This window comes from Caulobacter zeae, from assembly GCF_002858925.1.
GTDB classification, from domain to species: Bacteria; Pseudomonadota; Alphaproteobacteria; order Caulobacterales; family Caulobacteraceae; genus Caulobacter; species Caulobacter zeae.
Map to the genome: position 1 here is coordinate 1 of NZ_PJRS01000041.1, position 196,090 is coordinate 196,090.

The 196,090-nt window shown below is 68.4% G+C and carries 196 protein-coding genes, 6 tRNA genes and 2 pseudogenes; 118 read left to right on the forward strand and 86 right to left on the reverse strand.

The features are described from left to right. The first annotated feature begins 34 nt into the window (after nucleotides 1-34). The 5 genes from SGCZBJ_RS19450 (at nucleotide 35) to SGCZBJ_RS19470 (ending at nucleotide 4,204) form a co-directional block, all read left to right on the forward strand. A tRNA-Met gene (locus SGCZBJ_RS19450) sits at nucleotides 35-111 on the forward strand. A 181-nt stretch (nucleotides 112-292) separates the two neighbouring features. Next, nucleotides 293-1,606 (forward strand): L-fucose:H+ symporter permease, encoded by a 1,314-nt coding sequence (fucP, locus tag SGCZBJ_RS19455; RefSeq protein WP_101719603.1) that lies wholly within the window; start codon nucleotides 293-295, stop codon nucleotides 1,604-1,606. Nucleotides 1,607-1,608: 2 nt separating this feature from the next. Then, a complete protein-coding gene (locus tag SGCZBJ_RS19460; RefSeq protein ID WP_205685426.1) occupies nucleotides 1,609-2,622 on the forward strand; it encodes a zinc-binding alcohol dehydrogenase family protein in 1,014 nt (337 codons plus the stop codon). After that, nucleotides 2,616-3,419, forward strand: a complete 804-nt coding sequence (locus tag SGCZBJ_RS19465) for an amidohydrolase family protein (RefSeq protein ID WP_101719604.1) — start codon at nucleotides 2,616-2,618, stop codon at nucleotides 3,417-3,419. The genes SGCZBJ_RS19460 and SGCZBJ_RS19465 overlap by 7 nt, the downstream gene beginning before the upstream one ends. 5 nt (nucleotides 3,420-3,424) lie before the next feature. Beyond that, nucleotides 3,425-4,204 carry an IclR family transcriptional regulator gene (locus SGCZBJ_RS19470; protein WP_101719605.1) on the forward strand — a complete coding sequence of 260 codons (780 nt, stop codon included), beginning with the start codon at nucleotides 3,425-3,427 and terminating at the stop codon, nucleotides 4,202-4,204. On the opposite strand, the gene SGCZBJ_RS19475 is transcribed toward SGCZBJ_RS19470, so the two are convergent. From SGCZBJ_RS19475 to SGCZBJ_RS19510, 8 genes are all read right to left on the reverse strand, one after another. Beyond that, on the reverse strand, nucleotides 4,201-5,379 hold the full coding sequence (locus SGCZBJ_RS19475; protein WP_133149299.1) for a glycoside hydrolase family protein: 1,179 nt from the start codon (nucleotides 5,377-5,379) through the stop codon (nucleotides 4,201-4,203). The two genes, SGCZBJ_RS19470 and SGCZBJ_RS19475, sit on opposite strands and share 4 nt — an antisense overlap. Nucleotides 5,380-5,408: 29 nt before the next feature. Further along, nucleotides 5,409-7,754 carry a glycoside hydrolase family 95 protein gene (locus tag SGCZBJ_RS19480; protein WP_101719607.1) on the reverse strand — a complete coding sequence of 782 codons (2,346 nt, stop codon included), beginning with the start codon at nucleotides 7,752-7,754 and terminating at the stop codon, nucleotides 5,409-5,411. Nucleotides 7,755-7,818: 64 nt separating this feature from the next. Further along, nucleotides 7,819-8,163: an L-rhamnose mutarotase gene (locus SGCZBJ_RS19485; RefSeq protein ID WP_101719608.1), complete on the reverse strand. Its 345-nt coding sequence runs from the start codon at nucleotides 8,161-8,163 to the stop codon at nucleotides 7,819-7,821. 1 nt (nucleotide 8,164) lies between these two features. After that, nucleotides 8,165-8,893, reverse strand: a complete 729-nt coding sequence (locus tag SGCZBJ_RS19490) for an SDR family oxidoreductase (RefSeq protein ID WP_101719609.1) — start codon at nucleotides 8,891-8,893, stop codon at nucleotides 8,165-8,167. Between the two features lie 12 nt (nucleotides 8,894-8,905). Further along, complete coding sequence (locus tag SGCZBJ_RS19495; protein WP_101719610.1) at nucleotides 8,906-10,114, reverse strand: UxaA family hydrolase; 1,209 nt, start codon at nucleotides 10,112-10,114, stop codon at nucleotides 8,906-8,908. Then, the gene (locus SGCZBJ_RS19500) at nucleotides 10,111-10,419 is read right to left on the reverse strand and encodes a UxaA family hydrolase (protein WP_101719611.1); all 309 of its coding nucleotides are present in this window, start codon (nucleotides 10,417-10,419) and stop codon (nucleotides 10,111-10,113) included. The genes SGCZBJ_RS19495 and SGCZBJ_RS19500 overlap by 4 nt, the downstream gene beginning before the upstream one ends. Further along, entirely contained in the window at nucleotides 10,416-11,435 is a 1,020-nt protein-coding gene (locus SGCZBJ_RS19505; RefSeq protein WP_205685427.1) for an aldo/keto reductase, read from the reverse strand. Before SGCZBJ_RS19505 ends, SGCZBJ_RS19500 begins: the two co-directional genes overlap by 4 nt. A gap of 162 nt (nucleotides 11,436-11,597) precedes the next feature. Further along, on the reverse strand, nucleotides 11,598-14,042 hold the full coding sequence (locus SGCZBJ_RS19510) for a TonB-dependent receptor (protein ID WP_101719612.1): 2,445 nt from the start codon (nucleotides 14,040-14,042) through the stop codon (nucleotides 11,598-11,600). 226 nt (nucleotides 14,043-14,268) lie between these two features. Between SGCZBJ_RS19510 and SGCZBJ_RS19515 the strand changes: the two genes are divergently transcribed. Beyond that, complete coding sequence (locus SGCZBJ_RS19515; RefSeq protein WP_101719613.1) at nucleotides 14,269-16,041, forward strand: arylsulfatase; 1,773 nt, start codon at nucleotides 14,269-14,271, stop codon at nucleotides 16,039-16,041. Further along, complete coding sequence (locus SGCZBJ_RS19520; RefSeq protein WP_101719614.1) at nucleotides 16,041-16,961, forward strand: SUMF1/EgtB/PvdO family nonheme iron enzyme; 921 nt, start codon at nucleotides 16,041-16,043, stop codon at nucleotides 16,959-16,961. The genes SGCZBJ_RS19515 and SGCZBJ_RS19520 overlap by 1 nt, the downstream gene beginning before the upstream one ends. Here the strand turns inward: SGCZBJ_RS19520 and SGCZBJ_RS19525 are convergent. Then, nucleotides 16,958-17,989 (reverse strand): glycoside hydrolase family 43 protein, encoded by a 1,032-nt coding sequence (locus tag SGCZBJ_RS19525; protein WP_101719615.1) that lies wholly within the window; start codon nucleotides 17,987-17,989, stop codon nucleotides 16,958-16,960. The genes SGCZBJ_RS19520 and SGCZBJ_RS19525 overlap by 4 nt on opposite strands. A 211-nt stretch (nucleotides 17,990-18,200) precedes the next feature. On the opposite strand from SGCZBJ_RS19525, the gene SGCZBJ_RS19530 reads away from it, so the two are divergent. Further along, complete coding sequence (locus tag SGCZBJ_RS19530) at nucleotides 18,201-20,165, forward strand: acetyl/propionyl/methylcrotonyl-CoA carboxylase subunit alpha (protein ID WP_101719616.1); 1,965 nt, start codon at nucleotides 18,201-18,203, stop codon at nucleotides 20,163-20,165. 127 nt (nucleotides 20,166-20,292) lie between these two features. Here the strand turns inward: SGCZBJ_RS19530 and SGCZBJ_RS19535 are convergent, their stop codons facing one another. Further along, nucleotides 20,293-21,594, reverse strand: coding sequence for a cation:proton antiporter (locus tag SGCZBJ_RS19535; RefSeq protein WP_101719617.1), 1,302 nt, complete (start codon nucleotides 21,592-21,594; stop codon nucleotides 20,293-20,295). A 168-nt stretch (nucleotides 21,595-21,762) separates the two neighbouring features. Between SGCZBJ_RS19535 and SGCZBJ_RS19540 the strand changes: the two genes are divergently transcribed. After that, nucleotides 21,763-22,161, forward strand: coding sequence for a DUF1489 family protein (locus tag SGCZBJ_RS19540; protein ID WP_101719618.1), 399 nt, complete (start codon nucleotides 21,763-21,765; stop codon nucleotides 22,159-22,161). Nucleotides 22,162-22,341: 180 nt separating this feature from the next. Here the strand turns inward: SGCZBJ_RS19540 and panC are convergent, their stop codons facing one another. Continuing rightward, a complete protein-coding gene (gene panC / locus SGCZBJ_RS19545) occupies nucleotides 22,342-23,193 on the reverse strand; it encodes a pantoate--beta-alanine ligase (protein WP_101719619.1) in 852 nt (283 codons plus the stop codon). Nucleotides 23,194-23,396: 203 nt separating this feature from the next. Here panC and mipZ point away from each other — a divergent pair, with 203 nt between their 5' ends. Continuing rightward, nucleotides 23,397-24,233, forward strand: coding sequence for a division plane-positioning ATPase MipZ (gene mipZ / locus SGCZBJ_RS19550; RefSeq protein WP_101719620.1), 837 nt, complete (start codon nucleotides 23,397-23,399; stop codon nucleotides 24,231-24,233). 30 nt (nucleotides 24,234-24,263) lie between these two features. Then, nucleotides 24,264-24,692 carry a J domain-containing protein gene (locus SGCZBJ_RS19555; protein ID WP_101719769.1) on the forward strand — a complete coding sequence of 143 codons (429 nt, stop codon included), beginning with the start codon at nucleotides 24,264-24,266 and terminating at the stop codon, nucleotides 24,690-24,692. Between the two features lie 74 nt (nucleotides 24,693-24,766). Here SGCZBJ_RS19555 and SGCZBJ_RS19560 read toward each other — a convergent pair whose 3' ends face one another. Beyond that, nucleotides 24,767-26,077 carry a D-alanyl-D-alanine carboxypeptidase family protein gene (locus tag SGCZBJ_RS19560; RefSeq protein ID WP_101719621.1) on the reverse strand — a complete coding sequence of 437 codons (1,311 nt, stop codon included), beginning with the start codon at nucleotides 26,075-26,077 and terminating at the stop codon, nucleotides 24,767-24,769. Between the two features lie 335 nt (nucleotides 26,078-26,412). On the opposite strand from SGCZBJ_RS19560, the gene SGCZBJ_RS19565 reads away from it, so the two are divergent. The 4 genes from SGCZBJ_RS19565 (at nucleotide 26,413) to SGCZBJ_RS19580 (ending at nucleotide 29,459) form a co-directional block, all read left to right on the forward strand. Further along, nucleotides 26,413-26,847, forward strand: coding sequence for a phasin family protein (locus tag SGCZBJ_RS19565; protein WP_101719622.1), 435 nt, complete (start codon nucleotides 26,413-26,415; stop codon nucleotides 26,845-26,847). A gap of 223 nt (nucleotides 26,848-27,070) precedes the next feature. Further along, entirely contained in the window at nucleotides 27,071-27,529 is a 459-nt protein-coding gene (locus SGCZBJ_RS19570; protein WP_058347593.1) for a RidA family protein, read from the forward strand. Continuing rightward, entirely contained in the window at nucleotides 27,529-28,302 is a 774-nt protein-coding gene (locus SGCZBJ_RS19575) for a glycerophosphodiester phosphodiesterase (RefSeq protein WP_101719623.1), read from the forward strand. The genes SGCZBJ_RS19570 and SGCZBJ_RS19575 overlap by 1 nt, the downstream gene beginning before the upstream one ends. Then, nucleotides 28,299-29,459: a GNAT family N-acetyltransferase gene (locus SGCZBJ_RS19580; protein ID WP_101719624.1), complete on the forward strand. Its 1,161-nt coding sequence runs from the start codon at nucleotides 28,299-28,301 to the stop codon at nucleotides 29,457-29,459. The genes SGCZBJ_RS19575 and SGCZBJ_RS19580 overlap by 4 nt, the downstream gene beginning before the upstream one ends. Before the next feature lie 15 nt (nucleotides 29,460-29,474). Here the strand turns inward: SGCZBJ_RS19580 and SGCZBJ_RS19585 are convergent, their stop codons facing one another. Both SGCZBJ_RS19585 and SGCZBJ_RS19590 read right to left on the reverse strand, forming a co-directional pair. Beyond that, the gene (locus SGCZBJ_RS19585) at nucleotides 29,475-29,960 is read right to left on the reverse strand and encodes a pyridoxamine 5'-phosphate oxidase family protein (RefSeq protein ID WP_101719625.1); all 486 of its coding nucleotides are present in this window, start codon (nucleotides 29,958-29,960) and stop codon (nucleotides 29,475-29,477) included. A gap of 51 nt (nucleotides 29,961-30,011) precedes the next feature. Then, nucleotides 30,012-30,602, reverse strand: a complete 591-nt coding sequence (locus tag SGCZBJ_RS19590) for a DUF4287 domain-containing protein (RefSeq protein ID WP_101719626.1) — start codon at nucleotides 30,600-30,602, stop codon at nucleotides 30,012-30,014. A 54-nt stretch (nucleotides 30,603-30,656) separates the two neighbouring features. Between SGCZBJ_RS19590 and SGCZBJ_RS19595 the strand changes: the two genes are divergently transcribed. Genes SGCZBJ_RS19595 through SGCZBJ_RS19605 form a run of 3 tightly spaced genes read left to right on the forward strand, consistent with a single transcriptional unit; the run spans nucleotide 30,657 to nucleotide 31,727 of the window. Beyond that, nucleotides 30,657-31,088, forward strand: coding sequence for an HIT family protein (locus SGCZBJ_RS19595; RefSeq protein WP_101719627.1), 432 nt, complete (start codon nucleotides 30,657-30,659; stop codon nucleotides 31,086-31,088). Between the two features lie 52 nt (nucleotides 31,089-31,140). Next, a complete protein-coding gene (locus SGCZBJ_RS19600; protein WP_101719628.1) occupies nucleotides 31,141-31,431 on the forward strand; it encodes a hypothetical protein in 291 nt (96 codons plus the stop codon). Next, a complete protein-coding gene (locus SGCZBJ_RS19605; protein WP_101719629.1) occupies nucleotides 31,431-31,727 on the forward strand; it encodes a hypothetical protein in 297 nt (98 codons plus the stop codon). Before SGCZBJ_RS19600 ends, SGCZBJ_RS19605 begins: the two co-directional genes overlap by 1 nt. A 211-nt stretch (nucleotides 31,728-31,938) precedes the next feature. Here the strand turns inward: SGCZBJ_RS19605 and SGCZBJ_RS26220 are convergent, their stop codons facing one another. After that, complete coding sequence (locus tag SGCZBJ_RS26220) at nucleotides 31,939-32,142, reverse strand: hypothetical protein (protein WP_240621578.1); 204 nt, start codon at nucleotides 32,140-32,142, stop codon at nucleotides 31,939-31,941. A 250-nt stretch (nucleotides 32,143-32,392) separates the two neighbouring features. Between SGCZBJ_RS26220 and SGCZBJ_RS19615 the strand changes: the two genes are divergently transcribed. Continuing rightward, nucleotides 32,393-32,830 carry a BLUF domain-containing protein gene (locus tag SGCZBJ_RS19615; protein ID WP_101719630.1) on the forward strand — a complete coding sequence of 146 codons (438 nt, stop codon included), beginning with the start codon at nucleotides 32,393-32,395 and terminating at the stop codon, nucleotides 32,828-32,830. 57 nt (nucleotides 32,831-32,887) lie between these two features. On the opposite strand, the gene clpA is transcribed toward SGCZBJ_RS19615, so the two are convergent. The 5 genes from clpA to SGCZBJ_RS19640 form a co-directional block, all read right to left on the reverse strand. Further along, nucleotides 32,888-35,209, reverse strand: coding sequence for an ATP-dependent Clp protease ATP-binding subunit ClpA (gene clpA / locus SGCZBJ_RS19620; RefSeq protein ID WP_101719631.1), 2,322 nt, complete (start codon nucleotides 35,207-35,209; stop codon nucleotides 32,888-32,890). Between the two features lie 11 nt (nucleotides 35,210-35,220). Further along, on the reverse strand, nucleotides 35,221-35,547 hold the full coding sequence (clpS, locus tag SGCZBJ_RS19625; protein WP_058347605.1) for an ATP-dependent Clp protease adapter ClpS: 327 nt from the start codon (nucleotides 35,545-35,547) through the stop codon (nucleotides 35,221-35,223). 393 nt (nucleotides 35,548-35,940) lie between these two features. Continuing rightward, complete coding sequence (locus tag SGCZBJ_RS19630) at nucleotides 35,941-36,732, reverse strand: TrmH family RNA methyltransferase (protein WP_101719632.1); 792 nt, start codon at nucleotides 36,730-36,732, stop codon at nucleotides 35,941-35,943. Nucleotides 36,733-36,740: 8 nt separating this feature from the next. Next, nucleotides 36,741-37,652, reverse strand: a complete 912-nt coding sequence (locus SGCZBJ_RS19635; protein WP_101719633.1) for an RsmD family RNA methyltransferase — start codon at nucleotides 37,650-37,652, stop codon at nucleotides 36,741-36,743. A 17-nt stretch (nucleotides 37,653-37,669) separates the two neighbouring features. Then, complete coding sequence (locus SGCZBJ_RS19640; RefSeq protein WP_240621579.1) at nucleotides 37,670-38,866, reverse strand: glycosyltransferase; 1,197 nt, start codon at nucleotides 38,864-38,866, stop codon at nucleotides 37,670-37,672. 380 nt (nucleotides 38,867-39,246) lie between these two features. Between SGCZBJ_RS19640 and SGCZBJ_RS19645 the strand changes: the two genes are divergently transcribed. The 6 genes from SGCZBJ_RS19645 (at nucleotide 39,247) to SGCZBJ_RS19670 (ending at nucleotide 46,042) form a co-directional block, all read left to right on the forward strand. Further along, complete coding sequence (locus tag SGCZBJ_RS19645; protein WP_101719635.1) at nucleotides 39,247-39,885, forward strand: TetR/AcrR family transcriptional regulator; 639 nt, start codon at nucleotides 39,247-39,249, stop codon at nucleotides 39,883-39,885. A 145-nt stretch (nucleotides 39,886-40,030) separates the two neighbouring features. Continuing rightward, a complete protein-coding gene (locus SGCZBJ_RS19650; protein ID WP_101719636.1) occupies nucleotides 40,031-41,314 on the forward strand; it encodes an alginate export family protein in 1,284 nt (427 codons plus the stop codon). A gap of 300 nt (nucleotides 41,315-41,614) precedes the next feature. Beyond that, nucleotides 41,615-42,982 (forward strand): alginate export family protein, encoded by a 1,368-nt coding sequence (locus SGCZBJ_RS19655; protein WP_101719637.1) that lies wholly within the window; start codon nucleotides 41,615-41,617, stop codon nucleotides 42,980-42,982. 8 nt (nucleotides 42,983-42,990) lie between these two features. Beyond that, entirely contained in the window at nucleotides 42,991-44,295 is a 1,305-nt protein-coding gene (locus SGCZBJ_RS19660; protein WP_101719770.1) for a CmpA/NrtA family ABC transporter substrate-binding protein, read from the forward strand. 14 nt (nucleotides 44,296-44,309) lie between these two features. After that, the gene (gene ntrB / locus SGCZBJ_RS19665; protein ID WP_101719638.1) at nucleotides 44,310-45,242 is read left to right on the forward strand and encodes a nitrate ABC transporter permease; all 933 of its coding nucleotides are present in this window, start codon (nucleotides 44,310-44,312) and stop codon (nucleotides 45,240-45,242) included. A gap of 14 nt (nucleotides 45,243-45,256) precedes the next feature. Continuing rightward, nucleotides 45,257-46,042 (forward strand): ABC transporter ATP-binding protein, encoded by a 786-nt coding sequence (locus tag SGCZBJ_RS19670; RefSeq protein WP_101719639.1) that lies wholly within the window; start codon nucleotides 45,257-45,259, stop codon nucleotides 46,040-46,042. Between the two features lie 150 nt (nucleotides 46,043-46,192). Here the strand turns inward: SGCZBJ_RS19670 and SGCZBJ_RS19675 are convergent, their stop codons facing one another. Continuing rightward, nucleotides 46,193-46,834, reverse strand: coding sequence for a GntR family transcriptional regulator (locus SGCZBJ_RS19675; protein ID WP_101719640.1), 642 nt, complete (start codon nucleotides 46,832-46,834; stop codon nucleotides 46,193-46,195). 248 nt (nucleotides 46,835-47,082) lie between these two features. Here SGCZBJ_RS19675 and SGCZBJ_RS19680 point away from each other — a divergent pair, with 248 nt between their 5' ends. Beyond that, nucleotides 47,083-48,291, forward strand: a complete 1,209-nt coding sequence (locus SGCZBJ_RS19680) for a M24 family metallopeptidase (RefSeq protein WP_101719641.1) — start codon at nucleotides 47,083-47,085, stop codon at nucleotides 48,289-48,291. Nucleotides 48,292-48,413: 122 nt separating this feature from the next. Here the strand turns inward: SGCZBJ_RS19680 and SGCZBJ_RS19685 are convergent, their stop codons facing one another. The 5 genes from SGCZBJ_RS19685 to SGCZBJ_RS19705 form a co-directional block, all read right to left on the reverse strand. After that, entirely contained in the window at nucleotides 48,414-49,934 is a 1,521-nt protein-coding gene (locus SGCZBJ_RS19685; RefSeq protein ID WP_101719642.1) for a dipeptidyl-peptidase 3 family protein, read from the reverse strand. A gap of 67 nt (nucleotides 49,935-50,001) precedes the next feature. After that, nucleotides 50,002-50,202: a hypothetical protein gene (locus SGCZBJ_RS19690; RefSeq protein ID WP_101719643.1), complete on the reverse strand. Its 201-nt coding sequence runs from the start codon at nucleotides 50,200-50,202 to the stop codon at nucleotides 50,002-50,004. A gap of 92 nt (nucleotides 50,203-50,294) precedes the next feature. Continuing rightward, a complete protein-coding gene (locus SGCZBJ_RS19695) occupies nucleotides 50,295-51,887 on the reverse strand; it encodes a sensor histidine kinase (protein WP_240621580.1) in 1,593 nt (530 codons plus the stop codon). After that, the gene (locus tag SGCZBJ_RS19700; RefSeq protein WP_101719644.1) at nucleotides 51,884-52,597 is read right to left on the reverse strand and encodes a response regulator transcription factor; all 714 of its coding nucleotides are present in this window, start codon (nucleotides 52,595-52,597) and stop codon (nucleotides 51,884-51,886) included. The genes SGCZBJ_RS19695 and SGCZBJ_RS19700 overlap by 4 nt, the downstream gene beginning before the upstream one ends. Nucleotides 52,598-52,774: 177 nt before the next feature. Further along, nucleotides 52,775-53,233, reverse strand: coding sequence for an Hsp20 family protein (locus tag SGCZBJ_RS19705; protein WP_101719645.1), 459 nt, complete (start codon nucleotides 53,231-53,233; stop codon nucleotides 52,775-52,777). A 286-nt stretch (nucleotides 53,234-53,519) separates the two neighbouring features. Here SGCZBJ_RS19705 and SGCZBJ_RS19710 point away from each other — a divergent pair, with 286 nt between their 5' ends. The 5 genes from SGCZBJ_RS19710 (at nucleotide 53,520) to SGCZBJ_RS19730 (ending at nucleotide 57,392) form a co-directional block, all read left to right on the forward strand. Further along, nucleotides 53,520-54,362 carry a class I SAM-dependent methyltransferase gene (locus SGCZBJ_RS19710; protein ID WP_101719646.1) on the forward strand — a complete coding sequence of 281 codons (843 nt, stop codon included), beginning with the start codon at nucleotides 53,520-53,522 and terminating at the stop codon, nucleotides 54,360-54,362. 96 nt (nucleotides 54,363-54,458) lie between these two features. Then, a complete protein-coding gene (locus SGCZBJ_RS19715; protein ID WP_101719647.1) occupies nucleotides 54,459-55,361 on the forward strand; it encodes a class I SAM-dependent methyltransferase in 903 nt (300 codons plus the stop codon). Beyond that, a complete protein-coding gene (locus SGCZBJ_RS19720; RefSeq protein ID WP_101719648.1) occupies nucleotides 55,358-56,026 on the forward strand; it encodes a hypothetical protein in 669 nt (222 codons plus the stop codon). Before SGCZBJ_RS19715 ends, SGCZBJ_RS19720 begins: the two co-directional genes overlap by 4 nt. A gap of 109 nt (nucleotides 56,027-56,135) precedes the next feature. Further along, on the forward strand, nucleotides 56,136-56,444 hold the full coding sequence (locus SGCZBJ_RS19725; RefSeq protein ID WP_101715565.1) for an SCP2 sterol-binding domain-containing protein: 309 nt from the start codon (nucleotides 56,136-56,138) through the stop codon (nucleotides 56,442-56,444). Between the two features lie 3 nt (nucleotides 56,445-56,447). After that, nucleotides 56,448-57,392, forward strand: a complete 945-nt coding sequence (locus SGCZBJ_RS19730) for an alpha/beta fold hydrolase (protein WP_101719649.1) — start codon at nucleotides 56,448-56,450, stop codon at nucleotides 57,390-57,392. Between the two features lie 141 nt (nucleotides 57,393-57,533). Here the strand turns inward: SGCZBJ_RS19730 and hisN are convergent, their stop codons facing one another. Both hisN and SGCZBJ_RS19740 read right to left on the reverse strand, forming a co-directional pair. After that, nucleotides 57,534-58,373 carry a histidinol-phosphatase gene (hisN, locus tag SGCZBJ_RS19735; protein ID WP_101719650.1) on the reverse strand — a complete coding sequence of 280 codons (840 nt, stop codon included), beginning with the start codon at nucleotides 58,371-58,373 and terminating at the stop codon, nucleotides 57,534-57,536. A gap of 53 nt (nucleotides 58,374-58,426) precedes the next feature. Continuing rightward, complete coding sequence (locus tag SGCZBJ_RS19740; protein ID WP_101719651.1) at nucleotides 58,427-58,819, reverse strand: helix-turn-helix domain-containing protein; 393 nt, start codon at nucleotides 58,817-58,819, stop codon at nucleotides 58,427-58,429. Nucleotides 58,820-58,983: 164 nt separating this feature from the next. On the opposite strand from SGCZBJ_RS19740, the gene SGCZBJ_RS19745 reads away from it, so the two are divergent. Further along, a complete protein-coding gene (locus tag SGCZBJ_RS19745) occupies nucleotides 58,984-59,919 on the forward strand; it encodes a lysophospholipid acyltransferase family protein (RefSeq protein ID WP_101719652.1) in 936 nt (311 codons plus the stop codon). 110 nt (nucleotides 59,920-60,029) lie between these two features. Here the strand turns inward: SGCZBJ_RS19745 and SGCZBJ_RS19750 are convergent, their stop codons facing one another. From SGCZBJ_RS19750 to gcrA, 5 genes are all read right to left on the reverse strand, one after another. Next, a complete protein-coding gene (locus tag SGCZBJ_RS19750; protein WP_101719653.1) occupies nucleotides 60,030-60,536 on the reverse strand; it encodes a response regulator in 507 nt (168 codons plus the stop codon). Between the two features lie 106 nt (nucleotides 60,537-60,642). After that, nucleotides 60,643-61,398 (reverse strand): M23 family metallopeptidase, encoded by a 756-nt coding sequence (locus tag SGCZBJ_RS19755; protein ID WP_240621593.1) that lies wholly within the window; start codon nucleotides 61,396-61,398, stop codon nucleotides 60,643-60,645. Nucleotides 61,399-61,481: 83 nt separating this feature from the next. Beyond that, the gene (locus SGCZBJ_RS19760; protein ID WP_101719654.1) at nucleotides 61,482-61,700 is read right to left on the reverse strand and encodes a DUF2093 domain-containing protein; all 219 of its coding nucleotides are present in this window, start codon (nucleotides 61,698-61,700) and stop codon (nucleotides 61,482-61,484) included. 27 nt (nucleotides 61,701-61,727) lie between these two features. Next, nucleotides 61,728-63,272: an exodeoxyribonuclease VII large subunit gene (gene xseA / locus SGCZBJ_RS19765; protein WP_101719655.1), complete on the reverse strand. Its 1,545-nt coding sequence runs from the start codon at nucleotides 63,270-63,272 to the stop codon at nucleotides 61,728-61,730. A gap of 91 nt (nucleotides 63,273-63,363) precedes the next feature. Further along, nucleotides 63,364-63,894: a cell cycle sigma 70 cofactor GcrA gene (gene gcrA / locus SGCZBJ_RS19770; protein ID WP_101719656.1), complete on the reverse strand. Its 531-nt coding sequence runs from the start codon at nucleotides 63,892-63,894 to the stop codon at nucleotides 63,364-63,366. A 242-nt stretch (nucleotides 63,895-64,136) separates the two neighbouring features. On the opposite strand from gcrA, the gene SGCZBJ_RS19775 reads away from it, so the two are divergent. Further along, complete coding sequence (locus tag SGCZBJ_RS19775) at nucleotides 64,137-64,958, forward strand: ABC transporter permease (protein WP_101719657.1); 822 nt, start codon at nucleotides 64,137-64,139, stop codon at nucleotides 64,956-64,958. A 166-nt stretch (nucleotides 64,959-65,124) separates the two neighbouring features. Here SGCZBJ_RS19775 and SGCZBJ_RS19780 read toward each other — a convergent pair whose 3' ends face one another. Beyond that, nucleotides 65,125-65,532: a YbaY family lipoprotein gene (locus SGCZBJ_RS19780; protein ID WP_101719658.1), complete on the reverse strand. Its 408-nt coding sequence runs from the start codon at nucleotides 65,530-65,532 to the stop codon at nucleotides 65,125-65,127. Between the two features lie 220 nt (nucleotides 65,533-65,752). Here SGCZBJ_RS19780 and SGCZBJ_RS19785 point away from each other — a divergent pair, with 220 nt between their 5' ends. From SGCZBJ_RS19785 to SGCZBJ_RS19795, 3 genes are all read left to right on the forward strand, one after another. Further along, nucleotides 65,753-66,967, forward strand: coding sequence for an aspartate aminotransferase family protein (locus SGCZBJ_RS19785; protein ID WP_101719659.1), 1,215 nt, complete (start codon nucleotides 65,753-65,755; stop codon nucleotides 66,965-66,967). Between the two features lie 125 nt (nucleotides 66,968-67,092). Next, nucleotides 67,093-68,028: an ornithine carbamoyltransferase gene (gene argF, locus SGCZBJ_RS19790; RefSeq protein ID WP_101719660.1), complete on the forward strand. Its 936-nt coding sequence runs from the start codon at nucleotides 67,093-67,095 to the stop codon at nucleotides 68,026-68,028. Then, entirely contained in the window at nucleotides 68,007-68,264 is a 258-nt protein-coding gene (locus tag SGCZBJ_RS19795; protein ID WP_240621581.1) for a DUF2164 domain-containing protein, read from the forward strand. The genes argF and SGCZBJ_RS19795 overlap by 22 nt, the downstream gene beginning before the upstream one ends. 140 nt (nucleotides 68,265-68,404) lie before the next feature. Here the strand turns inward: SGCZBJ_RS19795 and rnr are convergent, their stop codons facing one another. The 6 genes from rnr to plsY form a co-directional block, all read right to left on the reverse strand. Further along, complete coding sequence (gene rnr / locus SGCZBJ_RS19800; RefSeq protein ID WP_101719774.1) at nucleotides 68,405-70,693, reverse strand: ribonuclease R; 2,289 nt, start codon at nucleotides 70,691-70,693, stop codon at nucleotides 68,405-68,407. 99 nt (nucleotides 70,694-70,792) lie between these two features. Then, nucleotides 70,793-71,167, reverse strand: a complete 375-nt coding sequence (locus tag SGCZBJ_RS19805) for a hypothetical protein (RefSeq protein WP_101719661.1) — start codon at nucleotides 71,165-71,167, stop codon at nucleotides 70,793-70,795. Nucleotides 71,168-71,199: 32 nt separating this feature from the next. Further along, nucleotides 71,200-73,875 (reverse strand): type I DNA topoisomerase, encoded by a 2,676-nt coding sequence (topA, locus tag SGCZBJ_RS19810; protein WP_101719662.1) that lies wholly within the window; start codon nucleotides 73,873-73,875, stop codon nucleotides 71,200-71,202. A 145-nt stretch (nucleotides 73,876-74,020) separates the two neighbouring features. Further along, the gene (locus SGCZBJ_RS19815) at nucleotides 74,021-75,703 is read right to left on the reverse strand and encodes a M61 family metallopeptidase (RefSeq protein ID WP_101719663.1); all 1,683 of its coding nucleotides are present in this window, start codon (nucleotides 75,701-75,703) and stop codon (nucleotides 74,021-74,023) included. Between the two features lie 14 nt (nucleotides 75,704-75,717). Beyond that, the gene (dprA, locus tag SGCZBJ_RS19820) at nucleotides 75,718-76,815 is read right to left on the reverse strand and encodes a DNA-processing protein DprA (protein WP_101719664.1); all 1,098 of its coding nucleotides are present in this window, start codon (nucleotides 76,813-76,815) and stop codon (nucleotides 75,718-75,720) included. Then, nucleotides 76,815-77,462 (reverse strand): glycerol-3-phosphate 1-O-acyltransferase PlsY, encoded by a 648-nt coding sequence (plsY, locus tag SGCZBJ_RS19825; RefSeq protein ID WP_101719665.1) that lies wholly within the window; start codon nucleotides 77,460-77,462, stop codon nucleotides 76,815-76,817. Before plsY ends, dprA begins: the two co-directional genes overlap by 1 nt. Before the next feature lie 154 nt (nucleotides 77,463-77,616). Here plsY and SGCZBJ_RS19830 point away from each other — a divergent pair, with 154 nt between their 5' ends. After that, nucleotides 77,617-78,171: a hypothetical protein gene (locus SGCZBJ_RS19830; RefSeq protein ID WP_101719666.1), complete on the forward strand. Its 555-nt coding sequence runs from the start codon at nucleotides 77,617-77,619 to the stop codon at nucleotides 78,169-78,171. 3 nt (nucleotides 78,172-78,174) lie between these two features. On the opposite strand, the gene pyrC is transcribed toward SGCZBJ_RS19830, so the two are convergent. Then, the gene (gene pyrC / locus SGCZBJ_RS19835; protein WP_101719667.1) at nucleotides 78,175-79,476 is read right to left on the reverse strand and encodes a dihydroorotase; all 1,302 of its coding nucleotides are present in this window, start codon (nucleotides 79,474-79,476) and stop codon (nucleotides 78,175-78,177) included. Next, on the reverse strand, nucleotides 79,473-80,468 hold the full coding sequence (locus SGCZBJ_RS19840; protein WP_101715586.1) for an aspartate carbamoyltransferase catalytic subunit: 996 nt from the start codon (nucleotides 80,466-80,468) through the stop codon (nucleotides 79,473-79,475). The genes pyrC and SGCZBJ_RS19840 overlap by 4 nt, the downstream gene beginning before the upstream one ends. 145 nt (nucleotides 80,469-80,613) lie before the next feature. Here SGCZBJ_RS19840 and SGCZBJ_RS19845 point away from each other — a divergent pair, with 145 nt between their 5' ends. Beyond that, entirely contained in the window at nucleotides 80,614-80,961 is a 348-nt protein-coding gene (locus SGCZBJ_RS19845; RefSeq protein WP_101719668.1) for an endonuclease domain-containing protein, read from the forward strand. Between the two features lie 83 nt (nucleotides 80,962-81,044). Here the strand turns inward: SGCZBJ_RS19845 and ruvX are convergent, their stop codons facing one another. After that, complete coding sequence (ruvX, locus tag SGCZBJ_RS19850) at nucleotides 81,045-81,527, reverse strand: Holliday junction resolvase RuvX (protein WP_101719669.1); 483 nt, start codon at nucleotides 81,525-81,527, stop codon at nucleotides 81,045-81,047. 148 nt (nucleotides 81,528-81,675) lie between these two features. Here ruvX and gatC point away from each other — a divergent pair, with 148 nt between their 5' ends. Continuing rightward, nucleotides 81,676-81,963: an Asp-tRNA(Asn)/Glu-tRNA(Gln) amidotransferase subunit GatC gene (gatC, locus tag SGCZBJ_RS19855; protein WP_101719670.1), complete on the forward strand. Its 288-nt coding sequence runs from the start codon at nucleotides 81,676-81,678 to the stop codon at nucleotides 81,961-81,963. Further along, the gene (gatA, locus tag SGCZBJ_RS19860; RefSeq protein ID WP_101719671.1) at nucleotides 81,963-83,435 is read left to right on the forward strand and encodes an Asp-tRNA(Asn)/Glu-tRNA(Gln) amidotransferase subunit GatA; all 1,473 of its coding nucleotides are present in this window, start codon (nucleotides 81,963-81,965) and stop codon (nucleotides 83,433-83,435) included. The genes gatC and gatA overlap by 1 nt, the downstream gene beginning before the upstream one ends. 71 nt (nucleotides 83,436-83,506) lie before the next feature. Here gatA and SGCZBJ_RS19865 read toward each other — a convergent pair whose 3' ends face one another. The 6 genes from SGCZBJ_RS19865 to SGCZBJ_RS19890 form a co-directional block, all read right to left on the reverse strand. After that, nucleotides 83,507-84,106 carry a hypothetical protein gene (locus tag SGCZBJ_RS19865; protein WP_101719672.1) on the reverse strand — a complete coding sequence of 200 codons (600 nt, stop codon included), beginning with the start codon at nucleotides 84,104-84,106 and terminating at the stop codon, nucleotides 83,507-83,509. Between the two features lie 254 nt (nucleotides 84,107-84,360). After that, nucleotides 84,361-86,133: a gamma-glutamyltransferase family protein gene (locus tag SGCZBJ_RS19870; protein WP_101719673.1), complete on the reverse strand. Its 1,773-nt coding sequence runs from the start codon at nucleotides 86,131-86,133 to the stop codon at nucleotides 84,361-84,363. A gap of 220 nt (nucleotides 86,134-86,353) precedes the next feature. After that, complete coding sequence (locus tag SGCZBJ_RS19875) at nucleotides 86,354-86,845, reverse strand: heme-degrading domain-containing protein (protein WP_101719674.1); 492 nt, start codon at nucleotides 86,843-86,845, stop codon at nucleotides 86,354-86,356. Further along, nucleotides 86,842-87,912, reverse strand: a complete 1,071-nt coding sequence (locus SGCZBJ_RS19880; RefSeq protein WP_101719675.1) for an oxidoreductase — start codon at nucleotides 87,910-87,912, stop codon at nucleotides 86,842-86,844. Before SGCZBJ_RS19880 ends, SGCZBJ_RS19875 begins: the two co-directional genes overlap by 4 nt. 117 nt (nucleotides 87,913-88,029) lie before the next feature. Beyond that, the gene (locus SGCZBJ_RS19885; protein WP_101719676.1) at nucleotides 88,030-89,304 is read right to left on the reverse strand and encodes an MFS transporter; all 1,275 of its coding nucleotides are present in this window, start codon (nucleotides 89,302-89,304) and stop codon (nucleotides 88,030-88,032) included. Nucleotides 89,305-89,365: 61 nt separating this feature from the next. Beyond that, nucleotides 89,366-90,181, reverse strand: a complete 816-nt coding sequence (locus SGCZBJ_RS19890) for a 2-keto-4-pentenoate hydratase (RefSeq protein ID WP_101719677.1) — start codon at nucleotides 90,179-90,181, stop codon at nucleotides 89,366-89,368. A 168-nt stretch (nucleotides 90,182-90,349) separates the two neighbouring features. Here SGCZBJ_RS19890 and ligD point away from each other — a divergent pair, with 168 nt between their 5' ends. From ligD to treF, 6 genes are all read left to right on the forward strand, one after another. After that, complete coding sequence (gene ligD, locus SGCZBJ_RS19895; protein WP_101719678.1) at nucleotides 90,350-92,965, forward strand: DNA ligase D; 2,616 nt, start codon at nucleotides 90,350-90,352, stop codon at nucleotides 92,963-92,965. A 40-nt stretch (nucleotides 92,966-93,005) separates the two neighbouring features. Beyond that, the gene (locus SGCZBJ_RS19900) at nucleotides 93,006-94,031 is read left to right on the forward strand and encodes an acyltransferase family protein (protein ID WP_240621582.1); all 1,026 of its coding nucleotides are present in this window, start codon (nucleotides 93,006-93,008) and stop codon (nucleotides 94,029-94,031) included. Nucleotides 94,032-94,144: 113 nt separating this feature from the next. Then, nucleotides 94,145-94,621, forward strand: a complete 477-nt coding sequence (locus SGCZBJ_RS19905) for an RNA polymerase sigma factor (protein ID WP_240621583.1) — start codon at nucleotides 94,145-94,147, stop codon at nucleotides 94,619-94,621. Beyond that, the gene (locus tag SGCZBJ_RS19910) at nucleotides 94,618-95,721 is read left to right on the forward strand and encodes a FecR family protein (RefSeq protein ID WP_240621584.1); all 1,104 of its coding nucleotides are present in this window, start codon (nucleotides 94,618-94,620) and stop codon (nucleotides 95,719-95,721) included. Before SGCZBJ_RS19905 ends, SGCZBJ_RS19910 begins: the two co-directional genes overlap by 4 nt. A gap of 59 nt (nucleotides 95,722-95,780) precedes the next feature. Then, a complete protein-coding gene (locus SGCZBJ_RS19915) occupies nucleotides 95,781-98,351 on the forward strand; it encodes a TonB-dependent receptor (RefSeq protein ID WP_101719680.1) in 2,571 nt (856 codons plus the stop codon). Nucleotides 98,352-98,442: 91 nt separating this feature from the next. After that, complete coding sequence (gene treF, locus SGCZBJ_RS19920; RefSeq protein WP_101719681.1) at nucleotides 98,443-100,035, forward strand: alpha,alpha-trehalase TreF; 1,593 nt, start codon at nucleotides 98,443-98,445, stop codon at nucleotides 100,033-100,035. Here the strand turns inward: treF and SGCZBJ_RS19925 are convergent. Continuing rightward, nucleotides 100,032-100,799, reverse strand: a complete 768-nt coding sequence (locus SGCZBJ_RS19925; protein ID WP_240621585.1) for a Crp/Fnr family transcriptional regulator — start codon at nucleotides 100,797-100,799, stop codon at nucleotides 100,032-100,034. The two genes, treF and SGCZBJ_RS19925, sit on opposite strands and share 4 nt — an antisense overlap. A gap of 43 nt (nucleotides 100,800-100,842) precedes the next feature. On the opposite strand from SGCZBJ_RS19925, the gene SGCZBJ_RS19930 reads away from it, so the two are divergent. The 10 genes from SGCZBJ_RS19930 to SGCZBJ_RS19970 all read left to right on the forward strand — a co-directional run bounded on the left by SGCZBJ_RS19930 (nucleotide 100,843) and on the right by SGCZBJ_RS19970 (nucleotide 113,281). Continuing rightward, nucleotides 100,843-102,867, forward strand: coding sequence for a toll/interleukin-1 receptor domain-containing protein (locus tag SGCZBJ_RS19930; RefSeq protein ID WP_101719682.1), 2,025 nt, complete (start codon nucleotides 100,843-100,845; stop codon nucleotides 102,865-102,867). Between the two features lie 23 nt (nucleotides 102,868-102,890). Continuing rightward, on the forward strand, nucleotides 102,891-103,307 hold the full coding sequence (locus SGCZBJ_RS19935; protein ID WP_101719683.1) for a hypothetical protein: 417 nt from the start codon (nucleotides 102,891-102,893) through the stop codon (nucleotides 103,305-103,307). 130 nt (nucleotides 103,308-103,437) lie between these two features. After that, nucleotides 103,438-105,060 carry an adenylate/guanylate cyclase domain-containing protein gene (locus SGCZBJ_RS19940; protein ID WP_240621586.1) on the forward strand — a complete coding sequence of 541 codons (1,623 nt, stop codon included), beginning with the start codon at nucleotides 103,438-103,440 and terminating at the stop codon, nucleotides 105,058-105,060. Between the two features lie 312 nt (nucleotides 105,061-105,372). Continuing rightward, on the forward strand, nucleotides 105,373-106,641 hold the full coding sequence (locus tag SGCZBJ_RS19945; protein ID WP_101719685.1) for an RICIN domain-containing protein: 1,269 nt from the start codon (nucleotides 105,373-105,375) through the stop codon (nucleotides 106,639-106,641). Beyond that, on the forward strand, nucleotides 106,638-106,778 hold the full coding sequence (locus SGCZBJ_RS25760) for a hypothetical protein (protein ID WP_165799390.1): 141 nt from the start codon (nucleotides 106,638-106,640) through the stop codon (nucleotides 106,776-106,778). Before SGCZBJ_RS19945 ends, SGCZBJ_RS25760 begins: the two co-directional genes overlap by 4 nt. Before the next feature lie 88 nt (nucleotides 106,779-106,866). Continuing rightward, nucleotides 106,867-109,371, forward strand: coding sequence for a zinc-dependent metalloprotease (locus SGCZBJ_RS19950; protein ID WP_101719686.1), 2,505 nt, complete (start codon nucleotides 106,867-106,869; stop codon nucleotides 109,369-109,371). 48 nt (nucleotides 109,372-109,419) lie between these two features. Then, nucleotides 109,420-111,189 carry a CIA30 family protein gene (locus SGCZBJ_RS19955; RefSeq protein WP_101719687.1) on the forward strand — a complete coding sequence of 590 codons (1,770 nt, stop codon included), beginning with the start codon at nucleotides 109,420-109,422 and terminating at the stop codon, nucleotides 111,187-111,189. 187 nt (nucleotides 111,190-111,376) lie between these two features. Continuing rightward, entirely contained in the window at nucleotides 111,377-112,237 is an 861-nt protein-coding gene (locus SGCZBJ_RS19960) for a pentapeptide repeat-containing protein (RefSeq protein WP_338065464.1), read from the forward strand. A gap of 185 nt (nucleotides 112,238-112,422) precedes the next feature. After that, the gene (locus SGCZBJ_RS19965; protein WP_240621587.1) at nucleotides 112,423-112,902 is read left to right on the forward strand and encodes a MarR family winged helix-turn-helix transcriptional regulator; all 480 of its coding nucleotides are present in this window, start codon (nucleotides 112,423-112,425) and stop codon (nucleotides 112,900-112,902) included. Between the two features lie 103 nt (nucleotides 112,903-113,005). Next, the gene (locus tag SGCZBJ_RS19970) at nucleotides 113,006-113,281 is read left to right on the forward strand and encodes a hypothetical protein (RefSeq protein ID WP_101719690.1); all 276 of its coding nucleotides are present in this window, start codon (nucleotides 113,006-113,008) and stop codon (nucleotides 113,279-113,281) included. Between the two features lie 13 nt (nucleotides 113,282-113,294). Here the strand turns inward: SGCZBJ_RS19970 and arfB are convergent, their stop codons facing one another. The 7 genes from arfB to SGCZBJ_RS20005 form a co-directional block, all read right to left on the reverse strand. Next, nucleotides 113,295-113,717, reverse strand: coding sequence for an alternative ribosome rescue aminoacyl-tRNA hydrolase ArfB (arfB, locus tag SGCZBJ_RS19975; RefSeq protein WP_101719691.1), 423 nt, complete (start codon nucleotides 113,715-113,717; stop codon nucleotides 113,295-113,297). Next, nucleotides 113,714-114,172: a YaiI/YqxD family protein gene (locus SGCZBJ_RS19980; protein WP_101719692.1), complete on the reverse strand. Its 459-nt coding sequence runs from the start codon at nucleotides 114,170-114,172 to the stop codon at nucleotides 113,714-113,716. The genes arfB and SGCZBJ_RS19980 overlap by 4 nt, the downstream gene beginning before the upstream one ends. Nucleotides 114,173-114,258: 86 nt before the next feature. Continuing rightward, a complete protein-coding gene (locus tag SGCZBJ_RS19985) occupies nucleotides 114,259-114,657 on the reverse strand; it encodes an NUDIX hydrolase (RefSeq protein ID WP_101719693.1) in 399 nt (132 codons plus the stop codon). A gap of 28 nt (nucleotides 114,658-114,685) precedes the next feature. Then, a complete protein-coding gene (locus tag SGCZBJ_RS19990; RefSeq protein WP_240621588.1) occupies nucleotides 114,686-115,777 on the reverse strand; it encodes a serine hydrolase domain-containing protein in 1,092 nt (363 codons plus the stop codon). Between the two features lie 32 nt (nucleotides 115,778-115,809). Continuing rightward, the gene (locus SGCZBJ_RS19995; protein WP_101719694.1) at nucleotides 115,810-116,679 is read right to left on the reverse strand and encodes a helix-turn-helix transcriptional regulator; all 870 of its coding nucleotides are present in this window, start codon (nucleotides 116,677-116,679) and stop codon (nucleotides 115,810-115,812) included. Nucleotide 116,680: 1 nt separating this feature from the next. After that, nucleotides 116,681-117,682, reverse strand: a complete 1,002-nt coding sequence (gene hemB / locus SGCZBJ_RS20000; protein WP_101719695.1) for a porphobilinogen synthase — start codon at nucleotides 117,680-117,682, stop codon at nucleotides 116,681-116,683. Between the two features lie 56 nt (nucleotides 117,683-117,738). After that, on the reverse strand, nucleotides 117,739-118,182 hold the full coding sequence (locus SGCZBJ_RS20005; protein WP_101719696.1) for a DUF2147 domain-containing protein: 444 nt from the start codon (nucleotides 118,180-118,182) through the stop codon (nucleotides 117,739-117,741). A 207-nt stretch (nucleotides 118,183-118,389) separates the two neighbouring features. On the opposite strand from SGCZBJ_RS20005, the gene SGCZBJ_RS20010 reads away from it, so the two are divergent. The 10 genes and pseudogenes from SGCZBJ_RS20010 to SGCZBJ_RS20055 all read left to right on the forward strand — a co-directional run bounded on the left by SGCZBJ_RS20010 (nucleotide 118,390) and on the right by SGCZBJ_RS20055 (nucleotide 126,740). Beyond that, nucleotides 118,390-119,529: an isobutyryl-CoA dehydrogenase gene (locus SGCZBJ_RS20010; RefSeq protein WP_101719697.1), complete on the forward strand. Its 1,140-nt coding sequence runs from the start codon at nucleotides 118,390-118,392 to the stop codon at nucleotides 119,527-119,529. Nucleotides 119,530-119,571: 42 nt separating this feature from the next. Next, complete coding sequence (locus SGCZBJ_RS20015) at nucleotides 119,572-119,844, forward strand: type II toxin-antitoxin system Phd/YefM family antitoxin (protein WP_101719698.1); 273 nt, start codon at nucleotides 119,572-119,574, stop codon at nucleotides 119,842-119,844. After that, complete coding sequence (locus SGCZBJ_RS20020; RefSeq protein WP_165799391.1) at nucleotides 119,841-120,263, forward strand: type II toxin-antitoxin system VapC family toxin; 423 nt, start codon at nucleotides 119,841-119,843, stop codon at nucleotides 120,261-120,263. Before SGCZBJ_RS20015 ends, SGCZBJ_RS20020 begins: the two co-directional genes overlap by 4 nt. Beyond that, entirely contained in the window at nucleotides 120,263-120,868 is a 606-nt protein-coding gene (locus tag SGCZBJ_RS20025; protein WP_101719700.1) for a histidine phosphatase family protein, read from the forward strand. The genes SGCZBJ_RS20020 and SGCZBJ_RS20025 overlap by 1 nt, the downstream gene beginning before the upstream one ends. Nucleotides 120,869-120,876: 8 nt before the next feature. After that, nucleotides 120,877-121,935, forward strand: a complete 1,059-nt coding sequence (locus SGCZBJ_RS20030) for an enoyl-CoA hydratase/isomerase family protein (RefSeq protein WP_101719701.1) — start codon at nucleotides 120,877-120,879, stop codon at nucleotides 121,933-121,935. Between the two features lie 89 nt (nucleotides 121,936-122,024). After that, the gene (locus SGCZBJ_RS20035; RefSeq protein ID WP_101719702.1) at nucleotides 122,025-122,831 is read left to right on the forward strand and encodes a class I SAM-dependent methyltransferase; all 807 of its coding nucleotides are present in this window, start codon (nucleotides 122,025-122,027) and stop codon (nucleotides 122,829-122,831) included. Nucleotides 122,832-122,870: 39 nt separating this feature from the next. Further along, a pseudogene (mmsB, locus tag SGCZBJ_RS20040) lies at nucleotides 122,871-123,803 on the forward strand (3-hydroxyisobutyrate dehydrogenase); the annotation flags it as partial. A 167-nt stretch (nucleotides 123,804-123,970) separates the two neighbouring features. Next, nucleotides 123,971-125,197, forward strand: a complete 1,227-nt coding sequence (hemA, locus tag SGCZBJ_RS20045) for a 5-aminolevulinate synthase (RefSeq protein ID WP_101719704.1) — start codon at nucleotides 123,971-123,973, stop codon at nucleotides 125,195-125,197. Between the two features lie 10 nt (nucleotides 125,198-125,207). Beyond that, entirely contained in the window at nucleotides 125,208-125,852 is a 645-nt protein-coding gene (locus tag SGCZBJ_RS20050; RefSeq protein WP_101719705.1) for a hypothetical protein, read from the forward strand. A 93-nt stretch (nucleotides 125,853-125,945) separates the two neighbouring features. Further along, the gene (locus SGCZBJ_RS20055; RefSeq protein WP_165799392.1) at nucleotides 125,946-126,740 is read left to right on the forward strand and encodes an SDR family NAD(P)-dependent oxidoreductase; all 795 of its coding nucleotides are present in this window, start codon (nucleotides 125,946-125,948) and stop codon (nucleotides 126,738-126,740) included. A gap of 108 nt (nucleotides 126,741-126,848) precedes the next feature. Here the strand turns inward: SGCZBJ_RS20055 and SGCZBJ_RS20060 are convergent, their stop codons facing one another. After that, entirely contained in the window at nucleotides 126,849-127,292 is a 444-nt protein-coding gene (locus tag SGCZBJ_RS20060) for a Ros/MucR family transcriptional regulator (protein ID WP_101719707.1), read from the reverse strand. A 204-nt stretch (nucleotides 127,293-127,496) separates the two neighbouring features. On the opposite strand from SGCZBJ_RS20060, the gene glyA reads away from it, so the two are divergent. From glyA to SGCZBJ_RS20100, 8 genes are all read left to right on the forward strand, one after another. Continuing rightward, the gene (gene glyA / locus SGCZBJ_RS20065) at nucleotides 127,497-128,786 is read left to right on the forward strand and encodes a serine hydroxymethyltransferase (protein WP_101719708.1); all 1,290 of its coding nucleotides are present in this window, start codon (nucleotides 127,497-127,499) and stop codon (nucleotides 128,784-128,786) included. Nucleotides 128,787-128,818: 32 nt separating this feature from the next. Further along, the gene (gene nrdR, locus SGCZBJ_RS20070) at nucleotides 128,819-129,292 is read left to right on the forward strand and encodes a transcriptional regulator NrdR (protein ID WP_101714276.1); all 474 of its coding nucleotides are present in this window, start codon (nucleotides 128,819-128,821) and stop codon (nucleotides 129,290-129,292) included. Between the two features lie 81 nt (nucleotides 129,293-129,373). Beyond that, nucleotides 129,374-129,838, forward strand: a complete 465-nt coding sequence (locus SGCZBJ_RS20075; RefSeq protein WP_101719709.1) for a 6,7-dimethyl-8-ribityllumazine synthase — start codon at nucleotides 129,374-129,376, stop codon at nucleotides 129,836-129,838. Then, a complete protein-coding gene (nusB, locus tag SGCZBJ_RS20080; RefSeq protein ID WP_101714274.1) occupies nucleotides 129,835-130,290 on the forward strand; it encodes a transcription antitermination factor NusB in 456 nt (151 codons plus the stop codon). The genes SGCZBJ_RS20075 and nusB overlap by 4 nt, the downstream gene beginning before the upstream one ends. After that, complete coding sequence (gene thiL / locus SGCZBJ_RS20085; RefSeq protein ID WP_101719710.1) at nucleotides 130,274-131,356, forward strand: thiamine-phosphate kinase; 1,083 nt, start codon at nucleotides 130,274-130,276, stop codon at nucleotides 131,354-131,356. The genes nusB and thiL overlap by 17 nt, the downstream gene beginning before the upstream one ends. Nucleotides 131,357-131,365: 9 nt before the next feature. Continuing rightward, on the forward strand, nucleotides 131,366-131,995 hold the full coding sequence (locus SGCZBJ_RS20090) for a hypothetical protein (RefSeq protein ID WP_101719711.1): 630 nt from the start codon (nucleotides 131,366-131,368) through the stop codon (nucleotides 131,993-131,995). 9 nt (nucleotides 131,996-132,004) lie between these two features. Further along, complete coding sequence (locus tag SGCZBJ_RS20095) at nucleotides 132,005-132,529, forward strand: hypothetical protein (RefSeq protein WP_101719712.1); 525 nt, start codon at nucleotides 132,005-132,007, stop codon at nucleotides 132,527-132,529. 214 nt (nucleotides 132,530-132,743) lie between these two features. After that, the gene (locus tag SGCZBJ_RS20100) at nucleotides 132,744-134,879 is read left to right on the forward strand and encodes a sodium-translocating pyrophosphatase (RefSeq protein ID WP_101719713.1); all 2,136 of its coding nucleotides are present in this window, start codon (nucleotides 132,744-132,746) and stop codon (nucleotides 134,877-134,879) included. 118 nt (nucleotides 134,880-134,997) lie between these two features. Here SGCZBJ_RS20100 and SGCZBJ_RS20105 read toward each other — a convergent pair whose 3' ends face one another. Both SGCZBJ_RS20105 and SGCZBJ_RS20110 read right to left on the reverse strand, forming a co-directional pair. Continuing rightward, on the reverse strand, nucleotides 134,998-135,552 hold the full coding sequence (locus tag SGCZBJ_RS20105) for a response regulator (RefSeq protein WP_101719714.1): 555 nt from the start codon (nucleotides 135,550-135,552) through the stop codon (nucleotides 134,998-135,000). 182 nt (nucleotides 135,553-135,734) lie between these two features. Next, complete coding sequence (locus tag SGCZBJ_RS20110; RefSeq protein WP_101719715.1) at nucleotides 135,735-136,223, reverse strand: outer membrane protein assembly factor BamE; 489 nt, start codon at nucleotides 136,221-136,223, stop codon at nucleotides 135,735-135,737. Nucleotides 136,224-136,467: 244 nt separating this feature from the next. On the opposite strand from SGCZBJ_RS20110, the gene SGCZBJ_RS20115 reads away from it, so the two are divergent. From SGCZBJ_RS20115 to SGCZBJ_RS20145, 7 genes are all read left to right on the forward strand, one after another. Then, nucleotides 136,468-136,875, forward strand: a complete 408-nt coding sequence (locus SGCZBJ_RS20115) for a ubiquinol-cytochrome C chaperone family protein (RefSeq protein ID WP_338065465.1) — start codon at nucleotides 136,468-136,470, stop codon at nucleotides 136,873-136,875. Continuing rightward, nucleotides 136,860-137,399, forward strand: coding sequence for a YceD family protein (locus SGCZBJ_RS20120; RefSeq protein ID WP_101719717.1), 540 nt, complete (start codon nucleotides 136,860-136,862; stop codon nucleotides 137,397-137,399). Before SGCZBJ_RS20115 ends, SGCZBJ_RS20120 begins: the two co-directional genes overlap by 16 nt. Nucleotides 137,400-137,483: 84 nt before the next feature. Beyond that, nucleotides 137,484-138,566, forward strand: a complete 1,083-nt coding sequence (gene plsX, locus SGCZBJ_RS20125) for a phosphate acyltransferase PlsX (RefSeq protein WP_101719718.1) — start codon at nucleotides 137,484-137,486, stop codon at nucleotides 138,564-138,566. After that, on the forward strand, nucleotides 138,563-139,540 hold the full coding sequence (locus SGCZBJ_RS20130) for a beta-ketoacyl-ACP synthase III (RefSeq protein WP_101719719.1): 978 nt from the start codon (nucleotides 138,563-138,565) through the stop codon (nucleotides 139,538-139,540). The genes plsX and SGCZBJ_RS20130 overlap by 4 nt, the downstream gene beginning before the upstream one ends. A 222-nt stretch (nucleotides 139,541-139,762) precedes the next feature. Then, nucleotides 139,763-140,065: an integration host factor subunit alpha gene (locus tag SGCZBJ_RS20135; RefSeq protein ID WP_058346906.1), complete on the forward strand. Its 303-nt coding sequence runs from the start codon at nucleotides 139,763-139,765 to the stop codon at nucleotides 140,063-140,065. A gap of 12 nt (nucleotides 140,066-140,077) precedes the next feature. Beyond that, nucleotides 140,078-140,509: a MerR family transcriptional regulator gene (locus tag SGCZBJ_RS20140; protein WP_101719720.1), complete on the forward strand. Its 432-nt coding sequence runs from the start codon at nucleotides 140,078-140,080 to the stop codon at nucleotides 140,507-140,509. Nucleotides 140,510-140,582: 73 nt separating this feature from the next. Further along, a tRNA-Pro gene (locus SGCZBJ_RS20145) sits at nucleotides 140,583-140,659 on the forward strand. A 79-nt stretch (nucleotides 140,660-140,738) separates the two neighbouring features. Here the strand turns inward: SGCZBJ_RS20145 and SGCZBJ_RS20150 are convergent. Then, nucleotides 140,739-140,975, reverse strand: coding sequence for a DUF2842 domain-containing protein (locus SGCZBJ_RS20150; RefSeq protein WP_240621594.1), 237 nt, complete (start codon nucleotides 140,973-140,975; stop codon nucleotides 140,739-140,741). Then, the gene (locus SGCZBJ_RS20155) at nucleotides 140,966-141,217 is read right to left on the reverse strand and encodes a GlsB/YeaQ/YmgE family stress response membrane protein (protein ID WP_101719722.1); all 252 of its coding nucleotides are present in this window, start codon (nucleotides 141,215-141,217) and stop codon (nucleotides 140,966-140,968) included. Before SGCZBJ_RS20155 ends, SGCZBJ_RS20150 begins: the two co-directional genes overlap by 10 nt. 171 nt (nucleotides 141,218-141,388) lie before the next feature. Between SGCZBJ_RS20155 and SGCZBJ_RS20160 the strand changes: the two genes are divergently transcribed. The 5 genes from SGCZBJ_RS20160 (at nucleotide 141,389) to argC (ending at nucleotide 146,301) form a co-directional block, all read left to right on the forward strand. After that, complete coding sequence (locus SGCZBJ_RS20160; RefSeq protein ID WP_101719723.1) at nucleotides 141,389-142,420, forward strand: COX15/CtaA family protein; 1,032 nt, start codon at nucleotides 141,389-141,391, stop codon at nucleotides 142,418-142,420. Between the two features lie 83 nt (nucleotides 142,421-142,503). Then, nucleotides 142,504-143,982: an alkaline phosphatase gene (locus SGCZBJ_RS20165; protein ID WP_240621589.1), complete on the forward strand. Its 1,479-nt coding sequence runs from the start codon at nucleotides 142,504-142,506 to the stop codon at nucleotides 143,980-143,982. A 249-nt stretch (nucleotides 143,983-144,231) separates the two neighbouring features. Next, complete coding sequence (rplM, locus tag SGCZBJ_RS20170) at nucleotides 144,232-144,705, forward strand: 50S ribosomal protein L13 (protein ID WP_058346911.1); 474 nt, start codon at nucleotides 144,232-144,234, stop codon at nucleotides 144,703-144,705. 3 nt (nucleotides 144,706-144,708) lie between these two features. After that, on the forward strand, nucleotides 144,709-145,182 hold the full coding sequence (rpsI, locus tag SGCZBJ_RS20175; protein ID WP_101714260.1) for a 30S ribosomal protein S9: 474 nt from the start codon (nucleotides 144,709-144,711) through the stop codon (nucleotides 145,180-145,182). Nucleotides 145,183-145,347: 165 nt separating this feature from the next. Then, nucleotides 145,348-146,301, forward strand: a complete 954-nt coding sequence (argC, locus tag SGCZBJ_RS20180; RefSeq protein WP_101719725.1) for an N-acetyl-gamma-glutamyl-phosphate reductase — start codon at nucleotides 145,348-145,350, stop codon at nucleotides 146,299-146,301. Between the two features lie 43 nt (nucleotides 146,302-146,344). Here argC and SGCZBJ_RS20185 read toward each other — a convergent pair whose 3' ends face one another. Further along, nucleotides 146,345-146,959, reverse strand: a complete 615-nt coding sequence (locus SGCZBJ_RS20185; RefSeq protein ID WP_101719726.1) for a DUF1287 domain-containing protein — start codon at nucleotides 146,957-146,959, stop codon at nucleotides 146,345-146,347. A gap of 58 nt (nucleotides 146,960-147,017) precedes the next feature. Beyond that, nucleotides 147,018-147,473 (reverse strand): redox-sensitive transcriptional activator SoxR, encoded by a 456-nt coding sequence (gene soxR, locus SGCZBJ_RS20190; protein ID WP_101719727.1) that lies wholly within the window; start codon nucleotides 147,471-147,473, stop codon nucleotides 147,018-147,020. A 78-nt stretch (nucleotides 147,474-147,551) separates the two neighbouring features. Here soxR and SGCZBJ_RS20195 point away from each other — a divergent pair, with 78 nt between their 5' ends. After that, nucleotides 147,552-147,926, forward strand: coding sequence for an antibiotic biosynthesis monooxygenase (locus tag SGCZBJ_RS20195; protein ID WP_101719728.1), 375 nt, complete (start codon nucleotides 147,552-147,554; stop codon nucleotides 147,924-147,926). Nucleotides 147,927-148,063: 137 nt separating this feature from the next. Here the strand turns inward: SGCZBJ_RS20195 and SGCZBJ_RS20200 are convergent, their stop codons facing one another. Beyond that, nucleotides 148,064-150,037: a class I poly(R)-hydroxyalkanoic acid synthase gene (locus tag SGCZBJ_RS20200; RefSeq protein ID WP_165799393.1), complete on the reverse strand. Its 1,974-nt coding sequence runs from the start codon at nucleotides 150,035-150,037 to the stop codon at nucleotides 148,064-148,066. A gap of 94 nt (nucleotides 150,038-150,131) precedes the next feature. Here SGCZBJ_RS20200 and SGCZBJ_RS20205 point away from each other — a divergent pair, with 94 nt between their 5' ends. The 5 genes from SGCZBJ_RS20205 to SGCZBJ_RS20225 all read left to right on the forward strand — a co-directional run bounded on the left by SGCZBJ_RS20205 (nucleotide 150,132) and on the right by SGCZBJ_RS20225 (nucleotide 155,458). Next, nucleotides 150,132-150,578, forward strand: a complete 447-nt coding sequence (locus tag SGCZBJ_RS20205; RefSeq protein ID WP_101719729.1) for a hypothetical protein — start codon at nucleotides 150,132-150,134, stop codon at nucleotides 150,576-150,578. Between the two features lie 107 nt (nucleotides 150,579-150,685). Further along, on the forward strand, nucleotides 150,686-151,906 hold the full coding sequence (locus SGCZBJ_RS20210; RefSeq protein ID WP_058346918.1) for an LL-diaminopimelate aminotransferase: 1,221 nt from the start codon (nucleotides 150,686-150,688) through the stop codon (nucleotides 151,904-151,906). 139 nt (nucleotides 151,907-152,045) lie between these two features. Beyond that, nucleotides 152,046-153,335 carry a homoserine dehydrogenase gene (locus tag SGCZBJ_RS20215; RefSeq protein WP_101719730.1) on the forward strand — a complete coding sequence of 430 codons (1,290 nt, stop codon included), beginning with the start codon at nucleotides 152,046-152,048 and terminating at the stop codon, nucleotides 153,333-153,335. Nucleotides 153,336-153,409: 74 nt separating this feature from the next. Continuing rightward, nucleotides 153,410-154,360 carry a class II fructose-bisphosphatase gene (gene glpX, locus SGCZBJ_RS20220; protein ID WP_101719731.1) on the forward strand — a complete coding sequence of 317 codons (951 nt, stop codon included), beginning with the start codon at nucleotides 153,410-153,412 and terminating at the stop codon, nucleotides 154,358-154,360. A 120-nt stretch (nucleotides 154,361-154,480) separates the two neighbouring features. Further along, nucleotides 154,481-155,458, forward strand: a complete 978-nt coding sequence (locus SGCZBJ_RS20225; protein ID WP_101719732.1) for a class 1 fructose-bisphosphatase — start codon at nucleotides 154,481-154,483, stop codon at nucleotides 155,456-155,458. A 39-nt stretch (nucleotides 155,459-155,497) separates the two neighbouring features. On the opposite strand, the gene SGCZBJ_RS20230 is transcribed toward SGCZBJ_RS20225, so the two are convergent. After that, nucleotides 155,498-156,097 carry a hypothetical protein gene (locus SGCZBJ_RS20230; RefSeq protein ID WP_101719733.1) on the reverse strand — a complete coding sequence of 200 codons (600 nt, stop codon included), beginning with the start codon at nucleotides 156,095-156,097 and terminating at the stop codon, nucleotides 155,498-155,500. A gap of 220 nt (nucleotides 156,098-156,317) precedes the next feature. On the opposite strand from SGCZBJ_RS20230, the gene recJ reads away from it, so the two are divergent. The 9 genes from recJ (at nucleotide 156,318) to SGCZBJ_RS26230 (ending at nucleotide 160,875) form a co-directional block, all read left to right on the forward strand. Beyond that, a complete protein-coding gene (gene recJ / locus SGCZBJ_RS20235) occupies nucleotides 156,318-158,138 on the forward strand; it encodes a single-stranded-DNA-specific exonuclease RecJ (RefSeq protein WP_101719734.1) in 1,821 nt (606 codons plus the stop codon). Between the two features lie 69 nt (nucleotides 158,139-158,207). Beyond that, nucleotides 158,208-158,282, forward strand: a tRNA-Glu gene (locus tag SGCZBJ_RS20240). Nucleotides 158,283-158,339: 57 nt separating this feature from the next. Continuing rightward, nucleotides 158,340-158,414 (forward strand) — tRNA-Glu (locus SGCZBJ_RS20245). 172 nt (nucleotides 158,415-158,586) lie between these two features. Continuing rightward, complete coding sequence (gene cspD, locus SGCZBJ_RS20250) at nucleotides 158,587-159,177, forward strand: stationary phase survival cold shock domain protein CspD (protein ID WP_101719735.1); 591 nt, start codon at nucleotides 158,587-158,589, stop codon at nucleotides 159,175-159,177. 68 nt (nucleotides 159,178-159,245) lie between these two features. Then, nucleotides 159,246-159,728, forward strand: a complete 483-nt coding sequence (locus SGCZBJ_RS20255; RefSeq protein ID WP_101719736.1) for a DUF192 domain-containing protein — start codon at nucleotides 159,246-159,248, stop codon at nucleotides 159,726-159,728. A gap of 88 nt (nucleotides 159,729-159,816) precedes the next feature. Continuing rightward, a tRNA-Pro gene (locus tag SGCZBJ_RS20260) sits at nucleotides 159,817-159,893 on the forward strand. A gap of 25 nt (nucleotides 159,894-159,918) precedes the next feature. Next, nucleotides 159,919-160,224: an ETC complex I subunit gene (locus tag SGCZBJ_RS20265; RefSeq protein WP_101719737.1), complete on the forward strand. Its 306-nt coding sequence runs from the start codon at nucleotides 159,919-159,921 to the stop codon at nucleotides 160,222-160,224. Nucleotides 160,225-160,252: 28 nt separating this feature from the next. After that, a tRNA-Arg gene (locus SGCZBJ_RS20270) sits at nucleotides 160,253-160,329 on the forward strand. A 375-nt stretch (nucleotides 160,330-160,704) separates the two neighbouring features. Beyond that, on the forward strand, nucleotides 160,705-160,875 hold the full coding sequence (locus SGCZBJ_RS26230; RefSeq protein WP_240621590.1) for a hypothetical protein: 171 nt from the start codon (nucleotides 160,705-160,707) through the stop codon (nucleotides 160,873-160,875). A gap of 30 nt (nucleotides 160,876-160,905) precedes the next feature. Here SGCZBJ_RS26230 and SGCZBJ_RS26235 read toward each other — a convergent pair. After that, nucleotides 160,906-161,958: pseudogene (locus SGCZBJ_RS26235) on the reverse strand (recombinase family protein); the annotation flags it as partial. Nucleotides 161,959-162,321: 363 nt separating this feature from the next. After that, entirely contained in the window at nucleotides 162,322-162,723 is a 402-nt protein-coding gene (locus SGCZBJ_RS20280; RefSeq protein ID WP_101719738.1) for a thermonuclease family protein, read from the reverse strand. A gap of 142 nt (nucleotides 162,724-162,865) precedes the next feature. On the opposite strand from SGCZBJ_RS20280, the gene SGCZBJ_RS20285 reads away from it, so the two are divergent. From SGCZBJ_RS20285 to SGCZBJ_RS20295, 3 genes are all read left to right on the forward strand, one after another. Then, complete coding sequence (locus SGCZBJ_RS20285) at nucleotides 162,866-163,243, forward strand: MmcQ/YjbR family DNA-binding protein (protein WP_101719739.1); 378 nt, start codon at nucleotides 162,866-162,868, stop codon at nucleotides 163,241-163,243. A 4-nt stretch (nucleotides 163,244-163,247) separates the two neighbouring features. Then, nucleotides 163,248-163,544 (forward strand): putative quinol monooxygenase, encoded by a 297-nt coding sequence (locus SGCZBJ_RS20290; RefSeq protein WP_101719740.1) that lies wholly within the window; start codon nucleotides 163,248-163,250, stop codon nucleotides 163,542-163,544. 92 nt (nucleotides 163,545-163,636) lie between these two features. Next, on the forward strand, nucleotides 163,637-164,062 hold the full coding sequence (locus tag SGCZBJ_RS20295) for a nuclear transport factor 2 family protein (protein WP_101719741.1): 426 nt from the start codon (nucleotides 163,637-163,639) through the stop codon (nucleotides 164,060-164,062). Here SGCZBJ_RS20295 and SGCZBJ_RS20300 read toward each other — a convergent pair. Then, a complete protein-coding gene (locus tag SGCZBJ_RS20300; RefSeq protein ID WP_101719742.1) occupies nucleotides 164,059-164,358 on the reverse strand; it encodes a hypothetical protein in 300 nt (99 codons plus the stop codon). The genes SGCZBJ_RS20295 and SGCZBJ_RS20300 overlap by 4 nt on opposite strands. A gap of 166 nt (nucleotides 164,359-164,524) precedes the next feature. Next, nucleotides 164,525-164,845 (reverse strand): hypothetical protein, encoded by a 321-nt coding sequence (locus tag SGCZBJ_RS20305; RefSeq protein ID WP_101719743.1) that lies wholly within the window; start codon nucleotides 164,843-164,845, stop codon nucleotides 164,525-164,527. Between the two features lie 570 nt (nucleotides 164,846-165,415). On the opposite strand from SGCZBJ_RS20305, the gene SGCZBJ_RS20310 reads away from it, so the two are divergent. Continuing rightward, the gene (locus SGCZBJ_RS20310) at nucleotides 165,416-165,946 is read left to right on the forward strand and encodes an antirestriction protein ArdA (RefSeq protein ID WP_101719744.1); all 531 of its coding nucleotides are present in this window, start codon (nucleotides 165,416-165,418) and stop codon (nucleotides 165,944-165,946) included. A gap of 235 nt (nucleotides 165,947-166,181) precedes the next feature. After that, entirely contained in the window at nucleotides 166,182-166,769 is a 588-nt protein-coding gene (locus tag SGCZBJ_RS20315) for a sigma-70 family RNA polymerase sigma factor (protein ID WP_101719745.1), read from the forward strand. Here SGCZBJ_RS20315 and SGCZBJ_RS20320 read toward each other — a convergent pair. The 3 genes from SGCZBJ_RS20320 to dinB form a co-directional block, all read right to left on the reverse strand. Beyond that, nucleotides 166,766-166,951 (reverse strand): hypothetical protein, encoded by a 186-nt coding sequence (locus SGCZBJ_RS20320; RefSeq protein ID WP_101719746.1) that lies wholly within the window; start codon nucleotides 166,949-166,951, stop codon nucleotides 166,766-166,768. The two genes, SGCZBJ_RS20315 and SGCZBJ_RS20320, sit on opposite strands and share 4 nt — an antisense overlap. Nucleotides 166,952-167,155: 204 nt before the next feature. Next, nucleotides 167,156-167,758 (reverse strand): alpha-ketoglutarate-dependent dioxygenase AlkB, encoded by a 603-nt coding sequence (locus tag SGCZBJ_RS20325; protein WP_101719747.1) that lies wholly within the window; start codon nucleotides 167,756-167,758, stop codon nucleotides 167,156-167,158. 10 nt (nucleotides 167,759-167,768) lie between these two features. Then, nucleotides 167,769-168,848 (reverse strand): DNA polymerase IV, encoded by a 1,080-nt coding sequence (gene dinB, locus SGCZBJ_RS20330; RefSeq protein ID WP_101719781.1) that lies wholly within the window; start codon nucleotides 168,846-168,848, stop codon nucleotides 167,769-167,771. 483 nt (nucleotides 168,849-169,331) lie between these two features. Between dinB and SGCZBJ_RS20335 the strand changes: the two genes are divergently transcribed. The 3 genes from SGCZBJ_RS20335 (at nucleotide 169,332) to SGCZBJ_RS25765 (ending at nucleotide 171,143) form a co-directional block, all read left to right on the forward strand. Further along, complete coding sequence (locus tag SGCZBJ_RS20335; protein WP_101719748.1) at nucleotides 169,332-169,664, forward strand: DUF3768 domain-containing protein; 333 nt, start codon at nucleotides 169,332-169,334, stop codon at nucleotides 169,662-169,664. Between the two features lie 269 nt (nucleotides 169,665-169,933). Next, the gene (locus SGCZBJ_RS20340; RefSeq protein ID WP_101719749.1) at nucleotides 169,934-170,818 is read left to right on the forward strand and encodes a hypothetical protein; all 885 of its coding nucleotides are present in this window, start codon (nucleotides 169,934-169,936) and stop codon (nucleotides 170,816-170,818) included. Between the two features lie 172 nt (nucleotides 170,819-170,990). After that, complete coding sequence (locus tag SGCZBJ_RS25765) at nucleotides 170,991-171,143, forward strand: hypothetical protein (protein WP_165799394.1); 153 nt, start codon at nucleotides 170,991-170,993, stop codon at nucleotides 171,141-171,143. 57 nt (nucleotides 171,144-171,200) lie between these two features. Here SGCZBJ_RS25765 and SGCZBJ_RS20345 read toward each other — a convergent pair whose 3' ends face one another. From SGCZBJ_RS20345 to SGCZBJ_RS20365, 6 genes are all read right to left on the reverse strand, one after another. Further along, a complete protein-coding gene (locus SGCZBJ_RS20345) occupies nucleotides 171,201-171,848 on the reverse strand; it encodes a DsbA family oxidoreductase (RefSeq protein ID WP_101719750.1) in 648 nt (215 codons plus the stop codon). A 107-nt stretch (nucleotides 171,849-171,955) separates the two neighbouring features. Further along, nucleotides 171,956-172,249 carry a hypothetical protein gene (locus SGCZBJ_RS20350; protein ID WP_101719751.1) on the reverse strand — a complete coding sequence of 98 codons (294 nt, stop codon included), beginning with the start codon at nucleotides 172,247-172,249 and terminating at the stop codon, nucleotides 171,956-171,958. Nucleotides 172,250-172,440: 191 nt separating this feature from the next. After that, complete coding sequence (locus SGCZBJ_RS20355; protein WP_101719752.1) at nucleotides 172,441-176,451, reverse strand: NACHT domain-containing protein; 4,011 nt, start codon at nucleotides 176,449-176,451, stop codon at nucleotides 172,441-172,443. Between the two features lie 182 nt (nucleotides 176,452-176,633). Next, the gene (locus SGCZBJ_RS20360) at nucleotides 176,634-176,909 is read right to left on the reverse strand and encodes an HU family DNA-binding protein (RefSeq protein ID WP_101719753.1); all 276 of its coding nucleotides are present in this window, start codon (nucleotides 176,907-176,909) and stop codon (nucleotides 176,634-176,636) included. A 63-nt stretch (nucleotides 176,910-176,972) separates the two neighbouring features. Next, nucleotides 176,973-177,119, reverse strand: a complete 147-nt coding sequence (locus SGCZBJ_RS25770; protein ID WP_165799395.1) for a hypothetical protein — start codon at nucleotides 177,117-177,119, stop codon at nucleotides 176,973-176,975. A 191-nt stretch (nucleotides 177,120-177,310) separates the two neighbouring features. After that, on the reverse strand, nucleotides 177,311-177,790 hold the full coding sequence (locus tag SGCZBJ_RS20365) for a hypothetical protein (protein ID WP_205685432.1): 480 nt from the start codon (nucleotides 177,788-177,790) through the stop codon (nucleotides 177,311-177,313). Between the two features lie 216 nt (nucleotides 177,791-178,006). Here SGCZBJ_RS20365 and SGCZBJ_RS26240 point away from each other — a divergent pair, with 216 nt between their 5' ends. Further along, complete coding sequence (locus tag SGCZBJ_RS26240) at nucleotides 178,007-178,573, forward strand: ParB/Srx family N-terminal domain-containing protein (protein WP_240621591.1); 567 nt, start codon at nucleotides 178,007-178,009, stop codon at nucleotides 178,571-178,573. A gap of 121 nt (nucleotides 178,574-178,694) precedes the next feature. After that, complete coding sequence (locus tag SGCZBJ_RS20375) at nucleotides 178,695-179,159, forward strand: hypothetical protein (RefSeq protein WP_133149300.1); 465 nt, start codon at nucleotides 178,695-178,697, stop codon at nucleotides 179,157-179,159. Nucleotides 179,160-179,310: 151 nt separating this feature from the next. Here SGCZBJ_RS20375 and SGCZBJ_RS20380 read toward each other — a convergent pair whose 3' ends face one another. Genes SGCZBJ_RS20380 through SGCZBJ_RS20390 form a run of 3 tightly spaced genes read right to left on the reverse strand, consistent with a single transcriptional unit; the run spans nucleotide 179,311 to nucleotide 182,650 of the window. After that, nucleotides 179,311-179,784: a Mov34/MPN/PAD-1 family protein gene (locus SGCZBJ_RS20380; protein WP_205685434.1), complete on the reverse strand. Its 474-nt coding sequence runs from the start codon at nucleotides 179,782-179,784 to the stop codon at nucleotides 179,311-179,313. Beyond that, the gene (locus SGCZBJ_RS20385; protein ID WP_101719756.1) at nucleotides 179,781-181,445 is read right to left on the reverse strand and encodes a ThiF family adenylyltransferase; all 1,665 of its coding nucleotides are present in this window, start codon (nucleotides 181,443-181,445) and stop codon (nucleotides 179,781-179,783) included. Before SGCZBJ_RS20385 ends, SGCZBJ_RS20380 begins: the two co-directional genes overlap by 4 nt. Then, nucleotides 181,442-182,650 carry a CBASS cGAMP synthase gene (locus SGCZBJ_RS20390; RefSeq protein WP_101719757.1) on the reverse strand — a complete coding sequence of 403 codons (1,209 nt, stop codon included), beginning with the start codon at nucleotides 182,648-182,650 and terminating at the stop codon, nucleotides 181,442-181,444. The genes SGCZBJ_RS20385 and SGCZBJ_RS20390 overlap by 4 nt, the downstream gene beginning before the upstream one ends. A gap of 66 nt (nucleotides 182,651-182,716) precedes the next feature. On the opposite strand from SGCZBJ_RS20390, the gene SGCZBJ_RS20395 reads away from it, so the two are divergent. Next, nucleotides 182,717-183,457 carry a hypothetical protein gene (locus SGCZBJ_RS20395; protein WP_133149301.1) on the forward strand — a complete coding sequence of 247 codons (741 nt, stop codon included), beginning with the start codon at nucleotides 182,717-182,719 and terminating at the stop codon, nucleotides 183,455-183,457. A 206-nt stretch (nucleotides 183,458-183,663) separates the two neighbouring features. Here SGCZBJ_RS20395 and SGCZBJ_RS20400 read toward each other — a convergent pair whose 3' ends face one another. After that, nucleotides 183,664-185,238 carry an ATP-binding protein gene (locus tag SGCZBJ_RS20400; protein WP_101719759.1) on the reverse strand — a complete coding sequence of 525 codons (1,575 nt, stop codon included), beginning with the start codon at nucleotides 185,236-185,238 and terminating at the stop codon, nucleotides 183,664-183,666. A 581-nt stretch (nucleotides 185,239-185,819) separates the two neighbouring features. Here SGCZBJ_RS20400 and SGCZBJ_RS20405 point away from each other — a divergent pair. Then, nucleotides 185,820-187,628: an AAA family ATPase gene (locus SGCZBJ_RS20405; protein ID WP_205685435.1), complete on the forward strand. Its 1,809-nt coding sequence runs from the start codon at nucleotides 185,820-185,822 to the stop codon at nucleotides 187,626-187,628. 92 nt (nucleotides 187,629-187,720) lie between these two features. Next, nucleotides 187,721-188,611: an HNH endonuclease gene (locus SGCZBJ_RS20410; RefSeq protein WP_101719761.1), complete on the forward strand. Its 891-nt coding sequence runs from the start codon at nucleotides 187,721-187,723 to the stop codon at nucleotides 188,609-188,611. 236 nt (nucleotides 188,612-188,847) lie between these two features. On the opposite strand, the gene SGCZBJ_RS20415 is transcribed toward SGCZBJ_RS20410, so the two are convergent. From SGCZBJ_RS20415 to SGCZBJ_RS20425, 3 genes are all read right to left on the reverse strand, one after another. After that, nucleotides 188,848-190,401 carry a hypothetical protein gene (locus tag SGCZBJ_RS20415; protein ID WP_101719762.1) on the reverse strand — a complete coding sequence of 518 codons (1,554 nt, stop codon included), beginning with the start codon at nucleotides 190,399-190,401 and terminating at the stop codon, nucleotides 188,848-188,850. 219 nt (nucleotides 190,402-190,620) lie between these two features. Next, nucleotides 190,621-191,829 (reverse strand): GGDEF domain-containing protein, encoded by a 1,209-nt coding sequence (locus tag SGCZBJ_RS20420; protein WP_101719763.1) that lies wholly within the window; start codon nucleotides 191,827-191,829, stop codon nucleotides 190,621-190,623. A 369-nt stretch (nucleotides 191,830-192,198) separates the two neighbouring features. Continuing rightward, nucleotides 192,199-193,263: an aromatic ring-hydroxylating oxygenase subunit alpha gene (locus tag SGCZBJ_RS20425; protein ID WP_101719764.1), complete on the reverse strand. Its 1,065-nt coding sequence runs from the start codon at nucleotides 193,261-193,263 to the stop codon at nucleotides 192,199-192,201. Between the two features lie 129 nt (nucleotides 193,264-193,392). Here SGCZBJ_RS20425 and SGCZBJ_RS20430 point away from each other — a divergent pair, with 129 nt between their 5' ends. The 4 genes from SGCZBJ_RS20430 to SGCZBJ_RS20445 all read left to right on the forward strand — a co-directional run bounded on the left by SGCZBJ_RS20430 (nucleotide 193,393) and on the right by SGCZBJ_RS20445 (nucleotide 195,946). Continuing rightward, nucleotides 193,393-194,079 (forward strand): GntR family transcriptional regulator, encoded by a 687-nt coding sequence (locus SGCZBJ_RS20430; RefSeq protein WP_101719782.1) that lies wholly within the window; start codon nucleotides 193,393-193,395, stop codon nucleotides 194,077-194,079. Nucleotides 194,080-194,375: 296 nt separating this feature from the next. Then, a complete protein-coding gene (gene trbB, locus SGCZBJ_RS20435) occupies nucleotides 194,376-195,284 on the forward strand; it encodes a P-type conjugative transfer ATPase TrbB (protein WP_101719765.1) in 909 nt (302 codons plus the stop codon). An 84-nt stretch (nucleotides 195,285-195,368) separates the two neighbouring features. Next, nucleotides 195,369-195,680, forward strand: a complete 312-nt coding sequence (locus SGCZBJ_RS20440; protein WP_101719783.1) for a TrbC/VirB2 family type IV secretion system protein — start codon at nucleotides 195,369-195,371, stop codon at nucleotides 195,678-195,680. Then, complete coding sequence (locus SGCZBJ_RS20445; RefSeq protein WP_101719766.1) at nucleotides 195,680-195,946, forward strand: VirB3 family type IV secretion system protein; 267 nt, start codon at nucleotides 195,680-195,682, stop codon at nucleotides 195,944-195,946. Before SGCZBJ_RS20440 ends, SGCZBJ_RS20445 begins: the two co-directional genes overlap by 1 nt. Nucleotides 195,947-196,090: the final 144 nt, after the last annotated feature.

Genomic DNA, 196,090 nt, shown 5'->3' on the forward strand with positions numbered 1-196,090 from the left:
GTCCAGAACCCTCCCTCACGATACATACCCCTGCCGCGGGGTGGAGCAGCCCGGTAGCTCGTCAGGCTCATAACCTGAAGGTCACAGGTTCAAATCCTGTCCCCGCACCCAAATTCTTCTACGTAAAGCCCCCAGTCCAAAGCTGGGGGCTTTCGTCGTTTCGGGATCTGTTTTCGACCTGGCGGCGTCGCTTCGTGTTGCCTGACCGATTTCATATTTGACGATCTAGTTCATATATGATGCCTTGTCGGCAGGCGCTCCGTCAGAGGGCGCGGCCGGGAGGAGACGTCTCATGACCCAGGACCCCACAGCACGCGATTCAAGAGGCCGGGAGGGCCTCGCGCCGCTGGTGCTGATCGTCGCGCTGTTCTTTCTGTGGGGCGTGGCCAACAACCTCAACGACGTGCTGATCCCGCACCTGAAGAAGGCCTTCTTCCTCACCGACCTGCAGTCCGGCCTGGTGCAGTCGGCCTTCTATCTGGGCTACTTCTTCCTGGCCCTGCCGGCGGGCCTCCTGATGCGCCGCTACGGCTACAAGGCCGCCGTGATCGTGGGCCTTGTGCTGTTCGGGGCGGGGGCGCTGCTGTTCTGGCCGGCGGCCGAGCTGCGCCGCTACGAGCTGTTCCTGAGCGCGCTGTTCGTCATCGCCTCGGGCCTGGCGTTCCTGGAGACCTCGGCCAATCCGCTGATCACCGTGCTGGGGGATCCGGCCAAGGCCGAACAGCGGCTGAACCTGGCCCAGGCCTTCAATCCGCTGGGCGCGATCACCGCCGTGGTGGTCGGCCGCCAGTTCATCCTGTCGGGCGTGGAGCCGACGAAAGCCGAATTCGCGGCCATGACGCCGGCGCAGCTGTCGGCCTTCCAGGCCGCCGAGGCGCAGTCGACCCAGATCCCGTACCTGATCATCGCCGCCGTGGTGCTGACCTGGGCGCTGCTGGTGGCCTTCACCCGCTTTCCGGTCCAGGCCAGCCGTCCGAGCGCCGACGCGCCGGAAGACAAGGCCGACAAGCCGATCCTTGGCCTGTTCTCGCGCCCGCGCTTCCTGTTCGGGGTGGCGGCGCAGTTCTTCTATGTCGGCGCCCAGGTGGGCGTGTGGAGCTACATGATCCGCTACGGCCAGGACCAGGTTCCGGGCATGGGCGAGAAGACGGCGGCGGCCTATCTGTCGTGGTCGCTGGTCGGCTTCATGGCCGGACGCTTCGCCGGCACGGCCTTGATGAGCCGGGTCGATCCCTCGCGGCTGATGGCGCTGTTCGCCGCCGCCAACGTGGCCTTGACCCTGGTGGCCGTGTCGGTCGGCGGGCGCACCGGCCTGCTGGCCCTGGCGGCCACCAGCTTCTTCATGTCGATCATGTTCCCGACCATCTTCGCCAGCTCTCTCAAGGGTCTGGGGCCGCTGACCAAGACCGGCTCGTCGTTCCTGGTGATGAGCATCGTCGGCGGGGCGGTGCTGCCGGCGGCGATGGGCGCGCTGTCGGACGCCAGCTCGATCCGGACGGCGATCCTCGTGCCCTGCGCCTGCTTCGCCGTGGTCGGCCTGTTCGCGATCACCGCCCGCCGGCGCGAGGTGAGCGCCCACGACGCCGTTCTGGTCGGAGGCCACTGAGGATGATGGACGTTCTGGTCTGCGCGGCGCCGGGCGAGCTGGTGCTCGAGCGGAGGCCGACGCCGACGCCTGGCCCGGACGAGGTGCTGTTGCGTGTGCGCAGGGTAGGGGTGTGCGGCACCGACATGCACATCTATCGCGGCACCCAGCCCTACCTGTCCTATCCCCGGGTGATGGGCCACGAGCTGTCGGGCGAGGTCGTGTCGGCGCCAGCGGGCGGCGGCCTGGCGCCAGGCGACCATGCCTATGTCATGCCTTACCTGTCGTGCGGGACGTGCGCGGCCTGCGCCAAGGGCAAGACCAACTGCTGCATGAACATCCGGGTGCTGGGCGTGCACATGGACGGAGGGCTGGCCGAGTACCTGGCCGTGCCGCAGGGTTTCGTGCGCAAGGTCGAGGGCGTGGGCCTGGACGAGGCGGCCATGGTCGAGTTCCTGGCCATCGGCGCCCACGCCGTGCGGCGGGCACGGATCGAGCCGGGGCAGAGCGCCCTGGTGGTCGGGGCGGGGCCGATCGGCATCGCCGCGGCCCTGTTCGCCCGGCTGGCCGGGGCGCGGGTGACGGTGCTGGACGGCCGCGAGGACCGGCTGGGGTTCTGCGCCGAGCACCTGGGCGTCGAGCGGACGCTGACGGTCGGCGAGGATACGGCGCAAGCGCTGTCGACCCTGACCGACGGCGCGTTCTTCGACGTGGTGTTCGACGCCACCGGCAATCCGGCGGCCATGCAGCAGGGGTTCGCCTATGTCGGCCACGGCGGCAGCTATGTGCTGATATCGGTGGTGGCGGCCGACATCACCTTTTCCGACCCGGAGTTCCACAAGCGCGAGATGTCGCTGCTGGGCAGCCGCAACGCCACGATCGAGGACTTCGACCACGTGCTGGCGGCGATCCGCGCGGGCCTGGTGCCGACGGCGGCGCTGAACAGTCACAGGGCCGACCTGCGGGATCTGGCGCAGGCCCTGTCGGGCTGGATGGAGCCGTCGGCCGGGGTGATCAAGGCCATCGTCGCGTGCTGATCGACGCCCACTGCCACGTCTGGCGGATCGGACGGAACGACCATGAATGGCCTGCGGCGGACCTGCCGGCGATCCATCGTGATTTCGGGCTGGACGACCTGCGCGCGGCGGGCGGGCCCGATAGCGTGGTGCTGGCGCAGTCGCAGCCGAGCGAGCGCGACACCGCCTGGCTGCTGGAGCTGGCGGCCGCCGATCCGATTGTACTGGGCGTGGTCGGCTGGACCAACCTGGCCGCGCCAGATGCGCCGGCGAAGATTGCGGCGTTGGCCGGGTATCCCAAGCTGAAGGGCCTGCGGCCGATGTTGCAGGACCTGGCGTCCGACTGGATCCTGGATCCGGCGTTGGAGCCGGCGATCACGGCGATGGTGGAGGCCGGCTTGGCCTTTGACGCCCTGGTGCGGCCGCGCCATCTGTCGTCCTTGCTGGCCTTCGTGCGGCGCTGGCCGGAGCTGCGGGTGGTGATCGACCACGGCGGCAAGCCGGCGATCGGGGAGGGGAGGCTTGATCCCTGGCGGGACGACATCGCCGCCCTCGCCGCCGAGCCGGGCGTGCACTGCAAGCTGTCGGGCCTGCTGACCGAGGCCGGCGACCGCCCGACCGTAGAGTTGGTCGCGCCCTATGCTGCGCATCTGCTGGAGGTCTTCGGCCCCGAACGGCTGATGTGGGGCAGCGACTGGCCGGTGCTGAACCTGGCCGGCGACTACGCGGCCTGGCGGGACACGTGCGAGGCCTGGGTCCCGTCGGCCGGGCGAGCGGCGCTATTTGGCGAGACGGCGCGACGATTCTATCGCTTATAGAAGCCATGTCCGACGCGCCCGCCAAGAAGCGAGAATATCGCGCTCCCGCCCTGGAAAAGGGCCTCGACGTGCTGGAGCTGCTGGCCGCGCACCGGGGCGGCCTGACCCTCGCGCAGATCTCGGCGGCGCTCGATCGCTCGTCCAGCGAGCTTTTCCGGATGGTCCAGGTGCTGGAGGCGCGGGGCTATGTCGGCCGCGCCGCCGACGAGGACGGCCTGGTGCTGACCAACAAGCTGTTCGCCCTGGGCATGACCCGGGCGCCGGCCAAGGACCTTCTGGAAGCGGCGCTGCCGGAGATGAGGGCCTCGTGCCAGGTCACCGGCCAGTCGTGCCACCTGGCCGTGGCCAGCGGCGACCAGATGGTGGTGGTGGCGCGCATGGAGGCCCCGGGCGACCAGGGCTATTCGGTGCGCGTGGGCTATCGCCGCAAGATCGTCGAGGCGACCTCGGGCCTCGTCCTGTTCGCCTTCCAGCCTGAGCGGGTGCGCGAGCGCTGGGGCGCGCAACTGCGCGACGGTGCGACCAAGGCGGCCTGGGAGGCCTTCCTGGCCGCCGCCGCTCAAGCCCGCAAGGACGGCCATGTGCAGGCCGCCAGCTACGTGACCTCGGCGGTGATCGACCTGTCGGTGCCGGTTCACGGGGCCGACGGCGTGGTGGCGGCGCTGACCTGCCCCTATGTCGACACGCCCAGCGCCATCTCGATGCCCGACACCATCGCCAACCTGCAACGCCACGCCGCCGCCATCAGCGCCGAGATCGGCCCGACGGCGCGCAACGGGATCTAGGGAAGCCCAGCCAGATCCCGGTCCATGGCCGCGCCGTCGAAGGGCACGACGATGATCTTGCTGCCATGGCCGTTGTTTCCGGTCTGGTCGTCCTTGGGCGTGTCGACGACGGCGAAGGTCATAGCGACGACGTGGCCGTTCTCCATCACCACGCCGGGGCGTTCGAGCTTGTTCCAGTTGTTCTTCGTGCCGTCGGCGTAGCGGATGAAGTCGGCGCCGGGCTCGTAGGCCAGGCCCTGGACGCGCCAGCCGGTGATCCCGTCGCGCGAGACCAGGTGGTAGGCGCGGCGCTCGCGCCACTGGTTGACGACGATGTGGTAGAGGCCGCCGCTGAACCACAGCACCGGATCCTCGAAGGCGCGCATGTCGCGCTGTGGCACGCCGTCCAGGCCGCGATAGACGCTGTCGCCCATCACCGTGTAGGGGCCGAGGATCCCCGTCCTGCTGATCAGGATCTGGCCCGAGCGCGGCACGATCTGGTAGGCGCCGTCGGGGCGCAGCAGGACGCTGAAATTGGCCGGCTTGGCGGGCGTCGCCGTGGGCGTGTCGCGCAGGGCTGCGTCGCCCGGCGTCTTGACCAGCTGGAAGCGGCTCTGGTCGAGGCTGATGGTTCCCAGCTGCGTCCAGGGGCCGTCGAGGCTGTCCGACACGAAGACGTCGCCGCCGCGCGTTTCGCTGACCACGACGGCGTAGCGGCCGTCGTGCAGCTTCAGGGCCGTGACGTTGTGGCCAAGGCCGCCCTGGTTATCGGGCCAGGTCAGGCCGCGGTCGCGATAGGGACCAAAAAGGCTGTCGCTGATCGCGCTGACCCCCAGGGACCGGCCCCAGGCCTTGTGGCCCAGCGCCTGGTCCCAGCGGCTGGCGAACATGCGGTACTTGCCGTCGGGGCCTTTCAGGATCTGGCCGTCCCAGTAGTTCCACCGGGCCATCGAGAGGTCTTCGAGGCCGTTGCGGGGATCGCGCGGGCCGACCTCGGCTGCGCCCCAGGCCGTCGTCGACAGCTTGGCGCGCGGCATGGGCTTGAAGTAGCCGATGAAGGGCTTGGGCCCGAGCGTCGGGACGACTTCCGTTGCAGCGGGGGCGGCCGGGACCTGAGCCGCCGCGACGGCGGGCAGGGCGACCGGAGCCAGGACCAACGCCGCCGCCAGGGCCAGCATGCTTGAACGCGACGACATCGAGCTACTCCGCTTGAACACCTGGCGCGTCATGCCCGCTTCAGCACGCCGTCGCGGGCGGCCAGCCGCACGCGCTGGCCCTTCTTGAGGTCGAGATCCAGCGTCGAGCCTGCCAGGACCACGGTGTGCCTGCCGGCCTCCTTTGCGGTCAACACGGCCTCGGTCAGCTTGCCGCCGCTCCACCGCACGTCGACGGCGATCGCGCCACGGGCGCGCAGGCCGGTCATCCGGCCGGTGGGCCAGCTCTTGGGCAGGGCGGGCAGCAGGTAGATGCCGTCGTTGCGGCTTTGCATGACCAGCTCGGTCATGCCCGAGGTCCCGCCGAAATTGCCGTCGATCTGGAACGGCGGGTGGGCGTCGAACATGTTGGGATAGGTGCGTTCGGGGCCCAGCAACAGCTTGAGAATGCTGTGGGCGCGGTCGCCGTCGCCCAGGCGGGCCCAGAGGTTCAGGCGCCAGGCGATGGCCCAGCCGGTCGAGAGGTCGCCACGGGTGACCAGCGAGGTCCTGGCGGCCTTGGCGAGATCCGGCGTGGTGTCGACCGAGATCTGGTCGGACGGGAACAGGCCGTAGAGGTGCGAGACGTGGCGGTGATGGATGTCGTTGGCGTCGGCGTCCCAGTCCTCCTGCCACTCCTGGAGCTGGCCGTCCTTGCCGATCTTGTAGGGGGCGAGCTTGTCGCGGGCGGCCTTCACCTCAGCGACGAAGGCGGCGTCGGGACCGAGAATGGCCTCCGCCTTCAGGCAGTTGTCGAACAGGTCGCGGATGATCGCCTGGTCCATGGTCGGCCCGGCGACCAGGGACGAACCGTGGCCGTGGTTGTTCTCGGGCGAGATCGACGGGTTGGTGACCAGAACGCCGAATTTCGGGTCGACCACCAGGGTGTCGAGGAAGAAGCGGGCCGAGCCCTTCATCAGCGGATAGACGCGGGCCAGGTAGGCCTTGTCGCGGCCGTAGTCGTAGTGGTCCCAGACGTGCTTGCACAGCCAGGCGCCGCCGGTGGGCCAGACGCCGAACTTGGCGCCGTCGATGGGGCCGGTGGCGCGCCACAGGTCGGTGTTGTGGTGGGTGACCCAGCCGCGCGCGCCGTACATGGCCCTGGCCATGCGCTCGCCGGTCTGGGCGATGTCGGAAACCAGCGCGATCAGCGGCTCGACCAGTTCGGGCAGGTCGGTCGGCTCGGCCGGCCAGTAGTTCATCTCGGTGTTGATGTTGATCGTGTACTTGCTGCCCCAGGGGGCGAAGGTCTTGTCGTTCCAGACGCCTTGCAGGTTGGCCGGCTGGCTGCCGGGGCGCGAGCAGGCGATCAGCAGGTAGCGGCCGTACTGGAAGTACAGCGCCTCCAGCGACGGATCGTCGGTGGTCGGCGACTGCCTGATCCGCTCGTCGGTGGGCAGGAGATCGGCGCGGGTGCGGCCGAAGTCGACGCTGAAGCGGCGGAAGAGGGCGCGGTGATCGGCCTGGTGCTCGGCCAGGATCTTCGCCCAGGGCTTGCCGGTAAGCGTGGACAGCGTGGCCTTGTTCAGCGCGACCGGGTCGCCCGAGACGTCGTCATAGCGGCGATAGCTGGTGGCGGCGGCGATCAGCAGCAGCACCTCGTCGGCGCCCTTCACCGACAGCTTGCCGTCAGCGCCCGAGACCTGGCCGCCCTTGGCGCGGACCTCGACCCGCGTCTCGAAGGTCAGGCGGGCGTCGATGCCCTGCGAGGCCTCGTTCTTGCCGGCCAGGATCAGGTGCGCGCCTTCCACCGACGAGACCGGCTTGGACTTCAGCGGCGAGCTGAACGACAGGTCGACATCGATCGCGCCCTTGCGGCCGGCGGTCAGGCGCACGGCGATGACGCCGTCGGGATGGCTGGCGATCACCTCGCGCAGATAGCTGACGCCGCCGGCGGTAAACCGGGTCGTGGTGATCGCACCGTCGAGGTCGAGGTCGCGGACATAGCCTTCGACGGCGTCGGACAGGCCGGGGAAGTCGAGCTTGAGGTCGCCGATGGTCTGGTAGGACATCTGGCGCTTGGGCAGGGCCATGAACTTGGCCTCGGCCAGGTCGGTGGCCTTGGCGTAATCGCCGGCGTTTATCAGGCGGCGGATCTCGGGCAGGGCGGCGTTGGCCTCGGGATTGATCGGCTCGTAGGGGCCGCCCGCCCACAGGGTGTCTTCGTTCAGTTGCAGGCGTTCGGCCGCCACGCCGCCGAACACCATGGCGCCCAGCTTGCCCGAGCCGACGGGCAGGGCCTCGACCCATTCCTTGGCCGGCTGGCGATACCACAGGCGCGGGGCGGAGGTCTTGGCCGGCGCGGCGCGCACGGGCGAGGCGGCGACCAGGGAGGCGCCGGCGGTGGCGGCCAAAGCGGTTCTGCGGGTCACATTCATCTTGTCGCCGTGCCTCGTTCTGAACTCGAAAACAATCGTGGTGTCGGGAAGAGCGGCCGGAAGGTCAGGGCTGCTCGGAAAGGGCGAAGATCCGGCGCATGTCGCGCCACTTCTCGTCGGACGCAGAGCCGGGAAGGGGCTTCTGGAAGGCGGACATCAGCCGCTCCCAGGCCCGGACGTCGCGAGAGTCCATGTCGGCGGCGGCCTTGGCCTGCGGCGAGAAGTCGGGCCCCGCCTCAATGAGCATGAACAGCCGGTCCTGGACGCGCCAGATCTCCATCTCGAGGATGCCGGCCGCGCGGATCGACGCGACCACGGGCTCGGGAACCGCGCCGGGGCGGTGCCAGGCCTCGTAGCGGGCGATCAGGTCGGCGTCGTCCTTGAGGTCGAGGGCGAGGCAGCGGCGCACGTCAGTTGATCCAGCCGCCGTCGATGATGTGGATCTGGCCCGTGGTGAAGGCCGACTCGTCGCTGGCCAGATACAACGCCAGCTGGGCCAGCTCTTCCGGCTTGCCCAGGCGCCCCATCGGCTGGCGGGCGGTGAAGGCCTTGTGGGCGGCCTCGTAGTCGCCGGTGTCGGCCAGGCGCTGGTTCAGCGACGGCGTGTCGACGGTGCCCGGGCAGATGGCGTTGCAGCGTATCCCCTGGCCCACGAAGTCGGCGGCCACGGCCTTGGTCAGGCCGATCACCGCGGCCTTGGTGGCGCCGTAGGCGAAGCGACCCGGCACGCCTTTGATCGAGCTGGCCACCGAGGCCATGTTGACGATCGAGCCGCCGCCGGCCGCCAGCATGGCCGGCAGGAAGGCGCGGATGGCGCGGTACTGGGCCGTGACGTTGAGGTCGTTGGAGAAGGCCCAGGCCTGTTCGTCACAGTCGAGGATCGTGCCCGAATGGACGTAGCCGGCGCAGTTGAACAGCACGTCGATCGCGCCCAGCTCGGCGGCCAGGGCGTTGATGGCGTCGGGATCGCGGACGTCGAGCCGGCGGCCTTCGCAGCCTTCGATGCTCGCCAGCAGGTCGGCGTTGAGGTCGGTGGCGATCACCCGCGCGCCTTCGCGGGCGAAGAGCTCGGCGCTGGCCTTGCCGATGCCCTGGGCGGCGGCCGTGACCAGGGCGGTCTTGCCTGAAAGTCTTCCCATCGGTGTCGCCCCTTAACTCACGCGTCGCAGCGGCAGGCAGGCCGGACCGATCGGGTCGAAGGCCTTGTAGGTGAGGATGAATTCCTGGTGGCCCAAGGCTTCGGACACCGTCCGCGCGCCGCCGGCCACGGCCAGCACCAGGTCGAAGATCTCGTCGCCGACCTCGTCGAGCGTGCCGCGGCCCTCCATGACCCGGCCGGCGTCGACGTCCATGTCGCCGGAGAGCTTTCGGTAGGTCTCGGGATTGGCGCAGACCTTGATCACGGGCGAGATCGCCGAGCCCACCACCGAGCCGCGCCCGGTGGTGAACAGCGTCAAGTGCGCCCCGCAGGCGATCAGCTCGACGATCTCGGCGTTGTCGGAGATGTTGGGAAAGCCGAACCGCGCCTCGCCGTCGGGCACCACGTCGAGCAGGTAGAGGCCGCCGCTGACCGGCTGGTCGCCGGGCTTGAGGATGCCGACGATCGGGGCCGAGCCGGACTTTGAGTAGGCCCCCATCGACTTTTCTTCCTGGGTGGTCAGTCCGCCCTCGGCGTTGCCGGGCGCGAAGCTGCCGTAGCCCATGACGGTGTAGTAGGCTTCGGCCTTGCGGACGCTGGCCTCCAGTTCGATCCCGAGTTCCGGCGTGATCGCGCGATCGGCCATGATCTTCTCGCAACCGACCAGCTCGCCAGTCTCTTCGAATACGCAGGCCGCGCCGGCCGCGCCCAGGCGGTCGAAGGCCCGGCCGACGGCGGGATTGGCGGTGATCCCGCTGGTGCCGTCCGAGCCGCCGCAGATGGTGCCGATCACCAGTTCGGATACGTCCATGGGAACGCGCGGAGCCTGGTCGGCAAGGGCCTTCAGGCGGGCCACGGCCTCGACGCCCTTGCGGATCGTCTCGGCGGTGCCGCCGCTTTCCTGGATGACCAGCACCTCGACTGGGCGGCCGCTGGCGGCGATCGCGGCGCGCAGGGCCTCGCGGTTGAAGCTCTCGCAGCCCAGAGAGATCAGCAGCACGCCGCCGACATTGGGATGCGCGCCGATCGCCTGCATGACCTTCAGCGCATAGGCGTTGGGATAGCAGCCGGGGAAGCCGATCAGGTGGACGTCGGTGTCGTCGCTCTTGGTCACGATGGCGCGGGCCACGTGGTGGGCGCACTCGACGAGATAGGCCACCGCCACGACGTTGCGGATCCCCTTGCGGCCGTCGGCGCGCAGGTAGCCGGTGAGCGCGCTCATGACGGGTCCTCGCCCGTGGCCTGGCCAGTGGCTTGCCGCGTGTGGCTGGCGATGTAGTCGCTCTTCATGTTGTGCATGTGGACGTGGGCGCCCGGCGGGGCGGCAGCGGTCATCGAGCCAATCGGCGCGCCGTACTTCAGCACCTTGTCGCCGACGGCGAGGGCATGACGGGCGATCTTGTGACCGACGGCGACGTCCTGCGGCGCGGCCAGCACCGCGCCGTCGATCTCGATCGCCTGGCCGGACTGGATCGCGGCGGCCAGCACGAGGACGTTGTCGTCCGGATGCAGCAGGATCGGTTTCACGCGGCGGCTCGCGAGGCGGGCGTCGGCGCGCCTGGATGCAGCAGGCCTTCGGCGCGCAGGTCGCTCCAGAGGGCGGCGGGAAGCGGGGTCTCCATCCAGGCGATGGCGTCGGCGACCTGGGCCGGGCTGGCCATGCCGGGGATCACGCTGGCCACGGCCGGGTGGGCGAGGGGGAATTGCAGGGCTGCGGCGGCCAGCGGGACGCCGTGGGCGGCGCAGACCCGGCGCAGGCGCTCGACCCGCGCGATGATCGCCGCGTCGGCTAGGGCGTAATTGTAGTGGATCGGTCCGCCGGCGGGCGTCTCGACCAGGGCGCCGGAGTTGAACGGGCCGCCGACGATGATCTTCACGCCGCGCTGCTCGCAACGGGGCAGGAAGCCGTCCAGAGCGGTCTGTTCCAGCAAGGTGTAGCGGCCGGCCAGCAGGAAGACGTCGAAGTCCGCATGGTCCAGGGCCTCGTCGCAAACCGCCTGCTCGTTTACGCCCAGGCCGATCGCGCCGACCGCGCCCGCGTCCTTCAGCTCGCGCATGGCCTTGTAGCCGCCGTCCAGGAAGGCGCGCATGTGGTCGGGATGATCTTCGCCGTGGGTGTCGCGGCCCAGGTCGTGGGCCAGCAGGATGTCGACGCGGTTGCGTTGCAGCCGTTGGAGGCTGGCCTCGAACGACCGCATGACGCCGTCGTAGCTGTAGTCGAACACCGGCTCGAACGGGGCGGCGTCGACGAAGCCGTGGCGTTCGCGGGCGGGGGAGGCGATAGGCTGCAGCACCCGGCCGACCTTGGTGGAGATGATGGCGTCACAACCGGCCAGCGCCTCGCCGTGGCGGGTCTCGCTGAGGCCGAAGCCGTAGTGCGGGGCGGTGTCGAAATAGCGGATGCCCGCGGCCAGGGCCGCGTTGATCACAGCCTGGGCCTGGGTGTCGGAAACGGCGGCGTAGAGGTTGCCCACGGCCGCGCCGCCAAAGCCCAGTCGCGGCAGCCGCGCCAGGGCCTGCGATCGCTCTTGGGCGACATCCATTCGCGTTTCCATCCCGTTTATTTATGAAATCGATGTTGCTGGTAAAATTCCATCGCTCAGGCAGCGAGTCAATCGGCCAAGCATCAAGCGCAGCCATCCGGCCAAAGAAAAAGGGCCCGCCGTGAAGCGGGCCCAGTCAGGGGAAGCAGGAGAAGAAGGGGTCTAGCGGCGCACGCGCAGGGTGACGCCGAAGGTGCGCGGATCGCCCAGCGAGCCGGTGATCGCGCCGGTGTTCCCCGCGCCCAGCGACAGGTAGTAGAGCTTGTCGAAGACGTTGCGGCCCCAGACCTGCAGGTCCCAGCTGCCGTCTTCCGCGCCGACGCCGGCGCGCAGGTTCAGCAGGGTGTAGCCCTTGATCTTCGAATATTCCGAGTTCGAGGCGCTGGTGTAGTAGGACGACTTGTAGCTGGCGTCGTAGCCGGCATAGGCCGTCAGGCCATCGCTGCGCCAGGTTCCGGCCGCCTTGCGATACTCGCCGCCGGTCGAGGCGGCCCACAGCGACGCGCCGGGCAGGCGGCGGCCGGTGAGGTTGCAGTAGGTCGACAGCTGGATCTCGATCGGGCAGGCGGCCTGCTCGTAGCTGGTGTAGCTGGCGTCGTTGTAGGTGGTCGAACCGTAGAGGGTCAGGCCCTGGATCGGCGCGGCCCGCAGATCCAGCTCGACGCCGCGGCTGCGCACGCTGCCGGCGTTGGTCAGGTAGCTGGCGTTGTTGATCAGGTTGACGGCGGTGGTCTGGTAGCCGTCGTCGTTCGTCCAGAAGAGCGCCAGGTTGGCGGTCAGGCGGCGGTCGAACCAGGTGCTCTTCAGGCCCGCCTCGTAGGCGTCGATGGTCTCCGGCGCGATGACCGGATCGACGGCGTTGGCGCCGGAAGTGTTGATGTTCGACAGGTTCAGGCCGCCGGCCTTGTAGCCCCGGGCGTAGGTCGCATAGACGAGCGGGCCGTTGTCGAAGGTGTAGGCCAGGGTGACGTTGCCGGTCAGGCTGTCGCCCGAGGTCTTGGACGAGAACGTATTGGCCGCGCCGAAGCGCGCGCGCAGGGTTAGGGCCGTGGCCCGGTCGGCGGCGCTGAGGCCCGACAGGTCGGCGCCCCAGGCCGTCTGGTCGAACCAGCCGGTCATCTTCTCGTAGGTGTAGCGCAGGCCGCCGGTGATATCGAAGCGGTCGGTGACGTGCCAGGTGCCTTGCGCGAAGGCCGCCGCGCTGGTGGTCTCGGGGCTGGAGTGGCTGACGATCGAGTAGTTGTTCAGCGCCGCCGCCCGCACCGTCGCCGAGGCCGCCGCCGGCGCCAGCAGCCAGTCGGCCGCCGCCGGGCCGTAATAGTTGACCGCCTCGGCCTCGAGGTCCTGCCAGAAGTAGTAGAGGCCCGCGACGTAATCGAGCTTGCGGTCGCCTTCCGAGCGGATGCGCAGTTCCTGGCTGAACTGCTGCTGGTCGTTGTCCTGGTGGGCGTCGATGATCGCCGAGACGGTCGTGCCGTCGGCGTCGTTGTGCGGGCGCCAGTGCCAGCCGCGCCAGGCGGTGACCGAGGTGATCGTCGCGTCGGCCAGCTTATAGTCGACGATGGCCGAGACCCCGCCGTGGGTCTCGAAATAGCTGTTCTTGGTGTTGACCGAGACCCGGCGCGCCTCTGGATCGATCGGCGGCGGCGTGAAGCCGATGCGCGCCGTGCGGGCCAGGTAGCCGTTCGGATAGGCCGCGCCGCTGTCGGCGTAGTTGGTGAAGAGGCCGGTCAGGACGCTGGCGGCGGTGTTGGAGTACTGCTGGCCGTAGTCGCCCGAGAGCTTGATGGAGAGGCTTTCGTTCGGCGTCAGCAGGAACTGAACCCGGCCGCCGAAGTCGTGATAATCCTGGGTTTTCGACCCGTCATAGACGTTGGTCATGTAGCCGCCGCGCTGGGTGTTGGCCAGCGAGACGCGGTAGGCCAGCTTGTCCTCGACGATCGGGCCCGAGGCGATCAGGTGGGCCTGGAAGTAGTCGTAGTTGCCTCCGGTGACGTCGGCCGAGAACTCCGGCGTGAACTTCGGCTCCTTGGTGGCGATCACGAGGGCGCCGGCCGAGGTGTTCTTGCCGAAGAGCGTGCCTTGCGGGCCGCGCAGCACCTGGACAGAGTCGAGGTCGGCCAGGTCGAACACCGCCTGGCCCGGACGGCCCAGATAGACCTGGTCGAGATAGACGCCGACCGCCGATTGCAGGCCGTCGTTATAGACCGAGACGTTGTTGCCCAGGCCGCGGATGTTGATGCTGGTGTTGCGCGGGTTGGTGACGCTGACCGACAGGCTGGGCGACAGGGTCTGGAGGTCGCGGACGTTGAAGGCGCGGGCGGCCTCCAGCTGGGCGCCGCCGAAGGCCGAGACGGCGACGGGCACGGTCTGGGCGTCCTCGTCGCGGCGGCGGGCGGTGACGACCACGGCGTCGAGGCCCACGGCGTCGTCCGCCGAGGCGGTGGTCGGCTCGGGGCTCGCAGGCGTCTCGGCGGCGAAGGCGGGCGCGGCGCCGGCCATCAGGGCCACGCACGAGGCGGCCAAGGTCAGGCGGCGAAGCGTCGCGCCGTGGTTGTGGTCACGGCGAGTATTCGCCTGGTGGATAGAAACGAGTACGCCCGACATCGCGAGGAGCCCCCATAGACTGCAAGAACAACCGCAGAAAACGACGGCCATTGACGCGTCGGCGGGCCCTTCGCCGATGCGTCGTCGTTGCGGTGCGGAGGGAGCTTTAAATCCCAACTACTCCGATCGGTATTGCAGAAATTCTCAACAGGGCGTTTCGAAATTGTCGTAAGAGCGCTCGGAGCCGGAGGCCTTAGGGGGAAGGGAGAACACGAGGGAAAGCGTCATGAAGACCCATCACACGACCCTGCGCGGACGGCTTCTGGCCGGCGCCCTGATCGCCGCCACCAGCCTCGCGGGCGGCCTCGCCAGCGCCGCGGAACCTACGGTTCCAGCCGCGACCCGCGCGGTCGAGAAGCGTCCGAACTTCTTGATCATCGTCGCCGATGACTTGGGCTATTCTGATCTCGGAGCCTTCGGCGGCGAAATCGAGACGCCCAACCTCGACGCCCTGGCCAAGGCCGGCGTGCGGTTGTCGGGCTTCCACACCGCGCCGACCTGCTCGCCGACCCGCTCGATGCTGATGACGGGGTCCGACAACCACCAGGTGGGCCTGGGCTCGATGGCCGAGGTGCTGACCCCCGGCCAGAAGGGCAGGCCCGGTTACGAGGGCTATCTCAACGAGCGCTCGGTGACCGTCGCCGAGCTGCTGCGCGACGGCGGCTATCGCACCCTGATGGCCGGCAAGTGGCACCTTGGCCTGGCCGACGACCAGTCGCCGACGGCGCGCGGCTTCGAGCGCTCCTACGCCCTGCTGCAGGGCCTGCAGAACCACTTCGGGGAGGACCAGACCGAGGCTTACAAGGCCGCCGGCGTCGCCTCGACCTTCCGCGAGGACGGCAAGGTCGTGACCTATCCGAAGGGCGTCTACTCGGCCGACTTCTACGGCGACAAGATGGCCCAGTTCATCCGCGAGGGCGCGGGCGACAGCCGGCCGTTCTTCGCCTACCTGACCTTCACCGAGCCGCACTGGCCGCTGCAGGCGCCGCCCGAAACCATCGCCAAGTACAAGGGCCGCTACGACGCCGGCTACGAGGCGCTGCGCGAACAGCGGCTGGCCAGGCTGAAGGCGCTGCGCCTGGTTCCCAAGGACGTCAAGCCGCACCCGTTCGTCGACACGCCGGCCTGGAGCTCGCTGACGCCTGAGCAGAAGAAGGACCAGTCGCGCCGCATGGAGATCTACGCGGCCATGGTCGACCGCATGGACCAGAACATCGGCAAGGTGGTCGCCGCCCTGAAGGCCTCGGGCCAGTACGACAACACCGTCATCGTCTTCCTGTCGGACAACGGCGCCGAGGGCAGCCGCATCGACACCATCCGCGGCGTGCCCGATCCGGCCAAGCTGGCGACGCTGCCGGTCGACAACAGCTTCGACAACCTGGGCGCGGGCTCCTCGCACGTAGGCTACGGCCCCGGCTGGGCGCAGGCGGCCACGGCGCCGACCCGCCAGGTCAAGGGCTACACCACCGAGGGCGGCATCCACACGCCGGCCATCGTCGAGGGGCCGGGCGTCAAGGGCGACGGCCGCATCGTCGATTCCCTGGCCCACGTGGCCGACGTCGAGGCGACGGTGCTGGAACTGGCCGGCGTGAAGCGCCCCGAAACCTATCGCGGCCGCGCGGTGGCCCCCTCGATCGGTCGTTCGTGGGTTCCTGCGCTTGCCAGCGCCGACGCCGGTGTGCGCGGCCCGCAGGACCTGGTGGCCTGGGAGCTGTTCTTCCGCCGCGCCGTGCGCCAGGGCGACTGGAAGGCGGTCTACCTGCCGTCGGCCCCGGGCGGGGCGGCCTATTCCCGCGAAGCCGTGCTGCCGGCCAACTGGCAGCTCTTCAACCTCAAGAGCGACCCGGCCGAGGCCGTCGACCTGGCGTCCAGTCAACCCGACAAGCTGAAGGAGCTGGTCGAGGCCTGGAACCGCTACGCCGCCCAGAACGGCGTGGTCCTGCCGCCGCCGCAGCCGGCCGCCGGTGCGGCCGCGCCCGCAAAGTCCGGCGCGCGCTGATGCGGCGCGGCCTTCCTGGTGCAGCGGCGGTGGTCGCCCTGGTCGCGGGCCTTGCGGCCGGCGGCTTCACGACCGCCGATCCGGCGGGCGTCGAGGTCGCGGCGATCCGCGCCGCGCCCGCGGGCGCCTGCAAGGCCCAGGAAGGCCGCGCCTTCATTCCCGCCGGCGAGGTGTCGCTGGGCGAGGACGGTCCGGGGCGGCCGGGCAAGGCGGTGAAGGTCGAGGGCTTCTGGCTCGATCGCCACGAGGTGACCAACCGCCAGTTCGCCGCCTTCGTCGACGCCACCGGCTACGTCACGCAGGGCGAGCGCGACGGGGCCTCGGCGGTGTTCGTCCAGCCCGAGCACCTGTCGGGCATGGACGACGCCGGCCAATGGTGGAAGCTGGTCCGCAAGGCTAGCTGGCGCCGTCCCCACGGCGGCGGGGCCGATGACCTGGCCCATGCCGACGAGCCGGTGGTGCACGTGGCCTATGCCGATGCGGCCGCCTACGCCCGCTGGGCCGGGGGGCGCCTGCCCACCGAAGCCGAGTGGGAGCGGGCCGCCCGCGGCGACCAGTCGGGCCCGCGCGCACCGCAGGCCTGGGCCTATGACGACGACGGCAAGCCCACCGCCAACACCTGGCAGGGCGAGTTCCCGCTGGCCCAGAGCAACGAAGATCACTTCACGGGCCTAGCGCCGGTCGGCTGCTTTTCGCCTAACGCCTTCGGCCTGGTCGACATGATCGGCAACGTCTGGGAGTGGACGGCCAGTCCCGCCGGAACCTCGGGCGTCGAGCGCCTGATCAAGGGCGGCTCGTTCCTCTGCGCCTTCAACTACTGCGCCAACTTCCGCCCCGCCGCCTGGCAGGCCCAGGAGGAGGGGATCGGAACCTCGCACGTCGGGTTCCGGGTGGCGTACGAGAAACCCTCCCTCTCTTAAAGAGAGAGGGATTTCTCGTCCCCGTCCAAATCCACTCGCTGCCGCACGATTTCCAGTCGGTCGCCCGCGTCGCGCATCTCGTAGAGCTTGCCCCGGGCGTTCTTGAATGGGCGGTGGACCACCATCATCAATTGGCCGTCGAAGCGGGTGAACAGCATGCCGTGGCCGCTGTCGTGGCGGACCAGCGGCGGCAGTTGCTCCCACGGTCCCTCGATCGTTCCGCTCTTTGAGCGCGCCTGCGACTGGACGTAGCCGTTCTTGTCGTAGCTGGACCACAGCATCAGCAACTGGCCCGTCATGGTCGTGAAGAGCTGCGGGCCGTCGGTGACATAGGCGAGGTCACCTTCCGGCTGCGTCTTGCCGTCGGCCCACGGCGCCTGGCTGGCGGTGAAGAGTGTGCGGGACGGGCCGGCGGCGGCCAGATCGTCGGTCAGGGGCAGGGCCTCGATCGCACCGTCGCCCACCTGCAGCCACTCGCGCGAATAGACGTACAAGGGCCGCCCGTCGGGAGCGACGTAGAGCGTGCCGTCCAGGGTCATCAGCGCTTTCGGCGCGACCGGCTCGCCGCCTCGGACCACGGTGAACGGCCCCTCCGGACTGTCGGCCATGGCCAGGATCGTGCCGCGCCGGTAGGGCTTGCGCCGGCCGGCCGGCGGCAGCAGGGCGGCCTCGTCGTGGAAGGTGGCGAAGAGGAACCAGCGGCCCCGCCACTGGTGCACTTCCGGCGCCCAGGCTCCGCCCTTGAACCAGGCGTCAGTAGGCGCCGAGAACACGCAGCGCGGCTTTTCCCAATCCAGCAGATCGCGGCTGACGTACATCATCGTGCCCAGGCCCGGCGTTCCGCTCAGACGGGCGATGTTGGAGGTGTAGAGCCGGTAGAGGCCCGCCTTCTGGTCGGCGATCATGAACGGGTCGTGCAGCGGCATGTTCGGCAGGCGCAGCATCGGTTCGGCGCGGACGGCGGCGGGCGCCAGCGCCAGGGCGGCGGCCCCGAGCGCCAGCGCCCGTCGCGAGGTGTCGATGGGCATGCTTCCTCCGGGCGACGCGATACGAAGCGCGATCTAGGAAGACATGGCGGCGCTTTGCAACGGCGAGGGCAGGGGGCAAGCTGGCGGCGTTGTCGTGGTGTGCGGCAAAGGTCGTGCTGGCCTATCGGTATTTTAGGGCATAAACCTCGACCGATAACGAAGCATGCGACAAAGGCAGGCCCGAAACTGTCTTGTCCCGAGGAGGAACGCGTTGATCGAGTCGGTTCTGATCGCCAATCGCGGCGAGATCGCGCGCCGGATCATCCGCACCGCGCGCGAGATGGGCGTGCGCACCATCGCCGTCCATTCGGAGGCCGACAGCCACGCTCCGTTCGTGATGGAGGCCGACATGGCCATCCTGATCGGCGGCTCGCCGGCCCGTGAAAGCTATCTCGACCCGGCCAAGATCCTGGCCGCCGCGCGCCAGACCGGCGCCGAGGCGATCCACCCCGGCTACGGCTTCCTGTCGGAAAATGCCGACTTCGCCCAGGCGGTGATCGATGCAGGGCTCGTCTGGATCGGGCCGCCGCCGTCGGCGATCCGCGCCATGGGCCTGAAGGACGCCGCCAAGAAGGTCATGATCGAGGCCGGCGTACCGACCACGCCCGGCTATCTGGGCGATGACCAGTCGGTCGAGCGGCTGACCGCCGAAGCCGCCAAGATCGGCTTCCCCGTGCTGATCAAGGCCGTGGCCGGCGGCGGCGGCAAGGGCATGCGCAAGGTCGACCGGGCCGAAGACTTCGTCGAGGCCCTGGGCTCGTGCCGTCGCGAGGCCGCCGCCAGCTTCGGCGACGACCGCGTGCTGCTGGAAAAGTACGTCACCAGCCCGCGCCATATCGAGGTGCAGGTGTTCGGCGACCAGTTCGGCGACGTCGTGCACCTGTTCGAGCGCGACTGTTCGTTGCAGCGCCGCCACCAGAAGGTCATCGAGGAGGCTCCGGCCCCCGGCATGGACGAGGAGACGCGTGAGGCGGTGTGCGGCGCGGCCGTGCGCGCGGCCCAGGCCGTCGGCTATGTGGGCGCGGGCACGGTGGAATTCATCGCCGACGCCAGCGAGGGCCTGCGCGCCGACCGCATCTGGTTCATGGAGATGAACACCCGTCTGCAGGTCGAGCACCCGGTCACCGAGATGGTCACCGGCCAGGACCTGGTGGAATGGCAGTTGCGAGTCGCCTCGGGCGAGCCTCTCCCGCTGGCCCAGGACGAGATCGAGCTGCGAGGCTGGGCCATGGAGGCGCGCCTCTATGCCGAGAACCCGGCCACCGGATTCCTGCCCTCGACCGGTCCGCTGAAGCATTTCCGCCTGCCCGAGGGCGACGTGCGCGTCGACAGCGCGGTGGAGGAGGGCGGCGAGGTCACGCCCTTCTATGATCCGATGATCGCCAAGCTGATCGCCCACGGCGTCGACCGCGAGGACGCGGCCCATCGCCTGGCCGAGGCCTGCAAGCTGGTCGAGGTCTACCCCGTGAAGACCAACGCCGCCTTCCTGGCCGCCTGCGCCAGCCATCCGGACTTCGTCGAGGGCGCGATCGACACCGGCTTCATCGCCGCGCGGCTGGACGAACTGATCGAACGCCAGTTCTCGGACGCCCCGACCCTGGCCGCGATCGGCCAGCGGCTGGAGACCTTCATGGCCGCCGACCAGCCCAAGGCCGATCCTTGGGCCAGCGCGCCTTCGCGCCTGCTCGGCTTCCGCATGGGCGCGCCGCGCGCGGCCATGGCGCTGCCGCTGACCGTGGACGGCGCCAAGGTTCCGCTGCGCGTGGGCCTGGTGACTGGCGCCGGCGACGACTGGTCGTGGGACATCACCGTGGAGGACGGCCGACCGCTCGACGACGTCGACGTGCTGCCCGGCGTCTACGGCCGCGATCCGCTCTATGTGTTCGAGGGCGGCGACGTGCGTGAGTTCGACTTCGCGCCCCAGGTCGGCGGCGGCGCCCATGGCGGGGCCTCGGACGGGGCGATCCTGTCGCCGATGCCCGGCAAGGTGGTGTCCGTGGCGGTTTCGGCCGGCCAGTCCGTGACCAAGGGCCAGACCCTGCTGGTGCTGGAAGCCATGAAGATGGAGCACGCCCTGGCCGCGCCGTTCGACGGCGTGGTCGGCGAGCTGTCGGCCGTGGCCGGCGGCCAGGTGGCCGAGGGCGTGGTGCTGGCGCGGCTGGAGGCGTCGGCCTGAAGGCCGACCCCCTCCGGCCCTTCGGGCCACCTCCCCCAGAGGGGGAGGATCCAAGAGCGGCCGCGTCAAGAAGATGCTCCCCCTCTGGGGGAGCTGTCGCGGAGCGACTGAGGGGGCCGCGCAGCGGCTAAGCCGGCGCCCTCGCCAGTTCGCTGTCCTCGTCGTCGCTTTCGTCGAGGGCGCCCAGCTCGCCGCGGGCGCGGGCGGCCTTGCCGTAGAGGATCTCGAACAGCGGGCTGGCCATCAGGGTGGTGATGATCGCCATCAGCACCAGCATCGAGAACAGCGCCGGGCCGATGATGCCCTTCTGCAGGCCGATGTTGATGATAATCAGCTCCATCAGGCCGCGGGCGTTCATCAGGGCGCCGATGCCGCAGGCGGTGGCGTTGTCCTGGCCGGTGAGGCGCGCGGCGGCCCAGCAGGCGCCGCCCTTGGCCAGGATCGAGCCGGCCAGGATCACCAGGGTCACGGCGACCAGGCTGACGCTGTTGACCATGGTCAGCTGGGTGTGCAGCCCCGAGAAGGTGAAGAACATCGGCAGCAGCAGTACGACCGCGAACGGCTCCAACTGCTTCTTGACCTCGCGGCTCAGCACGCCGCGCGGCAGCACCGTGCCCAGGATGAAGCCGCCGAACACCGCGTGGATGCCGACCGCGTCCATGGCCCAGGCGCTGAGCATGAACAGCATGACCACCACGCCCAGGATGTTGGGCGTGACCTTGCCTTCGCGTTCGGCCCAGCGGCCCAGCGGAGCCAGGAGCTTGGGGCCCAGGGTGACCATGAAGGCGACGAAGACCGCGCCGCCGACGATGGCCTTGATCGCCACGGCCGGTCCGCCGCCGAAGGTGGCCAGCACGATGGCCAGCACCGTCCAGGCGCCGGCGTCGTCGATGGCGCCGGCCGACAGCGAAAGCGTGCCGAGCGGAGTCTTCGAGAGGCCGCGCTCGTGGATGATGCGGGCCAGCATCGGGAAGGCGGTGATCGAGATCGCCGCGCCCATGAACAGCGTGGCCTGGAAGGTGTCGATGCCCTTGCCGAACAGGCCAAGGCTCAGCAGCCAGGGCGCGATGGCCACGGCCACCAGGAACGGCGCGGCCATGCCCGACAGCGACACGGCCGCCGCGCTCTTGGCGTTGCTCTTGAAGTGGTCGGCCTGGAAGCCAAGGCCCACCAGGAACATGTAGAGGCCCACACCCATCTGGGCGCCGACATAGAGGACGCTCTTGGAGTCCTTGGGGAACAGCATGTGCTGGATGTCCGGCGCCAGCAGGCCGAACAGCGACGGCCCCAGCAGGACGCCGGCGATCATCTCGCCCACCACCTGGGGCTGGCCCAGGTACTTTTTCGCGAGCCAGCCGACCAGGCGGCTGACGGCGATGATCACGAACATCTGTAGAAAGAAGACAACGCTGAGCTCAGCAGCCGTCATGGTCCCGTTCCCCCGAAATCGCGCCGTCCTTCGACGGTCGGCGTCTCTTCCCTTGATGCTCCGATATCACCGGTCTGGAACCGGACCTAGATGTTAAATGATAGCGTTGTCACGTCGACGGCGAAGGCTGGCGCTTGCGCCGTGGTTGGAGCGCGCTACATCGGCTGCATGGCTCTGCACATGATCAAGCTGGTCGTCGGCTGCGACACGATCGACGACCTCGTCGCCTGGCACAAGGAAGGCCATCCCTGGGTGATGCATACCCGCATGACCCCCAAGCGGATCGACGAGATCCTCGACGGCGGCTCGCTGTATCGGGTGTTCAAGGGCCAGGTGCTGTGCCGCCAGACGATCCTGGCCATCGACACGGTGGGCGAGGGGCAGAATGCGCGCTGCGAGGTGACGGTGGATCCGGCCATCGTCCGCGTCGCGCCCCAGCCGCGCCGGGCCTTCCAGGGCTGGCGCTATCTGAAGCCCGAGGACGCGCCGCCCGACCTGACAGAGGGCGAGGCCGCCGACCTGCCGCCGGAACTGGCTCGCCAACTCCGGGAGCTTGGCGCCTGGTGATCGCTTAGCGGATCATCAACCGAGGCGTGAGACGATCCTCGCTCGACCTTCTTCAGGGAGAGCGAAGATGCGACTGGCCTATATGGCGCTCGGCATGGGTCTGCTGTTCCTGGCGATGATGATCGCCGTCGGCATCGCGCTGGTGGCGAAGGCCTAGGGGCGCCTTCAGGCGCCCCCATTTCACGCGCCCATGTTGTCGATCAGCCGGGTCTTGCCCAGCCAGGCGGCCGCCAGCAGGCGCGGCCTTGCGCCAGAGGGCAGGGCGTCGGGGCCCAGGCGCGACAGGTCGTCGGCGTCGCGGAAATCGAAATAGTCCACCTGCCGGAAGCCGGCGGCCTCGAGCGCGGCCTTGCCGGCGGCTTCGGCGGTCTCGACGCGTTCGCCGGCCTGCACGGCGGCGATGGCGGCCTTCATGGCGTTGGGCAGGGCCACGGCGGCGGCGCGTTCCTCGGTCGACAGGTAGGCGTTGCGCGATGAGAGGGCCAGGCCATCCTCGGCCCGGGCGGTCGGAGCGCCGACGATCTCGACGGGAAGGTCGAGGTCGCGGGTTACGCGGCGAATGACCTGGAGCTGCTGGTAGTCCTTCTCGCCGAAGACGGCGATGTCCGGCTCCGCCTGGATCAGCAGCTTGGTGACGACGGTGGCCACGCCGCCGAAGAACTGCGGGCGGGCCGCGCCTTCCAGCGGCTCGGACACGCCCGTCAGGTTGATCGTGGTCGAGAAGCCCTGCGGGTACATCTCGGCGGCGTTGGGGGCGAACAGCAGGTCGCAGCCGGCGCTTTCCAGCAGCTGGGCGTCGCGGGTTTCGCCGCGCGGATAGGCGTCGAAGTCCTCGTGCGGGGCGAACTGCTTGGGATTGACGAAGACGCTGGCCACGGTGCGCTTGACCTTGGTCTGGGCCAGGCGGACGAGCGACAGGTGGCCGTCGTGCAGCGCGCCCATGGTCGGGATCAGGCCCACCTGCTCGCCGGCGGCTTTCCAGGCGCGGACCTGCTCACGCAATTCGGCGACGGTGCGGACGATACGGGTCATGTCGGGGGAGACTCTGTTGCGACGCAAAAACGAGCGTTCGGACGCGCGGCTTATGGCCGATATGGGACAGCGGGTCCACCTGCGACACCGAGTCTGTGGACGCAGGGCGCCATAAGATTGACGCTAGGAGCGCGCAGGGCGTTTCATGCGCGTTAAGATTTTGGTTAGATTCGCCCGAGTCGGCGGAACGAAGGATGAAGCCTATGGCCGAAACGCGCGTGATCGTCGTCGGCAACGAAAAGGGCGGGGCCGGCAAGTCCACCATCGCGATGCACCTGATGACGTCGCTGCTGTACGGCGGCGCCCGGGTCGCGATCATGGACCTGGACCTGCGCCAGTGCACCAGCATGCGGTTCTGCGAGAACCGCGCGGCCTGGCTGGCCGGCAACGACGTCAAGCTGCCGATGCCGCAGACCTTCCGTCTCAGCGACGACGACATCGCCCTGGCGGCGGCGTCGGAGGCCGAGCAGGTGGCCGCGTTCGAGAAGGCCTTCCTGGCCGCGCGCGAGGTCGCCGACTTCGTGCTGATCGACACCCCCGGGGGCGACACCCAGATCACCCGCATGGCCCACGGCCTGGCCGACCTGATCGTCACGCCGATGAACGACAGCTTCGTCGACTTCGACATGCTGGGCCACGTCGACCCGGTGACCATGGAGCTGCAGAAGCCCAGCCTCTATTCCCAGACGGTGTGGGAGGCCCGCAAGGCCCGCGCCATGGCCGGCCAGCGCCAGCCGCTGGACTGGGTGGTGCTGCGCAATCGCCTGGCCACCACCGAAGCCCGTAACCGCAAGCGCCTGGAAGACCGCCTGACGGCCCTGGCCAAGCGCGTGGGCTTCCGCATGGGCCCCGGCCTGCGCGACCGCGTGATCTATCGCGAGCTGTTCCCGTTCGGCCTGACCATCGCCGACCTGTCGACCCAGGTCCGCCCGGTGCCGGTGTCGTTGCAGCACCTGGCCGCGCGCCAGGAACTGCGAGCCCTGATGCACTCGCTTGGCCTGGCCGCCTTCTCGGGCGAAACTCTGCTCGCCGCCCAGTAATCCGCTGGGGCGGCGCCGGGGCCGCGCATGCTGTTCTATCTGATCCTCGGCGCGGTGGTCGTCGCCTGGCTGCTGTGGGGCAAGCATAAGCCGCTGCTGGCCGGCGAAGGCTGGCGCATCGGCGCGGGCGTCATGTCGGCCGCCGCCTTCGCCGGCGCGGCCTATACCGGCATTCGCAGCCAGTGGCCGGTGGCCATCGCCCTGGGCGTGATCGGCCTGTGGTGCGCCACCTCGGCCCGCCAGCGGCCGGTGGTCCGCAAGGTCGCCGAGCCTGGCAAGGCCGAACTTTCCGCCAACGAGGCCCGCTCGATCCTCGGCGTCGACGCCAAGGCCGGCCCCGACGAGATCCAGGCCGCCTACGCCCGCCTGATCCGCCTGGCCCATCCCGACAAGGGCGGCACGGCGGGCCTGGCGGCGCAGCTCAACGCGGCGCGAGACCGGCTGCTGAAGGGGCGGTGAGGGCCACGCACGGCCAAAGAAAAAGCCGGCGACCGCGAGGTCGCCGGCTTCTCTGTTTCTAGCTCCAGGCCGGATCAGCGCGGGGCGATGACCATGCAGGGCTGGCGCTTGGCGGTGATCGCCGAGCAGGCCGCGCGGGCGGCGTCGGCGGTCATGCCCTGGAACTGGGCGCGGAAGGCGCCGCCGGCAGCGCTGACCACGGCGCCCTCGGCGTCGGCCACGGCCTTGGCGAAGCGATCGCGGACGATGCCCAGCTGCTTGTTGGCCAGGCTCTTGGACTGGAAGGCGCCGACCTGGACGCTCCATTCGCCCTTGGCCTTCTTCGGAGCCGGCTTGGCGGCGTCCTTGGCGGCCTTGAGGGTGGGGGAGACCTTCACCGGGGCGGGCTTGGGGTTGTCGGTCAGCACGATCTTCAGGCCGGCCTGGTCGCCGTCGCCCTCTTCCGAGGAGGGGCGCATGATCGGGCCGGTCGGATCTTCTTCGTACAGGTTGGCGGCGATGCTGGTGCGCTCTCCGTGCGAGCGACGGCGCATCACGTCGAAGCCGGTGGTCAGCAGGTCTTCCATGTTGTTGTCGCGCCAGGCGGTCGACGAGCCGCCCAGGACCACGGCGATCAGGCGGCGGCCGTCACGCACGGCCGAGCCGGCGAGATTGTAGCCGGACGCATTGGTGTAGCCGGTCTTCAGGCCGTCGAAGCCTTCCATGCTGGAGAGCAGGCGGTTGTGGCCGCGGACGTAGCCGCCGCGGAACTCGAAGCCCTTGAGGCTGAAGTAGGAATAATACTGCGGGAAGTCGCGCATCGTGGCGCGCGACAGGATGGCCAGGTCGCGCGCGGTGCTGATCTGGCGGCTGTCGGGCAGGCCCGAAGCGTTGACGAAGCGGGTGTTACGCATGCCCAGCTCCTGGCCCCGCAGGGTCATCAGTGCGGCGAAGCGGCTTTCGCTGCCGCCCAGCTTCTCGGCCATGGCGGTGGCGATGTCGTTGGCCGACTTAACGGCCATGGCGCGAATCGCCTCGTCGACGCTGAGGCTGTCGCCCGGACGCAGGCCCATCTTGGTGGGGGCCTGAGCGGCGGCGCGCGGCGAGATCGGCACGCGGTCGGTCAGCTTCAGGCGGCCTTCGCTGAGCGCCTCGAAGGTGAGGTACAGCGTCATCACCTTGGTGACCGAGGCCGGATAGCGCGGGCTGTCGGCGCGCTTGTCGTACAGAACCTCGCCCGAGTTGGCGTCGATCACGATGGCCGCGTACTTGGGTTCTGCGGCGTTCAGCTGCAGGTACGGGATCTGGGCCGAAGCGACGGTGGGAGCTGCGACGCCAACCAGCGAAGCCGCGGCGAGGCCGGCGGCGACGAGGAGGCGACGGGCGGATTTAAGCTTGGCGAACATGCGACAAACGTCCGTCATTTGAACTGAGCGGTTCCGCACCGCCACACGCGTGAGAGCTAGCATGCGCGTTGTCGCCTTACGCCAAAGTAAACAACTGGTGAGCGATTTCGCCGCACATTAAGATAAAACTTAGGCGTTGCGGCAACGCTTCGCTCGGCATGCGGTCAGGGTACGGAGCAGCTTCACCTAGGGTTATGGTGCGCTGCACAAAATCGTTTGACTGCTGCACTGCAACATGAGAAAACCATGTCGTCCCAACGCATGGCGCGGGATCGCGGCTTGAAACCCTAACAAGGTCGCGTCGTCCCACCATGACCCGCCCAGGAGCCCTCCCCATGGCCGTCACCGAGACCCTGAAGAGCACCGTCGAGCAATACTCCACCGCCAGCAACCAGGCGTTCAAGGACGGTGTCGACAAGTCCCTCGCCGCCCTGGCCGAAGCCAACACCCATTCCAAGAAGAACCTCGAAGCCGTGGTCGCCTCGGTGACCGCCGCGACCAAGGGCGCCGAAGCCCTGGGCGCCGAGGCCTTCGCCTACTCGAAGAAGGCCGCCGAGGATCAAGTCGCCGCGGCCAAGGCCCTGGCCGGCGCCAAGAGCGTGCAGGAAGCCGTCGAGCTTCAGACCGCCTGGGCCAAGTCGGCTTTGGAAGCCTACATCGCCCAGCTGAGCAAGGCCTCGGAGATCGTCTCGGCCTCGATCAAGGACTCGGTGAAGCCGCTGAACGAGCGCGTCACCGCCACGGTCGAGAAGTTCCAGGCCGCTCGCTAATTCGAAATTCGGAACGGCCCCGCTTGCGGGCCGTTTCCAAGTCTACCCAGCCTTCAGGCTCGGACCTCGCGGTTCGGGCCTTTTTTCTTGTGTGCCTTGGCCCGGACCCCGGGTCCGGGCCTTTTTTCTTGTGTGCCTTGGCCCGGACCCCGCGTCCGGGCCTTTTTTCTTGTGTGAAGGCGCGCCCTTGCTAAGCATGCGCTCTCGGTAAGGGAGCGTTTGAATGTCGAAGGTGGAAGAGCGTCTGGCGGGCCTGGGGATCACGCTGCCGCAGCCGGTGGCGCCGGTGGCCAACTACGTGCCGTTCGTGCGCTCGGGCAATCTCGTCCACATCTCGGGCCAGATCTCAATCGATCCGGCCGGCGGCATCAAGGGCACGGTCGGCGTCGACGTCGACCTGGAGACCGCCCAGAAGGCCGCGCGCCTGTGCGGCGTCAACCTGCTGGCCCAGATCAAGGCCGCGGTCGGCGACCTCGACAAGGTGGCCCGGGTGGTCAAGCTGGGCGGCTTCGTGCAGGCCGGCCCCGACTTCATCGACATTCCCAAGGTCATCAACGGCTGCTCGGACCTGATGGTCGAGGTGTTCGGCGACGCCGGCCGCCACGCCCGCTCGGCCGTGGGCGTCTACAAGCTGCCGCTGGGCTTCGCCGTCGAGGTCGACGCGGTGGTGGAGGTCTTCTGATGCGCGCGCGTCCGCGGCCCGGGACCGAGGTGTTCGGCGAAGCGTGGGAGCGCCTCTTCGATCCGCCGATCGCGCACCGGGGCCTGTGGACGCCGGGCGGCGCGCCCGAGAACTCGCTGGCCGCTTTCCAGGCCGCTTGCGCGAAAGGTTACTCCATCGAGCTGGACGTCCAGCTGACGGCCGATGGCCAGGCGGTGGTCTTCCACGACGATCGCCTCGAGCGCCTGACGGGCGTGGAAGGCCGACTGCGCGATCACACCGCCGCCGAACTCTCCGCCATGAAGCTGTCGGGCACGGACGAGACCATCCCGACCCTGGCCGACGCCCTGGCGGTGATCGGTCACCGGGCCATGGTCCAGATCGAGCTCAAGACCCCGTTCGGCGAGGTGGGCGAACTGGAGAAGAAGGTCTCGGAGATCCTGATCGACCACAATGGTCCGATCGCCGTGATCGGCTTCAACCCGTACTCCCACGCCTGGTTCGCCGATCACAATCCGCAGGTTCTGCGCGGACTGGATTCCTACAGCTGGAACGACGAGAACGCTCGCAAGCTGGCGCCCGAGCTGCGCAAGTCGCTGGCGGCCCTGGAGCAGGTGGAGTTGGCGCGTCCGGACTTCCTCGCGTTGGGGCTCGACATGTTGCCCAGCCCGCGCGCCGACGTCTTCCGCGCCAAGGGCATGCCCATCGTCGCCTGGACGGTGCGCTCGCCCGAGCAGTGGGACGCTGTTTCCGACCATTGCGACAACCTGATCTTCGAGGGCTTCGCTGCGTGAGTTCGCTTAAGGCGGAGGTCCGCATCCACCGCCGCATCGCCGACATCGGCCAGGAAGCATGGGACGCCTGCGCCGGGGCTTCCGGCGACCCCTTCGTCAGCTTCGACTTCCTCGACATCCTCGAAGAGAGCGGCTGCGCGGGTGATCGCACCGGCTGGGCGCCGCACCATGTCAGCGTCTCCGATACGGACGGGCGCATCGCCGGGGTGATGCCGCTCTATCTGAAGAACCACAGCCAGGGCGAATACGTCTTCGACCACGCCTGGGCCGACGCCTACGAGCGGGCGGGGGGCAGCTATTATCCCAAGCTCCAGTGCTCGGCGCCGTTTTCGCCGGTGACCGGGCCGCGCCTGATCGCCCGGCCGGACGTCGATCCGGACGAGGCGCGCTCGGCCCTGCTGGGCGGGGCGCTGACCCTGTGCGAGCGCATCGGCGCCTCGTCGCTGCACGTGACCTTCCCGACCGAAGACGAATGGGACTGGATGGGCGATCGGGGCCTGCTGCGGCGGCAGGATCAGCAGTATCACTGGGAAAACGCCGGCTACGCCACGTTCGACGACTTCCTGGCGGCCCTGTCCTCCAACCGCCGCAAGACGATCCGCCGCGAGCGTCGCGACGCCCAGGACGGGCTCGAGATCGTGGCCCTGAGCGGCGACCAGCTGACCCACGAGCACTGGGACGCCTTCTTCGGCTTCTACATGGACACCGGCGGCCGCAAGTGGGGCCGGCCGTACCTGAACCGCCGCTTCTTCTCGCTGCTGCAGGAGCGGATGGCCGACAAGGTGCTGCTGATCCTGGCCCGCCGGCCGGGCGGGCCGCGGATCGCCGGCGCGCTGAACCTGCTCGGCCGCGACTGCCTCTACGGCCGCCACTGGGGCTGCACCGAGGATGTGCCGTTCCTGCACTTCGAGCTCTGCTACTACCAGGCCATCGAGCACGCGATCCGGCTGGGCCTGCCGCGCGTCGAGGCCGGCGCCCAGGGGCAGCATAAGATCGCCCGCGGCTACCTGCCCAGCGCCGTCTACTCCGCCCACTGGATCGCCGACCCGGCCCTGCGCGAGCCGGTCGCCCGCTACCTGGAGCGCGAGCGAGAGGCGGTGACGGAAGACATGGCGATGCTCACCGAGGAGTATTCGCCCTTCCGGCACGAGGGCTAGGGGCGCTTTCCCTGGCTAATGCAGGCTGACCTCGGCCACCTTGTTGCGATAGTCGCGCTTGGGGTCTTGGCCCAGCATCAGCTTCATGCCGGCGAACAGGCTGCTTTCGTTGCGCCAGATGCGGGCGTGCTCGGGGTCGAAGCGCAGTAGGCGAAGCGTCGGATCGGTCTTGCCGGTGAACCAGGCGGCCACGAACGGGCTCCAAAGGCCGTCGATGGCCTGGCGGTCATTGTCGATCCGCAGGCGGCCGTCGATCTCGGCGAACAGGTCGTGACCCTTCGAGGAAAAGTGCATCACCGCGTCGCGCTCGCGATCGAGGGCCGCGACCATGTCGCAGTCTGCGGATGTGAAGATCCAAAGCGGGCCGCCTTGCTCGCTTTCCATCAGGGCGGTCATCGGTTGGCAGTGGCCGCCCTCGACATCGCGCAGGCCCAGCATGACGGTGCGGTCGGTCTTGAGGGCTTTCCAGAACTTGGCGGTTAGATCGGTTTCCTTGGACATGGTCTTGTCCTCCCGCCGTCAAAACGTGGCCGCGCCTGGCGCCGTTCCCCGTCAGGAGCGGTCCCATGCCGCTTTCAGCAGCGCCTTGACCTCGTCGTCGACCTCGGCCGGCGAGGCGAGGGCAAGCCTGGCCTTCAGCCGCTCGGACCAGCTCTCGTTCTTCGGCTCGGAGAGGCGGGGGGAGGCGTCGGGCGTCAGGGCCAGGCCCAGCGACACCGTTCCGCCCTTCACGGGCCTTGCGGCCGCGAACTGCACCTTGCCCGACCAGGCGGTGAAGGCCTTGCGCTGGCCGGTGACGAGGCCCGGGAGATCGGCCACGGTCGTCTCGATCGCCGCCAGGATCGCGGTGGAGGCCGGGTCGGTCCACAGCGCCGCGCGCAGGCCCTCGGCGTCGTCCCAGCCCAACTCCGACGGGAAGGCCACGCCCAGGATATGGGCGGCGCGGTTCACGCCCAGGCCGTGATTGACCTTCAGCCAGTCGACGCGGGCCTTGGGTCTGGTCTCCTGGCAGTCGCGGCGGACTATCTCGACCCACTGCTCCAGGGTCTTGCCGGTGTCGCGTTCCAGGCTGGCCTGCACAGAGGCGAACCATTTCTTCTGGCGTTCGGTCAGGCCCTGGCCCGTCTCGTCGCTCTTGCCCACGCTTGCGCACCCTCCCTGGTTTGCTAGAGCCTGTCCCACGCAATGGAGACGACCATGAGCCTTCACGGAACCTACGACCCGGACAACATCTTCGCCAAGATCGTTCGCGGCGAGATCCCGAGCGTGAAGGTCTTCGAGGACGACGAGGTCATGGCTTTCATGGACGCCTTTCCGCAGTCGCGCGGCCATCTGCTGGTGATCTCCAAGACCTCCAAGGCGCGCAATGTGCTGGAGGCCGAGCCCAAGACCCTGGGCCGGCTGATCGGCGCGGTGCAGAAGGCGACCCGGGCGGTGACGCAGGCCCTCAAGCCCGACGGCGTGGTCGTCACCCAGTTCAACGGCGCCCCGGCCGGCCAGACCGTGTTCCACCTGCATTTCCACGTCATCCCTCGCTACGAGGGCGAGGCCCTGGGCCGTCACGGCGGCGGCATGGCCGATGTCGAGGACCTGAAGGCCCTGGCCGCCAAGATCAGCGCGGCGCTCTGAAGCTTCAGGTTGCCGCGTCCCGCGAACCTCGCCATACGGGGGCGGGGGCTGCATGAAACTTCATCCGATCACCTGGATCCTGCTTGGGTCGGCCGGCGTGCAGTTGGCCGTCCTGGGGCTTCACGTCCTCGGCGTCGCCCAGGCGGCCGGCGAGGCGTCGCAACTGGTGACCTCGGCGGGCTACGAACCGGACATCCTACAGGCCTGGCTCGGTCGGTCGCTGGGGGAGGTGTTGCAGCGCCTCGGCATGATCGTGGTCAATGCCGGTCTGGCCGCCTGGGTCGAGTTTCTGGCCCGCACCTACCGAGATCTACGCGCGACGAACGCGCTGGGAGACGCTTGATGCCCGACGCCCTGGACGCCCCTGCCGATCACGCCTCCGCGTTCTTTCGCCGCCTGCATCCGGTGACCCGCATCGTCGCGGCCGCTGGCCTCGTCAGCTTCTGCGGCGACATGATGCAGTTGGTCGGCATCGTCTCGGCGTTCCAGCATGGAGCGGCGGCTCAGCCGATGGGCGTCACGATCGCGGGGTTCCTGACCAGCCTCGGCTATTCGATCGGCTATGTCGGCGCCGCCGCGACGGTGGAGTACCTGTTCCGCATCTGGCGCGAAGTGAAGGCGATCCGGGAGCGCGGCTGACCCGCGACGTCGGCGAGGCCGATAGCCGGTCGGCAAACGGTCCCGTCATCCCGACCAAAGGCGCGTGTCAGAGGCGAGGGAGCCGGAACTTCTCGCGCTTACGCTCCCCGGAGCGACGCGAGGCCCCGGCGATCGGCTTGGCCGCAGCCTAGGCCGTAAGCTTATACGTCATCGAAAATCAGGGCGGCGCGAGCGGCGGTGGCGGTCCCTGCTACGGCAGCAGCTTGATCAGCGCGGTCGAGATCGACACCAGCACCGCCATGCCGCCCAGCAGCGCCCAGCCCTGGAGCCGGATCTTCTCGCTGAGGTCGGCGCAGATGCGGGCCTCGGTCAGGGCGATCTCGCTACGAACCTGAGCGATCTCGCTCTTGAGCTGTCTTGGTCGCCAGAAGTCCCGAACGGGTCGCCAACTCACTGATGTCTGGAAGCATTGTCGTCTGCTGCACCAGTTCCACGACAGCCTCGGCTGCACGCGCTTCCATCCCCGCTTCACGTAGGCGCTTTGAAGCGCTCAGGGTGTCGAAAGGGATGTTGCTGATGAACTCACGCTACTCGTTTGTTCTTGTTTTGTCTACCCCCCCCTCGCGTGAGCCGGGGCGAACCTTTCCGGCCCTGAGGCTTTCCCCTTCCAAAGCCTAGCTTCAGCGGCCGGCGAAGGACAGCGAATGACCGATCCCCTGGCACGGCGCGGCCTCTATCGTCTGATCTATGCTAGCCGGGCGGCCGATCCGGCGGCCATCGACGAGACCCTGCGGGCGGTGGTCGCCAGCTCGATCCAGAACAATCGCATCGACGACATCACCGGTTTCCTGGCGGCCGGGGAGGGGCGGTTCCTGCAGGTGCTTGAAGGGCCGGGCCAGACGGTCGCTCAGGCCTATGAACGGATCGGCGCAGATCCGCGCCATGACGAGATCGTGCTTATCGCCGACGGTCCGGCCGAGCGACGACTGTTCAGCGATTGGAACATGGGCCAGCGGCGGTTGGCGGCCGAGGACGCCTCGGCCCTTTCGGAGGTGGGGCTGGAGCACTTCACGCCGGCGGGCCTGGACGAGGAGCGGGCGATCCGCCTGCTGTCGCTGCTGGGCGCGCGCCACCTGCGCTAGACAAGAAAAAGGCCCGGAGCGCTCCGGGCCTTTTCCATTCTCAACAGGCCTTGAGCCTTACTCGGCCAGGGCCGGCTCCTCGGCGTCGTCCGACTTGCCGGACTTGCCTTCCGAGGCGCTTTCGATCTCGAAGCCGATCTTGCCGTTCTCGAGCACCACCTTGACGTGGCCCCCGCGGACGAGGCGGCCGAACAGGATGTCGTCGGCCAGCGGCTTCTTGATGTGCTCCTGGATGACCCGGGCCAGCGGACGGGCGCCGTAGAGCTCGTCGAAGCCGTTCTTGGCCAGCCAGTCGGCCGCGTCGTCGGCCAGTTCGATCGTGATGTTGCGGTCGGCGAGTTGCGCCTCCAGCTGCATGACGAACTTCTGGACGACTTGGCGGATGATCTCCGGCGTCAGCGGCTTGAAGGCCACGGTCGCATCCAGGCGGTTGCGGAACTCCGGCGTGAACAGGCGCTTGAGGGCTGCCTCTTCCTCGCCTTCGACCTTGGAGCGGCCGAAGCCGATCGACTGCCGCTGGGCGTCCGAGGCGCCCGCATTGGTGGTCATGATGAGGACCACGTTGCGGAAGTCGACCTTCTTGCCGTTGCTGTCGGTGAGCGTCCCGTTGTCCATCACCTGCAGCAGGATGTTGTAGACATCCCCGTGCGCCTTCTCGATTTCGTCGAGCAGGACGACGGCGTGCGGGTGCTGGTCGACCGCGTCGGTCAGCTGACCACCCTGGTCGAAGCCGACATAGCCGGGAGGGGCGCCGATCAGGCGGCTCACGGTATGGCGCTCCATGTATTCCGACATGTCGAAGCGCAGCATCTCGATGCCGAGCGTCGAGGCCAGTTGCTTGGCCGCTTCGGTCTTGCCGACGCCGGTGGGACCACTGAACAGATACGAGCCGATCGGCTTGTTCGGTTCGCGCAGGCCGGCGCGGGCCAGCTTCATGGCGGCGGACAGCTGGCTCAGGGCCTCGTCCTGGCCGAACACCGCGCGCTTCAGGTCGGCTTCGAGTTCCTTGAGGGCCTCGGTGTCCGACTTGCTGACCGACTTGGGCGGGATGCGGGCGATCTTGGCGACGACGGCCTCGATCTCCTTGACGCCGATGGTCTTCTTGCGGCGGCTTTCCGGCAGCAGCATCTGGCCCGCGCCCGCCTCGTCGATCACGTCGATCGCCTTGTCGGGCAGCTTGCGGTCGGTGATGTACTTGGCCGACAGCTCCACCGCGACCTTCAGGGCCTCGGCGGTGTACTTCAGCTTGTGGAAGTCCTCGTAGTAGGTCTTCAGGCCCTTGAGGATCTTGATGGTGTCTTCCACCGTCGGCTCGTTCACGTCGATCTTCTGGAAGCGACGGACCAGGGCCCGATCCTTCTCGAAGTGCTGGCGGAACTCCTTGTAGGTGGTCGATCCCATGCAGCGCAGGCTGCCCGAGGCCAGGGCCGGCTTCAGCAGGTTGGAGGCGTCCATCGCCCCGCCGCTGGTGGCGCCGGCGCCGATGACGGTGTGGATCTCGTCGATGAACAGCACCGCGTTCGGGTGGTTCTCGAGTTCCTTGACCACCTGCTTGACGCGTTCCTCGAAGTCGCCGCGATAGCGGGTGCCGGCCAGCAGCGCGCCCATGTCGAGCGAGTAGATGGTGGCTTCCGCCAGGACTTCGGGGACCTGGTGGGTGATGATCTTGCGCGCCAGGCCTTCGGCGATGGCGGTCTTGCCGACGCCGGGATCGCCCACGAGCAGCGGGTTGTTCTTGGTGCGGCGGCACAGGATCTGGATCGCGCGTTCCACTTCGTTCGCGCGGCCGATCAGCGGGTCGACCTTGCCCTGGCGGGCCTTTTCGTTGAGGTCGACGCAGTAGGCCTCGAGGGCTTCGCCGCCGGTCTTGGTGTTGGGCTTTTCCTGATCTTCCTCGACCGCGGTCGCGCCCTTGGCGGCCTTGGGCTCCGAAGCGCCGGCCTTCTTGGCGATGCCGTGGGCGATGAAGTTCACCGCGTCGTACCGCGTCATGTCCTGCTCCTGCAGGAAGTAGGCGGCGTGGCTCTCGCGTTCGGAGAAGATGGCGACCAGGACGTTGGCGCCGGTCACTTCCTCGCGGCCGGACGACTGGACGTGGATCACGGCGCGCTGGATCACGCGCTGGAAGCCCGCCGTGGGCTTGGCGTCCTCCTCGTCGTCGACCACCAGCGAGGAGAGTTCGACGTCGAGATAGTTGACCAGGCTCTTCTTCAGGGCGGTCAGGTCTACGTCGCAGGCGCGCATGACGCCGGCGGCGTCGTCGTCGTCGGTCAGCGACAACAGAAGGTGTTCGAGGGTCGCGTACTCATGCTTTCGCTGATTGGCGTACGCGACGGCGCGATGCAGGGATTCTTCGAGAGGACGCGAAAAAGAGGGCAAGGGGAGGCTCCTCAATCCTTTTCCATGGTGCACTGCAGCGGGTGCTGATGTCTGCGGGCTGAGTCGATCACCTGGGCGACTTTGGTCTCGGCGACTTCGTAGGTGAAAACACCACAGACGCCGACGCCGTTCTGGTGAACGTGCAACATGATCCGTGTCGCGTCTTCGCGCGACTTGTTGAAGAACCGTTCGAGCACGTAAACGACGAACTCCATGGGGGTGTAGTCGTCGTTCAGGATCAGTACGCGATAAAGCGAGGGCTTCTGCGTCTTCGGCTTCACTTCCGTGACGACCGAAGAGCCCGCGCCTGTATTTCCGCCTTGCTTTCGCTCGGCCATCGACCGCTTTCTCCCGGCGGGAAGCAAATCACCCGCCTTCATGAATTAGATATGGAAAAGCGGCGGCTTTGGAAGAGGCCGCCGCCCGACTGCGCCGCTTTAGCACAGGGGCGCCATCGAAATCGGCTTCACGTTTGGGAGAGCGGCGAAGGTGGCCGGTGCGTTCCCGCGGCGAGGCTGCGAAATGGTGTGCGGCGCGTTGTCGCGCAAGGGGGAGGGGTTATCCGCAGACGCATGATGCGCGGACGTGGCCGCACCTGGAGGAACCTCCCCCCGTGGGGGAGGAGATCGCGCAGCGATCGGAGGGGGAGGACGGCAAACGCCCTGAAAGCTGAAACCAGCCCCCCACCGGCCCTCCGGGCCGCCTCCCCCACAGGGGGAGGGTCTCTGAAATCAGCCCGTCACCGTGTAGATCATGATCCCGGTGGCCACGGACAGGTTCAGGCTGTCGGCGCGGCCGCGCATGGGGATCTTGACGTTGACGTCGCAGGCGGCCGCCAGTTCGGGCGGCAGGCCCTGCTGCTCGTTGCCCATCAGGATCAGCGACGGCTTCACGTAGTCGGCGCTCTTGTGGTCGACGGTGGCGGTCAGCAGGGTGCCGACCACGCTGCCGGGCCATTCCTCGCGCCAGGCCAGGAACTCCTGAACGCTGGCCTTGGCGATCTTGACGGCGAAGACCGAGCCCATGGTCGCGCGCACGCCTTCCACCGAATAGGGATCCACGCAGTCGCCGACCAGGATCACCCCACCGGCGCCGGCCGCGTCGGCCGTGCGGATGATGGTGCCCAGATTGCCCGGGTCGCGGACGGCTTGGAGGGCCACCCAGCAGTCTGCGCTCCGCGGCACGATGGCCGACAGCGGCGTGTAGACCTGGCGGAAGACGCCGACCACCGCTTGGGGGTTATCGCGGCGCGAGACCTTCTCGAGGATCTCGCGGTTGACCTCGATCACCTCGCCGCCGGCGGCGGCGCAAGCCTTGGCGGCCTTTTGCAGCATCGGGTGGTCGGCCGCGTCGGGGCCGTACATCAGGATCTTGGGCGCGTGGCCGCAGTCGATCGCCTCGATGACGATCTTCAGGCCCTCGGCCAGGAACAGGCCGCTGTCCTCGCGCTCTTTGCGCATGTGCAGGGCGCGGACGGCCTTCACCGTGGCGTTGGTCAGGGAGGTGACGGTCTTGACGCTCATCTTCTCTCTCAAGCCTCCGACGACCAGCGGGCGAAGAACGACAGGCCGATCTGGCGGTCGCCCTTGTCTTCCACGAGCGACAACTCGCCCCAGTCGATGACGCCGGCGCGGCCGTCCAGCGCCTGGGTCAGCAGGCCCGACATGGCCGCGCCCGAGACGCGGGCGGCATAGGCGTTCATCAGCAGGAAGTCGGCGTCCTCGGCCAGCAGCGCCGCGCAGTCGGCGGCGAGCGCCGGCAGGTCCTCGAACAGGCGCCAGACCTCGCCGTCGGGACCGCGGCCGAACTTCGGCGGGTCCAGGATGATGCCGTCATAGACATTGCCGCGACGCACTTCGCGGGCGACGAAGCGACGGGCGTCCTCGACGATCCAGCGGATGGGCTTGTCGGCGAGGCCGGCGAAGGCGGCGTTCTCGCGCGCGAAGCCGACCGACTTCTTGGAAGCGTCGACGTGGGTGACGTGCGCCCCGGCCGCCGCGCAGACGAGGCTCGCCACGCCCGTATAGCCGAACAGGTTCAGGATCTTGGGCTGGCGGCCGCGCGCCTTGATGAAGGCGCGAACGCGTTCGTCCTGCCAGGCCCAGTTGGCGGCCTGCTCGGGGAAGAAGGCCAAGTGGCGGAACGGCGTGAACTGGCAGTGAAATTTCGCTTCGCCCCAAGCCAGGTCGAACTTTTCGATCGGCTTGCCGCGGAAGCGCCAGCGACCGGCCTCGTCCTCGTCGGAGGGATCGAACACGGCGTCTGCCTCGTCCCAGGCGCTGGCGGGCAGGCGCGGCTCCCAGAAGCACTGGGGTTCCGGGCGGACGACGGTGTAGCGGCCGTAGCGCTCCAGCTTCTTGCCGCGCCCGCTGTCGAGCAGGGCGTAGTCGGCCCAGCCGGTGGTGCGCATGACGAGGGGAGAGGCGGCGATGGTCGGGTGCATGGCCTCGCCATACGCGCTCAGGCCAAGCGTCGTCCAGCCCGAGGCGCATGCGGGGTCTTGTCCCAGTGGTGCGGACGGCGCACGAACTGCCACAGCGCATGGCATCCGGCCCAACCTTGCAACAGCCAGATCAGGGGCAGGCCCAGCAGGTCCAGCGCCTTGGCCCGGCCGCCCGCGCGCTGTCTGCCGACCGCGGCGGCGATGGCCGAACCCATCCAGGCGTAGCCGAAGAGCACCAGGCCCGCTCCGTCGAGCACGGCCTGGCCGTCCGGCGCCAGGTCCAGCAGGATCATCAGCACCACCCCCGCGAAGATCGGTGCGTGCAGGTGCGTGGAGACCAGCGACAGGAAGAGGGTCAGGAACAGCGCCAGGGCCACGCGTGGCCGTCGGGCGGCCGGGCCGCGCAGATGCACGAGCAGAGTCGCCAGGTGCCCCTTGATCCAGCGCGCCCGCTGCGGCCGCCAGGCCTTCCAGGTGGTCGGGGCGGTTTCCAGCGTCGGCCGGTCGATGACGTCGAGCCCGTAGCCAGCCGCCGCCAGCCGAAAGCCGACGTCGGCGTCTTCGGTCACATTGAAGGCGTCCCACCCGCCGACGGCGCGCAGGGGCCCGGTCTTGAAGTGATTGCTGGTGCCGCCCAGCGGAAAGGCCAGCCGCCAGCGGGCCAGGGCCGGCAGCAGCACTTCGAAGTGGGCGGCGTACTCCTGCTGGAACTGGCGGGGCAGAAGGCCCGAAATGGCCGGAATCTCGATCCTCAGCGGCGCCTGCAGGCACGCCAGCGGCGCTGGACCCGCGGCGAAGCGGGCGGCGGCCTCGCGCAGTTGGCCCGGATCGGGCGCGTCCTCGGCGTCATAGATGACGAGCAATTCGCCGCGCGCCCGCTCCAGGGCGTGGTTGCAGGCCTTTGGCTTCGTCTTGGGGCCGCTCGGCGGCACGATCAGCACCTGGACGAAGGCCGGCAGGTCCAGCGCGTAAAAGGCCGCGATGGTCTCGGCGTCGTCGGCTTCCAGCACGACCAGGGCCTGAAGCTGGTCGCGCGGATAGTCCAGGCGATCGAGACTGGCGACGAGCTCGGCCGCGACGGAGGCTTCCTTGTAGAGCGGCGCCAGCACCGTGTAGGCGGGCAGGGCGTGATCGGGCAGGGGCGGGGTTGCGGTTACGCGGCGAGGCGTGAGGGCCGCGACCAGCCGCAGTGTGGCCAGCAGCGCGAAGAGCACGAGGCCCGTCCATCGTAGACCGTCAAGCGTTGGGCCGGGCGCGAGCGTGATCCCAACGCCCAGCCCCAAGCCTGCCAACACCAGCATGCCGCCCTGAGCGGGGCTCAGCCGCCTGTGTGCGCCGTCGGTGATAGGAAACGGCGCGACGAGCGGCGGATCTGGCAGGACAGCATGGTCCAGCCCATCGACGTGCAGCCGCCGCTCCTCGCGCGCCATGTCGCCCCCTCAGCTTGGCTTTTCAGCGAGAGCGACTCGATAAACTCAACCATAAAGTGTCAAATAGAAAAATACGCGTTCTACGTAAAACGGTGTTCCGCTTGTCGGCTCTGGGTGATTCCCGTTTAGTGTCAGGTCGGGGAAGAGGGAGGAAGTACCGTATCGTGACCGTCGCGTTGAAGAAGCCGCCCAGGTCCGCCCGCAAGCCCAAGGGCGATGGCCACATGCGCCGGGGCGAAATCCTGGCCGCCGCCGAGAAGATCTTCATCGCCGAGGGCTACGCCGGGGCGACGATCCGCAAGATCGCCGACGCCGTGGGCGTGTCCTCGACCGCGCTCTACATGCACTTCCGCGACAAGGACCAGATCCTGCTCGAGATCGGCAAGGAGGCCATCGAGAAGCTGCTGTCGATCAATGTCGCCCTGTCGCAGGAGCCGATCGACGCGGTCGAGAAGGTGCGGCGGATGCTCGACGCCTACATGCGCTTCGCCTTCGACAATCCCAACACCTACCAGCTGGTGTTCTGCGGCTCGAACGAGGCGATCTCGATCGAGAAGCAGCAGGCGGTGTCGGATCTCGGCGACCGCTGCTTCGACGAGTTCAGCGGCCCTATCCGCGAGATCGCCGCCGCCGGCCGCCTGAAGACCGGCACCGCCGAGAGCGCCGCCCAGGTGCTGTGGGCCGCCTGCCACGGCATCGTCTCGCTGGTCATCACCAAGCCCAGCCGCAACTGGGCGCCGGCCGAGGAACTGATGCAGGTCACGCTGGACGGGGTGATGCACGGGCTGATCGCCGACAGGTAGCAGCCCGCGCCGATGGGCGACAAACGGTCGCACCTGCCGAATTTCCCCGCAGCGCCAGGAGCTTAGCCGCTGCGTGCAAATACAACGCTGTTCGATGGCCTGGCGGTGGTAGCGGGTTAACCCTTGGGCCCTAGAGCCCCGCCGCATGAGCAGACTTCATGTTGTGTGTGCGGGCCTTGCGGCCCTGGCCTGGGCGAGCGGTGCGAGCGCGCAGGAGGCGTCGCTGCTGGACGCGGTCAAGGCCGGCAAGCCGCTGCTGGAAATCCGCGCCCGCTACGAGCGCTACGACCAGACCAAGACCGCCACCCTGCGCAACAACGCCGAAGGCACGACGGTGCGCACGCGCTTCGGCTGGGAGACCAGCGCCTGGCATGACGTGAAGGCCGTGATCGAGTTCGACGACGTCCGCCGTATCGGCCCCGAGCACTTCGCGATCACCACGCCGGGCGTCTCCATCCCGCTGAACGGCGCCGACAAGGCCCGCTTCCCGGCGATCAACGACCCGAACGTCACCGAGGTGAACCGCGCCCAGCTGCAATGGACGCCGAGCAAGGCGCTGCAACTGACCGCCGGCCGCCAGAAGATCCAGTTCGACGACCAGCGCTTCGTCGCCGCCGCCGCCTGGCGCCAGGACGAGCAGACCTATGACGGCCTGCGCGCCGACCTGTCGCTGAGCCGGTTCAAGGGAACCTATGTCTATGTCACCCGGGTCAACCGGGCCCTGGGCGAGCGCCGCGACTGGGACAGCGACAGCCACTTCGTCAACGCCAGCTGGACCTTTTCCGAGGCGTTGAAGGCCACGGGCTTCGTCTACGCCCTGGATTTCTCGGATTCGCCGCTGAACACCTCGATCACCAAGGGCGCGCGGGCGGTCGGCAAGGCCAGGGCCGGCGCCTACACCCTGAACTATTCGGCCGGCTTCGCCCGCCAGAGCGACTATCACCGCGCCACCGCCGACTATGAGCTCGACTATCTGGGCGGCGAGATCGCGGCCACGCGCGGCATCTACACGGCCCAGCTCGGCTACCACACGCTGGAGGGCGACGGCGTGCGCGGCTTCGGCGCGCCGCTGGGCGCGGCCCACGGCTTCTACGGTTGGGCCGACGCCTGGTCGTCGCTGGGCGGCAACAAGAGCTTTTCCGACGGCCTGGACGACCTGAACTTCACCGTCACGCTGAAGCCGAAGATCAAGGTGCGCAACTTCTCCAGCCCCGAGCTCCTGGTCCGCTACCACGACTTCGACGACGACCGGACGGGCGCGGATCTGGGCCACGAATGGAACGCCCAGCTGACGGCGACCATCGCCCCGAAGCTGTCGGCCCAGCTGAAGTACGCCGGTTTCGACCGGGTCTCGAGCGTGCCGAGCGGCACCCCGGCGCCGCCCGCGTCGCGCAAGAAGGTGTGGTTCACCCTCGAGTACAAGCTCTGAGATCGTCCGTAGCGAGAGGAGGGCGCCCGGTTTGCGGGCGCCGCCCAAGTCTTGGGCGCCGTGCTGCTGCGCAAAAGTGGGCGCCGCCCCTGCGAAACGACCGATAACGACGGTTTGTCGATTGCCGTCCCCCGGCGGTCGGTGCGTCCCTGATCACCGACACGCGGGGCAACGACGTTCCGCGACGGGCCGCAAGGCCCTGACGCCGACGACGGGGTCGGCGACTGTTTTGGACAACGACGTCCGGAGGGGGCTCACGCCCTCGCCGGGCGTTTTTTTTTGGCCTTAAGGGGAAGAGGCATGAACACGAAGAGGGCCGGGCTCACGCTCGGCACCGGGCTCGCGGCGCTGCTGTGGGCATCGGGAACGCACGCCCAGACGACAGTCGAAACCGCACCGCCGGCCGCCGAGCCGGAAGCCGTTGCGGAGCCGGCCGAACCGCCGCCTCCGCCCGCGCCGCCGCCGACCTTCAGCGACCAGGTGCTGGCCGGCAAGCCGATCTTCGAGGTGCGGGCGCGCTACGAGACGGTCGACCAGGCCAATCTGCGCGAACGGGCCAACGCCTACACGGTGCGCACCCGGCTCGGCTGGGAAACCGGCGACTTCCACGGTCTCAAGGGCCTGATCGAGTTCGAGGACGTTCGCCAGATCGGCCCCGAGCACTACGCCGTCAACGTGCCCGGCGCGACCACGCCGCCGCTGAACGGCGCCGACAAGGCCCGCTATCCGATCGTCAACGACCCCGACGTCACCGAGGTCAACCGCGCCCAGGTGACCTGGACGCCGAGCGCCGCATTACAGGTCACGGCGGGCCGCCAGCGCATCGTGCTGGACGACCAGCGCTTCGTCGGCGGCGTCGCCTGGCGCCAGGACGAGCAGACCTTCGACGGCGTTCGCGCCGACTTCGCGGCGGGCCGGGTGAAGGGAACCTACGCCTACCTCACCCACGTCAACCGCATCCTGGGCGAACTGCGTGACTGGGACAGCGACAGCCACCTGGCGAACGTCACCTGGTCGCCGGCCGAGGCGCTGCGCCTGCAGGGCTTCGTCTACGCGCTGGACTTCGGCAACTCGCCGATCAACTCGTCGATCACCAAGGGCGCCAAGGCCTCGGGCAAGACCTGGCTTGGCCTCTACCAGGTGGCTTACGGCGCGACCTTCGCCCGCCAGAGCGACTGGCACGGCAATACGCCCAGCTATGACCTTGACTATCTCGCGGGCGAGGTCGCGGGGACCTTCGACATCTACACCGCCCGCTTGGCCTACGAGCAACTGGAAGGCGATGGAACGCGGGGCTTCACCACGCCGCTGGGCACGGTGCACGCTTTCAACGGCTGGTCGGACTCGTGGGTCTCGCCCGGCGGCAACAAGAGCTTCGCCGACGGCCTGAAGGACCTGAACCTCGGCCTCAACGTCAAGCCGCGCTTCAAGAAGACCTACTTCTTCAACAGCGACATCCTGGTCCGCTACCACGACTTCGACGACCAGCGCACGGGCGCTGATCTCGGCCACGAGTGCGAGGTCCAGCTGACCGCGGCGATCACGCCCAAGCTGAGCCTGCTGGTGAAGTACGCCGACTTCCAGCGCGAGACGACCGTGCCGGCCGGGACCCTGGCCCCGCCGGCTTCGCGGGCCAAGGCCTGGTTCTCCCTCGAATACAAGCTGTGAGCCCGATCATGACCAAGACCGACAAGACCGCTCTCCAGCAGGGCGTCTCCATGGGCGTTTCTCGGCGCACGGCCCTGATCGGGGCCGCCGCCACCATGGCCGCCGTCAAGGCCGCGTTCCCGGCCGGGGCCCACGCCGCCGGCGCGGGGCCCGAGACCGCCAAGGCGCGCCTGGGCTTCATCGCCCTGACGGACAGCTCCCCCCTGATCATCGCCAAGGAGCGGGGCTTCTTCGCCAAGCACGGCCTGCCCGACGTCGAGGTGGTCAAGCAGGCCTCGTGGGCCGCCACCCGCGACAACCTGGTGCTGGGCGCGGGCGGCGGCGGTATCGACGGCGCGCACATTCTTTCGCCCATGCCTTTGCAGTTCACCCTCGGCGTCCAGACCGGCGGCAAGCCGCTGCCGATGTACGTGCTGGCCAGGCTCAACACCAACGGCCAGGCGATCTCGGTCGGCAATGACCTGAAGGCGGTGAAGGTGGGCCTGAGCGCCGCCGGGGCCAAGGCCAAGTTCGCCCAGCTGAAGGCCTCGGGCAACATCGCCAAGGTGGCCATGACCTTCCGGGGCGGGACCCACGACCTGTGGGTTCGCTACTGGCTGGCCGCGGCGGGCATCAATCCCGACCTCGACGTCTCGACCATCGTCATCCCGCCGCCGCAGATGGTGGCCAACCTCAAGGCCGGCACCCAGGACGCCTTCTGCGTGGGCGAGCCGTGGAACGGCCAGACCGTCAACCAGCGCATCGGCTACACCGCCACGACCACCAGCGAGCTCTGGATGAACCATCCGGAAAAGGCGCTGGGCATGCGGGCCGACTGGGTCGATCGCTATCCGCGCGCCGCCCAGGCCGTGACCGCCGCCGTGCTCGAGGCCCAGATGTGGTGCGACAAGCCGGCCAACAAGGCGGCCATGTGCTCGATCGTCTCGGGGCGGCAGTACATCAACGTGCCGATGGGCGACATCCTGCCCCGCCAGCAGGGCGTCATAGACTATGGCGACGGCCGCAAGGTCTCAGGCTCGCCCCACGTCATGAAGTTCTGGGCCGATAACGCCAGCTTCCCCTTCAAGTCGCACGACCTGTGGTTCGTCACCGAGAACATCCGCTGGGGCGTGATCGGGCAGGGGGTCAACAAGCAGGCCCTCGTCAACAAGGTCAACCGCGCCGACATCTGGCGCGCCGCCGCCAAGTCCATCGGCCAGAGCGGTCCCGCCGGCGACAGCCGCGGCCCCGAACGTTTCTTCGATGGCAAGGTGTTCGATCCGGCCAATCCGGGCGCGTACCTCGCCAGCCAGCCCATCAAGAAACTCGCCTGAGGAAGGATCTCCCGATGACCTATCCCAAGCCCGACTTCGCCGAGGCCGCGCCTGTCGCGGCCCCGGTGAAGGCCCAGGTTGCGGTCGCCTCGCCGGCAACGGCGTCGGCGACGGCGGCCGCGCCGGCCGCTCCGAAGATCCCCGGAGCGGCCGGCCTCGGTCGCAAGGCGAAGGCGCTCGCCGCCGCCGTCGTCCCGCCGGTCCTGACCCTGCTGGCGGTGATGGCGCTGTGGCAGGGGCTTTGCGGCGACTCCTACGAGGGTTTGCCGTCGCCCTCGCGGATCTGGCTGGAGTCCAAGGAGCTGATCGTCGATCCGGTCTATGACCGGGGCGGGGTCGACAAGGGCCTGTTCTGGCACGTGCTGACCAGCCTGAAGCGCGTGGCCTTCGGCTTCTCGATCTCGGCGGTGGTCGGCATCGGCCTGGGCGTGCTGATCGGCGCCAACCGCTGGGCCCACCGGGGCCTGGATCCGATCTTCCAGGTTCTGCGCACCGTGCCGCCCCTGGCCTGGCTGCCGATCTCGCTGGCGGCCTTCCACGAGGCCAATCCGTCGGCCCTGTTCGTGATCTTCGTCACCTCGATCTGGCCGATTATCATCAACACCGCCGTCGGCGTGCGAAACATCCCCGAGGACTATCGCAACGTCGCCCGCGTGCTGCGGCTGTCGCCGATCGAATACTTCTTCAAGATCCTGCTGCCCTCGACCACGCCCTACATCTTCACGGGGCTGCGCATCGGGGTGGGCATGAGCTGGTTGGCCATCGTCGCCTCGGAAATGCTGCTGGGCGGCGTCGGCGTCGGCTTCTTCATCTGGGACCAGTACAACGCCTCGCGCATCTCCGACATTGTCGTGGCCCTGGCGTGGGTGGGCCTGACGGGCTTCTTCCTAGACCGCATTGTCGCCCTCCTGGGCCGCATCGTCTCCCGTGGCAACGCTGCGGCTTGAGAAGGACAAGCATCATGGGCAAGGCCTATCTTTCCATCGAGAACCTCGGCGTCACCTTCGGGCACGGCGCCGGCGCTTCCGAAGTGCTGCGCGGCGTCGAGCTTCAGGTGGCCAAGGGCGAGTTCGTTTCGATCATCGGCCATTCGGGCTGTGGCAAGTCCACCCTGCTGAACGTGGTGGCGGGCCTCGTGCCGGCTACGACCGGCGCGGTGATCCTGGACCGCGAGGCCGTTTCCGCGCCGGGGCCCGAGCGTGCTGTGGTGTTCCAGAACCACTCGCTGCTGCCGTGGCTGTCGGTGCGCGAGAACGTGCAGCTGGCGGTCGACAAGGTGTTCGCCGGCCAGAAGTCGGCGGCCGAGCGCCGCGACTGGACGCTGCACAACCTCGACCTCGTCAAGATGTCCCACGCCGTCGACAAGCGGCCGTCCGAGATCTCCGGCGGCATGAAGCAGCGGGTCGGCATCGCCCGGGCCCTGGCCATGCAGCCCAAGGTGCTGCTGCTGGACGAGCCGTTCGGGGCGCTGGACGCCCTGACCCGCGCCCACCTGCAGGACAGCGTCATGGAGATCCAGGCCAGCCTCAACAACACCGTGCTGATGGTCACCCACGACGTCGACGAGGCCGTGCTGCTGTCAGACCGCATCGTGATGATGACCAACGGCCCGCGCGCCACGATCGGCGAGGTGCGCCCCATCGACCTGGCCAGGCCGCGTGATCGCCTGGCCGTGGCCGAGGACACGTCCTACGTCCACGCCCGCGCGACGGTGATCGAGTTCCTGTACGCGCGGCGGGCGGCTTAGAGCGTATCGATATTCAAGGTTCGGGCGTGGTCCTCGTCCTTCGACAAGCTCAGGATGAGGACCATTTACAGGTCCAGCGCGTAGAAAAACCTCTTCCTGAGCCTGTCGAAGGACGAGGTTTTCGTCTCAGATCCCGAATGTCGATCAGCCCTAGGCCGGCAACTGCTGGCGCAGGTCGGCCAGGGTGCCCTCGATGTGCTCGGCGAGCAGCGTCTCCACCCGGGTCGCGTCGCCGGCCTTCCAGGCGTCGAGGATGGCGCGGTGCTCGCGGCTGGCGCGTTCGTCGCGGCCGAAGGGCTCCAGGTGGATGCGCACATAGCGCTCCGACAGGATCTGCAACCGCTCGACCAACTGGCTGGTGATGTGGCCGCCGGGCCGGACCAGGGCCATGTGGAAGGCGCGGTTGCAGGTCACGGGGTCGCCCTGCGGCTTGCCCAGTTCCGCCTCCAGCGCCGCCAGCGCCGTTTCGGCCCGCAGGTGGTCGTCGGGAACCGCGTTCAGGGCGGCGTCGGCCGCCGCGCCCGGTTCCAGCTTCAGGCGCAGGGCGAAGACCTCGCTGGCCTCCTGCGTCGAGGCCTGGCGCACCACGTAGCCCTTGTTGGGATAGGAGCTCAGCAGGCCGTCCTGCTCCAGCCGGCCCAGGGCCTCGCGCAGCGGAATCTTCGACACCCCCAGCTCGGCGGCGATGGTGTCCTGCCTCACCGCCGTTCCGGGCGGCATGTCGCCTGTGAGGATCCTGCGTCTTACGATCTCGTAGGTCTGATCGGACAGGGTGCGGACGACGATACTCATGCGCTGTGAACTGAGCCCCAGTTCGGCGCCCCCGCGCCGAGATGGCCCGTATACCAGAATATGCCGGGCCTCGGATTAAACCTCAGACATATCGAGGCGCGGGGAAAGCCGGCTAGGATGTATCCGCGCGATCGATCCGGAAGCTGACGCATTCGGCGGCGACATCGCCCGTCCGACGGCCCGCGAATCCGGCGATCCTGCGCGCTTCGACATCGACCGGCCGACCGGGACAAGACGAGGAACACCGCATGACCCTGGGCGTGGGCGGATCGACCATGGCCGCCGAGCTGGCCGGCCTTTCGCTGCGGGCGGGCCGTCCGCCGGCGATCGGCGCGGCCGAGTACGAAGCGCGCCTGGAGAAGGCGAGGGGGCTGACCCGGGCCCTGGGCGCAGACGCCCTGCTGATCGGGGCCGGCGCCTCGCTGCGCTATTTCACCGGCGTGCCGTGGGGCGCGACCGAGCGCCTCGTCGCCCTGCTGCTGCCGGTGACCGGCGCGCCGGTGATGATCTGTCCGGGCTTCGAGCTGGGGTCTCTGCAGGCCGACCTGAAGATCGAGGTCGAGATCCGCCTGTGGCAGGAGCACGAGAGCCCCGCCGCCCTGGTCGGCCGGTCGCTGGCGGAACTGGGCGTCGACGCCCTGGCGCTCGACCCCGCCGCGCCGTTCTCGTTGTTCTCGGCCCTGCGCGACGCCGCGCCGTCGCTGTCGGTGAAGGACGCCGGAGCTGTGGTCGACGGCTGCCGGGGCGTGAAGTCGCAGGCCGAACTGGCCTTGCTGCGCTACGCCAAGGCCATCACCCTGGATGTCCACCGCCGGGCCGGCGCGGTGCTGTCGCCAGGCGTCCGCGCCAGCGAGGTCAAGCGCTTCATCGACGAAGCCCATCGCGCGGCCAGCGGCGGCGGATCGACCTTCTGCGCCGTGCAGTTCGGCGAGGCCACGGCCTATCCGCACGGCCTGCCGGGCGACCAGGAACTGGCCGAGGGCGATCTCGTGCTGATCGACACTGGCTGCCAGGTCGAGGGCTACCAGGCCGACATCACCCGCACCTATGTGTTCGGAACGCCGTCGGCCGAGCATCGCCGGATCTGGGAGATCGAGCACGAGGCGCAAGGCGCGGCCTTCGACGCCGTCCGTCCGGGGCTGCCGTGCGAGACCATCGACGCGGCCGCCCGCCAGGTGCTCGAGCGCCATGGCCTGGGCCCCGACTACGCCCTGCCGGGCCTGCCGCACCGCACCGGCCACGGCATCGGCCTGTCGATCCACGAGGGCCCCTACCTCGTGCGCGGCGACGCCACGCCGCTGGCGCCGGGCATGTGCTTTTCCAACGAGCCGATGATCGTCATCCCCGGCCGCTTCGGCGTGCGCCTGGAGGACCACATGTATGTGACCGAGGACGGCGCGGCCTGGTTCACCCCGCCGTCGCCGTCGATCGACGACCCGTTCGGGTTGAAGAGGTAGGGCGCGAAGAACCCCCTCAGTCGCTCCGCGACAGCTCCCCCAGAGGGGGAGCATCTGAAGCGCCAGATCCTCCCCCTCTGGGGGAGGTGGCCCGAAGGGCCGGAGGGGGCCGCCGCAGGCGGTTACACCTTCTCCGGATAGACCGGCGCGATATCCACCGGGATGTCCTTCAGCGTGGCGATGACTCCGCGCGCCTCGTCGTCCAGATGCGCGTAGCGGTCGAAGAAAGCGACCATGCCGGCATAGTCGCCGTCGCCTTGCAGCTTGACGATGTCGGCCACCAGGTCGCGCATGCCGGCCGTCATCTTGGCGTCGTCGACGCGGAAGCGCTTGAGGGCCGGGTCATAGACGAAGGCGCCCTTGGCCTTGAGGTAGCCGTACTGCAAGGCCGCGCCCCGGCCGTGGGCCTCCTCGTCGCCCCAGCGGGCGGCGCGGAAGATGCCGGCAAGGTAGGTGGCGAACAGTTGCGGGCGCTCGGCGGCCGGGATCTCGCCCTTGTCCATCATGAACAGGATGTTCCAGGCGCCCATGACGTCGGCCTTGGCCTCCTCAGCGGTGCCGCCAATGTCCTTGAGCTCGGCCGAGACGGTGGTGGCGCGGCCGTCGACGACGATCGAGCCCGGGCCCAGGCTGTGCGACAGCTCGTGGAACAGGGTCTCCAGCGTCATGTACTTCTGGCTGACCAGGGCGGCCTGGTCGGCGACCAGTACGCGGTTGGCGATCGGTTGCAGGATGCCTTCGTACTTGGCGGCCAGAACGTTGGACAGGATCACCTTCTTGGCGCCCTTGGCCTCGCGCACGCGCTCGTCGTTGGGCAGGTTGAAGGCCACGGTCTGCGGGCCGTGCAGGTTGTCGCCGCCGCCGCGGATCTGCTCGGCCACGGCGATCGGTGAGGCCCCGCCGCGCTTGAAGTTCTTGTAGTTGTCGGCCACCGGCAGGTTGGCCTCCATGTCGCGCAGGTAGGCCTTGTATTTGTCGAGCGCGCTGCTCTCGGTCGGGTTCTTCAGGGTGACGAAGGCTTCGAAGGCGGCCTTCTGGCCCATCAGTTCGTCGGTGTAGGTCTCGTAGGGGCCGATCGCCACCTCGATGGGCGTGCCCTCCAGGTCCATCCAGGCCATCTCCGACTGGAAGTAGTCGTTGGTGCGGAAGGACTGGGCGCGAAGGGTCAGGAATTTCTTGAGGCTGGCGTTGGTGGTGATCTTGGCGGCCTCGTCCAGCAGGGCGGCGGCCTTGGTCAGCTCGGGCTTGTAGGCGACCGAGAACGGCACGGCGACCAGCTTGTCGCCCTCGCGACGGACCACCGTGTAGGTGTCCATCAGCGCGACCTTCTGGTCGGGATGGGCGGCTAGATAGGTTTCCAGCTGCGCCTTGGTCAGGCCGGCCGGGTAGAAGCCGTGGCCGGGGCCGTCGGGACCGCCCTGTGCGACCATCTGCTTGGCGTAGATGGCCGTCATCTGGTCGGCGGCCTGGATCAGCAGATTCACCACCTTGCGCTCCTCGGGGCTGAGGAAGGCGGTGTCGGTCTTCATGCGGATGGTCGCGTAGTTCTCCGGCGGCGCGGCCTGGGCGTTGGCGGCCATGGGAGCGGAAAGTGCGGCGGCCGAGACGCCGAGCGCCAGGGCGAGGGGAAGAAGCACGCGCATGTAGAAGGCCTTGCGGATGAAGCGAGGCCTTCGCTTACACCCGCCTTGGGGCGAAGACGAGGCGCAGCTAGAAGCGCCGCCGCTTCAGGGAGGCGAAGGCGTCCAGCATCACCGCGGCCAGGTGGCTCTGGTTGCGGGCGAAGGTCGGATCCTCGGCCTGGCCCGACAGGTTCATGCCGTCGGGGCGGGTGACGCTCCAGGTATAGCGGCCGGCGGCGATGTCGAGTTCGACCTGGCAGTCGGAGGCGGGCGGGGCGGCGGTCAGCATGGAAGATCTCCTGGCCGGTAAGGCGTGATCGACACCCTACGGACGACGTGCGGCGCCCTGATGGACCCTGTGTGGAGATTTCGTGCAGATGATCAGGCGGTCGGTAGCGACAGGGTGAAGCGCGCCCCGCCGGGGTCGGCGACATAGGCTGCGTCGCCGCCATGGGCGCGGGCCAGGGAACGGGCGATCGACAGGCCAAGTCCCGTTCCGCCTTCGGCCCGGCGCGTGGTGAAGAAAGGCTCAAACAGCCGGGCGGCGTCGGCCTGCGGGACCCCCGGTCCGTCGTCGGCGACCACCAGCACCACGGCCGCGCCGCGGTCGTGCCCGCTGATCACCACCTTGGCGGCGCCGGCCTGGCGGCTGTTCTCGACCAGCACGGTCAGCACCGTCTCGATCATCGCCAGCGGGGCGGCGACGGGCGGCAGGTCGGCGGGCAGGTCGCTGGCGACTGCGAAAGCAGGGGTCGAGAGCGCCGCCGCGACGGTCTTGGCGGCGGCGGCGGGGACTGCGGCGACCCCGGCCTCGGGCGTGGCCATGTCGGCGCGGGCCAGTTCCAAGAGCCGCCCGACCAGGGCTGACAGCCGGGCGCTGTCGGCGGCGATGTTCGCGAGAAAGCGCTCGCGCTCGGCCTGGCTCATGGTCGGATAGTGATCCTGCAACAGCTCGATGGCGCCGCGCACCCCGGCCAGCGGCGTCTTGAACTCGTGGCTCAGCGCGGCGGCGAAGTCGCGCAGATAGCGCGAGCGCTTGTCGATCGCCTCGGACATGGCCCGGAAGTCGTCGTAAAGGGCCTGGATCTCGATGGCGGCCGTGCGCGGCGTCTCGAGCGGCTCGCCCCGGCCCGTGGCCATGGCCCGGGTGGCGGCGCTGAGCTGCTCGATCGGCCGGGTCACCCCGCGCGAGACCAGGCCCGCCAGGCCGAACAGCACCACCAGAATGACGCCGGCGCCCAGCAGCAGCTTGCCGCGATCCTCGTGCAGCCCCTTGAACAGGCCGCGCGGCGAGCGCGACAGCAGCAGAACCCCCACCGTCCTGCCGCCGACCTCGACGGGGCGGGCGTGGTGCAGGCGCACGGCCGAGGCCCGGCTGAACAGCTCCCAGATCGAGCGCTGGCGGTACTGGCCGTTGCGGCGCAGCACGGTCTCGGGCCGGCCCGCCAGGGCCTCGCGCACCTCGGGCAGGGCAGACAGGTCGCCGCCCGCGCCCAGGCCCCGCACCACGCGCCCCTGCGCATCGGTCAGGACGATGGCGGCCAGGGTGCTGCGGGTGGTGTCAGCGAAGATGTGGTCCAGGCGGGCGGCGGCGAGGGCGGCGTCCGCCTGCGGGGGCGTCGCGCTCGACGCAGGCGACGGGCGCTCGGGCAGGATCCGGGCGGCCGACAGGTCGATGCTCGGCCGCTCCGGGCGATAATAGGAAGGGTCCTCGGGATCGGGGCGCGGTGCGGTGGTGGGCGGTGGCGCGCCAGGCCAAAGCGCGGTCGCCGTGGCGGCCAGGGCCGCGCCCTGAGCGGCCAGTTCGGCCTCGGTCTGGCGCACCAGGGTGTTCTCGTAGCTGCGCAGGAACACCCCGCCGATCGCCGGCATGCAGGCGGCGAACAGCAGCACCGCCAGCAGGATGCTGCGCAGCCGCAGCGCCGGCCAGCGCCGCTTGACTGCGTCCTTCCAGGCGCCCAGCGCGGCGATCACGCCCCGGCGCTCTGGCTTGAGCCCTGGCACGGGCCGAGGCGATATCCGACGCCGGGACGGGTCTCGATCAGGTCGACGCCGCCCAGCTTGGCGAACTTGGCCCGCAGGTTGCGCACGTGGCTGTCGATGGTGCGGTCGGTCAGCGCGAAGCCGGGGCCGCGCAGGCGGTCGATGATGGCGTCGCGGCTGAATACCCGGCGGGGCGCGCTGGCCAGGGTCCAGAGGATGCCGAACTCGGTGACGGTCAGCGTCGCCTCGTCGCCTGCCCAGGCCGCCCGCCAGGCGTCGGCCTCCAGGCTGAGGCGGCCGTGGCTGACCAGCTTGGGCTCCTCGACCGGCGCGGCGGCGCTGGCGCGGCGCAGGATCGCGCTGACCCTGGCCGTGACCTCGCGCGGGCTGAACGGCTTGACCACGTAGTCGTCGGCGCCCAACTCGATCCCCAGCACCCGGTCGATCTCGTCGTCGCGCGACGACAGCAGCAGCACCGGAAGTTGGCCCTCGGCGCGGATCTTGCGGCAGACGTCCAGGCCGTTCAGGCGCGGCATGTTGATGTCCAGCACCACCAGCGCCGGCTTGTGGGCCGCGATCGCCTCCAGCGCCGCCTCGCCGTCGGCGGCCTCGACCGTGGCGTAGCCGGCCTTGCCCAGGGCGAAGGCCAGCAGCTCGCGGATGTGCGGCTCGTCGTCGACGATCAGGATCGGCTGAGTCATGGCGCAGATGTTCCGCTTGCGACGCCTCGGGTCAACGGCGGGCAATAGCCGTTGTGCGTGCAGAGCCTGCGGACCGCGCCGTGCAGATCCCGTGCAGACATAAAAAAGGGCGGCGCGAGATCGCGCCGCCCGAAAGTCGGAGGGGAATTCAGAGAGAGAGAAAACGGTCGGTCGCGGTTAGGCGGCCTTTTCGCCTTCGATCACGGCGGTGTCGGCGCCGGTGCTGATCGGGATGCTGCGAGGCTTGAGGGCTTCCGGCAGTTCGCGCTTGAGCGAGATGGCCAGCAGGCCGTCGGCCAGGGCCGCGTCGGTCACCACCACGTAGTCGGCCAGCTGGAAGCGGCGGTCGAAATTGCGCTCGGCGAGGCCGCGATGCAGGTAGCGCTTGGTCTCGTCGTTGGCCGCCTTGCGGCCCGAGACGGTCAGCAGGCCTTCCTTGGCTTCGATCGACAGCTCTTCCGGCTTGAAGCCGGCGACGGCGATCTCGATGCGGTAGGAATTCTCGTCGGTGCGCTCGATGTTGTAGGGCGGATAGCCGGAGGCGGCTTCGGTCTTGGCGGCGGCGTCGAGTTGCGCGGCCAGGCGGTCGAAGCCGACGAGCGAGCGGTACAGGGGCGACAGGTCGATAGTACGCATAAGTGTAGAACCTTCTCTTCAAGCAAGGTTGCAGTCAGTGTTCGAACCTTCGACGACCCGAAATCGGCCTCGTCTGTGATCCGGAAGGCCCGGCTGTCCAGCGCCTTCGGTTGAATAGTTGGGAGGTCGTTTTTCGACTTCAAGGGGTGCGGCGTTTTTGAATGCAGCCATCGCCCATCGTGGCTGATGCAAGCTGGACGGGCGAGAGGCCGGGCGGGCCGGAATCGCTTGATCGACCGCCACCCAAGGTTAAGGTCCGTCACCTCGACGACGACGGAGACACACCATGCCCGCCCGCCGCCACCTGCTGATCCTGGCCGCCGCCGCGGCCCTTGTTCCCGCCACCGGCGCCCTTGCCGCCGACGCCGCCCTGAAGGCGGCCGTGGCCTCGCCGGACCGCACGCCGGCCAGCGTCGCCCGCGACGGCGCCCGCCATCCCTACGAGAGCCTGGCGTTCTGGGGCCTCAAGCCCGGCCAGACCGTCATCGAGGTCTCGCCCGGCGGCGGCTACTGGACCGAGATCCTCGCGCCCTACGCCAAGGCTACGAAGGGGACCTATGTCGCCGGCGTCGCCGACCTGGCCAATCCCAAGCTGTCGGAAGGCGCCCGCAAGGGCCGCGCGGCTTTCGAGGCCCGCTTCGCCGACGAGGCCAAGTACGGCAAGGTCAAGTTCGTCGACTTCGGACCCGTCGCCGCGCCGCTGGGCGCGCCGGGCTCGGCCGACGTGGTGCTGACCGCCCGCAACGTCCACAACTGGACCGGCCGTCCGGGCGAGGTCGACAAGATCTTCGCCGACTTCTTCGCCGTGCTGAAGCCGGGCGGCGTGCTGGCCATCGAGGAGCACCGCGCCGAGCCGGCCGACGAGAAGAGCCCCGGCGCGGGCGGCTACATGGCCACCTCGACCGTTGTGGCCATCGCCGAGAAGGCCGGCTTCAAGCTCGACGCCAAGTCCGAGATCAACGCCAACCCCAAGGACACCAAGGACCACCCCTTCGGCGTCTGGACCCTGCCGCCCACCCGCCAGTCGGCGCCGTCGGGCCAGCCGGCCGATCCCAACTTCGACCGCGCCAAGTACGACGCCATCGGCGAGAGCGACCGCATGACCCTGCGCTTCAAGAAGCCGGCGTGATCGGGCGTCGCCGTTTGGACCCGGAGCCCGCGTTCCGCGGGCGTCTTTTGGTCAAGGTCGCGGTCTAGGCTGGGATCCATGCGTAACGGGGGATCGATGGACCCAGTCTCTTCCTGGTCGCGTCGCGGCCTGCTCGTCGCCGCCGGTGCGGCGGGCCTCGTCGGCTGCGGCCGCAAGAAGGACGAACCGGCCGCCAAGGCCGAGGCGCCCAAGCCCGCCGCCGCCAAGGGCGGGGCGTCCACCCTGGCCGGCGCCGTGGCCGGTGATTGGCGCAGCAGCGCCGACAAGGCCCGCGACGCCTGGCGTCATCCGGTGCAGAGCCTGGAGTTCTGGGAAATCCAGCCCGGCCAGACCGTGGTCGAGTTCTGGCCCGGCGCGGGCTGGTACTCCGACATCCTGGCGCCGTTCCTGGCCTCGACCGGGGGCAAGCTCTACGAAGCGGTGCTCGAGGCCGACCCGGCCGATCCGGCCGCCGCCGAGATCGTCGCCGCTTACCGTCGCAAGCTGGAGGCCAAGCCGAAGCTCTACGGCAAGGTCGACATCACCACCTTCGGCCGCGGCAGCGGCCCCGTGGCGCCGGCCGGAACCGCCGACCGCGTGCTGTTCCTGCGCAACCTGCACAACTGGATGGCCGGCGGCATCGCCGAGAAGGCCTTCAAGGACGCCCTGGCGGCGCTGAAGCCGGGCGGCATTCTCGGCGTCGAGGAGCACCGGGGCGAGCCCGGTCGCGTGCAGGACGTGCTGGCCGCCGACGGCTATGTGCAGCAGGCCTATGTCGAGCAACTGGCCAAGGAGGCCGGCTTTGTCCTGGCCGGGTCCAGCGAGATCAACGCCAACCCCAAGGACACCAAGGACCACCCGTTCGGCGTCTGGACGCTGCCGCCGACCCGCCTGTCGGCGCCGCGCGGCGAGCCGGCCGAGCCCGATTTCGATCACGCCAAGTACGACGCCATAGGGGAGAGCGACCGCATGACCCTCAAGTTCGTGAAGCCGAAGTGAGCGCCCGCATCGCGCGGTGCGCGCTGGTCGCCGCGGCCCTGGCCCTGGTCGCCGGTTCGGCGGCCCTGGCCCAGGGCTCCAAGATCGCTCCGGCCGACAAGGTGTTCGCCTATCTGGAGAACTTCCTGAAGGTGCCCGCGCAGGAGCGGGCGCGCACCCGGGTCGCCTACGCCCTCAGCCGTGACGGCAAGCCGGCGGCCGGCCTGAAGGCGACGCTGATCGAGACGAGCGGCGCGCGTACGCCGCTGCCGATCGGCGCCGACGGCCGCTTCGAGCGCCTGCCGACGCTGGCCCAGCTTCAGGGCGGGGCCAAGATCGAGTTCGAAGCGCCCGCCGACGCCAAGTTCGGCTCGACGCTGGTCATCGAGCCGGTGCTGAAACCGGCGGCCGAGTACGAGGTCGCCGAGCTGAAGACCGTGCTCGACTCGACCAACGGCGTCATCGGCAAGGCGGCGGGCCCCATGGCCATGCTGGCTCCGAAGATGACGGGTTTCGGCTTTGCGGGGGCTGCGAGCGGCGTCGTGATCGGCGCCGACGGCAAGTCGCAATCCCTGCCGTTGTCGGGCAAGACGCCGATCCTGCGCCTGGCCGACTTCAAGGGCGCGACCCGCGTGCGGTTGTCCGGAACCCCTGCGCGGGTGGGTTTCATCCAGAGCAAAAAATAGCGTGGAGAGCGTCTGAACGGTGTTTACTTGCGGCCCGGCTCCGGCCAGGGTGCCCACCAAGTTTTCACGCGCAGAACGCTCAAGCGCAGAAAAGAGGGAGACAGCGTTTATGGCCACGTTGCAGGAAATCACCGACAAGATCAAAACCGCCGTGGGCGACGACAGCGGCCTGGGCAAGAGCCTGAAGTTCGACCTGAAGGGCGAAGGCGTCATCCTCATCGACGGCGGCTCGGTCTCGAACGATGACGGCCCGGCCGACCTGACCATGACCCTGTCGAAGGAAGACTTCCTGGCCATCGGCGCCGGCTCGCTCGACCCGACCATGGCCGTCATGACCGGCAAGCTGAAGCTGTCGGACATGGGCGCGGCGATGGCGCTGCAGTCCAAGATGGCGGCGCTGTTCTCGAAGCTCCGCTAAGCCATGGGGGAACCTGCGCCGCTGGTCTCGATTCCCGAGGCGCCGGTTCCCGACCACGGCCAGGCCGAATGGTTTTCCGGCGCGGATGGGGCGACCCTCCGCGCCGCTTTATTTTCGCCCGTGGGCGAAGCTCGTGGTTCGGTGGTGGTCAGCCCCGGCCGAAGCGAGCCGATCGAGAAATACTACGAGGTCGTCGACGACCTGCTGGCGCGGGGCTTCGTCGTCCTGGTGCACGACTGGCGAGGGCAGGGGCTCTCGCACCGGGCCTTGCCCGATCGCCTGAAGGGCCATGCGGCCGGCTTCCATGATTTCGTCGGCGACTACCAGGCCCTGCTGGCGGCCTTCGAGACTCGTCTGCCCAAGCCCTGGATCGCCCTGGGGCACTCGATGGGCGGCTGCCTGACCAGCCTCGTCCTGGCCCATGGCGAGACGCGGTTCTCCGCCTGCGTGCTGTCGGCCCCGATGCTGGGGCTGAACACCGGCGGCAAGCCGGCCGCCATGGCCCGCGCCCTGGCCTGGCTGGCGGCGCGCACGCCGTTGCGCGGCGGTTACGTGCTGGGCGATGTCGGCGATCCCTTCAAGCACGTCTTCCCGCAGGACGCCCTGACTCACGACGCGGCCCGCTACGCCCGCCATCAGGCCCAGATCCGGGCCTGCCCGGACATCGCGCTGGGCGGCATCACCTGGGGCTGGACCGATTTCGCCTTTTCCGCCTGCGAGTGGCTGGTCCGCTCCAAGGGCGTGGAAGCCATCACCATCCCGGTGACCATCGTCGGCGCCGGGGTCGACACCCGTGTCCTGACCTCGGCCCAGAAGGCCATCGCCGCCCGCATCCCCAAGGGCCGCTATGTCGAGATCGAGGACGCCTTCCACGAGATCCTGATCGAGACCGACGACCGCCGCGCGCGGTTCTGGGCGGCTTTTGATGAGACGGTGGCAGGCCTCTAGATCCTCCCCCTCTGGGGGAGGTGGCCCGGAGGGCCGGAGGGGGACGTCTTCAGCTTTCGAGGCGGCAGCGGGCTCATCAGCCACCCCCCCCCTCCGTCGGCTTCGCCGACACCTCCCCCAGAGGGGGAGGATCTTTGGCTCTTATTTCGCAGACCGCTTCAGCGCCACGAGCGCCTCGTCCAGGACGCGCTGGTCGCCGGCGATGGCCATCTGGCCGCCGTGCTGGCCGACCGGCGCGCCGCGCCAGTCGGTGACGACGCCGCCGGCGCCTTCGATCAGGGGGATGGCGGCCTCGACGTCCCAGCTCTTGAGACCGGCTTCGATGACCATGTCCATCGTGCCGGCCGCGACCATGGCGTAGGCGTAGGCGTCGCAGCCCAGGCGGGCCAGCTTGGCGGCCGCGCGCACCTGGCGCCAGGCCCCCAGTTCGGCGCCGTCGAAGCAGGCTTCAGGATCGGTGGTGGCGATGATGGCGTCGGTCAGCACGGCGCAGGGACGCACGCGCAGGGCCTTTTCGCCGCCGCGCGACAGCAGGCGCGAGCCCAGGGCGGGCGAGCCGACATAGAGTTCGCCGATATAGGGCTGGCCGATCGAACCTAGAACGGGACGGCCCTGATGGCGCAGGCCGATCAGAGTGGTCCACAGCGGCAGGCCCGAGATGAAGGCGCGCGTGCCGTCGACGGGATCCAGCACCCAGACGAACTCGGCGTCCGGGCGGTCCTCGCCGTATTCCTCGCCGATCACGCCGTGCTCGGGAAAGCGCTCGGCGATCAGCTTGCGGATGGCCGCTTCGGCGCCGCGGTCGGCCTCGGTGACGGGATCGAACGCCGCGTGGGTGTCGCGCGGCAGGTTCTTGCCGGCCGCCTTGTCTTCGAGCCCGTGGTCGGACCGGAACAGCGGCAGGATCGCTCCTGCGGAGGCGCTGTTGAGCTCGACGATGAAGGCGTCGAGGGCGGCGAGGCGATCGGCGGAGAGCGTCATGGGCGCAGGCTTTAGCCCGCCTTGGCCCAGGACGCTACTCCACTGAAGCCGGCTCAGGCTTCGAGTTGCTCGACGCCGTTCAGCGACTTGGCCAGGTCCAGCAGCCGGCGGCGCGGACGCTCGCCCAGCAGGTAGTAGGCCCGGATCAGGTCGATCGTCTCCTTGCGGGCGAACATCTCGCCGCCTTCGGAGTCGTTGCTGGCCGTCGGTGCGGTGTCGCGAGCGACCGCCGACAGGCCGTCATAGAAGTAGCCGACCGGCACTTCCAGCGCCTCGGACAGCTGCCACAGGCGGGCGGCCGAGATGCGGTTGGCGCCGCATTCGTACTTCTGGATCTGCTGGAAGCGCACGCCGACGGCGCCGGCCAGTTGCTGCTGGGTCAGGCCGAGCAGCCGGCGACGGCGGCGAAGACGCTTGCCCAGGTGAGTGTCGATGTCGTTGCCCATGATGTGGACCCTTGACCCCCGATGGCTTTTCCCCCGTCCCGAAACGGAACGGTCTGCCCTGACAGCCGCAAGTCGCGCGCCAAGCGAAGCTCGCTCGCCCGACGGGATCGGGAAGCGCCGGCGCCACAGTTCCGCCGCCGGCCAAGTCGAGCTAGTAAGGGCCGATGTCCAACGACCGTGTTTCCCCCACCCAAGACTTCCTCTGGCGCCTCGAGGCGTTCGGCTATGACCTGTTCATGGGTCTGTTCCGGCTCCTGGGCGTGGATGCGGCCTCGGCCCTGGGCGGGTGGTTTGGGCGCACGTTCGGACCGCTGAGCGGCGCCCACAAGGTGGCCGACCGCAACCTGCGGCTGGCGTTCCCGCAAAAGGACGCCGCCTGGCGCGCCGACATGCTGCGCCGGCAGTGGGACGGCCTTGGGCGCACGTTCGGCGAGTTCCCGCTGATGGACAAGCTGTTGCCCTCCACGGGCCGGGTCGAGGTGGTGGGCGCCGAGCGCCTGGCCCAGATCGCCCGCGACAGCGAGCCTGTGGTGTTCGTTTCGGGCCACCTGTCGAACTGGGAAGTGATGCCGGCGGCGATCGTCGATTCCGGCGTCACCTGCCAGATGACCTATCGCGCGGCCAACAACCCCTACATCGACGAGCGTATCAAGAAGAGCCGCTTCCGCTACGGCGTACGCCTGTTCGCCCCCAAGGGCGGCGATGGCGCGCGCGAACTGCTGGACGCCATGAAGCGCGGCGAGTCGGTGGCTCTGATGAACGACCAGAAGTTCAACGGCGGAGTCGCCGCTCCATTCTTCGGCCACGACTCGCGCACCGCGCCGGGGCCCACGCGCCTGGCCATCCGTTTCGGCACGGTGCTGCAGCCGATGTCGGTGCAGCGCACCAAGGGCGCGCACTTCCGCGCCGTGGTCCACGATCCGATCATCCCGCCCAGCACCGGCGATCGCAGCGCCGACATCGAGGCCGGCGTGCGCATGGTCAATGCCTTCATGGAAGACCGCATCCGCGAGCGCCCGGAAGAGTGGTTCTGGGTCCACCGCCGCTGGCCCAACGAGGTCTATGCGGCGCTGCTGGCGGGCGAGATCAGCACGAACTGAGGCGCGCTCTGCGTCCTCCTCGCCCTTCGACGGGCTCAGGGTGAGGAAGAGGGCGGGCGTCGCGGTCGAAACCTCATTCCGAGCCTGTCGAAGGACGAGGTTTCGCGCCCCTAAAGCTCGATCGCGCCCTTGTCGGTGCCTCGACGGAACGGGCCGCCGTAGTGCGGGTCCTGGCGGCGGCGGCGGCAGGGGCCGAAATAGTCGCCGCTGCGGATGAATGGCCGCGGCTTGAAGATCACCATGTCGATGCGGTCGAGCAGCGAGCGGGCCGTGACCGGCTTGACGACGATCTCGGTGACGCCGGCGTCACGGGCCTCGAACACCCGGTGCCGCTCGGCGAAGCCCGTCAGCATGATGATCGGCAGGAACGGGTCGGGGCTGTCGGGCGAATTGCGCACCAGCTGGGTGAACTGCACCCCGTCCAGCGGCGACATCTTGAAGTCGACGATGGCGATGTCGATCTGGCGATCCTTCAGGATCTGCAGGCCCTCGGCGCCGTCGATCGCCTCATGCACATGGCGCACGCCGACCCCTTTCAGGATCGTGCTGACGATCGCCCGCATGTGGTGGTTATCGTCCACCAGGAGGAAACGGAGCTTGTCGAGCACCGCGGACATGCGGGATTACGCCTCATACGCGAGTTTCAAAAGCGGGGCTGGGGATAACCATAACCGAGCGGGCCTGTCGATAGGGGGTGTCCCGAAATGGTCAAGTTTGATCGCGTCACTGTCGCATTCCTGCGTCAACGACCCACAGGCTGGGATCGAGATTGCGGTCGCGCCACTTGAGGCGCCAGCACAGGTGCGGGCCGGTGGCGCGGCCTTCCTTGCCGACCGCGCCGATGCCCTGGCCCTGGGCCAGCCGCTGGCCGGCGGCCACGTCGACGCGTGAGAGGTGCAGGTAGGCGCTGATCAGGCCCTGGCCGTGATCGATCAGGACCAGGCCGCCCTCGAAGTGCAGGCCGGTCTCGGCGAAGGCGACGACGCCGGCCGCCGGGGCGACCACCGGCGTTCCCACCGGCGCAGCCAGGTCCACGCCGTAGTGCGGCCGCTTGGGCTCGCCGTTGAGGATCCGCTGGCCGCCGAACCGCGACGAGCGCCGCGTGGCCTTCACCGGCCAGATGAAGCCCGTGCGGAAGAAGTCGCCGTCGACACGGCTGGAAAAGCCCGCGGCCTTGCGCGCGCCCTCTGCGGCGATGCGGGCCAGGAGGGCCGGGTCTTCCGGAGAGACCTGCGACGGCGGCAGGCCGTCGATGCGCTGGATGTCGAAGGTCCCCGGCGCGATCGCCACGCGGTGGCTGGCCGAGCCGTCCGGCGTCTGGACGGTGATCTCGGCGCTGGGCGGGGCGTCGCGGTCGAAGCCGACGACGAACCAGCCGTCGGCCGAGGCCTGGGTGGCGGGGGCTCCATCGACCAGCACCTCGGCGCGTGGCGCGGTGCGGCCCAGGGCATAGCCGCCCTGTTCGAGGCGGCCGTTCAGCACCAGTCCCGGCGCCGCGGCGGCGGCGGGGAAGGCGAGGGGAGCGACGCCGCCGACGAAGGCTGCGAGAAGCGACCTGCGGTTCAGGCCTTGGTCTCCTGCCAGCGCTTCAGCGCTTCCTTCGGCGTGGCGTAGGCTTCCTGCAGCTCGGGGTTCCAGTAGCGCAGGGCCTCCAGCGGGATCTTCGCGCCGGTGACGGCGCAGACCACGTACTGGCCGGGCTGGAGCACGGCGAAGTCGCCGTCGCCATAGTGCAGGACGGCCAGGCCGGATTTTCCGAGGTCGCGATCGTAAGCGTTCATGGGACTCTTCTACGCCAATCGGTGCGTCTAGAACAGGTCGCCCTGAGAGGACGGGGGCGAAGGCGGCGGCGCGGGTTTCGGGCGCGGCGCGGGCCTGGGCGCCGCCGTCGCGACCGGCGCGGGCGGGGGAGGCGGCGGCGTGGCGCCTTCGCCGTCGATCACCGCGTCGCGCTCGCCGAGCTTGAACTTCAGGTTCACGCGCTCGCCGGCGGTCAGGTCGGCGGCCGAGCGGGCCAGGGTCCCGTCCATCTTCCGCACCAAGGCAAAGCCCAGCTCCAGCGGACGCTCGGGGTTCAGCGACTGGCGCAGCTTGTCCAGGCCCGCCAGGCGGTCGGCCTCGCGGTCGAGGCGTCGGCGGGCCACGGCGTTGAGGCGATCCCACAGGGCCGGCAGGCGGGCGTGCTGGGCGGCGCGCTCGGGCGCGCGGCGGGCGGCCAGGTCTAGGCGGCGGGAGAGGTCGGACAGGCGCTCGCCCTTGGCCTGGCGCTGGCGGGCCAGGGCCTCGGGCGACAGGCGGGCGGTGATCTTCAGGAGGTCCTGGGCGTGGACCGAGGTGTTGCGCTCGAGCGCCGCGTCCAGGCGGCCGGCGGCGATGTCGAACCGCTGCTGGGCCAGCGCCAAGAGGTCGTTGGGCCTGGGCAGCCCACGGGCGGCCGCCTGAAGCCGCGTGCGGCGTTCCTCGACCACCCGGCCGGCGCAGCGCGACAGGCGGCGGTCGTAGTCGGAGACAAGGCCCCGCAGTTCGGCCAGCACGGGCGTCGCCATTTCGGCGGCCGCCGTCGGGGTGGGCGCGCGGCGGTCGGAGACGAAGTCGATCAGGGTGGTGTCGGTCTCGTGGCCGACGGCCGAAATCAGCGGGATCGTCCCTTCGGCCACCGTGCGGGCCAGGGCCTCGTCGTTGAAGGCCCAGAGGTCCTCGACCGAGCCGCCGCCGCGGGCGACAATCAGGATGTCGGGACGGGGAACCGGACCGCCGGGCGCGAGCGCGTTGAAGCCGCGGATGGCGCCGGCCACCTGGCCGGCGGCGGCGTCGCCCTGCACGACCACCGGCCAGACGATGACCCGGCAGGGCCAGCGGTCGCGAATGCGGTGCAGGATGTCGCGGATCACCGCGCCGGTGGGGCTGGTGATCACGCCGACCACGGCCGGCATCGAGGGCAGGGGCCGCTTGCGTTCGGGCGCGAACAGGCCCTCGCCGGCCAGCTTAGCCTTCAGTCGCTCCAACTGGGCGAGCAGGGCGCCGACGCCGGCGGCCTCCATGCTGTCGATGACGATCTGGTAGCGAGAGCCGGCCGGGTAGGTGGTGATCTTGCCGGTGACGATGACCTCGAGCCCGTGCTCGGGCCGCACGCCCAGGCCCCGCACATTGCCCTTCCAGACCACCCCGTCGATGGCGGCCTTGTCGTCCTTGATGGTCAGGTAGACATGGCCGTTGGAGTGGTGGGTGACCTTGGAGAGCTCGCCGCGCAGCCGCACGAAGCCGTAGCGGTCTTCGAGGGTGCGCTTCAGCGCGAAGGCCAGTTCCGAGACGGAATAGGCGGGCGCGTTGGAATCGGGGGCGAGGTCGGTCATCGGAGACAACATAAAGCCCTCCCCGCGGAACGGGGAGGGCTGCATGGCGAGAGCGCCTTGTCGACGCCTCTCTTCTTATCGGTGGCTGGCGCTAGATGTAGCGGCGCAGCGAGCGGGCGAGCTCGGTGGCGCCGCCCTTTTTCTTGGTCGATTGCTGCGGCTGGTAGGCCACCCGGGCGTGCTCGACGCAGTAGGGGCCTTCCGACGAGCGGCGGCCGCAGAAGGTGAAGCTGTCCGACGACGGGTCGCCGATCGGCCACTTGCACATGTGGGCGCCCAGGGTCAGCACGGTGGCCGAGCCGGGGGCTTCGTTGCGCAGGATCGGCATCGAGGGCTGGGCCTGGACCGGAACCGGGGCCGGAGCGACCGGCTCGGCGGCGACCACGCGGCGCGGCGCGGCCGGGATCGTCGAGGCGGCGGCCGGACGAGCCGGGCGCGGAGCCTTGAAGGCCGGACGGGCCGGTTGCGACGGCGCGGCGCGACCCGACAGGCCCAGGCGATGGACCTTGCCGATCACGGCGTTGCGGGTGACCCCGCCCAGTTGTTTGGCGATCTGGCTGGCCGAGAGGCCGTCCAGCCAAAGCTTTTTCAGGGTGGTGACCCGTTCGTCAGTCCAGCTCATGGCCCATCTCCGCCTAAAATCCGGGCCATGACGAGAAACCCCACCTCGCCATCGCCCTACATCTGGTGTACAGACCGCCCCGCCGGCGGCTGACCTACCAGATAGTGTAAAGAATGCGTTAAGACGCACAATAGGCGCCAGGTAGTCTGTCCACAGAAACTATATATTGATTCTCGGAGCGGGACGCTTGCGTCCGACCCTCGCCGGGCGCACATGGCGAAGGAGTTTCCAGGATCGGGCCAATGAGAGACATGGCAGACAGCGTCGTTCCGCCGCAGCCGCGCGACTATCACGGCTGGAACTGGAGCGGGTTCCTCACCCTCTATCAGCGCGAGATCCGCCGCTTCTGGAAGGTGGGCATGCAGACCGTGGCCGCCCCGGTGGTGACCACGCTGCTCTACATGCTGGTGTTCGTGGTCGCGGTCGGGTCTGACCGTCCCGCGGTCGAGGGCGTGACCTTCGGCCATTTCGTGGCGCCGGGCCTGATCATGATGGCCGTGCTCAACAACGCCTTCGCCAATTCGTCCTCGTCGCTGATCCAGGCCAAGATGATGGGCCTGACGTCCGACTTCCTGACGCCGCCCCTGACCCCGCTGGAGCAGGTGGCCGCCTTCGGCCTTGGGGCCGCCACGCGCGGCGTCGTGGTCGGCGCGGTGACGGCCGCCGTCATCGGCGTGCTGCCGGGCGCAGGCCTTCAGGTCTCGCACCTGTGGGCGATCATCTACTTCGCGGTCGGGGCTGCGATCATCCTGGGCCTGGCCGGCGTGCTGGCGGGCCTGTGGTCGGAGAAGTTCGACCAGCTGGCGGCGGTGACCAACTTCGCCATCATGCCGATGACCTTCCTGTCGGGCACCTTCTACCTGGTCGACAAGCTGCCCGAGCCGTTCCGCACGGCCAGCCACTTCAACCCGTTCTTCTACCTGATCGACGGCTTCCGCTACGGCTTCATCGGCCACGCCGACGGCAGCATCGCCATCGGCGTCGTGGTCACCGCCGTGCTGGCCACGGGCCTGTTCCTGTGGTGCTGGGCGCTGTTCCGCAGCGGGTACCGGCTGAAGAGCTAGCGAAAACAACCGTCATCCCGGAAAGCGCGCAGCGCTTATCCGGGACCCAGGAGGACCGGGTTCAGCGGCTCGACTGGGCTGCCCGATGGTTTTGAGCCACCGCGGTGCGGCGGCCCCTGGGTCCCGGCTCTCCGCTTCGCTGCGGCCGGGATGACGATTTTTGTCCTTACCGTCCCACGCCCTTGACCAGCACCTCGACGTCCTTGGTCGGGCCGTCGTTGATCACCGCGATGTGGGTGTCGTTGATGAAGCGCAGCTGACCGTCGACCTCCACCCGCGCCGACACTGAATAGCGGTGGTTCGGCAGGATCTGGGCCGGATCATAGGCCAGCTTGAAGGCCACGGGCGGGGCGCGCGTGCCGTCGATCACGTCCTCGGCCAGCACCTTGGCCGGTGCATCGGCCAGGCTGACGTCCTGCAGGCGCACGATCGTCTTGGTGTTGGGCGGCAGCATGATGCGCTCGCGCCAGACCACCGTCCCGGTGACGGCGGCGGGGCCTGCGGTTTGGGGCGTCGAGGCGCAGCCGGGCAGGGCGGCCAGGGCCAGCAGGGCGAGGGAAACGGCGGCCTTCATCGTGGATCCTCCATGCATCTCCCCCGCGCCAAGGCTTAGGTCGGATCGTCCCTGGATGGCAAGTTAGCGGTCCCGCGCCGCCAGGGTGTGTCCGCCGCGCCCCGCAGGGCGAAAATTCATAGTGATTTCATTGACAGGGCAGGGCTTCGCGTCGACAACGTCGGGCCTTCCAGTCCCCGCGCGAAAGCCCGGGGGCTTCTTGCCTTTTTGGGAGGCCGAATTGAGCACTGCGTCGTCGTCCAACTCCTCGCAACACCACATCATGGGCGTCTACAACCGCGCCCCGCTGGCGTTCGAACGAGGCCGAGGCGCGCGCCTGTTCTCGACCGACGGCGGCGAATACCTGGACTGCGTGGCCGGCATCGCCACCTGCGGCCTGGGTCATGCCCACCCGGTGCTGGTCGACGCCCTGAAGACGCAGGGCGAGAAGCTCTGGCACGTCTCCAACATCTACACGATCCCCGAGCAGGAAGTGCTGGCCGACAAGCTGTGCGCGGCCACCTTCGCCGACGTGGTGTTCTTCACCAACTCGGGCACCGAGGCGATCGAGTGCGCCCTGAAGGCCGCCCGCCGCTATCACGCGGTCGCCGGCAATCCGGAACGCATCGACATCATCGGCTTCGACGGCTCGTTCCACGGCCGCTCGTACGCGGCGGTCAACGCCTCGGGCAACGCCGGCTATCTCGACGGCTTCGGTCCGCGCCTGCCGGGCTTCATCCAGCTGCCGTTCGGCGACCTGGAGGCCCTGAAGGCCGCCATCGGCCCGACCACGGCCGGCGTCATCATCGAGCCGGTGCAGGGCGAGGGCGGGGCGCGCGCCCTGACCGAGGCCCAACTGGTCGAACTGCGCCAGATCACCCGCGAGGCCGGCGTCCTGCTGATCTTCGATGAAGTGCAGAGCGGCATGGGCCGGACCGGCAAGCTGTTCGCCCACGAGTGGGCGGACGGCGCCGAGCCCGACATCATGTGCGTGGCCAAGGCCCTGGGCGGCGGCTTCCCGGTCGGCGCCTGCCTGGCCACCCACGAGGGCGCCAAGGGCATGACCCCCGGCACCCACGGCTCGACCTACGGCGGCAACCCGCTGGCCATGGCGGTCGGCACGGCGGCCTTCGACGCGATCAACACGCCCGAACTGCTCGACAACGTGAAGACCGTCGCCGGCTACTTCACCCAGCAGCTCAACGGCCTGAAGGACCGCTTCCCGGACGTCGTGCTCGACATCCGCGGCAAGGGGCTGCTGATCGGCATCAAGCTGGCCTCGAACAACCGCGAGTTCATGGGTCTGGCCCGCGACCAGCAGCTGCTGGTGGCCGGCGGCGGCGACAACTGCGTGCGCCTGCTGCCGCCGCTGAACCTGACGATCGCCGAGGCCCAGGAGGCCGTGGCCAAGCTCGAAAAGACCTGCGAGGTCGTCCGCGCCCAAGCGGCGGCCTGATCGCATCCTGGACCGACGTCCTCGCCCTTCGACAAGCTCAGGGTGAGGACGTCTACTGAAGCTCATTCGCCCTCATCCTGAGCCCGTCGAAGGACGAGGGCGGCATTTCGGAAAGGTGGCCTGAGATGACCGCCCCCCGTCACTTCATCGACCTCTGGAAGCTCGACGGCGCCACGCTGCGCCTGATCCTCGAGGACGCCAAGGCCCGCAAGACCGCCCGCAAGGGCTGGCCGCAGGGCCGTATCGACGCCGACGCGCCCGCCAAGGACCGCGTGCTGTCGATGATCTTCCAGAAGAACTCGACCCGCACCCGTTTCTCGTTCGACGCGGCCATGCGCCAGCTGGGCGGCGACGCCATCATCTCCACGGCCTCTGACATGCAGCTGGGCCGCGGCGAGACCATCGAGGACACCGCCAAGGTGCTGTCGCGCATGGTCGACGCGGTGATGATCCGCGCCAACGTCCATGCCGACGTCGAGCGCTTCGCGCAGGTCTCGACGGTGCCGGTGATCAACGGCCTCACCGACAAGAGCCACCCGTGCCAGATCATGGCCGACCTGCTGACGATCGAAGAGCATCGCGGCGACGTGGGCGGCAAGACCATCGCCTGGGTGGGCGACGGCAACAATGTCTGCTCCAGCTTCATCCACGCCGCCCCGCTGCTGGGCTTCAAGCTGAAGATCGCCTGCCCGGCGGTCTATCACGCCGACCTGCACGACCTGGCCCGCGCCGCCGGCCTGAACGGCGACGTGACCATGAGCGAGGATCCCAAGGAAGCCGTGCGCGGCGCTGACGTGGTCGTGGCCGACACCTGGGTCTCGATGGGCGACACCGACCATGACGAGCGCCTGAAGGCCTTCGAGCCCTACCAGGTCGATGACGCCCTGATGGATCTGGCCAAGCCCGACGGCGTGTTCCTGCACTGCCTGCCCGCGCACCGCGGCGAGGAAGTCACCGACGCCGTCCTCGACGGCCCGCGCTCGCTGGTCTGGGACGAGGCCGAGAACCGCATCCACGCCCAGAAGTCGGTCCTGGCCTGGTGCTTCGGGGCCATCGGCTGACCATGGCCCGCATCGAGCTCGACAAGGATGTGCGTGAAGCGGCCCTGCGCAAGCTGACGCTCTACATGCGCGACGAGCTCGATCGCCCGGTCAGCGGCCTCGAGGCGGGTTTCCTGCTCGACTTCATCGGCAAGACCCTGGGTCCGGCGTTCTTCAACCAGGGCGTCCGCGACGCCCAGGCGCTGATCCTGCAGAAGCTGGACGACGTGGTCTACGAGATCGAGAAGCCGGTCTGATAGAAACCTCCCCCTCTGGGGGAGGCGGCCGAAGGCCGGTGGGGGAAGTTTTCAGCTTCCGCGCCGCCCGTCACTTTCGCAGTAACACCCCCCACCGATCGCTGCGCGATCGCCTCCCCCAGAGGGGGAGGTTCCTGATCTTAGCGCCGCTTGCCCCGCCGCACGCCCTTGGGCAGTCCGCCGCGCGGCTTGACCGCCGCCTGCCGCCGCGCGCCCAGGCGCGGGCGCGGCAGCTTCGGATCGGCCGGCAGCGGGTCGGTCAGCATTTCGAACAGCAGGCCGCCGGTCACCGGCGTGGCCTCGCGCAGGCGCACCTCGACCGACAGGCCCAGGGGCCAGCGCTTGCCGGTGCGCTCGCCGACCAGCGAGTGCAGCTTCTCGTCGTGGACGAAGAACTCGTCGCCCAGGTTGGAGATCGGCACCAGGCCGTCGGCGCCGGTCTCGTCCAGCTTGATGAACAGGCCAAAGCGGGTGACGCCGGTGATCCGGCCGCTGAAGGTCGCGCCCACCCGGTCGGCCAGGAAGGAGGCGATGTAGCGGTCGGTCGCGTCGCGCTCGGCGGCCATGGCCCGGCGCTCGGCGTGGGTGATGACCTCGGCGGTGTCCTTGATCCGCGCGATGTCCTGGTCGGTCAAACCGTCGTCGCCAAGGCCCAGGGCGCGGATCAGGCCGCGGTGCACGATCAGGTCGGCATAGCGCCGGATCGGGCTGGTGAAGTGGGCGTACTTGGCCAGGTTCAGGCCGAAGTGGCCGATGTTGTCGCTGGAATAGTGGGCCTGCATCTGGGTGCGCAGGACCACCTCGTTGATGATCGCCGCGTGCGGGCTCTCGCGCGTCTCTTCTAGCAGTTGGTTGAACCGCTTGGTCTGCGGGGCCTCGCCCTTGTTCCAGCGGATCTCCAGCGTCTGCAGGAATTCGGCGAGGTTCTGCACCTTCTCCAGGCTCGGAGTGTCGTGCACGCGGTAGATCAGCGGCGAGCGCTTGGCTTCCAGGCTCTCGGCGGCCGAGACGTTGGCCTGGATCATCATCTCCTCGATCAGCTTGTGGGCTTCGAGGCTGGCGCGGCGGGTGATCGAGGCGATTTCGCCGTCCTTGGTGATGACGATGCGGCGTTCGTCGCTTTCGATGGCCAGGGGCGAGCGCTGCTCGCGACCCTTGCCCATCAGGCGGAAGGCCTCCCACAGCGGCGTCAGGATCGCGTCCAGCAGGGGCGGGGCCTTGTCCGGATCCTGGCCGGCCGGCGGCGGGGTTCCGTCGATCGCGGCCTGGGCCTGCTCGTACGACAGCTTGGCGGCCGAGCGCATCAGGCCGCGCACGAAGCGGTGGCTCTTCTTGTGGCCCGACTTGTCGAACACCATGCGCACGGCCAGGGTGGCGCGGTTCTCGCCCTCGCGCAGACTGCACAGGCCATTGGACAGGGTCTCGGGCAGCATCGGCTCCACCCGGTCGGGGAAATAGACGCTGTTGCCCTTGTCGCGGGCGTCGCGGTCCAGGGCCGAGCCCGGGCGCACATAGGCCGCCACGTCGGCGATGGCCACCCAGACCACCCAACCGCCCTTGTTGCCCTCGCTGTCGTCGGGATGGGCGTAGACGGCGTCGTCGTGGTCGCGGGCGTCCACCGGGTCGATGGTCACGAACGGCAGGTCGCGCAGATCTTCGCGGCCTTCCAGCGTCGGCTCCTTGGCGGCCTTGGCCTCCTGTTCGGCCTCGTCGGAGAAGCCGGTGGGGATGCCGTGGCTGTGGATGGCGATCAGCGAGGCGGCGCGGGGGTCTTCCTCGTTGCCGACCGTCTCCAGCACGCGGCACGGCTTGGGCCCGTAGCGGCCGGCGTGGCCGCTCTGCTGCACGACCACCAAGTCGCCGTCCTTGAGGTCGCCGACGCCCGGTTGCGAGACGTCGAGGACGAAGCTTTCCTTGGACTTGCGGTCGACCGGCTCGACGCGGATCTCGCGGCGCTGCTTGCGCACCACGCCCAGCACCTTGTGGGCGCTCTGGCCCAGGCGCTTGATCAGGCGTGCCTCGTACTCGCCGCTCTCCAGCTTCTCGAAGCGGACCAGCAGGCGGTCGCCCAGGCCCGGCGCGCCGGCGGCGGCCTCATTGCGATCGGGGGCCAGGCGCACCAGGGCCACGTCCTCGTCGGCCTTGGTCAGCTTGACGAAGAGGTCGCCGTCGGCGTCGCGCTCGATCACGTCGGCCACGCCGACGGGGGGCAGGGCGCCGGCCTCGGCGAAGCCGCGGCGGCCGCGCTTGCCCAGTTGGCCCTGGGCTTCCATCTCGCGGATCATCTCGCGCAGGGCGCGGCGATCAGCGCCCTTCAGGCCGAAGTGGCGGGCGATGTCGGCCTTGGCGGCCTCGCCGGCGTCGCGCAGGAACGCCAGCAGCGTCTCCTTGTCGGGGAGGCCGGCCGGCGGGCGAGGCTTCGAAGCCATCTTCGGGCGCGAGGTCTTGGGAGAAGCGGTCTTGGGGAGGCGAGGTTTGGCCATTGCTCCCCTCTAAGCCGTTTCAGGGCCGAGGGGAACGGGGCGGGATTAGTAGAGGTCCTCGATCCGCTGCGGCGTCTGCTGGGCGGGCGGCGTCTCGGGCTTCTTTTCGGCCGGCGGCGGCGTGGCCGGCGCAACGGGGGCCTGGACTACCGGCGGCGTCTCGGGGGCGATCTCCTCGGGCGCTTCCTCGACCGGCTTGACCGGCGGGGGAGGCGGCGGCGGGGCGACCTCGACCGGGGCCGGGGTCGCGTCCTTGACCGGCACACCCGAGACCTCGGCCAGCGGCGCGGTCGAGACCGCGTCGGCCGGCTTGCCGGTGTCCAGCGCGCCGCGCAGGCCCAGCACGAAGCCCACGACGCTGACCGCCGACAGCAGGACCACCACCAGCGGCAGCGGCATGGGACGTTCGAGCGTGGTCATCGCGCTAGTCTACTCTCCCCGGTCGCCAGTCGTCACGCCTCGGTCTTGGCCTTGGCCGGCGCCTTCTTGGCGGCCGGCTTCTTGGCCGCCGTGGTCTTGGCGGCGGCCTTCTTCGGCTTGGCCTCGGCGGCGTCGCCCTCGACTTTAGCCGCCTTGGCCTTGGCCGGCGCCTTCTTCGGCGCGGCGGCCTTCTTGGCCGGCTTCTTGCCGCCGCCCTTGGCCACGCGCTCGGCCAGCAGGGTCACGGCTTCGGCCAGGGTCAGGGCCGCGGGATCGGCGCCCTTGGGCACGTTGGCGTTGGTGTCGCCGTGCTTGATGTACGGACCAAAGCGGCCCGACAGCACGCGCACCGGCTTGCCGTCCTCGGGGTGATTGCCAAGCTCCGCCAGGGCCGCGGCGGCCGCGCGCTGCGGACGCCCGCCGCCGGCCCGCTTGTCGGCCAGGATGGCGACGGCGCGGTTGAGGCCGACGTCGAACACCTCGTCGGCGTTCTCCAGGTTGGCGTAGGTGCCGTCGTGCAGCACGAACGGCCCGAAGCGCCCCAGGCCTGCCGTGATCGTCTTGCCGTCGTCCGGATGCTGGCCCACCTCGCGCGGCAGGGACAACAGACGCAGGGCCTTCTCCAGGTCTAGCGCCGCCGGCGTCCAGCCCTTGGGCAGGGACGAGCGCTTGGGTTTCTCGCCCTCGGCCGCCACCTCTTCAACGTAGGGGCCGAAGCGGCCGTTCTTCAGCCACACGGCGCGGCCGGTGGCGGGGTTGATCCCCAGTTCCTTGTCGGCGCTCTCGGCCTCGCCGTCGCCCTCGGCCACGCCCAGCTGGCGGGTGTAGCGGCACTCCGGATAGTTCGAGCAGCCGATGAAGGCGCCGAACTTGCCGGTCTTCAGCGACAGCATGCCAGAGCCGCAGGTCGGGCACAGGCGCGGGTTCGTGCCATCGCCCTTGTCGGGGAAGATGTGCGGGCCCAGCGCGTCGTTCAGCGCGTCGAGCACATTGGTGGTGCGCAGTTCGGCGATCTCGCCGACGGCGGCGTGGAAGTCCTTCCAGAACTCGCGCAGGAATTCCTTCCAGTCGAGCTTGCCGTCGGAAACGAGGTCGAGGCGCTCTTCCAGGGCCGCGGTGAAGTCGTATTCCACGTAGCGGCGGAAGAACTGCTCGAGGAACGCGGTAACCAGGCGGCCCTTGTCCTCGGGGATGAAGCGCTGCTTTTCCATCCGCACGTACTCGCGGTCGCGCAGCACGCCCAGCACGGAGGCGTAGGTCGACGGACGGCCGATGCCCAGCTCTTCCATCTTCTTGACGAGGCTGGCTTCGGAATAGCGCGGCGGCGGTTCGGTGAAGTGCTGGTCGGCCCGGGCCTCGATGACCTTGGCGGCGGCGCCTTCGACGATGGCCGGCAGGCGGGCGCTGTCTTCGCCCTCCTCGTCGTCGCGGCCTTCCTCGTAGACGGCCAGGTAGCCGGGGAACAGCACGACCTGGCCGGTGGCGCGCAGGCCGGTGCGGCCATCATGGCTTTCCAGGTCGACCGTGGTGCGCTCGATGCGGGCGCTCTCCATCTGCGAGGCGATGGTGCGCTTCCAGATCAGCTCGTACAGGCGGCCCAGGTCCGGATCCAGGCGCAGCGAGCCGGGGTTGCGGCGCATGCTGGTCGGACGGATGGCTTCGTGGGCCTCCTGGGCGTTCTTGGCCTTCGACTTGTAGATGCGCGGGGCGTCCGGCACGTAGTCCTTGCCGTAGACGGCGCCGATCACCTCGCGGGCGTCGGCGATGCCTTCGGGGGCGATCGAAACGCCGTCGGTACGCATGTAGGTGATCAGGCCGACGGTCTCGCCGCCGATGTCGATGCCCTCGTACAGCTTCTGGGCGGCCTGCATGGTGCGCTGGGCCGAGAAGCCGAGCTTGCGGGCGGCTTCCTGCTGCAGGGTCGAGGTGGTGAAGGGCGGGGCGGGCGAGCGCTTGCCGGGCTTCTTCTCGACGGCCTCGACCTTGAAGGTTGCGGACTGCACGGCGGCCTTGGCGGTCAGCGCCGAGGTCTCGTTGCCGAGGTCGAACTTGGTGAGCTTCTTGCCGTCGTGCTTGACGAGGCGCGCCAGGAACGGGTCGCTGCCGGCCGAGACGTCGGCGTCGACGGTCCAGTATTCCTGGGTCTTGAAGCGCTCGATCTCGATCTCGCGGTCGACCACCAGACGCAGGGCCACCGACTGCACGCGGCCGGCCGAACGCGAACCGGGAAGCTTGCGCCACAGCACCGGCGACAGCGTGAAGCCCACCAGGTAGTCGAGGGCGCGGCGGGCCAGGTAGGCCTCGACCAGCTCCATGTCGAGATCGCGCGGGGCCTTCATGGCCTCGGTCACGGCGCTCTTGGTGATGGCGTTGAAGGTGACGCGCTGGATCTGCTTGTCCTTCAGCGCCTTCTTCTTGTTCAGCACCTCGAGCACGTGCCAGCTGATCGCTTCCCCTTCGCGATCCGGGTCGGTGGCGAGGATCAGGCGGTCGGCCTTCTTCAGCGCGTCGACGATGTCGGACACGCGCTTGGAAGCCTTGGCGTCGACCTCCCAGCTCATGGCGAAGTCGTTGTCGGGTTCGACCGACCCGTCCTTCGAGGGCAGGTCGCGGATATGCCCATAGGAGGCCAGAACCGTGTAGTCGGACCCGAGGTACTTGTTGATGGTCTTGGCCTTGGCCGGGCTCTCGACGACGACGACGTTCATTACGACTCTGAGCTAGGGGAGATGGATCGACCTTCCGGCGAACCAGGAGGCGAGCGCCGGAAAGTGGGGGCAGGGCGGGGGGTCTGTCAACGCGGGGTCGCGACAAGCTCGACGATTGGATAGCGGTCGTCCCCAGTCTCTCTCTTTAGAGAGAGGGCGGCGACGGATTTGGTCGGAAGGCGCACAGCGTCGGAGCCGCGGCCGCCTCGGGCGTCAGGACCAGCTGCTGATAGCGCTGTGTCGTCGCGCCTTGCGGAAGGAAGGTGAGGGTCCGGACCGGCCCGTCGCCATCGCGTACGACCAGTTCGTAGGGCGTGGTCGCGTCGCCGCCGCCGCCCTTGCGGCGCTGGACGATGACCGCGCCGTTGCGCAGCCCGGCCCGGTAGGCGGCGCTGTCCTCGCGCAAGTCGGCGACGGTCATGGTTCCCTTGTCGTCGACCTTGGGCTCGAAGCCGCGATCGAAGACAGGCGTGGTCACGTCCGTCACCGTGGCGCAGGGCAGGAAGGCGTCGGTCGGCAGGCGGATCGGGCGGCCCTGGTCGATGTGGGCCTCGATGTCGGCCCTGACCTCCAGGCCCTGGCTCTTGGCGGCTTCCAGGAGGGCTTTGGCGATGGTGAGGTCGGGCTGGCGCTCGTGCAGGGCCATCTGGGCATCGAGCACGGCGTCCAGGCTGGCGCCCGCCGCCCGCAGCCGTTGGTCCCAGATCGCCGCCAGGAGGGCGCCGCGTTGATAGGCCAGCTGGTCGGCGTTGGGATCGGTCCAGAACTTGGCGGCGGCTTCCTCGCCTGGCATGGCGATGGCTGGCGAGGTTCCATAGGCCCGCAGGGTCTCGTTCCAGGCTGCGACGAAGGCCTGGGGCGTGATCTGGCCTTCCCGCGCCATCAGCCGGTGGGCGTAGAAGTCGGTGAAGCCCTCGCTGTACCAGTAGCCGGGCGGACCGACGGGCTTGCCCAGGCGACTGGGGTTCCAGGTGTGGAAGATCTCGTGCGCCAGCAGTACGCGCACCTCGTCCAGCGACAGGTTGGGCGTCACGGCCATGGCGAAGGCCTGGTGCTTGCCCGTGCCCGAGAAGGTGCTGCCGTTCTCGGTCTTCAGGCTCTGGGCCGTCACCAGGTAGGGCGTCTGCTGCGCATCGCCGAAGAAGCCGCGCTCGGCGCGCAGGATGGTCTCCAGCGACCTGGCGAGGTCGGCGTCGGCGAAGGCGAAGTTTCCCCGCACCGCCAGGCGTAGCGGCCCGGCGCGGACGATCCGCAGGTCGCGCCCGCCGATCAGCACCGCAGCGCGGGGATCAGTCAGCGCGCCGCCTTCCAGGTTGGAGGCCAGGTGGAAGTCCTTGGGCCAGGCGTCGTCCCAGGCGACGCTGACGGGGACGTCGTCGCGCCCCTCCACCGCGACCATGGCGCTGGGACCATCGACGTAGAACCAGGACGACGCGATCCACGGCTCCGCCGGATAGCTGTCCGATTGGCTGGGCTCGCGGTTCAGCACGCCGCTCAGCGTGTAGCGCAGAATCAGCCTGCGGCCGGGCCGGGAGCGAACCAGGCGGTGGGCCGGCCCGTCCTCGACCATGGAGTCGGCGCCCTCGACCGTCAGGTTCGACAGGTTGCGCCACGCGCCCTTGCGGCCCATCGCCTGGTCCGGCAGCTCCAGGCGGGTCACGCCGTCGGCGTCGGCCTTGAACCGGACGGTGATCTCCAGCGCGGCCAGGTCGGGCCCCGAAAGGCGCGGAGCGATCGTGTAGGTAATGACCGGGGCGGCCTTCGGCGAGGCCTGCGCCGCCGCGGCCATCATCAGCGCGGCCAGCACGCCCGAAATCAGCAGTCTCACGCGGTTACGCCCCCTCAGACGCCGGCCACCATGCCCCCGGGCAGCAGTTCGACCCGGTCGGCCAGCGCCAGCTCGACCAGGGCGGCCATCACCGCCGAAGTCGGCGCTTTGACGGCGCGCACCAGCTCGTCGCGGGAGACCGGCGTGGGCGACAGCAGCGCCGCCACGTGCTCGCGCAGGGCGTCGTGGTCGATATCGTCGGCGGCCTCGTCCGGGTCCCAGGCCCGGTCGCGCTCGCGCATCGACGGCGAGGCGGACAGCGAGCGCAGCACGTCCTCGACGCCCTCGCACAGGATCGCGCCCTGGCGGATCAGGTCGTTGGGGCCCTTGGCGCGCGGGTCCAGCGGCGAGCCGGGCACCGCGAAGACGTCGCGGCCCTGCTCGGCGGCGAGGCGCGCGGTGATCAGCGAGCCCGACTTGAGCTCGGCCTCGACCACGACGACGCCCAGCGACAGGCCCGAGATGATGCGGTTGCGGCGAGGGAAGTCCTTGGCCTGGGCGCGGCGCAGCGGGGCGCTTTCGGAAACGACGCAGCCCTGCTCGGCGATGCGGGCGTGCAAGGATGCGTGCTCGGGCGGATAGATGTCGGCGATGCCCCCGCCCAGAACGGCGATCGTGCCGGTCGACAGCGAGCCCTCGTGCGCCGCGCCGTCGACCCCGCGCGCCAGGCCCGAGACCACCACGTGGCCGTGCTGACCCAGTTCGGCGGCCAGCTGCCGGGCGAAACGCTGGCCCGCGGCCGAGGCGATGCGTGCGCCGACGATGGCGACGCTGGGCTGCGGCAAGAGTTCGTAGTGACCCAGCGCCCAGATCACCGGCGGCGGCGGATCCAGGGTGGCCAGGCGATGGGGAAAGTCAGGCTCGCAGGCGCAGATCAGGCGGGCGCCCAGTTTGGCGCCGTCGTCCAGCTCGCGCAGGATCTCGTCCGTCGGCGGCGGTCGCAGCGGGGCCGCGCGGCCCGCGCGGCGGGCCAGGTCGGGCAGGGCGATCAGCGCCCGCTCGGGCGAGCCGAAGCGCCGAAGAAGGTGTTCGAAGGCGACGGGGCCGACCGTCTCGGTGCGCGCCAGGCGAAGCCAGGCCAAGCGCTCCTGATCCGAAAGGCCCCGGGTCATCAGGCTTCAGGAGGCGGCGCTTCCGCCGTCTTCTTATTGCCGATCTTCGGCTCCTCGCCCTTGAGCAGGCGGGCGATGTTGTCCTTGTGGCGGATGTAGATCAGCACGGCCATGAACAGGCACAGGCCCAGGATAGGGTAGGGGCGGTCGGTGGCCAGGGCGAACGGGGCGGCCAGGGCGGCGGCGGTCAGGGCGGCCAGCGAGCTGATGCGGAAGAGGGCGGCCATGGCCAGCCAGGTGGCGGCGGCCAGCAGGCCCACGGGCCAGGCGGCGGCCAGCAGCACGCCGTAGAAGGTGGCCACGCCCTTGCCGCCGTTGAACTTCAGCCAGACGGGGAAGATGTGGCCGGCGAAGGCCGCGCCGCCGGCCAGCGCCACGACCAGCGGGTTGCCGTGGCTGAGCAGGTGGGCCAGGCCCACGGCGACCGCGCCCTTGCCGCCGTCGCCCAGCAGGGTGATGGCCGCCAGGTCCTTGCGGCCCGAACGCAGCACGTTGGTCGCGCCGATGTTGCCCGAACCGATCTTGCGGATGTCGCCGGCCCCGCCCAGGCGCGTGGCGATCAGGCCGAACGGGATCGAGCCCAGCAGGTAGCCCCCGATCACGGCGATCGCGAGGGTCAGATAGGCGACGGGGGCGAGGCTTTCCAAGAAATGCTACCTTTGCGCGAGCGAAACATGGCCAAGCTTGGCTGGAGAGGCAAGCCTGTTTTCGCTTCTTATAGCCGCTTCGCGCGCCGGTTCATGCTTCCGTTTGGGAAGTTCGGCTTGGGCGTCAGGGCGGGCCTGTTCTATTGAGCGGGTCATGAAGGATCCGCGCTACGACCGTCTGATTCCCATTCTTGTCGCCGCGGTGCTCGGCGTCGGCGGGGCCTTGGCCCTGGCCCACTTCGTCGGCAAGCCGGGGGCGGCTGACAAGCCCGCACCGGCGTCGCCCGCCAAGCCTTCGCCGCCCAAGCCGGTCGTGAGCGCGCCAGAGCCGGCCGCGGCCACGCGCTTCCTGCTGTCGATCCAGGGGATCGCTCTTGGCCCGGACGACTATGTCGACGCCTTCGGGCTGAAGCTTTCGGGCGCCAAGGTCACGAAGGTCTGCAAGACGCCGGCCGGCTGGTCGCTGAGCGCCGCGCGCGGCGGCGCGGGCCTCGACGGCCAGGCTTCGGTCGGCGCGGCCTTCCTCGATCGCGACCACATCGGCGACCTGCGCGGCCTAGCCCTGGTCGAGATCGCCGGTGGCGACGCCTCCACCGTCGGCGTGTCCGGCACGGCCCAGGTCGGCGTCTATGGCGACATGGGGCAGGCGCGCCAGATCAAGCTCAGCCCGGCTAGCGTCGCCCTGGTTCCGGCCGAGAGTTGCTCGTAGGGCTCAGCCCTCGGCGCGGTGCACGATCCGGCCGTCGACGATCGTCATCAGCACCTGGCCTTGCAGCCTGCGACCGTCGAACGGCGAGTTCTTCGACTTGGAGAGCAGCTTGGCGGCGTCGACGATGATCGGGGCGTCCAGGTCACACAAAACGAGGTCGGCCGGCGCGCCGGGCGCGATGCGGCCGGTCTGCAGGCCAAGCAAGCTGGCCGGGGCCAGGGTCACCGCCCGGATCAGGTCGATCAGGGCCAGGCGCTCGTCGTGATAGAGGCCCAGCAGCGCCGGCAGCAGGGTCTCCAGGCCGACCGCGCCGGGCGCGGCCTGGTCGAACGGCAGGCGCTTGTCCTCGGCCGGGGCCGGAGCGTGGGCCGAGACGACGATGTCGATCAGCCCGTCCGCCAGCGCCTCGATCAGCGCCTGGCGATCGTCCTCGCCGCGCAGGGGCGGGGTCAGCTTGGCGAAGCTGCGGTAGTCGCCGATGTCCAGTTCGTTGAAGCACAGGTGGTTGATCGACACGCTGGCGTGGATGCGCAAGCCCTTCTTCTTGGCGCGGGCCAGGGTCTCCAACGCCTGGGCGCTGGTCAGCTGGTCGACCAGCAGGCGCCCGCCGGTGGCTTCCAGGAGGGCCACGTCGCGCTCCAGCATGATCCGCTCGGCCATCGGCGAGATCGAGGGCAGTCCCATGCGGGCGGCGAATTCGCCGCCGGTGGCGGCTCCGCCCTTGGCCAGCCACGGGTCGAGCGGCCGGTGGGCCAGGATGGTGTCGAAGCCCCTGGCGTAGGAGAGCAGGCGCTGGAACACCTTGCTGTCGGCGATCGGCTTGTCGGCGTCGGTGACGTAGACGCAGCCGGCCTCGCGCATCAGGCCGATCTCGGCCATCTCCTCGCCGCGCAGGCCCTTGGTCGCCGCCCCGGCGCAGAGGATGCGGGCGGTGTCGATGTCGCGGGCCCGGCGCAGCAGGAAGTCGACCGTGCTGGGATCGTCGACGGCCGGATCGGTGTCGGGCTGGACGACGAAGCTGGTCACGCCGCCGGCTGCCGCGGCGCGCGCGGCGCTGGCCAGGGTTTCCTTGGTTTCCGCGCCCGGCTCGCCGGTCTTGACACGCAGGTCGATCAGGCCCGGGGCCAGCATGGCGCCGCCGCAGTCGACGACGCGCACGCCCTTGCTGAGCTTGCCGAACTCGCGGCCCTTGGCCACGTCGGCGATGACGCCTTCGGAGACGATGACGCCGCCGGGGCCGTCATAGCCGCTCTCGGGATCGACCAGGCGAGCGTTGACGAAGGCGAGCGGCTGCGGCGCGGTCATCGGCCTTCCTCCTCGAGACGGTGGGCGAGGGCGGCGAGCACGGCCATGCGGGCGGCGACGCCCATCTCGACCTGGTCCTGGATCAGGCTGACGGCGGGATCGTCGGCGACGTCGCTGTCGATCTCGACGCCGCGGTTCATCGGGCCGGGGTGCATGACCTTTGCCCCTGGCGCGGCGCGCGACAGCTTCTCGCGGTCGAGACCGTAGAAGCGGAAGTATTCGCGGGTCGAGGGCACGAAGCCGCCCTGCATCCGCTCCAGCTGCAGGCGCAGCATCATCACCACGTCCGCGCCGGCCAGGCCCGACTTCATGTCGTGGTGGACGGTCACGCCCCAGCGCTCGGCCTGGGCCGGCATCAGGGTGGGCGGGCCCACCAGGCGCACGCTGGCGCCCAGGATCTGGAGGAGGGCGACGTTCGAGCGGGCCACGCGGCTGTGCAGCACGTCGCCGCAGATCGCCACGGTCAGGCCCGAGACGCGGCCGAAAGCCCGCCGGATGGACAGGGCGTCGAGCAGCGCCTGGGTCGGGTGCTCGTGCTGGCCGTCGCCGGCGTTGACGACGCTGCCGCTGACCTTCTGGCTGAGTAGGGACGCCGCGCCCGACGAGGCGTGGCGCACGACCAAGAGGTCGGGCCGCATGGCGTTCAGCGTCACGGCCGTGTCGATCAGGGTCTCGCCCTTGGCCACCGACGAGGTCTTGGGGTTCATGTTGACGACATCGGCGCCCAGCCGCTTGCCGGCCAGCTCGAACGAGCTTTGGGTGCGGGTGCTGTTCTCGAAGAACAGGTTCATCAGAGTCCGTCCCTTGAGCAGGTCGAGGGACTTGGACGTCTGCCGGTTCAACGCCACGAAGGCGTCGGCCAGGTCCAGGAGGTCGGCCGCCTGGGGAGCGTTGAGATCGCCCGCCGAAAGGAAGTGCCGCTTGGGGAACGAGAAGAGGCGCTTGCGGATCGTCTCGATCGCCGCGCTCGGGTCATGGGCTGAAGCCGTCATGAGCCCGCGTCATAGGCGGCTTTGGGCGGGAAGGGAAGAAGGCGCTGGATTTGCACCTCAAGATTGAGTCGCGCTAATTTCAACCTCTCCCATAGGGAGAGGGAGGGGCCCGCCGCGAAGCGGTGGGAGGGGGAGGGGCTTCACCATGAACCGAACGGCAATGGCCAGGCGCCTGCGCCGCGACCAGACCGACGCCGAGCGCACGCTCTGGTCCGTCTTGCGTGGTCGCCGCCTGGACGGCTTCAAGTTTCGTCGACAGGTCCCGATCGACCGCTACGTCGCCGATTTCGTCTGCATCGAGGCCAGGCTGGTCGTCGAGCTCGACGGCGGCCAGCATGCTGATGACGCTGGCCGCGCCTACGACGCGGCTCGAACCGAAGTGCTCGAGGCCTGCGGATATATCGTTCTGCGGTTCTGGAACGACGCCGTGCGCTATGAGTTGGACGGCGTGGGTGATGAGATACTGTCCGTGCTCAGGGCGGCGAGGCCTTAGGCCCTCACCCTCCCACCGCTTTCAGCGGTGGGCCCCTCCCTCTCCCTCGGGAGAGGTTGGAGAAAAGGCGGGCTCGGAGGGAGCTACGGCTCCCCCCGGATCCCCCGCATCCGCTCCAGCGCGCCCTGCAGGATCCAGCCGGCGGCCATCTTGTCGACGACCTCGCCGCGGCGCTTGCGGTTGACGTCGTGCTCGTCGATCAGCACGCGGGTCACGGCCGCCGTCGACAGGCGCTCGTCCCAGAAGGTGATGGTCAGGTCCGGGCGCAGGCGCAGCAGGTTGCGGGCGAGCGCCCGGTTGCTCTGGCAGCGCACGCCCTCGGTGCCGTCCATGTTGACGGGCAGGCCGATGACGATCCCGGCGACCTTGCGGTAGTCGATGATGTCGAACAGGGCCGCCGCGTCCTGGGTGAACTTGGTCTTGTGGATCACGGTCAGCGGGCTGGCGACGGTGAGGGTCACGTCGGACACGGCCACGCCGATGGTCTTTTCGCCGGGGTCCAGGCCGATGACTGGCTTGTAGTCGGGAATGGCGGCGGAGAATTCTTCGATGTCGAGAACGGGCATGGGCGGCTTCTAGCGCTTCGCGGGCCTTCAGGCGAGGAAAAGCCCCGTGCGCGAGCCGTCGGGCTTGTCAAAGACAAGGCTAGGCGGGTAACCCACCCCTTCGAATTGTCAGCGCGCGCTGATTACTCATCTGACTGGAGAAGGCCCCATGGCCATCGACGCCGCGACCGTCCGCAAGGTCGCCCGGCTCGCCCGCATCGCCGAACCCGAAGAGCGCATCGAAGCTCTGACGCAAGAGCTCAACGGGATCATGACGTGGATCGAGCAGCTGGCCGAGGTCGACACCGACGGCGCCGAGCCGCTGACCAGCGTTGTGGCCACCGGCCTGCCGCTGCGCGACGACGTCGTCACCATGGGCGGCGAGCCGGAAGTCGTGACCGGCAACGCCCCCAAGTCCGTCTCCAACTTCTTCGTCGTGCCCAAGGTGGTCGAATAATGAGCGCCCTTACCAAGCTCACCCTGAAGGGCGCCGTCGACGGCCTGGCCGCCAAGGACTTCACCTCGGTCGAGCTGACCCGCGCCCACATCGACGCCATTGAAGGCGCGCGCGGCCTCAACGCCTACATCCTGGAAACCCCGGATCAGGCGCTGGAAATGGCCGCCGCTTCGGACGCCCGCCGCGCCAAGGGCGAGGCCGGTCCGCTGGACGGCGCGCCGCTGGGCGTGAAGGACCTCTTCTGCACCAAGGGCGTGCGCACCACGGCCTGCTCGAAGATCCTCGAGAACTTCGTCCCGGCCTATGAGTCGACGGTGACGTCGAACCTGTGGCGCGACGGCGCGGTGATGCTGGGCAAGCTGAACCTCGACCAGTTCGCCATGGGCTCGTCGAATGAGACCAGCTACTTCGGCCCGGTCACCAACCCTTGGCGCGCCAAGGGCAGCAACAAGGCCCTGACTCCGGGCGGCAGCTCGGGCGGCAGCGCCGCGGCCGTCGCCGCCGACCTGTGCCTGGGCGCCACCGCCACCGACACCGGCGGCTCGATCCGCCAGCCGGCCGCCTTCACCGGCACCGTCGGCATCAAGCCGACCTACGGCCGCTGCTCGCGCTGGGGCGTCGTCGCCTTCGCCAGCTCCCTGGACCAGGCCGGCCCGATCGCCAAGACCGTCGAGGACGCGGCCCTGCTGCTGAACTCGATGTCGGGCCACGACGAGAAGGACTCCACCAGCCTCGACATCGCCGTTCCGGACTTCACCCAGTTCGTCGGCAAGTCGGTCAAGGGCCTGCGCATCGGCGTGCCGAAGGAATACCGCGTAGACGGCATGCCGGCCGAGATCCAGAAGCTGTGGGACGACGGCGTCGCCTGGCTGAAGGAAGCCGGCTGCGAGATCGTCGAGATCAGCCTGCCGCACACCAAGTACGCCCTGCCGGCCTACTATATCGTCGCGCCGGCCGAGGCCTCGTCGAACCTCGCCCGCTATGACGGCATGCGCTACGGCCTGCGCGAAGAGGGCGCCAACCTCGCCGAGATCTACGAGAACACCCGCGCCGCGGGTTTCGGCGACGAGGTCAAGCGCCGCATCCTGATCGGCACCTACGTGCTGTCGGCCGGCTATTACGACGCCTACTACCTGAAGGCGCTCAAGGTTCGCCGCCGCATCGCCGAGGACTTCGACAACGCCTGGACCAAGGTCGACGCCATCCTCACCCCGACCGCGCCGTCCGCGGCGTTCGGCCTGGGCGAGAACTCGAGCGACCCGATCGCCATGTACCTGAACGACGTCTTCACTGTTACGACCAACCTGGCGGGCCTGCCGGGCCTGTCCCTGCCGGCCGGCCTCGACGCCAACGGCCTGCCGCTGGGTCTGCAGATCATCGGCAAGCCGCTGGACGAAGGCACGGTGTTCTCGGTGGCCGGCGCCATCGAGAAGGCCGCCGGCTTCACGGCCAAGGCCGACAAGTGGTGGTGAGCTAGCGAAAGCTAGAGCCCAAGAAAAAGGGCGGCTCCAGCGATGGAGCCGCCCTTCGTCGTTTCAGTCCGTTACTGCGGCGTAGTCGGCGTCACCGGCACGACCGGGACCGGCGCTTGCGGGGCCGGAGCCGGGGTAGGCGCGGGCACGGCCAGCGGAGCCGGTTCGGCGACGATCGCCGCCGGGGCGGCGGGCGCCGGCGCCGGCGTCGGGGCCGGAACCGTGGCGCTGACGTTGCTTGAGGCCTCCTCGGCCGACGGCGCGCTTTCGACCGGCGCCGGGCGAGCCGCGCGACGGGCGGCCGGGCGCGGCTCGGCGCGGGCCACTTCTACGCGAGCCGCGGGAGCGGGAGCGGGCGTCGCGGCGGCCGGTTCAGGCATCGGAGCCGGGGTCGGCGCCGGCGCCGGCGTGGGAACCGCCTCGGCTTGGGCGACCTTCAGGCCTTCGTCCGGCGAGGCCGGGGCCTGGGCCTGATTGCTCATGACGCCCCAGGCCAAGGCGCCGACGGCGACCACCGCGACGGGCGCGCCGATCAGCAGTGGCAGGTTGCTGGAAGACTTCTTCTTGCGCGTCGAGGTGCGCGCATAGACGGGAGCTTGCGGAAACAGGGCCGAACCGTCGCCAGCATTGGCAATAGCGGGTTCAGGACCATCGAGGTTCAAGGCAGGCATTTGGGTCCTCCTCAGCTTATCCTTGTCGGGATAAGTAACGGGAGGTTTCGAACAGGGTTCCTCATGACCCGGAATGGCGCCGTTTCTGCCGGATTCAGGTCGCAATTCTTGTGACGCTTAAGAGATCCTTCCCCTCTGGGGGAGGCGGCCCAAAGGGCTGGAGGGGGCGTTTTCAGCTTTCGAGGCTTCGGAAAGTCCTCCCCCCACCGATCGCTACGCGATCGCCTCCCCACAGGGGAGGTTCCTTTCGCGGCTCAATACCCCAGCGCGACCCCGTCCTTGCGCATCTCGGTCGCGGCCGCATACCGCCCCGGCCAGCGCTCGATGGCCTGGTAGCCGCCGTAGCCGCCCGCGTCGGTCTTGAGGCTCCAGCCGATGGCCTCCAGCGCCTTGCGGGTTGCGGCCGGAACGCCGCTTTCCAGGTCGAGCGCGGCGATGTCCTCGGCGGCGATCCCGGTCGGTTCGGGCGAGCCGCCGTGGTGCCAGCGCGGGGCGTCGCCGGCTTCCTGCACGCCCAGGCCGAAGTCGACCATGTTGCTGATGATCTGGGTCTGGCCCTGGGGCTGCATGTCGCCGCCCATGACCCCGAAGCTCAGCCAGGGCTCGCCCTTGCGGGTGGCGAAGCCCGGGATGATCGTCTGGAACGGCCGCTTGCCGGGCGCGTAGACGTTGGGATGGCCGTCGGTCAGGGCGAACAGCTCGCCGCGGTCCTGGAACATGAAGCCCAGGCCGTCGGGCATCAGGCCCGAGCCCATGCCGCGATAGTTCGACTGGATGATCGAGACCATCATCCCGTCCTTGTCGGCGGTGGTGAAATAGGTGGTGTCGCCCTTGCTGGGCGCCGTGCCCGGGTAGCTGGGCGTCCAGATCTTGTCGGGGCGGATCAGCCTGGCGCGCTCCTTGGCGTATTCCTTGGAGATCAGCCACTCGATCGGCGACTTGTAGAAGTCCTGGTCGGCGTAGAAGCGGGCGCGGTCCTCATAGGCCAGGCGCTTGGCCTCGACGGCGTGGTGGATGGCCTGGGCCGACTGGAAGCCCATGCCCGCCACGTCGAACTGCTCGAGGATATTCAGCATCTGCAGGGTGGCCAGCCCTTGGGTGTTGTCGCCCAGGGCATGGACGTCGACGCCGCGATAGCCGGTCGTGTGCACCGTGGTCCACACCGAACGGTGGGCGGCCAGATCCGCCTTGGTCATCCAGCCGCCGATGCGCTTGAAGTAGGCCTCGATCGTCGTGGCGATCTCGCCCTCGTAGAACGCCCGGCCGCCGCCTTGCGCGATCAGGCGATAGGTGCGGGCCAGCGCCGGGTTCTTGAAGATCTCGCCTTCGATGGGGGTCTTGCCGTCGGGCGCCCAGACCTTCTTGAAGTTCTCGACCTCCCCGATGTTGGAAGCGGGGTTGGTGAAGCGGCGGTGGCTGCCGGCCAGGTAGAAGGCGACGTTCTGGGTGATCGGGTGGCCTTCTTCGGCGGTGGCGATCGCCGGCTCGAACAGTTCGGCCCACTTGAGCTTCCCGTAGCGCTCGTGCAGGGCCCGCCAGGCGTCGACGGCGCCGGGCACGCTGACGCTGACCGCGCCGTAGGAGGGGATCTTGCCGTCCTTGGCGCGGCCGCGAACGGTCTCCAGCGAAAGGCCCTTGGGCGAGCGGCCCGAGCCGTTCAGGCCCACCACCTTGCGGGTCTTCGGATCCCAAAGCAGCACGTAGCAGTCGCCGCCTATGCCGCAGGCGATCGGCTCGCACAGGCCCAGCATGGCGTTGGCGGCCACGGCCGCGTCGGCCGCCGAGCCGCCCTTCTTCAGCACCGCGATCGCCGCCTGGGTGGCCAGCGGATGGGCGGTGGCGGCCGCGCCGTGGATCCCCCAGGCCGCCGAGCGCGAGGCGAAGGTGGCGCCGTCCACCCGGTCGCCGCCGTGCACGTCGGGGCGCTTACGGTTCGGGTTGGGGCCGGTGATGATCTGCGACTGCGCCAGGGCTTGCCCTGCGAAGGCGACGGCGGGCAGGGCGGCGAAGAAGGTGCGGCGGCGCATGTCGAGGTCCCCACGAAAACGGCGAGTCCGTTTCTAGGGGCGGCCGGCGAGGGAGGCTAGGCCGTGCGCGAAAAGTGGGGGTGACAGCAGGAACCTCCCCTTTGGGGGAGGCGGCCGTAGGCCGGTGGGGGACGTTTTCAGCTTTCGAGGCGTCGGAAAGTCCTCCCCCCCACCGATCGCTTCGCGATCGCCTCCCCCACAGGGGGAGGTCCCTTCCAGGCTACCCCAGCGCCAGGTCGTCCAGTTCCTTACCCAGCACCAGGGCCAGGGCCTCGACCACCAGCACGTGGTCCTGGCGTTGCGGCAGGCCCGATACGGTGACCGCGCCGATGCAGCCGAGCCCCTTCACCAGCAGCGGGAAGCCGCCGCCGTGGGCGGCGTAGTCCCGCGTCGGCAGGCCGTGCTTGGCCTCCAGCGTCTCGCCCTTGGCCGCGAGGGCAAGGCCAATGCCATATGAGCTCTTGGAGAAATGCAGCACCGTATTGCGCTTGCGGCGGATCCAGTCGGCGTTCTCGCCGGTCGAGCCGGGCAGGGCGGCGTGAAACAACGGCCGGTCGCGCAGCGAGATGTCGATGGCCAGCGGCGCCTTGCGGGCCAGGGCCGCGTCGCGCAGGCCGGCGCCCAGGGCCCAGGCGGCGTCCAGGTCGAAACGCGGAAAAACCAGGCCGGCCTCCTGGGCGGCGATGCGGTCCAGGTCGTCCTTGTGGCTCATCGGGCGGCCTCGACCGGCAGTTCGCGGCGTTCGGCGGTCGAGCGGGCGGCCAGGTCCAGCAGCTCCATGACCTGCAAGGCCTCACGGGCCGGGACGGGATTGGCCGCGCCGGTCAGGATCGCGTCGCGGATTCCCGCGTAATAGGCCGCGTAGTCGCCGCGACGGCCCTCGACGACTTCGCTGGCCAGGGCGTCGCCGTCGGCGCGGGTCAGGGTCCCTGGGCGCGGGTCCAGGCCGAAGCCTTCATCGGCCGGGGTGAGGCCGCGCTTGAGCGCGTCTTCCTGGGCGTCGAGGCCCTGCTTGACGAAGCTGCCCTTCGTGCCGTGCACGGCCAGGCGCAGGTCGGCCGCCGCGGTCAGCAGGCTGCCGTGCAGGATGACCCGCAGGGCCGGATAGCGCAGCGTGACGTGGAAATAGTCGTCGGCTCCAGCGCCCTGGCGCTGCACGCCGATGTCGGCATTGACCGCCAGCGGCTGGCCAAAGAGCTGCAACGCCTGGTCCAGCAGGTGCGGGCCAAGGTCGAACCAGGCGCCGGCGCCCGGACCGGCCCGCTCGCGCCAGCGGTCGCGGACCACCGGGCGGAAGCGGTCGAAGTGGCTTTCGTACTGCGTCACCTCGCCCAGCGCGCCATCGGCGATCAGGCCCTTCAGCGTCAGAAAGTCGGCGTCCCAACGACGGTTGTGGAACACCGACAGCAGGCGGTCGTGGGTCTCGGCCGAGGCGATCAGGGCCCGGGCCTCGTCCAGGGTGACGGTGAACGGCTTGTCGATCACCACGTGCTTGCCGGCGGCCAGGGCAGCCTGGCCCTGCGGGGCGTGCAGGTCGTTGGGCGTGGCGACGACCACCAGGTCGATCGCCGGATCGGCCAGGGCCTCGTCGAGGCTGGCGACGACCTTGGCCTCGGGATGATCGGCGGCGACCTTGACCGGGTCGCTGGACACCACGGTGTGCAGGACGAGGCCAGGCGTGGTGGAGATCAGCGGCGCATGGAAGGTCTTGCCGACATAGCCGTAGCCGACGAGGGCGACGTTAAGCGGAGCGGTCGTGGTGGGAGACAACGTTGTCATTCATCTAATCTAGGCCGTGATCGCGGCGAGGTCACGGCGCCGGCAAGGGAAATGCACAACGAAAAAGCCCCCGGCGCGGCTGCGTCCGGGGGCTCGCTTTCAGCGGAGGGGTGAAGATCAGATCTTCACCGGCTCCATCTTGGGGCTCAGCAGGTGCACCACCAGCAGGGCGACCAGATAGGCCGTGCCGGCGACCACGAAGATCGGGGTGTAGGTGCCGATGTCCTCCAGCACCTTGCCGATGTACTTGGAGAACACCATGCCGCCCAGGGCGCCCAGCATGCCGCCGATGCCGACCACCGAGCCGACGGCGGCGCGCGGGAAGACGTCGGAGGGCAGGGTGTAGAGGTTGGCCGAGAAGCCCTGGTGGGCCGCGGTCGCGACGCCGATGATCAGCACGGCCAGCCAGACGTTGCTGGCGAACGAGGCGAACATCACCGGCACGGCCAGCAGGGCGCAGACCAGCATGGTCGTCTTGCGGGCGGCGTTGATGCTCCAGCCGCGCTTCATCAGGTTCGACGACAGCCAGCCGCCGCCGACGCTGCCGACGTCGCTCAGCAGGTAGATGGCGATCAGCGGCGGGCCGAAGGTCTTGAGGTCCAGGCCGTAGCGCTTGCCCAGGAAGTCCGGCAGCCAGAACAGGAACATCCACCAGATCGGGTCGATCAGGAACTTGCCCAGCGAGTAGGCCCAGGTCTCGCGCTTGGTCAGCAGCTTGGCCCAGCCGATCTTCTCGACGGGGTCGGCCGGATCCTGCTCGATGTGGGCCAGTTCGGCCGCGCCCAGCTTCTTGTGCTCGCGCGGGCGGCGGTAGACCAGCAGCCAGATCGGCAGCCAGATCAGGCCGGCGACGCCGGTGACGATGAAGGCCATCTGCCAGCCGAAGGCCAGGGTGATGCCCGGAACGACCAGCGGGGTGACGATGGCGCCGATGTTGGTGCCGGCGTTGAAGATGCCGGTGGCGAAGGCGCGTTCCTTCTTGGGGAACCACTCGGCCACGGCCTTGATGCCGCCCGGGAAACCGCCGGCCTCGCCGACGCCCAGGCCCATGCGGGCGAAGATGAAGCCCGACAGGCCGCGCGCGCCGGCGTGGGCGATGTGTGCGATCTGCCAGATGGCGAAGGCGATGCCGAAGCCCCAGCGGGCCCCGATCTTGTCCATGATCTTGCCCCACGCCAGGTAGGCGATGGCGTAGGAAAGCTGGAAGTAGAAGACGAGGTCGGCATAGTCGCCCTCGCTCCAGCCGAACTCCTTGGAGAGGTTCGGCTTGAGCAGGCCGATGGTCTGCCGGTCCACATAGTTGATGACCATCGCCGCGAACAGCAGGCTGACGATCACCCAGCGATAGCGCCCGATCTTTTCAGACGGCGCGGGGGCCGCGGATACGTCCATGGACTTCGTCTTCCTTACCCTAGTCTTTGTTCTGGTTTGTTGTTTTGAGGGCGGCCCGCCGTCAGGCGGGCACCGCCCTGCAGCGGACCTCGCCCAGCGGGCCGAAGCTTATGGTCGACTCGTCGCCGGCGGCCACATCGTGGATGCCGGTGCTGGCGCCGGTGGTGACGATCATGCCCTTCTTCAGCGGGCGGCCGCGCGAGGCGACGTGGCCCAGCAGGAAGGCCAGGGCCGCCAGCGGCGAGCCCGGGATCGAGGTCGCGCCGCCCTTGCCGACGCTGACGCCGTTGACGAAGGTCTCGGCCGGCATGGCTTCCCAGCCGATCTCGCGCCAGTTCTCGATAACCGGACCCAGGATCTGGCCGTCGTTGTTGCCGAAGTCGGAGACGACGATGGGCGGGCCCAGTTCGTTGATGGTCTTCAGCGGGCTGCCGGCGATCTCGACGCCCAGGATCAGCTCGCCCACGTAGTCGGCGGCTTCTTCCGCGGTCCACTCGGTCTTGCCCTCGGGCGCGTCCTTGGACAGGCGGATGATGAACTCGGCCTCGACGGCGGTGAAGCCGCCGGCGATGGCGCGGAACGGAGTCGGCTCGGCGCCGGCGTCCCAGACGTTCTTCTTGAAGATGCAGCCGGCCAGGCGGTCGACGCCCAGGCGCTCGCGGTGCTGCGGGGGAACCAGGCCGACCTTCCAGCCGACCAGTTCGTCGGGCCACAGGTCGATGGCGATGTCCTGCACCGCATAGCCGTCGGCCATCGACTGGGGCAGGGCGCCGCCGGGATAGCCGGGAACCGAAACGCCCTTCTGGCGGGCTTCAACGAATTGGGGGGCGATCGACGCCGGTGCGAATAGGTCGCTTTGCGCCTCAGAAACGGTCACGCCGCGTAGCCTCCCTCGAATTACTCATGGCTGGCCCGTTCGTCGGACCTGCGCTGTCTCTAATGGAAACCGGTGTCATTGACAATTGGTCCACTGAAACACGTCCCGGCGCGGAGGGGAACCGTTCATGCGCTCGGAGACTCTTGTTTTCAGAGAGGGATCGGGAAAATGGCGCAGTCGCAACTGACCGAATACCGCCGCAAGCGGGACTTCAAGAAGACCGCCGAACCGAGCGGCGAGCGCGCCGTAGCGGCCGCGCCGCACCTGCGATTCGTCATCCAGAAGCACGACGCCACCCGCCTTCACTACGACTTCCGGCTTGAGGTCGACGGGGTCCTCAAGTCCTGGGCGGTGACCAAGGGGCCGTCGCTGGATCCAGCCGACAAGCGTCTGTCGGTCGAGGTCGAGGACCATCCGCTCGACTACGGCGACTTCGAGGGCACGATACCCAAGGGGCAGTACGGCGGCGGCACGGTGCAGCTCTGGGACCGCGGCTTCTGGGCGCCCGAGCCGGGCTTCGAGGATGTTGGCAAGGCCTTGAAAAAGGGCGAGCTGAAGTTCGTGCTGGAGGGCGAGCGCCTGCACGGCGGCTGGGTGTTGGTGCGCATGAAGCACGACCGCAACGCCAAGGACGGAAAGAGCAAGCGCGCCAACTGGCTGCTGATCAAGCACCAGGACGAGGCCGCCAAGCCGGGAAAGGGCGACGCAGTCCTGGAGGAAGACCGCTCGATCGCCTCGAACCGCAGCATGGCGGATATCGCGGCCGGAAAGGGCAGGGCGCCCAAGCCCTTCATCCTCAGGTCCAAAGGCAAGGCCGACGCGATCTGGAAATCCCGCACGAGGGCCGAGCGTGAGGCGCTGTCCAAGGAGGCCGAGGAGACGCGCAGCTTCGCGCCGGCCAAGAAGGCCGGAGCGAGCAAGGCCGACGCCATGCCGCGCTTCGTCGAGCCTCAGCTGTGCAAGTCGGTCGACCGTCCACCGGCGGGAGAAGGCTGGGCGCACGAGATCAAGTTCGACGGCTATCGCCTGCAACTGCGCGTCGAGGACGGCCGCGCTAGCTTGCGAACCCGCAAGGGCCTGGACTGGACCGACAGGTTCGCCGGGATCGCCGAGGCGGCCGCCGGCCTGCCCGACGCGATCATCGACGGCGAGGCGGTGGTGCTGGACGAGGCCGGCCAGCCCGACTTCGCGGCCTTGCAGGCGGCCTTGGCCGAGGGCGGGGAGGGCGAGATCATCTTCTTCGCCTTCGACCTGCTGTTCGAAGGTGGCGAGGATTTGCGCGGCCTGCCGCTGCGCGAACGCAAGGCGCGGCTGAAGGCTATGCTGGGCGAGGACGAGCCGCGCCTGCGCTATGTCGACCACTTCGAGACGGCCGGTGACGCGGTGCTGCTGTCGGCCTGCAAGCTGGAGCTGGAGGGGATCATCTCCAAGTGTCTCGACGCGTCCTATCGCTCGGGCCGCAGCGAGACCTGGACCAAGGCCAAGTGCAGGGCCGGCCACGAGGTGGTGATTGGCGGCTGGACGACGACGGGGACCGCTTTCCGCTCGTTGATCGCCGGGGTCATGCGCGACGGCGAACTCGTGCACGTCGGCCGCATCGGCACGGGCTTTGGCAAGGACAAGGTCGCAAAGCTGCTGCCGAAGCTGAAGGCGCTGGAGACCGACCACTCGCCGTTCCGAGGCAAGGGCGCGCCGCGCGACGCCGCCAACATCCATTGGGTGAAGCCGCAGTTGGTCGCCGAGATCGAGTATGCCGGCTTCACCGGTGAGGGCGCGATCCGCCAGGCCGCCTTCAAGGGCCTGCGCGAGGATAAGCCCGCTTCGGAGGTCGAGGCCGACCCCGTGCCGGCGGGCAAGGCGGAACTGGCCGAGCCGACGCCGAAGGCGACCGCCAAGTCGGATAGCGTCGTGCTGGGCGTGGCGATCTCGAAACCCGACAAGCCGTTGTGGCCCGACGCCGGCGACGGCGAGCCGGTGACCAAGCTCGACCTGGCCCGCTACTACGAGGCGGTGGGAGAATGGATGCTGCCGCACATCAAGGGACGTCCGGCCTCGGTGATCCGCGTGCCCGACGGCGTCGGCGGCGAGACCTTCTTCCAGCGCCACGCCATGCGCGGGATGTCGTCGCTGATCGAGACCGTGACGGTCAAAGGCGATCGCCAGCCCTACATCAAGTTCGACCGGGTTGAGGCCCTGGTCGCCGCCGCCCAGATCGCCGCCGTCGAGATCCATCCCTGGAACTGCCAGCCGAACGATCCGGAGATCGCCGGCCGACTGGTCTTTGACCTCGATCCGGCGCCCGAACTGACTTTCGATGATGTCATCGTCGCTGCTCGCGAGATGCGTGACCGGCTGGAGGAGCTGGGTCTCGTCTCGTTCTGCAAGACCACTGGCGGCAAGGGGTTGCACGTGGTCACGCCGCTATCCGACAAGGTTCCGTGGGACCAGGCCAAGGCCTTTGCGCGCGAGCTCTGCGCCCGCATGGCCGCCGACGAGCCCGACCTCTACCTGATCACCATGAGCAAGAAGGCCAGGGCGGGCCGCATCTTCCTCGACTACCTGCGCAACGACCGCACGAGCACGGCGGTAGCCCCGCTGTCGGCGCGGGCGCGTCCGGGGGCGACGGTGTCGATGCCGCTGAACTGGACGCAAGTGAAGGCGGGCCTGGATCCGACGCGGTTCACGATCCGCACCGCGCCCGACCTGATCGGCAAGAGCACGGCCTGGGCCGACTACGCGGAGGCGGCAAGGCCCCTGAAGGCGGCGATCAAGCGGCTGGGGTAAAGGGTTGCCCCGCGCCCCCGCATCGTGACACCACCATCGGGTGACGATCGCGGCGACCAGGGACGAAGGACGGTTCACCGCCCTGGACGGGCTGCGCGGCGTCGCGGCCCTGGGGGTGCTGCTCTATCACATCGCTGATTGGTCGGGCCGGCGCGGGCATTTCGCGCACGGCTACCTGGCGGTCGATTTCTTCTTCTGCCTCAGCGGCTTCGTGCTGGCCCACGCCTTCGAGCAGCGTCGCATGGGTTTCGGCAAGTACCTGGTCGCCCGCTGGGTGAGGGTCTGGCCGATGCTGGCCATCGCCACGGTCGCGGGCGCGCTGCTGACCGGCAAAGGCGACGCCGAGACCTGGGTCGATTTCGCCAAGGGCCTGCTGCTGATCCCCAAGTTCGCGCCGATGGAGGCGGGGACCTTTCCGTCGCTGTTCCCCTTCAATCCCCTGGCCTGGTCGCTGTGCCTGGAGGTGCTGGTCAGCTTGGCCTGGTATCCGTTCCGCCGCGCGCCGGACATGGCGGTGATCATGTTCATCCTGATGTCGGGCGCGGCCCTGCTGTTCGTGGCCATCGGCATGGGCGGGCTGCAGACCGGCTGGGACCAGGCGACCTTCGGCCTGGGCGTGCTGCGGGCTGCCTTTCCGTTCGCCATCGGCTGGATGTGCTGGCGCCATCGCGCCGCCTTCGCCGCCCGCAAGACCTGGCTGCCGGCGGCGCTGCTGCTGGTCGTGCTGTTCCTGCCGGTGTGGCCCAGCCGGATGGCCAACGGCCTTTACGACTTCGCCTGTTCAACCTTGCTCTTCCCAATGCTGGTGCTGCTGGGCGCCTATGATCCCGGCGGCCGGCTGGCCAGGCTGTGCGAGCGGCTGGGCGGGGTGTCCTATCCGCTCTACGCCCTACACTGGGCGTTCTGGTACGTGATGATCTCGATCTATCCGAACGGCTGGAAACGCGATCTGCCGCTGTGGTTCTGCGTGCTGGCCTTCTTCGCGCTGCCGACGGCCTCCTGGGCCGCCTGGCGCTGGGTGGAGACGCCGCTGCGCGATCGTCTCAAGCGACTGACCGGAACCTGAGACGAGAAAATCGTCGCCCGCTGGTGTGCATCCGGCGAGGATGTGCGTCATGCACTCCGGGAAAGCTGTCGAGACGGACCGTGCGGGCCAAGAGTGAACAGGACCTGGGGAGCTTGGATCGGCGCTATCGGCCCGCGCTGATGGCGTTCTTCATGCGCCGCGCCGCCAGCCACAGCGACGCCGAGGACATGACCCAGGAGCTGTTCGCCAAGCTGGCCCTGACCGACGGCGAGCGGTCGATGGACAACGCCGACGCCTATATCTTCCAGATGGCCGCCAACCTGCTGCGCGACCGGGCGCGGCGCGAGCGCGTGCGGTCGAGCTACAGCGCCGCCATCCGCGCCGAGCCGCTGGACCTGGAGCCCCTCGATCCCGCCCGTGTGCTGATGGGGCGCGAGCGACTGGGCGAGGTGTCCGACGCGCTGCGTGAGCTGCCCGAGCGCACCCGCGCCATCTTCCTGCTGTTTCGGCTGGAGGGCATGAAGCAGGCCGAGCTGGCCGAACTGTACGGCATGACCACCAGCGGCGTGCAGAAGCATATCCTCAAGGCCATGGGCCACCTGACCAAGCGTACGAGGGCCGGGGAATGAGCGGGCCCGACATGAACCACACGCCCGCCGAGGAAGCGCTGGACGCGGCCGCGGCCTGGTGCGTGCGGCTGGCCGAGGGCGAGCTGTCGCCGGCCGAGCACGCTGATCTCCAGGCCTGGTTCGCCGCCGATCCGCAGCATCGCGCCTTGCTGGATGATGCGGTGTCGGCCTGGCGCGCCGTGGACGAACAGGCCATGAGCCCCGGCATGGTCGCCCTGCGCGGCGAGGCCCTGGAAGACCTGCGCCGGGCGCAGCAGGCGCGTTGGTCGCGCAGGCCCGGACGTCGCGCCGTGATCGGCGGCGCCATCGCCGCCTGTTTCGTGGCCGCGCTGGCCGGGGGCGGGCTCGCCTGGCGCGCCAGCCTGCCGGACGTCTATCGCACCACCGAGGGCGAGCGCCGCATCGTCGAGCTGCCCGACGGCTCGCGCGCGTCGCTGGATGCGGCCACCGTGCTGCGCGTGCGCTACGATGGCGGTCGCCGCCGGCTTTGGCTGGACGAGGGGCGCGCCAAGTTCTCGGTGGCCAAGGATCCCCTGCGGCCGTTCTCGGTGGCCGCCGACGGCAAGCTGGTGGTCGCCACGGGCACGACGTTCAGCGTCGAGCGCCTGCCGGGCCAGATGCGCGTGGTGCTCTACGAGGGCCACGTCGCCGTACTGGACGGAGAGGGCGCGCGGGGTCGTCCGCCGCCGTCTTTGAAGGTCGACGGCGCGCCGGCCGAGCGCCTGCTGACGCCCGATCATGAACTGGTCGCCTCGACGACCTCTGGGGCGACCGTGGTCTCGGCCACCGATCCCTCGCGCGCCGCCTCGTGGGAGAGCGGCCAGCTGGTGTTCCAGGACGAGCCCATGGACCTCGCCGTCGAGCGGGTGAACCGTTACGCTCGCGAGAAGCTGCGGATCGCCGATCCGGCCGTGGGACGGCTGAAGATCAGCGGGGTCTTCACTTCGGGCGACACACGCGCCTTCGTCGACGGCGTCACGGCCGTGCTGCCGGTGCGGGCCGAGCCGGCTTCCGGCGAGACAGTGCTGCGGATCGCCAGGGGGCAAAGTGACCGGGGGCAAAAAAAGATCAGCGGCGCTGGTGAGTCTTCCGCCGACTGAGGCGTCTCACTGACCAAAGCGCCGCCAAATAACAATGATCGGCGCGAGGGAGGGAAGTGATGCGCAAGAGCTTCGACCGCCGCCTCGTCTGGGGCTCCACCACCGCCGTCGTCCTGGCGGCCCTGATCGCGCCGAGCGCCGGCTACGCCCAGGCGCGGACGACGTACAGCTTCGACATTCCTGCCCAGGACTTGGGCGGCGCCCTGCGCGCCTTTGGTCGAGTGTCCGGCCAGCAACTGGCCTTCGACGAGACCCAGCTGCGCGGCAAGCGCAGCGCCGGCCTCAAGGGCAGCTATTCGGCCGACGAGGGCCTCAAGCGCCTGTTGGCCGGATCCGACATGGTGGCCCAGCCCACCGCCAGCGGCGTCTACGCCATCCGCGGCCGCAGCCTGCTGGTCGCCGCCAGCGCCACGGCCCAGGCCGCCCCGGCCGTCGCCGCCGAGCCTCCGGCCCAGCCCGAAGCGCCTTCGGAAGTGGAAGAGGTCATCGTCGTCGGCACCCCCGGCGGCGCGGGCATCGACAAGCTGTCCGCCAGTTTCGCGGTCAGCACCGTCAACGCCGCCGACATCACCAAGGCCTCGCCCAAGTCGAGCGCCGAACTGCTGGCCCTGGTGCCCGGCGTCTGGGTCGAGACCTCGGGCGGCGTTGCGGGAGCGAACGTCTTCGTGCGCGGCTTCCCGGCCACCGGCGACGCCGAGTTCCTGACCATCCAGCTGCAGGGCGCGCCGATCTATCCGCCCTCGACCCTTTCGTTCCTGGAGAACTCTTCGATCTTCCGTGTCGACGAGACCATCTCGCGGATGGAGGCGCTGCGCGGCGGTCCCAACCCGATCTTCTCCAACGGCCAGCCGGGCCTGACGACCAACTTCATGCTCAAGGAGGGCGGCGAGGAGACCAAGGGCCTGGTGAAGGCCTCGACCTCCGACTACGGCCTGCGCCGCGTCGACGGCGTGGTCAGCGGCAAGCTGGCGGATGACCTGTTCTTCATGGTCGGCGGCTACGTCACCCGCTCGCCGGGCATCCGCGACACCCAGTTCGACAGCGAGAAGGGCCAGCAGTTCACGGTGAACCTCACCAAGAAGCTGGAGAACGGCAAGATCAACCTCTATGCCCGCGCCACCGACGACCATGGCGCCTGGTACCTGCCGTTCGCCATCAACGTGCCCGGCGTCGACAAGGGGACCTACACTCAGCTGGGCGAGCTTTCGCGTCACCAGACCTTGCAGGTGCACGCCAACGGCGCGACCCGCAGCTTCGACCTGGCCGATGGCCGCGGCTGGAAGGGCCATGTCGCCGGCGGCAGCTTCGAGCACGAGTTCGGCGACGGTTGGACGGTGCGTGACCGCTTCAGCTTCACCAAGGGCGACGCCAACACCTACGGCCTGGTGCCCGACGGCGGGGCGGTGACGGCCGCCTCGGTCGCGACCGTGATCGGCGGTCCCGTGCGCACGCGCGGCGGAACCGCGCTGGGCGCCAACGACTATGTGCAGGCCTGGGGCGCCTGGATCGTCGAGAAAGAAATCGAGGCGCTGACCAACGACTTCAGCGTCTCCAAGTCCTTCGGGACCCACGAGGTCTCGGCCGGCTACTACGCCTCCAGCTTCTCGTCCGACGACTTCTGGACCATCGGCAACTTCCGGCCGATGCAGGTGAAGGCCAATGGCGACTATCTGGCCGCCAATGTCAGCTGCGCCAACCTGGCCACGGCCGGCAGCGGCACGGGCTGCTGGAACTACGGCCTGGTCTCGGCCGGCGACGGGCGCGTGGACGCGCTGTACCTGGCCGACGCCTGGCAGGCCACCGAAGCCTTCCGCATCGACCTCGGCTTGCGCCGCGAACGCTTCAAGACCGACTACGTGGTCGACGACGGCAACGGCTATCCCGACGGCCTGGCCATCCGCACCACCGACTACAGCCAGAGCAAGACCTCCTACACGGTGGGCGCCAACTACGACCTCAACGACGTCTCGGGCGTCTTCGTGCGCTATTCGCGGGGCTACAAGTTCCCCAGCTTCGACAACTTCCGCGAAAACCTGACCGACACCCTGAAGGTCGACCAGTACGAGCTGGGCTACAAGCTGCGCAGCGGGCCGTTCGAGCTCTATGCCACCGGCTTCGCCAACGAGTTCAAGGGCGCCAAGTTCGCCGACGTCGGCGGCATCCAGGAGAGCAACGCCAACAAGGCGCACGGCATCGAGCTCGACGGCCGCTGGCGGTCGGACTTCGGCCTGTCGCTGGCGCTGAACGGCACCTTCCAGAAGACCGAGATCAAGCAGTCCTCGATTCCCGCCAACGCCGGCAACAGCGCCCAGCGCCAGCCCGACTGGCAGATCCGCTTCACGCCTAGCTGGGACGTGCAGCTGGGAACCGTCGACGCCACCTTCTACGGCACGCTCAGCGCCGTCGACGACCGCTATGGCGACAACGCCAACACCCAGGTGCTGAAGGGCTACGAGAAGCTGGATCTCGGCGCGATCTTCCGCGTCGCCCAGTTCGACGTGCAGATCGCCGCCGACAATCTCACCGACAGCCACGGCCTGACCGAGGGCGATCCGCGCTCGACCAGCGGGGCCAACGCCCGGCCGATCCTGGGTCGCTCGGTGCGCTTGAGCGTCGGCTACAACTTCTGAGGCCTTCGCGGGTTCTGTCCTGCAACGGTTCCTGCGCGCGGGCCGGCTTCCTCCCTGCCGGTCCGCATTTCTTTTCTTCGATGAGGCCCTGATGATCCGCGCCCGCCTGCTCGCCGTCGTTTCCGCCGCGGCCTGGACGGCCATCGCGCCGTTCGCCTTGGCCCAGACGCCGGCGGCGCAGATCCCGACGCCGGCGGACACCTACCAGGAGTTGTTCCACCAGGTTCAGACCCGGCGGCTGTTTCCCGACGGCAAGACCTTCGTGGACGCCACGCCCAAGCGCGACCCGGCCGCGATCCTGAAGGACTACCGCGCCAAGTCCCGTTTCACCGACGCGGAGCTGAAGCGCTTCGTGCGCGCCAACTTCGTCGTGCCGGAGGCCGGGGCTGCACCTGCGCCCAGCGCCGAGCGCACCACGCTGAAGGCCCATGTCGCGCAGCTCTGGCCGCACCTGACCCGTGATCCGGTCAAGCCGGTGGCCGGGGGCTCGGCCCTGGCGATGGACAAGCCGTTCGTCGTGCCCGGCGGGCGTTTCCGCGAGATCTACTACTGGGACAGCTATTTCACGATGCTGGGCCTTAAGCTCGATGGGCGTTCGGATCTGGTCGGGAACATGATCGACGACTTCGGCGGCCTGATCGACGCCTACGGCCACATCCCCAACGGCGCGCGCACCTACTATCTCAGCCGCTCGCAGCCGCCGTTCTTCTACGCCATGGTCGGGTTGTCCGACGCGAGCGACCCGGCGGTGGTCAAGGCGCGCGTCGACCTGATGCGGCGCGAGCACGCCTTCTGGATGGATGGCGAGAAGACCGTGACCCCTGGTAAAGCGTATCGCCGCGTCGTCGCCCTGCCGGGCGGGGCGGTGCTGAACCGCTATTACGATGACCGCGTCACGCCGCGCGACGAGTCCTACCGCGAGGACCTGGAGACGGCTCGCGAGGCCTCGCTGGCCACGGGCCGTCCGCCCGCCGAGGTGTTCCGCGACCTGCGGGCCGGGGCCGAGAGCGGCTGGGATTTCTCCTCACGCTGGATGGCCGACGGCGAGCACCTGAAGACCATCCGCACCACGGCCATCGTTCCGGTTGATCTCAACAGCCTGATGTACGGTCTGGAGGCCGCGATATCGGCCGGCTGCGCCCGGATCGCGGACACCGCCTGCGTCGCCGAGTTCGGCGGCCGCGCCAAGGCCCGCAAGGCGGCCATGGACACGGTGCTTTGGGACGCCTCGCGCGGCGTCTATCTCGACTGGCTATGGACCGGGGGCCAGCGGGTCGACACCGTCAGCGCCGCGACCCTCTATCCGCTGTTCGTCGGTGCGGCCTCGCCCGACCAGGCCAGCGCGGTGGCCGGCGTGACGCGCGCGCAGTTGCTGGCCTCGGGCGGCCTGCGGACCACCGTCAATCGCACCGGCCAGCAGTGGGACACGCCCAACGGCTGGGCGCCATTGCAATGGGTGGCCGTCGCCGGCCTGCGCCGCTATGGCGAGACCGCGTTGGCCTTCGACGTCTCAAGCCGCTGGCTGGCGACGGTCGAGCGCGAGTACCGGGCCAGCGGCAAGATGCTGGAAAAGTACGACGTCGAGGAGGCCAAGGCCGGCGGGGGCGGGGAGTACCCGCTGCAAGACGGTTTCGGCTGGACGAACGGCGTGACCAGGGCGCTCCAGGAGAGCGCGGGAAACTAGAGCTCCGGCTCGTCGCCGCCCAGGCGCTCGATCTCGGCGACCAGGCCGTCGATGTCGAGGATGGTCAGGGTGCGGCCCTGCTTGGCGATCAGGTTGCGGCTTTCCAGCCGGTTCAGCTCGCGGGTCACGGCCTCGCGCTGGGCGCCGGCCAGGACGGCGATCTCGGCATGGGTCGGCGCGCGCAGCAGCACCGCGCGATTGTCCTCGATGCCGACGTCGGTGGCCAGGCGCAGCAGCTCCATCTGCACGCGACAGGGGGCCGAGACGGCGTTCAGCTCGAAGACCCGGCTGCTCAGCGCCCGCACCATGGCGGCCAGGTCCTCCATCACCGCGCGGGTGAAGTTGGGCGAACCGGCCATCAACTCGGCGACCAGCGGCTCGGGCAGGCGTCCTACCACGGCCTCGGTCAGGGCAGTGACATTGGCCGAGCGGGGCAGGCGGTCGATGGCGGCGATCTCGCCGAAATAGGAGCCCGGTTGCAGCCGGCGATAGCCGACCTCGCGTCCCGAACGCGCGTACTGGTTCACCAGCAGGAGGCCCTGGACGACGACATAGATCGCGCCGCCCGGATCGTGCCGCTGGACCAGCCGCGCGCCGCGGCGCACCGACAGGATTTCGATGCGCGAGGCCAGGGCCTCGACCTCGGCGGGGGGCATGTGACGCAGCAGCCGGCAGCCGGCCAGCGCCTGCAGGCGGGAGGCCTGATCGCCGAAGCCCGTCGCATTCGAAGCGCCAGCGGTGGCGGCGCTCGAGGAAGAGTCCATAATCGCCGCTCCTGAGTTCGCGTACGGGGAGAGTCGAGGGGCAATGGGGGACTTAAACTACAAGGCCTTCATCAGCTACAGCCATGGCGACGGCAAGCTCGTCGATTGGCTGCACAAGAGGCTGGAGGCCTATCGCCCGCCAAGGGGCGTGGGTCCGGCGGACGCGCGCCCGCTGCGCCCGATCTTCCGCGATCGGGCCGAGCTTTCGGCCGCCGCTGACCTGGGCGGTGCGATTCGCGAGGCGCTGGATCGTTCCGAGCACCTGATCGTCGTCTGCTCCGAGGCGTCGCGGCGCTCGAAATGGGTCGGCGAAGAGATCCGTCACTTCCTGTCGACCCACGGTCCGCAGCGGGTGATCTGCGTGCTGGTCGATGCGCCGGAAGGCGGCGGCGAGGTCATCGACTGCCTGCCGCCGGTGCTGCGCGAGGCTTTCCCGCCCGGCGGCGAACCCCTGGCCGCCGACCTGCGCCCGGGCGGCGATGGCCGTCGCCTGGCCTTTTTGAAGGTCGCTTCGACGCTGCTGGGCGTTCGGCTCGACAACCTGATCCAGCGCGACGCCCGTCGTCGCCAGCGCTGGATGGCGGCGACCACGGCCGGCGCGCTCGGCGTGGCCGTGGTCACCGGGGTCCTGGCGGTGGTCGCCTTCGACGCCCGTCGCGAGGCCGAGGCCCAGCGCGCCGAGGCCGAGGACCTGGTGGCCTACATGCTGGGCGACCTGCGCAAGAAGCTGGAGCCGGTCGGGCGCCTGGACGTGCTCGACGGCGTCGGCGCGCGGGCGCTGGCGCACTACGCCCATGTCGACGCCCGCGACCTCGACGACGAGGACCTGTCGCAGCAGGCCAAGGCCCAGACCCTGCTTGGCGAGATCCGTGACAAGCGCGGCGACCTGAAGGGCGCGCGGCAGGCCTTCTCGCAGGCGGCCCTGACGTCCGAGGCGCTGTCGAACCGCAATCCGCAGGACGGCAAGCGCCTCTACGACCACGCCCAGAACGTCTTCTGGCTGGCCTATGTCGACTGGCGGCTGGCGCGCACGGCCGACGCCGAGGCGGGCTTCCGACGCTATGGCGAACTGGCCGAGCGGCTGACGAAACTCGATCCGAACAATCTCGACTGGCGGATGGAGGTCGCCTACGCCCGCAACAACCTGGGCACGCTGCTTCTGGACGAAGGCCGCAGCAAGGACGCCCTGGCGGCCTTCGACGACGCCCGTATCCGCTTCGAGGCGGCGGCCAAGGCGTCGCCCGACGCGGTCCAGCCGGTGAAGGATCTGGCCGACGCCCACGCGTGGCTTTCGGACACCCACTATCGCTCGGGCAACCTGGCGCAGGCCTACGAGCAGCGCGCCATCGCCCAGTCCATCGTGGCCGGGCTTCTGAAGAGGGATCCTGAAAACCGGCCGATGGCCGCCAAGCTCTATGCCGGACAGCTGGCCCTGGCCCGCCGGGCTTTGGACCTGGGCCGCGTCGAAGAAGCGCGCCGGCTGGTCGATGGGGCCCGGCGCGGCTTCCGCGACCTGACCGCTCTGGATCCGGAGAACGCCACGTGGCTGGACTACGCAGCCAATGTGGAGCTCGACGCCTTCGACGTCGCCTTCGCCGCCGGCGATCTGCCGGCCGCACGCGCGGCGCATGCCGAGGCGGTGCGCCGCATCGAGCGACTGCGGTCGCTCAATCCCGAAGTCTATGCCTGGATGGCGAGGCTGAACGGAAAGCTCAGGGTGCAGGCGATCCGCCTGGCCGAGAGGGACGGCAGGCCCGAGGCGGCCAGGGCCGCCGCGCGCGAGATCGAGCAGTCGCTGGCGAGTCGAAAGAAGGGCGAGGGCGACGCCCAGCTGGAGGAATGGCTGCTGGGCATGGCCCGCCTGACGCAGGGGCGTTCCGCCGAGGTGATCAGCCTGCTTGGACCGCGTCGCGAGGCCCTGTCGCCCGAGACGCTCTACGTCCTGGCTCGCGCCCTGCACGGCCAGGGAAGAATTTCCGAGGCCTCGGCCATAGTGAACAAACTTCGTTTACACGGTTATGCGAGACCCGACTTCGTTGCGTTTTCACGCGATTCATCTTTAGGTTAACTCGCCTATAGGGGGAATTTTCTATGCTCAGCCACAATGGCGCCAACCCGGAGCCGGATCTGGTCGTCGACATCATCGTCGGCTTCGATGGCAACCTCAGCTTCATGGACCTGGCCCCGAACCCGCCGGAGCCGCTGGACCTCGACCTGCAACAGCGCTGCGTGCTGCAGTTCCGTCTCAGCGACGATCTGCTCTCGAAGGGCTGGGGCTTCCAGCCGACCCCGATCTCGTTCGAGAACGACTGGGGCCAGAACTTCTCCAGCTACTACTGGACCAACTACACGCCTCCGGGTGCGGAAGAGCCGGTTCCGTACGCCCAGTTCAAGGTCGTCTACGAATGCAAGCGCATGGGCATCTTCGTCTACAGCCTGTTCATGCATGACGCCCTGGGCCAGGCGATCGACCTGGATCCGCTGATCGAAAACGGCACCGGCCGCTAAGCTGAGCGCCGAAGCGTCTTTCGACGAGCTCGCCGCGCTGCTTCGGCGCGGCGAGCATCTTTCCGCCTACGATCTGGCGCGGCGGGCCCTCGATGAGGGCAGACACTCGCTGATCCTGGCCCACGCGGCCGTGCTTTCGCTGGCCCGCGCCGGCGCCGCCGACTTCGCCCGCGCCGAGTTCGTGCGCCTGGGCCTGGCCAGTTCCGACGATCCCGAAGCCCTGTCGCTGGGCGCGCGCCTGCTGAAGGACGTGGCCCTGGCGGCCGACGGCCAACGCCGACGCGCCTTCGCCCGCGTTTCGGCCCGCGCCTATGTCGCCACGGCGGTCAACGGCGGGGGGCGCTATGGCCTCGTCAACGCCGCGACCATGAGCCTGCTGGCCGGGGACGCGGCGCGGACCGCCGAGCTGGCCGCCGCCGCTCTCGACGCCGCCGGCGCGGCCGCAGGCGAAGGCGAGGCCGGCTATTTCGATAGCGCCAGCCGCGCCGAGGCGTTGTTTCTGTTGGGAAGACGCGAAGAGGCCGCCGACATGCTGGCCGCAGCCGTCGCCGCCGCGCCGGGCAGCCTGTCGGCCCATGCCTCGACCCTGCGCCAACTGTCGATGATCGCCGGCGAGATCGGCGCGCCGACCGCCTGGCTGGAGATCCTGCGCCCGCCCGCGACGGCTCATTTCACCGGGCACATGTTCGCCGCCCGCGCCTTTGAGGACGAAGCCGCCATCAAGGCCAGCATGGCCGATCTGGTCAGGGCGCAGCGGATCGGCTTCGGCTATGGCGGCCTGGCCGCCGGCGCCGATATCCTCTGGGCCGAGACCCTGCTGGCGGCGGGGGCCGAACTGCACGTCGTCGCGCCCCTGGGCCTGGCCTCCTACGTCGAGACTTCGGTGCGGCCGTTCGGCGAGCACTGGGTCGGGCGGTTCGAGGCCTGCCTGGCCAGGGCCGCCTCGGTGCGGTTCGCCGCGCGGGACCCCTATGCCGGCGACGACGAGGTCTTCGCCTACGCCAGCCGCTTTGCGATCGGCTGCGCGATCCTGCGCGCCGAAGGCCTGTCAACCCGCGCGGTGCAGATCGCCGTGTGGGACGGGCGCGAGTCGACAGGACCTGCGGGGGCCGGCGCCGACGTCGCCTATTGGCGCGAGACCGGACGGCCCCAGGCGATCCTGCCTTTCGAGCGGCCCGCGCCTGATGCGCCGACCGTCGTTGCGTCGACCGAGCCCGGCGAGCGCGGGGTCAAGGCGATGCTGTTCATCGACGTGCGCGGCTTCGGCGCCCTGCACGACGCCCAGGTGCCGGCCTTCTTCGAGGTCGTCATGGCGGGCATGGCCGAGGCCATCGCCGGCCTCGCCGCGCCGCCCGAGCACGTCGAGACCTGGGGCGACGGCGTGTTTCTGGTCTTCGACCGGCCGTCGGACGCCGCCGAGGCCGCGCTCGTCCTGCTGGAGGCCCACCGCCGCCTGAACCTGCGGGCGCGGGGCCTGCCCCGCCATCTGGCGCTGCGGATCGGCGGGCACTACGGGCCGGTGCACCTGCGCGTGAACCCGATCACCGGCGCCCAGGCCGTCGTCGGCGCCCACGTGGTCGTCGCCGCCCGCATCGAGCCCGACGTGGCGCCCGGCGCGGCCTATGTCAGCGAGGCCATGGCGGGCATCCTGGCCACGCGCCACGCCGACCGGTACCGCTGCGGCTATGTGGGGCGAACCACGCCCCGCAAGAGCTTTCCGCCGGTCTCGATCTTCAATCTTTCCCGCCGCTAAGACCTCGCCGCACCCCCCTGTGAAAAATTGCACAGCGGGGCTGTAGGGCTTGGGACATTCTGTCGCAGATCAAGGACGGCCGGGCCGAAAAGCCTCCAGAGCGGACGTCCAGCGATCAGGGACCCGGAGCCGTCTCGCCATGATGGCTCCGGGTTTCCCAGGCCATTGGCGCGCGAGGAAGTCTTGGGGGGCTCTTCGCATGCGGGGCGGGGGCCGCTCGTGACGCTCGCGAGCGGCCCATCGCCGACCCCAGGGTGGAGTAGCGGCGTTGCGAAGCATCGAGGACCGACGGCTTGAGCCGCGGGGCTGGCGATGAACGGGCTTCTGCTCTTCGCCGGCGACGCCAGCGGCCGTTCCGCCCAATCCGGAAACCTGTTCGATCTGGGCCTGGCCGATTGGCGCGACGTCGCCGCGCTCGGCCGTGTCGCCGCTGAAACCCGCGCTGCGTTGCGCGCCGCGCGCCAGCGTCGCGACATCGTCGACTTCCTGGGCGAGGTCGTCGGTTCGGCTCTCGAGCCCCGTCGTGGCGGCCGCGCGGTCGAGGCGGGCGAACTGTGCGCCGAAGCCCAGCGCTTGCTGGCCGCCTGGACCGATCTCGACGCTGTCCTGGAAGGGCAGGGGCTGGATCTCCAGCTGGGCATGGCCGCCTTCGCCCGCGACCTGGTCTCCTACGGCCGCGACGTCGCGCCGTCCCTTTATCGGCAACTTCTGGCCGGCGATCGCAGCGCGGCGCTGGAAGCGCTGCGACTTCAGGTCCGCATGCGCGCCGACCGCGCCACCGCCCTGGCGGCGGCGATGCGCGGCTTCGCAACGCGCGCCGGCGCCTTCGCCGCGGCGTTCGCCGGTTTCGAGCGCGATCCGGCGGTGCGGATCTGGCTGCGCGAGGCGCCGGAGCTGTGCCTGGCCTACGACGATGACGGCGCGCCGCATCTCGAACCCGTCCGGGGCGGCGCCGCTCGCCAGTTCTGGCGACTTCAGTTCGACCAGGCCGCCGACGCCCATCGCCTTCGCTCGGCCGCCGATCCGGCGCTGGGCCTGCACATCACCGCCGACGACAAGCTTTGGACGCTGGCCAACGCTTCGACGCCGTTCGGCTTCCCGCTGATCAGCGAGGGGCCGCCGCCTCGGGTGGGCGCGCAGGACGACCTGCCGACCGGCGCCGATCTCTTCCGCGTGCCGCCGCGCCAGGGCGCGACGCTGGAGAATGTCGCCTTCCCGGGGCACGCGCTCGACGTCGCCGAGGTGCAGGCCGGCGCCCCGCTGCGCCTGTGGGAGAAGACCGGCCTGCCCGCCCAGCAGTGGGCGTTCAGTCCCGCGCCGCGCACCCGTCGCGAGATCACCCTGCACGACATCGTCGCTCCGGCGGCCGGCCTGGCGACGACGGTGGCCGGGGTGCGAGGCCTGCGCGGCGACTGGAACGCAGTGCTCGACGACCTCGAGGCGGGGCTCGCCGCGCCCGAGGCCGCCGCGCCGGACCTCGACGCCGTCCTGCTCGGCTGGGGCCGGATGGCCGACGCCGCCGAGGCGGCCCTGGCCGAGTTCGAGGCCGAGGCGCGCGCGTTCGACACGGCGAGCTCATGATCCAGCTTTCCGCCCAGCCGCAGCCCGATCGCCTGAGGACCGAGCCGCGTCCGATCGAAAACCGGCGCCCCTCCCTGGACCGTTGCAGGCAGGCCGGCGAGCTGGTCGCCCGCGCCTTGGCCCGCGAGATCCGCTGAGGCCCGTTCCAGCAAAAAGAGGCTTGCCTGCACCGGCCCGGGGCGAAACCGTCGCCCGCCGCGACTAGAGCGGGAATCGGAGGGGCAGATGAAGAAATCGGACTTCGGCGGCGCGTCGCTGCGCGCCCTGGCGCTGGCGACTGCGTTGACCGCCATGGCGCTGTCCGCCGCTCCCGCAAGCGCCGCCCCGGTTCCGGCCGCCGCCGCGCCCGCCACCACCGCCAGCCTGCTGCCGGTCAAGACCGACGCCGCCAAGGGCGCGGTGCTGGTCACTCTGCCGGCGCCGGACGCCGATGGGATCTCGGGCCGCTTCCTCTATCAGCCCAGCCTCAGCGGCGGCCTTGGCGCGACGCCTGTCGGCCTGGACCGCGCCGCCACGGGCGACACCCAGGTGCTGGTCTTCCGCCGGGTCGGCAAGCGCGTGCTGGCCGAGTTCGAGAACTTCGGCTTCCGCGCCATCGGCGGCACGGTCGAGGAGCAGCGCACGGTGCGCGACAGCTTCCCCGGCTCGGTGGTCTGGTCGGGCGAGGTGGCCAGCGAGACGCCCGACGGCGGCTTCACCGTCGATCTGGCCGGCTTCCTGCTGCGCGACGCCTTCAACATCGCCGGCTCGCTGAAGGACGCCAAGCAGGGCGGCTTCAAGGCCGCGCCGACCCTGAGCTATGTCGATCTTGGCCATGTCGGCGTGTTCCCCGACAACCTCGAGTTCGAGACCCGCCAGACCTTCACCGCCGACGATCCGGGCGGCGAGGTCTCGGGCATCGTTCCCGACGCCCGGGCGGTGACCTTCGGCGTCCATCACAGCTTCATTCGCCTGCCGGGACCGGGCTTCACCCCGCGCGCTTTCGATCCGCGCACCGGCACCTCGGCCCAGGTCCTGTTCGCCGACTACGCCGTCGGTCTCGACCAGCCGACCGTGCAGCGCCTGGTGCGCCGCTTCCGCCTGGAGAAGGCCGACCCGACGGCCGCGAAATCGCCGGTCAAGAAGCCGATCATCTTCTACGTCGACCGCGGCGCGCCCGAGCCGGTGCGCGGCGCCCTGGTCGAGGGCGGCCGCTGGTGGAACCAGGCCTTCGAGGCCGCCGGCTACATTGACGCCTTCCGCGTGGAGCCGCTGCCCGAGGGCGTCGACCCGATGGACGCGCGCTACAATGTCGTGAACTGGATCCACCGCCAGACGCGCGGCTGGTCGACCGGCACGACGGTCGTCGATCCCCGCACCGGCGAGATCGTCCGCGGCGTGGTGCAGCTGGGCTCGCTGCGCATCCGCCAGGACCGGATGATCTTCGAGGGCCTGCTGGGCGCCGACAAGACGGGCAAGGGCGGTGCGGACGACCCGATCCAGATCGCGCTGAACCGCATCCGCCAGCTTTCGGCCCATGAGATCGGCCACGCCATCGGCCTGTCCCACAATTTCGCCGGCAGCGTCTACGGCCGCGCCTCGGTGATGGACTACCCCGCGCCGCTGGTGAAGATCGACGGCGACCGCCTCGACCTGTCGGACGCCTACGCCAAGGGCGTCGGGGCCTGGGACGCCTTCGCCATCGACTGGCTCTACTCGGAGGGCGCGCCGGGAAGCGACGAGGCCGCGCGCCTCGACAGGCTGGCCCGCGACGCCCAGGCCAAGGGCTATCGCTATGTCTCCGACGCCGACGCCCGGGGCGCGGCCTCGGCCCAGCCCTATGGCGCGCTGTGGGACAACGGCGCCGATCCGGTGGTCGAGCTCGACAACGTCATGGCCGTGCGGCGCATCGCCCTGTCGCGGTTCGGGTTGAACAACGTGCCGGCCGGCTCGCCCGCCGCCGACCTGCGCCGGGCCCTCGTGCCGATCTATCTCTTTCATCGCTACCAGGTCGAAGCGGCGGTGAAGTTCGTCGGCGGCGTCGACTACGGCTATGCGGTGGTCGGCGATGGCCGCGAGGCCGCGCCCGCAACGCCGGCCGGCGACCAGCGCCGCGCCCTGGCGGCCCTGGTCCGCACGCTGGACCCGGCGGCGCTGGACCTGCCCGACCCGCTGTTGTCGCTGCTGTCGTCGGGCATGTCCGGCTCGCGCGACAAGGCCTACGCCATCGAGATCTTCCCGACCTCGGGGGCTTCGGTGTTCGACCTGCCGACGGCCGCCGAGACCGCCGCCGACCTGCCGTTGTCGCTGCTGCTGACGCCGGCGCGCCTGAACCGCCTGGTCGAGCAGAAGCGCCGCGACGCGGGGCAGCTGGATGTCGCCGAGACGGTCGACGCCCTCCTGACCGCCGTGGCGCCGGGTGGTGCGCAGGCCGAGGGGCGCACAGGCGAGCTGCGTCGCCGCGTGCGCGGGCGCCTGGTCGGCGATCTCGTCGCCGTGCTCGACGACAAGACCCTGTCGCCCACCGCCGCCGCCCAGATCGACGCAGCCCTGCTGCGCTACGCCAAGGCCCTGGCCGGCTGGAAGGGGCAGGGGGCCGAGGCCGATCAGGCCGCCCGCATCTCGCGCCTTCTGACCTCCGGCGACCGCAAGGCCCTGGCGGCTCCGCGCGCCGGCGCGGTGGAAACCTTGCCGCCCGGCATGCCGATCGGCGGGGAGGACTGCTGGTTTTGCGCGCCTGGTTCGTCATGAGGGAAGGGCGCGTCTGAAAGCGCCCGTTTCGAACGAGGACGACCGCCCATGACCCGCGCCCGCATCCTGCTCGGCGGCCTCTGCGCCGCCGCGCTTTCGACCGCCATGGCGGCCGCCCAGCCGCTGGCGGTGGTCAATGCCGAGATCTTCGACGCCACGGGCGCGGCGCCGTATCGCGGGACGCTGGTGGTCGAAGGCGGGCGGATCCTGGCGGTCGGCCCGAAGGTGAAGGCGCCCAAGGGGGCGACCATCGTCGACGCCAAGGGCGAGGCGCTGATCCCCGGCCTGTTCGACGTCCACACCCACTGGACCCCCAACGGCGTTCCCGACGTCACGCCCAAGATCGCCGACGCCTATGTGGCCGCTGGCGTCACCTCGGTGAACGACTTCCACCAGCAGCCCGAAAGCTTCGCGCCGCGCCGGGCGTGGCTGGGAACCCTGACCGCGCCGCACGTCAACTTCGTCGCCCGCATCAGCACGCCGGGCGGCCACGGCGCCGACTGGGCCGACCAGGCCACCACCCGCTGGGTCGACACGCCGGAAGGCGCCCGCGCCGCGGTCGAGGAGATCGCCGCCTACAAGCCCGACGCCATCAAGGCCTTCACCGATGGTTGGCGTTACGGCTCAGCGCCCGACAACACCACCATGGACGCCTGGACCCTGAAGGCGCTGACCGAGACGGCCCACAAGTACGGCCTGAAGGTGCTGACCCACACGGTGACGGTCGAGCAGGGCAAGGTGGCGGCGAGCAGCGGCGTCGACGTCATCGCCCACAGCCTTCAGGACGCGCCGCTGGATGCCGGCACGATTGCTTCCATCAAGGCCTCGGGCCTGTTCTACGCCCCGACCCTGGCGGTCTACGAACCGGTGAAGCCCGGCGCCAAGCCGCCGGCCGATCCCGACAGCCCGCGCGCGCGCCAAAGCCGCCTGAAGTTCGGCTACGCCCTGTCCAACGCCAAGGCGCTGTTCGACGCCGGGGTGCCGCTGGCTTTGGGCACGGATGCGGGCATGACCGGCACGCCGCACGGCTCCTCGACCCAGCGCGAGCTGGAACTGCTGGTGCAGGCCGGCCTGACGCCGACCCAGGCCCTGACCATCGGCACGGCCGGCAGCGCAAGGGCCATGAACCAGTTGGCCGATCGCGGCACGCTGGAGGCCGGCAAGCGGGCCGACTTCGTGCTGGTGTCCGGCAAGCCGTGGGAGACCATTTCCGACGCCCGCAAGGTCGAGCGCGTCTTCATCGACGGCAAGCTGTCCTACGGCCCGGGCGCCAAGCGCTCGGCCGCCAACGACCGTATCGCTCCGCCGGCGGTGAAGGCCCAGGCCTTGATCGACGACTTCGAGCGGGCCGACGGCCGCACCAGCCTCGACACCCTGCGGCTCGACGACTTCGACGGCGGCCGCGACCGCAGCCAGGAGGTCTCGCAGGTCATCGAGCGCGAGGGTGGCGGCAAGATCCTGAGCGTCGGAGCCCGCATGGCCAGCAAGGACGACGCCTCGGCCGGCGTGCTGTTGCCCCTGACCCGGGGCTCGGTGGTTCCCACCGACGCCACGGCCTTCAAGGGTCTCAAGCTCGCCGTGCGCGGCGATGGCGGCGCCTATGTCGTCAGCCTGGTCGGCGCGACCGGCCGCTGGACGACCAAGGTCGAGGCCGGCCCGCAGTGGAAGACCATCGAGCTGCCGTTCTCGGCGTTCAAGCCGGAGGGGCGGCAGAAGGCCGCCTTCACCGGGACCGACCTGCTGCAGGTCGGCGTCGAGGGCGAGCGTCCGGCCGGCGGCAAGCTGTGGTTCGAGCTCGACGACGTGACTTTCTACTAGTCGGGGAGGGCGTGGCGGTTTGACGCGGCGGGCGCTTGAAGGCTAAGGCCAACAAGCGTTTGGCGGGGGACGGGGATCCCGAATCCCCGTCATTACCGCGATTTAAGTGGTCTAGCGGCGGTGCGGGGCTCAAACCGTTACCAAGCAAGGTCGCTTATCGACCGCACGGAGACCGCCGATGGCCCGCATGGGCACGACACTCGCCGCCGCCCTGGTCATGGGTCTGACGACCCTGGCCGGCCAGGCCCAGGCCAAGGCCTCGATCGAGGACAAGGACGTGGCGCGCCTGGTGTCTCTGGGCGGGGTGTGCGTCAGCTGCGATCTGGCCGGCCGCAAGATGACCGGCGCCAAGTTCAATGGCGCGAACTTCGCCAGGGCCAACCTGATCGGCGCCGACCTGCGCGGCGCGGTGTTCTACGGCTCCAACTTCGCGGCGGCCGACCTGACCCGCGCCGACCTGCGCGGCGCCGAGATGCGCGCCGCCAACTTCCAGGGTGCGAACTTCAACGGCGCCCGCCTGTCGGGCGTGGAGTCGGCCGGCGCCAACTTCCAGAACGCCAACCTGTCGCGCGCCGACATGACCTCGTCGGAGATGCACGGCGCCAACATGGAAGCCGCCACCATGATCGACGCCCGGCTGGCCAATGCCGAGCTGAACGGTTCGAACCTGTCGTCGGTGAACGCCCGCGGCGCCGACTTCTCGAACGCCGAGATCAACGGCTCCAACCTCAGCGGCGGCCGCTTCGACCGCGCCCAATTCCGCAACGCCTCGCTGACGGCCTCGCACCTGCGCGGCGGCAGCTTCGCCGGCGCCGATTTCAAGGGCGCTGACTTCACGGCCGTGCGCTTCCAGGGCGTCGATCTCAGCGGCGCGCGCGGCCTGACCCAGGACCAGCTGGACGAGGCCTGCGGCGAGGCCCGCCTGCCGCCGGGGCTGTCGCTGAAGAGCTGCACGGGCCGGGTCAAGCGGATCACTGTCATGCGCGGCATGCCCGCCCCGCCGGCGCCGCCGGCCCCTCCCGCGGCGCCGTCTCCGCCCCGTCGCTGATACTCGCGCGAGAGGGGTCTTTCTCGCCTGCGGAACGTGCGGACGAGACAGGCGTTTCGCGACATGGTGAACGCTATGCGGGCTAGGGGCCTCGTGGCGATTGCGCGACAGCAGAGGTTGTGAGATCAAGGCGCACGGCGCGGGGGGACACCATGCCTGAGCATGACTTGAGGGAGGGGCAATCCATGCCCCTGCCCAGCTATTTGAGCTATTTGATGTACCAGACCGAGCAACATCGGCGGGCGATGGCCGCCGACCATGTTGCGCGTCACGGTCTGTCGTTTCCGAAGTGGGTGGCGATGCTGTCGCTGGCCCGGTTCGGCGAGTGTTCGATGACGCGGCTTTCCAAGCTTTCGGCGGCCGACCGCACGACCCTTACCCGGTCGATCGACGGTCTGATCCGCGACGGCCTGGTCGAGCGCGGCGGGGCGCCGAACGATCGCCGCAAGGTGGTCGTGCGCCTGACGGAGGCCGGGGCGGCTCTGCTGCAACGGATCCGCGACGAGCTGACGCCGCTGCACCAGGAAGCCTGCTCCGAACTGAGCGCCGACGAACAGTCGGCCCTGGCCTTTTATCTGAAGAAGATGCTGGGCGGCCTGATCCCGGAACCCGACTGGAAGGATGAGATCCTTTCGTTCGGCCCGCCGATCCCGCGTCTGGCCTGAAGAAACCTCGACAACAACCTGGGCGCAATCTCCGGTTAAGAGGCTTGCGCCTTAAGGTGGAGTCTCGCGGCTGCTAGGGGCCGCGCGAGGGGAGCTTCACAACATGAACGTCAGACAGGTCGCCGAGCACATCCAGTCTTACGCCGATGGCGGCACGGGCTTCGCCGTGCAGGCCTCCGGTTCCACCTATCGGATGATGCACTGGGAGGCGATGGTCCAGGATGGCGGCCAGGGCTCGGCCGACATCGTCCTGGCCAATCTTTTCGGAACCATCGTCGCCGGTCAGCTCACTCAGCTGAATCAGGGCGAGGCCGTGTTCGTGGTCGAGCAGCAGGCCGATGGCGCCCGCTTGGGCGTAGGCGTCGTCCAGCCCGACTAAACGCTGCGCGCTGTCAGTCGTCGTGACGGACCCGGCCGCGCATGGTCTTCACGCCCGATCGCTTCGACTTGGTCTCCAGCCGCTTGAGCTTGCTGGAATAGGTCGGCTTGGTCGGGCGGCGGGGCTTGGGCTTTTCGGTGGCCCGGCGGATCAGTTCGACCAGCCGCTCGCGGGCGTCCTGGCGGTTCAGCTCCTGCGAGCGATGGCCTTGGGCGAACAGCACCAGCACGCCGTCCTGGGTCATGCGGCTGCCGCCCAGCGCGGTCAGCCTGGCCTTGATGTCGTCGGTCAGGGACGGCGAGTTCGTCACGTCGAAGCGCAGCTCGATCGCCGTCGAGGTCTTGTTGACGTGCTGGCCGCCGGGGCCCGAGGCGCGGGCGGCCTTCTCGACCAGTTCGTCCTCGTCGATACGCAGCCAGGAGGTGATCTCGATCATCGCGGGACCACGCGACGGGCCTTGACCACGGCCTGGTCGAGCGCCTGGAGGAACTTGCTGCGGTCCTGGGGGCCGAAGGCCTTGGGGCCGCTGGTGACCTCGCCCATCGAGCGCAGGTGCTCGCCGATCGAGCGCGAGGCCAGGGCCGAGCCGATCATGTCGCCCGTGAACACCCGGCCGTTGGGCGCGATCGCCTGGCCGCCGGCCTTCAGCACGCGGTCGGCCAGGGGGATGTCGTTGGTCACCACCACGTCGCCGGGACCGGCGCGCTCGGCGATCCAGTCGTCGGCCACGTCGGGGCCGGCGTCGACCACGATCTGCTCGATGGCGGGGGTGGCGGGCACGCGGATCCAGCTGTTGGAGACGACATAGGTCTTCAGGCCGTTGCGGGCCGCGACCTTGTAGGTCTCGTCCTTCACGGGGCAGGCGTCGGCGTCGATGTAGATCGTCGTCATGGCCGCCCTATAGCACGGCCAAAGCGCGCCAGGGCTAGGTGTGAGCGGCTAGCCCGCCCGGGCGCGCGGCAAATGCTTGCCGGACCTCAGGCCAGGGCCAGCAGGGCGGGGATCACTTCGTCCTTCAGCAGCGGCGCCAGGGGCAGGCCCGCGGGCGGCGCGGCCGGGTCGATCCAGGCCAGTTCCTCGATCTCGGCCTGGGCGGCGATCTCGCCCTCGACCACGGCGAGGTAGGTCGCCGACTGCACGGTGAACCCGGCCTCGTTGGCCGCAGGAGCCGAGAACCGGCCCAACAAGGTCGCCGAGACCAGCCGGCAGCCCAGCTCTTCGTCGAGCTCGCGGGCGAGAGCGGTCAGGTCGTCCTCGTCGCCGTCGCGCTTGCCGCCCGGCTTCATGAAGATCGCCGTGCCGCGCTTGCGCACCAGCAGCATGCGGCCGTCCTGGTCGCGGATGACGGCGGTGACGATGTCGAGAACCTTGCTCATGGCCGCCAGACTAGCGGATTCGGGACTCTCAGGGCTCGACGGCGGCCAGGATATGCTCGGTCAGCAGGCGCTCGGTGATGGCATGCGGCTGGCGGACGTCGAAGTTCACCGTGGTGACCACCGCGACGATCCCAAGATCGGGGACGATGGCCACCTTGTTGCCACCCGTGCCGCTCATCGCCCAGACCTTGTGGCCGCCCAGGGTCTGTAGCCAGATCAGGTAGCCGTAGTCGGTGGCGGGCCGCGCATTGGCGTGCGGGCTGGTGGCGGCCGCGACGAAGGATGCGGGCAGCACCTGGCGGCCGTTCCACTTGCCGCCGTCGAGATAGAGCTGACCCAGCTTCAAGAGGTCGCGACTGCGCAGGCCAAGGCCGCCGCCGCCCTGGGCCAGGCCCAGCGGCGAGACCTGCCAGCGCTCGCCCTCGATGCCCAGCGGGTCGAGCAGCGCTTCGCGGGCGAAGGCGGGCAGGGGCTTGCCGACCGCGCCCTGGACCACCGCGCCCAGCGTCGTCACGCCCGCCGTGCAGTAGGAGAAGCTGCGGCCGTACGGCGCGTCGGCGGGCTTCTGCACCCACTCGGGAAAGCCGCGCACCGGCAGGTCGAGATAGAAGCCGACCCAGTCCTCGATCAGGTACATCCGCTCTTCGTTGCCGCGCGAGAACTGGTTGTCGTCGTCGCACTCGGCGATCGAGCTCATGGTCATCAGGTCCTCGACCGTGACCTTGTCCTTGCGCGGATCGGGCGCGGCGGCCGGCGATCGGCCCTTCAGGTAGGGCTTGATCGGCGCATCGACGCTGGGGATCGCGCCGCGATCGATGGCGGCGCCGGCCAGCATGGCGGTGACGGTCTTGGTCACCGAGCGGGTGTTGCGGCGGGCCTCGGGGCCGCCGTCGGGCTGGCCTTCGTCGTAATAGGCCTCGAACAGCAGCTTGCCGTGGCGGGCGACCAGGACGCTGGTGATCTTCTGGAACTCGCCCGCCTTGATGGCCGCCGACATGGCCTCGAGCCTTGTCGCCGACATCTGTTCGGCGCCGGGCGCAGCGGAGGGCATGTCGGTAGCGGCGGAGGCGGCCGACAGCGGCGCCAGGGCCAGGGCGGCGGCGAACAGGAAGCGTTTCACGAAAAGCGACTCCGACGGCTGACGCGGCCAAGCTAGGACGCGGGTGCGGCCTCGTCTTGGACGCCCGAAACATCGGGCCGTCTGGCGGGGCGAGAGCTGCAAAGGCGCGCGAACTCTCCGGGCGTCACCCCATAGGCTTGTCGGAACTGCCTGTTGAGATGGCTCTGGTCGCAGAAGCCCGCCGCCAGGGCGATCTCGCCGATCGGCATGCGGCCCCGCATCAGCAGGTCGGCGGCGCGTTCCAGCCGCCGCGCGCGAAGGCGTTCGCCGGGCGCGGCGCCCAGCCAGCGGCGATAGCCGCGGGCCAGGTGCACCGGATGCACTCCGGCGGCGCGGGCGAGGTCGGCGACGCCGATCGGCTGGTCGAAGGCGTCGGCCAGGTAGGTTTCGGCCAGGTCCAACCAGGGCGGCCGGTGATCCCCGTCGCGAAGCGGCGCCAGTGCCTCAGCCGCCAGTTCGAGGCTCAGGCCTTCCAGCGACAGGGGCTCGGCGTCGGCGGACAGCAGCGATCGCGTGAGGCGCAGGGCGGCGCGGCGAGCGACGGGGCCGGTCAGTCGCAGGGCGTCGATCGCCGCGCCGCCATTGGCCAGGGCCCGCCAGTCGCCGGCGGTGAAGCTGACGGCCAGGAAATAGCCGCCCGTTTCGACGAACCGGTCGCGATGGATCACGCCCGGCGGATTGTAGACGAGCACCGGGCCTTCGGTCTGCGGGCCCCAGGCTTCTGTTTCGTAGCGGCCGTGGGTGGCCAGCACGAAATGGGCGTCGTCGTGACTGTGCTCGTCGACGTGCTCGGCGCTCATGGTGGCGGCCAGGTGGGCCAGCCGCACGCCCGGCAGCCGCCGCTCGATCGTCGGCGCGCCGTAGAACCGTCCTGGTGCGAAGGCGGTTCTCGGCGCGGCCATGTCAGCCCAGCTTCTCGGCCGCCCAGGGGGCGAAATAGGTGATGATCCCGGCCGCGCCGGCCCGCTTGAAGGCCGCCAGGCTTTCGAGGATCGCGCGGTCTTCGTCGATCCAGCCGTTGGCGCCGGCCGCCTTGATCATCGCGTATTCCCCCGACACCTGGAAGGCGTAGGTGGGCATGCGGAATTCGTCGACCAGCCGGCGCAGGATGTCGAGATAGGGCAGGCCCGGCTTGACCATGACCATGTCGGCCCCCTCGGCGATGTCGAGGGCGACCTCGCGGATGGCTTCCTCGGTATTGGAGGGATCCATCTGGTAGGTCTTCTTGTCGCCCTGGCCCGCGGAGAGCTTGGCCGAGCCGATGGCGTCGCGATAGGGGCCGTAGAAGGCCGAGGCGTACTTGGCGGCATAGGACATGATCATCGTGTCCTGCCAGCCGTCGGCCTCCAGCGCCCCTCGCAGGCGGCCAATGCGGCCGTCCATCATGTCGGACGGCGCCAGGATGTCGGCGCCGGCGGCGGCCTGCATGAGGCCCTGCTCGATCAGGCGCTCGATGGTGGCGTCGTTGAGGATCCTGCCGTTCTCGACCACGCCGTCGTGGCCGTGGTCGGTGAAGGGGTCCAGCGCCACGTCGCACATGATGCCGACCTCGGGGGCTGCGTCCTTCATGGCCTTGACGGCGCGCGGGATCACGCCGTCGGGATCGGCGGCGATCGAGCCGGTCGCGTCCTTCCTCGACGGGTCGATGTGCGGGAAGATGGCGATGGCCGGAATGCCCAGGTCGCGCGCGCGCACGGCGGCCTTGGCGGCTTCCTTGACGCTGAGGCGCTCGACGCCGGGCATCGAGGCCACCGGCACGGTTCCCTCGCCCTCGTGCACCACCATCGACCAGATCAGGTCGGACGGACGGACTTCCGTTTCGCGGACGAGGCGGCGGGTCCAGTCGGCCTGGCGCAGGCGGCGCAGGCGCGTGGCGGGGTAGGGGGCGAGCGGCGGAACGGTCATGCGAAGGGTTTCGCGCGCGCCGCCGATCGAGGCAAGGCTGTAAGGCCCTTAAGGGGCTATTCGCCGGTTTTGGTGACGCGAACCTGCTGCACGCCGCCGTCGACGCGGGTCCAGACCTGCGACTTGCAGAACAGGCCGCCCAGCACGCAGCCCTTGGCGCGCATGGTGCGGGCGTCGACGAACTCGGCGGTGCCCGAGAGCGTGACCTTCAGGGTCGGAACGAAAACCTTGCCACGCATGTTTCCGTTGCCGGTGGGCGCGAAGTCGCGCAGCACCTGCTGGCCCACCAGGGTGTCGTAGCCGCTCTTCTTGGCGTCGGCCTCGGCCTTGCGGCTTGCATAGACGACCCAACCGCACATGCTCGGACCGCAGTCGGTGATGTGCAGACGGATGTTGTCCTTCGGGTTGCGCCACACGCCGAGATTCTCGGCGTGAGCCGGCGCGGACACGAACGTGAACAGGGCCGCGACCGCGGCCAGAGCGGTAATGAACTTGGACATGGGAACCGAGACGACGCCTCCGATGGGCGTGATCTGATACCGACGAGGTGTCGGATCAAGGGAGGTGCGACCTTTCGCACCCGATTTCGCTGCGGCGCCGCATTCAAATTCGCCAACTGAGATATGATTGACACACTTGGCTGCTCAGGGCAGGTCAGCGGTCAAGAAGGTGAGGGCGGATATGCCCCGCATGGGAGGAAGTGGCGCATGGATTTCGCGCTGAACGACGATCAACGCGCCATTCAGGATATGGCCTCGGGCTTCGCCGCGGAACGGCTTGCCCCGCATTCGGCCCAGTGGGACGAGCACAAGCACTTTCCCGTCGACGTCCTGCGCGAGGCTGCGGGCCTGGGTTTCGCGGGCATCTACGTCAATGACGACGTCGGCGGCAGCGGGCTGTCGCGCCTGGACGCCTCGATCATCTTCGAGGCCCTCAGCTATGGCGACGTGCCGGTCGCGGCCTATCTCACCATCCACAACATGGCCTCGTGGATGATCGACCGCTTCGGCTCGGAGGCCTTGCGCCAACGCTACCTGCCGCGCCTGACCACCATGGAGCTGATCGCCAGCTACTGCCTGACCGAGCCGGGCTCGGGCTCGGACGCGGCGGGCATGCGCACCACCGCCCGCCTTGAAGGCGACCACTACGTGCTGAACGGCGGCAAGGCCTTCATCTCCGGCGGCGGCGTGTCGGACGTCTATGTGGTCATGGCCCGCACCGGCGGCGAAGGCCCCAAGGGCGTCTCGGCCTTCGTGGTCGAGAAGGGAACGCCGGGCCTCTCCTTCGGGGCCAACGAGCGCAAGATGGGCTGGAACGCCCAGCCCACCGCCCAGGTCAATTTCGACGATTGCCGCGTGCCGGTCGCCAACCGCATCGGCGGGGAGGGCGAAGGCTTCCGCTTCGCGATGATGGGCCTTGATGGCGGTCGCCTGAACATCGCCTCCTGCTCGCTGGGCGGCGCCCAGTTCGCCCTCGACACGGCCAAGGCCTACCTCGAGACCCGCAACCAGTTCGGCCGGCCGCTGAAGGACTTCCAGGCCCTGCAATTCAAGTTGGCCGACATGGCCACCGAACTGGAGGCCGCCCGCCTGATGGTCCGCCGCGCCGCCCATGCGCTCGACAACCGGGATCCGCAGGCCACCAAGCTGTGCGCCATGGCCAAGCGCTTCGCCACCGACGCCGGCTTCCAGGTCGCCAACGACGCCTTGCAGCTGCATGGCGGTTACGGCTACCTGCAGGACTATCCGCTGGAACGCATCGTCCGCGACCTGCGCGTCCACCAGATCCTGGAAGGCACCAACGAGATCATGCGCGTCATCATCGCCCGCGAGATGTTCCGACAGTAGGATCGTGATAATCTGACCAGACTGGTCAGATTGGAGTTCGTCATGCGCGAAGTCGGCGTCCTCGAAGCCAAGACCCATCTGTCCGCCCTGCTCGACGCCGTCGAGAAGGGCGGCGAGGCGGTGCTCATCACCCGCAACGGCCGTCCGGTTGCCAAGCTGTTGCCGGCGGACCAGGCCGCTTCGCCGCCGCCGCGCCGCTTGCCGGGCAAGGAACTCGTCGCGCGCTTCAAGAAGCTTCAGGACGAGATGACGGCGGCCAATCCCGGCATCGAGAACATGACCTGGGAAGAACTGAAGCAGATGGCGCGCGAGTGAGGTCGGTCGTCCTGGATGCGTCAGCCGCCTTGGCGTGGCTGTTGCCGACGCAAGCGACTGACGCCGCGAACGCCTTCTTGGAGCGGAGCGACGCGACGACTTTCGAGGCGCCGGAGATTTTCGACTGGGAAGTCCGCAACGTTCTGCTGACTTACGAACGTCGTGGCTTGTCGACAGTCGAGAGGCACGATCGTGCGGTGGCGAACTATGTTGCGCTGAACGTCACGCTTCATCCGTTGATCATCGACATGGAGGGTCTGACGACGCTGGCCCAGAGGGCCAGACTCAGTCTCTTCGACGCCTCATATCTTGCGCTGGCGCTGGAGCAGGATTGGCCGTTGGCTTCGCGTGACGAGACCTTGCTGATCGTCGCCGCTCGGTCCGGTATCGAGTGCTTCGACCTGAGAGCTACAATCTGATGATCTATCTCTGCCGCCACGGCCAGACGCAGTTCAACCGTGAGGGACGCTTCCAGGGCCAGACCGAGTCCGACCTGACCGCCTTGGGGCGGGCCCAGGCGCGGGCCATGGGCGAGCTGCTGGCCGACCTGATCGCGCGAGAGCCGTCCGACGACTGGCGGATCGTCGCCAGTCCGCTGCGCCGCGCGCGCAACACCGCCGAAGCCATCGCCGAGCGCACGGGCCTGCCGCTGACCTTTGACGATCGCCTGCTGGAGATCAGCGTCGGTGAGTGGTCGGGCCGCCTGCGCGAGGGCATCCGCCGTGACAATCCTGAGTTGTTCGCCAGCTACGAGTGGGCGTTCCGGGCGCCGGGCGGCGAGACCTTCGAGGACGTCACCGCCCGCGTGGCCGGCTGGTTGGCCGACCAGGCCCCGGAAGCCGAGCGCCGGCTGATCGTGGTCAGCCACGGGGTCGCCGGCCGCCTGCTGCGCGGCGCCTATGCCGGCCTGTCGCGCGCCGACACCCTGGGCCAGGAGGTGCCGCAGGACGCGGTCTACCGCCTGCTGGCCGGCCAGATCGACCGCTTCGACTGCGCGCCCGTCGAAGACCCCGAATTCGCTTGAGAAACTCTATGACCGAAGCCCGCGAAGTCCTCGTCAGCGTCAAGAAGAACGTCGGCCGGATCACCCTGAACCGGCCCAAGGCGTTGCACGCCCTGACGCTTTCCATGTGCGAGACGATGATCGAGGCCCTGTTGGCGTGGCAGGCTGACCCCGAGATCGACATGGTCATGATCGACCATTCCGGCGAGCGGGGCTTCTGCGCTGGCGGCGACATCAGGATGCTCGCCGAGAGCGGGGCGGGCGACGGCGTCGAGGCGCGGAAGTTCTTCCATACCGAGTATCGGCTGAACCATCTGCTGTTCCACTACGACCGGCCGGTCGTGGCGATCATGGACGGCGTGGTCATGGGCGGGGGCGTCGGCATCTCGATGCCGGCCCACTATCGGATCGCGACCGAGCGCACGACCTTCGCCATGCCCGAAACGGGCATCGGCCTGTTCCCCGACGTCGGCGGCGGCTGGTACCTGCCGCGCCTGCCGGGCAAGGCGGGGCTGTGGCTGGCCCTGACCGGCGCGCGGATCAAGGGCTCGGACTGCATGCGCCTGGGCATCGCCACCCATTTCGTCGAATTCGGCGCGATCGAGGGGCTGAAGAAGGCGATCCTGGCCGATCACCGCCGCATCGACGAGACCCTGCGCATGTACCGCGCCGACGCCGGCAAGGCGCCGCTGGTGGGCTTCGAGCAGGACCTCAACCGTCTGTTCGTCGGCGACAGCGTCGAAGAGATCTTCGAGTTCCTGGAAGCCGACTCCTGCGACTGGGGCAAGGCCCAGCTGGCCGTGCTGAAGACCAAGTCGCCCCAGACCCTGAAGGTAGCCTTCGAGCAGCTGAAGCGCGGCGAGGCCATGACCGACTTCGCCGACAACATGGCCATGGAGTACCGGATCGGCTCGCGCGTGGTGCGCAGGCACGACTTCATCGAGGGCGTGCGGGCGGTGATCGTCGACAAGGACAATGCGCCCCGCTGGGACCCGCCGAGCATCGAGGCCGTGAACGACGCCGACATCCAGGCGATCTTTGCGCCCCTCCCGCCGGAGGAGGAGTGGACTCCTCTCGCGGACGCCTGACAGCGTTCTGCCGTAGCGGCATTGAAGCTGTCGCTTGGCCTCGCTAGCTTGCCGCCAGCCAAAGAAGAAAGTCCGCCGGAAGGAAGACCATGCGTAAGCCGCTTCTCAGCCTCGTCGCCGCGCTCGCCGTGACCGCGTGCGCCACGACCCCGATGGGGCCCGCCGAGCCGCCTCCGCCGCCGCCGGCCGCCGCCCCGGTCTCCATCCCGGCCAACATCATCGCCGCGGTCGACAATCCGCTGCGTCCCGAGGTTGACGCCAAGCGCGACGCCGATCGCCTGCCGGCCCAGGTGCTGGCCTTCGCCGGCGTGCGCAGCGGGGCCAAGGTCGCAGACCTGATTCCCGGCACCGGCTATTTCACCCGCATCCTGTCGAAGGCCGTCGGCCCGCGCGGCCACGTCTATGCCTATGTGCCCGACGAGCTGACCAAGCTGGCCAATCGCGAGCCGGCCGTGAACGCCATCGCCGCCGATCCGGCCTACAAGAACGTCTCGGTGATCCTGAACCTGCTGCCCAACTTCGGCGCGCCCGAGAAGCTGGACCTGGTGTTCACCGCCCAGAACTACCACGACATGCACACCCCGCTGATGGGCAAGCCCGACATGGCGGTGGTCAACCGCAAGGTCTTCCAGTCGCTGAAGCCGGGCGGCGTCTATCTGGTGCTCGACCACTCGGCCCAGCCCGGTTCGGGCCTGCGCGACGCCGAGAAGCTGCACCGCATCGATCCAGAGACCGTAAAGGCCGAGGTCACCGCCGCCGGCTTCGTGTTCGAAGGCGAAAGCCGCGTGCTGCGCGACGCCGCCGACAAGCGCAACGTCTCGGTCTTCGACCCGTCCATCCGCGGCAAGACCGACCAGTTCATCTACAAGTTCCGCAAGCCGGCCGGGGCGCGCTAAGCGCCCCGCTCCTGCGGACGACAACGACAAGGACCGCGCCCACGTAGGCGCGGTTCACATTCAGGGAGCGTAACAATGACCAGGATCGCCTTCATCGGCCTGGGCAACATGGGCGGCGGGATGGCCGCCAACCAGGCCAAGGTCGGCCACGCCGTGGCGGCGTTCGACCTTTCGGCCAAGGCGCTGGAGAAGGCCGTCGGCGCCGGCTGCGTCGCTGCGGCTTCCGTGGCCGAGGCGGTTAAGGACGCGCAGATCGTCATCACCATGCTGCCGGCCGGTCCGCACGTGCGCTCGGTCTATGGCGAGCAGGTGCTGGCCAATGCGTCCAAGTCGGCGCTGCTGATCGACTGCTCGACCATCGACGTCGACAGCGCCCGCGCGGTGGCGCAGCAGGCGAGGGCGGCGGGCTTTCGGTTCGCCGACGCCCCGGTGTCGGGCGGCATCATGGCCGCTGAAGCTGGCAGTCTGGCCTTCATGGTCGGCTGCGACGACGCCGATTTCGCCGCGGTCGAGGCTGCGCTGAAGCCGATGGCCCGGGCGGTGATCCACGCCGGCGGCCACGGGGCGGGGCAGGCGGCCAAGATCTGCAACAACATGCTGCTGGGCGTCTCGATGCTGGGGACCTGCGAGGCCTTCGCCCTGGCCGAGAAGCTGGGCCTGGCCGCCGACCGCTTCTTCGAGATCGCCAGCCAGTCGTCGGGCCAGTGCTGGTCGGTGTCGACCTATTGTCCGGTCCCGGGCGTGGGCCCCAGCACGCCGGCCGATCGCGGCTACGAGGGCGGTTTCGCCACGGCCATGATGCTGAAGGACCTGAAGCTGGCCCAGGAGGCGGCCGCGCGCGCCGGCGCCAGCACGCCGATGGGGGCGCAGGCCGAGGCGCTGTACGCCCTGTTCGACGCCAATGGCTTCGGCGACAAGGACTTCTCGGCCGTCCTGCAACTGCTGCGCGGCCGTATTGCCGAGCTGGTTTGAACAAGGCAGGGTTGCGATCGGCGGTTATAGAACCAATCGATGCGACACCACGCCCAATTCCAATTTGTAGGTAGAGGCCCTTAGGTGGACACTGTGCCTGCGTGGTGCGAAAAGCCGTGCCAGAAGAAAAGGACCGTAGAGCTTCGGTTCGACGGGTAGAGACCAGCATGGACTACAAAGCCGCGTTCACCGCCGCTGTCTCCCAGATCCGCGACGAGGGTCGCTATCGGGTCTTCGCCGACCTGAAGCGTCATCGCGGCGCCTTCCCGCGCGCCACCTGGACGCGCGCCGACGGCGGCGAGAACGAAGTCGTGGTCTGGTGCTCGAACGACTATCTCGGCCAGGGCCAGAACCCCGTCGTGCTGGACGCCATGCACCAGGCGATCGACGACCACGGCTCCGGCTCGGGCGGCACCCGCAACATCTCGGGCACCAACCACCACCACGTGGAGCTGGAAGCCGAGCTGGCCGACCTGCACGGCAAGCAGGCCGCGCTGCTGTTCACCTCGGGCTACGTCTCCAACGAAGCCACGCTCAGCGTCCTGCAGAAGATCCTGCCGGGCCTGATCATCTTCTCCGACGCTCAGAACCACGCCTCGATGATCGCCGGCATCCGCAACGGCGGCGGCCCGCGACACATCTTCCGCCACAACGATCTGGCGCACCTCGAGGAACTGCTGGCGGCCGCTCCGGTCGACGCGCCCAAGCTGGTGGCGTTTGAAAGCGTCTACTCGATGGACGGCGACATCGCCGACATCGGCGCCACGGCGGCTCTTGCCAAGAAGTACGGCGCGATGACCTATCTCGACGAGGTCCATGCGGTCGGCATGTACGGCCAGCGCGGCGGCGGCGTCGCCGAGCGCGACGGCGTGATGGACCAGATCGACATCATCGAAGGCACGCTGGGCAAGGCGTTCGGCGTCATGGGCGGCTACATCACCGGCGACGCCGAGGTGATCGACGCCGTGCGCCTGATGGCCTCGGGCTTCATCTTCACCACCTCGCTGCCGCCGGCCCTGACCGCCGGCGCGCTGGCCAGCGTGAAGTGGCTCAAGCAGCACCCCGAGGTGCGCGACACCCACCAGGAGCGCGCCGCCACCCTGAAGAAGATGTTCCAGGACGCCGGACTGCCGGTGATGGAGAACGACAGCCACATCGTGCCGGTGCTGGTCGGCGATCCGGTCCACACCAAGCTGATCAGCGACATGCTGCTGGCCGACCACGGCGTCTACGTGCAGCCGATCAACTATCCGACCGTGCCGCGCGGCACCGAGCGCCTGCGCTTCACGCCCACGCCGTTCCACACCGACGACATGATGCGCAAGCTGGTCGGCGCGATGGAGAAGCTCTGGGCGCACTGCAACGTCGCCCGCATGGGCGGCCACGCGGCCTAAAGCACCCGTCTTGGGTTTCGATCTGGGCTATCTGCGCGAGCTGGCCGAGGATGCGTGCGAGCATGCCGGCTGGTCGGGCGCGGCCGATTACTTCCGTCTTCGCCACCAGGGCCTCCGGCGCGAGGCGCTGGAAGCGCTCGACGCCTTCGTCGCCGGTGCGGTGAGCTGGCCGCTGGCCGAACGTGTCGCCTTCGCCGCCTGGATCGGCGAGAAGCGCCTTGCCTATCGCGGCCAGCCTGAAGCCGTGCTGCCCGTGCCGCTGTTTCGCCTGCTGGTCCGCCCGACCCTGGAAGAGTGGGCCCAGGCCAAGCCGGCCGATCCCTGGCCGTTGGTCTGGCTGGCCCGCCTGTCGAGCGGCGGCTCGACCTGGCACGCGCCGCCCGCGCCGTTCCTGCGCCAGGCCCTGGCCCGCGATCCGCTATGCGTTGCGGCGAGGGTGGATCTGGTCCGCGCCATCCTGGCCGACATCGCCTTCCACCAGCACGAATTGCCCGGCGCCTATCTGGGCGACGCCGCCCATGACCTTTCCGCCTTGGACGAGGCCGAGGATCTGCTGTCGCTGGCCGACGAGGACGCGCGGTTCGACATCGGACCGGAGATCGCCTGGGCGCGGACCGAGGCGCGGGGATGGCTGGAGCGGGCAGGGGCCGGCTAAAGCCTCTCCGCGTGGCGGTTTCCCGTCACTTCGCCGCTGCGCCCGTCGGTGGCTTGGGGCTGGATGGCGCCTCGTGCGCAGGAGAGTCGCCCCGTGAAGACCATCGTGATCACCGGCAGCAGCCGCGGCATCGGCTTCGGCCTGGCGGAAGCCTTCCTGGAGCGCGGCTGCCAGGTCGTGATCTCCGGGCGCAATCCGACGGTCCTCGCCGAGGCCCTGGCCAAGCTGGAAGCCACCGGCGGCGCGGTCGCCGCCCAGGCCTGCGACGTAAGCAAGGTCGCCGACCTGGAAGCGCTGTGGAACACGGCCGTCGAGCGGTTCGGATCGGTCGACATCTGGATCAACAACGCCGGCTCGGTGTCGCCGCGCGTGCGCCTCGACCAGGTGGAGGAGGCCGAGATCGACGCGGTGGTCGCCACCAACCTGCTGGGTGTCATCAAGGCCTCCAAGCTGGCCATGATCCGCATGCTGGCCCAACCCGGCGGCGGGGCGATCTACAATTTCGAAGGCTTCGGCAGCGACGGCATGACCGCCTCGGGCCTGACGCTCTATGGCGCCACCAAGCGGGCCGTGACCTACTTCACCAAGTCGATGGGCAAGGAGCTGGACGGCACCAGCGTGCGGATGGGCACGATCAGTCCCGGCATCGTCGCCACCGACCTTCTGCAGTCGGAGATGCGCGACGCCTCGGACGCCGACCGCGCCAAGTCGATGAAGCTCTACAACATCCTCGGCGATCGTGTGGAGACGGTGGCGCCGTTCATCGCCGACGGCGTGCTGAAGGGCGAGGCCACGGCCGCGCCGGTGCGCTGGCTGACCATGCCCAAGGCCATGGGGCGGTTTATGACCGCCGGCTTCAAGAAGCGCGACATCTTCTCGGCGGCGTGAGGGGCGTGATCCTCGTCCTTCGACAAGCTCAGGATGAGGATCATGGACGGCGCAGTGAAAACCTCACCCTGAGCCTGTCGAAGGGCGGGGTTTTCGCCTCCCTGGCCTCTACGCCCTCCGGCGCACGCCCTTGCCCAGGCCGATCTGCTTGGCGAAGTCCGAGCGGCGCGCGGCATAGGCCGGCGCGACCATCGGATAGTCCGATGGCAGGCCCCATTTGCGGCGGTAGTCCTCGGGGCTCATGTCGTAGTGCGAGCGCAGGTAGCGCTTGAGCATCTTCAGTTTCTTTCCGTCCTCGAGGCAGACGATGTAGTCGTGCTGCACCGAGCGCGAGACGGGCACGGCGGGCTTCTGCTTCTCGGCGGGCTTGGCGGCGACCGGTTCGCCGTGCAGCCCCAGCAGCGCTCCGTGCACGGTGCGGATCAGGTCGGGGACCGCGGTCTGCGAAATCTTGTTCTGGCCGACATAGGCCGCGACGATGCTCGCGCTCAGCGCCAGCAGATCGGCGTCGTCCGTCATGTCCGACCCCGTCTCGTCGTGTGAAGCCGCCATACGCATCCCGCCCGTTCTGTTCGTTTGCACTCAAAAACGCTCGGCGCAGCGGCAACACCCCGCCGAGGTTCGTCACCAACGCATGGTTATCGTCGCGGTTCCGTCATTGATCGTGGCGCGAAGGACGCTAAAGAGAGCGCCGTCGACTCCCGCTTGCGGGAGCGCGCCGCCCAAAGCCCAGCCGCCCGCCCCAAGGAGCTGCCGATGACGACCATCACCGACCTGACCAAGTTCTTCGGCGCCGATCTTGCGACCGCCGACCGCGACATCTTCGATCGCATTGGTCGGGAGCTGGGTCGTCAGCAGAACCAGATCGAGCTGATCGCCTCGGAAAACATCGTCTCGAAGGCGGTGCTGGAGGCCCAGGGCTCGATCCTTACCAACAAGTACGCCGAAGGCTATCCAGGCAAGCGCTACTACGGCGGCTGCGAATACGTCGACGAGATCGAGACCATCGCCATCGAGCGCGCCAAGCAGCTGTTCGGCGCGGCCTTCGCCAACGTCCAGCCGCACTCGGGTTCGCAGGCCAACCAGTCGGTGTTCATGTCGCTGCTTCAGCCGGGCGACACCTTCATGGGCATGGACCTGGCCGCCGGCGGCCACCTGACCCACGGCTCGCCCGCCAACCAGTCGGGCAAGTGGTTCAAGCCGGTGTCCTACACCGTGCGCCAGCAGGACCAGCTGATCGACTACGACAACGTCGCCGAGGTCGCTCAGCGCGAGAAGCCCAAGCTGATCATCGCCGGCGGTTCGGCTTACAGCCGCGAGATCGACTTCGCCCGCTTCCGCGAGATCGCTGACTCGGTCGGCGCCTACCTGATGGTCGACATGGCCCACTTCGCGGGCCTGGTGGCCGGCGGCGTGTTCCCCAACCCCGTCCCGCACGCCCACGTCGTCACCACCACCACCCACAAGACCCTGCGCGGTCCGCGCGGCGGCATGGTGCTGACCAACGACGAAGCCATCATCAAGAAGGTCAACTCGGCCGTGTTCCCGGGCCTGCAAGGCGGTCCGCTGGAGCACGTCATCGCCGCCAAGGCCGTGGCCTTCGGTGAAGCCCTTCAGCCCTCGTTCAAGGAATACGCCGCCCAGGTGATCGCCAACGCCAAGGCACTGGCCGACGCGCTGGGCAAGTCGGGCGTGAACATCGTCTCGGGCGGCACCGACAGCCACCTGATGCTGGTCGACCTGCGTCCCAAGGGCGTGACCGGCCGCGACGCCGAGCACAGCCTCGAGCGCGCCCACATGACCTGCAACAAGAACGGCGTGCCGTTCGACACCGCGCCGTTCACGATCACCTCGGGCATCCGCCTGGGCACGCCGGCCGGCACCACCCGCGGCTTCAAGGAAGCCGAGTTCACCCGCGTGGGCGAGCTGATCGGCGAGGTCGTCAACGGCCTGGCCGCCAACGGTCCGGAAGGCAACGCCGCGGTCGAGGCCAAGGTGCGCGAGGAAGTGCTGGCCTTGACGGCCCGGTTCCCGATCTACAACTAATGGCCTAAGGCCGCAGGGGAGGGCCCAAGATCATGCGCTGCCCATTCTGCGGCCACGCCGAAAGCCAGGTGAAGGACAGCCGCCCGTCGGAAGACGGCGCGGCCATTCGCCGTCGTCGCCTCTGTCCGGAGTGCGGCGGCCGCTTCACGACCTTCGAGCGCGTCCAGCTTCGTGAACTGATCATCGTCAAGCGGTCGGGCCGTCGCTCGCCGTTCGACCGCGACAAGCTGATGCGCTCGATCTCGCTGGCCACCCGCAAGCGCCCGATCGAGGGCGAGCGGGTCGAGCGGATGGTCAACGGCATCGTTCGCCAGCTGGAAAGCCAGGGCGAGACCGAGCTTCAGTCGTCGGTCGTCGGCGAAATGGTGATGAAGGCCCTGAAGTCGCTCGATGACGTAGCCTATGTCCGCTACGCCTCGGTTTATCGCGATTTCCGGGAGACCAGTGATTTCGCGAAGTTTTTGGGCGAAGAAGGCTTGAGCGACGTCGCCGAAGACGAGCTATAGGCGCATCCTACGATTCGATTTTTCGGGTCGGCGTGTGACGGCCCAGTGAGGCCTCCCGTCCGCCCAGGAGTTCAGAGGCATATGGTGGAAGACAGGATTCGTCTGCTGATCGTCGAGGGGCGCCGTTATTCGGGCCTGTCGGATGCGCTGCTGGCCGGCGCCGTGCAGGCGATCGAGGCCCAGGGCGCGGAGTACGAGGTCGTCACGGTTTCCGACGCCTTGCAGATCCCGGCCGCCATCGCCATCGCCGAGGAGGCCGGCAAGGGCCCGTCGGGCGTGCGCTACGACGGTTACATCGCGCTGGGCGCCGTCGTGCGCGGCGAGACCTACCACTTCGAGATCGTGTCCAACGAGACGGCCCGCGGCCTGCAGGACCTGGCCGTCGGAAAAAGGTTGGCCATTGGTTACGGCGTGTTGACGGTTGATGACGAGGATCAGGCCTGGAATCGCGCTCGCCTCTCGCAGGGCGACCGCGGGGGCCAAGCCGCTCGGGAATGCCTGGAGATCGTGGGTTTGAAGCGTCAGCTGTCGGGACAAGCGCGATGAGCAAGCGCATCCAGCCCCGTTCCGTTTCGCGTCTGGCGGCCGTGCAGGCCCTCTACCAGATGGAAGTTTCCGGCGCCGGCGTCGACGCCGTCGTGCGCGAGTTCTCCGAACACCGCTTCGACCGCGCCGTCGAGGACACCGAAGGCGCCCAGCTGGCCCAGGCCGACGAGACCTTCTTCGCCGACCTGGTGAAGGGCGTCGTCTCCAAGCAGGCGATCATCGACCCGGCCATCGTGCGCCGCCTGGCCTCGGGCTGGAAGCTCGAGCGCCTGGACGCCACCGCCCGCGCCGTGCTGCGCGCCGGCGCCTACGAGCTGATGAACCGCCCGGACGTTCCGACCGAGGTGGTGATCGACGAGTACGTCGAGATCGCCAAGTCGTTCTTCGAGGGGCCGGAAGCCGGCTTCATCAACGGCGCCCTGGACGCCATCGCGCGTGACGCCCGAGTCTGACGACGACTGGTTCGACGATCCCGCCCCGGCCGTAGCGCCGGCGGCGGAGGACGACGAGTCGTGGTTCGACGACGTCCCTCCGGCGGCCGCGCCGTCGGGCCCGGACGAGTTCGAGCTGATCGCGACCCACCTGCGTCCTCTGACCAACGGCGACCCCGTCGCGCTCGACCTGCTGGACGACGCGGCGGTGCTGCCCTCGCGTCCCGGCTATGACCTGGTGATCACCAAGGACGCCATGGTCGCGGGCGTGCACTTCCTGGCCGGCGAGGATCTCGACATCGTCGCCCGGCGGCTGCTGCGCACCAATCTTTCCGACCTCGCCGCCAAGGGCGCCGAGCCCTACGGCTACTTCCTGGCCGTCGGCTGGCCTTCGGGCACGACGGTCGAGGATCGCGAGACCTTCGCTCGCGGCCTGGCCGAGGACGGTCAGGCCTTCGGCGTCAATCTGCTGGGCGGCGACACCGTCACCACCTCCGGCGCCATGGTCGTGTCGGCGACCCTGCTGGGCTGGGTCCCGCAAGGGGCGGCCGTCCTGCGTCGCGGCGCCAAGGCGGGAGATCGCCTGATGGTTTCCGGCAGCATCGGCGACGGCTGGCTCGGCCTGCTGGCCCACTGGGGCGAGGTCGAGGATCCCGACGGCGGCCTTGTCCGCCGCTATCGCACGCCCGCGCCGCGCCTGGCGTTGCGTGAGGCCCTGCGCCAGTTCGCCCATGCCGCCGCCGACGTTTCCGACGGCCTGCTGGCGGACGCCGGCCACATCGCCAAGGCCAGCGGCCTGCAGGTCAAGGTCGACCTCGACCGCCTGCCGCTGTCGACCGGCGCCCGCAAGTGGCTGGAAGCCCAGCCCGAACGCGGCGAGGCTCGCATGTCCCTGGCTTCGGGCGGCGACGACTACGAGGTCGTCTGCGCCGTGCCGGCCGCCGACGTCGCCGCCTTCCAGGCCGCCGCCTTCGCCGCCGGCCTGCCGGTGCGCGACATCGGCGAGTTCGTCGAGGGCGAAGGCGTGGCCGCCCTGTTCAAGGGCAAGGACATCACGCCTCAGCGCTTGGGCTGGCTGCACGGCTGAGGTGCCGCGATGTCGGGCTGGCGTCTGGCGTTCGTTCGCACTCCGGGCGTTTCGGTGTGCGATGTGGTCCTCAATGGTGTCGTGGTCCACGCCTTGTCCTGGGACTGGTCGCAACCGCGCGCCTATCCGGTGGTGCAGCATCCCTTTGAAACGGACAGGACGTGCTGGTTGCACGTGATCGAGATCGACACGGTCGACGTCCAGCTCGCCTTCGCCATGGGCGACGCCGAGGATGACGTCGTCGTCTATTATCTGCCGGCTGACGCGGGTGATCCAAACGTGGTGCAGGGACGTGATCCTCTGTTCGAGGGCCACTGGCGCGCCTTAGAAGCCGAGGCGTCGAACCTGCCCTGGCCGCGTGCGGAGCCGGAGTGGTCGGGAAGAGATGAATTCCTGGCCGCGCTGGAACATGTCGAAGTCCGCGCCGAGGTGGTCGATTACCGAGGCCTCTCGCATTGCCGGGTCTGCAGCCGCGTCAACGGCTACAGGGCCTTTCGGCTGGATCGCTGGGAGTGGCCGGAAGGCTTCCGGCACTACGTCGAAGATCACGGGCAGCGACCGACCGAAGCCTTCGTGCGGTTCATTGCGGCGCAGGCCGCGTGGCTGCTCGGTAGCGAAACCTCAAGCCTTCTCGGTTAACAGGCGGGCATGACTTCGACCGCCCTGTCCCGTCGCGCCCTGCTGGCGCTCGCCGCGCCGCTGATGCTGTGCGCCGCGCCCGCCTTGGCCTCCGGCAAGGAGAAGAAGAAGGAAGGCGGGGAGGGCGAGAAGGAAAAGGAAGATCCGGTGATCAAGCTGGGCTCGATGGCCCTGCCGATCGTCGCCGAGGGGCGCCTGATCAACTACATCTTCGTGGAGCTGTCGCTGACCCTGCCGCCGACCGGCGACGTCACCGCCTTCGCCGGCAAGGAGCCGCTGCTGCGCGACGCCCTGGTGCGCGCGGCGCACAAGCAGCCGCTGAACAAGCCCGGCAGCTATGTGCTGCTCGACGAGGGCAAGGTGAAGGCCATCGTCATGCGCGAGGCGCTCGCCCTGGTCGGAAAGGGCAAGGTCGCCGCGGTGACCATAGGCAAGCAGACGCCGCGCAACTTCGTGCCGTTCCCCAAGGCCGCGCCGAAGACCGCCGCCAAGCCGGCTTCGCCGCCCGCCGATTCGGCTCCGATCATCCCCTGAAGCTTCGCGAACGCCGTTCTCGCAAGCGGTTGCGCGCTAGGCTTGTGGATGTCAGTGTTTCCCCCTGGCGCCGATGTCGGGGCCAGATCAGGGAGCTTCGAGGGGGAATGAGGCCCTAAGGCCCGCCCGCCGCTCCTGGCCTGGGGCGCTCGTCGACCCTCCATGCCGGGAACCGCGACCCCTCGTGATTGAAACACGAAGGGGCACAACACCCATGAGTTCTTGGCTTTACGTAGCCATCGGCGCCGGGCTTCTGGCGGTGCTGTATGGTGCGGTTCAGACCGCCAGGCTTTTGAAGGCCTCGCCGGGCGATGCGAAGATGCAGGAAATCGCCGCGGCCATTCAGGAAGGCGCCCAGGCCTATCTGAACCGTCAGTACACGACCATCGCCATCGTCGGCGTCGTGGTCGTCGCCGTTCTGGCTTTCTTCTTCAAGGGCTGGGAACAGCCGGTGGGCTTCGCGCTGGGCGCGATCCTGTCGGGGCTGGCGGGCTTCGCCGGCATGCTGATCTCGGTGCGCGCCAATGTCCGCACCGCCCAGGCCTCGTCCGAGGGGCTGGGTAAGGGCCTGTCGATGGCCTTCACCTCGGGCGCGGTCACCGGCATGCTGGTGGCGGGCTTCGCGCTGATCGGGGTGGCGGGCTATTTCGCCCTGCTGCTGTCGGTCGGGCATGAGGGCACCGACCGGGTCGTCATCGACTCGCTGGTGGCGCTGGGCTTCGGCGCCAGCTTGATCTCGATCTTCGCCCGCCTCGGCGGCGGCATCTTCACCAAGGGGGCCGACGTGGGCGGCGACCTCGTCGGCAAGGTCGAGGCCGGCATCCCCGAGGACGACCCCCGCAACGCCGCGACCATCGCCGACAACGTGGGCGACAATGTCGGCGACTGCGCCGGCATGGCCGCCGACCTGTTCGAGACCTACGCAGTGACCACGGTAGCCACCATGGTGCTGGCGGCGATCTTCTTCACCGGCACCGACGTCGTCGGCTCGATGATGCTGCTGCCGCTGGCCATCTGCGCGGTCTGCATCGTCACTTCGATCGTCGGCGCCTTCTTCGTCCGCCTGGGCAAGAAGAACAACATCATGGGGGCCCTCTATCAGGGCCTAATCGTCACCGGGCTCCTGTCGATCCCGGCCGTGTGGTGGGTGATCCATCAGCTGGTGCCGACCTCGATCGAGCTGGACGGCCGCCTGTTCACCGCGAACAACCTGTTCTACTGCGGCCTCGTGGGCCTGGCGGTGACGGCGCTGATCGTGGTGATCACCGAGTACTACACCGGCACGGGCTTCCGGCCGGTGAAGTCGGTGGCCCAGGCCTCGGTCTCCGGTCACGGCACAAACGTCATCCAGGGCCTGGCCATGTCGCTGGAGTCCACGGCCCTGCCGGCCCTGACCATCATCGTCGGCATCGTCGTGACCTACAACCTGGCGGGGCTGTTCGGCATCGCCATCGCCACCACCACCATGCTGTCCCTGGCCGGCTTCATCGTCGCCCTGGACGCCTTCGGCCCCGTCACCGACAACGCCGGCGGCATCGCCGAGATGGCCGGCCTTCCCCCGGAAGTCCGCGTCACCACCGACGCCCTGGACGCGGTCGGCAATACCACCAAGGCCGTCACCAAGGGCTACGCCATCGGTTCGGCGGGCCTGGGGGCGCTGGTGCTGTTCGCGGCCTATACCGAGGACCTGAAGTTCTTCTCCGAGAACGCCGCGCCCGGCAGCTTCTTCGACGGCATGGGGGCGGTCAGCTTCGACCTGTCCAACCCTTACGTCGTGGTCGGCCTGCTGTTCGGCGGCCTGCTGCCCTTCCTGTTCGGGGGTCTGTCGATGACCGCCGTAGGCCGCGCGGCCGAGTCGGTGGTGGCCGAGGTCCGTCGCCAGTTCCGCGAAAACCCGGGCATCATGACCTACGAGACCAAGCCCGAATACGGCAAGGCCGTGGACATCCTGACCAAGGCCGCCATCCGCGAGATGATCGTGCCCTCCCTGCTGCCGGTGGTCTCGCCGGTGGTGCTGTTCTTCGTCATCAACGCCATCGCCGGCAAGGTCGACGCCTTCGCCAGCCTTGGCGCCATGCTGATGGGGGTGATCGTCACCGGCCTGTTCGTCGCCATCTCGATGACTAGCGGCGGCGGCGCCTGGGACAACGCCAAGAAGGTGATCGAGGAAGGCTTCACCGACAAGGACGGCGTCCTGCACACGAAGGGCGGTGACACCCACAAGGCGGCCGTCACCGGCGACACCGTCGGCGACCCCTACAAGGACACCTCGGGTCCCGCCGTGAACCCGATGATCAAGATCACCAACATCGTGGCCCTGCTGCTTCTGGCGGTGCTGGCCCACGGGTGAGGCTGCGATACCACTGAATCGAGAACGCCCCGGAGTTCGCGCTCCGGGGCGTTTTCTTTTGTCGGCCCTGCGGCCGGGATGACGTGCGTAGGGCCAAGGGGAGGGTGTCAGGCCTCCCTCAGTAACAGTCTTCCGGATCGAACGCCTGGACCTCCGACTCGCCGCCCAGCGCTGTCGGCTCCGGCTGGGCGCCGCGTCGCTCGTCGCCGGCGAAGTCGTGATCGATGCGCCGACGGCGGCAGGGGCCGAAATAGGCCTCGGTGCGGACGAAGTCGCGCGGGTTGTTGATGACCTCGTTGATGCGGTGCATCACCCCGCGCGCCGTCAGCGGCTTGGCCAGGAACTCGGTCACCCCGGCCATCCGGGCCTCGTCCAGGCTGCGGCGGGTGGCGTGACCGGTCATCATGATGATCGGCGTGTACGGGTTGGGACTGGCCTGCGAGTTGCGGACCCAGTGCACGAACGACAACCCGTCCACCGGCTGCATCATCAGGTCGGTGAACACGATGTCGACCTCACGTTCGGAAAACAGCTTCAGCCCCTCGACGCCGTCGCCGGCCTCGAGAATGCGCCGCACCCCGGCGGACTTCAGGATCGCGGCCAGGATGCCGCGCATGTTGGCGTTGTCGTCGACGATAAGCATCGTCAACGCCCGCAGATCGAGCGCGCTCACGACCTTCTCCCCCAGAGCAACCGACGCCAGGGTTGGGGCCCCAGCGTCGATCAGACGGGAAGGTTGTGACGGGCGTGCTTGAGGAAACGTTGATGCGGCGACAAAAAGTCGCACGAAATCACGCGCTTATAGTCAAGCTTCGGTAAGGTTGAAGTGTCGGTTAACCGACACAGATCGTCAGCCTAGCGACGGTCGCCAGGACGGGTGCCGGGAACGCCTTCGTCGTCCTGGGGCAGCATGCCGCCGCGACCGACGGTGCCGAGCAGCTGCTCGAGCACGGTCATCTCGCGACCGCGGGTCGGGGTCTCGCGGCCGTTGTAGGCGATGACCTTGCCGTCCTTCAGGGTGAAGGTGTCGACCGAGGCGACCTTCTCGTCGGCGGTGTTGAACTTGATGGCCACGACGTCGCGCTTGATCACGCGCGGCTTGTAGAAGGCCACGCGGTCGGTGGTCTGCGAGATGTAGTACCAGGCGTCGTTGTCGAAGGTGGAGACCGCCGACGGCGAGCCCAGCTTTTCGCGGACGGTGGACTTGCTGTCCTCGCCCACCTTCATGTCGGCCGGCTTGGCCTCGATGGCCTGGAAGCCGGAATAGCTCGTCAGCGGCGTGCAGCCTCCGACGACGGCGGCGAGGCCGATGGCGGCGGCGGCGAAAACGGCGGGGCGAGACATAGAGGCTCCGGAACCGGAAGAAGGCTGGACTTTGACCTATCGCCCGCGCGGGCTTAGTTCAATGGCCCGCGTGGATGCTCAGGCCATCTAGTGGCGGCTCGCGGCGAAATAGAGGCGTGGAATGTTTCTGGATTGGCTACTCAAGCCCAGGCCCGCGACGCTGGTGGGGGAAAAACTCTATGCATCGGCGACGGCCCAGGCTCGATCTTCACGATTCTATGCGGAGTTGGGCGTTCGCGACTCGATGGAGGGCCGGTTCGAGCTCTTCACCCTGCATGTGGTGCTGGTGATCGAGCGCCTGAAAGGGCAGGGCGAAGCCGCCGCCGAGACCTCGCAGGCGGTGTTTGATTCCTATGTTCGGGGCCTCGACGACGCCTTCCGCCAGATCGGCGTGTCCGACACCGCCGTCGGCAAGAAGATGAAGAAGCTGGCCGGCGCCTTCTACGGCCGGCTGAAAACCTATGACGAGGCCTTCGCGACGCTGCCGAACGCCGCCGAACTGGACGCCGCCCTGGCCCGCACCGTTTTCGAGGAGCGGGGCGAGGGTGACGTGGCGTCCGTTAGCGCCTATGTGCGGTCGGCGCGCGAAGCTCTGGCGGAGCAGTCGCTGGACGCCTTGTTGAACGGAGAAGTGCAATGGCCGAACGTCTGACCGATCCCTGGCCCTGCACCGTCACCCTGGCCCGCGTCGACCGCGGCGGGGTGGACCTGAAGCTCACGCCCGACGAAACCGTGCGCAAGGCCATCGCCAAGCAACTGGGCCTGGTGTCGCTGGATCAGCTTGAAGCCCAGGTCTATCTGCGTTCGTGGATGGATGGGGCCGAGGTGTCGGGCGTGCTGCGCGCTCGCGTGGTGCAGACCTGCGGCGTCAGCGGCGAGGATTTCGAGACCCCCATCGACGCCCGCTTCAGCCTGCACGTGCTGCCGGCCAACAGCGAGCACGCGCCCCAGGACGAGGGCGGCGAGCTGGGCCTCGACCCGGACGGCGACGATCCGCCCGACGTGCTGGAAGGCGAGGCGATCGACGTCTCCGGCTATGTCATCGAGCACTTGGCGCTGGAGCTGGACCCGTTCCCGCGCAAGCCGGGCGCGGTGTTCGTGCAACCGCCCGAACCCGTTGAGCTTTCTCCCTTCGCGGCCCTGAAGGGGCTTAAAACGAAGGGCGACGAGGGCTGAGTTGGCCCTTACGCCTTCCGGCGTGATATCACGCCGGGGAATCATCGGCCGCGTCGCGACCGTCTAAGGAGTCGATAGCGCCTCGTGCCCAAGCCTGTAGTCATCTCGATCGACGCCATGGGCGGAGATCACGGTCCGCCCGTGGTCGTTCCGGCGCTGGAGATCGCGGCCAAGACCCTGCCTGACGTGCGCTTCCTGGTGCACGGCGACGAGGTCGCGCTGAACGCCGAACTGGCGCGCGCGCCGGCCGCGCGGGCGGTCTGCACCGTCGTCCACACCGACAAGTCCATCGCCATGGACGAAAAGCCGGCCCAGGCCATGCGCCGGGGCAAGGGCTCCAGCCTCTGGAACGCCGTCGAGGCGATCCGCTCCGGCGAAGCCGCCGCCTGTGTTTCGGCCGGCAACACCGGCGCCCTGATGGCGATCTCCAAGCTGATCCTGCGCATGAGCGCCGATCTGGAGCGCCCCGCCATCGTCGCCTCCTGGCCGACCATGAAGGGGGTCTCGGCGGTGCTGGACGTCGGCGCCAATGTCGAGAGCGACGCCGAGCAGTTGGTCGAGTTCGCCATCATGGGCGCGGCCTTCCACCACGCCGTGCACGGCTCGGAACGCCCGACCGTGGGCCTGCTCAATGTCGGCTCCGAAGAGCAGAAGGGCCACGAGGAGGTGCGCGAGGCGCATCGCATCCTCCAGGACAGTCCGCATTTCGACTTCGACTATCGGGGCTTCGTCGAGGGCACCGACATCGCCTACGGCACGGTGGACGTGGTCGTCACCGACGGCTTCACCGGCAATGTCGCCCTGAAGACCGCCGAGGGCCTGGCCCGGTTCTTCGGCAATGAGATCAAGCAAACCCTGACCGCCGGCCCGCTGGCCATGCTGGGCGCGCTGATCGCTTCGGGCTCGCTGAAGAAGATGAAGCAGCGCCTGGATCCCGGCCGGGTCAACGGCGGGCCGCTGCTGGGCCTCAACGGTATTGTGGTGAAGAGCCACGGCGGCGCCGATTCCAACGGCTTCGCCTCGGCCGTGCGCGTGGCCGTGGACCTCGCGCGCAGCGACTTCACCGCCGAGATCGATCGTAATCTGAAGCGTCTGACCGCGGAAAAAGACCAAGCGGCCAAGGACGACGGCGCAGACAGCGCCGAAACCCAGGGAGCCGCCGAGTGAGCGTAGTTCGCAGCGTGGTGACCGGCGTCGGGGCCTACCTGCCGCCGCAGATCGTCACCAACGAAGACCTGTCGAAGATCGTCGACACGTCCGACGAGTGGATCATCGAGCGCACGGGCATCCGCCAGCGCCACAAGGCCGCCGACGACCAGGCCGTGTCCGACCTGGCCGTGGAAGCGGCCAAGCAGGCGCTGGAGCGGGCCGGCAAGACCGCCGCCGACGTCGACCTGATCATCGTCGCAACCACGACGCCCGACCTGACCTTCCCGGCCACCGCCACCATCGTCCAGCGCAAGCTGGGCGCAGGCGTCGGCATCGCCTTCGACGTCCAGGCCGTGTGCTCGGGCTTCGTCTACGCCCTGTCGGTGGCCGACGGCTTCATCGCCCGCGGCAACGCCAAGTGCGCGCTGGTGATCGGCGCCGAGGCCATGACCCGCCTGATGGACTGGACCGACCGCGGCACCTGCGTGCTGTTCGGCGACGGCGCCGGCGCGGTGGTGCTGGAGCCGCAGGAAGGCGAGGGGACCACCGCCGATCGCGGCATGCTGGGCTTCGCCCTGCGCGCCGACGGGACCAAGCAGGACCTGCTCTATGTCGACGGCGGACCGTCGACCACGGGCACGGTCGGCAAGCTGCGGATGCTGGGCAACCAGGTCTTCAAGCACGCGGTGATCAACATCTCCGAGGCCATCCACGCCGCCGCCGAGAAGGCCGGCGTGAGCGTGCCCGAGGTCGACTGGTTCATTCCACACCAGGCCAACCAGCGAATCCTGCAAGGCGTGGCCAATCGCTGCGGCATTGACGAGGAAAAGGTGATCTCGACGGTGGCGCTGCACGCCAACACCTCGGCCGCCTCGATTCCCCTGGCTTTCGCCCACGGGGTCGCGGACGGTCGGATCAAGCCGGGCGACCTGCTGCTGCTCGAGGCGATGGGCGGCGGCCTCACGTGGGGCGCCTGCGTCCTGCGCCTTTGATGCTCACGGACGAAGCTTGACCTTGGGTTGGCGCATGGCCTGCTTCAGCATATGAAGTATCCGGCTTGACCCTTTGACTTCATGCGGTATTCGCGGCATGCAGTCTCAAGTTGACGAGGTCTTGTCGCGCGAGATCGGGGCTTTCGTGCGCCCCTTTCGCAAGGCGGGCCGATTGGCGCGGACCGTGCTGAGTTCGCGCATTTGAAGCGTATAGGGGGCGTTATGAAGGGTTCGACTCTGACCCGGGCTGACCTCTGCGAGGCCGTCCACGAGGAAGTAGGCCTGACTCGTCAGGACTGCGCCGGTCTCGTCGAGCGCACCCTCGATCTCGTGGCCGAGGCGCTCGAGAAGGGTGAGACGGTCAAGCTTTCCGGATTCGGTGTCTTCCAGGTCCGCGAGAAGCGGGCCCGGATGGGACGCAATCCCAAGACGGGCGAGCCGGCCGAGATCGAGCCGCGTCGCGTCATCGGCTTTAGGGCCTCCCAGGTGATGAAGGCGCGCATCGACAGCGCTCTGGACGACTAAGGAGTCCGTGCGGTGGCGAAGGGGCCGAACGCCTTCCGCACGATTTCAGAGGCCGCCGAGGAACTCGGCGTCCCCCAGCACGTCCTGCGTTTCTGGGAGACCAAGTTCTCTTTCATTCGCCCGATGAAACGGGCCGGCGGGCGGCGCTTCTACCGCCCGCAGGACATCGCCGTGCTGAACGGCGTGCGCGCGCTGCTGCATGCCGAGGGCTACACCATCAAGGGCGTCCAGAAGCTGCACCGCGAGCAGGGCGTGGCCCACGTCATCGCCGCGGGCCTGGGCCAGAACGGCGCGGCCTTCCTCGAATCTCCCATTGTCGACGACTTCGGCGATTCGACCGGTTCGGCGGCGCCCAGCCCCGAGCAGCGCCGTCGCCTTGTCGAGGCGCTGGACGACCTCACCAGCATAAAGGCCCGGCTGGACGGGCTTTTGACCCGTTCTTGAGGACTGTGGAAAACGCTCAGATTTCCGATTGCCGAGGCGAGGAGCGGCGCCTATAAGGGCGCTCCTTCCGCGTCGGAGCGTGGCGCAGCCTGGTAGCGCACTTGACTGGGGGTCAAGGGGTCGCAGGTTCGAATCCTGTCGCTCCGACCATTCTCTCCCTGGAGAGAACATCGCGGAAGAAACGCAAAGGCCGCCCTTCGGGGCGGCCTTTTTCGTTTCCGGATTATCGCTAGCCGACGTCCAGCGGTTTGTCCGCCTTGCCCATCCACGTGATCAGCGGGATGACCGGCAGCACCCAGCCCATGCCCAGCGCCACGAAGTAGATCAGGTGTACGGCGCGGTTCATGGGCAGGTGGTCGTAGAGGCTGGTGAAGGCCCAGATCCAGCCCAGCAGGATGGCGACCACGCCGAGCGAACCGATCAGCTTGCGCAGGCGCGCCGGAATGAGGGGAGCGCTCACGCGGATCTCCGGAAGAGGCCGAGCACGGCCAGGAACAGGGTGGCGCCGACGGCCGAGACCACCAGGCTGCCGAGAAAGCCGGGGATGGCCAGATGCAGGCGCTGGGCGATGAAGGCGCCGATGAACGAGCCGATCACGCCGATCAGCAGCTTGATAAACAGGCTGTGGCGACGGGCCAGGGCCAGATCCGCGATCCAGCCGGCCAGGATGCCGATCACCACGGCGCTGAACACGCCTACGCCGCTCATTGCACTTCCCCCTGGAACGCGCTGCGCCCCCGCAGCGGGGTTACCATGCCACGGCCGGCCGTGCGCGTCATGGTTCCCTTAAGGCGACCGCAGGCATGGACAGCGGAGCTGTGGCGGGGGTAGGGGTCTAGCCGCCCCATTTAGGCCCAGAACAGGCGTTTTTTCGGCTTCATGACTTCCTTCCTGCGTTCCGACCGTTCCGCCCCCGTGGCTATCTGGCTGTTCGTCTTGGCGGTGCTGGTCTTCGCCATGGTCGTGGTCGGCGGCGCCACGCGCCTGACCGACTCGGGTCTGTCGATCACCCAGTGGAAGCCGATCATGGGCGCGCTGCCGCCGATGTCGGAGGACGCCTGGCGGGCCAATTTCGAGCTCTACAAGCAGATTCCCCAGTACCACCTGGTGAACCCAGACATGACGCTGGAGGCCTACAAGGGCATCTTCTGGTGGGAATGGGCGCACCGGCTGCTGGGCCGCGTGGTGGGCGTCGCCTTCGCCGTTCCGTTCGCCTTCTTCCTCGTTCGCCGCATGCTGCCGCGCCGCCTGATCTGGCGCTGCGGGGCCATGCTGGCCCTGGGCGGCCTGCAGGGGCTCGTCGGCTGGTGGATGGTCTCCTCGGGCCTGTCCGAGCGCGTTTCGGTCGCGCCCGAGCGGCTGATGGTCCACTTAGGGTTGGCTCTGGCTCTCTTCGTGCTGCTGATCTGGACCGCGCTGGACGCCTGGAATGGCGCGCCGCGCGTCGAGGAGCGCAGCGACTGGCGCGGCTGGGCGCTGGGCTTCCTGGGCGCGGTGTTCTTCCAGAGCCTGCTGGGCGCGCTGGTGGCCGGCAACGACGCCGGCCTCGTCTACAACGACTGGCCGTTGATGAACGGTGCGCTGCTGCCTGACCAGTACGCGGGCCATGGGTTCTGGGGCACCCTGGCCCATAGCCAGGGCGCGGTTCAACTGCACCACCGCCTGATGGCCTACGCCGTCTTCGCCGCCGCGATCGTCATCGCCGTCGGCGCGGCCCGTGCGCGTCGCCTGCCGCATGAGGCCAGGATCACCGCCTATGTCCTTCTGGGCGTGGTGACGTTGCAGGCGGGCCTGGGCGTCTGGACCCTGATGGCCGCCGTGCCGCTGAGCCTGGGCGTCCTGCACCAGGCCGGCGCGGCCGTGCTGCTGGGGGCGGCCACCGCCTTCGCCTGGCGAGTCCGCCGCCCGTAAGGGCGGTTTCCGCCGCGAGGCTCGAAGAACTGTCACGAAACTCCAGCAGAGCACGCGCGATGTCCCTGCTGGAGACTGCCCCCGTGATCCGCGCTTCCTCGTTCCTGGCCGGCGTCTGCGCCCTGGCCCTGCTGCCCGCCCTCGCCCACGCCGCCGACGCCTCGCCGGCCCAGGCGGCGGACCCCTATTACAAGGCCGGCCAGGCGGCGCTGGCCAAGGCCATGGCGGTGACCGCCAATACGGGGCGGGCCAAGAACGTCATCCTGTTCCTCGGCGACGGCATGGGCATCTCCACCGCCGTGGCCGGCCGCATCTGGCAGGGCCAGCAGAAGGGCGTGGATGGCGAGTCCAACGCCCTGTCGTTCGAGAAGCTGCCCTTCACCGCGCTCTCCAAGACCTACAGCCACGACACCCAGGTCACCGACAGCGCCGCCGGCATCACCGCCATCACCACCGGCGTGAAGACCCGCAACAAGGTCATCGGCCTGACCGGCGAGGCCAAGCCCGAGAGCTGCGCCAGCGCGGCGGCGACCCGCGTCGCCACCATCGCCGAGATCGCCAAGGCCCACGGCCTGTCGGCCGGCGCGGTCACCAACACCCGCATCACCCACGCCACGCCCGCCGGGACCTTCGCCCACACCGCCTATCGCGACTGGGAAGCCGACGCCGACATGCCCGCCGAGGCCCTCTCCGGCGGTTGCAAGGACATCGCCCGCCAGCTGGTCGAAGCCCCGGCCAACTTGCGCCTCGACGTCGCCCTGGGCGGCGGCCGTTCCCGCTTCCTGCCCGAGGCCAAGGGCGGCAAGCGCGCCGACGGCCGCGACCTGACCGTCGAATGGACCAAGGCCAAGGGGGCGGCCTACGTTGCGACCGCCGATCAGCTGAAGGCGATCGACCCGGCCAGGACCGGCCCGCTGCTGGGCCTCTTCGCCGGCGAGCACCTGCCCTACGAGGTCGAGCGCGCCCAGAGCGGGCAGGGTGTGCCGAGCCTGGCGCAGATGGCGACCAAGGCTGTCGACGTGCTGTCGAAGAACCCCAAGGGCTACTTCCTGCTGGTCGAGGGCGGCAAGATCGACATGGGCAGCCACCTCAACAACGCCAAGCGCACCCTGACCGAGACGGCGGCCTTCTCCGACGCCGTCCAGGCCGTGCTCGACAAGGTCGACCTGAAGGACACCCTGGTCATCGTCACCGCCGACCACAGCCATGGCCTGGTGATCTCGGGCTATGCCGCGCGCAACGCCCCGATCCTGGGCCTGGCCGGCAACGAGGGCGAACCGGTCGTGGCCGGCGACGGCAAGGCCTATACCGTGCTCAGCTTCGCCACCGGGCCCGGCGGCGTCGAAGGGAACAACCTGCGCGCCGACCCGGCCAAGGAAGACCTCGACGAAGACGACTACCATCAGCAGGCCGTCGCCCACCTGCCCAGCGCCGCCCATGCCGGCGAGGACGTCGGGGTCTATGCCGACGGCCCGGGCGCCTACCTCGTCCGCGGCGTGGTCGAGGAGAGCTACATCTTCCAGGTCATGCGCCACGCCTTCGGCTTCGACGCCGGCAACTAGGCGAGGGGCCCTGGTCGCGGAAAAGGCGGACGCCCCAGGGCGTCCGCCTTTTTCTATGTCTGGAACTGCTGAGAACAAGTGGTATGGTATTTGAATACCGCATTGCGCAAACCCTTACGCTACAAGGCTTTCTGAACTTTCCTGCATGCGCATTGTTGACAGGCGGCGAACCCTTGGGTATCAGCCGCCCCTCACGCGGACGGATCCAATCCCTTGGCTCCCGATGCACAAGAATTACGGATCAATCCCATGCAAAAGACCACGGCTTCCCTGAAGCCCGCCGAGGTCGAGAAGAAGTGGATCGTGGTCGACGCCAAGGACGCCGTTGTCGGCCGTCTGGCGACGTTCATCGCCATGCGTCTTCGCGGCAAGCACCGTCCTGACTACACCCCGCACGTCGACTGCGGCGACTTCGTCGTCGTGATCAACGCCGACAAGGTGAAGTTCACCGGCAAGAAGCTGGACGACAAGGTTTACTACCGTCACACCGGTCACCCGGGCGGCATCAAGGAAACCACCCCGCGCAAGGTGCTGGGCGGTCAATTCCCGGAACGCGTCCTGAACAAGGCCGTCGAGCGCATGCTGCCGAAGGAGAGCCCGCTGGCTCGCAAGCAGCTGACGCACCTGCTGGTCTACGCCGGCGCTGAGCACCCGCACCAAGCGCAAAGCCCGGAAGTCATCGACTTCGCCGCGCGCAACGTCAAGAACACCCGGAGCCTCTAAGCCATGTCCGAAGCTCAAGGTTTTGACGCGCTGGCCGGCCTGTCCAGCAACCCGCAAGCGGCCGCTCCGGCCGAGCCGAAGATCGACGCCCAAGGCCGCTCGTACGCGACCGGCAAGCGCAAGAACGCCATCGCGCGCGTCTGGATCAAGCCGGGCACCGGCAAGATCACGGTCAACGGCCGCGACCAGGAAGTCTACTTCGCTCGCCCCGTGCTGCGCATGATGATCGCCCAGCCGCTGCAAGTGACCGAGCGTCTCGGCCAGTTCGACGTCGACGTCACCGTCGAAGGTTCGGGCCTGTCGGGTCAAGCCGGCGCCATCCGTCACGGCCTGTCCAAGGCCCTGACCTACTACGAACCGGCCCTGCGCCCGGTCCTGAAGCCGCACGGCTTCCTGACCCGCGACAGCCGCGTCGTCGAGCGTAAGAAGTACGGCAAGGCCAAGGCCCGCCGCAGCTTCCAGTTCTCGAAGCGCTAAGCGCGTCGTCGCACGCGTTTTGGAAGAGGGCGCTTCGGTTATCCGAAGCGCCCTTTTTCTTGTGACTTCCGCTCGGGCCGGACAGCGCCCGAACGCATGCGCCGGTCACATGGCGCTGCAAGACTGGGCTCGACGCGAAGCGGCCCAGGCCGAGGAGTTGGCATCATGGCGAACACCCCCAAGGTCTTTATCGACGGCGAAGTCGGCACCACCGGCCTGCAGATCCGCGAGCGCCTGATCGGCCGCACCGACCTGCAACTGATCTCGATTGATCCCGACAAGCGCAAGGACCCGGTCGCCCGCGCCGAGATGCTGAACGCCGCCGACGCGGTGATCCTGTGCCTGCCCGACGACGCGGCCAAGGAGGCCGTCGGCCTGATCGAGAACCCGCTGGTCAAGGTGATCGACGCCTCGACAGCCTATCGCACCAACGCCGACTGGACCTACGGCTTCCCCGAGCTCGACAAGGAGCAGCGCAAGAAGATCGCGGCTTCGAAGCGAATCTCGAACCCGGGCTGCTACGCCACGGGCGCCATCGCCCTGACCCGTCCGCTGGTCTCGGCCGGCCTGCTGTCGTCCGACCTACCGGTCTCGTTCAACGCCGTCTCGGGCTATACCGGCGGCGGCAAGGCGATGATCGCCGAGTTCGAGGACGAGACCTCGCCGAACTACACCAAGGCCGCCTACCGCATCTACGGCCTGTCGCTGACCCACAAGCACGTGCCGGAGATCCAGAAGCACGGCGGCCTGCTGACGCGCCCGATCTTCACCCCGGCCGTCGGCCGCTATGCGCAAGGGATGCTGGTCGAACTGCCGCTGCACCTTGGCCTGCTGGAAGGCTCGTGCTCGCTGGGCGACCTCCACGCCGCGCTCGCCGCCCACTACAAGGGCGAGAGCTTCGTCGAGGTGGCTTCGCTGGATGAAGCCAAATCGATGGCCACCCTTGATCCCGAGGGGCTGAACGGCACCAACCGCCTGAAGCTCTTCGTGTTCGGCTCCGACACCAGCGGCCAGGCCCGCCTGGTGGCCCTGCTCGACAACCTGGGCAAGGGCGCCTCGGGCGCCGCCGTACAGAACCTCAACTTGGCGCTTGGCCTGGACGAGAAGGCCGGGCTTTAAAGAGTTTCCCTCTCCCTATGGGAGGGGGCTGAAGGGCGCATCATTACGCCCGCCACCGGTAATGCCCGACCGGCTTGTGCAGCTTGAAGATCCACAGCGCCTCCTCGCGGGCGCCGGCGCCGATGTTGTGCACCACGCGCACCTTGTCGGGGCCCTGCACCACCACGCCGATATGCGGGCGACCGTTGCCGAACAGCCGCCAGGTCAGCACGTCGCCGGGCAGGGGATCGGAAAAGCCGTCGCCCGCGCGGGCGTCCTGGCTGGCGCGCAGCTTCGCGCCCTGGCGGTCGAGATAGGTCTCCAGGTTCAGCACTCGCCGGTGGTCGATGTTCGCGTCGGCGCTCTTCTGGCCCCAGGCGCGCTTGGCCGGATAGGCCGAGAAGGCGCGGGTCATGTCGGCGTGCACGCGCTCCTGCAGGTCGATGTTCCAGGCGTCGCGGGCGGCCCGCACCAGCACGTCGGAGCAGACGCCGGTCGAGCGCAGGACGTCGCCCCGCGGATAGCCGATCGCGCGATAGCTGGGGTCGTAGTCCAGGGTCACGCCTATCTGGGTTCGCGCCGCCTGGGCCAGTTTCAGGCCGTCGCCGCGCGCGGCCGCGCCCAACCAGGGGGCGACGGCCAGCAGGCTCAGCGCTGTGCGGCGAGAGAGATCGAGCATGGCGACAAGCTCCGCCGTGATCGGGGCGAGTTTTGGGCGAACGTCGGTCTTGCTGGCGTCAAATTTCATCCAGAAGGCGAGGTCCTGGGCCCTGGGCGGCCAGTGAGTCGTCCGGATTGCGCAGCGGGCAGGCGCTCAGCGACAGGCAGCCGCAGCCGATGCAGCCGTCCAGCTGGTCGCGCAGCTGGGTCAGGCGGCGGATGCGGGCGTCGAGATCATCGCGCCATGCCGCCGACAGGTCGCGCCAGTTTTCCTGGCTGGGCGCGCGGTCGTCGGGCAGGGCGGCGAGGGCTTGCTTGATCTCGTTCAGCGGCATGCCGGTGCGCTGGGCCACCTTGATCACCGCCACCCGCCGCAGCATGCCGCGCGGATAGCGCCGCTGGTTGCCCTCGGTGCGCAGGCTGCGGATCAGGCCCTTGGCCTCGTAGAAGTGCAGGGCCGACACCGCCACGCCCGCGCGCTTGGCCAGTTCGCCGACGCTGAGCGTCTGGAAGGCGGAGGGGCAGTCGGACATGGCGCTTGACCTCAAGTTTGCTTGAGGTTTTACAGGAAGGGCTCCGCAACCGACAACGCCTTCCTGGAGCGCCTCCCCATGACCTTCGCCGCCGCCACGACCGCCGTCGCAGCCGCCGCTGTCGCCAGCCCCGTCGAGCCTAGGGCGGCCCGCCCCGAGCCTGTGGTCAACATCAGCGTCATCCGTCCGAAGGTCGGCCAGTTCGAAGCCTTCCTCGAGCTGCAACTGGCCCAACACCTGCGCCTGCGGGGCAAGGTGAAGGGCTTGCGCGGCGCGCGGCTGTTTCGCTCAGAACAGGGGCTGGTGCTGATCTCGGTGTTCGACACCCAGGCGGACGCCGACCTCTTCCGCGAGGATCCGCGCTTCACCGAACATATGGCCCGGGTGCGTCCGCTGATCGAGAAGTCCGAGGCGGGCGTGTTCGCCGAGGCCTATGCGGTGGGTATGGTCTAAAAAACCTCCCCCTCTTGGTGGAGGCGGCCGCAGGCCGGTGGGGGGAAGTTTTCAGCTTTCGAGGCGCGGGCCGGTTTACGGCCACGCCCCACACCGGTCGCTGCGCGATCTCCTCCCCCCAGAGGGGGAGGTTCGTTTCAGGCCGCTTCCGCGTTCGAGCGCACACGCACGAAGCTGCCCGGGGCGTCCTCGAAGGCCTTCAGCGGGCCCTTGGACGGGTCGCGGGCCGGGACCAGCTTGCCCGACTTGGCCTTCAGCCATTGCGCCCAATGCGGCCACCACGAACCGGGATGCTCGACCGCGCCCGCGATCCAGCCGTCGACCGAACCGGGCAGGTGCTCGTTGGTCCAGTGCTGGTACTTCCTGGCGTCAGGGTGGTTGATCACGCCGGCGATGTGGCCCGAACCGGCCATGGTGAAGGTCACCGGGCCGCCAAAGGCGCGCGCGCCGCGATAGACGCTGCGGTAGGGCGCGATGTGGTCGTCCTTCGACGACTGCACGTAAATCGGCGTCTTGACCTTCGACAGGTCCAGGACCTCGCCGCCCAGGGTCAGGCGACCATGGGTCAGGTTGTTGTCCTTGTAGAAGTTGCGCAGATAGAACAGGTGCAGCGATTTGGGCATCCGCGTCTGGTCGGCGTTCCAGAACAGCAGGTCGAAGGGCCGCGGCTCCTTGCCCATCAGGTAGTTGTTGATGAAGAACGACCAGATCAGGTCGTTGCCGCGCAGCGCGTTGAAGGTGTCGGCCATCGACTGGCTGGGCAGGAAGCCGCCCTGCTGGTCCATCCGCGCCTCGATCTCCTTCAGCCAGGCCTCGTCGGTGAACAGCAGCAGGTCGCCGGCCTCGGCGAAGTCCTGCTGGGCGGCGAAGAAGGTGGCCGAGTTGATGCGCTTGTCGCCCTTGGCGGCCATGTGGGCCAGGGCGCACGACAGCAGCGTGCCGCCGATGCAGTAGCCGACGGTGTTGACCCGATCGACGCCGCACTGGGTCATCACCTGCTGGCTGGCGTCATAGACGCCCTCGAGCATGTAGTCCTCGAAGGTCTTGGCGGCCAGGCGGGTGTCGGGGTTGACCCACGAGGCGACGAACACCGTGAAGCCCTGGCCGGTCAGCCAGCGGATCATCGAGTTTTCGGGCCTAAGGTCCAGGATGTAGAACTTGTTGATCCAGGGCGGGAAGATCAGCAGCGGGATCTCGTGCTGCTGCTCGGTGGTCGGGTCGAACTGGATCAGCTGCAGGATGTCGTTCTGGTAGACCACCTTGCCGGGGGCGGTCGCGACGTTCTCGCCGACCTTGAACTTGGCCAGGTCCGTCTGGCTGATGGCCAGCTGGCCGCCGCCGCGTTCCAGGTCGGCGGCGAAGTTCTCCATGCCGCGCTTCAGGCTCTCGCCGTTGGTGTGCATCACCTCGCGCAGGGCCGCGGGGTTGGAGATCAGGAAGTTCGACGGCGAGAAGGCGTCGGTCAGCATCCTGGTGAAGAACTCGACGCGGCGCTTGGATTGCGGGTCGACGTTCTCGGCCTGGGCGACCAGGCCGTTCAGCCAGTTCGACGTCAGCAGGTAGGACTGCTTCATCATGTCGAACACGGGGTTGGACGACCAGTCGGGGTCGGCGAAACGCTTGTCGCCATGGGCGGGGGCGACGACGGGCTTGGCTTCCTCGCCGACGGCGCGGCGGGCGGCCGACTGCCATAGCTCCATGTAGCCGCTGAAGAGGTCGGCCTGGGCGCGCAGCAGCCGGTCGGGCTGGGAGGCCAGGCTGCCGATCACCTCGTTGAGGGCGGGGGCCACATGGAACGGATCGGGCGACAGGGCCGCGGGCCGGTCGGCCTGGCGCAGCGCGGCCTCGGCGATCGCGCCCTGGGCGGTGACCGCCGCGCGGGCGAGGTTGGCCGATAGGGCCTCCATCATCCGTCGCTGCTCCTCGGTCAGCAGCGCGGTGAAATCGGGCCCGCCGGCGGCCTGGGGCGATTCGGGCTTGGGATCGGGCTGCGGTGGCGTAGGGGGAGGCTTTGGCGTCGCGGCGGCCGTCTTGCGAGGCGCTGAAGGCTTGCGGGGCTTGCCCGCCGCCTTGACGCCCTTGCCCGCGTCCTTGCCGTCGCCCTTGGCCATGCGCGTTCCTTCCGCCTGAATGTCGCTTATCGACCGCCGATTCTCGTTCGGCGCCTTCCGCTCGCCGCGATCATCGCATAAGACCTGAGACAAGATGAACGGCCAAACCGGTAAAATCGTACGTTTCGGCGCCTCGCTCTCGGTCCTCGCGGCCGTGCTGTCGGCCTGCGCCTCGTCGCCGTTCACGCCGCCGCCCGTGGACGCCACCTCGCCGGTGGCCGCCGGCGCCGAAGCGGCCGCCAAGGAGCGGGGCAAGATCCCGAACCTCGCCAGCATTCCGGCCGTGCCGACCGACATTCCCAAGCCCGGCGAATACAAGGCCCAGGTCCAGGCCGAGCAGGCCGCCGCCGCTCAGCTCCGTCGCGACACCGCGCCGGACACCTTCGCCCTGACCGACACCGAAGGCTTCGCCGCCCGCGCCCAGCGCGCTGCCCGCGTTCCGCCGTCGGAAATCCCGACCGTCGCCGACCGCGCCGAGACCGAAGCCTTCGCCAAGGCTGCTCGTGGCCGAGCTACCCCGCCTCCGTCCAAGCCCCAATAGGGCGACGGAGGCATAATTTTCCTTGAACTGGCTTGGCTAGGCCCCGCTTGGGGTCTATCCATGCCCGACTTTTCGCTCCTGCAGCGCCAGAGGGCGCACGAGCCATCATGACCGCCGACTTTCACCGTATCCGCCGCCTGCCGCCCTACGTCTTCGAAGAGGTCAACCGCATCAAGGCTCGCCTGCGCGGCCAGGGCGTCGACATCATCGACTTCGGCATGGGCAATCCGGACATGCCGACGCCCAAGCACATCGTCGACAAGCTGATCGAGACCTCGCGCGATCCGCGCGCCGGCCGCTACTCGGCCTCCAAGGGCATCCCGGGCCTGCGCAAGGCCATGGCCGGCTACTACGAGCGCCGCTTCGGCGTGAAGCTGAACCCCGACACCGAGGTGATCTCGACCCTCGGTTCGAAGGAGGGCTTCGCCAACCTCGCCCAGGCCCTGACGGCTCCGGGCGACGTCATCATCTGCCCGAACCCGGCCTATCCGATCCACGCCTTCGGCTTCATCATGGCCGGGGGCGTCATCCGCCACGTGCCGGCGCTGAGCCCCGAGCAGTACCTCAGCAACATCAGCCGCGCGGTGAAGCACTCGGTGCCGCCGCCCAGCGTGCTGATCCTGTCCTATCCGTCGAACCCGACGGCCCAGACCGTCGACCTCGACTTCTACAAGGACGCCGTGGCGCTGGCGAAGAAGCACGACCTCCTGGTCATCAGCGACGTGGCCTACGGCGAGATCTATTTCGAGGACAACCCGCCGCCGTCGATCCTGCAGGTCGAGGGCGCCAAGGACATCGCCGTCGAGGTCAACTCGCTGTCGAAGACCTACGCCATGGCCGGCTGGCGCGTGGGCATGGTCGTCGGCAACGCCCGCATCTGCGCGGCCCTGGCCCGCGTGAAGTCCTATCTCGACTACGGCGCCTACACGCCGGTGCAGGTGGCCGCGGCCGCGGCGTTGAACGGTCCGCAGGACTGCGTCGAGGAGATCCGCGGCATCTACAAGGGTCGCCGAGACACCCTGGTCTCGTCGATGAAGCGCGCCGGCTGGGACATCCCCAACCCGCCCGCCTCGATGTTCGCCTGGGCGAAGATCCCGCCGCAGTTCGAGGCCGCCGGCTCGATGCTGTTCTCGCGCCTGCTGATCGAGGAGGCCGGCGTCGCCGTGGCCCCCGGCATCGGTTTCGGCGAGTACGGCGAGGGCTATGTCCGCATCGGCCTCGTCGAGAACGAGCACCGGATCAAGCAGGCCGCGCGCAACGTGAAGAAGTTCATCGCCAACGCTGACCAGATCCTGGCCAAGGCTCACAACAGCCTCGAACAGGCCTGACGCCGCTCGCGAAATCCTCGCCCTTCGACAGGCTCGGGGTGAGGGTTTCGACCGCCAAAGCCTGCAATGCCCTCATCCTGAGCTTGTCGACGGACGAGGGCGGCCCCGCCAGGGCCATCGGACCACGAGGAACCGCACCATGACTCAGAAAACCTGGCGCGTCGGCGTCGCCGGCCTCGGAACCGTCGGTGGCGGCCTTCTGCAATTCCTCGCCGCCCGCCCGGACTTCGCGCCGGCTGGTGATCGCGCCGAAGTGGTCGCCGTTTCGGCGCGCTCGAAGTCGCGTCCGCGCACGGTCGACATCTCGGGCCTGGAATGGTTCGACGATCCGGTCGCCCTGGCCAGCTCGCCCAATGTCGACCTGTTCGTGGAACTGGTCGGCGGCAGCGATGGTCCGGCCAAGGCCGCTGTGGAGGCGGCCCTGAAGCTGGGCAAGCCGGTGGTCACCGCCAACAAGGCCCTGATCGCCGAGCATGGCGCCGAACTTGCCGCCCTGGCCGAGGCCAATGACGTTCCGCTGCTGTTCGAGGCCGCCGTCATGGGCGGTACGCCGGCGGTGAAGATGCTGCGCGAGGCCATGGTCGGCGACGACGTCGTCTCGGTGGCCGGCATACTCAACGGCACCTGCAATTACATACTCTCCGAGATGGAGAAGACCGGCCGCGACTTCGCCGACGTGCTGCGTGAGGCCCAGGCCCTGGGCTACGCCGAGGCCGACCCCACCATGGACGTCGGCGGCTTCGACGCGGGCCACAAGATCACCATCCTGGCCGCCCTGGCCTTCGGCTGCGCCCCCAACTACGAGGCCGCCGAGATCGAGGGCATCAGCGAGGTCGAGTTGCTCGATATCAAGCTCGCCAAGGACCTGGGCTATCGCATCAAGCTGATCGCCGGCACCTCGAAGACCGACGACGGCGTGGCCGTGAAAGTCCATCCGACCCTGATCCCGCTGGAGCATCCGCTGGCCCAGGCCGGCGGCGCCCTGAACGCGCTCTTCATCGAAGGCACGCGTATCGGCCGCATCTTCATCCAGGGCCCGGGCGCCGGCGCGGGCCCCACGGCCGCTGCGGTCGCCGCCGACATCGCCGACGTCATGACCAAGGCCGTGCGTCCGGTGTTCCAGGCTCCGGCCGGCGCGCTGAAGCCGTTCGTGGCCGTCGATCCGGCCAAGTCGGTGGGCAAGGCCTACCTGCGGATCATGGTCCGCGACGTGCCCGGCGCCATCGCCGCCATCTCCGAAACCCTGGCAGAATGCGGCGTCTCGATCGACGCCTTCCTGCAGAAGCCTGTCGAAGGGGCGGGCGGCGTGCCGATCGTGCTCGTCACCCATGCGACTCCGGAATCCAAGCTCCTCGACGCGATTAGCCGCATCGAAAAGCTGCAGGCCGTGCTAGAGCGTCCCCGTCTTCTGCGCGTCGCGCGCAACTAGAGATCGCGAGCAACAAGCGGTCCAGGTGTGGAAGACATTGGGAAATTAGCCTCGCCACGGGCTGGGAGACACTGATGAGTTCTAACACCCTGGACCGTTCTCTGGTCCTGGATGCGGTCCGCGTGACCGAAGCCGCCGCCATCGCGTCGTGGACCATGGTCGGCCGGGGTGACGAGATGGCCGCCGACCAGGCCGCCGTCGACGCCATGCGCAACGCGCTCAACGAGCTTTCCATCGACGGCGAGATCGTCATCGGCGAGGGCGAGCGCGACGAGGCGCCGATGCTCTATATCGGCGAGAAGGTGGGGCGTGGCGGCCCGACCGTCGACATCGCGCTCGATCCGCTGGAAGGCACGACCCTGACGGCCAAGGCCATGCCCAACGCGCTGGCCGTGATGGCCTGGGCGCCCAAGGGCACGCTGCTGAACGCGCCCGACACCTACATGGACAAGATCGCCTGCGGGCCGGGCTATCCGGCCGGCGTGATCGATCTCGACAAGTCGCCGGCCGACAACGTCAAGGCGCTGGCCGCGGCCAAGGGCGTCGAACCCTCGCAGATCACCGTCTGCGTGCTGGACCGTCCGCGCCACGCCGAGATCATCGCCTCGGTCCGTTCGGCCGGGGCTCGGGTCAACCTGATCACCGACGGGGACGTGGCCGGCGTCATCAACACCGCCGACCCCTCGACCGGCATCGATCTCTATCTCGGGTCCGGCGGCGCCCCCGAGGGCGTGCTGGCCTGCGCGGCGCTGAAGTGCGTCGGCGGCCAGTTCCAGGGCCGCCTGATCTTCCGCAACGCCGACGAGCGCGCCCGCGCCGCGCGCTGGGGCGTCACCGAGTTCGACAAGAAGTACGACCTGCACGAGATCGTTCGAGCCGACGCGATCTTCGCCGCCACCGGCGTCACCTCCGGCGCCCTGCTGGACGGGGTGGGCTTCAAGGACGGCTTCGTCCATACCCACAGCCTGGTGATGAATTCCTCGACCGGAGCCGTGCGCGAAGTGCGCATGAAGCGCCGGGCCTAGGTTTTGTGGAGCCGACGGTCTCCGTCGGCCCGCTCCCGCACGTAATATTGTCGTACTAGTCTGCGAGTCGCTCGCGCCGCGGCGACTGATCGCCGCCCCGTACAGTCCGAGGCCCTTTCCATGACCGCCCTGATCGATCTCGCCAGCCATCTCGCCGGCGATCCCTCCAGCCCCGCGGTCAAGACCGTCGTCACCGAAATCGCCGCCGCCTGCGCCCGCATCAGCCGCGTGGTGGCCGGCGGGGCCATTCTCGGCAATCTCGGCGCGGCCGGGATCACCAACGTCCAGGACGAGGAGCAGAAGAAGCTCGACATCCTGACCAACGACCTGCTGAGCGACGCCCTGAAGGCTTGCGACCCCGTCGCCGGCATCGCTTCGGAAGAGCTCGAGCACGTCGAGACCACCGGTCGCCAGGGCGGCTACCTGGTCACCTTCGATCCGCTCGACGGCTCCAGCAACATCGACGTCAACGTCTCGGTCGGCACCATCTTCTCGATCCTGCCGGCGCCGGAAGGCCGCGAGCCCGAAGAGGCAGACTTCCTGCAGCCCGGCCGCCACCAGGTCGGCGCCGGCTATGCCGTCTATGGTCCGCAGACCATGCTGGTGCTGACCCTGACCTCGGGCGTCGTGGGCTTCACCCTGTCGGCCGACGACAAGTGGCTTCTGACCCATGCTTCGTCGACCATTCCGGCCGACACCGCCGAGTTCGCCATCAACATGTCGAACCAGCGCCACTGGGCCCCGCCGATCCGTCGCTATGTCGACGGCTGCCTGGCCGGCAAGGAAGGCCCCAGGGCCAAGAACTTCAACATGCGCTGGGTGGCCTCGATGGTCGCCGACGTGCACCGCATCCTGATGCGCGGCGGTATCTTCATGTATCCGTGGGACGCCCGCGAGCCGGGCAAGCCGGGCAAGCTGCGCCTGATGTACGAGGCCAATCCGATGGCCTTGATCGTCGAGCGCGCCGGGGGCAAGGCCACCGACGGCGTCACGCCGATCCTCGACCTGGCGCCTAGCAAGCTGCACCAGCGCGTCCCGGTGGTGCTGGGCTCGGCCAACGAGGTCGATCAGGTCGCCAAGGAAACGGCGGCCGGTTGATGACGACAGGCGCCCTCTCCGCCAGGGGGGGGCGGCCCGTCAGCGGGCGAGGGCGGCTTTCGAGCGCAGGGCCGTCGCGGTCGCCAGGATCGAGCCGATCAGCACCAGTTCGCCGGCGTTGCCGAGCCAGAACACGCCGCTGGCCGCGCTGCCGAACATCGCCAGGGCGCCCAGGCACAGCCACGGCACGCCCGCCCGCCGCCACAGCAGGCCGCCGACGCCGATCAGCACCAGCACCGTGACGATCGACGGGATGGGCGGGCTGGCGGCCGCGTGGGCGTAGCGCAGCGTGCCGCCATATTCCTTGAGCACCAGGTCCAGGTTGAAGATCTCGGTATAGGCGCCGAGCGCTACGAGCAGGGCCGTCAGCACCCACACCCAGGCGCGCAGTCGCAGCCTGGCGATCCAGAACACGATCGGGATCAGCAGCGGCGTCAGCAGGCCGTGCGCGATGTAGCGCGGCACCGACAGGCCGATGAGCAGGTCGCCCGCGCCGATTAGCGCCCCGCCCGCGACGATGGCGTTGTCCCAGCACAGGGCCAGGATGATGACGGTCAGCGGCCAGATGCGAAGTGAGGCCGCATACGCGCTGGCGGCCAGCATGCCCGCCGCCATCAGCCAGAACACGAGGGTGATCACGAGGGCGCTCCGTCCGATTCGCTGTCTCTGCAGGGCGTCGAAACTAGTGCGGCCTTCGCCGCCGGCGTCCCCCGCGAACGAACTCGTCGCCACACGATCAGGCGCCGCAAGATCAAGCGGGCGTCCGTTATCGCCGCACCGGCGTGTCATGGATCGAATCCCGTAAAGGCGATAGGGTCGTCCCATGCTCCAACACGCTGATTTCAGGCTGGTTTAGCCCATGGCCGCCGACGGTCACGCCGCACCCGCCGCCGCCGAGGCCTTCCTGGGCGTCGAGCGCTCGCTGTCCGGACGCGCCTGGCGCGAACGCGCCGCCGACGCCGCCGTGGCTCGCGACATCGCCAGGCTGCACGGCCTTTCCGAGCCCCTGGCCCGCGCGCTGGCCGCCCGGGGGATCGGGCTGGACGGCGCCCGCGACTACCTGCAGCCGACTCTGAAGTCGCTGTTCCCCGACCCGTCCAGCTTCACCGACATGGATCGGGCCGCCGAGATCCTGATCGACGCCCTGGTGCAGGGACGCCCGACCATGGTGTTCGCCGACTATGACGTCGACGGCGCCACCAGCGCCGCCCAGCTGGTGCGCTGGTTCCGGCATATGGGCGTCGAGCTGCCGATCTACATTCCCGATCGCCTGAAGGAGGGCTATGGCCCCAGTCCGGCGGCCTTCAAGACCATCCGCGAGACCGGCGCCGAGCTGGTCGTCACCCTCGACTGCGGCGCGGCCGCCTACGACGCCATCGCCAGCGCCGCGACGATCGGCCTGGAGGTCGTGGTCATCGACCACCACCTGATGCGCGAGGATCCTCCGGCCGCAGCCGCGGTGGTAAATCCCAACCGTCCCGGCTGCCAGAGCGGGCAGGGCGTACTGGCCGCCGCCGGCGTCACCTTCGTCCTGCTGGTGGCTCTCAATCGCGAGGCCCGCAAGCGCGGCCTGTTCAGCGAGGCGCGACCCGAGCCGGATCTTCGCCAGTGGCTGGACCTGACTGCTCTGGGCGAGGTCTGCGACGTCACCCAGTTGGTCGGCTTCAACCGGGCGCTGACGGCCACGGGCCTGCGGGTGATGTCCAACTGGGCCAATCCGGGCCTGAAGGCGCTTCTGGAGGTCGCCAAGGGGCAGGGGGCGGCCAGCGTGTTCCACGCCGGCTTCATCCTGGGGCCGCGAATCAACGCCGGTGGCCGCATCGGCCGTTCCGACCTCGGCGCGCGTCTTCTTTCCACCGACGATCCGCTGGAGGCGCGGGCCCTGGCCGAGGAGCTCGACGAGCTCAACACCGAGCGCAAGGCCGTCGAGGCCGCCGTGGTCGAGGAGGCCGTGGCGATTCTCGAGCGCAGCAGCAACTTCAATCCCGACGCCCCGGTGATCGTCGTGGCCGGCGAGGACTGGCATCCGGGCGTCGTCGGCATCGTCGCCAGCCGCCTGCGCGAGCGCTATCGCAAGCCCACGCTCGTCATCGGCATCGATCGTGCGGCGGGAATCGCCAAGGGCTCGGGCCGGTCGCAGCCGGGCGTGAATCTCGGCCGGGCCGTGCAGGCCGCCTTCGAGGCCGGGATCCTGATGGCCGGGGGCGGTCACGCCATGGCCGCCGGCTTGACCGTGCGGCCCGATTCGATCCCCGAACTGCGCGCCTTCCTGGAAGAGGCCCTGGCCGGCGAGATGGAGGCTGTGGGCTCTGAGTCGGTCGAGATCGACGCCCTGGTGCAGCCGCGCGCCGCCAATCGCGGCCTCTGGACCGAGTTCCAGCAGATGGCGCCGTTCGGGCCGGGCAATGTCGAGCCCACCTTCGCGCTGGCCGGCGTGCGCCCCGAGCGGGTCATGGCCCTGCGCGGCGGCCACGTGCGAGTCGACCTCGTCGGCCCCACGGGAGACCGTATCAAGGCCGTCTCCTGGCGTTCGGCCGAGACCGATCTGGGCCGTCGGCTGCTGGCCGGCGGTGGCGCGCTGCACGTCGTAGGCCGGCTGAAACCCGATGATTATATGGGGCGGGAAGGGGTCCAGCTCGAGATCGAGGACGCCGCCGACCCACGCATGTGGACGGATTAAAAAAATCGCATCTGACCGCTTGCGCTCTCCGGGGAGCCTTTGTATATCCCCGGCTCCTCGCGGCGACGCGGTCCCTTCGTCTATCGGTTAGGACGCCAGATTTTCAATCTGGAGAGAGGGGTTCGACTCCCCTAGGGACTGCCAGTCGCGAGGCGTCTACTTTGAACTACTGCGGATTACCTTGCTTCTGTGAAGCTTAGTGGTCCCTTCGTCTATCGGTTAGGACGCCAGATTTTCAATCTGGAGAGAGGGGTTCGACTCCCCTAGGGACTGCCACCGCAGAGTTCAGAGTTTCCCATACGACACAGAAGGCGCGACTAAACGTCGCGCCTTTCGTATTGCGCGCTCTCCGCATCATTTGGCCATTGACGGCCATCCCTCCCCGAGAACACTGTTATTCTTGTGGTGCTCGCTCCTTTGGGCTGTTTGGGCGAGCCAGAGGGGCGGAATGTCTGGTTACGACTTGGATGCATCGGGCGCGCACGAAGACCTCGTGCGTATCAGCGGCCGCGTGAAATGGTTCGACGTCGGCAAGGGCTACGGCTTCATCGTTCCCGACGATCCCGGCCAGACAGGCCTGAAGGACGTCCTGCTCCACGTCACCTCCCTGCGTAATTGCGGTCGCGAGTCGGCGCTCGAGGGTTCGGCCATCGTCTGTGACGTGGTCAAGCGGCCCAAGGGCTGGCAGGTCAGCGAGGTCGTCGACCTGGACGAGACCTCGGCGCCGTCGCCGCTGGAGCGCCCGCGGCGCACCTTCGACGAATCCGCGCCCCGGCGCGACGGTCCGCGTGGCTTCGGCGGCGCGGCGCGCCAGTCGCTGACGCCGGCCGGCCCGCCTGAGCGGGCCAAGGTCAAGTGGTTCAACCGCACCAAGGGCTACGGCTTCGTCGTCCGCGACGAGGCGCCGGGCGACATCTTCGTGCACATCGAAACCCTGCGCCGCGGCGGGCTGGAAGATCTCCAGCCGGGCGACGACGTCATGGTTCGGTTCGCCCAGGGGCCCAAGGGTCTTGTCGTCGCCGAGATCACCTCCGCCTGAGGCGGCTTTCCCGGTCGGAGAGGGGCGGGTAGGGTTCTCGCTGGTTCCACGGTCCTGGCGAGGCGTTCTTGGCCCTTCTCGACGATCCGCGACGACGCGACGCGCTGCGACTTCTGGCGGGCGCCGTCCCGGCCCTTGGCGTCTCGGGGGTGGCCCTCGCGGCTGGTCCGCGCCTCGAGCCGCTCGAGCTCGTCACGGGGCGCGGCGTCGTCCGATTCCAGGTCGAGATCGCCGCCACCGAGGCCGAGCAGCGCAAGGGGCTGATGTTGCGCAAGTCTCTGGCCCCGGACCGCGGCATGCTGTTCATCTACAGGAAGCCGCAGCGGGCGGCCTTCTGGATGAAGAACACCCTGATCCCGCTCGACATCCTCTATATCGGCCCGGACGGAAAGATCCTGTCGATGGTCCGCAACGCGCGGCCGCTCGACGAGACGCCGCTGCCGTCGGGCGGCCCGGTGCTCGGCGTGCTGGAGATCGCCGGCGGTCGGGCGGGGCAGTTGGGCGTGCTGCCCGGCGACCGCGTGCGCCACCGGATCTTCCCCAAGGGGTGAGCCGCTCGGCTGGATCATCGAAAATCCCGCGCGCGCAGGCTTGCGTTTCGACCCCAAAGCCGAGTAGGAGCAAGCCCTTGCTGGTGTCCGGAGCGTAGCGCAGCCTGGTAGCGCATCTGTTTTGGGAGCAGAGGGTCGCAGGTTCAAATCCTGCCGCTCCGACCACCGGCAAAGCCGTTTGGAGAGGCCCATGCTCGCCCGCATCTATCGTCCCGCCAAGAACGCCATGCAGTCGGGTAAGGCCAAGACCAAGGACTGGACGCTGGAGTTCGAGCCGGCCTCGGCCCGCAAGCCCGACCCGCTGATGGGCTGGACCCAGTCCAGCGACATGAACGGCCAGATCCGCCTGACCTTCGAAACCCGCGACGAGGCCATCGCCTACGCCCAGCGGCACGAAATCTCGTTCCAGCTTTTCGAGCCGAAGGTTCCCAAGCGGATCATCAAGGCCTACGCCGACAACTTCGCCACCAACCGCAAGCAGCCCTGGACCCACTAAGGGCCAGGAACGCTGGGCCGGCGAGTGCGCGCCCTTAGCTCAGTTGGATAGAGCATTCGCCTTCTAAGCGAACGGTCGCAGGTTCGAATCCTGCAGGGCGCGCCACTCCCGGACAAAACCCGGCACGACAAGAGCCGCCGATTCTACGCCGTTGTTGACGGCGAGCGTCCGCAGCAGCTCCACCTTCGATCCGCAGATCCGGGCTTCGTGCGGCGACACCATTTCCACCTTCTGCGCGACCGCGCGAATCAAGTCCCTGCGATAGGCGCCGTTGTCGGCTCTGAACAGCTCGCGGGTCGCTTGCGAGAACCTGTTCAGAAGCTCCGGGGTCAGCGCCGGCATGATGTTCTCGATTGCCTTGGCGGCCCGTTCGGCGTCGCCCGCTGCTTTGTCGCGCAACGCCCGTAGCTGCGCGATGCGCGGCTTCAGCGAGGGATCGGTGGCGTCGATTATGCCTTCCTCGATAGACGCATAGAGCCGTTGCAGGCGCTGTTCGACTTCGGTGGCGCGCTTGCGCAGGTCCGCGACATGGCGGTGGCGCTTCTCGATCCATTCCGAGCGCCGGTCGATGATGTTGTCCATCATCGTGGCCAGACGCTCCGGATTGAGGAGGCGGTTTTCCAGGTGATCGATCACGGCGGCGTCCAGTAGGTCCATCCGCACGCTCATGCCCTTGCACCCGGTTGAGCCCTGCCGGGCCTTGGTGCAGCAGGTATAGTATCGGTAGGCGCTGCTCTTGCCGGTGCGCAGGGTCATGGCGTTTCCGCACAGGCCGCAAAAGCAGATGCCGCCCAGAAGGATTGGGCTGTTGACGAAGCGCGGGGCCATGGCGAGCGGATTGCGCTGGGACATTGCCCGCTGGACGGCGTCGAAGGTGTCCCGATCGACCAACGGCGGGACCGCCATAATCACGCGCTCGGACTCGTCCTTGAACTCCTGGGTGGCGTAGTGGCGGCTATTGAAGACATGCGCGCCGATATAGGTCGTGCGGGTCAGAGTGTAGTGCACCGTGCCGTTGCTCCAGCGCCCACCGCCGCGCGTGGTGAGATGCTGGTCGTTGAGGTAGGTCGCGATCGACTTGACGCCCATCGGGCCGCTGCCGTCGATGCCGTGCAGGGCCAAGCGGTAGATCAGCCGCACAGTCTCGGCCCCGATCGGGTCGATCTCCAGCTTCTTCTTGATCCGCTCGCCGCGCTGCTCGGCCGCGACCACCCGATAGCCTAGCGGGGGCAGGGAGCCGTTCCAGAACCCCTGGCGAGCGTTTTCCTTCATGGCCCGCAGCGTGTGCTTGGCGTTCTCCCGCGACTGGTACTCGTCGAAGAGGTTCATCATCTGCCGGACCATGACGCCCATGGGGTCGTCGCCGACCTCCTGGGTGATCGAGACGATGCGCACGCCGTTCTTCGCCAGCTTCCGGGCGTAGAACTCGAACTGGAACTGATCGCGGAAGAAGCGCGAGAAGGAGTGCACGAGGATGACGTGGAAGGGCGGGGGCTTGGCCATCGCCGCGTCGATCATCTGCTGGAAGGCCGGGCGGCGATCATCGGTGGCGGTGTTGCCCGGCTCAACGAATTCCTCGGCCACGGGCCAGGCCTTGGCTTGGCAGTAGGCCCGCAGTTGCCGGCCCTGGTCAGGGATCGAAAGGTCGCTGTCGGCCTGTCGACCGGTGGAGACGCGAAGATAGAGCGCCGCGCTAGGCGCGGTCGGTGGGGGAGGGGTTCGACGCTTGGCCATCTCTGTCTTTCCGGCGGATCAGGGCAGAGGACCGAGCAATTCGGCCAGGACCTTCTCCAGATAGGCCTCGGTGACCTGCAGCTCGCGGATCCCGATGGGGATCTGCGCCGGCATGTCGTCCGTGACAGAGAGGGAGACACGCGAGACCGGCCTCCTTGGTAGTCGCGGCGGCAAAATATTTAGGTAGTCGAGGAAGTCGGGCGGTTCGGCCTCGGGGAGCGGCTTTCTGGGCATAGGCCGAGGGTCACTCTCACCTCGATGGGGTGCAAAGCCGATCTCAGGTTGGGCGTGCTGTGGCGCAGAGAGACAGGTGTTCGGCGATGTCGGCCGTCTATGAGCCAGCCGGCTTTTTGATCGGGTGAACTAGCCGGCGGGCTTGGCCCACACCCCGCGTTGGGCCGCCTTGGCCTCGGCTTCGGGCTTGGCGTAGAGGCCCTTGCTGTAGCGGCGGTATTCGGTGGCGTAGCCCGAGCGGATCAGGGCCGCATTGATGTCGGGGCTGGCGCTCGACCAGCACTTGGCCACGGTGCGGCCGTAACGGTCCCGATCGACCGGTCGACAGCCGACCCGGCCGCGGGTCAGGCGGAGCAGCTCGTCGCGGGCTTCATAGGCGAAGGGTTCGGCCGGCGTGCTCCCGCGTCGCACCTCGGGGGCGTCCACGCCAAAGAGGCGGATGCGCTCGGCCCCGCAGCGCAGGGTGTCGCCGTCATGAACGGACGGTGCGGTGCAGGCGATGATGGCGGCGGCGAGGGGGGCGAAGGACATGGGCGAGCCTTAGCCTGCTTCGTGGTGCTGCCCTAAGGGGCGGGCGGCGGCCGGCGACCGAACCGTGACGCACGGTCGTGGTCCTTTGCCATCAGGCGGCGACTCGGGATGAGAAGGGCGTCGTGTTGCGCGAGGACTGCTCATGACCCCAGAGGCCTTTTCGACCCTGGCCGGCCGGCTCGGCGCCGCCGTGCAGGTCCGCCATGTGCTCGACACGACTCAGTTTCGAGTCGGCGGACGCGCCTTCGCCACGCTCAATTGGCCCGAGGCCGGGTGGGCGGTGATCAAGCTGACCCTCAGGGATCAGGCCGGGGCCATGGCGCTCAGCGACGCGGTGACGATCGAGCCGCGGCGGCCGCGCAACTCCGGCGTGACCCTTGTCAGGCTCAAGGGGATCGACGAAGACGCCATGGCCTACATCCTGGCGGCCGCCTTCCGCGAGGCCTACGTCAAGGCTTCGCGCACTCGTCCGGGCAGGGGGCGTGGTGCCATGCTCGCCGTGGCCAAGGACCCGGGGTGATCCGATGAGCACCGGGGTCAAGATCGTCGCGGTGCTGGCCGCCAAGGAGGGGATGGGGCAGGCGTTGGAGGCGCTGCTCCTGGGCATGGCGGGCGCTTGCCGGGCCGAGCCCGGCAACCTTCGCTGGGACGTCTGGCGCGACCAGGCCGATCCGACCCGCTTCGTGCTCGACGAGCTCTATGTCGATGACGCGGCCGTGACGGCCCATCGCGCCAGCGCCCATTTCGTCGCCTATCTGGCGAGGATCGGGGACCTAGCCGAGCGCACGGCCCTTGTGCTGGACCCGGCCGACCTCGGCTGAGCGCGGATTGACCGGACTGGTTCGGGTCCTAAAGTGCCGCGTCCGGCCCACGAAGGCCGTGACCAAGCCCAGACAAAAAGGGGGGGAGGGATATGGCCAAGGAACAGGCGCTGCAGACGCTTCAGGCCTGGCATGACCTGCTGGAAAAGCGCGAGTTCGATCGCCTGCGGCCCTTGGCGGCCGAAACCGTGGTGTTTCGCTCGCCGGCCTTCTTCACGCCCTATCCCGGTGTCGAGCCGTTGGTGCACATCATCGCCACGGTCAACACGATCTTCGAAGAGTTCGCCTACCATCGGGAGTTCTGGACCGAAGGCTTTGATGCCGTCGTGCTCGAGTTCAGCGCCCGGATCGGCGACAAGGCGTTGAAGGGGATCGACATCATCTCCTTCGATGAGAGCGGCAGGATCACTGAGTTCGAGGTGATGATCCGGCCGGCCAACGCCGCGGTCGCCGTGGGCGAGGCGATGGCCGCAAAGGCTGGCCCGGGCCTGAAGGCCCTGTTGGGCAAGCCGGCCTAGTCGGCCAGCCGCACGAGCAGTTCGTTCATCCCGTCGCTGAGGGCGCCGCTCCAGGCTGGGTGCCCTGGTCCCGCCGCCTGGGAAATGTCTTTGGCCTGTTCCATGTGCAGGATGGTGCGTTCCCCGTCTGGCGCGCGACGGCTGAAGGCAAACTGGCCGCTGCCGCGCAGGAAGGCGCCGTCGCGATGGTGCAGGCTGATGAACCGCTGGCCGTCGATGACGACGGCGTCGTCATCGGGCCCGCCGCGGCGATCGGCGGCTTGGCGCAGGGCGCCCCAGATCATCGTCATCTTCATGGTCCTCCCGACCGGATTCGATGGTTAACGACCATGCTGGGCAGGGCGATTCCCGCCCAGGCCCCGCCCGGCCGCGATGTGATTTTTCAGTGGATTGATCGACCCGGCCAGCGCGCCGCATCCGCGAAACCCGAGCGAATGCAAAGGGTCGTGGCTGGTGTTGGCCTCAGGCATCGGCGGGCGGCTCCACCTGGCGCACGGCCCGCCACCAGGGCCAGCGATGCTCGCCGCCGCGCTCGACCTTCTCCATCTCGAACCAGGCTACGTCGCCCTCGAAATCGGGGACGAATTTGGGATCGACAAAGTCGGCCGGCCCGTTGAGGCCGCCGACGGTATGGAGATGGTAGTTCAGCGTGCGACGGGTTTGGGAGTCCCCGTAGCCTTCCTCGACCGCGATGCGCGTGAGGCGGGCGATTGTGCGCAGAAAGACGCGAGGCGCCCTTGGCGCGCGGGGGCGCGCGCGCGGATCGGCGCGGTTGGGCGGCATGGGAAGCTCTTGAATGTTCCTATATTGTTCTCATTTCGCACCAGTGAGCGCAATGCGCGTTTGCGGCGAGATCGCGACCCTGCGACCTTGAGGCGTTGTGCTCGGTCACCAGGGGCTCCCGCCGGGCGCTTTCGCGCCCGGCTTCACCCGATACGGAGAGTGGCCGGCGGTCACGCTCGGTCCCGAGCCTTTCGGCTCTTCTGCGGGCGCGCCGCCTGGCGGGCGACCCCTTAAGCGAAGAGTTGGGGGTCGCCTCCGGCCGCTCGACGCGGACGTTCCGACACGCGCTTTGCGCGGTCTCCCTGCCGGCTTCATTCGTCATGAGCGCTCGCTGACGCGCGCGCATCGGTCTTTCCCGCCGCTGCCGCGGCGCTTCTCTGTTCTGGCGCTCCGCGCCCGGGTGGGCTTGGGGCTCCGCCCCCAGCGCGCTTCGGACCAGCTTCCGCCCAGCTTCGGTCCCTTCGGGCCCTGCAGCCGGGTCCCCGCGAAGCCGGCGCCGCCGCTTGCACCCCCGGTCTCGCCGACGGGCAAGGGTTCGATGACGAACCCCTGTCTTTAAGGATGAGGACCATGGGACAAGATGCTGAAATCCTTGAGCCCCGCATCTATGTCGCCTGTCTGGCGGCCTATAATTGCGGCCAGCTGCATGGCGCCTGGATCAAGGTCGAGGATGACCAAGAGGCCGTGCTGGAGGCGGTGGCTTTGATGCTGGCCGCCTCGCCGCAGCCGGGGGCCGAAGAGTACGCGATCCACGACTATGAGGACTTTGGCGGGGTGGAGATCGGCGAATACATGCCGATGGCCAAGGTGGTCGAGATCGCCGCCTTCCTGCGCGAGCGCGGGACGCTGGGGGCCTTGGTGCTGGACCACTTCAATGGCGATCTCGACCAGGCCGAGGAGGCCTTGGAAGACGGCTACCATGGCCGGTTTTCCAGCCTCGCCGACTATGTCCAGATACTGACCGAAGAGACCATCGAGATCCCGCAGGCCTTGCGCCTCTATATCGATTACGAGGCCATGGCCCGGGACGTCGCGATCAATGGCGACCTCTTCACCATCGCCGCCGACCAAGGCGAGGTGCACGTTTTCAGCGCGCGGTAGGCTCAGGGCTTGGCGCGGCTGGGAGGGCAGGGCGGCGCGGCTGGTGGCCGCGCGCGCCGGCGCTTTGGGCGCCGGCGCTGAGGGCAAGGAGGCGACCGGCCAACGGGCGAAGAGCACGGTTCGCGAGCGTTCTGGCGGTCGTTCGGTGAGTGAGTTCCGTCGCCTGGCGAACTCTTCGTGGAGCCAAATGCCGATCAGCCCCGTTAAGCCTCCGAGCGCTTGACGGAGACCGACCATGACCGACCACGCAGACGAGGCTTTCCGCGCCGCTCTGATCCCGGTCATCCCCCACATGCGCGCCTTCGCCCGCTCGCTGTGCGGCGACGCCGCCGCTGCTGACGACCTGGTCCAGGACGCCCTGGCCAAGGCCTGGCAGGCGCGCGCCAGCTTCCAGCTGGGGACCAACATCAAGGCCTGGGCCTTCATGATCCTGCGCAACCAGTTCTATTCGGAAAAGCGCCGCTCCTGGCGCCAGCAGCCGCTCGACCAGGAACAGGCCGAGCGCACGCTCAAGGCCTATGACGATCCTCATGCGGTGCTGGAGCTCGACGATGTTCGCCGCGCCATGGCGCTGCTGCCTACAGAGCAGCGCGAGGCCCTGATCATGGTCGGCGCCGGCGGCCTGCCCTACGAGGAAGTCGCCGAGATCGTCGGCGTGGCGGTCGGCACCATCAAGAGCCGGGTCAGCCGCGCCCGCGCCGCGCTGGCGGCGATCCTGGCTGACGGCCTCGACAGCGAGGGCTATGTCGCGCCGGCGGCCGGACCGATGGCCGCTATCCTTGGCCAGCTGGACGCGCTGCGCGGCGGCCGTCAGGTCGCCTAGGCAGCTTCGTCTTCACCAGGCGTCCGCGAGCCGCCCGCCGCCAGTTCGCGGAGGATGGCGGCCAGTTGCGTTGAACTGCGCCGCATGTGCTGAAGGCCAAGGGCCCACTTAGGATCGGTCTCGCCCTCGGCTTCGAGCCGCAGACGCTCGGCCTCGTGATCCAGATCGTCGGGTGTGCGCATCGCATCGCCAATGTCGTCAGCGGACTGGCGCGACGCAACGTGTCCGGAAGAAGGAAAGTGCGGCCCGGCGTCAGTCGGGGGGGCGTAAAGCCGAGCCGCTTGGTGTCGGCAGGACCACGAATGGCGCTGCCTGGACGGCTATAGAACCGCGCCGGCCTGAACTGGTTCCCGGCCAAGGCGAGGCCTGATCAAATGGCTGCTCGGTCAGCCGCGCTTGCGAAAGGTGCGAAAGGTCACTGAGTAGCGCAGGGCCTCCACCGGCGAGATCGAATGCTCCCAGGCCTCGCGCGCAGGTCCGGTCAGGATGTAGGCCGAGCGTGGGCCAGGGCGCAGCGTGAACCGCTCCCAGCCTTGGCCTGAGGGGCGGCGAAAGCGGAAGGGGCAGGGGGCCAAGAGCGACACCCCGGCGATAATCTCAAACTGGGGGCGGTCGCGATGCCAGCCGATGCCTGCGCCGGGCGCATATTCGATGGCCAGGGCCTGCTGGAAGTCCTGCGGCGCTCGCCCGGCCAGCCTTGCGACCCTGGCTCGCAGCGGCAAGAGGAAATCGGGGACCGGGGCCGCCGGCTCCAGCACCTGGCGGGCGAAGTCATAGGCCCAGCCGAAGGAGACCACTCGGCGATTGCCCTCGTAGCCGTGAAACTGGAACGGCGCGAAGGGCAGGGCGGCGATCGCGCCGGCAAGATCGCGCTCTTCGTCGTCGGTGACCAGCTCGTCCTGGTAGACGAGTCCTTCGGGGCCCGCATGGCGCGGCAGGGCGATGGTGAGATCCTCAGGCGCAAAGAGGCTGGGCTGGTGGGAGATCATCCTGAAAGCCTCAGACGGGCAGGGCGGCCTGCCGGGCCGTGGCGGCGGTCGCCGCGGCGTCGAAGTTGGAGACGGTGACGCCCAGCAGGCGCACCCCGGCCCGCAACGGGAAGACCGAACGGACGAGATCCAGGCTCAGGCACCGCAGGGTCTCCTGCTCGACGATCGCCCCCGATAGCGAGCGTCGGCGCGTGGCCTGCTCGAAGTCGGCATACTTGATCTTGACCGTCGCGGTGCGGCCAAAGGCGCTGGCCTTCTGGCACCAGGCAAAGACCTTGTCGGCCAGGGCGGTGATCTCGGCCTCGATGGCGCCGGTGTCGGCCAGGTCGGCGGCGAAGGTCGTCTCCGACCCCGACGATTTGCGCTCGCGGTCGGGATTGACCGGTCGCTCGTCGACGCCTCGGGCGATGCCGTAGAACCACGGACCCAACTTGCCAAAATGCTCCTGCAGGAAGGCCAGCGACTGGCGATTGAGATCCTCGCCGGTGTGGATGCCCAGGCCCTTCATCTTGGCGGCGGTGACCTCGCCCACGCCGTGGAAGCGGCCGATGGGCAGGGTCTGGACGAAGGCCTCCCCTTGGCCCGGCGCCACCAGGAACTGGCCGTCGGGCTTGTTCTGGTCGCTGGCCATCTTGGCCAGGAACTTGTTGTAGGAGATCCCGGCCGAGGCGGTCAGGCCCGTCTCGGCGCGGATGCGCTCGCGGATGATCCTGGCGGTCTGGGTGGCGGTGGCGACGCCGGCCTTGTCGCCGGTGACGTCGAGATAGGCCTCGTCCAGCGATAGCGGCTCGATGAGGTCGGCGTAGTCGGCGAAGATCTCGTGGATCTGGCGCGAGACCGCCCGATAGACCTCGAAGCGATGCGGCACGAAGACGAGGCCCGGGCATTTGCGCAGCGCCGTGCTCGACGGCATGGCCGAGCGCACCCCAAACTTCCTGGCCTCGTAGCTGGCCGCGGCGATCACGCCGCGCGCCGCCGGCGATCCGACCGCCACCGACTTGCCGCGAAGGCTTGGATCGTCGCGCTGCTCCACCGACGCGAAGAAGGCGTCCATGTCGATATGGATGATTTTGCGCGGCGACGACTCCATCACCAGGTCAGCCTAGCAGGGTGAGAACGAAATGGGAACTTTCCGGCGCTCGTAGGCGTCGTGACGGTGCGGGCTTGGGCGGGGTTCCCGCGCGGCGCTTTCGCGCCACGCTCCACCCCATAGGGAGAGCGGCCGGCGGTCACGCTCGGTCCCGAGCCTTTCGGCTCTCCTACGGGCGCGACGCCTGGCGGGCGACTTTTGGTCGCCGCCGGCCGCTCGACGCGGACGTTCCGACACGCGCTTTGCGCGGTCTCCTTGCCGGCTTCATTTGTCATGAGCGCTCGCGCTCGCGAGCGCGCACCGCTTAGGGCTCCGCCCTCGGCGCGCTTCGGATCGGCTTCCGCCCAGCTTCGGTCCCTTGCGGGCCCTGCAGCCGGGTCCCCGCGAAGCCGCCCCTCCGCTTGCACACCCAGGTCTCGCCGACGGGCGCCGGGTTCGAGCGCGCCTTTGCGCTCGAACCCGAACACTCGAGGAGAGACTTTCATGACCGAGGATGACCATACCGCCGCGATCGCGGTGCTGAACGACGCCTGCCGCGCCGAGCCCGGCGCGCTCTGGGTACTGACGCCTGGCGTCCAGGCCCTGCCCAAGGCCGACCAGGCCAAGGCCGTCGCCGCCGTGTCGGACTTCGCCGACTTCTCCGAAGCCAACGACCCGCACGGCGAACGCGATTTTGGCGCGTTCGAGGTCGGAGGCGAGCGGCTCTTCTGGAAGATCGACTACTACGACCTGGATCTCTGCATGGCCTCGCCCGATCCGGCCGATCCGGCGATCACCAAGCGGGTGCTGACGCTGATGTTGGCGCAGGAATACTAGAAGGCCGAGCCCGCCGCGCCCGTTGACGCGGCGGGCTTTGGCGGCGCGGGAACGGGCGCGGCGGGCGCGGGCAAGCTTGCCCTGGCCGGGGCGGCCGATCCTTTGGGGATCGGCCGCTCTTCGTTCGCCTAGTGCACGGCGTTGGCCACCAAAGAATGGATGGCGAGCGGGCGACATCGCTTGGCGCTGTCGAGGCGATCGATGTCCTGTTCACACGCTCGAGTCGCCAATAGGCTGCGCTGTGAAGAACGGGTTCAAAGGGGGATCTTATGGCCGATCCGACGGGTACGGCGCTTGTGGTCGCGGGCAAGACTTTAGACCACGTCCTCTCACCCAAGCTTCGCGAGTATCTGCTCGGGCCGGTCTTCAAGGCCTATGGCAATGCCTGGGGGGAGGACGCTGAAGAGCGCATCCGGCGGCGACGGGCCAAGGCCGTCGAGCGCGCCGAACAGCACATGATAGTCGCGGCTCGGGTTGGACCGGGTCGTAGCTATGACGATTTGGCTGACGAGCCTGAAATGGATGAATGGGCCGCGGGCGCCAGTCAGGTCGATGAGGCGGTGGATCCCGAACTGGCCAGTTTCTGGCGAGCGGCCCTGGTAGCGATCCGGTCCGGCGATGGAGCCCGCGCACGTCTGCTCGCCATGGTCAAACGTCTGGAGCCCGACGACGCCATCTTTCTAGCGATGGCGCGGCGCAGGGCGCGGATCATTATCGCCCCCAAAGCGCTGCCTTATGCGGCGATGTTCGGTCGGCTCGCGGCGGCGGGGGTCGTCGAAGGATCAATCGGTCTCCTGAAGGCGCGCCCGCAATACGCCATCGCGGTCACGCTTATGCCGATGTTGGTCTACGTGGCTTTCAGGGTGCAAGGTCTCAGTTTGCCGCACATGCGCAACCTACTGGAACCTTTAGCTTTGCCGGCCGCCCTTGCGACCTTCGTCGTCGGCGGTGTGGCCCTGATCCAGTCGCTTGTTGGACCGCGTCGCTATCTTACGAGCGACGGTAAGGTGCTCTTGGAGCACCTTGCCCGTGTCCGCGCCGCGGAGGGAAAGGCCAAGGCCGCGCCGTCCGATGAGACCTCAAGCGACGGTGATGCGGCTGGGGGCGGGAAGAAAGCGGGAGCGAAGAGGCGCGGCGGCAAACAAAAGGGCTAGCCAACCTGCCTTTCACGGTCGGAGCGCGGATCGGCTGGTTGTCGAATACGCGTCTACAACGAGCTAGGCGCGACGAGATTTGGTCGTGACGCCAGGGTGTGGCCACCCAAACCGCCTCGCGCGATTATCGCGTTCGGTGATGCTGAGGGCCTCGCCACTGGAGCAATCGCCCATGAAGTCTCGTCACCGTCTCAAGATCGAAGGCACCTACGTCACCGCCACCGCCGAGGGCTGGGGTCTGCCTGTGCTTGTCGTCCTGGTTATTCTGGCGGCCGCGGTGGTCATCGCCGCGCCGACGTTGGGCTGGTCCCTCCTGGGGCTTTAGGTCAGCGCCGCGCCGCCTGGCCGTGTCGGATCCGACCTTGTCAGGCGGCGCGGCCGCTCAGGCCTTGCCGGCGATCTGGCGTAAGGCCTGCTCGAAATACTCGGCCGGCTGGCCGCCCGAGATCAGATAGCGGTCGTTGATGACCACGGCCGGCACCGAGCTGATCCCGGCCGCCTGCCAGGCGCGTTCGGCCTCACGGACCTCTCGCGCGTAGCGACCGGAGGTCAGGACCTCGAGCGCGGCGTGCGGGTCAAGGCCTGCCTTCATCGCCGCCCGCACCAGCGTCTCATGCTCGGACGGGGCCTGATTGTCGGTGAAATAGGCTTCGAACAGGGCTTTCTTCAGCGCCGTCTGATCGCCGACCTCGCCCGCCCAATGCAGCAGGCGGTGGGCGTCGAAGGTGTTGTAGATGCGGCTGTTCTCGTCGGTGGCCATGGTGAAGCCGACGGCGGCGGCCCGGTCGTGGATCGCTTGGCGATTGGCCGCCGATTGCTCGCGGGTGGCGCCGTATTTGCGGCCCACGTGCTCGACGATGTTCTCGCCTTCGGGCGGCATGTCCGGGTTGAGCTCGAAGGGCTGGAAATGGATCTGCGCATCGACCAGGTCGCCGACCCGCTCCAGCGCCGCCTCCAGGCCGCCCAGCCCGACCACGCACCAGGGGCAGGAGACGTCGGACACAAAGTCGATCTTCAGGGGCTTGGTCATGGCGCGGTCCGATGGGGCAGGGAAGGCGGATATGGGGATCCGCATAGCGATTGCATCGTCCAGGCCGCCCGCGCCAGGAAAGCGCTAGACCCGCCGCCGGCACGCATTCAGTCTGCGAGCCGGACGAGCAACTCGTTCATGCCGTCGCTGAGGGCGGCGCTCCAGGCCGGATGGCCAGGACCCGCGGCCAGGGAGATGTCGCTGGCCCGCTCCATGTGCAGGATCGTTCGCTCTCCGTCCGGCGCGCGACGGCTGAATGCGAACTGGCCGCTGCCGCGCAGGAATGCGCCATCGCGGTGGTGCAGGCTGATGAAGCGCTGACCATCGATCAGGACTGCATCGCTGTCGGCCGAGAGGCGGCGATCCGCCGCTTGGCGCAGCGCGCCCCACATCGTCGTCATTCTCGTTTTCCTCCCAGCTGTCGAGATGGTTAACGACCATGCTGGGCAGGACGATTCCCGCCCAGAGATCGCATCGGCGGCAAGGCGAATTTTCAGTGGATCGATCGACTCGGTCGCTGCGGGCGCAAGTGTGGCTGGGCCTCCAGCGTTCTCAGCCGCCATCGCACGCCCGGTCCTGTGGCCGCGGAAACCTAGTGACCGAGCGATGGGTCCTTGCGGCTGACATCGAGGACGAACACGTCGATCTGGCCTGCGTAGCGCGGTGGTACGAGTGCAGCCAAGGCTTCGCGCATTGCTTGAGGTGTGGCCGGAGCAGGACTGGACGCGGGGGCTTTCACGCGTTTTCGCGCTGGAACTTCGGCGCCGAACCAGAGCACCAGGTAAATCCCGCAGCCTTGCGCAGCCCAGTCTATCGCGTAGCGCGCGCCGAGTTGCGTCTCAACCGCTTCCCAAAGCTCAGGATGCCATTGGCCCTTAATCTCCATGGGAAGCTGAAGGTCGCGCAAAGCGAATGCTGCGTCAGCGCGCTTGCCGAAGGGCATGGCGCGCTCCGGGATCCGAGCTATCCCATAAGGGAGCAGGCCGTTCATGAGCCGGAGCAGGCTGTTGCGGCAGTCATTCTCGCCCAACGGCCCGTTTGGTCCGTGGAACGTCGATACGTCGTCGGTGTCGCTGCCGTGGACCAGGCCCTGGACCTTTTCCAAGACATCCATCAGCACTTGGCGCAGCTCGCCCGTCGTCCTTGGCGGCTCGTCCCGCAAGAGCCCACGCAAGGCTTCGAGCGGCACAGGCTGATAGGTGGCTTCGATCCGGGTGCGAGCCTGAGCAGCGGCTGCCGCCCGCAGGTAGTCGCTGTAGTCGTCGCGAGGACTCTCACAAAGTTCATCGAGCAACTCGGTAGCTCGCGGGGCTGGATCCGATGCGAGGCGGTCGATCAAGCCATAGAGCTGCTGATGGGCCTCCCAGCCGCTGTGGTTGCCGATCCATCCGTCCGCCGGCGGTTCTTTCCTGGGAAAATCGCGGCGGTAGCTTCGCACCAGCCAAGCGGTTTGATCGGCCGAAAGCCGAACCGTGGGACGATCACGCCAATCACGAGCGCGAAGGCGCGTAAGCACGGCCCAGAGGAGCGTCGCAGTCGGTTCACTGACGGTCGGGTCGTCTACGAACTTCTCGAAGTCGCCCAGGAAAAGCACCGCGCGCCATAGGTCGAATTCACCATCACTGGTGATGGCCGTTTGCGCCTTGGTCTTGGCGAGGACGACAAGTTCATCGACCAGGCTAGCCGTAATTAGCCGATCGACGAGAAGTTCAAGCGCGTCATGGCTCATCGAGGGGTATGTCGCCAGCCATTGTTTGGCCAGGTCGCAAGCCAGCTCTGTGGAACGCTTTGCGCGCATGAGCACGTTCAATCCTCGAACGGGCGAGCGACGCGCTTCGAGCTCGGGCTCGATGAGAAGACGCCAGAAGGCTTCCTCCAAACCCGGATCCGCCCAGAGATGGGCGTCGAGCGCATCGCCCAAGGGTTTCAACATCGGCGTGTCCCAGAGGGGCGTGTTGAAAAGCGCGATGCGCGCCGACATCAGCGTATCGTCGGCGATATCGTCAATGCCTCGGCCGTCGTCGAGGCGCTCGGCGAGAGCGGCCAGGAGCGGATAGATCACAGAGGGGACCTTGCTTTCCGCAAAGGTCGTCGAAATGTCGGCAGGTGTTCGCAGGTCAGGCCGGTGAAGGACCGCTTCGAAGCCGCGCAAGGCGCTTGCAGTAAGATCAGGGCCTAGCCATCGGGTTAGGCGTCTGCGCCCCGTCGGCTCTGACTTCAGGCTGTGGTCAGTACCGAGATAGACCTTGGCCGGGCCTAGGACACCCCTGAGCTCTCCGGCCTCGACTTCAGCTTGGTGAAGCCCGTAGACGGCGCGCTGTTCGGCCCATTTGCGTTCGCGCTTGGCGTTGGCGTTTTCGAGTCTGGCTGCGGCCTTGATCTCCCAATCGGTGGCGACGCGCGCGGGGATACTTTGCGCAAGATAGAGCTCCAGCTCTGGTGAGCCTTCGGCAAAGGGTTCGGCGGCGGCGATAATCGACGGGGACAACCCTGTCTGACCGCGGGCCTCATCCACAAGGCCGCGCCAGAGGTCGGCGACCTCGGGGTCTTGAGGCGATAGGCGCATGACGGCGTCGAAGAGCTCAACGAGATCGCTCTGGTTCAAGGCCAAGGCGGAGCAAAGAGCGACCATCCGCCAGCGCCTATCCCAAAGAGAGCCGTGATCGCGCTCGACCAGCAAAGCGTGCCGTTGGATCGCCCGGCGCAAGGCTGGTCGCTGTTGAAGGACGGCTGGAAATTGATCGGCGGCGCCGGAGGAATACTCCTCGTCCGGCGCGAAGGACCGAAGCCAACTCAGGACCCTGGCCGGGTCGTTGTCACCCCTGTCGATGGCGCGCGCCATCAGCCCGGACACGAAGTGGGAAAGCTCGAAGCTGGCCTCCCAATCGGTGTCTTGGGGACGGCGAAATTGTCGGCACAGGGCGTCTAGAACGGCGGCGGCGTCTTGAGGGGAAAGGTGCGGGGTCAGCATGTCGAGCGACCCCATATTCACGTGCGCCTTTTGACCGGCTGGGTCCGGGCCAAGGCGCAAATACGAAAGAATGCAGCGTGCTATGAGCTCGGCGTCGAACCGTGTCGGCCCAACGTCGGCAATCAATTCCACCGCCAGGCGCCTGTCGTCCTCATTGGGTAGAGCGGCGAGGAAGGCCGCTGTTTGCGGCCAGTCGATGACGGTCTCCTTGACCTGCAGCAAAGCCTGAAGCGCCGCGTCCCGCTCGCGAAACACGTGAACGCCTGAAGTGTCGCGCAAGATGTGGATCAGGCAAGGCGCCAGGGCCTCGTTCAGCGGGCCATCCGTCAGCCCCTCCAGGAGAAGGCTACGCAGGTGATAGCCGGCATTGTTGTCGGACAGGATACGTTCGAAATCTGACCGGAGCTCGATGCACGCCAAACCGTTGGCGGCTTGTCGGGCAAAATCGCCTGAACGAAACAAGGGATCATGCGCAGCAAGGCGCTCCAAGGCGGCTAGCAAATGCCGGGCCTGCTCCAGGGACAGGCTGTCGACCGCGCCATAGCGTACCAGACCGTAGGGATCGGCGGCGATCGCCCGCGCGGCAAGGCTAGGACGAAAGTAGGGCAGCCAGGCGTGGAGGCCGCGAAGGCTCGCAGGCACGCCGCCGGCGGCCGTCAACAAAGCGGTCAGCCGTCCGTCGTTGTTGGCAGGCAGCGTCCTGCCCAACCACCGAGCGGCGAGCCACTCGGCGACGGCGCGGTGGATCGGCATGAAGCGCCGATCGCCAGCGGCCGCGCGGAAGAGGGCGCTGCCAAGAACCGTTCGAACCTCCGCCCCGCCGGGCAGGGTCGCAATCTCGCCTTCGTGGATGTCGCCTTCGAGCACTGCGCCCGATGCCACTAAAGAAACGGCTTCGGCGTCGGCCAGGAGCAGCGCCGCGCAGGCCGCACCGGCCGCATCCAGGGCGCTATCGGCATCTAGGCGGGCCAAGCCCGTGTCCTGCCGTTGCTGCTCACTGCGCAGGATCTCACAAGCCTTGGTCAGCAGATCGGCCTGGTTCTCAGGCAACCGGCCGTCCCGGGCGGCAACGCGGCTGAGCAACATCAAGGTCAGGGGATTGCCGTAGAGGTCGGCCAGTCCCTTGGTTTCCAGGTGCGTCAACGCCGCCTGGGCGCGATCGTCCGCCATCTTGTCGGCAAGAAAGCTGGCTGCTTTCGCGCGCGTGAAGGGCTTGAGATGGAGTTCGATTGGCGCACGTTGATACTCTGCGGCGATGTCCCCACGCGCGACGGCGCCCCGCCAATCAGCGGCGCGGCATGCCAGCACGAATTGAGGAAAACCAAGCTTGGCCAGCGCTTGGAGCACTCGTTCGATGGCCTCCGCGTCCTGGCTCGCGCCGACCTCGTCCAAGCCATCGATGACAAGGACGTCGTCACCGATGGAACCACGGATCCCCGACCTGACGAGTTGTCTGGCCGTGACGCCTCGATAGCCGGCGCGCAGCGCCAGTTGGGCCATCAGATCCGACTTTCCCATCCCCGGCTCACCAAGGATCACCAGGGGCGGGCTCAGGCCGACGAGCGCGTGGTCATCGACCCAAAGGGTTTCGCTGTTCTCGACGTAGCTCAGAGATCTGGGGATATACGACATGACAGGGCGTGACGGCTGGAAGTTGGATGCGCGCGACGGGATTCGAACGCCAACTTTCAACCTTCGCCTTAGTCGGGGCTAGAGGCCTTGAGCAACGCACGATGCGGCTCAGGTCACAGCGCCCGTGGTCGGTGGGGCGCCGAGGGACCATCTCTGCGACGGCCAGCCCCGACGCCTGGCCGTCAGCCGTTGACGGCGTCCTTCAGCTGCTTGGCCGGCGTGAAGGCGACCTTCTTGCTAGCGGCGATCTCGACGGCCGCGCCGGTGGCCGGATTGCGGCCGGTGCGGGCCGGCTTGTCCTGGATCTTGAACTTGCCAAAGCCGGGGATCGAGACTTCCTCGCCCTTGGTGGCGGCCTCGGCGATCGCCTTGAAGACGCCGTCGACCAGGGACTTGGCCTGGGTCTTGGTGATCTTGTCGTCGGCGGCCAGGGCTTCGGCGATGTCGGCGGTGTTCATGGGAAATCCTTGAGTGGGGGAATCGAAACGCGGACCCTGCGTCGCCCGCGCGCCCTTGTCACCTCAGTCCTGGCCGTAGGCAGTCTCCTCCCAAGCATCGAGTGTTTCCATCTGGGCGCGCTCCCACTCCGCAGCACCCGATCGCAGGGCATAGCGCGCCTTGGCGATCCAGGCCGGGTCGGCGATCGGCGCCTCGGCAAGCTTGCGCATCGCCTCGGGCGTGGCTTCGAACGCATACGGCTCATAGGGTTGCTCGAGCTCGACCAGGTAGGCGGCGGCCCGCTGCTCGGATCGGCGGCAAGCGCTTGGCCTCGTCGCGCGGCCAGGTCGTCAAGATCTCGTCTTCGGGTAGTCCGGCTTGGCGAGCCTCCCACCGCGCCACGACGTCCATCATGGCTGGATCAAGCTGCGGCCTGTTCCAGCGCGGGGCCCCCCGCCAGCCGCATGAACGGCTCGGGGTGGGTCAGCATCGTGTAGACGCGATCGACCACCTCGATCATCAGCGCCTTCATTTCCTCGTCGTCCAGCCGCGAGACCCGCGACCAGGCGATCTCGCCATAAGGCGTGACCACCTTGACGTCGCTGTAGTCGCCCACGGCCGTGTCGGGCGAGACGCCGGCGTGTAGTTCCTCCAGACGCGAATTGCGAAAGCCGGTCTCGACCAGGGCCAGGGCCAAGGCGCTGAGCCATTCGCCGTCGCTTGTGCTGGGCTTTTTGGCCATGGGCGGGCGTCCTTGAATCGCTCGTCGCACCATGCCGCCGGCCAGGGCCCGAGGGAAGGCGCGGCCGGCCGGCGACAGGCGAGGGACCATCTCTGCGAAGGCCCGGTCCGGGTCGGGACGCTCGTGCCGGCCTTCGGCCGGGCCGGTCCACAGGCCCACCGGAGGGCTCTTTTGCGCCGCTGCCGCGGCCGCGGGACTTAGGGCTCCGCCCTCGGCGCGCTTCGGATCGGCTTCCGCCCAGCTTCGGTCCCTTCGGGCCCTGCAGCCGGGTCCCCGCGAAGCCGCCCCTCCGCTTGCACACCTGGGTCTCGCCGACGGGCGCCGGGTTCGAGCGCGCCTTTTGCGCTCGAACCCTGACAGCCCAAGGAGGCTTCAATGACCACCTCAGAGACCCCCGCCACCGCCTCCAGCAGCGGCAAGGCCGCAGGTCCCGCCCGCATCGTCGTCCAGTACGGCGAGGTCCGGGATATTCCGCTCAATCGCCTCAAGGCCTCGCCCAAGAACGTCCGGCGCGTGGGCCATAGCGCCGAGGTGATCGCCTCGCGCGCGGCCTCGATCACCTACAAGGGCGTTCTCCAACCGCTCGTCGTCGAGCCCGAGGTCAAGGACGGCAAGGAAACCGGCTACTATCTCGTCAGCGCCGGTGAAGGCCGCCGTCAGGCCCTGCGCCTGCTGGCCAAGCGCAAGGCCCTGGCCAGGGGCGCGCCCGTCCGGTGCGTGGTCTCAGTCCTATCGGATCTGGGTCCTCATTTCGCAATTCCTCATCTCCGCGACCGCCGCCGCGTCGGTATTTTCGAACGACGGGACGCTTCAACTCTACCTCGCGGTCGTGGGGGCGGTTCTGCTGGTTGCGTGGCTTTACGTCGCGGGCAAGCACCGGCGCTACAAGGAGGATGGCGATCAGGCGCGCCGGGTCAGCATGATCCTGGAGGCGTTCACTGACCGTCCGTCTCCGGCGCAGCTATTCCAAATTTTCCAGTCGTTTAGCGTTGCGGAAACTGAGGCCTCGAAGCAGGCTGGGACGAGCTACTGGGCAACGCAAGCCCCGCCCGGAAGCGGGCGAATGGCGGAGATGCTGGAAGAGTCGGCCTTCTGGACCGAGAAGCTGCAGGAAGCGAGCGGGGCCGTCATGGCCGTTTTCCTGGGGCTCATCGCCGCCGGCGCCGCTGTTGGATGGTTGCTACTCATGCCTAGCGACAACACCGAGATGCGGGTTTCCCTCGCGCGCGTAGTCCTCTCGCTTCTAGCTTTCTTCCTTTCGTCGGACGTTTTCGGCGCACTCGCCGGCCACCGGTCTGCCGCAAGGTCAATCTGCAACATCAGACTGAGGCTGAACGCCGCCCAGGCGGGTCAGGCACCAATTGGCGACATCCTCATCCTGATGGTGGACTACAACGCCGCTGTCGAAGCCGCCCCGATGACCCTCCCGTTCCTCTACAAGCTTCGGCAGAAGCGTCTGCAAGCGCAGTGGGACACCTACCTGAGCAATCGTCCTGTCGCTACGCCCGCCGCCCTTAGGGGGGCATAGGTGCCATCGAGCTGCTGTATCCGCCAGTGCGTAGCTCGTCGGTGACGCATCTCCACGGAACGTCGCGTTCCTGGCGGAGCGCCAATGGCGGCAATTGGCAGGGGGCCCCGGCCTCCGCGAGCTCTAAAACTCGCTCTCGTCGCCAGCTCGATCAGCTAAACAGCTGGCCGGTACCGTCGTCTTCTCGAACGATCAGCGCCTTGGCCGAAGCCGAGGACGATTGCACCGACAGCCAAAGCCCTTGGCGACCAACGATGACAAAGACGAGCGGTCGCTGATGGGACGCGAAGGTCGTCGCCCAGGATTGACGATCGATCGAGGAGGGCGAAGGCTCGTCCTCGGGGTGTGAATGCCACTCGCCGATATAGCTAACGTGGCCGCGCGACTTTCGCCAGGCCGCTTCGGCAAAAGCCTGGTGTCCCTGCGGAGATCGCCAGAATCTGAATGGCGAGGCGCGGTCGCTCGCCTGCGGAGCCGAGGCGTCCGTCACATGCAGATAGCCGCCGCGCCGACAGCCCACTAAGACGCCACCGGTTTCCATCTCGAACCGGGAGCGGCCCGCTAGCCCCCGGACCTTGGCAAGCGCGGCCCGATCGACGAGCACCCCGACGACATCCTGGTTCATTCCGGGCGCAAGCCGCAGGCGGGGCATTGGGCGTCCTGGCCCCAGCTGCGGTCCTTCGGTGCGTTGGCCCGCTCCGGATCGAGAACCCGAGACCGGACCCTAGGTCCCGGCGCGGCGGGATCGTCGGCCCACTCCAACACTGCCTGAACGACCAGCGCCGCGGCCAAGGCCGGCGCGGTAGCCGCGTAGGTGACATGGGCGCCGTCGCCGCAGGCCGCCGAGGTGAACTGCGTCTGGACGCCCGGCTTCAGGGGGTTTGCTTTGAACTCTCCATGCTCTGGACGCAGGCATTTCAGGCACGCATGTGCCGTCGGCGTCACCAGCACGGTCTGCACCGCCAGGCCGTTGCCGTGAATCGAGGCGTGCAGGATGGGCGGGAACGTATTGCCCTGCCGCCGGGCCTCGAAAGCCTCGGCGTTCAGCCGCAGCCCCACGGGGTTGGAGCCGGTCGCGTCGATGACCAGGTCGTATCGCGCCACGCGCTGCAGGATCTTGAACACATCGAGCGGCGCGAACTCGACGGTCAAGGCCGGATGAAGTCGGCGGACCTCATCGGCCATGGCCTGGGCCTTGCTGGTCCGCACCGCTGATATGGGCAGGACATGGCGCGGAAAGTTCACCGCCTGATAGAGGTCCGGGTCGACGATCAGGAGCGGCGACGATTCGGCTCCGGCGCCGCAGCGCGCAAGCTCCAGGCAGACCCTCGATCCGATCGCGCCGGCACCCACCACGGCGATCGACTTGCCCAGCAGCGCCGACGGCTCGGCGAGCCGCGCATTCACCAGGTCCGGCAGCGCCAGGCTGTCGGTGACGGATCTTTCCAGGACCATACCGGCTTCACCTCGAGCGATCGCCCGCATGCGGCGGACGAGGGGGGCCTTTTTAAACGCTATCTTCGCGACCTCGGGCCAGCAGAAGGTTGCGCCGACCGACCCGTTCGGCGCGACGACGACAAGGGTCCCGCCGTCGATGACGTCGGACGAGAGCGCCGTGTTCAGCGCGCCCAGGTCATCGACAAAACTTCCTAGCCAGGCGCGGAGCGAAGCCAGGCTTTTACCTGGCCCCCCGGCCATGACGGTGTTCAGCGGTCGATCTACGCGGATCACGAAGGCGCTGCCGGTCTTGGATTTCGGCTGCTGCCATCGCTTGGCGCGGTCGACGGTGGTGACGAGCTTGCCGTGCCGTTCGTCCCTGACCCAATCGACCGATACGGCCGGCCCCTGGAAGCCGGACGGTAGGTCGGAATGCAGGAAGGTTTCAGGCTTCCAGTAAGCGATGAACTCGCGTTGCAGGTCGTCGGTCGTGGAGCCGTGAAGAACCTGGTCCAGCGTCGTCTTGACCGATTCCAGGACGCGCAGGATTGCGCCGCCGCCGTTATAGAGGTCGTATTCTTCGACCTGGGCCTCCGCGTAGCAGAAACTGTCGTCCTCGTTCACGTGGGCCCGGATACGGCCCCTTATCGCCTCGTCTTCGATAAAGACCTGCGGCGGCGGCATCATCAACGGATCGTCGATCGCGATCCTGATCGGCACGACGGTCTTGCCCGACGACAAACGGCCTCGATAGGAAGTCTGCCCGCCCCGCGTCGCCGCGAAGCGAAAGCCGCGGGACTTCAGCGCCTGGTCGATCGACGACCAGGCGCGATTTTCCAGTTCGCTCACCCCGAGGTCTGCGAGCCGACCCGCGGGGAGGGGGCGGGCTGCGATGCGGTCGAGCGTACGGCCGCGATCGTCGCCAGTGGCGCGACCAGGGACGAGTCGTTAGGGACGCGCGGCCCGAAGAGCTTGATGATGCGGCCCACGACGCCGCCCGAGCTGGCCTCGTTGTTCAAGGCCGTGTCCAGTTCCTCGCGGAAAGACCGGGCGCTCAGTTGGAAGTGACCCTTCTCGGCGGCCGTCCAGTGGTCGTTGAGCATCCGTCCCGTAACGACCGGGTTTTCAATGTCGGCGCCGATCTTCTCGGCGAGCGCGCGAACGACCACGAGCAGGCCATCGTCGTCACGACCAGCAACGGGCGGGTTGTTGGCCTCGTCCAGGGCCTCTACCGCGCAGACCATCAGCGCAATGGAGCTGAGCGCGCAGGCGTCCCAGCGCTCGTCACGCCAGGCTTTCAGGTAACGGGTGATGCGCTTCAGGTCGGTCCAGCTGGAATGACGGCCCGCGGCCTTCAGGAACCAGTCTTCCAGCTCCAGTGGATCAGACTGCTCCCAGCCCTTCTTCCTGTGGGCCACGTAGATTTCAGTGGGGTCCAGGCGCAGGTCGCGCGGACCGTTGACGAGCGTGGCGCTGTCCATGGCGCGGTTGGAGGCTGCCTCGGCGAAGGCCTTTTCGAGTAGGACCATCTTCTGGTCGGGGATCGCGTAGATGTTGACGTCGAGGTGGCACTCGGCGTCGACCTCGATCCGAATGCAGATGCTCTTGCTGGTGTCGAGCGTCCAACCTTCGGCCTGGCAGAGCTGGGCGAGGATGCGCTCGCTGATCAGGAAGAGCACCCCCGAAGCGATGGAAGGGTTGATACCGACGATCGACATCGGGATGTACATCCCGTCGTCCAGATCCAGCTGCTGGCTGCGCTTGGCCGGGCGGTTCAGGGTGTCGTATGCCCAAGACCCCTGGGTCCGGAACTTCGGATTGAAGCTGAGCTGCGATGGATTGACCGCGGCCCGGCCCGGAGCGGCGCGCAAGAGGCTGTACTCGGCCTGGGTCAGATATTCGCCGGCGCGCTTGAGACCCGCCCGCAGCGCCGCGCGCGCCTTGCGGCGAACGCCGAGCAACTTTTGGCGTTGATCCTCGGTGATCGTCAGCTCATGACGCAAGCAGGGCAACGTGCCCGGCCGGTAGAAAAGCTTGTGCGCGTTGTACCGCATCTAGTTGCCCCGATCGGCCTTCTTCCCATATCTGGGGTATGCGACTTCGTTTGCAAGAGGTTGACCGTGCATTCTGTGCTGGGCTGGAAGACATGGTTGATGGCGGTGTTGACCCTATGCGCGGGTCTGATCGCCGCCCAGCTGGCCTTCGGCGTGGCGGCCGGTCAGGCCGTGCTCAAAGGCGTGAGCTGGACGTCGTTGGCGGCGACGGTGTTCGTGGCCTCGCCCCTCTGGCGCTTTCTCTGGCTGATGCCCTGGTTTCGGCGTCGCGCGCCGCCGCTCGACGGTGTGTGGACGGGCGAGGTCCTGTCTAACTGGTCGGTCGTCCAGGCGCTGAAGGACGCGGCCAAACAGTCCGGTGGCCCTCCTGTCGATGTCGATGCCGTCTATGCAACGCTGCCGCCTCTAGCGACCCATTCGGTGACGGCTACGATCGAGACGTCTTTCTTCAAGATCAGCCTCGAACTCGAAAGCCAGGGGACCCGGTATCAAACCTCGTCGTTGAAGATCGCCGAGTTGAAGCCCGCCGCCGACGGGCAGCGGGCGACGCTTCACTACATTTTCGAGGGGCGGGTACTCGAGCCCAGGCCCGGGGACGTGACCTGTTTCGACGGCGCCGCCAGCCTCTCCATCCTGATGGACGAAAAAGGCGGTTACGCGCTGGAGGGGCCCACCTGGAACAACCGGGCTTGGGCGCGTGGACTCAACACGGCCGGCGTTATCCGGATGAAACGCGTCGAGCAGCGCTTCTGGAGGGCGGCGACGTTCGGACTTCTGCCCGGCAAAACCCGCAGTCTTGCTCCGTAGTTTCCAGGCGAATAGCAGCTCGAGAACTAGGAGCATCCCAACTTCTACTCGGGCATGGAAAGCTTGAGAGCACGGTCCGAAACTGCGGGCCGAATGCATGACGCACCCTCACGGAACGTCGCGTTCCTGGAGGCGCGCCAACGTCAGCAATTGGCGCCTATGGGCGGCAGAAGTGCCGAGCTAGGTTAAGGTCGGTGATGCGTTGGTTAGGCGGTCAGCTTCACGTCGAAGAGCCTAGCTAGAACTTCCGAAACAATGGCATCGGCTGCAGCCAACTGCTCATCCGAAATCTTCGGCGCGGCGCGACCGAACGTCAGGTCGTGGCGCAGACGTCCGATCTGCTCAACTTTGGTCCAAAGCGGATCCGGGAGGGGAACGCGCGCGCGCAGATCCGCCGATACGGTCCTGTCGCGGTTGATCAACTGCGCCAGATCCAAGCTACTGAGCTCGGCGCCAGCGTCGTTGACGAGGTACTCCTTGAGCGCGCCGGTGAGCGACACATCCAGGAGGTTGAACGCCAGCCAGTTGCGTTGGCTGAGATCCTGTTTCACCAAGGTTCGGGCCGCCACGACCCCTTCGTACAGGCCCACCACATAGGGCTTGGCCTGGGCGACGCCTGAGTTCGCTTTGGTGATGCGGACGGGGAGGCGAGGCCGAACGACCGGAAGGTTCGGGAGAACGGCCCTCTTGGCTGTTAGAAAGTCGTCGACCTTGTTGAAGGTGATGTCGCCGTCATCGTAGATGAACACCTTATCGGGCCATTGGCCCTCCCACGTCCTGGAAAGCGTGGCGTAGTGCTTCACGACCGTGACCAGCCAATCGTGGAGCGCCGTGAATACATGGTGCTTCGTGCTGACGTCGGATTTGCTACTATTCCAAGGCATCTCGTCCGCATCCCCATTCAGAGACACGATGACTTTCGTCAGCGAGACCTTGGGGTGTGGTAGGCCCGCCTGGCCGCGGGTGAAGCCGACTTCAAACGACTTCATCGCAGGAGCGACGAGCCGGTTGTTGCAATAGAAGTAGACACCGTAGTCGCCTGACGCCGGGCTGGACTCCTTGCTCAGGCCGGCGATCACGTCCACCCGCAAGAGCTTGCCGCTGGGCGTTCGCATCGGCCCAGACCAGCGTTGCGGACTACCTTCCGGCGGGTAGGCCCAATTGTCGAAAAAGCGTGGCTCTAAGGGAACGGTGTTAAGGCGGATCGTAACGGCGGGATTGGTGAGGAAGTTTGCGTAAGTTGCGGAGAGGTGGTGCCTCAGCATTTTGATGTTGTCGTCGTCGAGCAGTAGGCGCAGTTGATAGAGCTCAACCCTAGTGGTCCCGACGGGCAGATCGTCGACCTGATGCACCTTCAACACCCAGTCCTCGTCGTTCAGCCACGACTCGTCGAAACCGATTTGGAAGGTCTCGGCGTGCTGATACCGGGTCGTGATGACGATCTGCTTCGCCAAGGCGACAACGGCTCGCTTGGTCCCGACGCCGAAGATCCCGATCGTCTCGTGCGCCGTTGCGACCGAGCCAGACTGACCTGGTCCGACGATCACGCCCAAGTCCTCTCGTGGAAGGCCCCCAGCGTCATCCTCGACGCAAATGGATTGCTCGTCCGGGTCAAGGTGGACGTCGATCACAATCGGCTGCCGCCTGCCGGCTCGGGTCCACACGTCGAGACCATTGTCGATCAGTTCGCAGATCGACCGATTGAGATCGTAGTCAGCGATGATAGAAAGAAATAGGCGCTTCGAGGGAACGGCGTTGACGTTCCCGGCGTCGATTTTCATCGGCTTCTCCCCCGAGTAGGCGACAATCTAATCTATTCTAGATTGCGATTCGGTTTCTATGTGATCGTCAGCATTGCATCGGACGGTTTGGGGAGGGGGCTTTGCAGTTCTTTGACAGGAGCGGCGTCGCCGTCCCAACGATCTTTCGGAGTGCCAAAGCTCAGGAGATGCGCAAAGCACTTGCCGAGTTCATGTCGTCTCCTTCGACGCAGCGCTCGCAACAGTTTCCGCCACGTCAAGACTTGCCTTTGGAGGAAGATGTCCTCCGAGCAACATCAAGCCTCTTCCGAGCTAAATGCGCTTTCTGTGAATCTAAGGCATCACTAGGTTTGCACCGTCTCCGCCCGATCTCGGAGGCGATGCCGCTCGCTCAGTCGTCCGAAGCTCACCTCTACTACTGCTGGCTGGGAACTGATTGGGGAAACGTTTACCCGATCTGCCCCGGCTGCCGGCAGGCCGCGGGAAGGCTTTTCCCGGTGCGGAACGACCGTCGCGGGCCGTTGCCTACGCACGAGTTGTTTGAGTCATTCGCGAGCGAGAACACTGGGGTTTGGCGGTGGCCGCATAGAGACGGATCGCTGGTGATTGATCCATGCGCATCCCGCCAACAGGTCAGCAAACTCTCGTTTGACCTGTCTGGCGGTTTGCACGGGCAGTCCAAGGCGTCCGCGACGACAATCGACGTCTTTCGTCTCGATCGTGACGATCTCGTCGCTGCGCGTGGGGAGATGTTCGAACAATACGCCGAGATGATCCTGCGAAGCGGCGGCGAAACGAAGGTCGCCTATGACTTCCGCGACATGGAGTTCGGCGGTGGCTGGTATGCCTTGCTTAGGCGTGTGGTGAAGCGAACCGGCGAGCGGCTGGATCGGAATCTCCCTGATGGACGTCAGCAGCTGCGCAGTACGATCGGTCAGGTGTTGAGCACGCCCTTAGGTCGCGCGGCTTTCGAACGCGCTCTGGGTGACGTCCGGCGTCCAATCCCCCGCCGAACGCGCACACAAGTACGATCGTCCAGGGTCGACAGAGCGCGAAAGCTGGTCGCGGTACAGTTCCATGATTTTAAGGCCCTCGAGGACCTCACCTTAAATGTGCCCTCTGCGATTCCGCCTCGGCCCGATCTCGGTCGTCCGGAGGGCGAGGCCGCGGCTCTTCTGGTGCTCGGCGAAAATGCCGCAGGCAAGAGCTCGATCCTTGAAGGCGTCGCGCTCGCGCTATCGGATCCCGCCGCTCGCCGCCAGATTGGCAGGCCGGCCGACGGTTTTGTACTAGACCCAGACTATATGGGAGGCGACCCTGCCACGGGACCTCGGGAGGCGACGGTCACACTGCATTTTGAAGGCGGTGAGACGGCCGTTCTCGGCATTGCGAACGACTTCACGGACCTCGAGCGGCCTGGAGGTCTCCCTCGCGTCTTCGCCTATGGCGCCTTTCGCCAGTATTCGGACCGAAGTTCGCGGACGCCGGTCAGGGCCGGTGTGAAAACCTTGTTCCATTCGGACCTGATCCTCAGAAACCCCGAAGAGTGGCTGTTGAAGCTCGACGATGTCCGCTTTGCGCTCGTCGCAAGGAGTCTTCAGACGATCTTTGGAATAGACGCCAAGCTTGAAGCGATCGAGAAGGACGAAGAGAACCGCCGCTGCCTGATCGTGACGGAGGTCGAGCCCGGCGGCACCCGGACGCGAACGCCCTTCAGCGTTGCCTCTTCTGGCTTCCGGTCGGTCATCGCAATGGTCTGTGATTTCCTACAGGGTGTGATGGGCTCCGGACATCAGCCTCTTCGCCCCCTCTCGGAAGCCGCCCCCGTCATCCTCATCGACGAGATCGAGGCGCACCTTCACCCGAGATGGAAGATGAGGATCGTTCCCGCTCTTAGGACCCTGCTGCCGTCGGCGACTTTCATCATCACCACTCACGATCCGCTCTGTCTCCGTGGCATGCACGATCAGGAAGTCGTTGTGCTTCGCCGACTGCCCAAGTCGGTAGGCCTGTCGGTGGACGGCCGCGCCCCGACTTTCGTTCAAAGTGATGTGGATCTGCCGAATGTCGAGAACCTGACAGTCGAGCAGCTGCTCACGTCGGACTTCTTCGACATGTTCACCACTGACTCCCTTGAAGCGGAGCAGCGTACGGCGCAGCTCGCGAGCATTCTGGCGCTGCGGAAGGCGGGCGCGCAGCTGAGTGATGAGGAGGCCAAATCGCTCCGCGCGTTCGAGGCCGAGGTCATGACCTCTCTGCCACTGGGTTCGACCAAGGTCCAACAGCTCGTCGCCGACGCGCTGGGCCAGTACCTGCGCGAGCACAGACAAGCCGCAGGGGCGAATAGACGTGCGCTCGAGGACGAAACGAAGCGCCTGATCGTTCAAGCTTTGGATGGGTATGAGCGATGAGGTTTGTCAGCCGGGGCGCGACTCCTCCGCCTGCGTCGCTATCGCGTCGAAACTCGAGTGGTCTGACCGAGCTTGAACGTGTGCGCGCTCACATGAGCGCGCCGCTTGCGCCCAACGCCAAGCGGGAAGCTTTCTCGTTCGCTGCCTACAAGAACGCGGATGTGAAGCAGCGTCTCGAGGTGCTCTTCCACGGCAAATGCGCCTATTGCGAAAGTCTCTATGCGGCGCAGGCACCGGTGGATGTCGAGCACTATCGGCCGAAGGCCAAGGTGGACGGGGACGATACGCACCCTGGCTATTGGTGGGTGGCGATGGATTGGGAAAACCTTCTTCCGAGCTGCCTGGATTGCAATCGGCGGCGGAAGCAGAAGGCCCCGTATTTAGTTTCCGACCTTCGGGTCCTTTTCGCTGAGATGTCGTCTGGAAAGCAGTCCGCGTTTCCTGTCGCGGGACAGCGCGCTCACCCCGAGGTCTCAGCCTTTGATGGCGAGCTCGCCCTCCTACTGGATCCAACCCGGGATGATCCCGACCAGCACATCCATTTCCATTTCGCGGACGATAGCGGCATTGGGCTGGTCTATCCTCGAGCGATCGATGGCATGCCTGAGGCCCTACCTGCCATCTCGCCCGCTCTAGACGTGGTCGCACAGAGAGCGAGAAACGCGGGCCTTAGCGCCCGAGGCGCGGTCTCCATCCAAGTCTACGGGCTGAACCGCCTACGGCTTGTTCAGGAACGCGCGGGCATCATCCGGCGGTTGCGTTTCCTTGAGGAGCTCCTGCGCGATCTCGGAGACATCGCGCAGAGCATCGATCAGCCGCAGATCACTCAGGCGCATCCGATTGTCGGAGTGGCCGCAGGGGGGCTGCGGCTCCTCCAAGGCCGGATCCTCACCGAGATGACAGCCACGGCCGCAGACGGTGCCCCATACTCGGCGATGGCGCGTGCCTATCTGCGGGATTTCCGAGAGCGAGCTCAAGCGTAGAGCATTGACCGTCCTCGCCAACGGGCCTCACCTCTTCTGGCGTGACAGCGTCGGCATCGAGCAGAATCCGGAATCTGCATGTCGGTCGATCTAACCATTCGGTGTTGTCCAACTGTTGACGCGCGTCTGTGTCGGCTGGCGGCTTGAAGGTCTGCTTTCCGCGAGCGCGCAAAGGTCCACTGTTGGCGCGTTTCGCGTCAAGCGAACGGCCTTGCAAAACGGCGGACCAAATCCTGCTATCCGCCCCAGGCTGCCTCGTTGGCCTGACGCCTGAGCTTTTGGATCAGCCGGGATAGGGGGGAGAGCCAACCCGCATCTGTGCCCGTTGCGGCAATGATCGTGTTGATGTCGTGCAGATGCGCCGCCACGAAGTTGAAGAGTGTGTTGTAGCCGGCAGCAGCCGCCTGAACTGCACCGGCTCCCAATGCGCTGGCCTTAAAGCCATCCACCAGAATAGACATGCCGGCCTCGCCCAAAACATGGCCAATGCCGATGGCAAGCCCACCTATGACCAGCCCGGCGACCTGGCGAGAGCGAGCAGAATGCGGTCCCGTACCCACCGACTGAACGGCGTCGGCAACCAGCGTCTGAGTCGCCGGAGAAAAGAGTGCCGTCGCCTGCTGAATTTCGGTCGCGAAGCGCGTGGCTGCCCGCTCAAAGGCTTCGATTGTCCGCTCCGGCATCTGGTAGGCCGCAGCCCCTTCGACGAGGGCTTGGCCGTCTGGGTTGTTCATCACGAAGGCGCCGTGGAGGGCAATCAGATCATCAGCTGCGAGCGGGGCGTCGTTCGGCAGAGGCGGCAATTCTTCACGTTCGATCAGATCGCGGGAATGCCGGTAGGCGTTCTCAAGCATTACGCCACGGGCATAGGCACCACCGATGGATGGTGTGTCGCCCCTCAAGACTTCCTCGTAGTTCTGAGCAGCCCGAAGCAGGTTGCTGTGGGCGTTGGTGCCCGCGAGCGATTGCACCAGCCGTTGGGCGGCCTCTCGAAGCGGCGCGAGTAGAGGAGATGGCGGCCGGAGATCCGCTGGCTCAGGCCAGCCTTGGAAATCCAGACGCCCAAGCTCGTCTCGGCCGAATTTCGGAACTGAACCGTCGCCCTGGCCGCCGGCTAATTGGGCCGCCACGGCCTCCATCAGACTCTCGACGCTGACGTCTTCCTCGTCGTCGTCATCGAAGTCTGGCGCTTGGGTCGCGTCGTCTAGGTCGCCATCGTCGAAGTCGCTGAAGTCCTTTGACGCCCAATCGAACAGCCCGTCGCTTTGGATTTCATCGACCGCGGCCTCGATCAAACCCTGCGGGGCGTCGGGGAAATTGCTTTCGACCTCCTCGCGCGCATCGAAGGGACCACCATTGACCCATTGATAGCCGCCTTCGGCGCTGACGTAGGGCAACCGGTTGGCGGGATCCTCGAAGTTCGCGTGGAACCACTCAACCATCGCGTCGATCTGCGATTTTCGCTCCTCTGCCGTGAGGGATGAATCTTCGTCTTCCGAGTCGGGCTCGTCGGGTTCGAACTCGATGGAAAAATCGAAGTTCTCGATCAGCTGGTGAGGGCCGATGTTCTGGTCGATGTCGTCCAAGATGCCGACCGGATATTCCCATGCCTCCCACGACAGCAAGCCCAGATCAGGATGGTCGATTTCTGCGGCGAACTGGAGCCGCGGGCCCATCTGCTCCTCATCGCCACCGACCTGGTCCCAATCGAGCTCCTCGGCCTCGATGCGATAATCGACCTGCGTCGCGGCATGGCGGATCAAAGCTGTGCCGTTGATAGCCACCGTCACGTGTGTGGGTCCTTATCGAGCGACGCTTGGGTAGAGCTTTAGAAGATTTCTCTGCATGGCCGCAACAAAGGTCCGCTCAGCTTTGCGCCGCCACGGAAGGGGGCGGACGGGGTGCTGAAGGTCCGGAGTCTGGAGAGGTCCGATGTTCCGCTTCTGGCGCGAACACGTCGGAGAAGCGGACTCGTTGGTCGTCAGGTCTGGTTGTCGGCCTAACCGTCGTCAGGCCTCTGACTTCTGTGTGGCGTAGGCGCTGTGCCTGGCCCGGCCAGAGTGTTTGGCCTGATAGAGAGCAAGATCGGCGCGACGCAAAAGCTCGTCGGCTGCCAGCGGCGTCTCGCCAAGGCTAGCCAGGCCGACGGACCCGGACAGTCGCGCCGTCCCGCCGCGCACCTGCACCTCGTCCTGCAGGGCGCCCACCAGGCGCTCGGCCAACTGATGCAGTCCCGCCTCAGAGGGGGCGGAGGCGAGGATGGCGAACTCATCGCCGCCGAAGCGCGCTACCGTGTCGGACGCCCGGCAGTTCGCGCTGAGCCGCCTGGACGTCTCCACGATCAGGTCGTCGCCGGCCTGGTGACCCAGGGTGTCGTTGACCGCCTTGAAGCGATCCAGATCGACCATGAAGACGCCGACCGCGCCAAGTCCCCTACCATTACGGGCAAGCGCCAGGTTCAGGTTCTGAAGGAACAGCGCGCGGTTGGCCAAACCCGTCAGCGGATCATGCAGGGCCAGATGCTCGGCCTGGGCCCGAGCATCGACCACCCTATGGGCCAGGCGTCGCGCGCGTCCGATCAGGAGCGCGCCGCCCAGCGTGATGACGACCACCAGGCCGCCGATCAAGGGCGCCAGCCGGCGGAGCAGGGACTTGCCCGCGTGCTCCTTCACCCAGCTGATCGTGGCGCCGTCTCGCCTGTCCTGCCAGACGACTTCGGCATGGGTGCGCCCGTCATCGCGGCGCCGGATGCGTTCGAGCCGAAAATCGTCGAGGCCTAGGCGGTCGGCGAAGCTGGCCTTGAGGCTTTCACGGTCGAGGGGGGCGGCGCCGATCAGGATTTTGCCGCTGGCGGGATGGCGCACGACGACGGCGACCACGGGTGCGCCACCGTACCATTGCAGCTCTCCCTGATAGGCGTCGATGGCGGGCGCGTCGGCGAGCCGCCGCGCCAGGGTCGCGAACGAGGGCGGTATCTCCGGCTGGACCGCTCCGCCATGGGCGTCGGCCTTGGCCAGTAGTTCCCGCGCGAGATCGTCGGTGACGTCGTCCAAGTGACTGGAGAACATTTCCCCGACCATCGCGCCCAGCCGCGCATCGGCCATCTGATCGACTTCGCGGCTGGCCAGCAACAGGGCCAGAGGGACCGTCAGGATGGCTGCGACGAGGATCAGCGCAAGCGGCGCAAGAATGGTCCGTTCGGTGACGCCGTTTTGCATGCCCGGTCCTGGTCAAGGTGAAGCCGTGTCGGTGGCGCCAAACCCCTTGCTGGATACTTAACCGTGGATCGACCGCGACCGTTGGGCGCGACGGTCGAGCACGCTAATCGCCGGGCGCGGGCCCTGTTCGAGGCGCCGGCCGAGGCGGCCGACTGGCGCGAGCTCTGGCCCGAGGAGAACCGCTTTTCGCTGGATCGGTCGGTCAGGCCGGCCGCCGACGGGCAGGTAGCCCACTTCAGGCGCAGCTCAGCTGTTTGGAACGTGATGGTTGCGACGAGCGCGGCCCCGCTCCTCCATTACGAAGGTCAAGCCGGACCAAGCCGGCCACGATCTCATGCGCGAAGTCGCGAGAGCTGCGCAGTACACGCCTCAGGTCGCGGCGGCCAGTTCGGCCGCGATCGCCTGCTCGATCATCATGCGAGAGCGCACGCCGCCGGCGTCGATATTCAGCCTCAAAAGGCGGCGGTCGGGATGGCGCAGCAGGTTGTCCTGCTGGCGCTCCAGCATCTCCAGGTCCTCGCCGAAGATCTTGGCCTGGCCCTGGCGGATGGTGTCGGTCAGGGCCGTGTCTTCGACCGCGAAGTTGCGGGCCATGCCCCAGAAGTACCAGTGCGTGGTTTCGGTCTCGGGCGTGATGAAGTCGACCACGATGCTGGAGGCCTTCCGGTCAGCCGGCGCGTCGTAGCCGCCAAGGCCTTCCAGCGCCACGCCGACCTCGATCATCACGTGGCTGGGCGTCGAGAAGCGGCAGATCTGCCAGCGGTCGACGATCGCGTCCTCGGGAAGGCCCGCGCCGCGCAGGGCCATGCGCCAGAAGGGCGGCGCGGCGATTTTCTCCATGAACCGGCTGGTGACCACCTGGTCGGCCTCGACGCGGGTGTTCACCGGCGCCTCGTCGATTTCCTTCTGGCCGATGCTGGAGGCGTGGACATAGGTCTCGTGCGTGAGGTCCATCAGGTTGTCGACCATCAGCCGGTAGTCACAGGCGATGTGATAGAGCCCGCCGCCATAGGCCCAGCCGGGGCTTTCGGCCCAAGGCAGGTGATGCAGCTTGGCGGGGTCGGCTTGATCGGCCTCTCCGGGCCAGACCCAGATGAAACCGTAGCGCTCCAGCACGGGGAAGGCGCGGATGGTCGGGAAGCTCGTCACCCGCTGTCCGGGCATGGAGGTCGCACGGCCGTCGCAGCCCATGCTCAGGCCGTGGTAGCCGCAGACCAGCTCGCCGTCGCGCACGAAGCCCAGAGACAGCGGCGCGCCTCTGTGCGGGCAGAAATCCTCCAGGGCCACAACCTGGTTGGACCGGCCGCGATGGAAGACCATGCGCTCGAAGCAGATTTGCCGGCCCAAAGGCTTTTGCCCGATCTCGTCAGGCGTACAGGCCACATACCAAGCGTTTTTCGGCCAGGTCGTCCGCGGCGCTTCCTGTGGACCCATGCTCGCTTCCTCCCGGCGGCGATCTGCGTCGCCCGTATTGGATCCAATAGGGGCGTGGCAAGGATCGGTGTCAAGTGATTGGATCCATTGTTCTTGCTGCGTGGGCGCGGACAGCTAGTCTGATCGATGATGGACATGCCCAAGATGAAGCCCGGCCAATGGGTGATCGTATCGCTGCGCAAGATGATCGCCTCCGGCGAGCTGAAGCGCGGCGAGCGGATCGCGGAAATCGCCACTGCGGAAGCCCTCGGTGTGTCGCGAATGCCGGTTCGCATGGCCCTGAGAGCGCTTGAGCAGGAAGGTCTAGTGGTGAAGCTGGGCGCGCGAGGATATGCCGCGCGCGGACCCTCGGAGATTGACATTCGCGGAGCGATCGAGGTGCGGGGCGTTTTGGAAGGCCTGGCTGCATCCCACGCGGCCATCCGGGGTTTGTCGCCCGAACACGCCGCAACGCTCCGCCGTTGCCTGCAAGACGGCGACGCACTTTTGGATCGCGATGCTCTCGATGAAGCGGCGATCGAAGCTTATCACGCACTCAACCTGACTTTCCACGCAACGCTGGTGGAGGCTGCAGGCAATTCAGCCATTGTGAGCGCCCTGGCTCGCAACAACGGCCTGCCGTTCGCTAGCGCCGACGCCTTGGCCCTCGACCTGAGCGATCCGCGAGGCGAACTCCTGCATCTGCGGGCCGCTCACGCTCAGCACCACGAGGTCTTGGAGGCGCTGCTGGCCGGCGATGCGGTGGCGGCCGAACGGGTGATGCGTGATCACGCTCTGGCGGCCATCCGCAACGCCAAGGTGTTCGTCGAGCCTTAGCGCTTTGATCTGAGGTTCTTGGCGTCGCTTCGCTGCGAACGCGTCAGCGATCTCGTCGTCGTTGGGGTTCGACGCCGCGGCCGAGAAGCAACGGCGTCGAAGGCGCGCCACCTCTAGAGGACAGGTGTCGAGCGCGGTCGTTTCGCCGTTTTCCTGTCTTTGTACGCCACAGTGCGATCTGCCGATTTGGCTGTTGAGATCGGCCCCAGCCGGGTCTTCTTACTCATCCCCGTAAGCAACGGGGACCCGCCGTGGACCTTTCCGAAACCGAGACCGGACGTGAGCGCAGCCGCCAGATGCTGCGCACCGCCTTGGGTCCTTTGCTGCTGGCGCGGCTGGAGGATCCGGGCGTGGCCGAGGTCATGCTCAATCCCGACGGTCGGGTCTGGGTCGACCGGTTCGACGCGGGCCTGGTCGATGCGGACCTGTCGATCGGGCCGGCGGACGCCGAGCGGATCCTTCGCCTGGTCGCCCATCACGTCGAGGCCGAAATCCACGCCGGCCGGCCGCGACTGTCGGCCGAGCTGCCGGGAACCGGCGAGCGTATCGAGGGGCTACTGCCGCCGCTGGTTGCCGCCCCGACCTTCTCCATTCGCAAGCCCGCCAGCCTGGTCTTCACCCTGGCCGACTATGTCCGCGCCGGCGTGATGAGCCAGGAGCAGGGCAGGGTGCTGCGCGACGCGGTGGCCATCCGCGCCAACATCCTGGTCGTGGGTCCGACCTCCAGTGGCAAGACCACCCTGGTCAACGCCCTGCTGGCCGAGGTCGCCGCGTCAGGCGACCGGGTGATCATCGCCGAGGACCTGCGCGAGCTGCAGTGCGCCGCGGAGAACCAGGTAGCCCTGCGCACTCGCGAGGGGCTGGCTAGCCTCTCGGACCTGGTGCGCTCGTCTCTGCGCCTGCGTCCCGACCGGATCATCATCGGCGAGGTGCGCGGCGCTGAGGCTCTGGACCTGATCAAGGCTTGGGGCACGGGCCATCCGGGCGGGGTGGGGACCCTGCACGCGGGCTCGGCGCTGGGCGCGCTGCTGCGCCTGGAGCAATTGATCCAGGAGGCGGTGGTCGTCGTGCCCCGCGGCCTGATCGCCGAAACCATCGACCTGATCGCGGTCCTGCAGGGGCGGGGCCGACAGCGCCGCCTCTCGGACCTCGCGCGCCTGGATGGGCTCGCGCCCGACGGCGCCTACCAGCTCAGCCCCGCCTGAGATCCCGCCCCTAAACCCCCGGAGTTTTTGAAGATGTTCACGCGAGAACCCTCGCGCCTGCGTGCACGCCTGCTCGCCGGCTCCATGCTCGACTGCCGCGGGGGCGTTCCGCCCCTGACCATCGCCGCCCTTCTGGTCGCTTCCTCGGCCAAGGCCGCCGGCTCCTCCATGCCCTGGGAAGAGCCGCTGCAGCGGATCTTGGAGTCAATCGAAGGTCCCGTCGCCAAGATCATCGCGGTGATCATCATCATCGTCACGGGCCTGACCCTGGCCTTCGGCGAGACCTCCGGCGGCTCGCGCAAGCTGATCCAGATCGTCTTCGGGCTGTCGATCGCCTTCGCCGCCAGCTCGTTCTTCCTGTCGTTCTTCAGCTTCGGCGGCGGGGCGCTGGTCTGATGGCCGGCGATCGTGGACACGGGTTCGCCGCGCCGGTTCACCGAGCGCTTTGCGAGCCGATGCTGCTGGCCGGCGCCCCGCGCGCGATCGCCTTGGTCAACGGCACCCTGGCCGCGGCCTTGGGGGTGGGCCTGCGGCTGTGGATCGTCGGGCTTGCGGTCTGGCTGGTCGGGCACGGCCTGGCGGTCTGGGCCGCGCGCCGCGACCCGCAGATCTTCGACGTCGGCCGCCGGCATGTCCGGCTGCCGGCCTATCTGGAGGTCTGAGCCGTGCTCGATCTTCGCGAATATCGCCGCCGACCGGCGCGTCTGGCCGACTTCCTGCCCTGGGCCGCCCTGATCGCGCCGGGCGTGGTTTTGAACAAGGACGGCTCGTTCCAGCGCACCGCTGAGTTCCGCGGGCCGGACCTG

What these genes read in the sequence shown, in the direction of transcription:
- fucP (WP_101719603.1), top strand. Translation starts at nt 293, where the DNA reads ATGACCCAGGACCCCACAGCACGCGATTCAAGAGGCCGGGAGGGCCTC.
- SGCZBJ_RS19460 (WP_205685426.1), top strand. Translation starts at nt 1,609, where the DNA reads ATGATGGACGTTCTGGTCTGCGCGGCGCCGGGCGAGCTGGTGCTCGAG.
- SGCZBJ_RS19470 (WP_101719605.1), top strand. Translation starts at nt 3,425, where the DNA reads ATGTCCGACGCGCCCGCCAAGAAGCGAGAATATCGCGCTCCCGCCCTG.
- SGCZBJ_RS19475 (WP_133149299.1), bottom strand. Translation starts at nt 5,379, where the DNA reads ATGTCGTCGCGTTCAAGCATGCTGGCCCTGGCGGCGGCGTTGGTCCTG.
- SGCZBJ_RS19480 (WP_101719607.1), bottom strand. Translation starts at nt 7,754, where the DNA reads ATGAATGTGACCCGCAGAACCGCTTTGGCCGCCACCGCCGGCGCCTCC.
- SGCZBJ_RS19490 (WP_101719609.1), bottom strand. Translation starts at nt 8,893, where the DNA reads ATGGGAAGACTTTCAGGCAAGACCGCCCTGGTCACGGCCGCCGCCCAG.
- SGCZBJ_RS19495 (WP_101719610.1), bottom strand. Translation starts at nt 10,114, where the DNA reads ATGAGCGCGCTCACCGGCTACCTGCGCGCCGACGGCCGCAAGGGGATC.
- SGCZBJ_RS19505 (WP_205685427.1), bottom strand. Translation starts at nt 11,435, where the DNA reads ATGGATGTCGCCCAAGAGCGATCGCAGGCCCTGGCGCGGCTGCCGCGA.
- SGCZBJ_RS19510 (WP_101719612.1), bottom strand. Translation starts at nt 14,042, where the DNA reads ATGTCGGGCGTACTCGTTTCTATCCACCAGGCGAATACTCGCCGTGAC.
- SGCZBJ_RS19515 (WP_101719613.1), top strand. Translation starts at nt 14,269, where the DNA reads ATGAAGACCCATCACACGACCCTGCGCGGACGGCTTCTGGCCGGCGCC.
- SGCZBJ_RS19520 (WP_101719614.1), top strand. Translation starts at nt 16,041, where the DNA reads ATGCGGCGCGGCCTTCCTGGTGCAGCGGCGGTGGTCGCCCTGGTCGCG.
- SGCZBJ_RS19525 (WP_101719615.1), bottom strand. Translation starts at nt 17,989, where the DNA reads ATGCCCATCGACACCTCGCGACGGGCGCTGGCGCTCGGGGCCGCCGCC.
- SGCZBJ_RS19535 (WP_101719617.1), bottom strand. Translation starts at nt 21,594, where the DNA reads ATGACGGCTGCTGAGCTCAGCGTTGTCTTCTTTCTACAGATGTTCGTG.
- SGCZBJ_RS19540 (WP_101719618.1), top strand. Translation starts at nt 21,763, where the DNA reads ATGGCTCTGCACATGATCAAGCTGGTCGTCGGCTGCGACACGATCGAC.
- panC (WP_101719619.1), bottom strand. Translation starts at nt 23,193, where the DNA reads ATGACCCGTATCGTCCGCACCGTCGCCGAATTGCGTGAGCAGGTCCGC.
- mipZ (WP_101719620.1), top strand. Translation starts at nt 23,397, where the DNA reads ATGGCCGAAACGCGCGTGATCGTCGTCGGCAACGAAAAGGGCGGGGCC.
- SGCZBJ_RS19560 (WP_101719621.1), bottom strand. Translation starts at nt 26,077, where the DNA reads ATGTTCGCCAAGCTTAAATCCGCCCGTCGCCTCCTCGTCGCCGCCGGC.
- SGCZBJ_RS19565 (WP_101719622.1), top strand. Translation starts at nt 26,413, where the DNA reads ATGGCCGTCACCGAGACCCTGAAGAGCACCGTCGAGCAATACTCCACC.
- SGCZBJ_RS19570 (WP_058347593.1), top strand. Translation starts at nt 27,071, where the DNA reads ATGTCGAAGGTGGAAGAGCGTCTGGCGGGCCTGGGGATCACGCTGCCG.
- SGCZBJ_RS19575 (WP_101719623.1), top strand. Translation starts at nt 27,529, where the DNA reads ATGCGCGCGCGTCCGCGGCCCGGGACCGAGGTGTTCGGCGAAGCGTGG.
- SGCZBJ_RS19585 (WP_101719625.1), bottom strand. Translation starts at nt 29,960, where the DNA reads ATGTCCAAGGAAACCGATCTAACCGCCAAGTTCTGGAAAGCCCTCAAG.
- SGCZBJ_RS19595 (WP_101719627.1), top strand. Translation starts at nt 30,657, where the DNA reads ATGAGCCTTCACGGAACCTACGACCCGGACAACATCTTCGCCAAGATC.
- SGCZBJ_RS19600 (WP_101719628.1), top strand. Translation starts at nt 31,141, where the DNA reads ATGAAACTTCATCCGATCACCTGGATCCTGCTTGGGTCGGCCGGCGTG.
- SGCZBJ_RS19605 (WP_101719629.1), top strand. Translation starts at nt 31,431, where the DNA reads ATGCCCGACGCCCTGGACGCCCCTGCCGATCACGCCTCCGCGTTCTTT.
- SGCZBJ_RS19615 (WP_101719630.1), top strand. Translation starts at nt 32,393, where the DNA reads ATGACCGATCCCCTGGCACGGCGCGGCCTCTATCGTCTGATCTATGCT.
- clpS (WP_058347605.1), bottom strand. Translation starts at nt 35,547, where the DNA reads ATGGCCGAGCGAAAGCAAGGCGGAAATACAGGCGCGGGCTCTTCGGTC.
- SGCZBJ_RS19630 (WP_101719632.1), bottom strand. Translation starts at nt 36,732, where the DNA reads ATGAGCGTCAAGACCGTCACCTCCCTGACCAACGCCACGGTGAAGGCC.
- SGCZBJ_RS19635 (WP_101719633.1), bottom strand. Translation starts at nt 37,652, where the DNA reads ATGCACCCGACCATCGCCGCCTCTCCCCTCGTCATGCGCACCACCGGC.
- SGCZBJ_RS19650 (WP_101719636.1), top strand. Translation starts at nt 40,031, where the DNA reads ATGAGCAGACTTCATGTTGTGTGTGCGGGCCTTGCGGCCCTGGCCTGG.
- SGCZBJ_RS19655 (WP_101719637.1), top strand. Translation starts at nt 41,615, where the DNA reads ATGAACACGAAGAGGGCCGGGCTCACGCTCGGCACCGGGCTCGCGGCG.
- SGCZBJ_RS19660 (WP_101719770.1), top strand. Translation starts at nt 42,991, where the DNA reads ATGACCAAGACCGACAAGACCGCTCTCCAGCAGGGCGTCTCCATGGGC.
- ntrB (WP_101719638.1), top strand. Translation starts at nt 44,310, where the DNA reads ATGACCTATCCCAAGCCCGACTTCGCCGAGGCCGCGCCTGTCGCGGCC.
- SGCZBJ_RS19670 (WP_101719639.1), top strand. Translation starts at nt 45,257, where the DNA reads ATGGGCAAGGCCTATCTTTCCATCGAGAACCTCGGCGTCACCTTCGGG.
- SGCZBJ_RS19675 (WP_101719640.1), bottom strand. Translation starts at nt 46,834, where the DNA reads ATGAGTATCGTCGTCCGCACCCTGTCCGATCAGACCTACGAGATCGTA.
- SGCZBJ_RS19680 (WP_101719641.1), top strand. Translation starts at nt 47,083, where the DNA reads ATGACCCTGGGCGTGGGCGGATCGACCATGGCCGCCGAGCTGGCCGGC.
- SGCZBJ_RS19685 (WP_101719642.1), bottom strand. Translation starts at nt 49,934, where the DNA reads ATGCGCGTGCTTCTTCCCCTCGCCCTGGCGCTCGGCGTCTCGGCCGCC.
- SGCZBJ_RS19690 (WP_101719643.1), bottom strand. Translation starts at nt 50,202, where the DNA reads ATGCTGACCGCCGCCCCGCCCGCCTCCGACTGCCAGGTCGAACTCGAC.
- SGCZBJ_RS19700 (WP_101719644.1), bottom strand. Translation starts at nt 52,597, where the DNA reads ATGACTCAGCCGATCCTGATCGTCGACGACGAGCCGCACATCCGCGAG.
- SGCZBJ_RS19705 (WP_101719645.1), bottom strand. Translation starts at nt 53,233, where the DNA reads ATGCGTACTATCGACCTGTCGCCCCTGTACCGCTCGCTCGTCGGCTTC.
- SGCZBJ_RS19710 (WP_101719646.1), top strand. Translation starts at nt 53,520, where the DNA reads ATGCCCGCCCGCCGCCACCTGCTGATCCTGGCCGCCGCCGCGGCCCTT.
- SGCZBJ_RS19715 (WP_101719647.1), top strand. Translation starts at nt 54,459, where the DNA reads ATGGACCCAGTCTCTTCCTGGTCGCGTCGCGGCCTGCTCGTCGCCGCC.
- SGCZBJ_RS19725 (WP_101715565.1), top strand. Translation starts at nt 56,136, where the DNA reads ATGGCCACGTTGCAGGAAATCACCGACAAGATCAAAACCGCCGTGGGC.
- SGCZBJ_RS19730 (WP_101719649.1), top strand. Translation starts at nt 56,448, where the DNA reads ATGGGGGAACCTGCGCCGCTGGTCTCGATTCCCGAGGCGCCGGTTCCC.
- hisN (WP_101719650.1), bottom strand. Translation starts at nt 58,373, where the DNA reads ATGACGCTCTCCGCCGATCGCCTCGCCGCCCTCGACGCCTTCATCGTC.
- SGCZBJ_RS19740 (WP_101719651.1), bottom strand. Translation starts at nt 58,819, where the DNA reads ATGGGCAACGACATCGACACTCACCTGGGCAAGCGTCTTCGCCGCCGT.
- SGCZBJ_RS19745 (WP_101719652.1), top strand. Translation starts at nt 58,984, where the DNA reads ATGTCCAACGACCGTGTTTCCCCCACCCAAGACTTCCTCTGGCGCCTC.
- SGCZBJ_RS19750 (WP_101719653.1), bottom strand. Translation starts at nt 60,536, where the DNA reads ATGTCCGCGGTGCTCGACAAGCTCCGTTTCCTCCTGGTGGACGATAAC.
- SGCZBJ_RS19760 (WP_101719654.1), bottom strand. Translation starts at nt 61,700, where the DNA reads ATGAACGCTTACGATCGCGACCTCGGAAAATCCGGCCTGGCCGTCCTG.
- xseA (WP_101719655.1), bottom strand. Translation starts at nt 63,272, where the DNA reads ATGACCGACCTCGCCCCCGATTCCAACGCGCCCGCCTATTCCGTCTCG.
- gcrA (WP_101719656.1), bottom strand. Translation starts at nt 63,894, where the DNA reads ATGAGCTGGACTGACGAACGGGTCACCACCCTGAAAAAGCTTTGGCTG.
- SGCZBJ_RS19775 (WP_101719657.1), top strand. Translation starts at nt 64,137, where the DNA reads ATGAGAGACATGGCAGACAGCGTCGTTCCGCCGCAGCCGCGCGACTAT.
- SGCZBJ_RS19780 (WP_101719658.1), bottom strand. Translation starts at nt 65,532, where the DNA reads ATGAAGGCCGCCGTTTCCCTCGCCCTGCTGGCCCTGGCCGCCCTGCCC.
- argF (WP_101719660.1), top strand. Translation starts at nt 67,093, where the DNA reads ATGACCGCCCCCCGTCACTTCATCGACCTCTGGAAGCTCGACGGCGCC.
- rnr (WP_101719774.1), bottom strand. Translation starts at nt 70,693, where the DNA reads ATGGCTTCGAAGCCTCGCCCGCCGGCCGGCCTCCCCGACAAGGAGACG.
- SGCZBJ_RS19805 (WP_101719661.1), bottom strand. Translation starts at nt 71,167, where the DNA reads ATGACCACGCTCGAACGTCCCATGCCGCTGCCGCTGGTGGTGGTCCTG.
- topA (WP_101719662.1), bottom strand. Translation starts at nt 73,875, where the DNA reads ATGAACGTCGTCGTCGTCGAGAGCCCGGCCAAGGCCAAGACCATCAAC.
- dprA (WP_101719664.1), bottom strand. Translation starts at nt 76,815, where the DNA reads ATGACCCGGGGCCTTTCGGATCAGGAGCGCTTGGCCTGGCTTCGCCTG.
- SGCZBJ_RS19830 (WP_101719666.1), top strand. Translation starts at nt 77,617, where the DNA reads ATGAAGGATCCGCGCTACGACCGTCTGATTCCCATTCTTGTCGCCGCG.
- pyrC (WP_101719667.1), bottom strand. Translation starts at nt 79,476, where the DNA reads ATGACCGCGCCGCAGCCGCTCGCCTTCGTCAACGCTCGCCTGGTCGAT.
- SGCZBJ_RS19840 (WP_101715586.1), bottom strand. Translation starts at nt 80,468, where the DNA reads ATGACGGCTTCAGCCCATGACCCGAGCGCGGCGATCGAGACGATCCGC.
- SGCZBJ_RS19845 (WP_101719668.1), top strand. Translation starts at nt 80,614, where the DNA reads ATGAACCGAACGGCAATGGCCAGGCGCCTGCGCCGCGACCAGACCGAC.
- ruvX (WP_101719669.1), bottom strand. Translation starts at nt 81,527, where the DNA reads ATGCCCGTTCTCGACATCGAAGAATTCTCCGCCGCCATTCCCGACTAC.
- gatC (WP_101719670.1), top strand. Translation starts at nt 81,676, where the DNA reads ATGGCCATCGACGCCGCGACCGTCCGCAAGGTCGCCCGGCTCGCCCGC.
- gatA (WP_101719671.1), top strand. Translation starts at nt 81,963, where the DNA reads ATGAGCGCCCTTACCAAGCTCACCCTGAAGGGCGCCGTCGACGGCCTG.
- SGCZBJ_RS19865 (WP_101719672.1), bottom strand. Translation starts at nt 84,106, where the DNA reads ATGCCTGCCTTGAACCTCGATGGTCCTGAACCCGCTATTGCCAATGCT.
- SGCZBJ_RS19870 (WP_101719673.1), bottom strand. Translation starts at nt 86,133, where the DNA reads ATGCGCCGCCGCACCTTCTTCGCCGCCCTGCCCGCCGTCGCCTTCGCA.
- SGCZBJ_RS19875 (WP_101719674.1), bottom strand. Translation starts at nt 86,845, where the DNA reads ATGAGCCACAAGGACGACCTGGACCGCATCGCCGCCCAGGAGGCCGGC.
- SGCZBJ_RS19880 (WP_101719675.1), bottom strand. Translation starts at nt 87,912, where the DNA reads ATGACAACGTTGTCTCCCACCACGACCGCTCCGCTTAACGTCGCCCTC.
- SGCZBJ_RS19885 (WP_101719676.1), bottom strand. Translation starts at nt 89,304, where the DNA reads ATGGACGTATCCGCGGCCCCCGCGCCGTCTGAAAAGATCGGGCGCTAT.
- ligD (WP_101719678.1), top strand. Translation starts at nt 90,350, where the DNA reads ATGGCGCAGTCGCAACTGACCGAATACCGCCGCAAGCGGGACTTCAAG.
- SGCZBJ_RS19910 (WP_240621584.1), top strand. Translation starts at nt 94,618, where the DNA reads ATGAGCGGGCCCGACATGAACCACACGCCCGCCGAGGAAGCGCTGGAC.
- SGCZBJ_RS19915 (WP_101719680.1), top strand. Translation starts at nt 95,781, where the DNA reads ATGCGCAAGAGCTTCGACCGCCGCCTCGTCTGGGGCTCCACCACCGCC.
- treF (WP_101719681.1), top strand. Translation starts at nt 98,443, where the DNA reads ATGATCCGCGCCCGCCTGCTCGCCGTCGTTTCCGCCGCGGCCTGGACG.
- SGCZBJ_RS19925 (WP_240621585.1), bottom strand. Translation starts at nt 100,799, where the DNA reads ATGGACTCTTCCTCGAGCGCCGCCACCGCTGGCGCTTCGAATGCGACG.
- SGCZBJ_RS19930 (WP_101719682.1), top strand. Translation starts at nt 100,843, where the DNA reads ATGGGGGACTTAAACTACAAGGCCTTCATCAGCTACAGCCATGGCGAC.
- SGCZBJ_RS19935 (WP_101719683.1), top strand. Translation starts at nt 102,891, where the DNA reads ATGCTCAGCCACAATGGCGCCAACCCGGAGCCGGATCTGGTCGTCGAC.
- SGCZBJ_RS19945 (WP_101719685.1), top strand. Translation starts at nt 105,373, where the DNA reads ATGAACGGGCTTCTGCTCTTCGCCGGCGACGCCAGCGGCCGTTCCGCC.
- SGCZBJ_RS25760 (WP_165799390.1), top strand. Translation starts at nt 106,638, where the DNA reads ATGATCCAGCTTTCCGCCCAGCCGCAGCCCGATCGCCTGAGGACCGAG.
- SGCZBJ_RS19950 (WP_101719686.1), top strand. Translation starts at nt 106,867, where the DNA reads ATGAAGAAATCGGACTTCGGCGGCGCGTCGCTGCGCGCCCTGGCGCTG.
- SGCZBJ_RS19955 (WP_101719687.1), top strand. Translation starts at nt 109,420, where the DNA reads ATGACCCGCGCCCGCATCCTGCTCGGCGGCCTCTGCGCCGCCGCGCTT.
- SGCZBJ_RS19960 (WP_338065464.1), top strand. Translation starts at nt 111,377, where the DNA reads ATGGGCACGACACTCGCCGCCGCCCTGGTCATGGGTCTGACGACCCTG.
- SGCZBJ_RS19965 (WP_240621587.1), top strand. Translation starts at nt 112,423, where the DNA reads ATGCCCCTGCCCAGCTATTTGAGCTATTTGATGTACCAGACCGAGCAA.
- SGCZBJ_RS19970 (WP_101719690.1), top strand. Translation starts at nt 113,006, where the DNA reads ATGAACGTCAGACAGGTCGCCGAGCACATCCAGTCTTACGCCGATGGC.
- arfB (WP_101719691.1), bottom strand. Translation starts at nt 113,717, where the DNA reads ATGATCGAGATCACCTCCTGGCTGCGTATCGACGAGGACGAACTGGTC.
- SGCZBJ_RS19980 (WP_101719692.1), bottom strand. Translation starts at nt 114,172, where the DNA reads ATGACGACGATCTACATCGACGCCGACGCCTGCCCCGTGAAGGACGAG.
- SGCZBJ_RS19985 (WP_101719693.1), bottom strand. Translation starts at nt 114,657, where the DNA reads ATGAGCAAGGTTCTCGACATCGTCACCGCCGTCATCCGCGACCAGGAC.
- SGCZBJ_RS19995 (WP_101719694.1), bottom strand. Translation starts at nt 116,679, where the DNA reads ATGGCCGCGCCGAGAACCGCCTTCGCACCAGGACGGTTCTACGGCGCG.
- hemB (WP_101719695.1), bottom strand. Translation starts at nt 117,682, where the DNA reads ATGACCGTTCCGCCGCTCGCCCCCTACCCCGCCACGCGCCTGCGCCGC.
- SGCZBJ_RS20005 (WP_101719696.1), bottom strand. Translation starts at nt 118,182, where the DNA reads ATGTCCAAGTTCATTACCGCTCTGGCCGCGGTCGCGGCCCTGTTCACG.
- SGCZBJ_RS20010 (WP_101719697.1), top strand. Translation starts at nt 118,390, where the DNA reads ATGGATTTCGCGCTGAACGACGATCAACGCGCCATTCAGGATATGGCC.
- SGCZBJ_RS20015 (WP_101719698.1), top strand. Translation starts at nt 119,572, where the DNA reads ATGCGCGAAGTCGGCGTCCTCGAAGCCAAGACCCATCTGTCCGCCCTG.
- SGCZBJ_RS20025 (WP_101719700.1), top strand. Translation starts at nt 120,263, where the DNA reads ATGATCTATCTCTGCCGCCACGGCCAGACGCAGTTCAACCGTGAGGGA.
- SGCZBJ_RS20030 (WP_101719701.1), top strand. Translation starts at nt 120,877, where the DNA reads ATGACCGAAGCCCGCGAAGTCCTCGTCAGCGTCAAGAAGAACGTCGGC.
- SGCZBJ_RS20035 (WP_101719702.1), top strand. Translation starts at nt 122,025, where the DNA reads ATGCGTAAGCCGCTTCTCAGCCTCGTCGCCGCGCTCGCCGTGACCGCG.
- hemA (WP_101719704.1), top strand. Translation starts at nt 123,971, where the DNA reads ATGGACTACAAAGCCGCGTTCACCGCCGCTGTCTCCCAGATCCGCGAC.
- SGCZBJ_RS20060 (WP_101719707.1), bottom strand. Translation starts at nt 127,292, where the DNA reads ATGGCGGCTTCACACGACGAGACGGGGTCGGACATGACGGACGACGCC.
- glyA (WP_101719708.1), top strand. Translation starts at nt 127,497, where the DNA reads ATGACGACCATCACCGACCTGACCAAGTTCTTCGGCGCCGATCTTGCG.
- nrdR (WP_101714276.1), top strand. Translation starts at nt 128,819, where the DNA reads ATGCGCTGCCCATTCTGCGGCCACGCCGAAAGCCAGGTGAAGGACAGC.
- SGCZBJ_RS20075 (WP_101719709.1), top strand. Translation starts at nt 129,374, where the DNA reads ATGGTGGAAGACAGGATTCGTCTGCTGATCGTCGAGGGGCGCCGTTAT.
- nusB (WP_101714274.1), top strand. Translation starts at nt 129,835, where the DNA reads ATGAGCAAGCGCATCCAGCCCCGTTCCGTTTCGCGTCTGGCGGCCGTG.
- SGCZBJ_RS20090 (WP_101719711.1), top strand. Translation starts at nt 131,366, where the DNA reads ATGTCGGGCTGGCGTCTGGCGTTCGTTCGCACTCCGGGCGTTTCGGTG.
- SGCZBJ_RS20095 (WP_101719712.1), top strand. Translation starts at nt 132,005, where the DNA reads ATGACTTCGACCGCCCTGTCCCGTCGCGCCCTGCTGGCGCTCGCCGCG.
- SGCZBJ_RS20100 (WP_101719713.1), top strand. Translation starts at nt 132,744, where the DNA reads ATGAGTTCTTGGCTTTACGTAGCCATCGGCGCCGGGCTTCTGGCGGTG.
- SGCZBJ_RS20110 (WP_101719715.1), bottom strand. Translation starts at nt 136,223, where the DNA reads ATGTCTCGCCCCGCCGTTTTCGCCGCCGCCGCCATCGGCCTCGCCGCC.
- SGCZBJ_RS20115 (WP_338065465.1), top strand. Translation starts at nt 136,468, where the DNA reads ATGGAGGGCCGGTTCGAGCTCTTCACCCTGCATGTGGTGCTGGTGATC.
- SGCZBJ_RS20120 (WP_101719717.1), top strand. Translation starts at nt 136,860, where the DNA reads ATGGCCGAACGTCTGACCGATCCCTGGCCCTGCACCGTCACCCTGGCC.
- SGCZBJ_RS20135 (WP_058346906.1), top strand. Translation starts at nt 139,763, where the DNA reads ATGAAGGGTTCGACTCTGACCCGGGCTGACCTCTGCGAGGCCGTCCAC.
- SGCZBJ_RS20155 (WP_101719722.1), bottom strand. Translation starts at nt 141,217, where the DNA reads ATGAGCGGCGTAGGCGTGTTCAGCGCCGTGGTGATCGGCATCCTGGCC.
- SGCZBJ_RS20160 (WP_101719723.1), top strand. Translation starts at nt 141,389, where the DNA reads ATGACTTCCTTCCTGCGTTCCGACCGTTCCGCCCCCGTGGCTATCTGG.
- rplM (WP_058346911.1), top strand. Translation starts at nt 144,232, where the DNA reads ATGCAAAAGACCACGGCTTCCCTGAAGCCCGCCGAGGTCGAGAAGAAG.
- rpsI (WP_101714260.1), top strand. Translation starts at nt 144,709, where the DNA reads ATGTCCGAAGCTCAAGGTTTTGACGCGCTGGCCGGCCTGTCCAGCAAC.
- argC (WP_101719725.1), top strand. Translation starts at nt 145,348, where the DNA reads ATGGCGAACACCCCCAAGGTCTTTATCGACGGCGAAGTCGGCACCACC.
- SGCZBJ_RS20185 (WP_101719726.1), bottom strand. Translation starts at nt 146,959, where the DNA reads ATGCTCGATCTCTCTCGCCGCACAGCGCTGAGCCTGCTGGCCGTCGCC.
- soxR (WP_101719727.1), bottom strand. Translation starts at nt 147,473, where the DNA reads ATGTCCGACTGCCCCTCCGCCTTCCAGACGCTCAGCGTCGGCGAACTG.
- SGCZBJ_RS20195 (WP_101719728.1), top strand. Translation starts at nt 147,552, where the DNA reads ATGACCTTCGCCGCCGCCACGACCGCCGTCGCAGCCGCCGCTGTCGCC.
- SGCZBJ_RS20200 (WP_165799393.1), bottom strand. Translation starts at nt 150,037, where the DNA reads ATGGCCAAGGGCGACGGCAAGGACGCGGGCAAGGGCGTCAAGGCGGCG.
- SGCZBJ_RS20205 (WP_101719729.1), top strand. Translation starts at nt 150,132, where the DNA reads ATGAACGGCCAAACCGGTAAAATCGTACGTTTCGGCGCCTCGCTCTCG.
- SGCZBJ_RS20210 (WP_058346918.1), top strand. Translation starts at nt 150,686, where the DNA reads ATGACCGCCGACTTTCACCGTATCCGCCGCCTGCCGCCCTACGTCTTC.
- SGCZBJ_RS20215 (WP_101719730.1), top strand. Translation starts at nt 152,046, where the DNA reads ATGACTCAGAAAACCTGGCGCGTCGGCGTCGCCGGCCTCGGAACCGTC.
- glpX (WP_101719731.1), top strand. Translation starts at nt 153,410, where the DNA reads ATGAGTTCTAACACCCTGGACCGTTCTCTGGTCCTGGATGCGGTCCGC.
- SGCZBJ_RS20225 (WP_101719732.1), top strand. Translation starts at nt 154,481, where the DNA reads ATGACCGCCCTGATCGATCTCGCCAGCCATCTCGCCGGCGATCCCTCC.
- recJ (WP_101719734.1), top strand. Translation starts at nt 156,318, where the DNA reads ATGGCCGCCGACGGTCACGCCGCACCCGCCGCCGCCGAGGCCTTCCTG.
- cspD (WP_101719735.1), top strand. Translation starts at nt 158,587, where the DNA reads ATGTCTGGTTACGACTTGGATGCATCGGGCGCGCACGAAGACCTCGTG.
- SGCZBJ_RS20265 (WP_101719737.1), top strand. Translation starts at nt 159,919, where the DNA reads ATGCTCGCCCGCATCTATCGTCCCGCCAAGAACGCCATGCAGTCGGGT.
- SGCZBJ_RS20280 (WP_101719738.1), bottom strand. Translation starts at nt 162,723, where the DNA reads ATGTCCTTCGCCCCCCTCGCCGCCGCCATCATCGCCTGCACCGCACCG.
- SGCZBJ_RS20285 (WP_101719739.1), top strand. Translation starts at nt 162,866, where the DNA reads ATGACCCCAGAGGCCTTTTCGACCCTGGCCGGCCGGCTCGGCGCCGCC.
- SGCZBJ_RS20290 (WP_101719740.1), top strand. Translation starts at nt 163,248, where the DNA reads ATGAGCACCGGGGTCAAGATCGTCGCGGTGCTGGCCGCCAAGGAGGGG.
- SGCZBJ_RS20295 (WP_101719741.1), top strand. Translation starts at nt 163,637, where the DNA reads ATGGCCAAGGAACAGGCGCTGCAGACGCTTCAGGCCTGGCATGACCTG.
- SGCZBJ_RS20300 (WP_101719742.1), bottom strand. Translation starts at nt 164,358, where the DNA reads ATGAAGATGACGATGATCTGGGGCGCCCTGCGCCAAGCCGCCGATCGC.
- SGCZBJ_RS20305 (WP_101719743.1), bottom strand. Translation starts at nt 164,845, where the DNA reads ATGCCGCCCAACCGCGCCGATCCGCGCGCGCGCCCCCGCGCGCCAAGG.
- SGCZBJ_RS20310 (WP_101719744.1), top strand. Translation starts at nt 165,416, where the DNA reads ATGGGACAAGATGCTGAAATCCTTGAGCCCCGCATCTATGTCGCCTGT.
- SGCZBJ_RS20315 (WP_101719745.1), top strand. Translation starts at nt 166,182, where the DNA reads ATGACCGACCACGCAGACGAGGCTTTCCGCGCCGCTCTGATCCCGGTC.
- SGCZBJ_RS20320 (WP_101719746.1), bottom strand. Translation starts at nt 166,951, where the DNA reads ATGCGCACACCCGACGATCTGGATCACGAGGCCGAGCGTCTGCGGCTC.
- SGCZBJ_RS20325 (WP_101719747.1), bottom strand. Translation starts at nt 167,758, where the DNA reads ATGATCTCCCACCAGCCCAGCCTCTTTGCGCCTGAGGATCTCACCATC.
- dinB (WP_101719781.1), bottom strand. Translation starts at nt 168,848, where the DNA reads ATGGAGTCGTCGCCGCGCAAAATCATCCATATCGACATGGACGCCTTC.
- SGCZBJ_RS20335 (WP_101719748.1), top strand. Translation starts at nt 169,332, where the DNA reads ATGACCGAGGATGACCATACCGCCGCGATCGCGGTGCTGAACGACGCC.
- SGCZBJ_RS20340 (WP_101719749.1), top strand. Translation starts at nt 169,934, where the DNA reads ATGGCCGATCCGACGGGTACGGCGCTTGTGGTCGCGGGCAAGACTTTA.
- SGCZBJ_RS25765 (WP_165799394.1), top strand. Translation starts at nt 170,991, where the DNA reads ATGAAGTCTCGTCACCGTCTCAAGATCGAAGGCACCTACGTCACCGCC.
- SGCZBJ_RS20345 (WP_101719750.1), bottom strand. Translation starts at nt 171,848, where the DNA reads ATGACCAAGCCCCTGAAGATCGACTTTGTGTCCGACGTCTCCTGCCCC.
- SGCZBJ_RS20350 (WP_101719751.1), bottom strand. Translation starts at nt 172,249, where the DNA reads ATGACGACGATGTGGGGCGCGCTGCGCCAAGCGGCGGATCGCCGCCTC.
- SGCZBJ_RS20355 (WP_101719752.1), bottom strand. Translation starts at nt 176,451, where the DNA reads ATGTCGTATATCCCCAGATCTCTGAGCTACGTCGAGAACAGCGAAACC.
- SGCZBJ_RS20360 (WP_101719753.1), bottom strand. Translation starts at nt 176,909, where the DNA reads ATGAACACCGCCGACATCGCCGAAGCCCTGGCCGCCGACGACAAGATC.
- SGCZBJ_RS25770 (WP_165799395.1), bottom strand. Translation starts at nt 177,119, where the DNA reads ATGCGCAAGCTTGCCGAGGCGCCGATCGCCGACCCGGCCTGGATCGCC.
- SGCZBJ_RS26240 (WP_240621591.1), top strand. Translation starts at nt 178,007, where the DNA reads ATGACCACCTCAGAGACCCCCGCCACCGCCTCCAGCAGCGGCAAGGCC.
- SGCZBJ_RS20375 (WP_133149300.1), top strand. Translation starts at nt 178,695, where the DNA reads ATGGCGGAGATGCTGGAAGAGTCGGCCTTCTGGACCGAGAAGCTGCAG.
- SGCZBJ_RS20380 (WP_205685434.1), bottom strand. Translation starts at nt 179,784, where the DNA reads ATGAACCAGGATGTCGTCGGGGTGCTCGTCGATCGGGCCGCGCTTGCC.
- SGCZBJ_RS20390 (WP_101719757.1), bottom strand. Translation starts at nt 182,650, where the DNA reads ATGCGGTACAACGCGCACAAGCTTTTCTACCGGCCGGGCACGTTGCCC.
- SGCZBJ_RS20400 (WP_101719759.1), bottom strand. Translation starts at nt 185,238, where the DNA reads ATGAAAATCGACGCCGGGAACGTCAACGCCGTTCCCTCGAAGCGCCTA.
- SGCZBJ_RS20410 (WP_101719761.1), top strand. Translation starts at nt 187,721, where the DNA reads ATGAGCGCGCCGCTTGCGCCCAACGCCAAGCGGGAAGCTTTCTCGTTC.
- SGCZBJ_RS20420 (WP_101719763.1), bottom strand. Translation starts at nt 191,829, where the DNA reads ATGCAAAACGGCGTCACCGAACGGACCATTCTTGCGCCGCTTGCGCTG.
- SGCZBJ_RS20425 (WP_101719764.1), bottom strand. Translation starts at nt 193,263, where the DNA reads ATGGGTCCACAGGAAGCGCCGCGGACGACCTGGCCGAAAAACGCTTGG.
- SGCZBJ_RS20430 (WP_101719782.1), top strand. Translation starts at nt 193,393, where the DNA reads ATGGACATGCCCAAGATGAAGCCCGGCCAATGGGTGATCGTATCGCTG.
- trbB (WP_101719765.1), top strand. Translation starts at nt 194,376, where the DNA reads ATGCTGCGCACCGCCTTGGGTCCTTTGCTGCTGGCGCGGCTGGAGGAT.
- SGCZBJ_RS20440 (WP_101719783.1), top strand. Translation starts at nt 195,369, where the DNA reads ATGCTCGACTGCCGCGGGGGCGTTCCGCCCCTGACCATCGCCGCCCTT.
- SGCZBJ_RS20445 (WP_101719766.1), top strand. Translation starts at nt 195,680, where the DNA reads ATGGCCGGCGATCGTGGACACGGGTTCGCCGCGCCGGTTCACCGAGCG.